This is a genomic window from Terriglobia bacterium (assembly GCA_020072565.1).
In the GTDB taxonomy this organism is placed as follows: domain Bacteria; phylum Acidobacteriota; class UBA6911; order UBA6911; family UBA6911; genus JAFNAG01.
This window is the reverse complement of sequence record JAIQGI010000002.1, coordinates 1-227,429: the sequence shown is the minus strand read 5'-3', so window position 1 is coordinate 227,429 and position 227,429 is coordinate 1. Positions and strand designations below refer to the sequence as shown.

Sequence of the window (227,429 nt, the reverse complement as noted above, 5' to 3'; positions counted from 1 at the left end):
CGATCGCGGCGTAATCCGCGCGGCATCAAGCGAAAGATGAGTAATTACAAACTCAGGCCACGGAAGCGGTCTGGCACGGAAAGGCTGAGGATCGAGGATCATATCCAAATCATTAAGTGAACAGTATTGGGGCTAAGGAATACGAGAGACGCGCGCGACGTCCTCGATGCCGCGGATGGTCTTGAGCACCTTGATGATCTTCTGCAGGTGCCGGACGTCGTTGATCTCGACGGTGAGATCCACGGTGCCGCGGCCTCCCTCGGTTGTTGTCGAGCGCGACTCTTTGATGTTGGTTTTGAGATTGGAGACCGCCGACGTGATTTCTGCGAGAATTCCCTGCCGGTCTTCGATCGTCATGGCCAGCCTGACTGTGAAGATTTCCTCGCCGGGAACGTCGACCCACTCGACGTCGGTCATGCGATCCGAACCGAGAAAATTCCCCAGATTCGGGCAATTGGTGGTGTGAACCGATATCCCCTTTCCACGAGTGATGTAACCGACGATCTCGTCGCCCCGGATTGGATTACAGCACTTCGCGCGATACACCAGGAGTCCGTCCTGCCCTTTGACCGTGATGGGAGTCTCGCCTCTGCCGAGGACCTTCTTAACCACGGTGGCGATGGCGGATCGTTTGGCGTTGACCTCCAATGGTGGGGCGAGATCGGGGAACAGAATCGTGAAGATCTGGCGGGGAGCTATCTTGCCGAAGCCGACCGCCGGATAAAGCTCTTCCACCCTCTGAATTCCGTGATCGGTGAGCACGCGGGGGAACTCAGCCATGGTCAGGACTTTTTTCCAGTTGGTCTTGAATTTTCTGGCTTGTTTTTCCAGCAGCTTCTTTCCCAGTTCGGCGGCATCTTCTCTTTCCTTCTGGTTGACCCAGTGCTTGATGCGGTTGCGGGCGCGGGAGGTCTTGACAAACGAGAGCCAATCCCGGTTTGGACCGGCGTCCTTGGTGGTAAGGATCTCGACGATTTCGCCGTTCTTCAGCTTATGCCGCAAGGGCACGATGCGGCTGTTAACTTTGGCGCCGACGCAGTGATGGCCGACCTCCGTGTGGATGGCATAAGCAAAATCCACCGGTGTGGCTTCGCGGGGTAAGGTGATGACTTCACCCATCGGCGTGAAGCAGTAAACCTCGTCCGGGTACAGATCGACCTTGAGGCTGCTGATGAACTCGCGTGGATCGCTGATTTCGCTTTGCGAATCGATCAACTGCCGCAGCCAGCGGAATTGCTCCTCGCCCTCGACCGCGCCCGACTTGCCCTCCTTATATTTCCAGTGGGCGGCGATTCCCAGTTCAGCAATGCGGTGCATCTCCTGGGTACGGATCTGAATTTCGAACGGCTGGCCGTTCTTCCCGATTACCGAGGTGTGCAGCGACTGATAGAGATTGGGTCGCGGTATGGCGATGTAGTCCTTGATGCGCCCCGGGACCGGCTTCCAGAGGTTATGAAGGATACCGAGGATGGTGTAACAGTTCTTGACCGTGTCGGTGATCACCCGAATCGCAATGAAGTCGAAGACCTCGTCGATGCCGATCTTCTGCCGTCGCATTTTGTTATAGACACCATAGATGCGCTTGATACGGCTCTCGAGGCGCGCGGGAATATTGTACTCGGCCAGCTCTGTGGCTATGGCCTTCTTGGTTTCCTCAATGAAGTCCTGGCTGACGGCACGCCGCGCCTCGATCAACGACACCGTATTCTGGTAGGCTACCGGATCAAGGAAGCTGAAAGAGAGATCCTCGAGTTCGCCGCGGATTCGGGCCATGCCGAGTCGATGCGCCAAGGGCGCATAAATGTCCAGCGTTTCGAGCGAGATTCGCTCTCGACGATCCGGAGGTAGATACTGGAGCGTGCGCATGTTGTGGAGGCGATCCGCGAGCTTTACAAACAGCACGCGAATGTCTCCCACCATCGCGAGCAGCATCTTGCGGAAGTTCTCGGCCTGCTTCTCATGGCGCGAACTGAAGTAGACCTGCGAGATCTTGGTTACGCCGTCCACGATCTGGTAAACCTCCTCGCCGAACTGCTTGCGCAACTCCTCAGGCGACATCAGGGTATCTTCAAGAACGTCGTGAAGCAGGCCTGCGGTCACCGTGACGGAATCGAGTTTGAGTTCGGCAAGAATGTTGGCAACTTCAAGCGGATGAGTCAGATATGGCTCTCCGTTCATCCGCAGTTGGCCTTTGTGAAACTTGGCGGATGCAACGTAGCCGCGCTGAATCATCTCTAGCGCCTCGGGGTGATAGCGCAGCACCTTCTCAGCGAGGTCCTCGAACCGGATCATAGGCATCGTGAGCGATCGAATTCTTTATTATAGAGGAAATATGAGAGGTGGGGAATGGGGTACACCTGGCCGGAAAGGAACTTCCGCGGCGTACCCCGGGATGAGACTGTGACAGCACCGCAGTTTTGGGGCTGGGGTGACACGAACAGCTTATTTGCCGGTAGCCAGTTTCTTGGGCTTCTTTGCTTCCTCCTCCTGCGCCTTGAGACGCATTTGGAGGGCCTTCAACGCGACCTGGTCCGCCTGGTTGATAAGCTCTGCCTTTCTCTGCTTATCCTTTTCAAACTTGGCCTTTTCTCTCCAGAGCAGGTTCTGATACTCCATGGCGTCGAAGTAATCAGGCCGGATTTTCAAGGCCTTGTCGATGACTTCCAGACCCTCATCGATGTCCTTCAAGGTGTGGTCCTTTTCCTCAGCCGTCAGAAACTCAACGTTCTCACCCTGAAGACCTGTTTTCGACACGGAGTCATCGTAGTCGATCACAGCAACCCGATAGAGTGCTTCGGCGTTGTTTGGATCGATTGCCTGGATCTGCCGGCACCACTCTTTCGACTTGTCGTATTCCTTGAGCTGGTAGTAGAGGCTGGCGATGCTGAGCATGGGATTGGTATTGCCTTTCTCCGTCCCCACGATGTCCTCGAAGGTCGCAATAGCCTTGCGAGCCATCTCCGTGCTCTTGGGGTCCGGGGAACCCGGCACGAACTGCGAAGCATACGTCGTGGCCAGGTAGCTCTTGGCAATCATGAACTGCGGGTCGAGCCTGATGGACTCTTCGAACAGCTTCGCGGCCTCGTCATACTTCTGATCGACGAAAGACCTGACGCCTTTGTTGAGCGCATCGCGAGCACGCAGCTTCGTGATGAAACCACATCCTGATAGAGGAATGGCCGCCAAAAGCGTGAGCATGACGAGCCACTTCTTGTTGACCCTCATTATGGCCTCCAGACTATTGAATGATTGCGCGCAAGTAGCTGCCGGCTCTAGCGTACTTCCTCGGAAGTCAGCAGCCCAACGTCGATGACACCTGCGCCTTTGGCGATGTCGATGATCTTGACCACGTCGCCATAGGGAAGCTTGGCACTCGCGCTGATAAACATATTCTTGTTCGCCCGGGCGCTATAGATCTCCAGGAGCTTCGGCCCCAGTTCACCAAAGGTAACCGTCTCCTGGTTGATAGCGAGTTGAGCGGTTTCCGACATGGACACCACGATCACTCCCGGGGGCGGAGGTACCGGCTTATCGGACTGCGGCGGGGGCTGCGGCACCTTTACCTCCAGATCCAGCTGTTTGGTCGGGGTTATGACCATGAAAATGATAAGAAGCACGAGCAGGATATCGATGTACGGTGTGATATTGATATCCGACTTCGGTCCCACATTAGTACCAACCGCCATGGACATGGAAGAACACTTCCTTTCTCTAAGCCGTGTTTGGAACGGTTTTTTTACCTATTCTCGATTCTGGGAGAACCCAGTCATCGTCGGGCCCGGAGCGGCAGCGTTTCAGCTGCAGCCTTGCCCTGCCCCGTCATCCATCGCAAGGGTAGCCGCCACGAACCATACCGGCACATGCGCTCGCGCGCATCTCGTGGGCGCTTCAACGGCCTCAAGGCCCCGACGCTATTTTTCCTTCTCCGTCATCAGGCCGATCCTCTCGACGCCGGTCTCACGGCACTTGTTCACGACCTCTACGACACGTCCATAAAGGACCGAGGTATCAGCCTTCAGGTACATGACCTTGTTGATCTCCCCCCCGCTGAACTTCTTCTGCAAGGCCTCCATGAGCGCTGTTTCGGTAGTCTGAATTTTTCCCAGGAAAATGCGTCCCTGGCGGTCCAAAGCTACCACGGTGGCATCCTTGGATTCCGCGTCCGGCGCTTCGAGCGGGTTCTTGGCTTTGGGAAGATTCACCGTAATACCGGACTGCAGGAGAGGGGTGGTGATCATGAAAATGATCAGCAACACCAGCATAATGTCGGCCATAGGCGTGACATTGATGTCGCTGGTGACCTTTCCAGTCGATATGTGTTTAGCCACCGATCTGACCCCGTTTCTTGAGGAAGTAGTCGATCAATTCCGAAGAGGAATTATCCATTTCGATCGTAAAGGTTTCGATCTTGTTTGTGAAGGCATTGAATGCCCACACCGCGGGAACGGCCACGAACAACCCGAAAGCGGTTGTCACGAGCGCCTCCGCAATACCGCCGGCCACAGCCGCGATACCTGCAGTTTCCTCGGTTTTCATGCCCTGGAATGCGTTGATGATGCCGACCGTCGTTCCGAACAGGCCCACGAAGGGTGCCGTCGAGCCGATCGTTGCCAGCCCCCCCAGGCCCCGCTTCAGGTCCGAGATACCGATGGCAGTAGCGCGATCCAGTGCTCTCTTTGCCGACTCGATGCTCTCGCCCGGAATGTCCTTGCTTCTGGAGTGAGCCTGCAGCTCATGCAGCCCGGAGATCAGAACCTTGGCCAGGTGGCTCTTGTTGTTCTGCTCGCCGAGAGCAATCGCCTCATCGATTTTCCCTTCCTTCAGGCACTCAGCCACGGCCGGGGTGAATATCCGCGATTGCTTGCGCGCCTGACGATAGGTAAGCCATCTTTCGATCATCACACTGATCGAGTAGGCCGACATGATGGCAAGGATGCCTACCACGACTTTGGCGACCACGCCCATCGAGTTCCACAGTTCGACTATGTTCATTCCCAAACCTCCAACTGGGTTATTTGCCTAGTTTGAAAATAACCGTCACAGTCGCGATGACCGGGACGGGTTCTCCGTTCAACAGTGTGGGAGAATACTTCCATTGCTTGACTGCCTCGACAGCTGCCGCGTCCAGAAGCGGATGGCCTTTTACCACCCGGACGCCGGAAACATTGCCCTCTTCGTCGACGTTGACCTCAAGCATGACCATCTGCTCGACGCGCGCGCGCTTGGCGAGTTCCGGATAGACAGGATCGATCCTGCGGAGGATCTTTGATTCCTGGACGTTTCCACCCACGCGCATTGGCTCCATCTTCTTTGGGCGCGGCGGTGGCGGCGGCGGTGGCGGCGGCGGAACACCTCCCAGAATGCCGCCTGCTACTCCACCCGCAGTTCCCCCGGCAAGGCCTCCGACTATGCCACCCGAGATGCCCCCGATCACTCCGCTGACCCCCACGACCGGGGGCTCATCGACTGGCGGTGGAATCTCTTTCGGGATCGCGGTCGGCGCCTCAAACTTGGTAGGATCCACGGTCACCTTCTGCACCGGAGCAAGTTTGGTCGGCGAAGGTGGTGGCGGCGGCGGCGGTGGCGGCGGCGGTGGCGGCGGCGGTGCAATCAGGAACGTCAGCAGTTCGCTTTCCGGCAGCACATTAAAAAACACCAGCGGCAAGATCACGATGATGATAATCACTACCACGTGGGCCACCAGGGAAATGACGAGCCCCACAAGACGCTTTGCTATATCCGAGCGACTGGTTTGATCTAAGGTTTCAAACATTGTTTCTCCCGTATACTGCCCTCGGGCCTGAGAATGAGGAGTGTATGCGCGGTGCCGATTGAAGGCGCGATCTTAATATCGGCTCGCAAAACCTGTCAAGCAGATTTTGCCCGCATACTTTTCACTCTCAAACCCTTGTCAGCGCTCTTCGAAATGCTCCAATCCGGCATAAAATCAAACACGGTTCAGGCTGCCTTGCGCTTCGCCTTTTGCTCCGCCGCTCGATACCACCACTCCACGATCGGCGATGCAATCGCGATGCTCGAATAGGTGCCGATGATAATTCCTACCGTCAGGGCGAACGAAAAGCCGCTCAGCACCTCCCCGCCGAAAACGAGCAGGGCGAACACGGACAAAAACGTCATCCCCGACGTCATGATCGTTCGCGAGAGCGTCTGGTTGATGCTCAGGTTGAGGACGCGCGCCAGTGGGTCTTTGCGCATCGTCCTGAGATTCTCCCGGACGCGGTCGAACACAACGATGGTGTCATTGACCGAGTAGCCCGTCAGCGTGAGCAGGGCTGCAATCACGGTCAGCGAGATTTCCTTCTGAGTGAGCGCGAACAGGCCGAGCGTGATGAGGATGTCGTGAAACAGGGCAACGATCGCGCCCACTCCATAGATCGGCTTGAACCGAAAGCCGATGTAGACCAGCATCCCCAGGAAAGAGAGTCCCACAGCCAAGGCCGCGCGGTTGCGCAGGTCCGTACCCACGACCGCGCCGACGCTCCGAGTGCCGACTGCCGCAAAAGGCCCCGCATAAAACGCCTTGCTCATCGTCGCCAAGACTGGCGCGTTCACGCCCGGAACGGCTCTCAGATCGGCCAGCGTGCCGACGATGCCGTTCCCGACCGTAGTGCGATAGTTGACCATGGCGGTTGCTAGGTCGCGATAATGCGTCTGTGTTTCCTCGGCAGTCCTGCTCTGGCTCCTCAGGCCATCCGGGTCTCCATCCAGCAGAGCCTTCGTGACCGTCTCAATGCCGACATTGTTAAAGTCGGCCAGGGTCGAATTGACATGCTCCGCATCGAAACTCTGCCGCAGCAAAGCCTCGAGCTCCTTGTGGCCTGCATCCACGTTCTGCCCTGCTCCGAAAACCGTCTCCATGCGAACCATAACCCTGTTTTCGTTGAGATTGCCCAGACGCTGAATGATGGTCGCTCCTACCGTCTCCGGCTTCAGCGCCTTACGGATCAGCTCCACATCGGGGGGCTGGTTGAATTTCAGATTGACGACCGTGCCGCCCCTGAAATCGATCCCCAGGGCAAATCCCCCATTTCTTCCACCATGGTAGAACCAGCCGATTATCCCCAGCGCGAGCAGGACCCATGACAGCCCGAAGAAGTACCACTTCTTGCCCAACCAGTCGATTGAGACATTCTTGAGGATTTCCACTCCCAACTCCCAATTGTTACCGGAGCGCCGGGACTCCCAACCGACCAGCAATAATCCATTCGCCGGATCGTTGGACCCCGTTGCGCTCGCCAAGTTCCCTTAAATTGATAATGACTCCACTTTTCTCCTGCTCAGGGTCAAATCAAACAGCCGGTGCGACACATACACGGCCGTAAACATGTTCGCCAGCAATCCCACGGTCAGTGTGATCGCGAATCCTCGGATCGGGCCCGTGCCGAACTGGAAGAGAAATGCGGCCGCAATCAGGGACGTCGAATGAGTATCGAAAATGGTCCAGAATACCTTGCCGAAACCCGTGTCGACGGCCGCGCGGATAGTCTTGCCGTTGCGCAGTTCCTCGCGGATCCTCTCAAAAATAAGGATGTTTGAGTCCACCGCCATGCCGATTGTGAGAATGACGCCGGCAATGCCGGGAAGCGTCAGCGTCGCTCCCACGCCTCCCATGAAACCGAGGAGGATGATCAGGTTGCCGAACAGGCACCACACCGAATTGAGCCCGGCGTGCTTGTAGTACACGACCATCCCGATCATCACCAGGCCGAACCCGATGATCGCCGCCGTAATGCCGGCCCGGATGGCATCGTTGCCCAGAGAGGCGCCGACCACGTTTTCTTCCAATGTCTTCAGCGAAGCCGGGAGCGCGCCGGAGCGGAGCACCAAAGCGAGGTCCTCCGCCTCCTGAACCGTGAAACTCCCGGTAATCTGCCCTTCGGCACCGATGACGTTTTGAATGGTGGGCGCCGAGATTACGGCGTCGTCAATTACGATCGCCAGGCGATCCCCGATGTGCTGGCTCGTGGCGTTCCGGAAGATCTCCGCACCCGCAGAGTTCAGGAAGAAATCGATATTGGGACGTCCGCTGGCGTCGTTGCCGCGCCGGGCATTCTTCAGGTCCTTTCCGGTAATGGTCGGCACCGCACTGACCACCAGATAGCTAACTGTGCCCGGATCGTTGCTCTGGTCACGAAACGGCATGATCCTGTAGTCGTCCGAAATCCTGCCGCCGTTGGCCTGAATCGCAGCCTCTATGCTCGGATACGGGCCGCCATTATCCCTCTTCACCATGCATAGAGTAAGCTGCGCCGTGTCCTTAAGGAGATCTTTCACACGTTCAAAATCATCAATGCCCGGCAGTTCCACGATGAGCTGGTCGTCCACGTTGCTTCCGCCCGTGCCGTAGATCTGAAGAGTAGGCTCCGTGACTCCCAGTGCATCGATGCGGCGCCGGATTGTCTCCAGAGCCTGCTTTACCGTCGATTCCTGCATATCCCGGACCACCGAAGCCATCATCGCCAGGGAGTAATCCGTCTTCCCGTTTACCAGCATGCTGTGAATGTTGTATTTGGTCTTGTAGGTCTGGTTCAGATAGTCGTAGGCGTCTTTTTCCTGGGCTGGACTGATCCCCTTGATCTCCACGTTGAGCCCGTTGCCCTTCTTTGCCGAATCGAAGGTGATGTTTTTGTCCTTAAACGCACTCGCAATCCGCTCCGCATCCTGGGCCAGTTCCTGATTCAGGGCATCGGAAGTGACGACCTGTAGGACCAGGTGCATGCCCCCCTTGAGATCCAACCCGAGGTTGATGCGCGACAGCCACTTGTCCGTGCCCCAGGTTTTCGGGCTGAGGAAATACCAGAGAGACACCAGCATTATGGCGGTGATAAACAGGAACTTCCATCTGAGATTCTTTTGCATGACGGCACCTAACCTTGGATTTTACCGGGCCCTTTCCGGGCACATGTTTTGGCGGCAAGGACTCGCACTATACGCTTTGGGAAGTGTCTTCAGGAACCTGCAATCCGGCGATCGCGCTCTTGGCGACCTCGATTTTCACCTGGTCGCTGATCTTGAGAATCAGTGTCTTGTCCTTCACCCCTGCCACCACCGCGTAAATGCCCGAACTGGTGATGACCTTGTCGCCGTTTCGGAGCGCGCCGATCAACGCTTCCAGCTTCTTCTGTCTTTTTCGCATGGGCATGAAAACAAGAAGATAAAAGATAACGCCAATAATCAGAGGTAGCGCAAACGCATTTAGCATGGACGTGATACCACCTTGCTGCGCTATCGTTGGGGGTTGCATATCGCTAATAAGTACCTCCCGGTGCCCATCAATTTCCTAGCTTCCGGAGTGAAGGATGATCTGGTTGGACCTGAGATCGTGGAGAGAAACCGCTGTGGAGCACATGAGCTCATTCGGGCCGTTTCTCCAGTGCCTCCAGACATTTGCCAAAGAAATCAAGCCTAATAGACTCCCTTATTTTACGCATTGTGTCAAGATAAAAGGAGACATTGTGCAGAGTATTGAGTGTGGCCGACAGGTATTCTCCCGCCATGAAAAGATGCCGCAAATAGGCGCGGGAATAACGGCGGCAGGTGGGGCAGGAACAGCCCGGATCCAGAGGCCGTTCATCATCGGCATAGGCCGCATTCTTAATGAGAATCCGCCCTTCGCTGGTGAACAGGCACCCGTTGCGTGCATTCCGCGTGGGCAGAACGCAGTCGAACATGTCGACGCCAAGGGCCACGCACCGGACCAGATCCTCAGGCGTGCCGACTCCCATCAAGTAACGCGCCTGCTCAGGCGGCATCAGCGGCACTGTCGCCGCCAGGACTTCCAGCATGACGTCCTTGGGTTCTCCGACGCTCAACCCCCCGATTGCCATGCCGTCGAAACCCATCTCCAGGAGTTCCTGGACGGACTTTTGCCGCAAATCCGGATAAACGCCCCCTTGAATTATTCCGAATAGTCCCCTGGGCACGGCCGCCTCACACCGCCACTGGTCGCGGCAGCGCGCGGCCCACCGCATCGATAGTGCCATTGACTGTTCCGCGTCCGCCCGGCTGCACGGATATGGGGTGCACTCGTCAAACACCATGGCGATGTCCGGACTCAGCGCCATCTGCACTTCCATGACCGTTTCCGGACTGAGAAAATGGCGGCTGCCGTCGAGGTGCGACTGGAAGTAGACTCCTTCCTCGCTGAGCCTGCGCAGCTCGCGATGACTGAAGACCTGGAATCCTCCGGAGTCGGTCAAAATGGCGTGATCCCAGGACATGAAGCGGTGCAGGCCACCCAGATGCGCGATGCGCTCATGGCCCGGGCGCAGATACAGATGATAGGTATTCGACAGCAGGATGCGGCAGCCCGCTTCCTCCAGCCACTCGTGGGGCAGCGCTTTCACTGTCGCCGCCGTCCCCACCGGCATAAAAACGGGAGTCTCGATGTCACCGTGCGCGGTGTGTAAGATCCCCAGCCGCGCCGATGAACTTGTGTCCCTGTGAATAACCTCAAATCCGAAACTCATCCACGGACCTCAAACTAAATCAAAGTAAGAAGCCAGGAGTCAGAATAATAGAAGCTGCTGGCATCAATTTCCACAGAATGCGCGGGATCAAGCGGCAGCCGGGGCTGACAATTCCCCGCACCCGGTTGCGCCAGGCGTCTTTCCCTCTGACTGCTGACCCCTGACTCCCGACTTCTGCTATAGTGGTCTCATGCGGATAGGCATTGTGGGGGCGCGTCTGGCCGGCTCGTACGCAGCTCTGATTCTGTCGCGTCTGGGTCACGAGGTGTTGCTCCTTGATCCCTCCACGGCAGGGGAAAAGCCGTGCGGCGGAGGCATCACTGCAAAAGCCCTCCTCTCGATGCCATGGTTTCGCGATCAGCAGCTGCCCCACAGCGAGATCCGCACGGTAGAGCTGACCACGCTCGAGGGCAGGTCTGCGGCGGTGCCTCTCAGCCAGCCAATTCATATCTTTTCGCGCGCAGCCCTGGATGCCGCCTTGCGCAGCGCGGCGCTCGAAGCCGGCGCACGCTTCTTTCCCGAACGAGCGCTCCGCTTTACGCCGTACCGCAAAGGCTGGCTGATCACGACGGCGTCCGGGGCCTGCCACGAGGTCGATTTTCTGATCGGCGCGGATGGAGCGAACAGTTCGGTGCGCGCGGTCGTGGCGGGCAAGCTGGCAGCCGGCGATCTCGCCCTCGCCCTCGGACACTACCTGCCCGGTTCCCATCACCCGGACAGGATTATCATTGTCTTTCAGGAAAACGGCTTCCATGGATATCTCTGGTCTTTTCCTCGAGTCGACCACGCCTCCATAGGAATCATTCATCGCCTGCCCGGCGCCAGGGCGGTGGATCTGCGCCGGCGGGTCAGCGATTTTATTTCTTCCCGTTACCCCGGCGCTGTAGCCTCCAAAAACAGCTTTTTTGCGGCTCGCGTGCCGTGCCTGAGTCGTAGGACTCTCATCAGCCAGCGTGCCTGCGGCCGCAACTGGGCTCTGCTGGGCGACGCCGCGGGCTTCGTCGACGCCATCACCTCGGAGGGTATCTATTTTGCCCTCCGATCTGCGGAAATCTTGGGGGAATCCCTGCGGGCCGGCGACCCGTCAGCCTATGAGCTGAACTGGCGCCGCGATTTTGGCGCCGAACTCGAGCGCGCGGCCGCGTGGCGCGACCAGTTCTATGCGGGCACATTTCTGCTGCACGCATTCACGCACCGCGCCGTTCAGATGCTGCGGCGAAGCGCCACGGTCCGGCGCATTACTGACAGTCTGATTTCCGGGAGTATGTCTTACCAACAGATCCGCTCCAGACTGCTCTCGCAGAGCCCGCGCATCCTGGCCGAAACGCTGCGCGCCATGCTGTCCCGGGTCTGAATATCAAGAGCAGCCGCGCATAGTCCGGTGCGGCCTGCGGGGGCACAATCCCGGATTTCTCTTCGGTTGTGGCTGCCGGCCGCGGCGTATCATGCGCGGCTGCTTGCCGTCGTTATGAATCAGCTGAGCCTTCCGGAAAGGCCTCCCGTTCGAATCCAGTAGACCGAGCCGCCGTCCACAAGAAATATGTCCTGCGCGTCCATTGCCAGTCCCACCAGCATCGGGCCGGCAATGTGATAAACAAGTTCCTTCGAGACCAAGGAATACCGGAAAATCCCCTTCTTCCCGCCGTAGGCGGCAGCGATCCAGAGATCGCCGTCCGCGCTGAACGCAAGCCCCTGGGGTCGCGCCAATCCTTCCAGCAGGAGCGTGACCTCGCCAGTTCGCGAGATGCAGTACACAGGGTCGCGCATCGCCAAAGTGGGCCCCGTCACATAGAGAGTTTCCTCACCATCGAGGGCGAGGTGAAACGCCGAAATACTCGGCGGCAGCAAGGCAAACACTTCCGGCGTGCCGCCCGGATTGATGCGATGAATCTTGCCGGTTCGGTCACCGACATAGAGCCTGTCTTCCCTGTCGAACAGGATGTCGCACGGAATGCCCAGGTCTTCGGCGATAATGTCGAGACGCTCATAGTCCGTATATCGAAGAACTGTGCCTTCGCCCCGATTTGAGATGTAGAGCTGACCGTCGCGACCGAAGGCCAAACCCGTCGGATTCATGATTTCACAGGGAAATGGCGTCACCTCCCCGCCTCGTGAAACCCGGATCAGCGGTTGCGGGCTCTGCTGTCCGCGCGTGCCGCTTATCGTAGTAATGATCGTGCCGTCGGGTGCAATCACAGGATTGGCGACCGGATGCAGCCCTGTGGCCAGCACGGTGCCGATGGTGAATGGGAAGACCGGAGACATCAATTCATTCACACTGAGAGCAACCCCAAGTGCCTTCGTATGCTCTGGCACCCTGGTCACCACGCGATCCTCCGAGGCCGAGACAATCACTGCTTCGGTTTCGCCGAACCGCACTTTGGCCGACGAAGGAAGACCGGGCCTGAATCCTCGGCACTGAATCGAAATTTCGCCTCCCGGTATTGCGATGGAGGGAGTAACCGCCGTAATCAACAGTTCCTGTGATTTCATGAAGGAAAACTTACGTCACTTCGCAACTCAAGATCAAGCCGAAGCCGAGGACAGTTCGGCACCCGCGACCTCAGCGCGCCCGGGTTGAGATTTATGAGTGCCGCCATGGCATGCGATTCGCGCCTGCTTTTTCCCGACGGTCTATAAATCGCAGTCTCCTGAAATCAGTGGAATCCGCGACTGTTATTTTTTGATATCATTAAGAGTTTGGCTTGAGGCGGATGCTGTCGCCGGGAGATTCCCGATTGCCTGCAGAACATGACGGCGCCATCACTGTTGTGGGCGCCAGAGTTCACAACCTGAAAAACATCACGGTCGAACTTCCGCTGGATGCTCTCACCGTTGTCACCGGAGTCTCCGGCAGCGGCAAGAGCAGCCTCGCGTTCGATACCCTATACGCTGAGGGACAGCGCAGGTATGTCGCTTCCCTTTCCGCCTACGCCCGGCAATTCCTGGAGCGGGTCGACCGCCCCGATGTCGACGAAGTCAGCGGGATCTGCCCGGCGCTTGCCATTCGCCAGAAGAGCTACACCCGGAATCCAAGGTCGACGGTCGGAACGGTCACCGAGATCAACGACTATCTGCGACTGCTCTATGCAAGGATCGGCATTACCCGTTGCCATATCTGCGGCCGCACGATTGAAAAGGATACTCCGGAAAAAATCGCCGATTTTGTAATGTGCCTCCCCCGCGGGCTCCGCTTTTACATCTGCATGCCGCTGGCGCTCGACGGCACTTCCCCCGGACCGCCACAGACAAAGCCGCCGAGGCGTCCTACTGCCTCCCAGTTACAGGATCAGGCCCGCACGCCGGAGGCTAGGCTGGCCATGATTCTCCCCGGGCTGCAGCAGCAGGGGTTCGTACGGCTTCTTATCGGTGACCGGTTAGTCGAGTTGGCGGATGCCGTCGAGACCCTGCGCAGGAGCCCCGGTGAAGAGGTTCTCGTGGTTGTAGACCGTCTGTCCGTCCAGGACGATGTCCGGGAACGCCTCGTAGACTCCCTCGAAGCCTGCGGACGCGAGTCGGAAGGACGGATCGAGCTGATGCTGCCTTCCAATACGCCCGGAGAGAACGAGCGTCTTCTTTCGTCGACCTTTCCGCAAATCCGCTGGGTCCGGCATCCGGCCGGAACGCTCTTGAAGTTCAGTGAACGATTTGAATGCCAGCTGTGCGGCGTCGCCTGTGAGGAGCCTGAACCCCGTTTATTCTCCTTTAACAATCCATTTGGAGCCTGCCCCGAGTGCCAGGGATTCGGCAACACCGTCACCCTCGACCTCGATCTGGTAATCCCGGACCAATCGAAGAGCCTGGCCGGGGGCACCGTCAGCCCGTGGACCAAGCCGCGCTACCGCGGCTTCCAGAACAGACTGCTCAAGTTTGCGCAGAAAGAAGGGATCGACATCGACCTCCCATGGCGGGAGCTGCCTCAGGAGCACCGTGATCGCATCCTCAACGGCAAGAGCGGCTTTCCCGGCATCCGGGGATTCTTCGACCTGCTGGAGCAGAAAAAATACAAGATGCACGTGCGCATCTTTATAAGCCGCTATCGCGGCTACGCGGTCTGTCCCGGCTGCAACGGGGAGAGACTGCGTCAGGAAGCGCGGGATGTGCTTGTCGGGGGCAGGCGCATCTCGGAGGTCGCCCGCATGACGATCCGCGAGAGCGCCGGTTTCATCCAATCCCTGCAGCTCACCTCCGAGCAGCAGGCGATCTCGCGGAAAATCCTGGAGGAGATCAGCCACCGTTTGGATCTGCTGCTCCGCGTAGGGCTCGACTATCTTTCGCTCGATCGACTATCCTCTTCCCTTTCTGGCGGCGAATCGCAGCGCATCCAGCTGGCCACATCGCTGGGTTCGACACTTGTGGGGGCGCTCTACGTTCTCGACGAACCGAGTATTGGACTGCACCCGCGCGACAGCCGGCGTCTCATCGAGATTCTGGAGAGCCTGAAATCCATGGGCAATACTGTGGTCGTGGTCGAACACGACCGCGAGATCATGAGCGCTGCCGACCACGTCATCGATCTGGGTCCCCGAGCCGGAGAAAACGGCGGGCAGGTTGTCTACCAGGGGAATTTCGCCGGCCTGTGCAAAGCGGGGGAATCCCTCACGGGGCGCTATTTAAAGGGTGAGTTGAAGATTCCCACGCCCATCTTCCGCCGACGGAGCAATGGTCGTTATCTCGAGATCATCAATGCCCGCAAGCATAACCTCCAAAACCTGAACGTGCGCATTCCGTTGGGAGTCTTTGTCTGTATCGCCGGCGTCAGCGGCAGCGGCAAATCCACCCTGGTTCGCGACGTGCTCTACCCCGCAATCAGAAAAGCCAAGGGGCAGGCGGCTGAAACACATGACGGATGTGATGGCCTGCGCGGCGCCGATCTGATTATCGAGGCCGTGCTCGTGGATCAATCACCCATCGGGAAAACTCCGCGCTCGAATCCCGTGACCTACATCAAGGCCTTCGACGCCATCCGCCAGATCTTTGCGGGAACCCGCGACGCTTACGCGCGCAACCTGCAGCCGGGCCACTTCTCCTTCAACCTGGCCGGGGGCCGGTGCGAAACCTGCCAGGGAAGCGGGACCATCACCGTCGAGATGCAGTTTCTGGCCGATGTAGAGCTGACCTGCGAGGACTGCAAGGGGAAGCGCTACAAGAGCGCGGTCCTCGAGGTGCTGTACAAAGGGAAGAACATCGCCGAGGTGCTTGACCTCACCGTCCATCAGGCCATCGAGTTTTTTGCCGGACACGCCAAGTTGGTCCGGAAGCTGAGGGTGCTGGAAGATATCGGCCTGGGATATTTGCGCCTGGGCCAGTCTGCAGGTTCTCTGTCCGGGGGAGAGGCCCAGAGAATCAAGCTTGCAGCTTTCATATCCGGCCAGAGCGCCAAAAACACCCTTTACATTTTTGATGAACCGACCACTGGTCTCCACTTTGACGATATTCGCAAGCTGCTGGCCGCCTTCGACAAGCTGATCCATGCCGGGAATTCCGTGGTGGTCATCGAGCACAATCTCGATGTCATCAAGAGTGCGGACTGGGTCATCGACCTGGGGCCGGAGGGTGGATCGGGTGGAGGCCGAATCGTGTTTGAAGGCTCTCCCGACGACTTGATTGCAAACCGCCGCTCCTACACCGGCCGCTTCCTCAGGAGCTATATCCGTACCTGAAACCGCAACGTCGGGGACCAGAGGATCCGGAAAAAAAACGATGTCCTGTCTATGCGCCCACAGCACCCCCCGCGTTGAGATTTTGAGTTTCTTGAATCTGCCAGGAGCATTCGGTATGATGGAGGTGCTCCTGCAATGTTGGTGATGGCAAACTTTGTTTGAGCCAACATTCTATTTGATGGGAGTCTGAGTCGTTCCGCGGTGAGCAAACTTTTCCTGCGGGAACTTGATTGCCTGATGCGGAGCGCAGGATACCCCCTTGGCAACAAGGTTCAAATAGATGATGCCACACGGCAGCGCGGGGGCTTTTTTTTGCCCGAGACGAGCACTCTCCTTGGGCCTGAGAGCACGGACGAAATCTCACATGCGCGTCTTGTTTATCGGGGACATCTTCGGCAAGCCTGGCAGAAAAGCCCTCTTTGAGAAGCTGCAGGGGCTGGTCCAGACACACCAGGTCGATTTCTGCATCGCCAACGTGGAAAATGCCGCGGGCGGCTTCGGCCTCACGCCCCAGATTGCCGAGGAGTTCCTCCGGGCCGAGATCGATGTACTCACTACCGGCAACCACATCTGGGACAAGCACGCCATCCTTCCCTACCTCACGCAGCAGCCGAGGCTGTTGCGCCCGCACAATTACCCACCGGCTGCGCCTGGAACGGGACTTTTCATCGGCGACAGCCGTTGCGGCGTGCGCGTTGCAGTGATCAGCCTTCAGGGGCGCGTCTACATGCCTTCCATCGATTGTCCCTTTGCCGTGGGAGAGGCTGCGGTAGAAGAGGTGCGGAGGCAGACCAAGGTGGTGCTCGTAGACTTTCACGCCGAAGCGACTTCCGAAAAGCAGGCGTTTGCATGGTATGTGGACGGCCGCGTCAGCGCGGTGGTCGGAACCCACACTCATGTGCAGACCGCCGACGAACGGATCCTTCCCCGGGGCACCGCCTTCATCACGGACCTCGGCATGACTGGCCCCTACGATTCCGTCATCGGATCAATACCCGACCTCGCACTGGAACGATTCCTCAAACAAATCCCTGCTCGCCTGGAGCCGGCGTCGGGCAATCTCCGTTTTTGCGGAGCCGTCGTCGAAATCGAAGAGTCCAGCGGACTAGCTATCTCCATTACTCGCATCAATATCCCAGCATGATTCCAGACTTCTGATTCCCCTTCGCTTGAGGAACGCCCTGAACAACTACTGAAGTCGGAGGTCGGATCAACAGAGGAAGCGGTCAAGTATCGACACACAGGCGAGAGAACGGCGGCTCACGGCGTCATCCATGTTCTGGAGCGCCTCTCGGGAGCGGTAGAGTTCGTCGGCGAGGCTCAAGGCGGCCAGCACCGCCACCTTCAAGGTGTCGACCGAGCCCGACGAGGCAGCCAGTTCGCGCATCCGCGTATCGAGGCAGGAGCATAGAGAGCGCAGTCGCTCCGTATCGCCGCTGGTGCGCAGAGCATACTCACGATCGTAAATCTTGACGTTGACGACGCCGGATTGCGGATCAGTCATGGCACACCCCGCTGCTGGCAGCATATCTGCACCGCGGGATTATCTTACCTCTAACGTCGCCAGAAGGCTCAGGGCTTTTTCCACCCGTTCGCGCAACGCTTCCCGCTCTTTCTGGAGCTGAGCCAGATTCTGGCTGTACCCGGCCTCGTTCTGGCGCAAGGCCTCCATCTCATTCTTCAGTTTCTGATTCTCGGCCTGCAGGGTTTCATTCTCTTGTCGGATGGCCTTGAAAGCTTCCACCACCCGAAAGATCTTGTCTTCAAGATGGCCGAAGCGCTCCAGACCGGTGAGCTCCAACTGACTGTTTTTCTCGGTCATGTTCACCTTATCTGTTTTCGGCGCCGAAGTGGTCACGCAGAAAGGACCGGATATTATCGCTAAAGCCCTGCACCCGGTCAATTGTGAGGGTCGCTTCGCGATCGAGGAAGGTAAACCGAAGGGTCATGCTCACCCTGCCCGAAGGAATCTGGCCCCCTTCGTAAACGTCCACTAGATCCAGAGTGGCCAATTCAGGGATCCCCAAACCGAGGATCCCATGCCGCAACTCGCCATAGCTTGTGTCCTGGGGAACCACAATTGAAATATCACGCTCCACCGCCGGAAATCGGGGCAGAGGCTCGAAGCGGACTGGCGAAAACAGATATGGGTAGAGTCCCTGAAAGTCGATCTCGGCAAGGAACACGGGCTGTTTCAGTTTGAATTCCTCTTCGAGATCGGGATGTAGAGCCCCCATCACTCCGAAGCGCCGGCCGTCCACCATGAGTGCAGCGGCGCCGGCATCCGCGAGCCAGACTAATTGCGAAGTGGGAACTATGTCGGCCGGCGCACAGCGCAATCCTGCCAGCAGTCCGCTGATCGCGCCTTTGAGGTGATGGAAATCATAGTTGGCGGCATTGTTATGCCAGTTCCGTCCGGCCGCAGCGCCAGTCCCGAGAATCCCCAGGGTGTTGCGCTCGACAACGGTGCCGTCCTCTTTTCGGTGGAACACCTTTCCGATCTCGAAGACGCGCACCACGCGCTGATTGTGGTTGAAGTTGTGCCTTGCGGTCCTGATCAATCCCGGAGCCAGATATCCCCGCAGGAATTGTGTTTCCTCCGTCAGCGGATTCCGGATTTCGAGTGGCTGTCCCTGGGTCGGCGGGAAACGGCGGTTTTCCTGCTCGCCGGCAAAGCTGAGGTTCATGGTTTCACTGTAGCCCAAGCCAAGGAGAATGCGCCTGGCAGCCCGCTCGCAGGGATGAATGGGTGATGGCTCGCCGGCACGCTTGCTCGCCGGGACGGTGGTGGGTATGTTCTGGTATCCATAAAAGCGGGCAACCTCTTCAATGAGATCGGCCTCCAGTTCCATGTCTGCCCGGTAGGAGGGACACTGAACCAGCCACCTTCCTTTACCCCTGCGCGCAGGTTTGAAATTCAGGCGCTTGAGAGTGGATTCCACAAATGCCGGCGTCAGGCTGACTCCGAGTAATGACTCGGCATGCACGCGGGCGAGTTCGATCTGGACGGGCGCGATCGGTGCGGGATAAATATCCTGCACGCTCCCGGCGATGTGCCCGCCGGCAAGCCGCCGCATCAGGTAGCAGGTGCGTGCGATGGAGGCGAGCGGCCCGTTCCAGTCGGCTCCGCGCTCAAAGCGGTAGCTCGCCTCCGTCGAGAGCCCGAGTTTCCTCGAGGTGCGTCGAATCGATGCAGGTTGGAAATAGGCGCACTCGAGCAGAACCCTTTGCGTCGTGTCGCCGATCTCCGAATCACGGCCGCCCATCACGCCGGCAATGGCGACCGGCCCGGCACCATCATGGATGAGCAGCATCTGTTCATCCAGTTCACGCTCTACCCCATCCAGGGTCGCCATTTTTTGTCCCAGGCGGGCGCGCGCTACGACAATTCTCCCTTCATGCAAACGGTCGAAATCGAAAGCGTGCAACGGGTGGCCGCGTTCAAGCAGGACATAGTTGGTGATGTCCACGATGTTGTTCACCGGCCGCATGCCGGAGGCTTCCAGGCGGCGCTGCATCCAGGCAGGAGACGGTGCCACGCGGATGCCGTCGAGAACCAGCCCTGCGTAACGTGGACAAAGGTCCGGATCCCGGATCTCGATCGAGTACGGTATCCTCTCCTCCGAGACGCGCAGCACTTTGGCTGTGGGAAGAGGCTTGAGCCGCTTCCCGTAACGCGCGGCGATTTCCCGCGCAATTCCAAGGTAGCAAAGGCAGTCGGGGCGGTTCGATGTAACCTCGACTTCGAGTACCGGAGAGCCACCGACCTCGGAGGCCGATTCGACCACAAGGCCCGCCATGGTCAGGTCTTCGCGCAGCGCGGTAAGGTTCTCCGGCAAATCGAGAAACTCCTGTAACCACTCGATACTGATCTTCATAATGTCGCACCAGGGAGACCGTCAAGCCGCCGGGACGCCGGGCCGCGAGGGGACCGGGTCTTCTTGGTGTCCTGGCGTCCTGGCGGTCATGATCCTGCCCATTATTATCTGCGGCAATGCCGCTCCACGCAATCCGTGGCTGAGCCTTCAATCTTGAACGTTTAGAACTGGTTCAAAAACCGGAGGTCGTTCTCAAAAAAGAGGCGGATATCATCGACGCCGTACTTGAGAATAGCCACCCGGTCAATGCCCATGCCCCAGGCAAATCCGGAAAATCGCGAGTCGTCAACGCCGGACATGCGCAACACTTTGGGATGTACCATTCCTGCACCCAGGATTTCAATCCAGCCGCTCTGCTTGCAGATGCGGCATCCGATTCCAAGGCAGAAGATGCAGCTGATATCGACTTCAGCGCCGGGCTCCACAAAGGGGAAAAAACCCGGGCGCAGGCGCATGCGGATATCCGGATGGAAGACGCGCTTAAGAAAGATCTCCAGCGTTCCTTTCAGGTCGCCCATGGTAATGCCCTCGTCCACCACGAGAACATCGACCTGGTTGAACATGGGCGAATGGGTGGCATCAAAGGGATCCCTGCGATAAACCCTCCCGGTGCAAACCGCCCGAATCGGGGGCTTCATCGTTTCCATCGAGTGCACCTGCACGGTGGAGCAGTGGGTGCGCAAGAGCAGGTTGTCATCGAAATAGAAGGTATCCTGCGCATCCCGCGCCGGGTGATTGCGCGGCATATTCAAGGCTTCGAAGTTGTAGTAGTCGGTCTCGACCTCGGGAAGATCGAAAACCTTGAAGCCCAGGCTGAGAAAGACCTGCTCGATTTCTTCCTGCAGGCGCTTAATCGGATGCTGTGCGCCCAACGCATAAGGGAAGCCAGGCCGCGTGACGTCGATGGGTTTGCGGCTCTTCAGCACCTCGGCTTCTTCGACTGCGGTGCGCACCTCCGCGAGTCGGTGCTCGACGAATTCGCGCAATTGGTTCATCGCCTGACCGAAAGCAGGGCGTTCCTCCCTGGGAAGATCCCTAAGCCGCTTCATCTCGCCGGTGATGATGCCACTCTCCCGCGACAGCCATTTGTCGCGCACGCTCTTCACCCGATCGAGACTCGCCGCTCGGGACAGATCCTCTTCGAACTGTTCGCGTAGTTCTTCGATCGAAGCACTCATCGACAGCCTCCGAAAGCAGGGGTCAGGAGTCAGCAGCAAACATCCGGATCGGCGGCCGGAAATTGCGCATCAGAGCCTGAATAGGAGCATCGAGAAATAACTTCAAACCACCAGCAGTCGCTTCCCGACTTCTATTCTGACGCCTGACTCTTAAAAAAAAGCGCCCGGCGGCGCGGACACCGGGCGCTCCATAGTTCGAACTGGAATCAATCCTACGCAGCCGCCAGTGCCGCCTTCGCGGTTTCCGTGAGGCGGGTAAACGTCTCGGGATCCTGGATGGCGATGTCCGCCAGAACCTTGCGGTCAAGCTCGACGCACGCCTTCTTCAACCCGAGCATAAACTTGCTGTAGGACATGTCATTGTGCCGCGCGGCCGCGCCGACCCGCACGATCCAAAGCCGGCGGAAGTTGCGTTTCTTGGTGCGGCGATCACGGTATGCGAAGCGCAGCCCGCGCTCGACCGATTCCCGCGCAGACCGGTGCAGTTTGCTTTTCGTCAGGCGGTACCCTTTGGCGAGCTTGAGGATCTTTTTGCGCCGCTCGATCCGCTTGTTTCCTCTTTTTACTCTCGGCATTTCTACACTCCAAAGTATGGCGGCCTTGTCACCCCATTCCTGCGGGGACGACGGCAGCACTTAAATGTTCAGCATCTTCTTGACGCGATGGGTGTCGGCTTTGCTCACCAGCGCCGCAGTCGCCAGCTTTCTGACTCTCTTGCGCGGCTTCTTGGTCAAGATATGCCGGTGGTGGCTGCGGTGACGCACGATCTTGCCCGTTCCCGTCACCTTGAAGCGCTTGGCCGCGCTCCGGTTTGTCTTCCGCTTTCTCACAACTCTCTCCTTATCCAGTCATTCGGTTTCGCGCAATCCGTCCCGCCGCAAAAGCCGGGGCAGAACTAATTTTTCTTCGGTGCGAAGATCGCTACCAGTGCGTACCCTTCCATTCTGGGAGCTTTCTCCACCTCGGCAAGCTCTACCAGATCGCCGAGGAGCCGCTCCATGAGCCGGCGACCGATTTCCTGATGAGTCATCTCCCGACCTCTGAAGACAACCGTAGCCTTTGCCTTGTCGCCATCCGTCAGAAAACGGACGATGTGGTTCTTTTTAAACTGGTAATCATGTTCCTCGGTCTTGGGCCGGAACTTGACTTCCTTTAGAACCACCTGCTTCTGATGTTTCTTTGCATCGTGCGCCCGCTTGCTTTTCTGATACTGAAACTTGCCGTAATTCATGATGCGGCATACGGGCGGCGTGACGCCTGGGGCTACCTCAACGAGATCCAGGTCACGCTCACGTGCGCTGGCGAGAGCCTGCTCGGGAGCCATGATCCCCAACTGTTCGCCATTCTCGTCGATGACGCGAATTTCCTTGGCCCGAATCATCTCGTTTATGCGAACTCTGATTTGTTTGATTGTCGACCTCCTTCTCGCTGTTGGGGAAGCGCATTGTCGTCCCGAGGCTAGGGACGCGCCGCCCGGGCATTAATATATTCTCTGATTCTGGCCAAAAAGCTGTCCAATGTCTGGCCGCCCTCGTCTCCCTGAAAACGATTCCTCACCGAGACCTTGCCCTGCTCCACTTCCTTGTCGCCGACAATGAGCATATAGGGAACCTTCTGCGTCTGCGCCTCGCGAATCTTGTACCCCATCTTCTCGCTTCTGTCATCAAGTTCCGTCCGCAACCCGGCTTCCCGAAGCCGTATGTTGACCTGCTGTGCATACGCATGATGACGTTCCGAAATGGGGATCACCGTAACCTGCACAGGCGCGAGCCAGATCGGGAAAGCACCCGCATAGTGTTCGATCAGGACCCCGAAGAAACGCTCCACGGAGCCCAGGATCGCACGATGGAGCATCACGGGCTGATGCGCCTGGCCATCCGGCCCTATGTACTTCAGATCGAAACGCTTCGGCAGGGTAAAGTCGAACTGGACCGTCGAGAGTTGCCAAGGGCGGCCGATCGCGTCGATGAGTTTGACATCGATCTTCGGACCGTAGAAGACCGCTTCCCCTTCCATGCGCTTCCACTCCATGCCCTTGTCTTTCATCGCCTGTACCAGGGCTCCCTCCGCCATGGCCCAATCATCCGCAGTACCGGCATATTTCTCCTGCTTTGCCTCGTCGCGAACCGAGAGCTCCACCTTGTACCTGTCGAATCCGAAGCTCTTCATCACGAAAAGAACGAGATCCAACAAGGCAAGGATTTCACCATAGACCTGATCGCGGGTGCAGAAGATATGGGCGTCGTCCTGGGTGAAGCCGCGCACCCGCAGCATGCCGTGTAAAACACCACTCTTCTCATAGCGGTACACCGTTCCGTACTCGGCATAGCGCTGCGGCAGGTCACGGTAACTGCGCATCCTGGATTGATACACCTGGATATGGCCCGGGCAATTCATCGGCTTGATGACGAACTCTTCGTCCTCGATGTTGAATACGTACATGTTCTCGCGGTAGTACTCGTAGTGCCCGGAGGTTTTCCAGAGCGTGTTGCGAGCCACATGCGGAGTCGTGACGAAGTCGTAGCCCCGGTTGATGAGCTCGGGCGTGAGGAATTTCTCAATGGCCATGCGCACGCGCGTGCCCTTGGGGTGCCAGAAGATCAGACCAGGCCCCGCTTCCTCGGAGATGCTGAACAGGTCGAGTTCACGCCCCAGCTTGCGATGGTCCCGCTTCTTCGCTTCCTCGATCTGAATCAGATAGGTTTCCAGCTCGGCACGCGTCATGAAGGACGTTCCGTAAATCCGCTGCAGCTGCTCGTTGTGCTCGTCGCCCTTCCAGTACGAACCGGCGATGCTGAGGAGCCGGAAGGTCTGGGGATCAATCGAACCGGTGGAAAGAACGTGCGGGCCGGTGCAAAAATCGACCAGATCACCCAGTCGGTAGCAGGAGAGGGTCTGCCCCGCCTTTTCCCGGATCAGCTCGACCTTGAGATGCTCGCCCCGGCCTGAGAAGTAGTCGACCGCTTCCTGCTGGGAAATGATGCTGGGTTCGTATTTGAGCTTCTGCCCGACCAGTTCCCTCATTTTCTCTTCGATTCTTGGAAGATCGGCTTCGCCGAAGCTCTCCGAACGCTCGAAGTCATAGTAGAAGCCCTCGCTGATGGCCGGCCCGATGCCCAGGTGTGTGCCCGGGAACAACGCGCTCACTGCCGCCGCCATCAGATGCGAAGTGCTGTGGCGATATACCTCCAGCTGCTCGTTGGGATCGTCGATCTCCCCCGTTCTGCCGTCAGCATATATTACTTTCAGCGCCATAACTTTAACGTGAACCCTCACTCTTGACGCCTCGGAGCACGAGGCCAGAAGAAAGGTGCACACCTTCCTTGTTCATTAGTTTGTAAATTGCGTGGAGGAAATGATTTGAAACCGGGGCGCAGCCTTCATCGCGGTTTTCCCTAAACGGGTCATGGCTCCTGTGCGGTGGCCTGGTAGGCGCGAGCGGATTTGAACCGCTGACCCCTTCCGCGTCAAGGAAGTGCTCTCCCCCTGAGCTACGCGCCTAAAAAACAGGGACTAAAGCTATCAGAAAGGCTGAAAAGGTGTCAACACTATTCCCAGCCAATTCCAGCTATGCGGCACGTTTAAGGGGCACCACACCCTTTTTCAGGACCTCAAGGGCCTTGTCAAACTGCTCCTGACTCACTTTGTCTTCCAATTGCCTGTATTTGGCAGCGTCGTCCTGCGCATCAAAGTATGCATCCACGAGCAGACTCTGAAGCCGATCCTCATCGGGCGACTCCACATCCGGTTTGATGCCGGTATCCCGCAAAGTCTCGTCATTCTCAATCATTTTGCCGTCCGGCGTATAGAACTTGGCCGTAGACAGGATCAGCATCGCTCCGCTTTTCAACTCTATCCGTTTCTGCAACGAGCCGATCCCGAAAGACTTCTCGCCGACGACAAACGCCCTTCCGTTGCCTTGGAGGGCTCCGGCAGCAATTTCGGCCGGCCCTGCCGTTGAACCGTTAATCAATGCCACCATCGGAAGGTCCGTAATGAACTTTTCAGGGGCCGCTTTGACGTCCAGGACCGTTTCGCCGCCGCGTGTTTTGCTGGTATAAATCCCACCACTCTTGAGGAAGAAATTGGCCAACTCCGCTCCGTTGACCGGCTCTCCATTTGCACAGTCCCTTAAATCCAGAAGCAATTTCTGCGCCCCGGCGGAGATGAGGGTCTTCAGTTTGATCCGGGCCTGCTCCAGTACCGGCGCTGAGAGAGAGGGGATCTCGAGCACTCCAATATGACCGTCCAGCATGCGTGAGCCGACGGCAACAGGCTCTTCGTTCTTGCGGACCATCTCAAGCTCGGTCGGCTTTGTCTGGGATCCGCGAAAAACCGTTGCCTTCACCTTGCTCCCCGCAGCTCCCCGGAGAAGGCTTTCAGCCTCGATAATGCTCTTGTCTTCCACATTTATGCCATCAATGGAAACCAGGTAGTCACCCGCACGCATTCCCGCCGCCGCCGCAGGACCGTTTCGTGCCGTCGCGACGACACAGATGATGTTAGCACGTTTGGACAGAACTACGCCGACATCCGCGGTCTTGTCCTTGCGGCTATCCAGGCCACGAACCTGATCTGCGGTGAGGAAAGTGCTGTAGGGATCGAGGGCTTCGATCAATCCACGCATGGCTCCTTCCTGGACTTTGTTCATGTCCGGAGCCTCCACATAGTCGGAGTCGATCCTCGCCAGCGCGTCCATGAAGACGTTAAGTGCCGGGTAGGCTTCATTCCCGGCAGAAACCTTTTCGTAAAAGGCCGCAGAAATACAATATAGGACGACCAGCGCCGAACATACAAAAACCACTATCTTACCTTTTCGCAGCATTGTTCCTCCGACAGCCCAACATCGAAACTGCAGAATTATATAGTATTACCGTCCCAGCGGCAAACAATTCCACGGGAGAATCCTTAACAGGCGCCCGAGCCCCTCCGGGCCATTGCGCCGCAGGCAAGAGCCTTAACCCGGGTCATTCATGAATGTGCCACCAAAATGCGGTTTTGGACGCGGAAAAACGCTGACCCTCGCCGATCGTTCGGCCTTCGTCGGCGTGCAGGAGCTCCTGCATGCGTGTATCCGCGTCCGATTTTGTTGCTCTTCACGGGCGTACGCTTCTGCTTTATGGGTGATTCAGGTTAAGTGTTCTGCCGTCTCGGCGCTCTCAGCGAACTTGGCGTTGAGGTTTCTTGGATGCGGCTGTGCCCGCGCCAATTTGTTCGGGGCTGGGCTTTATTGGCTGGTTGACGGTATCCGGAGCTTGTGGTCCAATGACTGCGTGCGTCGCGGTCGAATCCTGGCATTGGACTATGGGAGCAGGAACGTCGGGCTTGCCACAAGTGATGAGCTGGGTATAGTGGTCCGCCCGCTCCCCTCCATCCCGAACCAAAACCGGCGCGCTTTACTCCACCGGCTCAAGGCCTCGGTCAAGGAGCACGCCATCGAGTCGCTTGTAGTGGGGCTCCCGCTTAACATGAACGGCACCGCCGGCGAATCGGCACAACGGGTCCGGCACTTTATGGGACAATTGCGCCAGGAGTTGAGTCTGCCCGTGTGGGAAGTGGATGAGCGGCTCTCGACTGTTGAGGCAGCAGAAATGTGGAGAGACATGACCGCCCGGCAGCAGCGCAGGTATCGCACAGTCGACTCGCTAGCCGCCGCCTTCATTCTGGAGCGATTTTTGAGGGAGGCATAAGAAGTGCGACGCTGGCTGGCCGGAATAATCCTGGGCCTGTTGGCACTCACGGGAGCAGCCGCGCTCTGGCTGCAACAGGAGCTCGCCACCCCTTACTACGGCGCCGAAGGCACCGAAACTTTCGTCGACATCCCGCACGGTGCCGGGACCGACGCAATCGGTGCCGCGCTGCAAGCCGGCGGCATACTGCATCACAAGCTGCCATTCCTCATCTATGTGCGCTGGACCGGGCTGGGCCGGCGCCTGCGGGCAGGCGAATACCGCTTCAGTTCGCCGGCGCGTCCGGCACAGGTCGTCCAGCGTCTGGTTCAGGGTGACGTCTTTTACCGCACCATCACCATTCCGGAAGGTCTGACTGCGCAGGAAACCGTTGCCCTCATCGCCCGCAGCGGTCTCGGCAACGAGAAGGAAATGGATGAGTTGCTCGGCAGGGTTGACTGGATTTCCGATCTCGATCCCCGAGCCGCGAGTCTTGAAGGCTATCTTTTCCCCAATACCTACCGTTTCTCGCGACACACGACACCTGAGGAAATGTTGAAGGCCATGGTCGTGGAGTTCCGGACGCGCTTTTCGACGATGCGTGCGGCCGACCCGCTCCCGCCCGGCTGGACCATTGCTCAGATCGTGACGCTGGCGTCCATGATCGAAAAGGAGGCCAAGGCCGATGACGAACGGCGTCTGGTTGCCTCCGTACTGACGAACCGCTTGCGCGCGAAAATGCCGCTGGCCTGCGATCCGACCATAATCTATGCCCTCAAGCTGGCGGGAACCTACCATGGCAATCTCCGCAAAGAGGATCTGGGAATCTCCTCCCCCTACAACAGCTACGTCCACCCCGGCCTCCCGCCGGGGCCGATTGCGAATCCCGGTGCAGCTTCTCTTCAGGCAGCCCTGGGCCCCGCAGTGAGCGACTATTTCTACTATGTATCCCGAAATGACGGCACGCACGCTTTTTCCAGGAATCTGCGGTCACACCTACTTGCCGTGGCACGCTACCAAAAGCGAAGACAGAGCCGCCATGAATGACACGGCGCGGAATATCCGCAACCGAAAGCCTCAACGCCGAGGTCGCGAAGAAAGCTCACGCAGAAGCGAAAATCCTCCGCGGCCTCTGCGACCTCAGCGTTGATCTCTTGCTTTTCTTGCCTAGATCGCGAGGATTTGTAGGTAATTAGTACGAAATCCACGAAAACAGGTTTCTTCGTGGATGTTGTGTCGCTTTTGACCGCGGTTGACTTGACGGAAGCAGGATGATAGGATTGCGGCGTGCACGGAAAGTCTATGATATATCAATACGTTAAAGTACTCCTGGTGACGTGGGTCCTGGGAATGATGACGACGGCCTCGCCTGTGCCGGCCCAGCAGGCGAAACCTTCCCTTCCCGATCCGATCAAGTTCATAAACAGGCGGGAACTGGTCATGCGCGCATCCCGCGCGGTGCTCGAGCAATTAGGCTATCGGATTGAGCTCGATGATCCCAAAGCGGGGCGTCTGATCACCCGGCCTTACGAATTCATTTCAGGGGCGCTCACCTCCTCCGAAGTGGATAAGATCGCGATCAAAACCGACACCATCACCGGGAGCTGGCTTAGAGCGCAGTACGTGGTCGAAACGTCATTCGAAGTCGTATCGCCCTCCGAGACGCTCGTCACGGTCCGGAGTAAAATCCAGGCCCTGAACCGGAACTCCGACGGCGCGGAAAAATGGGTGGAACTGCAGTCATTGGGTTCTGTAGAAAAACGTGTCCTGGGCAAGATCAGCATGAAGTTGCTCGGTACGGAGCCCGAGTTCAAGGACAATAAAGGATTTTGGGACAAGAAACCTACACCTCCGCCGCCGATAAAGAAACGGCCTGCCGCCTAGCCCGATGCCCACCCTGCTCCTGACATACAATCCGCTTACGATACGCCTGGGATTGGTGGTGTTCGCAATCCTGCTGGTGCTGGCGTTCCTCCTTTATCAGCTCCACAGCAGCCGGGTTCGCAAGGCGCGCGCGCACGCTGCCCCGGCTGAGACCGCGCCCGCACCGGCTGGTCCGCAGATGTTTGAACACTCCGTGCACTCCGGCTCTACGATTCTGGCTGATGTGATGCGCGGCGCTCTCATTTTGCTCGCTCTCTGCGTCGCGGCCGGCTTTATCCTGATTCTGCTGCCTGCGGGAACCATTGACCGCGTGGCCCTGAACCTGCGGCTCAGAAATGCGCCCCCTCTGCCCCAGGAAAGGATCTCGCTCCTTTATCTTGGCGACGAGACCAAGGGCAAGGAGTTCCACATTCGAGGGGTGATCCGTAATATTTCGACCCAGCCCATTGAGAAACTCGATGCGACGGTGCGCCTCTATGCCGCGGACGGGAGCCTGCTGGAAACCGCGGTGGTACGAATGGACACAGAGGTGATCGCGCCGGACGCAACTTCCTCGTTTCACCTGACATATCCTGACTACACCGGGCAATTCGGAAGCTACTCCGTTGATTTCAAATTGCGCCAGGGGGATTCCTTGCCTTACAAGGATATGCGACGAAGTAGTTGAGCTGACCTGTTAATGCAAAACAAGTACAGTCTTCTGCACCTGATACCCTACCTGCGCAGGTACCGGACAAAACTGGCGCTCGGTTTCGCCATGGTGGTTTGCACCGTCGCCGCCAGCATGGTTTCTCCCTGGGTGCTGAAGTATGTGGTGGATGATATTCAGGTCACCCTCGCGCCCGGAAAACTCCCCGGTTATGCTGCGCTGATACTTGGCATCTCCGTGGTGGAGGGATTCTTCCGCTTCTGGATGAGGAAGATACTGATCGGCGCCAGCCGGGAGATCGAATACGATCTGCGCAACGACTTCTTCGCCCACCTGCAGAAATTGTCGCTGTCCTTTTTTCAGACCCACAGTACGGGCGATGTCATGTCCAGGGCTACTAATGACCTGAACGCCGTACGGTCGGTTTTGGGCCCCGGAATCATGTACTCGGTTACCACCCTTGTGACGGTCGTGGTCGCAACCGCGGTTTTATTCCGCTTGAACTGGAAACTCACACTCCTTGCCTATATTCCGCTGGTGCTGGCTTCCCTGGGCGTCAAGAAATTCGGCAGGCAGATTCACGACCGCTTCGAGAGCATCCAGGAGCAGTTTTCACACATCAGCACGAGAGTTCAGGAAAATCTCGCGGGCATTCGTGTGGTAAAGGCATTTGCCCGCGAGGACTCCGAAATCGAAGTGTTCAGGGAGCTGAACGAGGACTATGTCAGGCGCAGCGTCTCTCTGATCCGGCTCTGGGGAATTTTTTACCCTATGATGTCGGCCCTTATCGGACTGTCCGCCGTGGCTCTGCTCTGGTATGGAGGGCGTGAAGTCGTTCACAAGCATCTCACTCTGGGAGAGTTCGTAGCGTTTCTCGGCTATTTGTCGATGCTGACCTGGCCTACGATCGCCACCGGCTGGGTTATCAATATCTTTCAGCGCGGCGCGGCCTCCATGGATCGCATCCTGCGTATACTCCATACGGAACCTGAGATTCAGGACGCCACGTCCTGTTCTGCCCCCTGTCCGGCCCGGGGAACTCTCGAAATCCGCGACCTGTCTTTTTGCTATCCCAACTCGGAACGCCAGGTGCTCCGGGGCATCAGCCTGACCGTGCCGGCAGGACAGACCCTGGCCATCGTCGGCCACACCGGGAGCGGCAAATCGACGCTCGTCAATTTGATCCCGCGCCTCTTCGATCCGCCGCCGGGAACAGTCTTCGTCGACGGGCGCGATGTGCGCCAGTGGCCACTCCGGGAACTGCGGAGAATGCTCGGATATGTGCCCCAGGAAACGTTCCTGTTTTCCGATACGATCCGCGCCAATATCGCCTTCTGCAAGGAAGAAGGGATCTCCGATCAGGAAGCGGGTTGGGCCACCCGCATCTCCGCGATCGAAGACGACATCCGGAACTTTCCCCATGGGTTGCGGACCTTCATCGGCGAGCGGGGCATTACCCTGTCGGGAGGCCAAAAGCAAAGGGTCGCCATCAGCCGCGCCGTCACCCGATCACCTAAGATCCTGATTCTGGATGATTCACTCTCGAGCGTCGACACCTACACAGAAGAACGGATCCTGCAAGGGCTGAAGGAGGTCATGAAGGACAGGACTACGATTCTGGTCTCCCATCGCATCTCGACGGTCAAGGATGCGCACCAGATCATCGTACTTCAGGACGGCGTCATTGTGGAACAGGGCACACACGAGAGCCTGATGGCCCGCGACGGCGCCTACGCGGCGCTTTATCAGAAACAGCTGCTCGAGGAAGAGCTCGCAACAGCCTGACAAAGGAGGGGTCGGGTCCGTAAGAGTCAAAAAAATCGAGGATTTTTTGACTTTTGCCGATCCGAGTCCCAAAAAAAACAGTGGATCAGCACGAGGAACAGGTACTGGGGAAAGCTTACGATGCGCATCTGATGCGGCGCCTGCTGCGCTACATCCGGCCGTACCGAGGGGCGGCTGCGCTGGCATTCCTTTACATTATCGCGGGCTCGGCACTCTCCGTTCTTCCTCCCTGGCTGACCAAAGAGGCCATCGACCGGTATATCCGGACTTCCAACCTCGCGGGGCTGAACGGGATCGCCGTCTTGTATGTCCTGACTCTGCTCGGGGCCTTTGGATTCAGCTACGGCCAGACCTGGGTGCTGAACCTGATGGGCCAGCGGATCATGTATGACCTCCGCATGGAGATCTTCCGGCATCTGCAACAGCTTGATGTGGCGTTCTTCGACAAGAATCCCGTGGGCCGCCTGATGACGCGCGTGACCACCGATGTCGACGCTCTGAACGAGCTGTTCACCGCCGGCGTGATCTCCGTTTTTGGCGACATTTTCACGCTTGCAGGAATCGTTGTCATACTTTTCGTGCTCAACTACCAGCTCGCGCTGGCCATTTTCTCCGTAATACCCCTCCTGTTCCTGATCAGCTTCCTGTTCAAGATCAAGGTGCGCGAATCCTATCGGCGGGTGCGCACGGCCATCGCCCGCATCAACGCATTCCTGCAGGAAAACATCACGGGAACCGCTGTCGTTCAGAGCTTTGTCCAGGAAAGGCGCCAATATCGGAGGTTTACGGAAATCAACCGTGAACACCTCGATGCCAACCTGCAGTCCATCTTTTACTACGCTCTGTTTTATCCGCTGCTCGAGTTGGTCGGTGCCCTCGCGGTTGCGCTCGTGGTCTGGTACGGCGGTCTCAAGGTCTTCGAGGGGAGCCTGACTCTGGGTGCTCTGGTCGCTTTCGTGCAGTACTCGGACCGATTCTTCCGCCCGATCTCCGATCTGAGCGAGAAATACACGATCCTGCAATCGGCGATGGCTTCGTCAGAGCGGATCTTTAAGCTCCTGGACGCACCCCCCGCTATCGGCGCGCCGCAGGCTCCAAAGGCTGCCTCGGTAGACAAGGGATCGATAGAGTTCCGCCATGTGACGTTTTCTTACAACCCGGGCGAGCCGGTGTTGCGGGATGTTTCCTTCGTGGTACGACCGGGAGAGAAGCTCGCGCTCGTTGGAGCCACCGGTGCGGGGAAGACTACCATCATAGCCCTGATGAGCCGATTCTACGACATCGACCAGGGACAAATCCTGGTGGACGGCGTTGATGTGAAGGATTATGACCTCAAGGGGTTGCGCCAGTCGATCGGGGTCGTGCTTCAGGACGTTTTTCTGTTCTCCGGAAGCGTCGCCGACAACATCCGGCTCGGAAACGGCCGGATCGGGGATGACGAGGTGGAGAAGGCCGCCGACATCGTCCACGCATCCAGCTTCGTCCGACGCCTGGCGTTGCAGTTCCGGACCGAAATTGGCGAGCGCGGCTCATCCCTGTCCGTCGGCCAGAAGCAATTGCTCGCCTTTGCCCGCGCGCTCGCCTACGACCCGAAGATCCTGGTTCTGGACGAAGCCACATCGAGCATCGACACCGAGACGGAGCTCTTGATCCGGGATGCGCTCAAGAAGCTGCTGGCGGGACGAACATCCATCATCATTGCCCATCGACTTTCGACAATCCAGAATGCCGATCGCATCCTGGTCCTCCATCACGGCCGGGTACGGGAAATAGGCACGCATCAGGAACTGCTCAAACAGAAGGGCCTCTACTGGAAGCTCTATCAACTGCAGTACAGGGATCAGCTTCTTGCACCGACAAATGAAGTGGTCAGTGATACTGCGTAACCTGAACTATTCATGAAGCAGAACCGGACGGTCGGCGTCGCTCAGCGTTGGCCCGCGTCCAAAACTGCATTTTGGTCGCACATCCATGAATAATCCGGTTGAAGATCTCAACGCACAGGGTGCAGAGCGCGCAGAGAGGAGTGGAAAGAGATCTTTTCCGCGTCCTCTGCTCCCGCTGCGCCGAGATTTTGTTTTAGCGCGCACCTTTACCCAGCAGCACGACGGGGAAAGTACGTAACAGGATCTTGAGGTCGAGGAGAAGCGACCAATTGTCGATGTAGTGCAGATCGAGCTTCATCCACTCGTGGAAATCGATTTCGTTGCGGCCTGAAACCTGCCACAGGCATGTGATCCCGGGCTTCACCGACAACCGGCGTCTCTGCCATCGGGAGTACTCCCTGACTTCGTCGGGCAGCGGCGCACGCGGCCCCACCAGGCTCATATCTCCTTTGAGGACGTTCCAGAACTGTGGCAGCTCATCAACGGAACTCTTGCGCAGGAGCCGGCCCAGCGGTGTTACCCGCGGATCGTTGCGCATCTTGAAGACAGGCCCGTCCATTTCGTTGAGATGCTTGATCTCCCAAAGCACATCCTCGGCGCCTTCCTTCATGCTGCGAAACTTGTAAAGCATAAACCTCCGGCCATAAAGACCGCATCGAATCTGTCTGTAGATGACCGGTCCCCGCGAAGTCAGTTTGATCAGGGCGCCGACGACAAGCATCAACGGCGACAAAACCGCAAGCAGAACTGCCGATAGAACAATGTCTATGACCCGCTTGACAAAAAGCGAGGCCGCATGGTCCGGAGTCGTGCTGAACGTGAGAAGCGGAACGTTTTCGAGAAACTCCATCGAGACATTGGAAACCTTGGCTGGGAACAGGTCGACTGCCACGCGCGTGCGGATTCCCTGCTCCCTGCAGATTGCCAGGATTTCGTCGAGGCTTTCCAGATCGCTGGGCTTGCTGCCCACGAAAATGATCTCATCCACAACATTTTCTTCGACGATCTGCGGAATGTCCGCGATGGTTCCCAGGACTTCCACTCCGGGGCTCACATGATCCCCTCGATCCCGTTCTATGTAGCCGAGGATCTTCAATCCCCAATCCGAGTAACGCGAAACCAGCCTTCCCATCTCGCTGGCTTTGTCCCCGCTTCCAATAATCAGAATGTTGCGACGGCTCTGCGCGGGGAGCCGGCGCCTCCGGTAATGGAGTGTTATGGCCATGCGCACGAGCGTAAGGAAGCAGATTTGCGAGAAAACAAAAAGTGCCATGAGCGGGCGGCTCAGATCGAGCTTCACGGCGTAGGATAGGAATCCTAGAAACAGTCCCATCAGCACAGCACTTTCAAAAATAATGCGAATCTTCTCCCAATCCGATCGGCGAATCGAAAGGCGGTAAAGCCCCAGGATAGACGCCATGATCGCCCACCCGACCACGGCCGGTCCCACGTACTTCCAGTAGTATGAGAGCGGATACAAAGCGGGATTCAACAGCGGCAGCAGTGGGTCAGGCGTGATGCTCTCAAGATGGATGCGGACCCAGTAGGCGAAAAGAAACGCAAGACAGGTAAGAATCACATCAGCAGCAAACTGGAGAATGGCAGACAGCCGGGCGTGCTCGCGAAACATCGTCTTTGGTCATTCTTGGCGGCTTGGCGTTCCCGGTCCCGGCGGCAAATGGAAGCAACGAACGCGCCGCGCGGACTCGGAGACGCAAAGACCCGAAAATATTAAGATTGAGTTCTCTGCGTTCCCCTGAAGGGAGGTCGAATTATAGCACAGACTACTTCAACAACCGTTGCGGCGCAACAGCCGAAAGCGACTGCCCGTCCGCCGTCCCGAACAGCTCAAAGCCGAAGACCGGCAGGTCGGACGTCACCTTCACATAACCGCCCAGCTGCCCGTCGGTATCCGGTATCAGACCGCTGAGCAGCGACACGTATCGTTGGCCGGGAGAAAGCGGAAATGAAGCGCTCCCCCTGCTGTGACCGGCTCTGTCAAAAGCTTCAACCTTCACGTTTGCCGGCGACTTTGCGTCTCCCGGCGCCAAAAAGGCCACTCCTGTGTAGTAGCCGGCACTCTGGGCCAGATGGGCAAAAAGGAAACTCTGGGATCCGGAAGTGAACAGCGGGAGTGCTGCGTCGAACTTGAGCCTGCCGGCAGTAGGATCGCCGTCGCCGAACAAAACGTTGCCAAGCAGCTTCCCGTCTCCTGACGCCGACACCTGAATATACCCTTGTGCGTGCTCGAGCCCGAACAAGCTGCGTACATCCAGGCTGAAGTGCGCACCGGACTCGAGGTCCACGACCTTCGTATCAGGCGCCAGCAGCAGTCCGCCCTCGTCAAGGAGGGCAACCGTCACCGTCGTCCTGCTTTGGCCGGCGTTCACGACGTTGAGCCGGGTATCGAAGTGGACCCCTATATCGCCCACCGCGAGTTGGGGTGAGTACAGGACGGAGCCGGCATTCTCCAATGGGAGTGCATTGAGTCCGGCGACGGCGTCCGGCTGGCTTATCAGCTCGAAGCCCGCCAGTGCCTCCGCGGTCGTGGTTGCGGTTACGTGCGCGGAATGGAGCTCGCCCGAAAACCCGAACAATGTCGAGATCGATTCTCCGATCTTCCCGTCCCCGGGAATCGTTCGTCTCACAGTTCTGATCCCGCCTCCGCCGACCAGCGCGAGGTCCACGGTCACCGGCATATCATCAATGTTCATCAAATGGATCTCGGTCGAGGTGTTCGCATCCTGCAGTACATCGACGAAGCACAGTTGGGCGTAACCTCGGGAGAACGCCTCAGCTCCATCCATGCAGGTGCCGGCGAAATCGCCCGTCAGGAAAAGACCATGCAAGTTAGTGCTATCCGACTCCACGGTTACCGATCCAGACTGGACGGTGTTCAGCGGCAGGTTGAAAATCTGGCGCTCGAGCCGCGCCGTCTGTGCCCCGCCTGGAAGGGTCATATCAGAAGGAACGATGGCATCCTCACTCCACAGCAGGGCTCCCAGCGCGTCGCGGCCCGATATGCGGACAATCGCCGGGACATCCGGGGTCAAGTTCGCGAGCGCGATACCCGTATACCGTTCGGGAGTTGCCTTCAGGTATGGGAAATAGAGAGTTGTCGCAGGCAGCGCCTGCGCCGCCACTATAATGCCGCCGGTGCTCGCGACCTGTTCGTCCTTGACTTTGAGCAGCACCGTTCTTGCTCCCGGCGCGGCATCGGGAGCGACGTGAGCCAGAACCGAGATGCCTACTTCAGTACCGCTGCCGTTCTTCAGAACCCTTATGCCCCGCGAGGAGTCCAGTACAACGCCGGTCCCCAGAACCTTGATGTCGCTCACGCCCGCGACTTTCCAGGTATTGGCGCCGCCGATCCACAAGCTCAGCGTCTCGCCCGGGCTTGCGAGAACCGATCCTGGCGACAGGTATCCGAGGCCGTTGTCCGGATCGCCACGCCCCATCCGGTCGATGTTCAGCGTGGGTGAGCCCGGGGACACGGCGAGGTCCACAGTCAGCGTCCTGGAGGAGCCATCCACACCTAGGCTTTGTTCTGCAGCAAAAACTGTGCGGAACGAGGTGTTCAGCCCTTTGTAGTAGGCGTTGGCCCCCTGAACCAGCAGCTGATCCGGAGTTGCCGGTCCATCAAGAGGCTCCGCGTAGATCGCATACCGCCCTGTGACCGGCCCGTTGATGGTGAAGCCGCCACCTGGCTCAGAAAAGGCTGCGTACACGAGATTGCGGTCGAGATTCACCGCCGCTATGGAAGCGCCAAAGATGCCGTTGCCACCTGAGGTAACCCGCCCGGAGATCGATCCCAGCGAGTCGATCCGAGCCTTGTAGGGATACGTAAAGCTGACAAAGGCTATCGCATCCGCCGAAAGATAGCGCTGGAAAAACTCGCCCGGCGCCGTCACTGCAAACATGGTGTCGCTTTGCGCCGGGGAGTGATCGCAGCCAAGCGCGTGGCCCAGCTCGTGAGTCACTATGGCCTGAAGATCATAGGTGTAAGGGGCCTGGTTCGTCGAAAAGGGATAGCCCGGGCTGAGGATGATGTCACTCTCGGTAATCTCACCGGTGTTTGCATTGAAGTCGATCCGGGTCAATGCAACGGCACCCTGATCTCCCCCAAGGACCTCCCGATTGATCGGCGTGTCGGCCATGGTAATCACGTTTATGCCATCATGCTGAGCAGAATCTACGGCTGTGAGAGTCGGGTCGGCAAAGCGGATCTCTGCTGTCTGGACGCTTTGCCAGGAAGACATCGCAGCCCGGACCGCGGCCATCAGGCTGCTTCCGGGTGAGATATTCGACGTTCCTTGCGCAGAGGCTTCATTCAGGAAGAACGCAAGCGGAAATCGGGAGATGGCCCAGGCACCCGGCACGCCCTGCGCTCCCCAACGCAACGGTACATAAGCCCGTACCGACAGGGCGGACAGCAGCACGGCGCCCGCCGCGATCAGCAGCGGCATCGCAATGCGCCTTCCAGCCCCAGTCTTCATCGTGTCTGTGCCTTTTGTCGGATATTGTAGAGAAACCGGCTCAGCTTTTCGGGGCCAGGCGCCTGTTGACTCAGGGTCCGCGCGGAAGGCGATCCCTCTTCATAAACAATTTCGGGCGGAGGCGCGGCCGGTGTCACTGTGCGCTCTCCAGTCTGCCCATCGATGGTCACAGCATAGACGCCCTGCTGCAATCCGGTAACGCGTACGCGATTTCCCGGCGCACGGTAAAGGAAGAGAACCACTTCCTGGTCTGCGCGGAACTGCGGTGTTCCGGGATAGAGTTCTCCAACCCCATCCAGGATTCCGCCCGGCTCCGTCACCGCAAGCGTGATCCCTGCCTGACCCTTAGGGCCATCGATGACCCGAATTTCCGTCCGGGTCCAGATCATCCGGGTAGCCGGGTCCCATAGCGGGCGGCTCTCGATCACGCGGCCATAAATGACGTAATCGGACCCTTGCACCAGGGCGTCGAGCGACATGCGGCGATAGGTCGCCGCACCTGCCGCGAGCGCCAGGAGGAGAAAACCACCGAATGCCACAACACCTAATCTGCGCCTGGGCAAGAAACTTCCTCCATCTTCAATAGAGGACGAGGATATTCTCAAATATGACAATGAAACCATTGTAAAAGACAACACATTCTCCAGTGATTCAGCGCAGGCGCCGCAGGCCCTGCCTGCGGAAGAAATCGACAAGATCAGGAATTTCGGGCGGCACTTTCATGAAGAATGCCTCACCTTTGGCTCTGCCGACCAGCGTGCCGTAATAAGAGACGACTGCATTGACGCGATAAAGGAAGTCGGGCTGGCTCAGGTAGGTATCCGGTTCGCGCCCCGGATCGAACAGTTGGGAGCGATGAGCGCGGATCGCCGCCTCACGCTGCGCGATGTGCTCGGATATATCTACGATGAAAGTGGGCCGGACGTAGGGAGGCAGCATGAAGTACAGGATCGCCTTCGGCCGGAAATGCTCCTGGCCGGTCCTTATTTTCGCGAGCCCTGCGTGATGCGCCGCCTCGGCGACGAGCTTGCCCGCGTTGGCGTGATCCGGGTGGGCTTCGTCCCAGTGAGGTGCCAGCACGATCATGGGGCGGTGCTTCCGCAAGGCGCGAATCACTTTGAGGCGCGTCGCAGGAGTTACCAGAACGCCCCCATCAGGCAGGCCGAGATTTTCCCGCACCTTAAGTCCCAGAATCCCGGCAGCCTTCCTGGCCTCGCGGACTCGAATGGCCGGGGTTCCACGCGTTCCCAATTCCCCGCGAGTCAAGTCTACGACACCGACCGCATAACCGCGGGCGGCCATTTTGGCCAGTGTTCCCCCGACGTGCAATTCGACATCGTCGGGATGTGCTCCAAAAGCAAGTATATCTAGCGGCATAGGTTCGTAACCGGAATCAGATCCCGAAAGCCTCCGAGGCCCCGACAAACTTGAACAGGTCCACTCGAGCCCCTCAGGATCCTCGTTGTTTGCATTATGGGAAACCTGCTCTATAGCAAAATGAGTTGATGTTCAAACTTCCAGGGATCGATGCTTTTACAGAGGCGCTGCGGCAACGCGCGCGAGTGCCTCTGGACGAATTGAAAAGCTGCGAACTCCCGCTCCTGCAGCCGGCCCCAGGGCGCAAGCCCGTCGCACAGGCGCGAAATCTGCCGCACCATCGCTTCCCGGCGCCGCATCTCGGCATCGGAAAGCCGCTTCCTCAGTTTGTCGATCTGATAAACCATTCGCCGCCGTGATTTCTCGATTCCCTGCCTGAGCTTGTCCGCCGGGGGCACCAGGCTCGCCAGATTCGCCAGATGCTCCTCGACCTCTGCCCTCAGCCCATCCATGCGGGCCTGTTGCTCGCCAACGCTCATTTGTTTCATTAGATTATTAGTTATAACCGATGATCCCATAAAGAGTTTTTCAATGCCTATCCCGTAACGTGCCAGCACTTTTCGGTCGCGCGCCTCGAGCAAAGTGGCGCTCACGGCAGGCCAAATGACTGGCGGCGGCAATCGTAGCTCGCCGAAGATCGCCTGGTTGCGGGCGAACCCGTATGCCTCGGAAGCATCCATCACGTTCGCGGCGACAGGCAAGACCAGATTCGGTCCAACAAGGGGTGATAGCGGCTGGACATCCTGGTTTCCCTCGACATGCTGCTTCTTCGGTCCGTAGCCCGCGGCAATCAGGTGCTTGTCCTGCTTTGCCAGCAGCGCCGCAATTTTATCCTTGTCGATGGATGGCGGCAGCGAACGCATTATAGGCGGCAAACCGTTCTGCCTCGGGTCCAGCAGAATTATGCCGCAGGGTTCGAGAAATCGGGAGATCAATTGCCCCCATGCAAGTACGAAGTCCTTCCCGGGCTCGTAGGCCGTTTCCAGCAGCCGCAGAACGTCCGAATCTCCCGCAGTGACATCGAACGCGAGGGCGATCCGCCCCAGCAAGTCCTTGATCTGGTCCGGGACAGTAACCGTTGGACCGGACCTGTCATCGAGGTTGAAGCGTTGCAGACTGCCTGACGCGAACAACCCGACACTCAGGCAGGCCGGATCGATCCTGGGATCGATCCAAGCCACCGGAACCGCGGGCCTGCCGTCATGGTCGAGCCAGGCTGCCAGCCGGGCCGCCGTCAGGGCCTTCAGCCAGCTGCAGAGCGGACCGCCAAAGAGTTCCGGGCGCAGAGTCACAGCCACTGCCACGGTTTGCGGAACGCGCAGCCTTGCGATATTGGCCAGCGCCGCCTCCCCGCTGCCGAACTGCTCCGCCTGTGCCAGAAGCAGATCACACAATTCCCGGCGCGGCAAAAGTCGCGTCTGGGACGATGCGGCGCGTGATCGGAGGCTCTCGGCATCCGTCGGGCAGCCGAAGAATGTCCGGGCAGGCTGCGCACCCTCGACGAAATCGACAAACAGCGGTGGAAATCCTGGCAGATCCCGGAATCTCAATGCTGTGAATGTTCCGCGGCGTCGAGCACACCCGCCGCCCGAAGGATCGATGTCAATTTCGCACGCTGATCATCCTTCAAGGGCAACAGAGGCAGACGCGCCTCGCCGCCGAAAAAGCCCATCAGGCTCATGGCAAATTTCAGGCCAGGGATGCCGAACAGACTGGTAACCGCCTCGGCCGGTGGTGACAGCCGTTTCTGCAGATCGGCTGCCCCCTTCCAGTCGCCAGCGAGGTACCTTTCGTAGACCTTAGTAGTCAGGGCGGGCAAGGCGCAGGCGATCGCGACGATCCCTCCGCACGCTCCTTGAATCAGGCTGGGCAGCAATGTCGGCGCCGATCCGACCAGAACCTGGAATCGTTCGGGGGTACGCCGGCGCACTTCCGCCTGCAAGGGCAGGTTGCCGGAGCTTTCCTTCATGCCCGCTATGTTTTCGTGCGCGCCGAGCCGTTCGAGAACGGCCGCACTTGCGCTGATCCCGGTAAACTGCGGCGCGTTGTAAATCAGAACCGGGATCGGGGACTCGTCGCCGACACTCCAGAAATGGGCAAACAAGGCGTCGTCAGTCATGCGCGCCTTGTAGTAATGGGGCATGCCGATAAGGGCATAATCCGCACCGAGGTCTGCGACCTTGCGGACGAATTCAATCGTCAGGCGCGTCGCTTCCTTCCCGGCGCCCACAACCAGGGTCCTGGCGGGGTCAGTTCGCAGGCGGGCCTCGCGCACCAGCAGGAGCTTTTCCTGATCCGAGAGATAATGGGCTTCCCCATTTGATCCCAGGACGGTCAGTCCGGCGAGAGGCGCCGCGGCCCACCGGTCCAGGTTCTCCTTGAACTTTTCGATCAGCAGTTGGCCGTCAGAATCAAATGGTGTAGTAACTGGAGGAAAAATTCCGGATAAGCTCTTGTTCATAAATTCGCCTCTCAATCAAGTAGCTATCGAGTGGGGGGCGGTACTGAGCCCGTTCCTCACACTCCTATTCACAATCCAAAAGCAGGCCTGAGGCCCGCGCCCAGTAAGCGACCACGCCTGGAATGCAGGGCTGGTAGCAACCCAGGGCCCGCCGGAACGGCTGAGCCTGCCAGGCTCGCACCGCCAGAGGCCGCAGGTTTAGCACGCACTAAGTTCCTCGCCGGGGCTGCGTTCTCTGCCGGTTACGTGCACCGGTTTGGCGGATGCGGAGAATGCGTGCGTCCCCGCCCGCGTCTTCGAGCTCAATCACAAGAGCGGCATCACAATGGGTCGAGAGCCGCTCGCCCCATTCGACGATGGTCACGCCGTCCCGGCCCAGGAAGTCCTCCAGCCCCACAGAGCTCAAATCACGTTCACCAGCCAGACGATAAAGATCCACATGATAAATCGGACAGCGCCCCTGGTAAATATTTACGATCGTAAAAGACGGGCTGTGAACGGAAGCCGGATCTTCGACGCCAAGCCCCTGTGCAAGACCGCGCGCCAGGGTCGTCTTGCCAATCCCCAAAGGGCCGCATAACAAGACCACTTCCGGAACAGCGAGGGTGCAGGCAAGCTGCCTCCCCAATCGCTCGGTTTCTTCCGGAGAACGGCTGCGGATGCTTCGGACCGTCGGTCTCTGATGGCTGCGGACTGCGATCATTCCTGGCACACTCTCTTGAAAGCATCCGGTAAAAAGGCGAGAAGATCCGTTGCGATCAGCGACTCCTCCCCTTTCTCCACTGCGGCGAGATCACCGGCCAGACCATGGAGATGGACCGCAGCCGACAGGTAATCTGCCAGAGCTTCCATGTTGGCGCCGTTGAACTTGCTTTTCCACCCTGCCGCAAAACGCCCTATCATCCCGGACAGAATATCTCCGGTTCCTCCGGTCGCCATGCCAGGATTGCCGGTGTCGTTGACGAAAACGCGTCCATCGGGCGTGCCCACGAGGGTCTGAAATCCCTTGAGCACGACAAAGAGATTTTGCTTCACGGAGCAACCCTGGGCGATTTCCAGGCGGTGCCGCTGGACACCCGCGATGGTCGTGCCCAGAAGCCGGGCCATTTCCCCCGGATGGGGCGTAATTGCGACCGGATTCCCAGCGTCGTTGCGCAGGTCTTCCACCTTGCCGGCGAAAGCATTGATGCCGTCAGCATCCAGGACGACTGGGACCGGCGCATTCCGGACGACATCTCGCACCAATCGCTGTGTCGGTGAATTCGTCGATAATCCGGGACCGACGACCACCGCATCTGCTTGCGCGAGCTGATCGAGAACCAGCGCGGCTGCCGAGGCGTCGGCTGTTCCGTCCCGCGTTTCCGGCAGCCAGACAGTCATCAGTTCCGGAACCTTGCCCAGCATGTCCTTCCGGAGACTCTCAGGCAGCATGAGCGTGACCAGGCCGGCTCCGGAACGCAGTGCCGCCAGCCCGGTCATAAGCGCCGCTCCGCTCTTGTCTCTTGATCCCGCCAGGGCAAATACATGGCCGTACGTGCCCTTGTGGCTGTCGCGTGCCCTCCGGGGAAGCGCGCGCCGCACTTGAGCCTTGTCAATAAGTTCCGTGCGGTACTCGGGACTCTGGAGAAGCGCCGCGGGCGATCCGATTGGGGCAACCACGACGCGCCCCGCCCTGCCGGCCGCAGGCGGAAATACCAATGCTGCCTTGAGGGCCGTAAATGTAACCGTCAGGTCGGCTTGCACCGCCACTCCTTCCAGGAGCGGCGAGTCGGCAAACACCCCCGAGGGTAGGTCCACCGCGACCACCAGGGACCGAGGACGAGATTTGTTGATCCAGTCGATGGTGCTGCGAAAATCAGCGCCGATCGGTTTGGAAAGCCCTGTCCCAAACAATCCATCAATAACGACATCCGGGAATGGAGCGCGTCTCAGCAGAGCCGAGCGCTCTTTGACGCCCGGCAAAACCTGGACCGGGAGGTCCATAGATTGAAACATCTTCCAGTTCTCGAGTGCGTCTCCCCGGTATCTTGCTGGATCCCCCATAACCCAGACTTCCGGGCACCCGCCTCGGGCAGCAAGGTGCCGCGCGACCACCAGTCCGTCACCGCCGTTATTCCCAGTGCCGCAAAGTATCAGAACGCGTTTCCTGACCGCACTGGGACAGACTTTCTCCAGTTCGTCGGTCACCGACCGGCCTGCGTTCTCCATCAACAGGAGCGAGGGAATCCCGTAGCGCTCGGTCGTGAGCCGGTCGACCTCTCCCATTTGCACTGCCGTCAGGATTTTCATAAATGGGTTCCCTTACAGTCTGAACGCAGAGGCCGCCGAGGGCTCAGACAAAAATCAATGAAAACCTGTGCAAGGGCTTGGAAACACGGATTTTTCCCTGCGTCCAGAGCGCCTTCTGCGATGAGATTTATCTGACGCCCCTTACTGATTGACACTGATTTTCAGCGAGCATATTATGAGACTGACACTTTTCCCGCTCGCAGGCATCTAAGGTTAGTGTGAATACAATGCGCGTTGTAAAGAATTCCATCACGCCCGACGTTAAGCATATCGGGTCTTGATGGGCAAAACAACTGCTCCTCGAGGGGAGGTACTATGCGGTCCTCAAGGAAAATGTTCTCTGCCGGGTTGGTCATTGTCCTGACTTTTGCGATGTCAGTGGCAAGTTTCGCCACCGATCGGAGGCACGGGGACGTTCAGAATATTGGTAATCGCGATATCACGGGGAGAATATGGGGGATCTTCCCCAACTTTGTTTCCCTGGAAAGAGAAATTCAAATCGGGCAGCAGGTCGCGTCCGAATTCGAGCAGACCGCCAAGCTGATCGATGATCCGGTCATCAGTGACTACGTGAACCGCGTCGGCCAAGACATCGTCAAGCACTCGGATGCCAAGGTACCGTTTCACATCAAGGTCGTCGACACGGACGAGGTGAACGCGTTCGCCTTCCCCGGTGGTTTCTTTTATGTAAACAAGGGGCTGATACTGGCAGCCGACAACGAATCGGAACTCGCCGGCGTCATGGCCCATGAGATCTCACACGTCGCCGCGCGCCATGCGACTTCGCGGATGACAAAGGGACAGATCCTTCAGCTGGTTGCAATTCCCGCCTTGTTCGTGGGCGGATATTGGGCCCAAATGGCAATTCAGAACGGCCTCGGCCTCGGAATCAACCTCGAACTGCTGGGCGTGACCCGCGATTCTGAGAAAGAAGCCGACCAGCTGGGAATTCAGTACCTCTGGAACACGGGGTATGACCCGAACGCCTTTGTCTCGTTCTTCGAAAAACTCCAGGCGCAGGAAAAGACCAAGCCGGGCAAGCTGGCGGGCTTTTTCCGCACCCATCCTTACACGGTGGATCGTATCGCCGCCTCGATGGATGAAGAGCGCTACCTGCCTGAAAAGGACAACTATGTCGTCAATACTTCCGAATTCGATCGCGTCAAGGCCAGGCTCCTGGCCATTGACAATGCCATGAGGGCTGATGAAGCCTCTCCGGTCGATCAGAAGCGACCGACTCTCAAACGGCGGACCGATTCCGGGGACGACCCGAACAGCACCGATCCGCAGGATCAGAAGCAGAAGCCGACGCTGAAAAAGGCGGGAGACCCTACTAAGAAATAAGCGCCCCGCCCGGCGGCCTGAGCCTCAACTTTCATTTTGGATTGACAGATTCCGGATGAAGAGCCCCGAAATCGGGGCTCTTTCCATTTTCATGCGCCACTGGGCGCGCCCCTAGACATAGAGGCCTGCCCTGGAGTGATGATCGAGGGGTCAAGGACCGGAAAAAGCAGAGTGCCCTCGGTTCCAGGCTTAGTTTTTGAAACATTTTGGCTTGCATAGTCGTACTGTGTGTTGGTAACTTCGGATTCCTTTACCGTTACAGCTTTACATTAGGAGCCTGACCATGAGAACTTTCGATGTATCCCCTTGCAGGGGCAACCGCTATAAATGGTTCAGCGTTTTGACCATAATCACCATCTCACTGGTGCTGACCAGTGCCCCGCCCTGGGGAGCGTTCGCACAGGAACAGCAGCAGACACAGCAACAGACTCAGAAACCGCAGCAGGCTGCGCAGATTGAACAGACTGCGCAACAGGCGCTCTTGGATCAAATCAAGCTCGCTCCAGTTTCACTGGTAAGTCCGATCGAGAAAGCGGAGAAAGATGGGACGGCGTTGCATCTCTCCATGAAGGATGTGACCAAGCTGGCGCTTCAGAACAACCTCAACATTGCCATCCAGAATACTCAGGAAGATCTGAAACAATTGGCGATTGTCGCGGCACGTTCGTACCTCGACCCTTCGATCCAGATCAGGTCTAGCGTAGGCAAGGATTATCAGGCGCCGACCCAGGCTACGCTGCAGGCCACAGAAGGCTTTATCACCATATCGAATAGCGCGTCGTGGAACGCCTCCATTAACCAGCCCATCCCTACGGGCGGCAGTTTCAGCCTGGGTTGGAACACAAGCCGCAGGGACGATAACGTTGCTGACAATCTTACTAACCCAACCTACAGTACTGGCGCCAGTCTTAGTTTTACCCAGCCCTTGTGGAGAAATCTCAAGATCGATCAAAATCGTAACAACATCAAGATCGCCAACATGGATCTGAAGCTGAACGACGCCCAGTTCAAGCAGCAGGTCACTCAAACCATCGCTTCGATCCAGAAGGCATATTGGCAGCTCGTCAGCGCCATCTACAGTTACAATCTTTCCGTCAGTTCCGTGAAGTTGGCTCGGGAATCGGCTGATATGGCCAAGAAAAAGGTCGAGATCGGCGTATCGGCGCCGATTGAATACACCCAGAGCCTTGCCTCTCAGGCATCACGCGAAGTCAATGTCATCAGGTCTGAGGAATCCATCCTCTCGCAGGAAAACAACCTCAGAAATCTGATCTCGCCGGATCGCAACAACGAGATCTGGGGGCAGGTGATTGTCCCCACCGACACACCGGAGATGGTCGAGTACAAAGTTGATCTCGATCAGGCAATCGCCACGGCCATCAAAAACAGTCTTCAGTTGCAGCAGGATGATATCAATTTGCAGAAGTCCGACCTCAGCTATGCCCTTACGAAGGAAGGCAAGAAGTGGAATATCGGTCTGACCGCAGCGATTGGCTCCAGCGGCAAGGGCGCCGTTCAGGGCTATAGAGAGGATAGGAATGGTGTTCTGCAACCCGTGCTTCCTGAAGGCTTCGTGGGCGGGCTTTTCACATCTTATAAGACGATCTTCACCGGCGGCACCTATAACTGGTCCTTCCAGTTCAATGTCACCGTTCCGCTCAGGAATAGAAACGTTGAATCCTCTCTCGCCACGTCGCGGATCAACCGGCAGAATTCCGTCATGACTCGTACGCAGCACGAGCAGCAGGTCATCGTGGACATCAAAAACTATGTCCAGGCGCTGAATACGGCCAAGAAACAGCTCGAAACGTCTGCGATCAGCAGGCAGCTGTCAGAATCACAGCTCGAGGCCATGAACAAGAGGTTTGCCGCCGGCCTGGCCACCCAGTACGATGTGCTCACGACTCAGGATCAGCTGGCCAACGCCCAGGGGAACGAGCTTACCTCCAAGATCAACTATAAAAGTGCGGTCATCAATCTGCAGCAGGCCATGAGCACCCTGCTCGAGGAAAGCAACATCGATGTAGGGAATATCGGCAAGACGAAGCCGACAACGTTCAAGTAGTCCGAAGCACGCCTGTCGTTTCAGGCTCCGGGCCGCCTGTCCTCCGTGGGCAGGCGGCCTTTTTATTTCAGCAACCACCAACCACAAGAAAAACATATGGCCGGTTTCAAGTTTTGGTGTGTTTCGTGTTTTGGATTTTATAGTAAAGTAGGGCGCTCGGAGCGCACATGAACGTATTTCCTTATCTTTGGGCGGCCTTTGGTCTTGTGATCGGCAGCTTCCTTAACGTCTGCATCTATCGGCTGCCCCGCCGCGAGTCGATCGTTTTTCCGAGCTCCCATTGCCCTCATTGCGGCCAGGCTGTACGCCCCTACGACAACGTCCCGGTCCTCTCCTATCTGTGGCTGCGGGGCAAGTGCCGATTCTGCCGGCAACCCATTGCGCTGCAGTATCCGCTCGTCGAGCTGCTTACCGGCCTGGCCTTTTTCGCGTGCGCCGTGGAGTGGAGCCTCACGCCGCCCGCATTTGTGAACTCCCTGTTTCTGTCCGTGATCCTCGTCCTCGTTTTTGTCGACTATCACCATCAAATCCTCCCCAACGTTCTCACGTTGCCGGGTGTTCTGGCAGGCATAGTGCTGAGCCCGCTGCAGTCGGAGACTTTTTTCCGCGATTCCATCTCCGAGAATCTGGCCGCCTTTGTATCCTCAGCCCATGCCGGAGCCGTACTGCCTTGGGCCGGCTCTCTGCTGGGCGCCCTGGCCGGCGGCGGCATACTCTTACTCGTGGGCACGGTCTATCAGGCTCTACGCAGGAGACAGGGACTGGGTATGGGAGATGTAAAGATGATAGCGATGGTCGGAGCCTTCCTGGGCTGGCGCCTCACGCTTCTCACCATCTTCGCCGGGTCGTTCTTGGGAAGCATCGTCGGCATCGTCCTTGTCCTGTTTGGGGGCAGGACACTTCAATCCAAACTCGCGTTCGGCACCTTCCTGGGCGTGGCATCTGCGCTTTCCCTGTTTTTCGGCCTCACCATCGTCCGCTGGTACGCCGGCGGCTAGATTTTTTCGCTCAAATCGAGACCTGTCCCGTTAGACAGGTGTGCCCCGAAGACTGAACCACGAAGCCCTCAAAAACCGCGCACAGCCCGAAGCGATTGCTTCGAGGCATTTGTTGTCTTCACGGTGCGCGGATCAAGGGGTGGGGCTTGTCGAACTGCTCCTGGTCCTGGGGCTGATCGGCATCGTGGCAGGGAGCGCGGCTCCCGGCATCCACCGCATGAACCAGGAATGGGCCCTGTTGGGCGGCACCCGCCTGGTCGAAAGTTCGCTGCTCTGGGGGCGGACACATGCGATCGCGGCAAATGATTCGATGATTTTCGTCATTGACCAGGGCGGCCGCCGCATTTACTGGCTCGATCCCAACGGCACGCGCTACGAAAACTCCGTACGCTACCTCCCGCCGGGAGTGTCCATCACTCAGTCGCCGCGCAAACCGCTGCGTTTTTTCCAGCACGGCAACGCGGTGCCGGCAGGCACATTCGTGATTCAGGGGAAGGCCGGAAGTTATCGGGTAATCGTAAGTGTTTTGGGGAGGATTAGGGTTCAGAGGAACCCATGAGGGAGTCAGGTGCTTTTCTCCTGTCTCCTGCTGTCAGAAATTGAATGACGCTGCATGTCTTGAGTTAGAGTGACGAGCTTGTCCAGACGGGAAATGGCGGCGCCGGAAGTAATCGAGGTGCGCGCCATCTCGATGCCTTCGCGCAGGGAGCGGGCCTTTCCTCCCGCGACGAGGCCAGCGGCGGCGTTCAGCAGAACGACGTCGCGTTTGACGCCGCCATGATCCGAGAGCACTTCTCGGATGATTTCGGCATTGCGCCGGGCGTCGCCGCCCTGGATCTGCTCAATCGGGGCGCGCTCGAGTCCGAAGTCTTCGGGAACGACGTAATAGTTTCTCACTTCCCCTGCGCGGACTTCGCAGATTTTGGTTTCTCCAGAAATCGTGATCTCGTCAAGCCCGTCCAGCCCGTGCACCACCAGCGCGCGCCTGGCGCCCAGTTCGCACAGGACCTGGGCCATCATGTCGGTCAGCTTTTCGCTGTAGACGCCCAGCACCTGGGCATTGGCGCCGGCGGGGTTGCAGAGCGGACCAAGAAGGTTGAAAACGGTGCGGATTTTCATTTCGCGGCGCGCCAGCATGACATAGCGCATCGCGCTGTGGAGCAGCGGAGCGTACAGGAAGCCTATGCCGACCTCGTCGATACAGCGTGCCACTGCCTCCGAGGGGAGGTCAATTCGGACGCCGAGCGCTTCGACCACGTCGGCGCTGCCACAGATCCCGGAAACACTGCGATTGCCGTGCTTTGCAACTTGGACGCCCGCGCCCGCGACGACAAAGGCGGTAGCCGTCGAGATGTTGAAAGTGCCCGCGGCGTCCCCTCCTGTCCCGCACGTGTCGACGAGCATCTCGCGCTCAGTGCCGGAGAAGGCCGTCTCCACGACCGACTTGGGCCGCACGGGGGAGGCTTTAGCCCGGATAACACGCGCAAAGCCGATGAGTTCCTCGACCGTTTCGCACTTCATGCGCAGGGCGGTGAGGAAGGCGGCAATTTGGGCGTCCGTAGCCTTGCCGCTCATGATGCCGTCCATCACCGACTCGGCTTCAGCGCGCTCCAGGTGCTGTCCATCCACGACACGGCGAATAGCGTCGACAATCTCCATGGGTTCTTAAAGTAGTGCAAAGAGTGAGCAAATTCAAGGACTTGCGCCAAAACAGCATATGCGTATGCAGAACATCGCAACGCGGAGGGCGCAGAGAGCGCGGGGCGTTGATGTCAATCGGCGATATCACGCTGCGGCCTCCACGTGCGCCACGTTGAGAATTTGCTTCGGGCGATTTCTTTTATTCATGTAATTTCTGCCTGCACTTTAGCCGATAAATGAAGGGAAGATTTCTATAGGACTATCTATCTGTGAGGTGCCGAACAATGAAACCAATTTCCTTTGTAATGAGTGGCTTACTATTGATGGCCCTGGCATCCTTCGGCTACTCGCAGTCGCTGGCGGATCTCGCCAAAAAGGAGCAGGAGCGGCGCCAGGCAATCAAAACAGCCGCCAAGGTGATCACCAACGAACAGGCCGCTAAGTACCAGAGCGCACCGATCACGACCATTACGCCGGCCACTGCCCCGGCGACTGATAAGCCAGGCGCGGAAAAGCCGGCCGGCGAGGGAGCGGCAAAGGCAGATGTGGCACCGGCAACCGAAGGGGCTAAACCGGCTACCGAAGGGGCTAAACCAGCCACCGATGAACCGGTGGATTTTCAGGGGCGAACAGAGAGTTTCTGGAAGCAGGCCTTCGCGGATGCACGCCAGAAGGTGAAGGACCTTGAAAGTGAGTGCAATGTTTTGATTCTGAAACGCAACGACCTGCAAAACAGATTCTACCGGGAAAGTGACGGCTATAAGCAGCAGGAGATCCAGCGCCAGATCCAGAAGACCATCTACGAACAGGATTTAAACAAGGAGAACCTCGCCAAAGCCAAGGACGCTCTCACAGATCTCGAAAAGGAAGCCCGCAAGAGCGGCGCCCTCCCCGGCTGGATCAAGTAGTGCCTGGCGTCAGGTCTCGAAAATCCAATTCTTGATAACCACCTATTCCACTTGCTGAAACCTCTCATCAAGAATTGGATTTTCAAGACCTGACACCAGGTTCTCTTGCGCGCGCCAGCAGCAAGACGGCTATTCCACCCGAAAACAGGCGATATTCCACATCATCAAATCCCGCGCCTGCAACCAGGGCCTTGAGCTCTTCCGGTTCGGGGAAAGCCTGCACGCTGTCGGGCAGATATTTATAGGGCCCCTGGACCCCTGAAATCAGAGTGCCGAGCCGTGGCAGAATTTTGAAGAAGTAAAAGCGGTACAGCCGGCCGATGATCGGGACCTTCGGCATGGAAAAATCGAGCACGCCGAGAACTCCGCCTCCGCGCAGCACCCGCCTCATTTCCTGAAGCCCCTTCTGAGCATCGGTCAGGTTTCGCAGAACGAAGGCTGACACGACCACGTCGAAACGGCAGTCTCGAAATGGCAGAGCGAGCGCGTCCCCTTCGAGAAGTGAGATCGGGTGGGGCACCGGGAAGCGAGAGATCTTGTCCCGGCCGATTTGCAGCATGGGGTGGCAGAAGTCACAACCTGCCACGGGGCCGAGCAACGAGAATGCCAGCGAGAGGTCGCCGGTGCCGCAGCCCACATCCAGGATCGCAGGCTGCGGTGAAGCAAGTCTTTTGGACACCTCCCGTACGCAGCCGCGCCGCCAGCGGCGGTCGACGTTCAGGGAGAGAACATGATTCAGGAGGTCATAATGGCGCGCGATGGCACCGAACATTTCCCGCACATCGCGCGCTTTTTCCGCCCTCCGACCTGCGACCTTCGACATCCAATCCTCGATGGTGAATTTATCCTGGTTTGTCCGAAACCGCCAGAACGCCGAGACTCCGAATGGAGAGTGCTTTGTGGCTTGGTGTCCTGCCGGTTAAAAATCTCGTCTGTGCGTCAGGAAGTCGGTGATGAAGCGGCGGATGCACGCAGGATCAAGATTGTCGACTACTGCCGACCGGCCCAGTTGCGGCAGCAGGATCATCCGGATTTTGCCGCCGCGGGACTTTTTGTCGCGTTGCAGCGCTGCCCACACCCGCTGCGCAGAGATGCCCTGCAGGGATGGCAGGCGCTCGATCCGACGTATCAGGCGGATCAGCCGCTGTGCTTCTTCGGCGCGGAATCCGCCGGTGGCTGCACTCAGCTCAGCTGTCGCGATCATCCCCCAGGCCACCGCCTCCCCGTGTTTAAACCTGCGATAGGCGGTCGCGGCTTCCAACGCGTGTCCCAAGGTGTGGCCGAAGTTCAGGATCATGCGCGTGTGCGCTTCCCTTTCATCGCCGGCCACCACTTCCGCCTTGATCCGAACGGCCCCCATGACCGCACGCGCAAGGGAGGAGGGCTCGCATGCCAGCAGCGCAGATAGCTTCTTTTCCAAATAGCCGAGCAGCGGCTCGGAGCGGATCGCGCCGCACTTGACGATCTCGTAAAGGCCCGCGGCCAGTTCTCGCGCCGGCAGGGTGCGCAGGACGGCGATATCCGACAGCACCGCACTCGGCTGATGAAAAGCACCGATGAGATTCTTGCCCCGGGCAACGTTGATGCCGACCTTGCCCCCCACGGAACTGTCCACCTGCGCCAGAAGCGTGGTGGGCACGCCCACGTAGGGTATCCCGCGCATGAAGGTCGCGGCGGCAAAGCCCGCGACATCTCCAACCACGCCGCCGCCGAAAGCCACGACCCAGGAGCGCCGGTCTGCACGGGCACGGAACAAGCCTTCGTATATTTTCGCGAGCGTGTCGTGATTCTTGAAGCGTTCCCCGTCTCCGATGCGGATCACCGGGACGGGACCGAAGGCGCCCTCCAAAGATGAGAGCAGGGCATTTCCGTGCAGGCGCAGCACGCGCGGGTTGGTCACGACCACGGGGGGCGTATCAAATCCGAGGCGCAAGAGAACGCGGCCGGCCCCGCTCAGAATATTCGCACCGACCAGAACCGGGTAGCTCCGATCCCCCAACTCCACTCGCAGCGTTTTCATGTTCGGCAAATCCCCGTGGCCGGCATACGTCAGCGTGAAATCCCTTCGAACGGGCTGCTCGCCGACGCGTAGAGCTTCCGGGGAATGCGCCCGGCCAGAAAAGCCTGCCGCCCCGCGCGGACTGCGAGGTTCATGGCCTCCGCCATGCGCAGCGGATCCTGCGCGCACGCAATCGCCGTATTCATGAGCACGCCGTCGCAGCCCAACTCCATGGCCAGGGAAGCATCGGATGCGGTTCCCACCCCTGCGTCGACAATCACAGGGAGCGAGATGGTCTCGCGGATGATTCGGATGTTGGCCGGATTTTGAATGCCGATGCCGGATCCGATCGGCGCGCCCAGAGGCATGACCGCAGCAGCACCTGCATCCTGAAGCTTGCGGGCCATGATCGGGTCGTCATTCGTGTAGGGCAGGACAACAAAGCCGTCTTTCACCAGAACGCGCGTGGCCTCCAACAAGGCCCCGGTATCCGGGAACAGCGTCTTCTGATCGCCGATGACCTCAAGCTTCACCCACTCCGAGAGACCGGCTTCTCTCCCAAGCTGGGCCGTGCGGATCGCATCATCGGCGTTGTAGCAGCCGGCAGTATTGGGCAGCAGCATAAAGCGGCTGGTATCGATGTAGTCAAGCAGCGATTCCTTGGACCGGTCGCTGATATTGATGCGCCGCACGGCGACGGTCACGATCTCAGCCCCCGATTTCTCCAGCGCCTCACGCATCTGACCGAAACTGGAATACTTCCCTGTCCCCACGATCAGGCGCGAACAAAACGTCCGCCCCGCCAGCACCAGCCCATCATCTACCACAGCCGACTCCTTGTTAATAGCAAAACAGTCACGAATAACATGAAGAATACCGAAGAATAACCCGTGTTACGAACCTTCGGATGCTTGCCGGTCAGGCAAGAAAAGCAAAATACCAACGCAGGGGACGCAGTGGAATGATCGCAGGAGCATATCGATTCTCTCCGGGTTCCGCAACCTCTGCGTCGAGATATCGGGTGCCCTTGTGTCGCTTATCCCCCGCCGACGAACTGGACGATTTCGACCTTATCGAGGTCCTTAAGAGCGGTCTGGTCCCAATCCTGGCGCCTGATGATGCGCCGGTTCAGTTCCACTGCAATTCTGTCAGGTTTGATGCCGAGGTTTTCGAGCAATTCCCGTACTGAGGCCGAGGCAGGAACAGACCTCGATTCGCCGTTAATTTCCAGCTTCATTGTTGCCTGCATGCCATGTATCATAACGGGTGATCTTGAGCCAAATCAACCAGAAAAGCCTTGACACTGCGCGGATGCGTCTACTAAGATCGAACGTCGCTTTTACCATTGGGTCCTGGTTATCTTCTTGATTTTAAAGTATTTACAGAACCCCCAAATAATCTGTCGGACTTTTCCAGGAGTTGGAGCCGAGCCCGCATGCTATCTGAGGCTACACGAAGCAGGATCTCGGTACTGATGCAGCGGTACCCCCGGGCCCGCTCCGCACTGATTCCATCCCTGCAACTGGCGCAAGACGAAGTCGGCTACTTGTCGCACGATGCCGTCCGCGAGGTCGCGGAGATCTTCACGCTCTCCGCCAACGAGGTATATGAAGTCGCCAGCTTCTACACGATGCTTTTCAAAAAGCCGGTCGGCAAATATGTGATTCAGGTTTGCACCAACATTTCCTGCCTGCTCTGCAACTGCGAGCAGATCATGGCCCATCTCCAGCAGAGGCTGGGCATCAAGCCCGGTGAGACGACTCCCGACCGGCGGTTCACGCTTCTGGAAGTGGAGTGTCTGGCATCTTGCGGCACCGCGCCGGTGGTGCAGATCAACGAGGATTACCACGAGAGCCTCACGGTTGAAAAACTCGACCGGATCCTGGATTCCCTTAACTGATGGAAACCTTGCTGTTTTACCTGTTCGGAGCGATTGCACTGATTGCGGCCATCAATGTGGTGCTGCTGCGCCGCGTGTTCTATGAGGCGCTTTCGCTGATTGTCTGTCTCAGCGCGCTCGCCGGCATCTACATGCTTCTCGAGGCGCCCTTCATCGCGGCGGTGCAGATCATCGTCTATGCCGGGGCCATTATGGTGCTGTTCCTCTTTGTGATCATGCTTCTGGACCCGTTCTCGGGAGCGGCGCATGTCGACAAAAGGAAGTATCTTGCTTTTTTGGCCTGGGTCCTCGGGGCTACGGTGCCGCTGCTGCTTTATCCGTTGCTTAGGTCCTACGACCCTTCCCGCGCGCCCCACGACCCGCTGGTTTCGGCTGGGGGGGCGGGGACCATCACGCATCTCGCGGAAACGCTTTTCAGCGACTATCTGCTCCCTTTCGAGGTGACGTCGGTGCTGATTCTCGTGGCCATCATCGGAGCGGTGGTCCTCGCCAAGCGGCAGACATAGGCGGATCATGAGCATATTTCACTGTCTGATCCTGAGCGCGCTTTTGTTTACCGTCGGGACCATCGGGGTGATCGTCAAGAAGAATGTCATTGCCATCTTCCTGTGCATCGAACTGATGCTCAACGGGGTGAATCTCAGTTTCGTAGCGTTCTCGAAGTACCTTGAGCAGGTGAACGGGCAGATATTTGTGTTCTTCGTCATGGTGGTGGCGGCGGCAGAAGCAGCCGTCGGGCTCGCCATCGCAATCACGCTTTACCGCAATCGCAAGACCCTGAGTGTCGACGATGCGGACATCATGAAGTGGTAACAGGGACCTGCGTATGACGGATTATCTCTGGCTCATCCCGCTGCTCCCTCTCGCCGGCTCGGCGCTCAACGGGATTCTGGGCAGACGGTTCCCCAAGCCGGTCATTTCCGCGATTGCCTGCACCAGCGTGGGCGCATCTTTCCTGTTTGCGGTCGCGGCGGTCGCAAGCCTGCTCGAACTGCCTCCGGCCGAGAGGCACGTCGTCGATCCCCTTTTTACCTGGATCGCGTCCGGCAACTTCGTGGCCAAAGCGGAGTTCCTCCTGGACCCGCTTTCGGCGGTCATGCTCCTTGTCGTCACCGGGGTTGGATTTCTGATTCATGTTTACTCGATCGGCTACATGCACGCCGAAGACGGGTACTACCGGTTCTTTTCGTTTCTGAATCTGTTTATGTTTTCGATGCTGGTCCTGGTCATGGCGGGCAACTTCCTCCTGATGTTCGTCGGCTGGGAAGGGGTCGGGCTCTGCTCGTATCTGCTCATCGGATATTACTTCGACCGGCGCAGCGCCGGCGATGCCGGCAAGAAGGCGTTCATCGTAAACCGGATCGGGGACGTGGGCTTCATGCTGGGTGTGCTGCTCATCTTCGTCACCTTCAAAAGCATGAACTTCACGGAGGTGTTCAGCAGGATCGCTGCCAGCCCGGCAAACTTTCCGGTCGAAACCGGTTTCGGGATTTTGACTTCGATCGGGCTCCTGCTTTTTGTGGGTGCGACCGGCAAGAGTGCGCAGATTCCCCTCTACGTCTGGTTGCCGGATGCGATGGAAGGTCCGACTCCGGTGAGTGCCTTGATCCACGCCGCCACGATGGTGACGGCGGGGGTTTACATGGTCGTGCGCTGCTCCCCGATATTCAGCCGCGCGCCCATTGCTCTCGAGGTGGTCGCCGCGATCGGCATCCTGACCGCGCTGATGGCCGCCACCATCGGCCTGGTACAGACGGACATCAAGCGGGTTCTGGCCTACTCGACTGTGAGCCAGCTGGGCTATATGTTTTTCGCCGCCGGCGTCGGCGCTTTTTCGGCCGGCATATTTCATCTCGTCACGCACGCGTTTTTCAAGGCGCTCCTCTTCCTGGGGGCGGGGAGCGTAATCCACGCCATCGGCGGCGAGCAGGATCTCATGCGCATGGGGGGACTCCGCAAATTCACCCCCACCACGCACGGCACCATGCTGGTCGCCGCGCTCGCGATCAGCGGCATATTTCCTTTCGCGGGCTTTTTCAGCAAAGACGAGATTCTGTGGTCGGCATGGGCCGCTGGGCATCCCGTCATCTGGCTGACGGGTCTGCTGACGGCGGGTCTCACGGCCTTCTACATGTTCCGGCTGATCTTTCTGGCATTTTACGGCTCGGAACGCTTTTCGGAGGAGACCCGCCACCACGTGCACGAATCGCCGCCGACCATGACCCTCCCGCTGGTGGTCCTCGGCGTGCTTTCGACCATCGGCGGATTCATCGGGCTGCCCGCATGGCTGGGCACCAACAGGTTCGAGCGGTTCCTGGAGCCCTCGCTCGAGTTTGCCTGGCGCGGGGAGCACGCGCAGCTTGCACACAGCCTGGAAATGGGATTTGCCTTGATTTCGGTGATGGTCGCGCTGCTGGGCATCTTTCTGGCATACCGCTTCTATGTCGTCAAGCCGTCCCTGCCGGAGAAACTCGCGCACAGCATGAGCGGCCCCTACACACTGCTGGCACACAAGTATTACGTGGACGAAACCTACGATGCGCTGATCGTGCACCCGGTTGCGGCGGGTTCGAGGGATGTCTTGTGGCGCGGAGTGGACGTCGGGATAGTTGATGGCGCGGTAAACGGGGCGGCCCGCGTAGTTCAGGGTGCGGCTTCCCTGTTGAAGAACATTCAAAATGGCCTGGTGCGCAGCTACGCCACCTGGATCCTGGTCGGGGTTGTGGCCATCTTGCTCTACATAACTCTGCAGCCATGGATTCTGGCCTGGCTTTCGTAATACCAGGATTATGGTTTTGCCCTGGGGTGCAGCAGCTGGCTGCCGCCTTCGAACGGCGCGAGGCGGAGCAAGATAAGGTGCAAGCAAGCTTGCGCCTTCCATGGAATGCGTCGCACATATCTTTTGCTCTGGTGACGGCACCGCATGCATATACAGAACATCCTGAGCCTGGTGACCTACCTCCCCGCAGCGGCCGCGGTCGCTCTGCTGCTGTTCCCGCGTGGCTCCGACCGGGCGATCAAGACGTTCGCCCTGCTGGCCTCGCTGGCAACCTTTGTCCTGTCGCTCCACCTTTACTATCACTTCGATATTGCGAACGGGCAAATGCAGTTCGAGGAAGCGGTCTCCTGGATCGAAGGGGGGATGATCAAGCATCATCTGGGCATAGACGGCATCAGCTTGTTCCTCATCCTGCTCACGACTTTCCTCACTCCGTTGGCCATTCTCTCTTCCTGGCGCGCGGTGACCCAGAAGGTGAAGCCGTACATGATCTGCATGCTGTTCCTGGAAACAGGAATGCTCGGGGTCTTTGCCGCACTCGATCTGGTGCTCTTCTACGTGTTCTGGGAAGTAATGCTGATCCCGATGTATTTTCTGATCGGCGTCTGGGGCGGCGAGCATCGCGTCTACGCAGCGGTCAAGTTCATCCTCTATACCATGGTCGGATCGCTGCTCATGCTGCTCGCCATCATCTATCTTTATTACCTCAACGGCGGCACTACCTTCGACCTGCTGCAGATCTCGCGCAATCTGGCTTCGGGAAGCATCCGGATCACGACGGGCGAAGAGTTCTGGCTTTTCATGGCGTTTCTGCTTGCCTTCGCGATCAAGGTGCCCTTGTTTCCGTTTCACACGTGGCTCCCGGATGCCCACGTCGAGGCGCCCACGGCCGGATCAGTGATTCTCGCGGGCGTGCTGCTGAAGATGGGGACTTATGGACTGCTGCGCTTCTGCCTGCCTCTGTTCCCTGCCGCGGCCATTGCAGTAGCGCCCTACCTTTCCATTCTCGCACTGATCGGCATAGTTTATGGGGCGCTCGTTGCCATGGTTCAGCCCGATCTGAAAAAGCTGGTGGCCTACTCGTCGGTGAGCCATATGGGGCTGGTCGTGCTTGGGATATTCGCTTTCACCCAGCAAGGTCTTCAGGGATCGACACTGCAGATGCTGAATCACGGCTTGTCGACCGGCGCATTGTTCCTCCTCGTCGGCATGATCTACGAGCGCAGGCACACGCGCCTGATCTCGGACTTTGGGGGCCTGGCGCACCGCAACCCGGTGCTGGCGGCCCTGTTTCTCGTCGTCACCCTCTCCTCGATCGGCCTGCCGGGGCTGAACGGGTTTGTGGGGGAGGTGCTCATTCTGGCGGGAACCTTTATCAAGAGTCCGGTTTTTGCCGCGGTCGCGGCAAGCGGAATGATTCTCGGCGCCGTTTATATGCTCTGGATGTACCAGCGTGTTTTCCTGGGCAACGTAACCAACCCGGCAAACCTGGAGATGAAGGATATCGGCACGCGGGAAAAACTGCTGCTGGTGCCGATTCTGCTCGTGATGCTGTGGATCGGTGTCTATTCCGCGCCTTTCCTCCAACGAATGGATGCGAGCCTTCAACTCGTGCAGCAACGCATTCACAACGCCCACGCCCCCGCGGGGGGATACAGGGTCGAACAGCGCCTCGGCAGCCCGCAACTGGGCGGCGGCCAGTGAGTCAGCAATTATGAAAAATTCGGGGGCGCAGCAGACCACGAAGTACCTGCAGCGACACAGCTGCCGCCAAAGAATCTCGACGCAGAGAGCGCAGGGATTGCGGCGAAGGACCAAGGGCACCCGTGGTCTGGGATATCTTGAATTCTCTGTCGGAAAGGGGATCCACTGCTCGGCGGGTGGTGACTAGCTAAGCGATGACTATTGACTACTTTTCGATCCTCCCTCAAATCATCCTGGTGCTGGCGGGGATGATCATCCTGCTGCTGGAGCCCTTTACGCCGCCCGCGCGCAAGAGCCGGCAGGGGCAGATCGCCGTGGCTGCCTCTTTCCTGGCTGCTTATGTGCTGTCGTTTCAGCGGCTCGGCCATCCGCGCGCCATCTTTAGCGGCATGTTTCTGGTCGACAACTTCAGCTGGGTTTTTCAGTGGCTGTTTTTCGTCATTACCGGCTTCTCCGCCCTCGTTGCGTTGCGATTTAACGAGAGGGAGTCCATCAACAGGGGTGAGTATTACGCCCTGCTCCTTTTCGCCTGCTCCGGCATGTCGCTGATGGCCGCAAGCGGTGATTTGATTCTGACCTTCCTCGGCATCGAGATCCTGTCGATTGCCACTTACATTCTGGCAGGTTTCAAGCGCACCGACCTGCGGGCCAACGAATCGTCGTTGAAATATTTTCTGCTTGGTTCCTTCGCGACCGCGTTTCTGCTTTACGGCATCGCGCTGGTATACGGCAGCACCGGCACGACGAACTACGCCGCCATCCGCCAGGTCGCAGGTTTGCAGGGCACGCCCCAGCTCACCATGGTGATCGGGTTGGGGCTGCTCTTGGTCGGATTCGGTTTCAAGGTCGCCACCGTGCCTTTCCATGCCTGGGCGCCCGACGTATACGAGGGGGCGCCGACGGCGGTCACCGCGTTCATGATCGTAGGCCCCAAGGCGGCAGGCTTCGCGGCCCTCATCCGTGTGCTCGTCCAGGCGCTGCCATCACTGCAGGCAGATTGGACCGCAATTTTGTGGGTTTGCTCCATCCTGACGATGACTGTGGGGAATGTTGTCGCCACGCTGCAGTCGAACATCAAACGAATGCTGGCCTACTCTGCAATTGCGCACGCGGGTTACATCCTGGTCGGCATCGTCGCCAACAGTTCCGCGGGCCATCGGGCGGTGATCTTCTATCTCATCGTCTACACCGCAATGAACCTGGGTGCGCTCAGCATCGTGCTCTCCCTGAGCCGGCAGGGCGATCAGCGGGTGAAGCTCGAGGATTATGCCGGCATGGGAAGAACCCAACCCCTGACGGCCGCGGCGCTTTCGCTCTTCCTGATCTCACTGGCGGGAATTCCGCTGACCGGCGGATTCATCGGGAAGTTCTTCCTTTTCAGTGCTGCGATTCAAAGGGGTTACGTGGGCCTTGCCATCATAGGGGTCCTCAACAGCGTGCTCTCGGTCTACTACTACTTCCGCCTGATGGTGTACATGTACATGAAGGAACCGCAGGAAGCACAGATCGAAAGCATACCGCTGACGGCCCTGGCTGCGATCGCCATTGCGGCTCTGGGCGTGCTGTGGGCCGGCATCTCTCCGAATTGGATCCTGAACCTTGCCAGTCGTTCCATCCTTCCCCTACAATAATTGGTACTATGAAAGATATCCGCAAGAAGCTTCAGGACGAGCTGAATGTAATCGAGCGCGAGCTGCGTGTCGACCTTCCCAAGGAGATACTGAGAGCCCGCGAGCACGGTGACTTGAGCGAGAATGCCGAGTACAAGGCGGCGAAGGAGCGTCAGGCCTATCTTGAAGGCAAGAAAGCAAATCTTCAGGCACGGCTTGCCGCCCTGTCGCTCATCAATCTGGAAAAAATCCCTCACGACCGCGTTGCTTATGGGTCGCGTGTGGTGCTGTACGATGCAGGCGCCGACAAGGAACTGAGCTACACCCTCGTTTCACCGGAGGAATCCGACATCAGCCAGGGCTTGATATCGAGTTCATCCCCTATCGGGCGGAGTCTGATGGGAAAGGCTGAGGGCGATGAGGTGCATATCGTTACGCCTTCGGGACCGAAGGACTACGAAATCCGCTCCCTCACCACGATCCACGACCTCGAGGACTAGCGAAGGAACCGCGAAGCAGCCACAAAGAACAGACAAACACGGGACGGATTCCTGCCAATCCTGTGATGCGCGTTCTTTGCGGCTGCCCTTGTCTCTTGGTCTCTGCCTCAGAAGAACAGCAGCATCATGATGACTACAAAGGTCAGCAGCGCCAGAAACTCAATAAAAGCCAGGCCTAGAAAGATGAAGATCCGGATGGTGTCGGTTGCACCTGGATTGCGGGAGACCCCTTCGCACGCAGCCGCAAGCGCGCGGCTCTGAGCATATCCGCAGCCGGCAGCGGCCAGCGCCATGCCAAATCCGGCGGATATGAGCAGCCACTGGTAATTTCTAGCCTTGCTCGCCGCGGCTCCCGCCTCACCCTGAGCAAAAACCGGAACTACCATCGTGAGGAGTACGACACCCATGAGTGCGGCCAGAATCAACTTTCTTCCCATCAGAAGTCTCCTTTCAAGAGATGCATTCATCACAGCAAATCGCGGTATGGATCGTGCTCAGGCCGCCGCTGCCTGCGGCGCGCCTTCGTGGTGTCCCGCACCATGTTCCTCTTTGTGCTCCGCCGATTCTTCCACGGCGCCCGAGATGTAAACCAGGGTCAGCAGCACGAATATAAAGGCCTGGATCGTGCTGGCGAACAGAGCCAGGAACATGACCGGAACGGAGGCCAGAACCGGGAAAATGTACTGGTTGAGGGATCCGATGATCAACTCTTCTGCAAAAATATTGCCGAAAAGGCGCAGGCTCAGCGAAAGAATGCGTGCCAGATGGCTGACGATCTCGACCGGGAACAGCAGCCAGGCGAGCCACCAGACCGGCCCCATGAAATGTGCCAGGTATCCAATCAACCCGTGCTTTCGAATGCCATGATAGTTGTAATAAACAAAAGTGCAGACGGCGCACGAGGCAGTTACATTTAGATTGCTGGTCGGAGAGAGAAAACCTGGAATGAGCCCCAGCAGGTTGCCGCAAAGGATGTAGACCGCCAGCGTCCCGATCAACGGGAAATACTGGAGCGAGTCCTTGCCGACGACTTCCTTCATCAATCCCTGCAGAGTCTCCAGCACAATTTCGATCAAGTGCTGCATGCGGGTGGGATTCTCGACGCTCAACCGGCTTCTCAGCCATATCGCAAAAGAAATGAGCCCGAGCGAGACCAGAAGGATCATCACGATGTGATCCGGAACGGCATGACCATTGGCGGCGATATTGAACCCGAGAGCGCGCGCAATGGGATCGAACAGATATTGATTGATAAAATTCGCGACGGGGCTTTGCTCGTGCATGTTATTCGGGGCTGCTGCCGTAAGCTTCGAGGACGCCTTCAATAAAAACGCTGCAGATGAAGACCGCAAGGCCGGCTACTGCAGCGAGAATGTCCAAAAAAAGAAAGCGGATCATAGCATACAGGCACAGGGGAATCAACAGAAGGCGCAAAAAAAAGCCCGCTAACACCTTAGATTTCGAGCGTTTCAGGTCGCCCGTGAATATCGAGTTGATCGTCGACCGCAACCAGAAGAGATTCGCCCCGGCAAGCCCCGCCCCGGCGGCGAAAGACACCGCCTCGCGGCCGCCGAAGCCCGCCCACGCCAGGAGGCTCCCGCCGGCCGTCAACCCCAAGGTCAGCCAGAAAAGGCGCCGTTCAAGATTCCCTGCCCGAGCAATTGCCATCATCGCCACGATTGGGCGCCAGGATCCTCACGATTTCATAGAAGCCGGCGCCCGCTCCGAAAAAAGTAATAATTATGCTTCCCCACGGGAAGCTGTGCAGATACCGATCAACCAGGAAATATCCCACGATCCATCCCGCAGTCATCGAGGCGGGCAGAATCATGATGATTCCCGAAAGCCGGGCGATCACCGCCCCTTGAGAACGGCGACGCTCCCCATCGTGCTGTCGTCTCATACGTTGCTCACTGTATCAAAATATCAGCGCAGAGGGCCCAAGGAAAACCACCCGGCTTGTTGCCCTGCGGCCTCTGCGTCGAGGTTTTGTGGACATAGCCGTAATCGATTTCTGCTTGTGCCACCGGAGCGAATGTCCTATAGTAGCGCCCGTATTGTTCCCATGACTGTGGCCAAGGGTAGGAGGCACAGTCACTTGCCGGTGACAAATCCAACGGAGGTATCATGATTGCACGCACGTCCATGTCGCACCGCGACATTTCGACACGCTTCTATCGGGCCGCGCTGGTTCTGCTTCTTGTGCTGCTGCCGCTCACGCTGCTGGCGCAAGGCGGCGGCCAGGCCGCCCCACCAAAGACTGCCCCGTCCAGCTGGGCTGACGAGATCTTGAAGCAGGAGGGCTATGTTACACCGCCGCCTGAGCTGGTAGCCGCGGTCACTGCGCCTCGGCACGAGAACGTGAATCTATCCAACGCGAGTCCGGACAAGAAGTGGTTCCTGAACGAGATCGGCGATGGTCCCGTGCTTATGAAGACATTTTCGAAGCCGTTCGACGAGTTGGGTGGGGTCTTCATCGATTTCAAGGCGAATCGAGCACGATCGCTGACGGTTCGAAACAACGTAGGCATCCAGCTCATCTCGGCAACGGACGGTACCAGGAAGCAGATTCAGCTTCCGGCAGGTGCGCGCGTGTCCAATGCCACGTGGTCGCCGGACAGCAAGAGCATCGCCTTCTTCGTGCATGGTGAGAGCGCGACCCACATCTGGATCGCAGACGTCGCGACCGGACAGTCTCGGCAGCTCACGAAAACGCCCGTGCTGGCGACCAGGGTCATGAACTTCGACTTCACCGAAGACGGCAAGCAGATTGCCACCGTGCTCATTCCGGATGGACGTGCACCCAGGCCGGTGCGGCCCGATGTGCCGGTCGGACCGGAAATCAAAATCACCGACAACAACAGGAATCGCCTGCGCACCTTCCCGAGCCTGATGACGACGCAGTACGATTTTCAGCTGCTCGAGTGGCACTCGACCGGTCAGGTCGCCTTGATCAACGTGCAGACCGGTGCGGTGAAAAAAATCGGCAAACCGGAGATGGTCACTTCGATCGATGCCTCACCGGATGGCAACTACCTCCGCGTCACCCACATGACAAAGCCATTCTCCTACATCGTCCCGGTCGGCAACTTCGGTTCAGTAGAAGAGGTGTGGGATACCAACGGTGCGATGCTGACAGAACTCAACAAGCGGCCGCTCAATTTGGGCGCTGCCCCTGACGACACAACACCCCCGGCTCCTCAGGCGCCGGGAGGCGCGCGCGGCGGTGCGGAACAGACCGGTCGCCGTGAGCTCGCGTGGCGGCCCGACGGACAGGGCTTCACTTATCTTGAGCAAGAAGCGCCACCGCCCGGGACTGCCGGAGCGGGAGGTGACCGTGCCGCGGCGGTCCGCGCCCTGGTCGGCGCGCGCGGCGGCACACGCGGTGCCGGGGCGGGAGGCGGACAGCAAGGCCCGCCGCGCAAGGACCGTTTGATGCAGTGGCTGCCGCCGTTTGACGCCAAGAGCGCAAAAATGATTTTTGAAAACAACACGCGCATGTCCAATCATCGCTTTTCGCCTGACATGCAGATTCTCTTTTTCAGGGAGACGAGCGGCCAGAATACCCTCGAGGTCGCGGTGTACCTCGCCGAGCCGACACAGCGCTACACTCTGGCGCAGTTCCGCACCGATGATGTCAACGCGAACCCGGGTTCGCTGGTGTCGGCACGCGGCGGTGGCGGCGGCGGGCGCGGCGGTGGCGGCGGTGGTGGCGGCCGCGGCGGTGGTGGCGGTGCCGGTGGCGGCACGGTCCTGCTCTCGGCTGACCACAACAGCGTGTTCTATGAAGGCACGGTGAACGACAAGAGCCCGGAACAAGTCGGGCCGAAGTCATTTCTCGATAAGGTTGCCATCAAGACCGGTGAAAAGGCGCGCATCTACGAAAGCGACAATAAAAACGTTTACGAGCGCATCTCCACGATTCTCGACATCGATGCCGGCCGGTTCATCATCGCGCGCGAGAGCCCGACCGAGGTGTCGCAGAGTTACCTTGTGGAGGGGACCAGCCGGAAGCAGCTCACCCAGAACAAGGACCTGTTCCCGGACCTGACGAGTGCTTCCAGACAGCGCATCCAGGTCGAACGGGCCGACGGTTTCCACTTTCGCGTGACCGTAATGCTGCCGCCGGGTTACAAGGAGGGGACGCGGTTGCCGGCGATCTTCTGGTTCTACCCCCGTGAGTTCGACACCCAGCAAAACTTCGATCAGCCCGACCGCACGTTCAACAAGAATACATTCCAGTCCTACGGCACCCGATCGATCCAGTTCTTTGTACGGCTCGGCTATGCCGTCGTTGTCGATACCCCCGCCCTGCCGATCGTCGGGCAGCAAGGCCAGCAGAACAACAACTATGTGAACGATCTGCGGAACGATCTGGCCGCCGTGATTGACGAATTGGACCGTCGCGCCATCATCGACCGCCAACGCCTGGCCATCGGTGGCCACAGCTATGGCGCGTTTACGACCGTGAACGCGATGGTTCACACACCGTTCTTCAAGGCGGGCATCGCAGGTGACGGCGCTTACAACCGCACGCTCACGCCGCTCGGATTTCAGAACGAGCGTCGTGACCTGTGGGAGGCGCGCGACGTCTACCTCGGGATGTCGCCGTTTCTTTATGCCAACAACCTCACCGGCGCGCTGCTCATGTACCACAGCCTGGCCGATCAGAACGTGGGCACGGATCCTGACAACTCGATCCGCCTGTTCCATGCCCTGAACGGGATGGGCAAGACGGCGGCGATGTACTTGTATCCGTACGAGGATCACGGCCCGGTGGCCAAGGAAACGCTCCTCGACCAGTGGGCCCGGTGGGCCGCGTGGCTCGACAAGTACGTCAAGAATCCTCAGCCAAAGGAGACCAAAAAAGCAACCGATACCCCGATCCAGCGCTGATCACCATCAGCAGATCCAGATCGCAAGGGGCGCCCGGGAAACTCTTCCGGCGCCCCTTGCGCATCTTCCGAGACCAGCTTTTCAACCCACGATAGAGACGAGGCTCACGAAGACCATTTCGTGTGCGTCGGGCACTTCGTGGTTTTTTTTGCCTGCGCAAAATCTCTTTTGTGAAACCAGGGATGTTTGGTAGGCTTCTTTGCGCCGGAGAGGTACCGAAGTGGTCGTAACGGGCTCGACTCGAAATCGAGTTAGGGGCCAAAAGCCTCTACGCGGGTTCGAATCCCGCCCTCTCCGCCAAACCCTACAAAGCGAATTCGTGCTCCAAACGGATTGAGGTTCTGCCCCATCGTTTCCTCTGGAAAGACAGGGTTGTGCCGTTCTCATGTAAAGGTCGCGGGCTTTGACCGTCTTGCGGTGGCCGCCACATGGCCGATACTGCTGCCCATCTTGTGGATCGGGTCTTCCCGGAAGTGCCGGTCCGGCAGTGGGTGCTGTCGCTCCCTTTTGCCCTTCGCTATCGCCTAGCCTGCGACTCATCCCTGCTTTCGAGGATCTCGCCGTGCCGTCCGACCCGCGCTGCGTCGCCGTTTCGGGCTTCAGCCTCCATGCCAATGTGTGTATCCCGGCTCGTGACCGCATGCGTCTCAAACGGCTTCTTCGTTACGCAGGTCGCCCTGCGGTCGCAACCGAGCGCCTGTCGCTTCTGCCCGACGGCAGGCTCCTCTATCACCTCAAACGCCGCTGGCGCGACGGAACCACCCACGTCATCTTTGAGCCCCTGGAACTCCTCGGCAAACTTGCCGCGCTTGTGCCTCCACCGCGGTTTCATCTGGTTCGCTACTCAGGCATACTGACCCCGGCGGCCGCCTGGAGGCCCTTGATAATTCCTGAATCAGCATTTCAAGCTCCCCTGCCCCATCCCGGCTGTGCGCCAGCAGATATGCGGCCCACAATCGAAATAGGCAAACCAAAAAGGTATAACGGCGTTGCGCCACAGGCTCGAGCGGCTGGAATCAGAATCGGCAGCTCGCCGCAGGGCCGGCAAAAGCAGCAGAGCGCCCACCAAGTAGCGTGCTCCGTTTACCGTCCACGCATCCATGTAGTTGGTGAAGTGCTTCAGGAAGAGAGGAATGCTGCCCCAGGACACAACTGCAGCCACGAGAGCGGGCACAGCGAGTGAAGACTTTTTTCCCATAAGGGGTGGCATTATGCCAGAATCAGCCACCGGGGAAAATGGTGGCTCCAGAAATCAGGGCTAACCTGCCGTGAAATCAGTCTCGTCCAACGCATCAGTTCACGCCTGTCTGCGGGCGGGACGCGCACGCTGCCAGTCCGTCCGATCTGTCAAGCATCGGATGCTTTAGCGCCGAGCCTCTCAAGATGCAGAATCCGGGATCGCGGACTTACGGCGGAAATCCGCACAACCTGTTGCGGAGACCCGGCATCCGATGCCAGAAGAAGGAGCCCAAGCTTCACTTTTAGATCCCGAATTGTTTCTTACACGGAAGGGACTTAAAGCGTTGCGTTTTTGTGCACCGTAGTGGCAGCATGTGTGACGGGCCGCGGTCGCCCCGAACATGCCGGGAAAGAGCTCGCCGGAGGAGAAGTTTCGTGAATCCGGTTGCGTACGTTGCTTTATACAAAGAAGGATCATGCGGCTACTGTGGAATGTACCGTGGGAAAGTCGTGATCGCGGAGATATAGTGCCGCTCCCATGACTTGCTGCCGATGGAAGCTTATTCTCCGGCGTTACGTCATCGGATTCCCGGTAATCAGGCCGACTTGGGTGGACCCGCAATCGAAGAGGACAAACATGGCCGTCAGCGTTGGCCTGGTGTGGGTTACTGGCCCGAATTGGTAGACTTTCAAACCCATTTTCGCGCGCGATTATCTGACGATAAGGTTCGAGAAGAAGGCATCGCCCGCGGCAGCCGCACCGCTGCAGCCGACTGACGATAGAGGAGAACTTATGTCGCGTCTGAACGAAGTGCAGCCCGTTCCGATCTTCGGCATTGCCGGAAAGATATACCGTGATCCCGAACACCCGCTAGAGGAGGGGCTTCTTCAGCACATGCTGGGTTGTCCAGTAAAGATGCCGCCTTCGGGTACCGGCTTCAGCACCCGGCGGGGCACTGGTTTCGGCTATCGCACCTTTCCGACGCCTGCTGCGGCCCCAGCCGCGGCAGGACAACCGGTGCACAACGAGGACGCATCGGCCCTGATCGTTTTCCACGGTTCGATCTTCAATGCCCGCGAACTGCGCGTGGAACTGTCCAGTCTTGGCCACACCTTCCGGTCCGATTCGCAGGCAGAGGTCGCTCTTCACGGCTTCGAACAATGGGGCAAAGCGGTTGCTCTGAAGCTGAGAGGGCCGTTCGTGTTCGCGGTGCAGGACTCCAGGCAGGGTGCTCTGTTCATCGCGCGCGATCGCATCGGACTCAAGCCGATGTTCTACGCGCACCTGAATCCGGGATCCCCGGATGAGGCGCTGCTCTTCGCCAGCGAGGTGAAGTCGTTCCTGGCCGATCCGGCCTTCGAGCGCCGGATCAGCATCATGGCGCTGAACCATTACCTCACCTGCCAGTACGTGCCGCATCCGCTGTCGATCTTCTCGGGGGCAGCGAAGCTCCCTCCGGGGTATTGGCTCGTCTATAAGGATGGCAAGGTCGCGACGGAGCGCTACTGGCAACTGCAGTACGAGCCGAAGAGCCGGATCACGGAAGAAGAGGCCGTGGAGGAATCGCTGGCGCAGGCCGACGACGCCGTGCGCGTGCGACTCGCAGGGGGAGGCTCGATCGGCTGCCACCTCAGCGGCGGCACTGACTCGTCCACGATCGTCGCCCTGGTTCGCCGCCACACGAGCGGCGAGCTGAAGACATTCTCCATCGGTTTCCGCGAAGATGAGTTCAACGAACTACCCTACGCCCGGCAGGTTGCCCGGCAGTTCAGCACCCGACATCATGAGTTCGTGGTGGAACCCAGCGCGCTGGAATGCCTGGGAGACCTCGCTTGGTTCTTCGACGAGCCCATGGCTGACAGCAGCGGCATCCCGACCTACTACCTGTGCAAACTGACTGCAGAGCACGTCGACATCGCGCTCAACGGAGACGGCGGCGACGAGAGCTTCGCGGGTTACAGGCGCTATGGCGGATTCACGTCGCACCGCCGCTATCGGATGATCCCACGCCCGTTGCGCGCTCTTGCCGACGGTCCCTTTGCCCTGCTTGCCCGCCTGTTTCCCATGAGCGTCAAGGCGGAGCTACTCTCCTACGTGAACCATACCACGCTGATCAGCAAGGAGCAGCTTTACACCCAGTGGCTGGTCATCTTTCGGGAGTACGAGAAGCATCGCCTGCTGGCCACAGCGCATCGCCCCCTCATGCGGCAGGCCGAGGCCGAATCGGATAAGATGACCGTGGACCTGATGAACCTGGTGCCGGAACGGGCATGGATTGACCGGATGACGTTCTCCGACATATCGCTGTATCTGCCGGGGGCGCTGATCCCGAAAGTCGAGCGCATGTGCAGCGCCTTCTGTCTGGACGGCCGTGCGCCTCTCCTCGACCAACAGGTGATGGATTTCGCGGCACATCTGCCCGCGAATCTGCGGTTCAAGGACGGAACGCTGAAATATCTACTCAAGAAAGCGGTGCTGCGGTACTTCCCCGAAGAGTTTCTCAACCGGCCCAAACAGGGGTTCGGCGTGCCGATCGGAGATTGGGTGCGGGGGGGACTGCGGCCGTTGGCCGAGGAATTCCTGCTCAGTCGACGGGCGCTGTCGCGCGGCTTCTTCGAACCCGCCTGCGTGCGCCGCATGCTCGGCCAGCACATCCGCCGCAGCCAGGATCACGCCTCTCGGATCTGGGCGTTGATGGTTCTGGAGGCATGGTGCCGCACGTTCCTCGATCGGGATAATCCGCTGGCAGGACCGCTGAAGTTCCAGTAGCCTTATCGGGGTCGGGCCTGAAATATTGCTTTTTTGTGTGTGACGATGAGCCGTCTACAAATGAAAGAGTAAGTAATGAAGGGCTGATCCTTGCTCCTCTCTCACCCGACCAGATCTGCGATAACCACTTCGGCGATGGTGGGATGGACTACATCGGCGCCAACCAGAATGCGCGCGGGAAAGGTCTGGGCAACGGCGACGAAACGCATGCCGGCGGCCTTGGCGGCCTCGATCCCGTTGAGGGCGTCCTCAACGACTTGTATCCAGCTGCCCAAATTCGCAAGTCCTCTAAAGGTCGCAGCTTTGCATGCGCGTTGGTTCTGGATGCTGGCATCGTGCAATGAGGCAAGCCCAGACGAGGCAATCGCAAGTTACCATACGCTGCAGGCTGATTTCATCTATAATGTCTGGCACTACTGGTATAGCAACGTTGGCACGTTAGGTGCAGGTCGATCGGCTACAGGTCTGGCCCGACCGGCGACACTCCAGATTTACTTACAAATACGACCCAGTCGGAAGGGTCGTCGCCGCCACTCAAACCGTCAACGACGGCAATGGTAATTGGTCGGTTTCAGCGAGCTTCAGTATGGTGCATTACTATGCGGCACAGTTTGCCTACGAGCAGGGTGGGAGCCAACAGCTGGGACGCGCGGAAAACTGCCTGCGCAAAGCTCTCCGCATCAATCCTCAGTTTGTGCCCGGCATTCACATGCTTTCGCAAATACTGGCGATGCGCGAGGAGAGCCGTTCCGAAGCCCTCGAATTGGCGAAAAAGGCGGCCGCGCTTGAGCCCTCGGACATGAGCCGTAATGAGGAAATTCCAGCCTGCCCCCTATTTGCGGACCGCCGGTGCCGACTGCCTCTCTGTTTCCTTCGCGGCAGGCGCCGCCGGCAGCTTGGCTCCGCACCAGGGGCAGAAAATCCAGGAACCCTTGGCTTCCTCCCCGCACGATGCACATTTCTTGCCGGGGAGCAGCGAATCCAGTGGCAAACGCCACTTGAATTCCCTGGTGCCGAGGAAGACACGGAAGGATCCCTTTTTCCAGGCATCCGCAATGAGCGTCCCTTCCTTGGTCCTGGTCGGAAACAGCACGAAATGCAGGTTCTGGCCCATATTCCCCAGCATATTGGCAACCATCGGCTTGATTATCTGCAACATGGTCTTCATGTTGGCACTCACGGCATCTTCCGCGAGCGGTATATAACTTTGTCCCTGGTTGTCCTTGATGACGATGCTCTCCCGGATGCTCTCTTCCGACTTGTAGGTGACGCTGCCGAATGTCCCGATTTTGCCGTCTACCACGGCCACCATTGTATAAGGTGAGAGCAGCTCGATGAATTCGTCGAGTTTAGCCTTGGTCATCTGGGAATTCACGGCCATGCTGGCTCGCCAGTAGTCCTCAGGAATCCACCAGACCATCGTTATATCCCCAGGGGTCCGCGCCAATTTCTGTGTCTCCTGCGTCAGCGCCGGCATGTCAATGACCCCTTGGGCAAGAGCCGGACCCTCAAGTGCCAGAATGAAAGCCAGAAACAGTCCCACTGCTGTCGGCCGTGTCACCCTGCCACTCATCCGCATCGTTGTGTATCCCATCTTTACCCTCCCCTCGTGCGAATTCAGCATGACTTGGGAAAATGCCCTATAACATATCGGTATTTCCTGCCCTTGGCAGCAGCCTCAAGAACGTGCGGTAGGCCGGAGCAAGGAATCTCGGGGACAGGCGGTGGAGTGCACCCCTGCTATGAGACAGAAAAAAACAGGGACGGAATATGGAGAGTGAGCAGGGGTAGGGAGTGTGGGGGAAGGGGAGGTTGCGCTGTCGCCCGGTTCCTCTCAAAAAACTCCTTTTGATAGGACCAGTCCGCCCACGTATGCATCATCCCGGGGAAGACCACGAACTGGCACAAGGATTGGACAGAACTGTAGGCTGCCTCGTAATTTGCCCATCGCCAGAATTGCTCTGCGCCATCACCGCCGAACGCCGCTTCAATCAACGCCACATCGGGATCGATGTAGGCTTTGTACCAGGGAACGATGTTTGAAGGATAGATTCTTTATCCGTGACTTCTTTGTTTTTTGCAAAGAAAGATCGTGAAGATCATGCTGCGATTTTGGCATGGGCTCTCGCAAAGTCGCGTTCTCGAAGATAGAGAGCTGTTCCCATGACGCGCCTGCCATAGAGAGTCACTCGCCACCGCCGGCTCCTCGGAAATTTGGCTATTAGACCATGAGCATGGAAACGACGGAAGATCCGGCTCACCTTGGAACTGGCCTTTTTTCGATCCTGACCGCAGGCACGCAAGTGCTGCGTTAATTGAAGCTTCGTCCGGATATCACGATTCGTGAAACCTCTCACGCAATGCTCTCCGTCCATCACCGCCCGGAATAATTCAGCGTCGCTGTGAGCCAGGGGATTGAAGGCGGAGCATCCCCGGCCCGCCGCATCCTTTTTACGAGTGGTGATACGATCAAGATCTCGTTTAGCGTCGGTAGGATCATCGACGACTGCCAGCGCATCCAGATAACGAGAATTAGCTTTCAGGGAGACCTCGCGATAGCGGAATAACCACGCGACCCCTTTGCGCATGTCGACCCATTCCATCCGAGTCTTGCCCTTGCGGGTCACTCGCTTGCGAACGCGGAATTCCTCGGGATTATTGATTACGGTTTCCACCCGAAGAACGAGACCGGCCTTGTCGTACATCTTGAGCCAGTTCTCTTTGACACGATGTTTGATCCTCGATCCGCCGATGCGGCGGCAGGCGAGGGTGGAGAGATCCGACACGATCTCTCCCTGGAAATTGCCGTTCAGTTTCCGTCCCAAGAAGTTCATGACTTCCTTGGCGCCAAAGCACAGTGTGCTGTGGCACAGTAATTGAGGATAGAGTTCGCAGAGGTCCCGGCGACTCTTAAACTGGATGTCGGTCGAGTATTCGCTTTGGGCGGTCACCCAATAGTACTGGAAGGAATGAAGAAGATCCCGCATCTGAGGGTTGACCCGCCGGGCATACCGGTTCAGGATTCGCGGCCAATCCAGGCTCTGAAAACGATCCGCGAATTTTTGGGCTCTCGTGATGTCGGAAACCGAAACCAAAACGTTGTCGAGCTTGCTGTAAGCAACATCATGGGCATCGAGCTTCCGTGCCAACCATTCATGCCCGTTGACGTAAACCTGAATCTGCATGGGAAACCAACTCTGGATCCGCACATGAATCAAGCCAAAGTCGCGGTCCATGAAATAGTAGTAAAAATGCAGGCACTTCCGGCTCGCAGATCTCACGAAACGACTGCCCGCAGAAAAACGGAGTGAGAAGGTACGGCAGGATTCCACGATCGAGAAAACACATACCAAGCCCTCTTCAATCCCGTCCCGCTCCGCCAATTCCCGGGCTCTTTCCTCCTTTCGGATATGCGACCGCAGGTATTCAAAACGCCGGTTGTATTTCCTGGCCATGGCAACCGCGTGGTCTTTGACTCGTTCGGAGTTTTGCAGCAAAAACCGCTTCAGACTGCTGCCATCCAGTTTGAGGAGGTCCAGGAATTGAGCCATGGCCCATCCGGACATCAGGGGAAGATAGCCGCGAAACAGCATGCGGTCGAAACAGGATAGTGTGCTATGAATGCGGTCTCCATGTTTGCGGAGGAACTCCTTCATGGACACACCTCCAACGGATCTGAGATCGATACCATAGGAACCAGAAACCGCTGGCAAATGGCAAGAGGAAACCGATATGAAAGACTTCCGGCAATTGAAGGTATGGCAGAAATCGCACCGGTTGGTGCTGGCACTCTATCGGATTACGGCTTCCTTCCCGCGTGCCGAAAGTTACGGTCTCACGCCACAGATTCGGCGCGCCGCAGTGTCGATCCCATCGAACCTTGCCGAAGGATGCGGAAGAGGCGCAGATGCTGAGTTGGCCCGCTTCTGCTGTATCGCGAGAGGTTCGGCCAGTGAACTAGAGTACCAACTGCTCCTGGCCCGAGACCTGAAACTGATCCAACCGGATGATCATGAACAACTCGATCAGCAGACTACGGAAATCAAGCGGATGCTGACGGTCTTTGTTCAGAAGCTGACTGCTGAAAGCTGAAGGCTGAGAGCGCGCGGCCACCACCAATCTCGGATACTTGGTTGCGGCCGCGGGCCGCGCTAGGCGAAATAAGCTGCCAATTTAGGGATCACGGGCTCGTAGGGATCCCGGCCGCAGCGTCTCCGCCTACTTCCGATATGGCGATCTTATGTCACCTTCCGGGGAAGCACCCCCTGGGATCTCTTCCGGGGCAGGATTATAACTCAAAACAGGACAGCGGGATGCCGAGTTCGGGAACAGCTGTCCATAGGCGGGAATGTGGAAACGGCAGTTCGGCTCGTCGCGCGAGGTCATCGGCCGGATGATGACGATCAATAATGCGAACTTCGTGATCGTAGGCGTCGTGCGCAGAGGATTCGCCGGAGTTTATGCCGATAGAATCACCGACGTCTGGCTGCCGCTCGGGCTTCGCCCCAGGCTTCTGCCGGGCGACCACAGCACGGATCGAAGGACCTTCTCCTGGCTGAACGCATGGGGCCGGCTTAATCCTGGGATGAGCATGGCTCAAGCCCAAGCGGCAATGGCTGCGTTGTTCAAGCGCACCGTTGATCCGGCTTATGCGGCAGGTTACCGGGCAGCGGCTCACCGCGAACTCGAAATGGTTCTGGTTCCTGTCGGCAAAGGACTGTCTCCCCTCCGCCGGGACCTTGGGCAGCCGCTCGTGTTTCTGATGGCGGTCGTGGCTTTGATCCTCCTGATCACTTCAATTAACCTGTCCAGTCTGCTGCTGACGCGTACCATCTCAAGGCGAATGGAAATGGCCATCCGGAGTGCACTGGGCGCTCCCAGGTCGCGCCTGGTTGTTCAGCTTCTTCTGGAAGGCTTCATTTTATGCGCCGGCGGCGGCGTCCTCGGGGTTCTGCTCGCGCAATGGATGACGCGCGCGTTGATCGCCTCCCAGCCGCGCATTGACCTGGCAACCACTCCCCTGGCAGCCGCTCTTGACGCCAATATCCTGCTCTTCGCCATTCTGATTACGGCGGTTGCAGGCCTGATCTCAGGTTCCGCGGCGGCAATTCACTGTTCCAGGCCGGATCTGACCGCGGCGCTTAAGGAGGAGCGGGCGCGCTCCTCACGCCGGGCACGGCTGTTCGGAATCCAGCATGCCCTGGTAATTCTTCAAATCGCTTTGTCGGTGGCTGTCCTCTCTGGAGCCGGCATGCTGATCAGAAATCTGGCGCACCTGTTCACAATCGATCCGGCAGCGGACGACACGGTGGTCGTGCGCGTCGATATGCCGGATGCAGGCGGCGCACCACAGAATGCACAGCGGTATCTGCAGCTTGCCGACCGATTGAAACACTTTCCCGGCGTCCGCGCGGTAAGCGCTTCCAACATCGCGGCATTTGACGGGGCGGCCGCGATGCAGACCCTCGTGCCGGAGGGCTACGAATCAAAGCCGGACATGCTGGCGGTGGATATCAACTTTGTCGGCCCCGGCTATCATGAGCTCATCAGCACGCCGATCCTGCAGGGCCGCGGGTTCACCGCAGCCGATCAGGCCGGTTCGCCGCCGGTCGCCATCGTCAACGCGGCATTTGCGCGCCTCTATTTTCCGGGGCAAAACCCGATCGGGAAAAAGCTCTGGTCGTCGAGATCCAAGACGTCCGGTTATCACGAAATTGTGGGAGTCGCAGCCGATCGCAAGTATCACAGCCTGCGCGAGGCCCCGACGCCTCACGTGGAATTCCCTGCCTTACGGGAGAGTGCGGCCCCAGGCAATCTGTATCTGCGTATGACAGGACGAAGCGATCTCCCCTTGCAGGCGCTCCAGGCTGAGCTGAGCGCCGTCGATGCGAGGATCAAAATCCTGCGGATCACCACGCTGGCGGAGATGCTCAGCAGATCGATCTCGACGGACAGAATGATTACACTGCTGATTTCGATCCTTGCGTCCATCGCATTCTCGATCGTCGTTATCGGGATCTACGCGATGATTTCGCACTCACTGAGCCAGCGCACCCGCGAGATCGGCATTCGCATTGCCTTGGGCGCTCCCTCCCGCGACGTGCTGATGCTCCTTCTCGCCGAGGGAGGCGCCGTAGCGCTCACCGGTCTTGCAATCGGGCTGGGGGTGTATCTGGCGTTGGCCCGCTTTATCTCCGGCCTGCTGTTCGAAATCCGCCCGACGGATCCGTCCACGCTGATCAGTGTGGCCCTGTTCGCCCTGGCCATTGCGCTATTGGCCAGCTATATCCCGGGGCGCCGCGTCAACAGGATTGATCCGATCAAAGTCCTCCGCTGCGAATGAGGCCGGCAGCAGGCACGCGAAAACTCCCTGCCGCAAATTGCACGCCACTGCAGTCGCCATACTTGGCCTTAAAAATCGCGGTTAAGGCTCGAATGGGCCTTCGCAGGTCCCTCATCTGATGGACGGATTCAGCTTTGCGTTGGTCCGATCCCGATTAGATTGAACCTATATCGAGCTCAGACAGTCTATTGTTCACAAAGTCAAAGAGTGTGGCGGACAATGCTGTCTCTGCGGTTCGGAGACATAAGGGCAGCCTGAAGACAGCGCCCGAAGTCTGCTTGCAGAGAGCCTAGTAATGACAGTGAGGCAAGTTATGTGCGGCGGCGGTTTCGTTCGAGTGGTTCTTGGGATCACGTTCGTGTTGTTTGTGAATTTCAATGGGCAGGCGCAGGACAGGCTGATCTCGACGATTGCGGGTCCTCTCCTGCCTGTGGATGGCTCGCTTGCCATCTCGCAAGGTTTGAATCCCACGGGAGTCGCGCCGGCGCCAGGCGGCGGCTTTTACCTGGCCAGCGGAGACCATAACAGGATCTACAGGGTCGCGGCCGACGGCAGGTTGTGGCTGGTTGCGGGCAGCGGGTTCATGGGGAACGCGGGCGACGGAGGCCCAGCCGCTTCGTCGAAGTTGAACTCGCCCCAAGGCATTGCGGTGGACTCCAAAGGAAATCTCTACATAGCGGATTATGCCAACCATGCCGTCCGCAGGATCGATCCCACTGGAGTCATCCAAACGGCAGCAGGCAACGGCACGGCCGGTTTCAGTGGCGACGGGGGGCCGGCTACCTCCGCTCAGTTGAATCACCCTTACGATGTCGCGGTCGATTCCGCAGGTAATTTATGGATTGCCGATCGCGGCAATTTCCGCATCCGCCGCGTCGATCCTGCAGGCATCATCAGCACGGTGGCGGGGAACGGCACTTCCGGCTACAGCGGCGACGGCGGCCCGGCCAACTCCGCCCAGCTGAGCACCGCTCGCGATGTTGCCGTCGACTCTGCCGGGATTTTGTATATCGCGGACACCAACAACCATCGCGTCCGGCGGGTGGATCCGGCCGGCGTGATCAGCACGGTGGCGGGGAACGGCACGAGCGACTTCAGTGGCGACGGCGGCCCGGCTGCCTCGGCAGGGGTGTCCGCCGAAGGAGTCGGGGTCGATGCTGGGGGTAATCTCTTCATCGCGGACGGAAGCCGCATCCGCCGCGTGGATTCGTCAGGAGTCATCACCACGGTGGCCGGAAACGGCACGAGCGGTTGGGACGGCGACGGGGGTCCTGCGACATCGGCGCAATTGAACGGTGCTGCCGACGTTGCAGTCGATTCAGCGGGCAATCTCTATATAGAAGACGTACGAAATCAGTGCATCCGTCGCGTGGACACCGCAGGAATAATCAACAGAGTGGCCGGAAACGGCACATGGGGCTATGAAGGAGACGGTGTGCCGGCCAATTTGGCACGGTTGTATAACGTCCAGAGTGTTGCCTTCGATGCGGCGGGCAATCTCTATATCGCGGACTTCAGCAATTCGGTCGTCCGCCTCGTGGATGCATCGGGCTTGATTCGTACCGTGGCGGGGACCGGCACGCCCGGATACAGCGGCGACAGAGGGCCGGCCACCGCGGCTCAATTGTATGGCCCGAAGGGTGTCGCCGTCGACGCAACTGGAAACCTCTATATCGTCGATTCGAGCTATCGTGTTCGCCGGGTGGATCCTTCCGGCGTGATCAGCACTTTCGCAGGAAACGGGAGTGCCGGATACCATGGTGACGGAATGCAGGCGGCCTACGCCTCGTTGTACCAGCCTTCCGCCGTTGCCGTCGACAGTTCGGGAAACGTATATATCGCAGACGAATGGAATCACCGCATCCGGCGCGTGGATTCCACGGGCCTGATCAGCACAGTCGCGGGAAATTCGGGCTATTCCGGAGGCTACAGCGGCGATGGCGGCCCGGCTATCTTCGCCGAGCTGAATCACCCATCCGGCATCGCGATCGACAAAGCCGGCAATATCTTCATCGCCGACACTTCGAATCACTGCATCCGCAGGGTGGATACCCGTGGAATCATCAGCACGGTGGCGGGAGACGGCACATTCGGCTACAGCGGCGACGGAGGTCCTGCCGCCCTGGCACAATTGAACCGGCCCTCCGGCGTCGCAGTCGACGACGCCGGCGATCTCTATATTTCGGACGCGGGCAATCACCGCATCCGCCTCTTGAATGCCGGAGGTGTCATTAGTACCGTGGCGGGCGATGGCACAAGCGGCTTCAGCGGGGATGGTGGACCGGCCACCTCAGGCCAACTGAACTTTCCCCGCGGCCTCGCCATCGATGCCGCGGGTGACCTGCTTATTGCGGACTACAGCAATCATCGCATCCGCAAAGTGACCAGCGGGCCGGGAATATCAATGAACTTCGCTGCGGGTGCAGGGGGCAGCGCGACTTCCAGTACAGCAGCACTGAATGGGCCGGCGCGGACCGGATACGCGGCGGCCGACATAAGCCTGGGGGCCGTTCCTTACGGTACCGCAGTCTTCGCCTTCAAGCAAAACGGAGTGACGGTCAGCGAAGCAGGCGTTCCCGCAACGCCGCCGACCACGGCGGCTCGGGTATTCATCGACTATCGTGCGGCCGCGGCGGCCGTTCCCGGCCGCATCAGCTCCGGCACGATCGACGTCAAAACAGGAATTGCCGTCGTCAATTGCGGATCTGTCCTGGCTAACGTCACCTACACATTGCGCGATATGGCCGGCGTCACCCTGTCGATCGGGCATGGAACGGTCGCCGCGAGGGCCCAGTTTGCCAAATTCATCGATCAGTTGGCGGAAATGGCGCCGGACTTTGTACTGCCTTCACAATTCCAGACCTCGGTGCAATTCGCCAGCCTGGAAATCTCCAGCGATCAGCCGCTCTCGATTCTCGCCCTGCGGATGACAACCAACCAGAGAAACGAAATGCTCTTCACGCCTGCTGCGGTGGCGGATCTCTCGCGGCCGGCCTCGGGCGAGGTGAGGTACTTTCCGCATTTTGCCGATGGCGACGGATATACCACGTCGCTCATTTTGCTCAACACGTCTGAACAAGACGAATCCGGAACACTCAGGATCCGGGACAACAACGGCAATCCCCTCGTCGTAAACCAAGCCGCTGGCACTGCCGGCTCGAGCTTCAGGTACTCGATCCCGAAAGGTGGCGCAGTCCGTTTTCAGACGGACGGATCCGCGGCAAACGGCAAGACAGGTTGGGTTCAATTGACGCCGGATCCGGGGACCGCGACACCCATGGGAGCCGGGCTGTTCGGCTATAATCCGGGCAACTACCTGCTGACGGAGTCAGGGATGACGGCGGTCGGTGCCACAACGCATGCGCGCATCTATCTGGACATGTCGGGAGGGCACAACACCGCCCTGGCGATTGTCAACCCAACAGACTCTGGTGCCAGTATCGGAGTGTCGGCGTTTCGCACCGACGGCGCCAGTGCAATAGGAACCAGCAAGGAGCCACTGCCGCTCCCCGCAGAAGGACACGATGCCAAGTTCGCCGATCAGTTGATTGCAGGGTTGCCGGCCGGATTCATCGGCGTGCTGGACGTCACCTCGACGACCCCTTTTGCAGCCCTCACCATGCGGTCGCTGGACAACGAGCGCAACGATTTCATCGTGGCGACGTTTCCCGTTGCCGACATGACCCGCGGCGCTCCGGCTCCCGTCGTCTTTCCGCAGATCGCGGACGGAGGCGGCTATGCGACTCAGTTCATTTTGATCGCCGCCGGCGGCCTGTCGAATGTGGCGCTCAACCTTTATGGCCCGGATGGCAAGCCTTTGCCTGTGGGGAAATAGTTCGGCGCTGATCGGGCCGCACCGAACGATCTGGATTGAAATCCGGATCTGGGATTTTTAGGATCCTTTCCGATGATCCCTAGAATGAAGTCTGCGGTTTCGGTGCTGGTGCTCCTCCTCCTGCTCGCCGTAGCTGTGGCGACGGGATTGAAGGGGGGCAGTCTTCCCCCGCGCCAGGGTCAGGCGGCTGCTGCGATGAGCCCTGCGGCGCCACGCTTCAACAGCGCACTTGCCGTCGGCGTCCGGCCGGGCACGCCATTTCTCCATTGCCTGGCCGTCAGTGGGGCGCGGCCGCTGAATCTCGCGGTGCGGCGGCTGCCGCCCGGCCTGAAATTCGATGCCGGCAGCGGCATCCTGTCCGGCTCGATCCGGAAACCGGGAGAGTACATAATCCAGGCGCACGCGGAAAACACGGCGGGCAAGGCCGAGGCTGAAATCCGGATCAGCTGCGGCGACCGGCTCGCACTGACGCCGCCGATGGGCTGGAACAGCTATGACGCCTTCGGCGATTCCGTCGTCGAATCCGAAGTGCTCGCGAACGCCGTGTGGCTCAAGGAGCATCTTCAGCCATTCGGATGGGACACCGTCGTCGTGGACTTCCGCTGGTACGACAGCAAGGCGGACGGGATTCGGGTCCAGAATCCCGAAGGAGTCACGATCGACGAATATGGACGGTGCATTCCACCGGCGAACCGTTTTCCCTCGGCCGCAAACGGGGCCGGATTCAAGCCGCTGGCCGACCGGATTCACTCGATGGGTCTGAAATTCGGCATTCATATCATGCGCGGCATTCCAAGAATGGCGGTATCGAGGAATCTTCCGATTCACGACTCGAAGTTCACCGCCTCCGAAGCGGTGCGCGGTCTCCAGGATCCGGCGCGTGAGTGCCGCTGGAACCGCGACATGTACGGAGTGGACGCCACCACGGCGGCGGGCAAGGCCTGGTATGCGGATATCGCCCGGCAGTACGCCGCCTGGGGAGTCGATTACATCAAGTGCGACGATATTGCCAATCTGGAGCGCGGCGCCGAGCGTTATCCCCAGGCGGAGGTGGAAGCTCTTGCCGAAGGGCTGCGGGCCAGCGGCCGTTCCATCGTGCTGAGCCTGTCGCCGGGCCCGGCCCTCCTGGAACGGGGCGAACACCTGAAACAATTTGCCCAGCTCTGGCGCATTTCCGGCGACTTCTGGGACAACTGGCGCGCGCTGGACCGGAATTTCGAGCTGCTCTCGTCCTGGTTGCCCTACGCCGGGCCCGGTCACTGGCCCGACGCCGACATGATCCCGCTGGGGCACATCTGCCAGAGGAACTGCGACGTCCGTCCGGACCGCTGGACGCGCTTCAGCCGGGACGAGCAGCTGACCCTCATGTCGCTGTGGGCCCTGGCGCCGTCGCCGCTGATGCTCGGCATGAACCTGCCCGACAACGACGACTGGACGACGGCGCTGCTGACGAATCCGGAGGTGCTGGCGGTGAACCAGGATCCCCTGGGCTCGGCGGCACGGCACGATGCCGATTCCCCCCGCAATGCCGACGCATGGATGAAGCCACTGGCAGACCGATCCTTCGCAGTCGGCTTTTTCAATCGAACCGATCAGCCCGCGAAACTCGAGGTGCCGTGGCGGCGTTTTGGATTTCCTTCGGATCCGCTGGTGCGGGATCTGTGGAACCGGAAAGATCTCGGCCGGCAGAAGCAGTTCGTCGCCGAACTGCCGCCGCATGGGTGCGCCTTGCTCCGAGTGAAATAAGCCCGCCTGCGCCGGAATCGGCTGGCAGACGGGTCCGGAATGAAGGCTCAAGCGGTCACTTCCTTGCGCAGATGGAAATCAGGCCCGCTCGTCAGAACACAAGAATCCGGACATCCACTCCGGTTTCCAAAATCAAAGCCACAGGTGCGGAGGGCTTTCGGAATCGAGGGCGGGATCGCCATTTGCTTCGTCAGCCTGCAAAGAACCGATTGCGATATCGATTGCTGTCCCTCAGATCAGAACAATGTTGACTTACCAATGAGCTGATTGGCAGATGTGACCTGGAATCACATGGGGAATGTAGCGACATGCTCTGCCGGATTTCACGTCCCGGGCTGCTCGAGCATGATCCTGTACTTGCAGCTCTTCTGGCCTCGGAGGATGGACTCTACCACTTCAGCGCGCGCCCGGGCGCCGGAGACCTCCGAGAACAACTTTTCGGCAAATCCTTCGGAGCAATAGCACAGGACTTCAAGGCCTGCGCCGGGGTTCTTTTGCAGCAGCGGACAAACACACGAGCTTTTGTTCTCGTTGATCTGGATGACACCCCTGTCCCGGTCGTAATCGATGACCCACCCCCATTCCTTGCGCAGGAACGCAAGGAATTCATCTAACTTGCCGCGGAATCGATCCACCGTTGCCTGCATCTTCAGGTCTTCGTAATGGGATTCGGAGCAGCTTTTGAGGATGCGCCTGGCGTACTCCCGGTCACCCATGGCAAGTTGGGGCAGGAGGGCCGCAATCCACTTTTGTGGCATCGTGGCCAGCTTGGGCGTTTCTGTCTGTCCTTCAGCGGACGCGGCTGCCCCGGGAACACTCGCCTGACCGACGCCACAGGCACAGAGTCCTGCCAGGCATGCCGTTTTCATGAAAGATCTGCGATCCGTGCTCATGGCCGCGCGATTATGCAAAGGGCCTCCTCCCTTGTCAATACTTAGTCGCGCGGGGAAGGCAGGATGGCTGCAGCAAGCTCGGGTTGCCACGGGCCATGCAGGCGGGTTCCGCCGTGACGATCACGCGGGGCCTAACCCGCGTCCTTGCCGACTCCTTCAAAAACGATCTAAGACTCGCTTCTGGGCAGTTTGAACGACTGCTTGATTCCAGCCCTGTCATGGTTTGGATCTGGCAACTAGCGGAACGAAAGCATTGCGTGCAATCATTCCCGCTCCAATCTCGATTGCGGCAACGATGGCAGCAACATAGGTTCCCCCATTTGGCGCTACAGTTGGCGTCGCTGCCATGCCATAGAGCCTAAGCGCTTCAAAATAAAGAGTGGCAGTAGCAAGGACCAGAACTAATGCGCTGACGACTGAAACAGGCAACAATCGTCTCGATGCCGGACGAATTATCCCAAACGCCCCAGGAACCAGTAGGGACGTTCCGCACACAATTGCAGCGATGCCCATGTTGTTCACTGCATTCGTGATGGGTCCCAATTGCGGACTGAGATCACCGGAAATCATTAGGCTTGCGATATCCGACAATCGAAAGCTGTTCCACTCCCAAGCCTTGGCATGGGTGACAGACAGATAGCGCTCACGCCAGACCCAAAAACACAAAATCAAGGCGAGAGCGCACATGCAGCGAACTGCAATCGACCGCTTCATGACCTCATATTCTCCCGGGCGCGCGGAAGATAACAAGGGATTCTTCGCATTCCCCGGCGCTATTTTCTCTGCAGCCATGCTTCGGGGACGGGGATGATGCAAATGTTCATCGACCGGTTGTCTTCGGAGAGCATCGCGGACTGGATTTCTACTCTCGTTCCATCCGGGCTGAAGGTGGGGTGAGGATGATCCGCCGCAGTCGTCTTGTGCCCGGCGGACAACAGGGCCATCTCATGGGTGCGCCGGTCGATGAGATAGATGTTTCGGGAAAAGTCATCGCCGACAGCCCAGCGACCGTCCTCCGATCCGTTCGCATGCCACAGCCCGCTGCCGGACGGCGTCTGGCCCACGATCATCATCTCCCTGGTTCTCAAGTCCACAATTCCAAGCCCGGTCGGTTTGGCACGTGTTCCCGACGGGCCCCACGACTTCTCCTGACCGGGATTGGCCGGATCGACCGGCATCTCGGGGGTGCCTATCCGGCGGTGCCCCATAATGGCGATGGCCACCTCGTCTTTGGTGATCACGGCCTCGTGCGTCACCCATTCATACTCCGATTCGGGGTACAGCGGCCGCAAGCCGCTGCCATCGGCCATGACCGTCCAGGTGCGCTGCGGAGCCTTGCCGCCGGTTTCCCAGCAGAACACGATTTCGCCCGGAACCCATGGATTGCTTTGCACGTGGCCTATCTGAAAAGGCACGGACACGATGTGCTTCAGTTCTCCCGTGGAGATCTTCATGCTCATGAGGGCTGCGGGGCCTGCGCCCATGTTGCGCGGCCCCAAGTTGGGCTCGATCTTCGTTCCCGGCGGAAGATGCTTCGCGGCTTCCTCCTTCCCGACGCGGAAATAGACGTAGTCTTCATCGGCATCGAGCGCCATGTCGCCGCCGGCGTCCAACTCGGCCGGTATGGTGCCGCAGACTCTCTGATACTGATCGGCCGCCTTCAGCTTGCCCGATTCGGAGTCGGCAAAGAGCCTTGCCAGGTCGATCTCGATCACCTGCATGGCGCCGCCGCGCGCAGGTCGCGTGCCGGTTCTCAGGATTCTCATCATGTAGAGCTTCATCGATTTCCTGGTGACGCAGAGCATGCCGGTGTAGCCCCCTTCCGATACCTGCACGATAACGCCGCCGGCTTCATTTACGGCCATGGCTTCGCCGCGGACACGGTTGGAGCGGAAGATGAGCCATCTGCCGTCGGACGTCCACTGGGGATGAGTCTGATAAATCTTGGAATCGCCCGCGGCTTTGCTGGTCAGAAAGGTCAGAACAGTTCCGGTCACAGGATCTTTGACCACTTTCTTCTCAGAAGGAAACCTGGTGCCGATCTGCGCCACGACCATGCCGGACGACAGAATCCAAGCCGGCATGACAAGGAAAACCATTCTTAATCGTTTTGTTTTCATAAGAGCACCCTGCCAGATGGGTTTCGCCAGGCTTGCATGATTCGGTTGAATACACTTCAACTTCTGGGCGAATGACACATCGGGCCGTCGGACATGGTGGACGGCGCTCTCCGCGAGACGCCCCTGGGCATCCTCAGTTTTACTTGAGTCGCTTGACCTTGAATCCGACGGGCACGGCGACGGCCCCGCGGATCTCGCCCGCGGCGATCTGGCCCGATTCTTTTGCGACCACATTCAGGCTTGCGGGACGAGGTACCGTGATGTCGCCGGAGGTATCATGAATGGTAAGCGGGCCTGTATCGTCCGCGCGTATCTGCCCGGAGGTATCGCGCACGTCCACGCTGCCGCCGATGCGCGAGAGGATGATCTCGCCGGCCTCGTTGTCAATCACGGCGTCGCCTTTCACACCGCTCAACCGCAGGTTGCCGCCGCGGCTGTGGATGCGCGCGGACGCGGCATCCACGATCGTCAGGTTGCCATTCGCATCGCGGATTTCGAGCATGCCCAGGCGGCGGAGGTCCATCTGCCCGGTTTCGCTTTCGATGGTGGTGATGCCCCTTACGCCGTCAATCTTGACGTCGCCGGATTCCTTGTGCATGCTGAGATTGCCGAGAAAAAGTCCCGTACCTGGTTATACTGTCCCTATTCTCCTTGTCATTCTCTTTTCCCGATGTCGATCTATCGGCGGGGACAGTATAACCTGGCACGGGATCCCTTATATTACCAGCAGGAAAGCATAGCGGTGCATGGCTTGGGAGTATCCCGACAGAACCTCGATCGGGTAATCGTAGCGCCTCACGGTGGAGAAGACATCCACCCCCATCGCTTCGGGAGAAGGCCGCGCCGACCGCGGCTGCCTGCATTCATCTCTCCGCCCCGGACAATCCTTGCAGATACAACAGCTGTCCATAAAGAGAAGGAATGCCTTCTCATACCCTGCCAAGAACACCGCCCTTTCGAGTTTCAGAAGTTTCTGGTTCACCTTCCTCGACCAGGAGTGGCGATCCTCGGGCTTCGCCACACGTTTTTCGAAATGCAGGATCACGCCCGTCTGGTATTCGTCAAAGAACTGCCGGCAATCCGCCACCGAGGGTACATTCGGGGGACAGGAGGCTGTTCTCCCGTACTCATCGCAGCCGAACATGCACTTCATCCGCACCCATTGTCCCACCACGATGTCCCTTGGATTCATCCATTTGAAGTCCGTAAACCCATGTTTTGTGATCAGCGCTTCCAGATCTGTCCGGCTATCCATTTATGACCCCTCTGATTTTCAAATTTCCTATGCTTCCGGCTGCGGATTACCCTTCTCTTTGCCCTAAATGCGGCCACTCCGTTCGCTCCCCGATGCGCCATGTTGGATGTCTCCTACCGTGCGCCAGGCAATCAGCAATCTTCTCCCATCGACGATCTGGCATACTGGTTGCTTAACAATGAACAAAGGATGATGTACGGCAAGCGGACTACACCTTCCCTATCCATTCCCCCTGAGATTTAATCCCAGTCAAATGGTTGGGCAAAGTGGACGAGGATGTATTTCGTCCGAGCATTCAATGCAAAATGACGGATTGCGGATCAACAGGCGGACTTGCGCCCTTCACGCGTTTCCTAATAGGCGAACTACCCGTCATTTTATCGTCGATAGTTGTTCTTTCGCGAAAGTTCACCCTCGCCTGCCCAAACGGCCAGTGTGGCGTTCGAAATTTTTTCATGGTTTGCTCTCTGCGGCGAGGTTTTCCTTATTTCACATCCCGGATCATCATTACATCGACATTTGACGTACCGCGGCTCAACACAAAACGCTTGCCGTCGCGTGATACATCGAACGAAAAAATGGAGTCCGTTTTGAAATCGGTGACCTGTTTGGGAGCGCCTCCGGCAATCGGCTGCTGCCAGATGTTCGATACTGCTCCTTCTGTCTTGATGAAATACAGAGAGCTCCCATCGGGACTCCAGCGCAGGACTCGCGGCATGCCGATATCGAGAAACTGGACGGGCTTTGCGTTTTCAGCAGACAAGATGGCGACGCAACGTTTGGGGCCTTGGACGTAATTCGCCGCGATTTTCGTTCCATCCGGAGAATACGTTGGAAAGAAAATGAACGCGTCGGATCCGGTGAGCCGGATGGAATCGCCGCCGTCGATCGGCACTTTGCACAAGGTCGGGAAATCGGCACTGATCTGATTGTAGATGATCCATTTGCCGTCCGGCGAAAAATCGGGGAGCGAGTCGCGGACGCCGCTGGTCAGCTGCTTCAGGTTGCCGCCGGCGATATCCATCCGCCAGACGTGCGCGTTGCCGGTCAACCGGTCCGAAGCGAAGGCTATAGAGCGTCCGTCGGCAGAAACTCGCGGGGACCCCGTTATCCGTGAATCCGAGGTCAACTGCTGCGAGCCGCTGCCGTCGGCGCCGGTGATCCAGAGTTCGCGGCCACCGGTCGCGTCGGAGGTGTGAACGATTCTTCCATCGGGAGTCCATGCGATTCCTCCGGTGCCGTCGTGCCGTGCCAGGCCCGATGTGATTTGTTGCGCCTGGAGCGGATTGTCCACGGCGACAATCCAGAGATTGGCAATCTGGTCCGATTGGATGGTGACAAGGGCGCTGGAGTCTGCTGTGGCGCTCAGGCCCCTGTAGCTGTTCAGGTCGTTGGTAATGCGGCGCAACTCACCGTTGGGGTAAGGAAAATAATAGATCTGCGAGTTCAGGGATGTTCGATCCACCAGGGATAGGACAAGTCCCCTGCCGTCCGCGAGCCAGGCTGCGCCGTAGACCTGGGTCCATTTCTCTTTCGTCAGGAGTTGACCTGGTCCGCCTGCAGCCGGAACCAACATAAGAACGTAGTAGTCCCCGGCCGGATCGTATGCGCCGGCGACGCAGAAGATGGTTTTTCCGTCGGGGGACCAGGAAATGCCGTACGGCGAAATGAATTCCGGGTCCACCTTCGACGCGACTTTGTGCTCGCCGGATCCATCTGCATTGGCCACGAAGAGGGCATACTCTTGAGCGCGGCGCCGTAGGAAGGCGATCCGCTTCCCGTCTGGTGAAAATCTGGAGGCGCTGTCAATGTTGACGAGGACCGGCCTGGGGGATCCGCCCAAGACCGGGATTTGGAACAGCGTGCCAACCCCGCTGTTCTCGGGGGTGGCAGTGTAGTATACGAAATTGCCGTCGGGCGAGAACGTCAGGCCGACGTAGGTACACCGGGCCGGAGGAACGATCCGGACATTGCTGCCGGTGACCACCTGGCGTATCCAGAGACTCTGGCCATCCGGTTCCAACTGTGCGTGCGCGACATAACGGCCGTCCGGTGAAATCGCGGCTTCGAATGCCTTGCCGGATGTGGTGAGACGGGTGATTTCCATGTGCCGATACGAATGAGCGTTTCGGTTTGGCGTCGACAACCAGAAATACAGACCCGCCCCGATTGCCAGCGCTCCAACCAGCGCTGCTGCTGTTACGATGTGACGTTTCCATCCTGAGGATTTAACCGGCGCTGCCGGAAGCACAGCGGAGCCGAGCGCAGCCCGCACTCCTGATTCGCTGTCGCGCCGCAGGCGTTTCAGTGCTGCCCTGATCTCGGCGGCCGTCTGGCAGCGGACCTCGCGGTCTTTCTCAATCGCACTGGCGATGATCTGGGCCATTGCAGGATGTACATTGCCTGGCGGGGGAGGAATGCGGTTGAGAATTGCGTCGAACGTGATTGCAGTCGTGGCGCCCAGGAATGGAGACACGCCAGTCGCCATTTCATAAAGTACGACGCCCAAGGAAAACAGATCCGTCCGGGCATCGAGATCTTCGCCGCGTGCCTGCTCGGGCGACATGTACGCGACCGTACCCATCGCCATTCCCGGTTTGGTCAGATGATCAGCGGAAGGCATGACTGTGGCTGCTGCCGTGTCCTGCATGGCGCCGGCCGGTTCCGTCCCCGTCACCTTGGCGAGGCCGAAGTCCATGATTTTGACCTGACCGCGATTCGTGACGAAGATGTTGCCCGGCTTGATATCCCGGTGCACGATCCCTTTCGTGTGCGCGGCGTCGAGCGCGTCCGCAATCTGAATAGCCAGATCGAGCAGTTCGTCGGATTTCAGCGGCTTGCCGAGAATGCGCTCCGCCAGCGTCTGCCCCTCCAGATACTCCATGACCAGGAACGGCTGTCCGCCTTCTTCCCCGACGTCGTGAACGGTGCAGATGTTCGGGTGATTCAATGCCGAGGCGGCGCGGGCCTCGCGCTGAAATCGTTCACGCGCGGTCGGATCGCGCCCCCACTCCTGCGGAAGGAACTTTACGGCTACCGTCCGGCCGAGGCGCGTATCTTCGGCCTTGTAGACGACGCCCATGCCGCCGGAGCCGAGTTTATCCAGTATGCGGTAATGCGAGATCGTGGATCCAATCATGGATAGTGTTATTTCTATATCGGGATTTCACAAAAATCCACCGCAAAGAACGAAAGAACGTGGACACCCATTGATTAAATGCAAATATTCCATGCGCGGACGACACAACCATCCAATGCGTGTCCAGCGTTTTGCAACAAGATAGGTGTGCAAAAAAACCGGATCCGACGCCACGTGAAATGCTGCCTGGCCGGGAAATACCGACGCATCAACGTGAGGGTAAGGTTTCGTCGCTGCGAGCGGTTTCTGCGCCAAATTTATCTGATGGATGCTCTGAAAGGAGACACACAATTCCCTTGGGACCGTGTGTCTCGCAGCGCAGGAGAAAACAAGGGGTTCAATGCCGCCGAACTGGATGAAAGGGACACCAACGGCCTGCAGGCGGCTCGGAATTTCGAGGAAGTCGCAAAGGGGAACAAACTTCCGATCGCCGGCATCAGCGATGCGCATGGCGTCGAAAAGGCGGAGAGCTTCGGGCGGTTCTACACCATCTGCTTTGCCCCGACGGCGGAATTCGCGGATATCAAGGCGAGCATCCTGGATTGCTGGTCGGTCGCGGTCGAGGCCATCGCCGCGAACCGGCCACGGCCGTTTGGGCCGTTTCGCCTCGTCAAACTGTCCCACTTCCTGCTGCGCGAGATCTTCCCGCAGCACGACGAACTGTGCCCGGCGGAGGGGGCCTCGATACTGCAACACGCGGCGGGCGATCCAGGCGCCGTCGCACAACTGCGGCTGATGCAGGGACAGGTGGCACGACTCTACGGCCAGTACTGGGGCAAATAACTCCTCATCGGGCGTGCGGAGCGGAAAACGCAATCCTCTCTCTCATTCACGGCCGCCCTCGCGTCCGCCCAATCGGTTGTGGCGTGCCTTTCGGATCGAGGACCGAATTCCCCTTTTTGATTGCACGGGGGCCGGGGCGGGCAACCGGGCTCTCTTTCCACGTCCACCAATTCAGTTTTTCGGGATCTGGGTTGGTTTCCGAGGCGAAATAGACCGCGCAGCGGAATACGTAGAGCACGCACCGGTCCAGGCGCAGTCCCGTTCGCTCGCAGAGGTCGAGGTAGAGCGATTCGGCGTTTCTCCCCCGGAGTTCTGCCACGTCATGAATTCCCAGGAGATACAGGTCCGAGGCGATCGAGGGACCGACTCCTGGGATCCGGGACAGATTGTCAATAACGGACTCCGGCGCCGTCCGGCGCATCAGTTCCCACGCCGGCATATCGTCCGGCAACGCGGCCACGCGGCTTGGCTTGATCTGAGCCATGGGGCGAATCCTCTGCGTTCATGGTTGAAATCGCGCGCCATTGCCGCCGCCCGCCGCGAGGGCTAGGCGCTGTCTCTCAGGATATTCGGTCTCGCTTGGGCGGAATAGGGAAAAACGGTCATTCTGCCGCGGCGCGGGCGAACGCAGCGGGGGTCCGGCCGGAGAACAGGCGGAACTCGGCAATGAGGTGGGACTGATCGGCATAACCGCAGTCGGCAGCCAGGCCAGCATGTTCGCCGGCTTCCCGCCGGACGCGCGCCAGAGCGTGCCGGAACCGCAGGACACGCGCCAGCAGCTTCGGCGACAGGCCGGTCCGGCTCAGGCAGGTTCGCTGGAACTGGCGCGGGCTCAGGCCGCACTCGCGGGCTAGTTCCCGGATCCTCACCGTGCCGCGTTGGGCCTCCATCCAGCCGACGGCGCACTGCAGCGGCGTCGTCCTCACGAGCGGCGTGATGGCGGCGGCCAAAAGCGAGATGCAGTCTTCGGACGAAGTGGCCTCGCCCAGGTGCTGGCGGAGCCTGCGAGCAGGGGCGCCCCACAGGTCTTCAAGGGACAGCACCTTGTCCGTAATCCGATCCGCGGGAACCCTCAGATGCTCCGTCCACATCGCCGGGCGAAAGCGCACGCCGATCGACACCTGCCCCGGCTGAATCGGAAAATCCTCGAACCGGGTCATGGCACCGACCGCGCCCAGAATCGGCTCGCCGGCGCCGTAAGAGAAAATGATGTCGGCGCATCCGTCGGGAACCACACGGTGGATCAAAGTACCGGGGCCGGTCTGCCGCAGCGTCCAGAAGCATTCAACAGTTTCGGCCAGATGCCGTTGAGGGGCTATTTCACAATATTCCATGGCGGCTCTCCACCCTTCGCTTCACAACCAGAATATATCAGGAACCTCAGTTTACCGAATAATTCCTGTCAGTTTTGCCTCTTCGTTTGTCCATTTCCGGGGCCTCGAAATGTCCGTTTTCTCCTATTCCCCTCCTGCACCGAACGCTACTCTTATGGTATGAAAATCACACCAGTGCTGTTGGTTGATCAGATTGAAAAGTCACTGCCTTTCTGGGTCGAGCGCATGGGCTTCGCCAAGAAAGTCGAGGTTCCCGACGGCGATCGCCTGGGCTTTGTGATCCTGAGCCGGGACAACGCCGAACTGATGCTGCAGACGATCGCGAGCGTGCGCAAGGATGAGCCCAAGTTCGCACCCCGGGGCGAGTCCAGCGCCGCCTCCCTCTTTGTCGAGGTGGACGATTTCGAGGACATTCTAAGGAGACTCGACGGCTACCCCGTCGCTATGGCCCCGCGGGACACCTTCTACGGGATGCGCGAAATCGGCGTATTCGAGCCGGGCGGCCACATCATCGTCTTCGCCGCATGGCTGAAGAAAGGCTCGTGAGCCCAGGTACGCTTCGGTGATCCGGCCCTGCGCGTTCGGGTCGTTGCCTGCCTTCAGTTTCAGGATGGGGAGGCAGATCGGTAGCCGCCCCGGCCGGATTCGCCTTCTGCCGCGGCCGGGGGTTCCGGCGCCGCAGGTTCCATGCGTTCGAGGAATCGGTTCGGAAAACAGTCCACCTCCTCGGCGCCGAGCGCGGCGGTCCGGCCGTCTCGAACGGCTTCCTCGTTACGCAGGTCGCCCTGCGGTCGCAACCGAGCGCCTGTCGCTTCTGCCCGACGGCAGGCTCCTCTATCACCTCAAACGCCGCTGGCGCGACGGAACCACCCACGTCATCTTTGAGCCCCTGGAACTCCTCCGCAAACTTGCCGCGCTTGTGCCTCCACCGCGGTTTCATCTGGTTCGCTACTCCGGCATACTGGCCCCGGCGGCCGCCTGGAGGCCCTTGATAATTCCTGATCAATCTGGCGCTATCCTTTGAATCTCCAGTACCGTCCGCTTTACGCCCGAGGGGCCGGCCGACGCGGTGGGCGAGGGCAGAGCACTCGGAAACCGCAATGGTGTTCAAACATGGCATTCTGAATATGCGCGGGCCAGGCAATTATGCGATTGGCAAGACCAGTCTTGTCACCCTATCCGGAGTATGCGACAAAGCCTGTCGTGATAGAATGACTTTACCGTGAGCATTGAAGAAACCAAGTATAGAGAAGGGCTTGATACACCCTAGAAGACGCCGTCGGGAGATGAGTGTGAGACAGCATCCGGAGCCGGTGCGGGGAGTGACCCCAGACCACCCGTAATCAAGAGACAGGGAAAGCCTGCATATGAACGACAAACGGCGCGTTGTTTCATGGATCAGTCTTGTTCTTTGTTGCTGCCTGCCGATATTCGGCTGGTTCGCGGACATTGATGCCGCTGCCGCTCAAGATGTGGCAAGGGAGATCGGGCCCTACCACGGCAGTTTCATCCCCGGAGGTCTTGGCCTGAAGAAGCCCTTCCTGCCGCAGGGTGCTCCGCTGGAAGCAGCTTCCGCGTGGTCGATGTATTGCTGGATCCGAAGCGAGGAGCCCCTTCCGGCACACACTCTGCTTGCCGGGTTCGGGGAACCCGGCGCCGACGGAGGCGCGCAGCGCTATCTCGCCGTGCTGGACGGCCAGGTTGCGTTCTGGACGGGCGCTGATCGTGTGTCCTCGCCGGCGACGTTGGATCCGGGAAAATGGATCATGCTGGCAGCCACTTTTGACGGTACGACAGTGAGGCTTTACCTCAATGCCTCAGAAATCGCCGTCAAGCCCGTGCAGTTGAAGCCGGCTGCCCCGGTGATGCAGCTGGCCCCACAACCTCTTCCGTGGCCTGATGGTGAACATTTCGGTGGCAAGATCGCGCAGTTCACCCTGACGGCTCGTGCACTTACGATCGACCAGATCCGAAGCTTGCTGTCCCAGACTGTACGCTTCGATGCGCTGCCTTTCGAAGCGGGTTCCAAGCCCTGGCCTGTTTCAACCCGCGCCACATCCGGACTTCGGGCACCGCAGGATCCCGCCACCTTGCCCAAATCTCTTGCGCCCGCCGATTCATCGGCGCCGATTCTAAATCTGCCGCCGTCATCCAAAACCGATCTCACAAACGGGAAACTTGTGCAACGCGGCACAAACCGATGGGCGTTGGTGGACGGGTGGCGTCTTGCCGAAGCACCCAAGGTGACGGCGGATGGAGCCGCAGTTTCCCGGCCGGAAGTCAATTCCGCCGGAAGAGATTGGCTGAACGCGATCGTTCCGGGCACGGTGTTGACGACCCTGATTGACCAGGGCAGGTATCCCGATCCTGACTATGGTTTGTACAACCTCTTCATTCCCGAGACGTTGAACAAGCAGGATTATTGGTATCGCATCCAGTTTAATCCGCCCTCAGCTCTCAAGAAACGTCGGCTGACGCTCAGCTTTGAGGGAATCAACTATGCCGCCGAGGCCTGGCTCAACGGCAGGCGTCTCGGCGAGATCAGGGGCGCCTTCATCCGCGGGATATTCGATGTCACCGGAATCATGGAGCCGGGAAGGCTGAATGCGCTGGCAGTGCGCGTGTCGCCGCCGCCCCATCCCGGCATACCGCATGAGCAGTCGGTGAAAGCCGGCGCCGGGCTCAACGGCGGCATGCTATGTCTCGACGGCCCCACATTCATCTGCACGGAAGGCTGGGACTGGCTCCCCGGAATTCGCGACCGCAATACCGGGATCTGGCAGGATGTCCTGCTCACGGCAACAGGAGCCGTGAAGATCGGTGATATTCAGGTTGTCACGGCCTTGCCGCTGCCGGACACGAGCCACGCCCTGGTGACTATCACAATACCTGTCCGCAACGAGTCGCAGGCAACCGTTGCAGGTGTACTGGAGGCGTCGTTCGAAGGTGTGAAGATCGCAAAAAAAATCACTTTGCGGCCGGGAGATTCATCGGTGACTCTCGCTCCCCCGGAGTTCCCGCAACTCTCCGTCACCGATCCGCACCTCTGGTGGCCCAACGGGTACGGGAGTCCCGAGTTGTATCACTTGAAAGTGTCGTTTACGGATGCACAGGGAGAATCCGATACCAGGAGCTTGCGCTTCGGCATACGCGAGCTTACCTATGAGCTGACTCTCCTCGACAAGACCGGACGCCAGCGCCGCATCGAATATGCGCCCACCGCGGCGCAGGGCGTGCATATCGTCGATGTGCGTTACGAGGCCGCGCTGGAATCGGCGGCCGGCTATGTCTATTCCCTCCTTCCGGGGGCCGAGTCATCGCCTGCGGTTCGGATGCTGGGTGACTGGCGAGCTTCTCCAAATCTGGTCGTCAGAGTCAACGGCGTGCGCATTGCATGCAAAGGCGGGAACTGGGGCCTGGACGATTCACGCAAGCGCGTCTCTCGCGAACGGCTCGAACCCTATGTCCGTCTTCATCGGGATGCGAACTTTACCATGATCCGCAACTGGTGCGGCCAGAGTACCGAGGAAGCTCTCTACGACCTCTGCGATGAATACGGCCTGTTGATCTGGAACGACTTCTGGATTACCACACAGGACTCCAACCTCGATCCCAGCGATACGGCCCTGTTCCTCGCCAACGCGCGCGATACCCTGCTGCGATTCCGCAATCACCCTTCGGTTGCCTTGTGGTGCGGGCGCAACGAGGGGGTGCCGACTCCGGCCATCAACGACGGCCTCGACGACCTCATCCGCGGGTTGGACGGCACCCGCTGTTACCTGCCCAACTCGCGGCTCATCAACCTGGCACCGAGTGGCCCGTGGAATCACGGCGAGCCGATCGAATTCTTCACGGTGCGCGCCCGCGGATTCTCCACGGAGCTCGGCCTGCCGTCGCCGCCCACCATCGAAGCACTCCGCACCATAATGCCCGAGTCCGATCTGTGGCCGCCGAATGACACATGGGCTTATCACGACTGGCACTCGGACGGCGGCGGCCGCGTGGCGCCCTTCATGACCTCCATGGCGCTGCAGCTGGGCGCTCCTGCCAACCTGGAGGATTTTGAGCGCAAGGCGCAAATGTTCAACTATGTTGATCATCGGGCCATGTTTGAAGGCTTCAACGCCCACCTCTGGGCCCCGAACAGCGGCCGCCTTCTCTGGATGAGCCAGCCTGCGTGGCCCAGCATGAGCTGGCAGCTCTTCAGCCACGACTACGACACGCACGGGACGTTCTATGGCGCGAAAAAGGCCTGCGAACCGGTTCACGTCCAGCTCAACCTCCCGGACCTCAAGACCATGGTTGTAAACAACACCACCAGGCCGTTGGAAAACATCTCCCTGACGGCTCGGGTATTTTCTTTCGACGGTGAGCCGGCCTTCACTCGGAGCGCGCGGCTCTCCGTTGCACCGGGCACGGCTGTCGAGAGCATTTCTATCGACCTGCCGAAAGAGGTTGTCGCGGATGTGTCGTTCATCGAACTGGAACTAAAGGACGCCGGGGGTGTGCTGCTGTCGGAGAATTTCTACTGGTATGCCGAACAGCCGGCAACTTTCCGGAAATTGAACGAACTGCCGGTGGTCACGGTAGCCGGCTCGGCAACCCTGAAGCAAACCGGCGATTGGGTCCGGGTCACCATCGATCTGACGAACCAGGGAGCGAGCGTCGCATTGATGAACAAAGTGACGCTGCGTCACGCCAACGCCGCCGGGCGGGTGTTGCCCGCTTACGCCAGCGACAATTATGTTTCATTGCTGCCCGGGCAAAGCCGCAGGATCGAGGTGGAGTGCCCGGCCGGCGCAGTCCACGGGGAACTCGAGATCGGGCTGGAGGGGTGGAACACGCGTCCCGTCTCAATACTCTGCATAAAAAGCTCAACGCCGAGGACGCAGAGAGCGCGGAGATGAGGCTATTCAATAACGGAATCTGCAGAGGAGCGGGCTTCCCCTATGGAAGAACATTGGCAGTGGCGGATGAGGATGGCCAGGCACATCGCCGCCGAGCTGGACCGGGAGAAATTCGCTGTCGTGGCGCTCTACCTGTTCGGGAGCACCAAGAATGCCACCGCGGGCGTGGGGAGCGACATCGACATCCTGGTTCACTTCCGGGGTTCCGCCGAACAGGAGAAGGAATTGCGCAGCTGGCTTGAAGCGTGGAGCCAGCGCCTAGCGGAAATGAATTACCAGCGTACCGGTTACCAGTCGGACGGTTTGCTGGATGTTCATCTGATCACAGATGCGGACATCGAAAACCAGACCAGCTATGCGGTGAAAATCGGAGCGGTTACAGATGCCGCCATGCCGCTTCCTCTGAAAAGCGCCGTCTCGAACTGAAGCTCACCCTCTACGTTTCTGGCGTCCGGGTGCCTCGGCGGAGAACGGAAGGCAGCAAGATCCGCCGCGATGTGCAAGGAATCGGATGTCATTCAGGATTGGACACCCACGAGCTCGCGGGTGGCGTTTGCCGGATCTTCCGGAGAGAACCGGACCAGCGCGAGTTCAGGCCCATCGTGAGCGGCGGAAAAGGCGTAGGTTCGACCGATGCGTTCTTTCCATGAGCCGCTGATGCGCGCGGATTCATGGATGTGACCATGGAGGGTAATCAGCGGCTGCCGGGTTTCGATGAACCGCTTCACGGCGATGCTGCCCGCATGAACGTCGAGCGGAACGTGATCGATTCTGCGGGCATGCTCTGCGATGCGGTCCAGCATGCTCTGGTATGGAGGCGTGTGAAACAGGAAGATCGCACGCTCCAGGTTTTCATCCCCGGCGAGCTGTTCGAGATCTTCCTGAATCGTCGCGTAGCGCTTCACGCTGTCAGACACGGGCACGGAGTAGTAACCATCCTCAGGCGAGATGCATCCCGGATCGACAAACCGGGAAACATCGTATCTATCCCAATCCTTGAGCTGGAACGGTGTGGGGGGAACATAGGCATAGCCGTAAACGGACAATTCTCCCCACCGGACCGTGTGGTTTGGAATGTAGTGCCAGATATTGCGGGCCGCGGCCTCCTGGAAAGCCTTCTCCTGCCAGCGTCCATCGTCGTTGCCCGGAATGACGAAGACCCGAGGGAAGGCATCCTGCAGCACCGTCTGCAGCTTTGTGAACTCTGCCACCAGGAAGTCACTTACAAAATCTGCGTGATAGACTTCCGGGTGCGATCTCGATGCCGATCCGTGCGGGAGGAGATCGCCCCCCAGGAAGAGTGCCGCGGGAGGTACTCGCAGGATGGTTTGGAACAGCTTGTCATACCGCGCGATATGCCCGTGCAGGTCGGATACGAAGTAACAGAGCGTCACAATCCTGTCTCTTTCCAGCCAAACTTATTTTAACCGGAGCAGAGCCTCGAAAAAACTGAGAAATGCTTCATCATTTTCATTGGAGGTGCTGAATCGCAACGTAGAGCAGCATAAACCACGTAACATGCGAAACACACGAAAGGAATTTCACGTGTTTTGTGGTTCAGGAAGCCTGGCTGCGATGGGGCCAGATCAGCGACTCCAGCAGAGGTATAGCGCCCGCCTGCTCGGTATCGCTGAGCACTGTGGCGCCGCCTTCGCGTACAAGAAACGTTGCGAAACGCGCCGGCCGCGGCGCGAAGCCTGCGCGCGGGAAGCGGCCGGTCCAGCTGTGGCGCGGGTGGAACAGGCCAACGACGTCATTGAGCAGCGCCGCGGCGATCGGCAGCCTACCGCTTCCCTTGCCGAGGTAGACCATCTCGCCGGTCTCCTCGCCTGCAAGGAGAACGACGTTGTTCTCGGCACGCACGCTGCCGAGGTGGCCCTCGGCCGGGACTGCGAGCGGCAGCACGCCCGCGACCGGGAACTCAGGGCTTACCCCGAACAGGCCGACCAGCTTGATCCGCAGGCCGAGGGACGGCGCCTCGCGCACGAGCACCGGGTCGAGATTGTGAATGCCATGAATGGTCAGATCCTCGACGCCGAAGCGACTGCCCTGGACCCGGGCACAGAGTATCAGCAGCTTCTGCGCCGTGTCCCAGCCGGACAGGTCCAGTTCGGGATCCGGCTCGGTGATTTCGAGAGCGCGCGCGTGGTTGAGGGCGGAAGAGAACGAGAACCCCTGCTCCATCCGCTCCAGGATCACATTGCAGGTCGACGAGAGCACCGCCTGAATGCTCTGGATCTGCAAATGCGCCAATGGCCGCTCGACCGCATACATCAGAGGCCAGCCGGCAGCAATCGCGTTGTGGTAGGCAAGGCGGACACCATGCGCCAGCGCAAACTGTTCCAGGCGTGGCCCGTACTCCTTGACCAGGCCCTTGTTGGTGGTAGCCACCGGCCGTCTGTGTGCCAGCGCGATCTCCAGAAGCCTGTGGGTGTCGCTTCCGCGCGTTGCCTCGACAATGACGTCGATGTCCTCGCGGCGCACCAGCTTTTCAGGGTCGAAGCCGAGCTCGATCGGCCCCAGGCTCGGATCCAGGGTCCGGGCCGGATCGATGTCCGCAACCGCGGCCACTTCCAGGCGCAGGCTGTAATCCTCGATGAGCTGCGTGTGCCGCTCGGCAAGCAGTCGCAGGAACATCCCCGTGACGCGCCCTGCCCCGAGGATGCCGATGCGGACAGTGCGGATTTCACGCTGTGCAGGTGTGGGGACGATGCGCGGCTTGCGCACGTAGGCATCACGCAGAATCGCCGAGAGCTGCTCAATCTCCAGCAGGAACGCATCGTGCCCGTGGGGAGAGCGGAGTTCGGCGAACTCCACCGGCTTGCCGAGGTGGTTGAGGATATCGGCTCCAAGGTGAACGTCCGCCGGAGGATAGAGCTGATCGGAGCTGATGCCGACGACCAGCGTGCGGCATTGGACGCGCTCCAGCGCCGTCACAACGCTGCCGCGGTTCTCGCTGATGTCGAACATGTCCATGGCCCGCGTAAAGAGGATATATGTATAGGGATCGAAGCGCTTGGCGCTCTTCCTACCCTGGTGGCGGAGCCAGGATTCGACGTTGAACATGCCGCGCTCACCGAGCGTGGAGCCGGGCGGCGTGAACCACTCGCGGCCAAACTTTTCTTCCAGGCTGACCGCAGAGCGGTAGCTCAGCATACCGACCCCACGGGCGACCATTTGCCCCCAGGCGGAGCTGGCTTCGTTGCCATTGATATCCAGCTCGACCCCGCGGCGCTGGAGCCAGTTCCAGCCGATCTGCAGCGGTGTGGTCCGCAGCGGGGCGGCCACGACTGCGACCAGATCGACTGCATCGCCCGCCTCGATGGCCCACTCCCAGGCGATCATGCCGCCCATGCTGGCGCCGATTACCATGCGCAGCCGCTCGATCCCCAGCCGGCGCAAATAAAGGCGCTGGATCCGCATCATGTCAAGCGGCGTGAGAAGCGGAAACCGCTCGAGATACGGCTGCCCATCCGCAGCCGGAAACCTTGGCCCGGTCGTGCCGTAGCAGCCGCCGAGCAGGTTGGGACAAACGACAAAATATCGTTCGGTGTCGATGGCGCGTCCCGGTCCGATCAGCCGCTCCCACCAGCCAACCGGTTGATCGGCGAAATCGCCGGTGACGTGACAATCCAAAGCGAGCGGGTGGATCACAAGGACGGCATTGTCCCGTGCCTCATTGAGTGAGCCCCATGCTTCGTAGCACACCTGGATCCCGGGCAGGCTCCCGCCGCGCACGAAGGTCAGGCCCTCAGGTACGTCCACCTGAACAACCTGCCCGAATGCTACCGTCGGCGAGTCCCACCAGAGCTCGCGGTGCTCGTCCATGATCCTTGGCATCCCGAGTAAGAAGGCTACGTACTGATGATATTGCCGCACGCCGCTCTTGTCGAGTCTAATGACAAGTTCCTATGACCCTCAGCGAGCGCCGGCTGAAGACCGACCGCGCCAAACGAGTTCTTGGGGCGATCTCGAGACCGTCTCGACCACCTGGATTTGTCGGGCCCTCTTGTTCTTTGCCGCATTGTCTTACACAATTGTCAGTTCTCGAGCTGATGAAGTACCTATGAGAGATAAACATTCGGTCGCCATTGTCGGAGGGGGGATTGCAGGAGCGGCGGCAGCTTTCTTCCTGGCACGCAGGGGCATGCGCGACATCGTCATTCTCGAGAGGGATCAGACCGCCGGCGCACACTCCACGGGCCGAAACGCCGCAATTCTGCGCACGCTGATTCCCGATCCCGCCTTGCGAGGGATTGCCCGCGAATCGGCGAAATTCTACCGCAATCCTCCGCAGGATTTCTGTGCGCATCCCCTCCTGGATCCTGTCGGCATCTACCTGGTGGCTCGAGCGGAGTACGCTCACGACCTGCTTTCGTGCCTCGGAAACGGCGGCGAAGAACATGCGCCCTGCCGGGTGGACCCGGCGCAACTCTATGAGCGGCTTCCATTGCTCGCTCCCGGCCTGACAACGGTCCTCTACCAGCCGGACGAAGGCGTGCTCGATGTGCATGCCATCCTGCAGTCCTTTCTGCAGAGCGCGTGCCGCGCAGGCGCGGAACTGAGGACGGTTTGCGAAGCCAGGCACCTGCACGTGCGCAAAGGAAAAGTCGAAGGGCTCGAGACTTCCACCGGCTTTCTGGCGGCGGAACGGGTCATCTTGGCCGGAGGCGGCTGGGCTGCCGACCTGGCAACGAGTGCCGGATATCCTCTTCCACTGGTTCCCCACCGCCGGCACCTGCTGATCACCGAACCTCTGAGGCAAGTGGATCGCCGCTGGCCGGTGGTATGGATCCTGGGAGACGAGTTCTACTTCCGGCCCGAAAGCGGCGGCTTGTTGATGTGCGGCTGCGACACGGTGCCCGTGAGTCCGGAACAAGGCGAAACCACGGATTCCTCCCAAGTGGAGCGCATCGCCATCAAGGCGGCGCGCTGGCTGCCGGCACTGGCGGAAGCACGCGTCGCACGATCCTGGGCGGGCATGCGGACTTTTGCACCCGATCATCGCTTTGTCGTCGGTGCCGACCCACGCCTTCACGGACTCTATTGGGCGGCTGGTCTGGGTGGCCATGGAATCACATGCGCTCCGCTCGTCGGCGAACTTGCGGCACAATGGGTGGCCGAAGGAGCAAGTGCTCATCCATCGTCATCAGCCCTGGCACCTGACCGCCTGCTTGATTGACACCTTTTCAGAGGAAGGGATAATGAATAATCCAGGACTCAAAATCTGGTGGGCGCTTGCATTCATCTTGTTTCCGGCCCGGCCACATCTTGCGGCAGGTCAGGCTGTGCCGATTCTCGCCAATGAATTCCTTCGCGCGGAGTTTTCCGCGTCCCGCCTCACGGCGCTCGTAGATGCACGCACGGGATTTCGAGTCCGGTTTGCGGATGAAGCTTTCTCACTGACCGTCGCAGGGGAGAAGATCACCGCCCAGAATTTGACATGGATCGATATGATGGGCTCCAACTGGAGGGTGTCCGTATCTTACCGCGGGTCGCATTTCACTGTTGATGTGATCTACGAGCTCTCGCCGGGATGCAGGTTCCTGTCCAAGCAGATTGTCGTCCAGCCTCTGGATCCTGCGGATTATCGCGTCAATGAAGTGGAAGCTTTCGCCGCCAGGATCGAGCCCGCCTCCCGCCAGGAGGTGCCGCTCACAAGGGGCACATGGGGCACCTTGCTCCGGTTTGGCGAGGGTAGTGCCGTCTCCTCCAGGCAGGCGTTTGGGGCGTTCTTCCTCTATCAGAATCCCTTTAATGTCTGGAAGAAGGATGGAGAGGTCATGTCCGCTTCCTACGCTCCCGAAATCGACTGGAAGTCCGCTTACGGCCCGTATGCCTCGGACCGATTTCTCATCGGGCTGTACCCCCTCAGCGGCTCCGTGTTTCTGGCCAGAGCCGTCCCTGAGTGGACCTATGTACCCGACTACCAGCGGTATCTTACTGAGAATCCATTGATCGACATGGCCGAAGTGGATGCCCTGGTCGACTGCGTCCACTGGTTTCTGCCTTACCGGCCGCACAAAAGCATCCGGGTTCATGTACCTTGGTGCGAGAATGATTATCAGATCGACGTCGCGACCGCAGAAGGATGGCAGGAGTTCAGGCGCATCATTGACCGGGCCTCCGAACTAGGCTGCCAGTACACGCTCTTCACACCGGCGAACAGCAGCCTGTCGAGCCTCGCCGAGAACCGCGACGCCTGGGGTTGGGAAAACCTCCTCTTTTTTGCCATGGGCCAGAAGATCCGCAAAGGCGAATGGGACCCGGCCAGAGATCCCATCCCACAGTCGCTGCAGCAGACTCTCGATTACGCAAGATCGAAAAACATCAAGCTTGTCGCTTATGCTTATCCCTCGCTCCCCTTCATGCAGAACCCGGAATGGACAAGGTGGGCTGCCGGCAAGGTCGGTGGGTACAATGGACCCGACATGGGACTCCGCAGCTTCCAGGACTGGTGGGTGGATAAGCTGGTTGATTTTGTCAGCGCCACTGGTGCCGGCGGATTTTCTTTCGACCACTGGTGGATCGCATATGACAACGCGTCGAGCAAGTATGCTCAATGGAACGGCTGCCGCCGCATCCTCGAAACCTTGCGCCGGCGCCTTCCGGACATCGTGATCGACGGCCGGCAACAGTACATGAACTTCGGGCCCTGGACGTGGCTTGCGGGCTCCTACCCGCACCCGTCCTTGACCGATGAGCAGCCCGAGAGCTTTGTTTCTTTTCCCGATCTCCACACGGATCGTGTCTCTGCCGATCGTCAGCGGTTCGCTGCATGGACATACCGCATGCAGCGGTTCTGCCCGCCTGAGATTCTGCCGGGCTTCATGACTCATCAGACCGAGCGGAGCGATGCCAAGAAAGTCATGCGGCGGGACCGTTTCCGGCCTCGTGACTGGGACGTTCTCGGCTGGAAATTCTCGGTGCTGTCTTCGATCGGGACTGCGCCTTTCAACCATGTAATAGACTACATCCCGGCTCGGGATCCGGATGAGTTCAAGGCGTTTTCAGAGGAAGACAAGCGCTGGTTCCGCGCCTGGCTCGACTGGACCGACACGAACGAGGCCATCCTGAGGCGCATCAAGCCGATCATCGGGCCACCCATGATCGGGCGTGTCGACGGCACCGCCGCCTGTGAGGGTGATCGTGGATTCGTTTTCCTCTTCAACCCGAATTATCGGGTGGTGAATGCAGAATTTGCCCTGGACGGATCGATCGGGCTCGAAAAGGGATCTCTGTTCTTTCTCGAGGAACTGTACCCCGAAAAAGGTCGTCTCATCGGCCATCCTCAATCTGGCATTTGGAAGTCCGGCGCACGACTGGTACTACCGATGGCGGGGAACACGGCAGTCGTGCTCGCCATCAGGCCGGCGGCGCCTGCTATGCCGCAACCCGTTCTTTTCGGCGTCCGCGGGAGGGCGGCTGTCACAGGAAACAGGCTGGCTCTTGTCGGAATCGAGGGTGAGGCGGGTTCCGAACGCGAGATTGCCGTCATGCTGCCGGGCGATACCAGGATGATTTCGGTGACTGCCAGCGGCACGCGCGTGCAGTTCCAGCAGGCGGGGAACATGGTATTTGCCCGCATCAGGTTTGCGGGTGAAGCGTTCACCAGAAGCCAACCCCTATGGGCCTATGACCCTGCCTTCGCCGGCGGCACAATCAAAGCTGCATTTAAGATTCCGGCCCGGATCTTGGACCAGCTCCGCCGCAGGCAGCAAGCCTGGCCGGTACCCTATACGGAGGATGACTTGATCGCTCCCTGGCTGGGTTCTCACCGGCTGCTGCTGTACGCGCACACCGCCGAGCCGGATGATTCCAGGGAAGTCACTATGACCATCGATGGTAAACCGGTTCAGGTGAGGAAGGCTTACAACAACATTTACGGGAACAACAAACGGAATTTCCTCGGAAGCTACGCCGACATATCGTCTCTCGAGCCGGGGGTGAAACATGTGATCGAAGTTACGGTGCCCCAAATCGCCCAAGGCAGATTCCAGGGCCTTTTCTTCGAGAACGTCGAGCCCGAATACACGAACAAAGTCGTCGCAAGAAGATAACTGCGGTTTTGGAGGATTCCAGGGGGAACCGAACCATCGGGCACATCTCCGCGATTTGCGAAAATTGCCGTTGCGGCCCCCTGGCAGGACGTCAGCGATCGGCTTCCAGACTCGTGCGTCGGATTAATCCGATATGTCCGGCTTTGGAGTTCTGGCCGTGCTTTTCGGCAAGACCGGCTCCTTGACGTACTCAGCCGGGATATCTCCAGTCAGGGCCCCGAGCCATGTGGTGATCGACTTGGTTTGGGCATCCGTGAGCGACTTGCCAAGCTGATATTCCGCCATCAGGGAGACGGCCTGCTCCAATGTCGCGACCTTGCCGTTGTGGTAGTAAGGTCCGGTCTTGTCGATGTTCCGCAGCGAAGGCACTTTGAATACCATGCGGTCAGCCTCGCTCTTGGTGATCTTCTCCCGCCCGGGATCGGATGCATCCGGCCACGGTTTCACCATGCCCAATTTCTGATAGAGGTTTCCGCCGAGATACGCGCCCGCGTGGCACGTCTGGCATCCGGCCTCGACATAGGCGTTAAATCCGGCCTTCTCATCGGAAGTCAGTGCGTTCTGGTCACCGCCGAGGAACTTGTCCCAACGGGCAGGTGTTACCAGCCTGCGTTCAAAGGCGCCGATGGCTTTGGCCATGTTGTCATAAGTTACGGGGTCCTTCTCTCCCGGGAATGTGCTCTTGAACGCCGTGACATATTCCGGCATCGACTTCAGAACCACGATGACTTCTTCTTCAGAGTCCATGGCCATTTCAACCGGATTCATCACCGGCCCTTTTGCCTGCTCTTCGACATTCGCGGCGCGGCCGTCCCAGAATTGTGCCAGGTGACCGGCGGCGTTATAGACGGTGGGAGCATTACGATTGCCCAATTGGCCTTTATGCCCGTCAGACGTCGCCTGCCCATCCACGCCATATTTGTCGAGGAGGTGGCAGGTGTTGCATGCGATTTTCTGGCTCTTGGACAAGCGCGGCTCGTAATAAAGCATCCTGCCCAATACGACCTTCTCATCCGTGATCGAGTTCGATGCAGATGTCATCACTGCCGGCAAAGGAGCAAAAGGCTGCAGCCTGGCGGCATCGATTGCGACGGGGCTGGGCGGTGGGGCTGCGCTCTTACCACAGCCGGTGCTAAAGCTAAGCACGGCAAACATTCCGATCAGTAGTATTCCTAGATATGATTTATGCATTGCATCCTCCCTGCCTGTAAACATCACGTTTGATGAACGGTGTGGTCAGACCTCAATGCCTGTCTGTCTTCTCAGCATCCTGCTGGGCGGAGTTTCAGAACTTCCCTTCCCTCCGCAGGTTTCGCTGATGATTTCACCTCGGTATGTTACAAGAGCAGCCCGGTTAATGTCATCCTCGAGATTGATGGAGTCATCTTGATGAGGATATAGGTTCTCAAAAGCCCGGCTCACATTGCGTGAATACAGGAGGCTCGTGTGTTGGGGCATCTGGGAGGGGAGTTCCACGGCCCCGTGAATCGTAACACCATACTTTTCCACGGTCTCACCGGCCACGGTCAGTTCGCAGTTTCCGCCCTGCTCGGCAGCAACGTCCACGATGACCGATCCAGGGACCATCAGCTTCACCATTTCCTCGTTGATGCAGGGTGGCGATTGCCTGCAAGCCGGCCAACCCTGCTCCAATGACCAGTACATTGGCGGGCTGCACAGTCCCGGCGGACACCGTCAGTCCAGGAAGGAACTTCCCGAGAGGTACTCATGGATCGATTTCGCGGCCTTTCGGCCTGCGCCCATGGCAAGGATGACGGTTGCGGCGCCGGTAGCCACATCACCACCGGCCCAGACTCGCGGTTTTGAGGTCTTGCCGGTTGCGTCGTCGACGACGATGTTCCCCTTCTTGCCGACCTCCAGGCCGGGCGTGGTGGCCGCAATGAGAGGGTTCGGGCTGTTGCCGATGGCGCACACAACGGCATCCACGGAATAGATGGTTTCAGAACCCTCTATGGGTATGGGTTTTCTCCTGCCGGAGGAGTCAGGCTCGCCCAAACGCATCTTCAGGCATTCGATTGCTTTCACCCAGCCGTTTTCATCACCGATGTAACGGGTAGGGAGGGTCAGAAACTCGAAGATGACGCCCTCCTCCTCGGCATTCTCAATCTCCTCCAAACGCGCAGGGAGTTCGGTCCTTGATCTCCTGTAGAGGATCCTGGTGTCGGCTCCCAGCCTGAATGCAGTCCGGGCACAATCCATGGCCACGTTACCGCCACCCAGGACGGCGACGCGCTGGTGAGTTTTGATGGGCGTGTGGTATTTCGGGAAGAGAAATCCCGCCATCAGATTCATTCGGGTCAGGTACTCGTTGGCTGAATACACGCCGTTCAGGTTCTCACCCGGAATCTCCATAAACCAGGGAAGACCGGCTCCCGAACCAACGAACACGGCATCAAATTCTTCGAGGAGATTGTCCACTGTTCTGGTCTTACCCACAACGTAGTTGGTCACGATCTCGACGCCGAGCTTGACAAGATAATCGACTTCCCTCTGTACGATGGCTTTGGGCAGGCGGAACTCCGGAATGCCGTATACGAGAACCCCGCCCATTTTGTGGAGAGCCTCGAAAATTGTCACCCGATGTCCGAGCTTTATGAGATCGCCGGCGACCGTAAGACCTGCAGGCCCCCCACCCACGACTGCGACCTTTTTCCCTGTAGGCGGCAGAATCGCCGGCAGCGTGACCGCACCCTGGCGTGCTTCCCAGTCGGCCAGAAAGCGCTCGAGTCGCCCGATGGCAATCTGTCCTCCCTTCTTCACCAGCGAGCAACTTCCCTCGCACTGTTCCTCCTGCGGACAGACACGCCCGCAGATTGCGGGGAGGCAGTTCTTATCCTTCAAAATCCGGGCACCCTCCGCAAAATCCCCCTCTGCAATGCGCTCAACAAAGGCAGGGATGTTAATTTCTACGGGACAGCTCTTGACGCAATTCGCGCTTGGACACTGCAGGCAGCGGGCCGCTTCTTCCATTGCGGTCTCGGGAGAATAGCCCAATGCCACCTCATTGAAGTTATGCCTACGGACCTCCGGAGGCTGCTTGGGCATTTCCCTGCGGTTCAGGTCTAATTTCTTCTTCGGTGGCTTAGGAGACTCCATATATCGTCCTATGGTTTAATCATGTGGTCCTCGCAGCGACTTGTCCGCAAGGGAACAACTTCCTCTCTCAGGTAAGCTTTGCGCCGCTGCAAAAGCTCTTCCCAATTCACTTGATGGCCGTCGAAGTCCGGGCCGTGCACGCAGGCGAACCTGGTAGCCGAACCGACAGTCACACGACACACACCACACATTCCCGTGCCGTCGATCATGATAGGATTCAGGCTGACGACGGTAGGAATGCCGAGAGGACGGCTTTCCTCGGATCCTCTCTTCAGAAGAAAAGTACACCCGTTGATAATGACCCGATGGATGGGCTCGTCGAGCGACTTGACGATCTCCGAGAGCCGCCCCACATGTCCTTTCAAACCCCTGGTCCCATCCCGGGTAACATAAATCACGCTGTCTGCGATCGCCTCGAACCTGTTTTCCCAGTAAAAAAGGTACGAGCTCCTTGCTTCCAGGAGCACGATCACCCGGTTCCCTTTCTCTTTCAATGCCCGCGCAATAGGGTAGATGCTGCCAATCCCATAGCAGCCGCCCATGCAGAGCACTGTCCCGTAATCTTCGATTTCTGTCGGGTTGCCCAGCGGTCCGACCACAGTCGGAATGCTCACACCGGATTTCAGGGATGCGAGCCTTCCCGTGGTCACGCCCACGTTCAGCAGTCCGACTGTCACTGTGCCTTCCCTGGCATCCCAATCGGAAACGGACAGAGGTATTCTCTCGCCATCTTCCTCGGCACGTACGATTATGAATTGGCCCGCTTTCACCTGACGTGCGACGGCCGGAGCCTCAAACGTCAACAGGTGGATGTTGGGCACAATCATGCGGCTTTCGGTCACCCTAAACATCGCTTTTCCTTATCCTGACACGGAGTGGGTTGGGATTAACGGCTTCGCTCTGCTGCAGAACCGCGTGGAGAACTCCTTCCGGCTGATCTTCCAGTATCCGTGCCGGCAGGATCTTCTCGGCGTGGTCGGAGGTCAGGACGATATTTTCGCCGTCGGCTATTGCAGCTTCGGCTGCGTCCTTCGGGCTGATTTCGACGACTCCCTCCGCGAAGATCTTCCTCGTTCCCTCAACCCAGGCTGAAAGGGGGAAGCCCCGATAGGTGTGCTCATTCAGGCGCACGCTCAGCACGAGAGGGAATCGGTCGTTCCGCTTTTTTGCCGAGCCCCGTTTGGTCGCAGCCGCGGAGGATCTCCCGTTGAAAGACATGCGATGGCATGTCCGGGATTTGTCCTCAAACACTGCCAACTCCGGTGCCAGCGACGAGATCTCTCTTTGAATCTCGGCGACGTCGGCGAAATCGAATCCTGTCACACCCATTTTCCCGGCGATCCGGCAGATGATCTGCCAATCAGCCAGGGCCTGACCTGGAGGCGGTACGGCCTTGGCGAGCCGTTGGATTCGCCCCTCGCCGTTGACGACCGTGCCCTCGGCCTCGCCGAAGGCGGCCGCAGGAAGGACGAGGTCTGCATCATCGAAGGGGTCCGGAGGATAGATGTTTTGAAAGATCGAAAACTCGGCATGGGACCGCAGATTGGGCAGAACCTCGCCAACCAGGTAGAGCAGCCTCAGCTTTTTCGATGACGAGATGCCGGCGGCATTCCACGAAGGTTGTCCCTCCGGAATTGCCGCATCCCATCGCCGGCCGATCTCGCGGCTGCTGCCGTGATTCGTGGAGGAAGCACCGCCGGGCAGAATCTCCGGACACGCCCCCATCAAGATCGTGCCCAGCAGATTGTTGTGCGCGGGGAGTAGTGCAATCCCGGCCCCTGTGTTCTGAGCGACCTGGGCAATTGCCTTCAGGATGTCCGCGCCGGCATCATAGTGCAGGAACTCCGAGCCCACCAGCAGCACAGGCGCCGTCGCTTCCTTCAGGAGCCCTGCAGTCGCACGGAGCTCGGCTCCCCAATCGCCGGCGCATTCCGATGCGGCGTCCTTGCCTGTGAGACTCGCGAGAGAGAGAAAGATGTCCATCTCCGTGCCAGGAGCCGGCCGGATCCAGCAGTCACTGATGGTGCCGAGGCTGTGATGCCGGGGATGGATCGTGATGACCTTTGCGCCTCTCTTAAGCGCCTTGCGAAGTTCGACCCCAACGACGGATCTGCCAAATCTGGCATCAAGCCCCAGGCAGACGACGGCAGAAGCCTTCTGCAGGTCGGAAAGGGGAACAGAGCTCTTCAGGAGGTCGAGGTAGGCGCTATACGCGGAACCATAGAAAATCCGCGCAGAATTATCGATGTGATGTGACTTCATCGCGACGCGAACGAACTTCTGGGCGATGTATAGATCCTCGTTGCCGCAGTTGGGGGAAATGAGCATGCCGAAATCCTCCGGCGCGCAGGCAGAGAGTTGTGCCGCGGCCAGGTCGATGGCTTGTTCCCAACTGATCAGTGCTTTGGTGCCGTTTTGAATTTGGTAGGGTTTCTGCAGGCGCTGATGACCATTCACAAGTTCCGTGATACAGAACCTCCCCTTCACGCATAGCTGTCCGTCATTGATCAGGGGATCATCCGCCGGCATTGTGCCCATGATTGCGTTGCCCTTCACCAGAAGGCGCATCTGGCACCCGACACCGCAGAGCGGGCACGTCGTAGGTTCTTCACGCTCCGGCTTCCCCTCCCACTTGCGGGCCCTCTCCGAGAGAGCTCCGGTAGGACAAACGGAGACGCATGCGCCGCAGAATTCACAGCCGGCGTCCAAATGGGTGCGCTGAAAAGCCGGGCCAATGACCGTCTTAGGTCCTCTCTGAGAAAAGGCCAGAGTGCCGGCCGTACGAACGTCCTGGCACATTCGGACGCACCTGCCGCACAGGATGCAGAGGTTGTAGTCCCGATCAAAGAACGGGTCGTCCTTTTCCACCGGCAGATTGCGATAATAGATGGGATAGCCGATTTCCTTGAGTTCCAGGCTCTCCACGACCTTCTGCAGCTCGCATTGCTGGTCGTTCGGACAGTATCGGCAACCCGTGGTGACGCCTGCTTTACGGATGGTGGTGGAGAAAAGCTTGCATTCCTCCTTTTCGTCACAGATCAAACAACTCGAGGTGTGCTCGCTCAGGATGAGTTGCAGGATCTCCTGCCTCACGGCATGAACCTGGGCCGTGCGAGTCCGGATCACCATACCGTCCTCAACCGGAGTGGTGCAGGCTGTGGGGAGTCCGCGCATCTTGTCCACCTCAACGATGCACATGCGGCACCCGCCGAAGGGGGTCAGATCCTTGTGGGCGCAGAGTGTTGGAATATAGATATTGTTGCGCTCGGCAACCTGAAGGATGGTCAGCCCCTTTTCCGTTTTGAGGGCCTGATTGTCGATAGTGACGTTTACCTCATGCCCGCTGTTCATCCGAACCTCTCCGTTTGGACCTGATGACAATCGCATCTCCGGCTATGGCGTCGAAGCGACAAATCTCATAACAAGCTCTGCACTTGATGCACTTGGATGGGTCAAGATTATGCGGCTCCGCCCTGGGTCCTACGATGGCGCCGGTCGGACATACGCTGACACATCGCTGGCACCCGGTACATTTCTCGGGGATCACCCGGTACTCGAGCAGTTCCCGGCAGACGGTCGCCGGGCAAAATTTATCGGCCACATGCACCAGATATTCGGGCCGGAAGTAGCGAAGCGTGGTCAAGACCGGGTTGGGAGCCGTCTGGCCCAAGCCGCACAGTGCCCCCCGCTTTACGGTTTCGCCCAGATTCTGGAGTTTGGCCAGGTCTTCCGGCTGACCTTGTCCCTTGGTAATCCTTTCGAGAATCTCCACCAGGTGCCTGGAGCCGACGCGGCAGGGGGAGCACTTACCGCAGGACTCCTTCTGAGTGAAGTCGAGAAAATATCGAGCCAGGTCGACCACGCAGGTGTCCTCATCCATCACGATGAGCCCCCCCGATCCCATGATCGATCCGGCAGCACCGAGAGACTCATAATCGACCGTCATGTCGAGGAACTCATCCGAGAGGCAACCACCCGAGGGCCCGCCCGTCTGTACTGCCTTGAATTTCTTCGCGGTACCCCCGCCTACATCGAAGATGATCTTCCTGAGCGTCATGCCGAGAGGCACCTCGATCAGACCCGGGCGGCGAACTTTGCCGACAAGCGAAAAGGTTTTGGTGCCGTGGTTTCCCTGAATGCCGAACTGCCGGTACCAGGCTGCGCCATTCCGCAAGATGTTCGGCAGGGTCCCCAGAGTCTCCACGTTGTTAATAATGGTAGGCATGCCGTGCAGGCCGGCGATCGCCGGAAAGGGCGGCCGTGATTTCGGCATGCCCCTCTTTCCCTCGATCGAAGCAATCAGAGCAGTCTCTTCGCCGCAGACAAAAGCGCCCGCGCCTTCTTTGATTGTGATTTCAAACCCAAAGCCGGAGCCCTGAATGTCCTCGCCCAACAGCCCATACTCTCGCATCTGGGCCAGGGCCTTTTTGAGGTGCACGATCGCCAGTGGATATTCCGCCCTAATGTAGATATATCCGTGAGAGGCGCCGATTGCATAGGCCGCGATCAACATCCCTTCAAGAACTGAATGCGGATCGCCCTCGAGCAGTGACCGGTTCATGAATGCACCCGGATCGCCCTCATCCGCGTTGCAGATGAGGTACTTGGTGGCGCCGGGAGCGTTCCTGCAGATCTCCCATTTTTTAAAGGTAGGAAACCCCGCACCCCCCCTGCCCCTTAGTCCCGCTTCCCTGACCTCCGCAATCACTCCTTCCGGGCCCTTGGTGAACGCGTTCAGGAGCCCCTGGTAGCCGTCGTTGGCAAGGTAGTGATCGATTTGCTCAGGATCAATGAAGCCGCAGTTTCTCAGCACGACTCTGACCTGCGGTTTCAGCATCGGCAGGTCGAAGAACCTGGGAACCTTCTGTGTGAATTCGGATCCGTTGTCGCCGTAATGGCCGACTGCGAGACCCACCGGAGGCTTGTCGCTGCCCAAATAGGATTTGACGAGGTTTTTAACTTTTTCCGGTGTAACGTTGGCGTGGCTCACTCTGGGCCGGCCCGGCAGTTGAAAATCCACCAGAGGCTCCAGATAGCACGGTCCGATGCACCCCACCTCGACGATCTTCGCACTGAACCCCTTTTCGTCGAGGATGGTCCTGATCGTGTCGAGCACTGCCAGAGCCCCGGCAGCCCTGCCGCAGGAAGCCGTGCCTACATAAATGATGGGAATCCGGTTATCTTTCAACAGGCTCCATCGTTCCAGAGCGGTGATCCTCAGTGCCTGCAGACTATTCATATTCACTCAATGTTTTTTTGAGCCGAATCACGGTCATTCGGCTGTATATATCGTTGTTGACCGCCACGACCGGCGCCAGTGCACAGCAGCCCAGGCAAGCGACACGCTGCAGATCGAATCTTCGGTCTACGGTCGCCTGTCCGGGCAGAATGCCGAGTTCCCTTTCAAGGGACTGGCTGAGAATCTGGCCACCCCTTACGTGGCAAGCAGTCCCGAGGCACACCTTGATCGAGTTTCTGCCCGGCGGAGTGAAACGAAACTGAGAATAGAAGGAGGCCACCCCGAAGATCTGATTCTCAGACACCCTCAGAAAGTGTGAAACATGCTTGACAGATTCCTCGGAAATATACCCCAGCCTTGCCTGGATTCCCTGAAGAATCGGGATCAAATCTCCTTCCTCACCTCTAAACGCCGAAAATACAGGAGCATAATCATCTTTAGACACCGCTAAACCTCCAATTCGGACACCCTCGAGGCCTTTGGCGCCGCTGCCTCAGCCACCGTGTTCCTTCCCAGACAGAAAAATGCAATTTTCGAGTTTCGCCTCGCCGCGGACCAGGTCTTCCGCAAAAGCCATGCAGGTCGGCGCTCCGCAACAACCACAGTCCGTCTGGGGAAGCTTCTGAAACACCCGCTCGCTCTCCTTCATTCTCTTTATTGATGTCTCCAGATCTGTATCAAAGTATTTGGTCGGGCGCGGCATAACCGGATTTTCCAAAAAGTAGTACCCCTGATCAAGTTTGCGCGCAATCTCGTCGTCATTAATCTCGATCGGATTTTCATACTTTTCTTTCTGTTTAATGCTGTTCATCCGGGCGACATAGGGATTTTCAATGTTAAACGGCCCGCCAATGCATCCCAACATACATGCAAACGCCTCTACAAAATCCACATTGCGCAAGCGCGAATTCTCGATATCGTCGAGAATCTTCATCACATGGTCCAACCCCGAAACCGCCAGCCAGTTTTCCATGTTGACCGCGTGGGTCATACCCCCGAGCGTTGCCCAGCCTATGCTGAAGCAAAAATCTTCAGGCACCTGCCTCTTTTCGAATCGCGACTTTATCGCGAGGACGTGCGGCAGCAGCAAGGAATATGCGTCGTTTACACGGATGGCCCCGTCAAACCAGGAGATCGCTTTCTCGGCAGGTTGCTTGATGGAAACAATCTTTGCCGGGCAGGGAGTAACATAAACCACACTGATCTCCTCGGGCTTGAGGCCCAACTTCGCCGGCCACTTTGTCTTTATCTCTTTGGCGGTCAGCTCTCTGGGCACATCGAGCGGGGAAATGTGCTCCACCAGTTCCGGATATTTCACTTGGATCAGCCGTATCGTGGTAGGACAGTCGGAGGCAATGAGGGGTAGAAGTTTCGGGTGCGTCTTCATGTACTTGAGGTATGCCCTTGCCACGGTCGAACAAGAGAGACTCACATCCACGACCTCGTCGAAGCCAAGCTCTTTGAAGGCCAGATGAACAATGTATGGGTGAATACTGGGTTCGAATTGTGAGTAGAGTACCGAGGTGGGCACTACCACTTTATATTTGCGACCGGGGATTCCCCCGATAGGATCTGAAATCGGGACGATAGCATCTGAAGGGCACACGGCCATGCAGTCTCCGCAGTCGACACAAAGATCTTCCGATCGAATTGCTTTGCCACCCCTGATTCTGATGGCCTGAGTGGGACAGCGCCGCATGCACTTCGAGCGGCCGCGACACTTTGTGAGATCTATCTTGTGAGCATGATAATATTGCTCCATTGTACACCTCCTGTGCAGGTGCTCCAAAGCCTGCTGTTCAGATGAAGAATCTCATCATCAATCGGGTGCCTTTGTTGATCTCACTCCTGATGTTCAGTTCATCCGCGTTTCTCTTGATGTTGGGCAGCCCCATCCCTGAGCCAAACCCCATGGCTCGCATCTCCTCGGTTGCTGTCGTGAATCCTTCCTGCATGGCCAATTCGACGTCAGGAATGCCCTTTCCCTCATCGTCGATCGTCACCTCGACCAACCGGGGTGTCACGACCAGACTCACCTTGGCGCGAACGGCATGCATCACCACATTCATCTCGCCTTCATAAGTGGAGATGGCAACCCTGCGGACGAGCCTGGGACTCAGCCCGATCTTCTTCAGAATGGATTTCACTTCGGTGGATACCATGCCCGCATTGGCAAAGTCGTTTCCCAGGATCAACGCGTGGTGACTCAGCGACATCTCCGCAGGGGCTTGTTCCACAGACGATGGCGCCGATGCAGGTACCGTTCCCCGCCGGACCGAATCGATCCTGACACAGGCATCGTACATGTCGAAACGCGTGGTGAGCAGGGCCAGGTGATTGTCGCGGGCGACCTTGCTCGACCCGTCCTTGGACTTTTTTCCACGGACGAAAACCACTCCTTTGAATTCCGCCATGTGGGCGGAGATTACGGCCTGTTGGGTGGCGAGCCCAGTGAACAGGATCGAATTGGGTTTTCCGAAAGCCAGGACATCACTCATCAGGTCGGATGCATAGATGTGCTCGACCTCGATATCGAGATTGTCCTCCCCCTCGATTACGGAAGCTTCGAGAGCATCCTTAATCAGCCTGATCTGCACAGTCCGTACCCTGTTTCCGCAACATACGCTCGCTATATCTCATCTGAGGTTGCTGCCAGAGCGCTACAATAAGAAACATCGAAGTCCGGATCATTACCACGGACTATTCACGAAATACCGTCCGCAAAGCGTTTTCGAACTCGGGTAAACGCCGACGCACGCAGACTGGTTCCGCGTCCAAAAAGCTCTGCAACCCCATTTATTTTGGATTTGCGCTTGAATGGTGGCCCCAAAGCATGCAACTTTCATGAAAAACCCGGATTAACTCGCTCCCACACCCAGTGCATAGAGCTTTCCGACGAGTTTGAAGGTGGGCAGTTCGCTCGCCAGTATCGCAATGCCGTACTTGCTGGCGAATTCCACAGTCTCAGCAGGAACTTGCTTGCCTCCCGTAATGATAATTGCAGATACATCCACCAGATTGGCGGCGGGTACAATGCTCTTGTGAGTCTGAATTGTGAGCCAGAGATCGCCTGACTTGGCACCGGCCATGACATCGCTGACCATGTCGGAAATGTAAACACCTGCAACGGTCCGGTTTTCGAACTTGCTTAACGGCTTTAGCGCTAACTTTTCGATCAGCTCTTGAATGGTCATGTCAGTTCTCCTAAGTCACGAGTCACGTCGTGAAATCGCCTCATAAGTTAGAACGGGGATTTCCGACTGGTTACGGGTTCCGGGGAAAGCATTCCTATATCGTGGAGAAACTCACCCTTGCATCTGGCAAAGCCGTCTTCAAGGTCGAAGGGAGCAATTGCGATTGTAAACCGGGAGGGATCTCTCCGCTGGTTGAAATATTGGGCGAGCTTGCTCAACTTGCGGGGCTGGACTTGCTTCGGCTTGATATCGCCTTCCTCGAGAAAACCGCAGGCCAGCACGAGGTAGTTGCGCCCGGCTTCCAGTTCCTGTCTCAGGATTTCCAGCCTGCAATCGGCCAGGCACCCCGTACAGTAAAGAAGGCCCATCAAGTCATCAAACCTCTCCGCATCTCCGCACATGGGACAGTTCAGATCGAACCTGAACGACTGGGCGTTTTCGACCCGATGCCAGAAGTGGTCGCCTTCACGATACTCTTCTCCGAGAACGGCAATTCCTTCTTTAGTAAAATAGGTTCTGACGCCATTGCAGTGAAAACACTTCTCGAAAACCACGAAACCGAATTGAATGTTCGCCATTATCCATTGGTGCAGGCATTCAGACATTTTCATCTGCTCCGCTAGTGTGAGATGTTAGGGGACAAAGCTCCTCCCGACTGAATCCGACACGTAATGAATAGTTATGATTCGCCCTTCTGGCGTGGCCAGGAAGATGGGCAGGAGCAATGGCTGATGACCAGGAGTGATTTAGCCACGCTTGACGCAGTTAATGCCGGATTTCGAATCGTCGCCTAACCGCGTGGTCGCTCTTAACTTGCCGCCGGCGCATTCCAGGATCTTCTACGATTCGGACGCATCAAAGTACGCGCAGCGGGTGCCGCTTTCCCTCCTCGAGTCCCCGGTTGAAATTTCGAAAATGTCCGTTAGCGCATGAGCATGAGCGCTTGGTTTTGCCACGTCCACCGGCAGACACCTGCCTGGAGTTCGCCGGTGGCTGATTCCAGTTCCATCGCAACAGGTTTAACCAAAATCCTTTCGCGAGCCTCTGGCGATCTCTTAGAGTTGCTGTCATCCTCTCATCTTTCCTTTCGGATGACAAGTCTTTTCGCATGGTCCCGGGCTGCCGCGACGCCTCGATCCTTAAGAACTTTCAATGGTTGAGCGTCTACCGTTTGCGCCGCCGCTGGTCACTATTGCCTAAGGCGCAAAAGGCACGAATATATTAGAAGGAGCGCATGGAGGACTCATGACGATTGCCGAAGAACTGGCAGCGTTTGCCGTCCAGGCGTCCTGCGATCAGCTTTCCCAGGTGGCCAGCGACCAACTCAAGATCCGGGTGCTCGATTCGCTCGGTTGTGCCCTGGGAGCGCTGGGAGGCGAGCCTGTCCGTATGGTGTGAGCTTTCGTCACCGAGCTGGAAAAGACCGGCACCTGCACGCTCATCGGAGGGGGCAATGCCTCCCCCGACCGGGCCGCCTTGTTTAACGGCACCCTATGGACAACTCCGATGTTTACGCCGGCGGACGAGCATTTTCTCAAATTGAACCAGCGCCAGGGAAAACCACGATCGCGCGATGTTACCGAGATTCGGGGCCCTTACTGCACGCCTGTGGGGAAGCGCTACCTTCAGGACATCCTGGAAACCATACACGAAATAGTTCGCTTCCCTCCCCGCCGCCGTTGCCCCTGATTCTATTTCGCGCCTGTAACTTGCATCGTGGGAGGTAGCGCGGGGAGCGCCGCGCGGCCGGAATAATATTCCGTGCGCACTCGTGCGACGATGGCATTCACCGGTTCATCAAGATACTTGGTAAAAAAGGTCGGATAAATCCCGATCCAGAAAGCGAGAATGATCAGCGGGGCGAAAGTGGCGAACTCCCGCAGGTTGAGATCGGGCAGGGCTTTGTTCGACGGGTTTTCGAGCTTGCCAAACATCACGCGCTGGTACAGCCAGAGCATATAGGCGGCGCCCAGCACAATGCCAAGAACCGCCAGTGCGGCATAGATCCAGAGGCCGGGCGCGGCGAACGTCCCTTGGAGGATGAAGAACTCTCCGATGAAACCGTTCAAACCGGGCATGCCGATCGAGCTGAGCGTCATTACCATGAAAACGGTTGCGTACACCGGCATGATGTGGCTCAGTCCACCGTATTCGGAAATCATGCGTGTGTGGCGTCGTTCGTAGATGATGCCCACGATCAAGAAGAGGGCACCCGTGGAGATGCCGTGATTGATCATCTGCAGGACACCGCCTTGCAGTGCAACAGGCGTAGCAGCAAAAACGCCCAGCATGACGAAACCGAGGTGGCTGACCGATGAATAAGCCACCAGCGACTTCATGTCCTTCTGCATCATGGCTACGAGGGCGCCGTAGATAATGCCGATCAGGCAGAGAATCAATAATGGTTTCAGGAAGTGCATGGTCGCCCAAGGGAACATCGGCAGCGAGAAACGCACAAAGCCGTAAGTTCCCATTTTCAGGAGCACGCCCGCCAGGATTACGGAACCGGCCGTGGGTGCCTCCACGTGCGCATCGGGCAACCATGTGTGGAACGGAAACATCGGTACTTTGATGGCGAAACCGATAAAGAAAGCCAGGAACACCCAGAACTGCAGATCGGTCGGGAACCCGAGCTTCTGGAATCTCAGGATGTCGAAGGAGTATACCCCGGTAGTGTTGTACTGATAGAAGTAGATGGCCAGAATACCGACCAGCATCAGAACGGAGCCGGCGAGCGTGTACAGGAAGAACTTGATTGCCGCATACAGCTTCCTCGGCCCGCCCCAGACCCCAATGAGAAAATACATCGGCACCAGCATCACTTCCCAGAAAACGTAGAATACGAGAAAGTCGAGCGAAATAAATACCCCGATCATCCCGGTCTGGAGCAGGAGCATGAATGCGTAGTATTCCTTGACGCGCTCGGTGATCGCAGTCCACGAGGAGAGAATGGCGACCGTGCCCAGCAGTGTGGTCAGAAGCACGAGCAGCATGCTGATGCCGTCGATCCCCAGCTTATAGTTGGCGCCGATCAGCGTGATCCAGGGGCGATTATAGACGAACCGGAAGCCCGAGGCTGTGTCAATGTACTTAGGATTGTTGAACGCAGTCAGGAGGGGGAGGGAGACCAGAAAGCCAAGAAAAGCCGCGATGTTTGCCGTCCACTTGATGGCTTTCACATTCTCCCGCGGGATGAGCATAATCACTACCATCCCGGCCAGGGGGAGATAGCAGACTATGTTCAGAATGTTGTCCATGAAGAAGTCCATCGGTTCGTACTCCTCAGCTGTGAAAGGCCGAACGACCTCCCAGATCTAAAGCTTGAACAGCCCGTTGTAGTAAATCAGGATGAAAATCAGAATGCCGAAAACCGCCCCCAGCGCGTAGCGCTGCACCAGTCCCGTCTGAAGCGCCGTGGCGAATCGGTTCAGCGTCATGTTGATCCAGCCCACCAGATTCACCAGTCCATCCACCACATATGTGTCAAAGAGGCGGGATAACGTAGCCGTGCCTCGTGTCGTGGCGGCGGTGCCATTGACCGCGCCGTCCACGAACTTCGAGTCGACGAAGTAGCACGCGTTTCCGATATCCTTAGTGCGGTTCACAAACAAGGCGTCATAGAGCTCATCCACGTAGTACTTCTGGTGGATCAGAGTGTACAGGCCCTTAAACCGGTTTGCGATCCGATCAGGGATTCCCGGGTTGACCACATAGAGGCGGTAGGCGACGAAAATGCCGATCAGGGCGATCACCACGGACAGGCAAGTGAACAGAAACTCCTGGCCGGTCATGTGAACCGCGACCTCGTGCGCGGGTTCCGGCAGCCGCAAGACGGGCTCCAGAAAGCGCTCAAAGCTGTTCGACACCCCCGTCCAACCAGGCAGACCCACATACCCCCCTACAACCGACAATATCGCCAGCGCTGCCAGGGGATACACGACGCGCTTGGGTGACTCGCGAATGTGATGCCTGGTATGCTCATCCATGCGTTCTTCGCCCCAGAATGTCAGGAAGATGAGGCGGAACATGTAGAAGGCGGTCATACCGGCGCTGAGCCAGAGCAGCAGCCACACAAAGGGGTGCCCGTTGCTCCAGGCACGCCAGAGGATCTCATCTTTGCTGAAAAATCCTGCCAGACCCGGCACACCCGCGATGGTCAGCGTCCCGATCAGCATGGTCCAGTAGGTCCAGGGCAGATACTTGCGCAGTCCGCCCATCTTCCGCATGTCCTGCTCATGATGCATGGCCATGATGACCGAACCCGAACCAAGGAACAGGAGAGCCTTGAAGAAAGCATGCGTCATCAGGTGAAAGATTCCCCCGACGAACGCGCCCACGCCCAAGGCTGCAACCATGTAACCGATCTGGCTCACAGTGGAATAGGCCAGAACCCGCTTGATGTCCGTTTGCGCAACTCCGATGGTGGCGGCAAATATGGCCGTCACTGCACCCACGAGGGCGACAATTGCCATCGTTTCCGGAGCCCGGCTGAACAGGGCGTTGCACCGGGCGATCATATAGACACCCGCAGTGACCATGGTTGCCGCGTGAATGAGGGCGCTGACGGGGGTGGGACCCTCCATGGCGTCCGGCAACCAGACATAGAGTGGGATCTGCGCGCTTTTGCCTGTAGCTCCAATGAAAAGACAGAGCGTCGCCCAGAACAGGAATCCGTGTCCGTCCTGTGCCGGCAGGTTGGCAGCGCCGGCGAAAACCTTTTCAAAACGCAAGGAGCCGAAATGAACAAATATCAGCATCATGCCGAGTATGAACCCGGCATCGCCAATGCGGTTTACTATGAAAGCCTTTTTGCCGGCGTCACCCGCGCTCTTTTTGTCGAAGTAGAACCCGATCAGCAGGTACGAGCACAGCCCTACTCCTTCCCAACCTACGAACATCATCAGGAAGTTGTTCGCCAGCACCAGCGTGAGCATAGCGAACATAAAGAGATTCAAGTAAGAGAAGAAGCGGTAGTACCCGGTATCCTCCCACATGTAGCCGGTGGAATAAACATGGATCAGAAAGCCGACACCGGTCACGACCAGGATCATCACTGACGATAGGGGGTCCAGTTGAAGTCCCCAGGGAACTTCGAACGTCGCCCGCCCGCCGTCGGTAAGCGGCAATGCTCCGCTGCGAATCCAGGTGAAGAGATCCTTCGCATAGATCTCCCCTCCCTGCAAAACGAAAAGCTGGTAGATGGAGATCAGCGATATGACGAATGCCAAGCCCACCGAGAGGAGCGCAATCAGCGAGACCAGCTTTTTTCCAGGCTTTTCGCCTGTCGCCCGCAGCTTGATCAGCCCCACCAGGCCGATGAGCGCGCTGCCAGCCAACGGTAGAATCGGAACCAGCCATAAATATTCGAGCATAATTCCCTGCTTTGCCTCCGGGGCCTGAGTTCCAACAATTCCTCGAGGATTTCAGCCGAGTTGCTTGGGGATTCTCGCTGCAGACTCCCGATGGAGTTAAGGTCGAACCTAGCCCTGTTCCCGCTCGATCCGGCCTCCGACTGCTCTAAAGCGAATCACCTCAGGCAATAAGGAGAGACTAAGTAACATAGCGCACACACCGTGTCAATGAAAATACCCCACCTTATTCTCCGCGAGCTGGACCCCATCTTCACCTATGGTGAGGGGCAGGTCCGCGGCGGGACAAAGAGTGAAGGCCGACCTCAGCCACCCTGCGCGTCCGCATCCCGGCGCACCCGCTCCTGCAGTATCAGTTCGCGATAGATCCGCTCGATCTGCTCCCTGGTGCTGGCATAAGTGCCGGACGTATCGATGGTGTAGTCGGCCAGCCTGAGCTTTTCCGCCACCGGCATCTGCGCCGTAATGCGAAGCCTGGCGTCCTCGGCGCTCACCCCGCAACGATTCATGACGCGCGCCAGTTGGAGCGCCGGGTCGCAGGTGACAACAATAAGGCGATCCTGCATTTTGTAGAAGCCCGACTCCACCATCAGCGCGGCATCGACAATGACAATGCCGTCAAAACCCTTGTTCTCCAGTTCGAATGTCCGGCGCATGACTTCCGTCAGCACATCCGGATGGACGAGGGCATTCAGCAGCAACCGTTGTTCCGTCTGACGGAAAACGATATCGCCGAGAACCTTCCGATTAATCGTACCGTCGGGAGCAAGAATCCGGTTCCCGAAAGCCTGCACGACTTTGGCGTAGGTGGCAGTTCCAGGCGAAAACAGTTCGTGGGCAATCACATCAGCGTCGATCACGTGAGCACCCAATTCGGCGAAAACGCTCGACGCGTGGCTCTTTCCCGATGCAATGTTCCCTGTCAGACCGACCTGCAACATAGCCGTGTATCTTAACACAGGCCGCGAGACCGCCAAATCCTGAACCGAAGAAAAGAGCAAATTCGATGCAGAACACCCCCTTTGCAGTATCGCCGGCCATGCTGGCGCCTGCGAGGCTGGAAAATGGGTGTCCCGTCACCAGATTCCATGATATAAGCTGCCTCGGCCGGCAGGAGGGATCGCATGCGGATTCTGATTACGGGTGGCGCCGGATTTATTGCGTATCATCTGGCTGCCAGACTCCAGGATGAGCGCTTCGATGTCGTACTCCTGGACAATTTCAACAGTTTCTATGATCCGGCACTCAAGCGGAAGAATGTCCGTGACTTGGAGTCGCGCGGTCCCATCAAGCTCCACGAGACTGACATTCTCGACGTCGCACGCTTGCGGCGGACATTCGAAGAGACGCGCCCGCACGCGGTCGTTCATCTGGCAGCATGGGCGGGGGTGCGCCCTTCCCTGGAAAATCCGGAGATTTACGCCGGCGTGAACGTTTCCGGCACGCTAAACGTTCTTCAGTTGGCGCGCGCGTTCGAGGTGGAGAGCTTCATCTTCGGCTCTTCATCGTCGGTTTACGGCGGCAGCGAGCGTGTTCCCTTCTCCGAGGACGATCCGGTCGATCGGCCGGTTTCGCCCTATGCGGCAACCAAACGCGCCGGTGAATTGCTGTGTCATACTTACGCGTGCAACTACGCGATGCACATCACCTGCCTGCGGTTTTTCACCGTGTATGGCCCGCGCCAACGCCCCGAGATGGCGATTCATAAGTTCGCACAGCTGATGCAGGAGGGAAAGGAGATCCCCGTCTATGGCGACGGCGAGTCACGACGGGATTATACCTACGTGGACGACATCATCTCCGGGGTGGTCTCGGCCCTGCGCGTAAATCCCCGATTTGCGATCATCAATCTCGGCGAATCGCGCACGACCACCCTGTCGCAGCTGATTTCACTCCTGGAAGAGGCCTTGGGCAAAAGGGCTACACGGCGTCTTCTACCCGAGCAGCCCGGCGACATGCGCATCACCTATGCCGACATAAGCAGAGCCCGCCAGATTCTCGGATACCAGCCCACTACCCCGATCGAAGAAGGCATCCGCAAGTTTGCAGCCTGGTTCCTCAATAAAACCTAGGGCGATTGGGGATTTTGTCCGCGGATAGTGAGCCTCAGGTGTGTCTGAAATCCGACCCTCAATCCAAAGTTGCCAATGAAATCAGAGAATTTCCGCGATTGTCAGGGAGTGGCTTTGCTCATTGGCAACGACCACGGTCCGATTATCAGGCGCGACCTGGATCCCGACCGGGCCCTTCTCAACCTGAATGGTCGCCGCCTCCAATGAACTCAGATCCGTCGGCAGAACAGACACGGTGCGGGAATTTGTGTTCACGATGAAGACTCGCTTCCCGTCCGGACTGACGGCGACTCCGAAGGGGCTCTTGCCCACCGGGATGGTCACACGAACGGTGCCCAGCCGGACATCGATCACGGACAGGTCGTTCGACTGGCTGTTGGTTACAAACAGTCGCTCGCCGTCCGGTGTGATGGCAATGCCATCGGGTGTATTCCCGACCGGAATCTTCTGCGTTACCGTTTGCCGTGTTGGATCGACAGACCATACTTCGCTGGAACCGCCGTTGACTACGTACACCATCTCGGACGTGGGCGAGACGGCCAAGGCTATGGGTGACATCCCGACCTTTATGGTTGCCGTCATTCTGCGTTCCTGAATATCAATAATGTTCAACATACCCTCTTTGCTGCGGCCGAAGTTGGTCACGAATGCCCGGTATCCTCTCGGGCCAATGGCAACGGCAGTCGGTGCGCCACCGACCTTGATGTCTGCTTCGACTCGGAACGTTTCCAGATTCACGACGGCGACCGTACCCGTATCCCGGCAGGCAATAAACGCGGCCTTGCCTGCGTCGGCGAGCGCGATGCCCAGAGGTGCCTGTCCGACCGGGATGGCGCGCGTCACAGCCCGCTGCTTCAGGTCCACCTCGATCAGTTCACCCGTGCCGTAAGACGTCACATAGGCGAATTTGCCGTCGGGACTGAGCGCGAGAAAATTGGGGAATTCTCCGACTTTTTTGATGCTGACGGTTTTGCCGGAAACGGGTACCCCCAGAAGCAGGACGAAGGAAAGCAGATTACACTGTATCTTCTTCATATTCATATGACGTTTTCCCCGTATTTCCCGGTTCGGTGTTCAGGATTACGCCGCTTCCCACCCACGGAGCCCCTACGTCTATTTCGTAGCTGCCACCAAGCTGAATATTCCCTGGCGAGGCGAAGAAGGGCTTTTCAGCCCTTGAATCACTATCTGGCGGAAGCCCGTTTCAAAAAGCATCCGGATCATTTCTTCCTGGTCAAAATAAACACCATGCGCCTCGCCTGCGTTTCCCTGAATGAATCGCAGATGAAATCTCTGCCAGCCTCGGGCCACACTGTTCCCGAACGAGCGGGGCTCGATCACTTCGGCAAGGAGGAGATAGCCCTCATGGGCAAGGATGCGAAACGCTTCCTGCAGGAAGCGCTGGGCCTGTTGCCGGTGAAAATCGAAAATCGACACTGCGATCTCAGCGAAACCATCCGGGATGGGCCATCCCGGTTCCTCGAACTGCTGGAATTCGACGACCTGACCCAGATTCAGATAACGAGCTCTTTGACGGGCACGCTCCAGCAATGTGATGTTGGTGTCGAAGGATTGAATCTTTCCGAAAAAGGCCTTGCGCCCGGCCAGTCGTAAGGCAAGGGTCGCCGTATCGCTGAGAAGGTCCACAATCCTGGTCCGCCGGGTGTTGACGATGAAGTCGACGATCTGATCGATCGTGGCGTAATAGTCCAGGCCCGTGCGCCACTGAAACAGGCGCGCCACACCCTCTTCATAGGTGTCGATCTTGGCCGGCAGGCTGGCCAGAAACGGCCGCGCGCGAGGCGGGGAGAAATCGAACTTTTTCTGGAAATCAGGTCCGGTCTTCGCGGTTTTCACTGGTGTTACCGGGTCGGAAGCCTGACGTTCCGACTCTCAGGGTTCAGTTGATACATGACGTAATTTTCAGTCTTTACGCAAAGAGAATACCCATCCGCCCAATGGGGGTCAACATGAAGCATTCCCCAGATCTCGTCCCCCTTCTCGGCACAGATCCAACCGACATGGTTGCGTGGTGAGACTGCCGCCCTGTCCCAGTCAGTAAGATCCCCGTCATGATAGACAAACTGCTTGAGGGGGAGGCCGGAATCATACATCAAGGGAGCCAGTTGCCCCACATCAATCAGGATGCGGCTGCCGTCGTAGTGACTGCCGAGATAACTCAGCAACTCCTGTTGTTCCGAATCGAGGTATCGGTGCTCGAAGGACTCCGACAGCATGGGGCGCGATTCGCCTTCGAACACTGGCGCCTGCATGCTCAGGACGGCAAGCGCCAGCAGTGCCCAGCGATAGTGCCCGCCGGCCGCGGCTGCCAGGAGCAAGACCAATGCCGCCGCGGGAAGCAGAAGAATGCCGGGGCCGGGATAGACGAAGTGGTACTCCCAACGGCTTGGAAAAAGCCAGGAAATCCACGGCAGCAGAAAGACTGTAACGCAGCAGAGAACAGTCACCCGCTTGACCGCCTTCTCGTTGGCGAGGATAAGGCTGCCGAAGACGCCCACCGCCGGCAGCAGCAACGACGAATAGCGAACCCGATAAATCAAGCCCCAATAGAGAGCCGATATGTTCAGCGAACACGGCAGCCACAACAGAAAGTATGGCACAGCGCGCCGCAAACGGTCGCGCTCGAGCAGGCAATAGACCACTCCTGCCAGACCGATAAGCAGCGGTACGAGCGCGGCTGCCTGGGCTAGTTCCCCGAAATGATATAAGACCGAGAGGAAAGGGCGCCGGTAGGTCTCGTAGGGTGCCGGATTGCCCCTGGCCACACGCTGGAAGAAGCTGTCTCCCAGATGCGCATAGATGTAACCGAAATGTGCCATCACCGGCACGGCGAACACGCCGAGGTAGACTGCGATGGCTCTGAGCGCATGAGGTCGGGAGAACCGCCGGGCCCGCATGTCATAGACAATCAGCGCAACCGCTCCAGCGAGGAAGACCCACCCTTCGTACCGGCAGAGCGCGCCCAGCGCAGCCCAGATCGCCGGCAGCCAGGGCGAATCCCCTCCCCCGCGTGCACGCCATCGCAAGAGCCCATCCAATGCCAGGAGTGAAAAAAGCATGTAAACAGGCTCAGTTAGCGGAGCGCTCTGCAAAAACTGCAGATTGGGATTGGCGAGCAACATTGCGGCCGCGAAGAGCCCCGCCGGCACCGAACCGGTCAGGCGCATCGAAATGCGGTACACCAGCCACGCCGAGAGCGCAAATGCGCAAACCGACATCAGACTGGGGATCAATGCCGTCCGGTATTGGGAATCGATGAGCACGAACGGCAGATACAATAAATGGATCAACGGCAGCCAGTGCGCGCCCATCTGGGAATATCCCGGCGCCGTTGAGTCCACGATGCGGCGCGCCACCACAAGATGCGCTTTGGCATCGTAGTGCACCGTCGAGAGTCCATGGAGGTAATAGTATGCAAAGCTGCAAAGGCCGATGACGGCGCCGAGCAGCAGGATTCCTCGAGAGGCATACGCCTCGAATGGGTTCCGGGTTGAGGCCTCCATTGAATTCTCAACTCCTGCACTATCGTGGCCCGAAATTCGGGCTTTCGCCAGGTTGCTCATGCAGCTGTCGGTTCGACAAGAGACCGGCGACATGAAGTTCGATACCAGGCGCCGGCATCAGGGATAGATCTTGTAGAGCATACGCGGAAAAGCGATGGTCTCGCGCAGGTGGTCCAGCTTGCAGATCCACGCCACCGCGCGCTCGATGCCCATGCCGAATCCCGCGTGAGGAACGCTCCCGAACTTGCGCAGGTCGAGATACCATTGAAAGGCTTCCACAGGAAGTTGGTGCTCCCGGATCCTGCCGAGGAGCAGGTCATGATCGTGAATGCGCTGGCCGCCACCGATGATCTCCCCATACCCCTCCGGCGCGAGTACATCGACGCACAAAGCCACTTCCGGACGTTGTGGATCGGGCTGCATATAGAAGGCCTTCACCTTTGACGGATAGCGATGCACCATCACTGGAGCCGGAAACTGTTCCGAAAGGACCGTTTCATCGGTCCCGCCGAAGTCGCCGCCCCACTCGATTTCGGAACCGGCGGCTTTCAGCCTCTGCAGCGCATCATCATAGGAGAGCCTGGGAAACGGCCGTGAAATCGCCGCCAGACGCGAGATGTCGCGCTCAAGTGTTTCGAGCTCGTTCCTGCGCTTCGACAGAACTCGCTCGACAATGAAGCAGATCAGTCCTTCGGCGAGTTCCATGGTGTCTTCGAGCTCCGCAAAGGCAACTTCCGGCTCGACCATCCAGAACTCCATCAGGTGACGCCGCGTCTTGGATTTTTCGGCGCGGAAGGTCGGCCCGAAGCAGTAGACCTTGCCGAACGAGGCGGCCGTGGCCTCGTTGTAGAGCTGGCCGCTCTGCGTGAGGTAGGCTTTTTCATCAAAGTACTCCGTCTCAAACAGAGTTGTGGTTCCTTCACATGCGTTCGGGGTAAATATCGGCGTGTCGACCAGCGTAAATCCCTGGTCATCGAAATAGTCACGCGTGGCTTTGATGATCTCATGACGGACCTTGAGAATGGCATGCTGTCGCGTGCTGCGCAGCCAGAGGTGTCGGTTTTCCATCAGAAAGGCTGTGCCGTGCTCCTTGGGCGTTATAGGATAGCTTTCCGCAACCTGATGAATTTTGAATCCCGTAATGTCAATCTCATATCCACCTGGCGCGCGCTCGTCCCGGCGTACCGTGCCGTGAATCTCCAGGCTCGACTCCTGGGTGAGCTTGTCGAGCGCCTCAAACTGCCCGGGCGTGAAGTTGCCTCTGAAAGCGACACACTGAATGATCCCCGTCCCATCGCGCAGCAGGATGAACTGCAGCTTTCCGCTGCTGCGTTTGTTGTAAACCCAGCCGCGCAGCGTCACCTCGCTGCCCTCATGCGCAGCTATCTTTTCGACGTAAACAGCCTGCATTGTCGATCCTTTCTAGCCCGGGGCACTGGAACCTCCCCCCTGCATGGAGAAGACCATGTGCCCAGGCTCTTCGCCCCGTTGCCGGCAAAACTGGAGAAACAAAGAATAGTAGCTATCACGCAAAAACTGGGATTCTTTAAGTCCAAGCCTTGCAGCTCCTTCTCTGATTCCCTCCTCCGACCCCTCCAACTCCGCGTAGTTCCCGATGGGCGTCACGTCAAGAGCCACTTTGAGTTCCCCTGCGGGTCCTGAAGTCAAGGCCAGAGAAAACTCCTCCCGATACTTCTGGTAGCGGAACCAGACCTCCATGCCGAGCTGCCCGAGGATCCTGAGCATGGTGTCCGCACTATCCACCGGGGTTTCCAGTTCCTCGCGGCGCTTGAAGAGGGCAGATGGCTGCGGCCGACCCTTAAATGTAACAGATTCCTTCCCTTTCGTCTTGCGCACCCGCAACAGGCACCCCCGGGACCGCATTCGCCCATCGAGATAGTCCAAGACAAAGTTGTCCTCAAAATGGCGCGCAGACAGCAACGATGGATTCAGAAGCTGCAGCTTTTCGCGGAATTCATCGATATCGGCCAGCTCTATCTTTACTTCCGTTTCGACAGCCACATGCCCTCCCCGCCAAGAAGCTAATTTCTTGCTGCCTGCCAAAGCAAGCGGAAAAACCCGGTGGTTAAAAAATAGTTCGACTTTTTCAGCGTGCCACATGTCAAATGTTAATAGATGGAACGAGAACAGGCGAGGGGGCAGACAGGGCGGGTCAATGGGGAGCTCGGTTCCGTTTGGGCTCAGGACAGATCCTTGCCCGCCTCCCCCGACCATGTCCAGGAGACTGCCTGGGTGGCAGCAAGCCAAGGCGGCGACACCCTGGCCTTCAATCGTCTGGTGTTGAAATGGGAGAGAACGGTTTACAACGTGGCCCTGAGAATGCTTCAGGATCGAGACGAAGCGGCCGAAGCGACCCAGGAGGTTTTCCTGGCAGCCTTCAGGAACATCCGCCGCTTCCGTCAAGACTCGAAGTTCTCTACCTGGATTTACCGGATCGCGGTAAACCACTGTGTCTCGCGCGCCAGGCGGCGGCCTCAGGGAACTCATTTTTCACTCGACAGCGACGAGCAAGGGGCCCGGCCGGCCGAGCTGAGCATCACGGGCACTCAGGACGGCGAACTTTTGCGCGCGGAGAATCGGAGCCGGGTGCGCACGGCGCTCGCGTTCCTGCCGCCGGACCAACGGGCGGTCATCGAGCTCAAGTTTTTCCAGGAACTGACCTTCGAGGATATCGCAGCCATCCTCCAGGTCCCCCTGAGCACAATCAAATCGCGGCTCTACGCCGGCTTGGAGATATTGAAAGTCAGGCTGGGCGCCGCAGCCTGACTGGCTGGAGGACAAGAACATGACTTCGGAATGCAGCGAGCACCAGAAACATATCCCGCGATCCCTCGTCGGAGATCTGACTGTCGAAGAACAGCAGGCCCTGGATCTCCATCTGGCCGCGTGCCCGCCTTGCAAAGGGGAATACGGGCGCTACGCGGAAACACTGCGTTTGTTGCAGTCGACCGGCGATGAGCCCGTTCCCCGTCATTTCTTTGTCTATCCCCAGGAGCGCGGGGCTAATCCCTGGAAGCTGTTTCGTCAATTGATGCCCCGCTGGCAGGTGGCCATGGCATGCGTGACCGGATTGTTCGTGTTTTTCGCTATCGCAGCCATAGCCGGGCTCCAGATCCGATCCGATCAAGCCGGCTGGGCTGTGAGTTTCGGGCGCGGCAGTGCGACGGCCGCCATTGATGCCATTGCCCTCAAAGCCGACATCCTGAAAACTGCCGAGGACAGGAACCGGGAGGCCGCCCTGGGATGGATCAAAGACATGCGGTCTGAGATAGCCAACTCGCGCACGGAGTTGACGCAGCAGCAGCAGATCCAGCTCGTGGCAGCGTTGACCGGTCTGGAATCACGCCTCACTAACCGGATGGCGCTGACCACCGACGAAATCAGGACAGGCACGAAAGAGTCGATTGCTACCGTCTATCGGGCCGTGTCGCTGCAACACCAGGAGGACATGCAAACGATCAGTGCGCGCGTCGACAGAGTTGCTGCGGATGGTGAGGTCAGCGCCAGGCGGACCGACGCAATCCTGGACATGTTGCTCCAGTTTCCCAACTTGAGCCTTAAACCAACCGGAGAGCAAAAATGAAAAAGTACAGCGCCTCTTTTTTGATCCTTGCCTGCCTGGGAACACTCTCCTGGGCCCAAGGAAACAAGGAACTGTTTGATACGCAAAAATCCGCACAGGAACTCGAAATCATGAAGGGCATCCTGAGCACTACGCTCGGCTATGTCGCACAGGCAAGCCCGGATCAGGGTGTGACAGCAACTGCCTCCGGGCGAGGCCGCGTTTCCGTAAACCCACAGCTTGGCTATAGCTTCTACCCCCGTATCTCCGCTTTCTATTTATATGGTCAGGGAGCCGTGTTCGTAGTTCCCTCCTCCTCCCTGCGCGTGACCGGCTCCTCAGGGTTCTGGGGCGCCCTCGGATCAGGCCTGGGATCAGGCACTGGCTCCGGCATCATGAGCAGTCCGTTTCCTCCCACGCCAGCGCTGGCACCAACCCCAAAACCAGCGACGGTTCCAGCCCTACCCCAACCGCCTCCTCCGCCAATTGCCCAGAGCGGGGAGCAGGCTTACAAGCAAGCTATGGATGCTTATGCGGCGCAGGTCAAGGCTCTCGAGCAGCGCCTCAAGGAAGTAGAGGCGCAATACGCCAAGAGCATGGAGACAATGAAAGCGGCGGAGTTGACACGCCAAGCGAGCCTCGCCCAATTTCAGCAGCAGGTCGAAAAGGACCGCAAAGAGTTGGAAGCCAGACGAAGCAAGGTCATTGAGGATATCGGAAAAATGAAGGCGAGTCTCATCGAGACCCTGGCAAATTATGGAGACTCGCTGACCACGGTGAAACCCAGTGAGTACGTCAGCATCGTGATCACGATCGACGGTTACGAAGGCACCCATGTTGTCTCGGTGCAGAAATCGTGGATCACGGACTACAAAGCCGGCAGGCTCACCATGGATGCATTCAAGCAGAAGGCTCTGCAGTACAACGAGTAGTTCCAATTTCTGATTTTGGGTTGCGGATTTGGGAGTCGCGAAAAGAGGCGGCGGGCAGAAATGCCGGCCGCCTCGTTCTATCCGGCCAATCCAGAATCCCATCAGAGCGGAAGTGCCAGCGGGGAAAAATGATAGATGGACGTCCGCATGATTCGCTCCCTGGTGAAACAGGAGACGTCTCGAATTTCCGGCTTTCAGGCGGCCATTCCGGGTGTTACGCCGGAAATTCGAAGGGTTCCCTTTTCACACGCGGTGTTTGCGCAGCATTACGCCGCATTCGCGTAACAGGGCCATGGCACGCTCGTTGAGGGGATAATCCTGATTGTAGATAACCTCAACGATACCGCTGTTGATGATCATTTTTGTGCAGAGCAGACACGGGGCAAATGTGGTGTAGAGCGTCGCCCCCTTCAGGCTGGTTCCGTGATACGCCGCTTGCGTGATGGCGTTTTCCTCACCATGGCAGCACAAACACTCCTCCAGCGACGTGCCGCTCTGGGCCATGCTGTTGCACCTGGGACAACCGCCCTCATTGCAGTTCTTGGCGCCGCGCGGCGTGCCATTGTAACCGGTTGAAATCACTCGCCGATCCCGGACGATGAGCGCGGCCACCTTGCGCTTGATGCAGTTGCTGCGCGAGGCCACAACCTTAGCGATGCTCAGGAAGTACTCATCCCAGTCAGGGCGATCGAAGTTGCTCATCAACGCCGGCAAAATCTCGTCCAGCTTGTGGTGAAGTTCCTCGACAGTCCCGTCATTGTTGACCACGACGTCGGCCAGACGCCGGGTCGCAAGCAGTTGCTGGTTTGCCGGATCCGCGTTCTGCAGTTCCCTTTCCTCTTCCTGAACGAACTGCTCGAACGTCAGCGCCGCTCCCTCCCTGCCCCGCAAACAGCTGCGTTCGAACCTGACAACCTGATTGGCATCGACCGCCATCAGCATGAAGCCTTTGCGCCGCCTCAGGACCTCCACCTCCGTCGGATTGCGGATGGAGTCGATGACGTGATTGCGGTCATGACCCAGCTGAACCAGGATGCGCTCTGCCAGCGCGCACGCACCAAACCGGCTGCGAAGCTCGTTTCCGACCTCGATCAGCACTTCGCGGGTGATCTCCTCGCCGCGTTTCCTCGCCTCGTCACGAATCTCGTCGGAAAGCGAATGGTACTCGAATCCCCGGCTCACCAGATACTGGCAGACTTCGGTCTTGCCGGCCCCGTTCTTGCCCGTCAACCCAATGATCATATCCCCTCTCATCCCGGAACAGCCCCGCAAACCAACGCCAGCCCCAACAGCTCACCGCAAGAACGCCAGAGGACACGAAACAAATTCGAGCCTCAATCCAGATCTTTCTGCGCCCTGTGCGTCGAGCATCTGCTTTTCATTGCTATTTCCGGATCAGCCGTCATCCGTCATTGAGCTGCGCCATCGAGTCCCAGCATCGCGGCATTTTCTTCCATGGCTCGAATGCAGAATGTGATGTGCTCATCCAGATCCACCCCGAGCTCCTCGGCTCCTTTATAGATGTCGTCGCGATTGACCGCGCGCGCGAACGCCTTGTCCTTGAGTTTCTTGCGCACCGACCTGGCCTCCATGCCTATTATCGACTTCCCCGGACGCACCAGTGCGCTGGCCACAAGAAACCCCGCCAGCTCGTCGCAGGCATAGATGGCCTTGCACAGAAGGTTGTGGCGGGGCAGCTTCAGCTCGCCGACATGTGAAGAAATGGCGTAGATAGTCTCTTCCGGATATCCGCGCTGCCGGAGAATCTCAGCCCCCTTGTTGGGATGGTCGGGCATGGTGGGGTACATCTCATAGTCAAAGTCATGAAGCAATCCCACGATTCCCCAGACTTCGGGGTCTTCGCCATATTTCTTCGCATAGGCCCGCATCAAGGTTTCGACGGCCAGCGCGTGTTTGCGCAAACTGTCGCTCTTGGTACACTCCGTAAGCAACTCCCATGACATTTCTCTATTCACAGCCATCGACATCTCCTACTAAAAGGTGGTGACGGGATACATGTCTCCCGATTCCGTCGCCCGACAATAGAGCGTTTCACAGACCGGATGCTTCCGCCACTGATATCGTGACCGCGCAATCCAGGAAAAGCGTATCCTATCACCAGGTTCCTTCCTGACCGAGAAGTTAGGAAATTGACATCCTTTCACTCCATTTCCGACACTATCGGCGGTTAATCGTATAGCAGGTAGGGGCGGCGCTGTGTGCGGAAATGCGCTACGTCCTGCTGCCAACTCCGGCGGATATCTTCCAGTGGAGTCCCGGCCTCGATCTGCCGCGGAATGGAATTTCCGCCGCACAGGATCTCGATCGGCATTTTCTGGGATTCATACTCATAAGGCGGCTGCCGCCATTGGAACAAGTCCGCATAGAGCGCTCTGAGACCCGAAATAACTGCGATTCCCGTCAGGAAAGGCTCGAAGATATCACGTTTCCGGACGTAGATCTGGACGCCTCCACACATCACGCGCGCGAACTTTTGAAAGGTTGGTTCGAAGTAGGCGGGGCGGAAAACAACTCCGGGGAGTTGCAGCGCGTTCAGCCTCCCTGCCAGCGAACGGGCGTTGACATAGGGAGCGCCGACAAACTCGAAGGGGCGTGTGGTTCCACGACCTTCGGACAGCATCGTGCCTTCAACGAGCACCATTCCAGGATAGACGGTTGCAGAATCCAATGTCGGAAGATTGGGAGAAGGCATGACCCAGGGCAGATCCGTATGGTCAAACCACTGGCTGCGGCGCCATCCTTGCATGGGAACCACAGTCAGGGGACACCCAATGCCGAATTCCGAGTTCAGCAGCAGAGCAAGCTCCCCAACCGTCATTCCGTGGCGCATCGGCACTCGATACAATCCCACGAAGGAACTGAATTCCGGATCAAGGAGGCTGCCTTCGACCTGAGCCCCATTAATGGGATTGGGCCGGTCCAGCACCACCATGGATTTCCCATATCGGGCGCAGGCCTCCATGCAGTAGGCCATGGTATGGATAAAAGTGTAGACGCGCGTCCCGACATCCTGAAGATCGAAGATCAGAATGTCGAGATCGCTCAGCATTTCTTCCGTGGGCCGCCGCGTTTCACCATAGAGGCTATGCACCGGAAGGCGCGTGTCCGGGTCGAGGTAAGAAGCAGACTCCACCATGTTGTCCTGTTTCTCACCCCGCGCGCCGTGCTGAGGCCCGAAAAGAGAGACAAGATGGAATGATCTCTCGCCCTGCAGAGCATCTGCCGTGTGCTGAAGGCTGGGAAGAATCGAAGCCGGATGCACCACCGCCCCGACCCGTGCCCCTGCGAGGATCTGCTTCCGCTCTCGCAGCAAGATTTCAATCCCCGGACGAACCGTCATCGATTCGAACCCCTCGCCAGGGCGCCAAAAGGTCGCCCCGCACAATGCAATCTGATAAACTTATTTGTAAACTGATTGAACACATAAGAATATCAGAAAGGAGACCAATCCCGCCCATAGAACTCCAACCCAAATGCGACATGCACGAATCCGCGGCAAGTCCCGGAGAATTGCCGTCCATCTCTTCAGCCCAAAAGTGCTTGACTGCTGCAATTCGTTATATTTCAATAACACTCGCTTAGCGCCGTGTACCTTGGGAATGGAGTAACTGCCGGGTGTCGAGAAATGAGTCCGAGCCATGTTATTGCCACTCGACCTGAGATTGGTTGCTCTCGACGTATTCCCTCCCGGTACTGCCGTTTGCGCCGAGCCAGCTTTTGACAGCCGGGAATGATTGATGGAACATACACTCGTTCTCAATGCCAGCTATGAGCCCCTCAACATCATCCCCTGGAAGCGGGCCATCACCTTGCTCTTCCAGGGCAAGGTGGAGGTATTGGCCGAGTACGACCGTGAAATCCGCAGCATAAGCTTCACGATCAAGATGCCGAGCGTGCTCCGTCTCCTGAAATACGTCCGGATGCGAAAGCGCTTCCAGCACATCAAGTTCAGCAGGGCCAATATCTACGCCAGGGATTTGCACACTTGCCAATATTGCGGCACAAAGTGCTCCACGGAAGACCTGACATTTGATCATGTCATCCCTGTCGTCAAAGGGGGAAGCAAGACCTGGGATAATATTGTCACCTGCTGCTTCGAGTGCAACCATCGGAAGGGGGGGCAAACCCCCGAAGAGGCAGGTATGCGGTTGATCCGGCGTCCGAAAGAACCCGACTGGGTTCCTAACATGCTGCGCATCACCATCGGCTTCAAGAGCGCCCCTGAGTCCTGGCGTGATTATTTCTATTGGAATGTGGAGTTAGATGGAGATACCTGAGGTATTACATCATCTGTTTGTTGTGCCTCTGACTGAAAGGGGGCCATCCCGATTTCCTGTCATCGTGCATCTCGATCACAGCGATGACCGAAAAGGGGAATGTTCCTTTTTTCATAGGTCGTGAAGCCGCCGGTCAACTAGAAGTTGTGCTTGCGGCCTTCGGTTCTGGCAAGGAAGCGAACCGGGGTAAAGCGGCCGATCAACCCGGCCTCAAATGCGAGTCGGTAGAATCGATCAAGGCCCTCTATGTGCTCCGGCCCCATCGTATGATCAAGATTGCGCTGAAGGTATTTCTCGAGAAATGGTGCCGGCAGACTCAGCGTGCGTGAGTAGCTGGCGGCGATTTCCCCGATGCGTTCCAATCCCCAATCTCTCGCCTCCTGGAAGATCTCGGCCAGACCATCCGATGGCAGGACTTCTGGTCTGCAGGCCCAGAAAGCGAAAACAAACGGCCGCCCCTGCCAATCCCGCCACGCCGCGGCAAGATCCATGATCTGATATTGGTCGGTTGAGCACCGGAGAGCGGCATCCCCGATAATGAGCGCCGCATCGCACCTGCGAAGCATTTCCGCAACACTGGGTTCGTGAGGGACGAACTCCGGCTGAATTCCCATTCTGGATTGGAGCAACAGCTTAACCAGTGCTACCGAGGTGCGCGAACTGGTATCCAAGGCAACGGATCGGATGCTCGCGACACCATAAGGGCGAACCAGCAGAACGCTGCGCACCTCGTTGGAAGCTGCGATGGCCACGTCCGGAATCACATGGAGGTTGGGGATTCGTTGGTATTCGATGGTGGGGATCAGACCGATATCGGCTTCTCCCCTGGCAAGCTGCTCCGCACATCCTGCCGGAGAAGCAGGCAGGATCCGGAACCTGTGTCGAGCAGGACCATGCAAGAAAAACCACCCCAGAGGTGCCGCGTTCAGGTAATGGACGAGTGAAATCCGGAGGCTCAAAACTCTGCCCTCCCGAGGAAAAGGCGGAAATAGGACCCAGGGACGCGAAACAATTACGGTGACCAATTATAGAGAATGAAGACCTCCAAAGCCACAAAGACCTCAAGCGAGCAGCCTCAAATTCCTACCGATCTTCGAGATGCTTGGGATCTTAGGGCCAAGGCGATGAGAATATGGACAAAAGCGGAGAAGACCAGGCACGGGCGGCCATAGAATTGTCGTTGGTTCCGGGTGTGGGCACGCTGGCCCAATGCAGCCTGTGGAAAGCCTGCCCCCGGCTGCCGGAATTGCTCGGCATGAGCGGTCGCGAGCTCGAATCATTTGGCGTGCCGCCGGAGGCCGGCGTTGCGATCAGTACCCGCCGCTATCGTCCGATGGCAGAGGAGATCATCGACTGGGCCCATCGTGAGAAGTGCCGGTTGCTTGTGCGCGGCGGGATCAGTTACCCGATGCTCCTGAATGAAATATACGACCCCCCTCTCATCCTTTACTGCCGCGGAAATCTTGAGATTCTGGGCCTGCCGGCCGTGGCGATTGTGGGTACACGCCGGCCGACCTATTATGGCTTGCAGATGGCACAAGGATTGGCTTGCGATCTGGCCAAGCGGGATGTGGTCATCGTCAGCGGCTTGGCTCGAGGGATCGATGCCGCCGCTCATCGGGGCTGCCTGGAAACGGGAGGTCGAACGGTCGCAGTGCTCGGATGCGGGATCGATGTCGTGTACCCGCGTGAGCATCGCCAGTTGACGCAGCAAATTGCCGAGAGCGGGCTGCTCATTTCAGAGTTTCCACCCGGAACATCACCGGCACCGCAAAACTTTCCGGTGCGAAATCGCATCATTAGTGGGGTGTCGTTGGGAACAGTGATCGTGGAGGCAAGTGAGTACAGTGGATCCTTGATTACGGCGCGGCTGGCCATGGAACAGAATCGCGAGGTTTTTGCGGTTCCGGGGAATCTCACGTCGCCACAGAGTTTTGGACCGAACTATTTGATCAAGCAGGGAGGGAAACTTGTTCAGGTTTGGCGGGATATTGTCGAAGAGCTTCCAGCAGAGGTGCGTCATGGAATCCTGGCCAGGGAAGATTCCCGACCCTGTCGGGCGCCGGAACTCGAACTTGCCACCGCAGAAGAGAGTAACATTGTTGAGATGCTGGCCTACGATCAGGCGACCCAGTTCGACAGGATCCTGCAGAAGAGCGGCATGAATATTCCGGATCTGAGTGAGTTGCTGTTGAACCTTGAAATGAAAGGCCGGATCCGGCAGGTGCCCGGCAACCTCTTCATCAGGGTCGCCAGGCGCGAAGAATGATTTTGTTTGGAATTTTGGGAATCACTGGTATAGTCTGCGCCCTCTTATGGCAAACTCACTGGTAATCGTCGAATCGCCGGCCAAAGCCAAGACCATCAAGAAATACCTTGGCAGGGGTTTTGACGTTAAGGCTTCCGTCGGACACATCAAGGACCTGCCCAAAAACAAGCTGGGTGTCGATGTCGACGATGATTTCACGCCCCACTACGGCATCATCCCCTCCAAAGAAAAGGTGGTCCGGGAACTCCGGGCTGCCGCTAAGACCTCCAAGGTCATCTATCTAGCGGCAGACCCTGATCGTGAAGGAGAGGCGATCTGCCAGCATCTGGCCGAAGAACTGGGCAGCAAGTCGAAGGAAATCTATCGGGTCCTGTTTCACGAGATCACCAGGAACGCGATCGAAGAAGCATTCCAGCATCCCGGGCGGGTCAACGCCCACAAGGTAGAAGCCCAACTGGCGCGCCGCATTCTGGACCGCCTTGTCGGCTACAAGATCAGCCCCTTACTCTGGGACAAGGTCAGGCGGGGCTTGTCCGCGGGCCGCGTCCAGACAGTAGCCTTGCGCATGATCGTAGATCGGGAGCAGGAAATTCGAGCGTTCAAGTCGGAAGAATACTGGAATCTGGCCGCGCGCCTCGGCGGCCACGTTCCCCCGGAGTTCACCGCCAAGGCCACCAGCGTAAATGGAGAGAAATGGAAAGTCAGCGACGGAGAGACGGCGCATGCGATTGTCGAGGAATTGCGCGGGGCCGCATTTGTGGTCCAGAAGATTCACCGCAGAGAAAAAAAGCGCTATCCCGTGCCTCCCTTCATCACCAGCAACCTGCAACAGGAGGCTGCGCACACGCTGAGCTTTACCGTCAAAAAGACGATGCTCCTGGCGCAGAGGCTGTATGAAGGAGTCGAGATCGGGGAGGAAGGGGCCGTCGGGCTGATAACCTACATGCGCACGGACTCCACGCGTGTCGCTGAGACCGCACTGAGCGAGGTGCGCGACTTGATCCGGAGCCAGTACGGGCAATCCTATCTGCCGCATCATCCGATTTACTACAAATCAAAAAAGACGGCTCAGGAAGCACATGAAGCCATTCGCCCGACGTCGGCGGCGCGCTCTCCGGAAGGCCTCGAGCATCTACTGGAACCGGACCTCTGGAAGCTTTACAGGCTGATCTGGCAGAGGTTTGTTGCTTCCCAAATGAGCCCTGCCCTTTTTGATCAGACAGACGTCGTCATCGAGGCGGGCCGAGTGGAATTCAAGGCCACCGGATCGGTGCTCAAGTTCGACGGTTTCCTGGCTGTCTACCGGGAGGCCAAACCTGCGGCAAGCAAGCCTGAAGCGCAGGCTGAAGACCAGGAAGCCCTGTTGCCGGAGCTTGCCGAAGGCGAGCACCTGGAAGTCAAAGCCCTGCAACCGACGCAGCACTTCACCCAACCACCTCCGCGATACAACGAAGCCAGCCTGGTTAAATCCCTGGAAGCGCGCGGCATCGGACGTCCCAGCACCTATGCTTCCATCCTCAGCACTATTCAAGACCGCGAATACGTCCACAAGCGACAGGGGAGATTCTATCCGACCGAGACTGGCGAATTGGTGGTAGATCTGCTGATCGAGAGCTTCAGGGACATATTCGACTACGAATACACGGCCCGCATGGAGGACCATCTGGACCGGATCGAATCGGGACGCGAACGATGGCAGGATGCCATGCGCAGCTTCTGGCAGCGCTTCTCGCAACGACTCGCCGCCGCCGTAACCCACATGCGGGACGTCAAAACCGAGGAGATCCCCACCGACGAAGTCTGCGAGAAGTGCGGCAGCGGCATGGTGATCAAGTGGGGCAAGTTCGGGCGTTTCATGGCCTGCTCTGCCTACCCGGAATGCAAAAACACCCGCGAGATTCCGAAGAACGGCACCGAGGCCGGTACCGATGCGCCGGAGGTCGAAGAGATCGAGTGCGAAAAATGCGGCCGGCCGATGGTCCTGAAAAGGGGCCGTTTCGGCGAGTTCCTCGCCTGCTCCGGCTATCCCGAATGCCGCAACACCAAGAAGATCGTAACCGGGACCGATTCCGTCGAGGTCAAACAGGACATCCCACTCGAAGAAAAATGTCCCGTGTGCGGGAAGCACCTGGCCGTCAAGCACGGGCGTTTTGGCGCATACACGGCCTGCAGCGACTACCCGAACTGCAAGTACATCAAGCTTAAAACCACGGGTGTCCAGTGCCCCCGGGGCTGCGGCGGGGAGATCGTGGAGCGGAAGTCCCGGCGCGGCAAGACCTTCTACGGCTGCTCCAATTACCCCGAGTGCGACTTTGTGCTTTGGAACAAGCCGGTGGCCAAACCGTGCCCAAAATGCAGCGCGGCTTTTACTGTTGTAAAAACCACCAAGCGCTCGGGCACCTTGCGGTTCTGCAACGACAGGAAATGCGGCTTTAAAGAACCCTACGAGGAAGAGTAGGCCTTCGCTTCATCGAGTCTTCGGGACATCCACATCTCTTTGTGGCGGCGTGCACCAAGAGCCTGCCGCACACGCAAGGGATATAACAGAGCAGATCAACGGCCTGTCAGCCTGCGCTCCAGCTTCGGCAGCACGGCAAGCACCAGTTTCCCCACTTTCTCCATGCTCGCGGCACTGATCTTATCCAGGGTGTCGCCCTCCGTGTGCCACGGGGTGTAGTTCAAATCGATAATGTCCACGCAGGGAATCTTGACATCGAGGAACGGTATGTGATCGTCCTCCACGGCAGACGGTGTGTTAGAGAGAATATCGCGGAAGCCCTCCTCGACGGCCGTATTCCAGACGAGATCCATCAACCAAGGTGTGGAGTTGGTATCTTTGAGCAGATCGAGGTTTTTATCGCCGATCATGTCCAGGAGGATGAGAGCACGCACCTTAGGGGCCGTTCCCTCTTCCTGCCATCGTTTGGCGAGGTGCCGGCTGCCATAGGTACTGTCGAATGTGCTCCAATCGATGAAGGCCTCTTCGCCGTCGAGAAAGAGGAACCAATAATCAAAACTGTCCTTCCTGGCGGCAAGCACCCGGGCCAGTTCCAGCAGCAAACCCGTGCTGCTTCCCGCGTCGTTGGCACCGACAAAGCGCACCTTCTCGAAGTACTTGGTGTCGTAGTGACTCGCCATCGCGATGATGCTGTCGCCCCCCAATTTCTTGCGCGCGATGAGATTGACCATCTTCTTCGGTCCATAGGGGGTGGCCGCTTCAAAAGTGTCCTTCTCGACCTGATAGCCGAAGCCTTCGAGTTGCCGGACCAGGTACTCCCGGCACCGTTCCAGCGCTTCGGATCCCGGCGGACGGGGTCCGAATGCAACCTGGGCGCGGACATGCTCCATGGCTTTTTCGCCGCTTAATGGCGGCGTTGCTGCGCTCGGAGACTGGGCGCAAGCGGCGGAAGCGAACATCACCAGAATCAGATGAATGCGGATTGCGTTGCGCATGATTCCTCCAGAATTGCGTTGCCTGCCGCGCCAAGTATATCACCGCATGGGCCGCACCGCTTCAGCAACCACCATTATAGGACATGCACTCAGATCGTCGTGGCGTGTTTCAACCGTTTCATGGCCTGGGCGGACCCGGGTCGCCGCATAGGCGCATATCAGAAATCTCAACAGAGAGCGGGGGGCATGCAGAGAAAGACACATTGAAAACACCACATTCCTCGGCAATCTCAGCGATCTCTGCGTTGGGATTTTTGGAGCCGCGGAACTCGCCTTCGGCATCGTTGCGGCACGTCCGTGCCTGTGGTACTATCACTATCTTTTTGAACTCATACATATGACCCCTTCTGAAAGGAGCCTTCTATGAGGGTTTACGAGAGTGAATCCATACGGAATGTCGCGATCATCGGGCATGGCACTTCAGGCAAGACATCTCTGACTTCGGCCATGCTGTTCGATGCCGGCGCCATCAATCGGCTTGCCCGTGTCGAGGACGGGAACACAGTTACCGACTACGAAGAGGAGGAAATTGAACGCAAGATCTCCATAAGCAGCGCATTGGCTTATTGCGAGTGGAACAAGAAGAAAATCAACATCCTCGATACGCCGGGGTATCGCCCCTTCCTGACGGATACCAAGCTGGTTCTGCGCGCCGCCGATGCGGCTGTCGTTGTCATCGATGCCGTCGCAGGAGTGGAGGTTCAGACCGAGAAGGTATGGGAATATGCAACGGAGTTCGATCTGCCGCGCATCCTGGTCATCAACAAAATGGATCGTGACAATGCCAGCTTTGAGCGGGCGCTGGCTTCAATTGAAGAGGCCTTCGGCCGCTCCGGGGTTCCGATCCAGCTTCCCATCGGCTCCGAACGCGAGTTCACGGGTGTGATCGATATCCTCGCCGGCAAGGCCTATCGCTTCGAGAGAGATGGGGCCGGAAAATTCCAGACCGCAGAGGTGCCAGCCGAGCATAAGGAAACACTGCAACAGGCGCGGGAAAAGCTGATCGAGATGGTGGCCGAGGGGAGCGACGAACTGATGGAGAAGTTTTTCGCCGAGGGTACGTTGTCGCCTTCCGATCTGCTGCAGGGCCTAAAAAAGAGCGTTCATGCCCGCAACCTGTTCCCCATCCTCTGCACGAGCGCCAATTTCAACATCGGCGTCCCGCAGATTTTGGACGCCATCGTGGACCTCCTTCCGCCTCCCGGCATCGAAAAGGTGGCCGGCATCAATCCCAAGACCAACGAACCGGTGGAACGCGACGTCAGCAGCAAGGACCCTTACGCCGCCTACGTGGTCAAGACAGTTGCGGACCCGTTTACCGGACGCATCAGCATTATCCGCCTCTACTCGGGCGTTATGCGGTCGGATACGACCTACAATAATCAAACCAAAGGCAAGCAGGAGAAGTTCGGCCCGCTCCAAGGCTTGCAGGGCAAGACCATGACTCCGGTGGGAGAGGTTCATGCAGGCGACTTCTTCGCCGTGACCAAGCTGCGGGAGACCAGCACGGGCGACACCCTCTGCGATCCTTCCCAGCCCATCCTGTTCCCTGCCGTGGAGATTCCCGAGCCGTCCATCACCTTCGCGATTGAACCCAAAGCCAGAGGGGACGAGGACAAGATCAGCAATGCCCTGGCACGCATCGCCGAGGAAGACCCGGCAATCAAATACAATCGCGATCCCCAAACCAAACAGCTGCTGCTGTCAGGCGCCGGCCAGCTCCACGTCGAAGTGACCGTCGCCAAAATGCGCAAGCGTTACGGCGTCGAGGTAATCCTGAAAACTCCCAAGGTCCCCTATCGCGAAACCATAAGGGGGAGGGCGGATGTCCAGGGGAGGCACAAGAAGCAGACCGGCGGTCACGGGCAATTCGGTGACTGCTGGATCAGGATGGAACCCTTGCCGCGCGGCGGGAGCTTCGAGTTCGTGGATGAGATCTTCGGCGGTTCCATTCCGCGGAACTTCATCCCTGCCGTGGAAAAGGGAGTCATCGAGTCGGCCGGGAGAGGCTATCTGGCCGGCTTCCCGGTGGTCGACTTTAAGGTCATCCTCTACGACGGCAGTTATCACCCCGTGGATTCATCGGAAATGGCATTCAAGATTGCCGGCAGCCTGGCATTCAAGAAAGCCATGGAACAGGCCCAGCCCGTCCTGCTCGAGCCCATCATGGATGTGGAGATCATCACCCCGCAGGAGTATGCCGGCGATTTGATGGGTGATCTGACCAGCAGGCGCGGAAGGCTTCAGGGCATGGACATGAAACGGGATATGCAGGTCATCAAAGCCGAGGTCCCCATGGCCGAAATGGTCACCTATGCGCCGGTCCTGACCTCGATGACCGGCGGTCGCGGCGTCTACCACATGGAGTTCTCACACTACGATGAAGTTCCGGCCCATATCGCCCAGAAGATCATCGAGGAAGCCAACAAGGACAAAAAGGCAGAGGAAGAATAAAACGACTCTATGTATCCAAAACTATTCGAATTGGGTCCGCTCGCGATCCACACCTACGGCCTGCTCCTGGCCCTGGCATTCATCGTCGGGATCTGGCTGGCAAGCCGCAACGCGGCCAAGGCAGGCCTGAATCCGGATTCCATCTGGAACCTCGGACTGATCATCATTTTCTCCGCCCTGGTCGGCGCCAAACTCCTGCTCTTCATATCGGACTACTCCTATTACTCGGAGAATCCTCGCGAGATTTTCTCGCTTGCCACTCTGCGGTCCAGCGGCGTTTATTACGGAGGCCTGCTGCTGGCCCTGGCAGCCTCGGCCTGGTATATGCGCAAGTCCAAGCTTCCGAGCTGGCAGGTGGCCGATATTACCGCCCCTGGAATCGCATTGGGGCAGTCGATTGGCCGCCTGGGATGCCTCTCGGCGGGCTGCTGTTACGGGAAGCCGACCCACATGCCCTGGGGCATCACTTTTACCAACCCGTACTCGGCTGAGAACGTCGGGGTGCCGCTCAATATCGCGCTCCATCCAACGCAGATCTATGAATCCGTGGGAACGTTGTTGCTGTTCATCTTTCTGATGTGGCGGCTGGGCAAGAAACATTTCACCGGGCAAATCATACTGGAGTATCTGATGTCATATGCGGCGCTGCGGTTCGTCATCGAGTTTTTCCGCGGCGACGAGGATCGGGGATTCGTGTTGCACGGCCTGCTGTCTATATCCCAATTCATAGGAATCTTGACGATTCTGGGAGCGGCGGCAGCCTTTTTCTATCTGCGGTATCGCCACCGTGAGGCGCCCGAGGTGTGATCGATCACAGCAAATGCTTCCAGGTTCCATCTGATGCCGCACGAGTCCGGCTGGACCGCTATCTGTTGGAACTGGAGCCGGGCCAAAGTCGTTCGCAGATACAAGGATGGATCCGCAGCGGAAGCGTTCTGGTCAACAACTCCCGGACAAAAACCGGCTATCTGCTGAGGCCGGGTGACGTCATTTCCCTCCAGCTGAAGCTCGCATCTCCACAGCTCCAGCCTCAGCCGGAGAACATCCCCCTCCATGTGATCTATCAGGATGAAGATCTCGCGGTGGTTGATAAACCCGCCGGGCTGGTCTGCCATGCCGGCGCCGGCGTGCCTTCAGGGACGCTGGTCAATGCGCTGCTGTACCACCTGGGCCCGCTGCAGACCGGAGACGCCTTGCGGCCAGGCATCGTCCACCGCCTCGACAAGCTTACCAGCGGCCTTCTGGTGATAGCCAAGAATCTGGAAACGCATCGGGCACTTGCGCGCCAGTTCAAGAGCCGCCAGGTGAAAAAAGAATACCTGGCTCTTGTCTACGGGCGTCCCATCCCGCCTGCGGGAACCATCGACATGCCGCTGGGTCGCGATCTCAGGGACAGAAAGAAGATCTCCGTACGCTCCCGGCGGCGGCGCGCAGCAGTCACTCACTATCGCGAAGCGGGGGATTATGGACCCTTTTCCCTGCTGCGCGTACGCATAGAGACCGGTCGAACCCATCAGATTCGAGTGCATCTCGCCCAGATGGGGCACCCGGTGGCAGGGGACATCCTCTATGGCGGCAACCGCTCAAGAAACCTGGCAGATGCACGGCTGCGATCGGCAGTCCGAGATCTGCGGCGGCACTTCCTGCATGCCCAACGGCTGGAATTCCGCCACCCTCGAACTGGAGAAAATCTCTCTTTCACCGCCGGGTTGCCGCCTGAGCTGACGGATTTTCTGATTCTGCTTCAACACCATAATTCAGAAGCAAATACTTAACCCAGAGGATGCAGTGGGCAGCAGAGGCGGCGACTGCGCTTGCCCAGACGCCATTCGTATGCTTCGTGTCGTTGTATGCTGCTTTTTGCCCGCAGTGTCTGAAGCGCAGCTTCATAAAGGCGCGGCTTGACTCGCCCGGGGCCGAAATTTATAATCCAAAAGCTAAGCTTATCATTGCTTAGAGATACGGGGAAAAGGATGCTGTCAATGTTGCGCTTCGGTCTGGCCGCTGCTTTCGGTTTTACCCTTGTCTTGCAGCCTTATGTGCAATCCAACCAGGGCCCCGGGCGCACCTCTGCGCAGTCGGACAAGCAGCGGCTTCCCGGTCGGATCTCGGACCAAACCTACCGGGTTCCCGTCGATCTGGTCAATGTCTTCGTCTCGGTCTATAACAAGGACACCAAGTCTTTTGTAACCAATCTGGCGCGCGAAGATTTCACCGTGTACGAGGACGGGAAAAAGCAGGAGATCACCAATTTTGCGCGCGAAGCCAATCTTCCGCTGACATTGGGGCTGCTGGTCGACACCAGCAACAGTGTGGCACCCAAACTCAAATTTGAACAGGAGGCAGCGAGCAACTTTTTTTACACCGTGCTGAAACCAGGTGATCGGGCCATGCTGGTTGAGTTTGACTCTGCCGTGACAATGTCCCAGGACTTTACCAACGACCCAAACAAACTTGCCAAGCAGATCAAGTTGATGCAGGCCGCCGGCAACACCGCGCTCTACGATGCTATCGTCAGAACCTGCGACGAGAAACTGATTCGCGAGACCGGCCGCAAGGCCATCGTGATCTTGTCCGACGGAGACGATTCGGCAAGTACGGAAACTCTCGAGCGGGCTCGGCAGATGGCAGTAACCGCCGAAGCAACGATTTTTTCGATCAGTGTCAACCGCGGCGGATTTTTCGGGGTCGGCGGTGACACTAGGGCTGGAGACAAAGTATTGAGGCAGCTTGCCACCGAGACAGGCGGCCAAGCGCTCTTTCCCTTCCAGGTTGAGGAATTGGATAGCTCCTTCCGGGAGATCAGCCAAGAGCTACGCAGCCAATACAACATCGGCTATGTTTCCAGCAATCTCCTGCGGGACGGCGGCTATCGCAAGATCGAGGTCAAGGTGGCTGAAAAAAACCTGCAGCTCCACTATCGCAAGGGATACTTCGCTCCAACCGGCAAACAATGAGGGTCAGGCCACCTGGTGCTGCTCCCGCGGTTTGAGCAGGGTCGCTAAACCATCAAGCCGTTCCGGCGTCAGGTTCTCGCTCTTCAGAACCGTCTCAATCAACTTCTCGGGTCTTCCATCAAAAAAGCGCGATACCACATCCCTGACCTGATTTCTCGTCGCCTGCGCCCGGGACAGAAGCGGTCTGTAGTTGTAAGCGCGCCCGCAACGCTGGTGAATCAACACCCCTTTTTCCTCAAGAATGCCCATCAAAGTAAGGACGGTCGTATATGCCGTACGTTTCTGCAGCGATATCGCGATGCATACCTCCTTGACGGTCGCCGAACCCAGGTCCCAGATTATTTTCATTATCTGCAGCTCCTGGCGCGTGAGGATAATTGAGTCAAGGTCTTTTTTCATTCTCCCTCCAAACGCGAACGCAACCCTCGCAGTGGACAACCCGATCGAGCAGCCCCGAAACGATGCATGCTACTAATTACGTTCCAACCGCCTGTTCATTTCCCCCAAAACGCAGTCGGCGATGGCAAGCGGGGAATGATAATCGGAAGAACCGCCCCCAATACATGAGGTCGGCTACCGGCTCTTGGTTTCCCTCGGCCTGCCTCACCCTACTCACGGCCGGCGGCCGATTATTTTTTGGGCTTGGGCAATTCCTGGATGATCCCTTCGAGTTGCGAGGCCAGCATCGCACCCCGCGCGTCCGCAGTCAGGAAGCGCATTTCGTCGGCACTTTTCGCCCCGAGGTCGAGTTCGGCCGCGCGCTTCAGCTGATCCTGCTCGTATACGGCGCGCCGGTTCAGCTGTTGTTCGGGTCCTTCGCGCTGGAGGCGAAGCAGGGCCACCCCGGCAGCATCGATCGCCACGCGGTCCGCGGATGCCAGCACCACTTCGGGCATAGCCAGTTCACCTGCTTCGGGACCGCCGCTGGCAAACACCTGCATCGCATCCATGATGATGAGTTTTGGCTCGTAGGCGAGGTTCACCTCGGCAATCATGGCGCCCTGCTGGGATGACGAGTGCAACTCCCTCATGTAATTGTAGCCGGCATTGAGCCGGCCGAATTTTGCCACCAAGCCGATGGAATTCTTGAGGCTGGCGCTAAACACACCCCCGAACCGGTGGGTCTTCAGGTTGCAGATCTGAACCAGATAGGTGTCACGATCGAGGAACTTGGGAACTTCAATGCCTGCCTTCCAGTTGGAGCCCGGCAGATCCTCCTTGCGCCATTGCTCGGCCGGCAGGTCGTCGAGTGCCACCAAATTCAGATCAAGCTGCTGCGCCAGGCCAGGAACTCCCAGCTTATCCCATATGTCCAACGTCGATCCCATGCCGCTACGTTCGACAAGCGTAATGCGGCCGCAGTTGCGCTCTCTGAGGAAGCCGACGACCGCGCTGAGGGTGTCGGGATGAGTCGTCGCCGGAAACGGGTCAGGGCTGTTGAAGTTCGCCTTGAGGTAAAGGTCTCTGCCGCCGAAATCGATTCTCCCCAACAGGTTGAGCGCAGCCCCAATGGCAAGACGGCGTTCTGGGTTTCGAGCCAGGGCCAGCTGGGAATGGGGCGCCTCCTGCGCGGGATGGCCCCTGCGTGCCAGAGCAAAACCCGCGATCCCCAGGCCAGCCCGGTGCGCGAACTCGCGGCGCGTGACCGCGCCGGCAGAGGCGCTGAATTTCGTGAGTCGATTCATCGCGTCCATGTTATCCGGATGAGGGAGGCGATATGCAAGAGAAAGTATTTGTTTCCGGAAAAGCCCCCCTGCGCCGGGGAGCATTCACACGCATGAAAAGCGCGTGCTTTTCTGGTTGGCCAAGGCCGGCGTCGGGATCGCAATCGTGATCGCTGCCGACTTTGAGGACGGAGGTCCAACGTCACAAAGGATGAGGAGGCCATAGATCGGATGCTGCGGTATACTAAGGGCAACCTCTGGTTCCGGTTATCGTCGAAGGGAGCAGGATCCAGGTCGGTGACGACGGCGGAACGCGACACGTTTGATCCCCGCAGTTGCAGGGAAGGAGGCAAGTTCCGATTCCTGGCCGGAAGATGTCGGCCGGTCTTTTTCTTTCGGGCAGCCCGTGAATCAAGTCGTTCTTGCGCATTATCATGAAATCAACCTTAAAGGGAACAATCGGGGCTGGTTTGAGAACCGGCTCCACCAGCATGTGGAGTCTTTGCTCCACGATCTCGTCCATGACGGCGTGCGCCGCTATGCAGGACGTCTGCTGATAGCACTCAAACCGGATTCCCCACTTGCTGAGATCGAACGGCGCCTCCGATGGGTGTCCGGCATAGCCAACTTCGCGTTTACCTGGGAGGTGCCGGCGGATGTGGAATCCATCCTTGCGGGCGTGTCCTCTCTGATTCAGGCCAGGAAATTTGTCTCATTCAAGATCGACACGCGCCGCGGGACCAAGGACTTTCCGCTGAATTCACAGCAGCTCAACGAGAAGCTGGGACAGTTCGTCCAGAAGCTGACCGGTGCCGCAGTGCGCATGGAGAATCCCGACCTGACCTGTTACGTCGAAATCGTGGGCCCGCGCGCCTTTCTCTATTTCACCAAGATCCCGGGCTGCGGCGGATTGCCTGCTCAAACAGGCGGTAAGGTTCTCTGCCTGCTATCGGGGGGAATCGACTCTCCTGTAGCCGCCTATCGCCTGTTGCGCCGGGGGTGTCAGGTTCGGTTTGTCCATTACCACAGCTTCCCCCACACCACGACAGAGTCGCAGGATAAGGTCCGGCGCATCATCCGGGTGCTGGGACGCTACCAGCTGAAAGGGAAGCTTCACCTCATCCCTTTCGCGGAAGTGCAACGTGAAATTGTCGCCTTCGCGCCCCCACCTCTACGTGTTGTTCTGTACCGTCGCTTCATGGTCCGCATCGCGGAAGCAATGGCCCTCAGGGAGGGAGTGGGCGCTCTGGTGACCGGCGACAGTCTGGGCCAGGTGGCCAGTCAGACTCTCGAAAACCTGCGCGTCGTCTCGGCTGCAGCCACGGAGCTCCCGATCTTCCGGCCGCTCGTCGGGGACGACAAGGAGGATATCATCCGGGTGGCGCGCGAGATCGGCACTTATGAAATCAGCATCCTGCCGGACCAGGATTGCTGCACTCTCTTCGTACCGCGGCACCCCGAGACTATGGCAAGCTTGGAGCAGATTGCCAGGGCCGAGAGCCTGCTCGATCTGCCGCGCCTGACGGCCGCAGCCCTGGCCTCGGCGACCAGTGAAATGATCATGCCTGACTTTGCCGCCGTGCCGGCGCACACTTCCTGAGGAGAGGAGAGCCTCCCGGCCGCCTGGCACTGCAGATGGAAGATAAGGAGACCGATTCGAAGCGACCCGTCTCCATTCCGGACGCGATCGGGAGGAAACAGCAATGGCAAGCGCGCTTGATAGGATTGAAATCGTGCACGGGGACATCACCAGGCAACGAGTCGATGCCATCGTAAACGCCGCCAATACCTCCCTTCTTGGCGGCGGAGGTGTCGACGGCGCCATCCATCGCGCCGCGGGACCCGAGTTGCTGGAGGAATGCCGGCAACTCCATGGATGCGCGACCGGCGCCGCAAAAATCACGCGCGGGTATCGCCTTCCGGCTTCCTGGGTCATTCACACCGTCGGGCCCGTCTGGAAAGGCGGCGGTCACCGAGAAGACGAGCTCCTCGCCGACTGTTACCGGAACTGCCTCCTGCTTGCCCAAGAAAACAGATTGAAAACGGTCGCGTTTCCCTCTATCAGTACCGGCGCGTTCGGTTTCCCGGTCGACCGGGCCTGCAGAATCGCTCTGCGCGGGATCAGGAACTTCCTGGAACGGAGTGAGAATCCCGCCCAAGTGACTGTCGTCTGCTTCGATCAGAACACCCATGATGATTACACCAAGGCGCTGTCGGAAGCCCGATCGGCCCCCGAGGACTGAACCTTTCATTAGCTGATGCGGCCCGACCGGAACCTGACCGGCACAGAACAGATCGATAGACCATCGAGACGCCAGAGTCCCGAGCACTCCGGGCGGCACCCTGCCTCCGTCGGGGAAAACCAGTTCCGCCGAAACAGGACATTTTTTGGGTTGACACGACGATCTTTGATCTTATAATTGTTTCGAAATCAAGAAACATAGAAACCAGGTGACCGCCGATGAAGAGAAACAAGCAGACGTTGCGCAGAATCTTCGAAATGCAGTGTGAGATCTGTAAGGCGATGGGGCATCCCGTGCGCCTGGAAATCGTCGAGACCCTGAGCCAGGAAGAGGTGCCGGCCGCCGCTCTGCTGGAAGATCTTGAGACGTCCAAGGCCAACCTCTCCAAGCACATGGCGCTGCTGTTGCACGTCGGCATCGTCGAGCAGCGGCGCGAAGGCCGCCAGGTCTTTTACCGTCTCGCGCATCCGGAGATCCACGAGGCGTGTTCCATCATGCGTTCCATCCTCCATCGCCGCCTGAAAAAGGAAGAGCAGCTGGCTTCGGCTATCGGAGCACGCAGAGCACGGTAGTGACACGCCGTGCGCGAGTTTTCCGTGAGATAAACCTATGAAAACTGACGCGAGGTTTCTGATTTTTGTTCTTCTGGCCTGGGCCGCCGGCACCGTTCCCCTGCCGGCCCAGCAGCCGGGTCTCACTTTGGCCGAGGCTGTCAGCCGCGCCTTGGCCCACAATCCGGAACTGGCAATCGACGCGCCGGCGCAGGCCGCGGCACGCTCCGAGATCGATGCCGGTCGCGCGGGTTATCTGCCTCGCATCGATTTTGAGCAGTCTCTGACGGGAGGGAACAATCCCGTGTACGTCTTCGGTACGCTGTTGAACCAACGGCGTTTCACCGAGGCGAACTTCGCAATTCCCTCGCTCAACACGCCCGATCCGGTCATGAATCTGCAGTCGCGCGTGACCGGCCAGCAGATGATCTGGGACTTCGGCCGCACGGGCGCACGGGTGGAAACGGCCCGTCTGGGTTTGGCGCTCACCGAGCGCAGCCACGACGAGCACGTCAACCAGGTTCTGCTCGCCGTCTATGAGGCCTATTTCTCGGTGTCGCTCGCGGACAGCGCGCTCGAAACGGCGCGCATATCGCTGCGCTCCGCAGAGTCCATCGCAGGCCAGGCCCAGGCGCGTGTCGACAGCGGTCTCGCCGTCGAGTCCGACCTGCTTCGCAGCCAGGTCGTCCTGGCTTCCGCACGTCAGCAGGAGATCGAGGCGCGCGGCCGATTGGAGATGGCCCGTGCGGCGCTGAACCGCATCATGGGAGCTCCGCTCGAAGCTCCGTTCGGGGAGACATCCGCCCTGACACCCGTGTCACTTCCCCTCCCCTCGGAGGATGCGCTCCTCGCAGAGCAGCTCCGCCGGCGCCCGGACTATCAGCGCATGCTCACCGAAGTACGCCGGTCGGAACTCGAAACTCTTTCCCGCAAGACCGATCTTTTGCCGGTGCTGGGAGCGTTCGCCGGCTGGGAAATCGACAACCCTTCCTTCCGCGAGTACGGCGGCAATAACTGGACCGCCGGCATCAACCTGCGCTGGAACATCTTCGCCGGCGGCGCCGATACCGCCCAGCTTCACGCGGCACGGAATCGACAGGAGCAGAGCAAACGGCAGCTGGAGGCGCTCGAGTCGGCTCTTGCGCTCGAGCTGCATCAGACTTTGATCCAGGTGCGTTCGGCCGGGCAGCAGGTCGAGGCGATGCGCGCCGCCGAAGCTCAAAGCCTGGAAAGCCAGCGCATTCTGCAAAACCGGTATGAGGCCGGATTGGCCACCATGACCGACCTCCTGTCGGCCCAGACGGCTCGAGCCGTGGCGCGCACCGCTCTGGCCGAAGCCATCTACCGGTATCGTGTCAGCTACGCGCGCCTCGAGTTTGCCGCAGGAACGCTCAGCCCCACATCCACAGCCATGAATCAGTAAGAGGTTTCGGAACTATGCGTACCCAATTCGTGTATGGCTTTCTGATCATCGCCGGCGCCGCACTGCTGATTGCATGCAACGCTTCGGCGCCGCCTGCTCCCACCACAGGGCGCCCGGTTGCAGTCAGCGTCGTCAGCGCCGCCTATGTGACCGTACCCGCTGTGATTGAGGTACCCGGATCGGTGCAGCCCCGCAGTCGGGTAGCGCTCTCGGCCCAGATCAATGGATCCGTGCGTGAAGTGACAGTCCGATCCGGGGACACCGTGCGCGCAGGCCAGCTTCTTGTCACCCTCGATGCGCGCGATGCCGACGGCCAGAAGGCCGCCGCAGCAGCAGGCATCGATGAGGCCAGGGCCGCTCTCGAGGAAGCCCGCAAATCGGCGGAGATGTCGGCCAGCATGCGCGACGGCGCCAAAGCCGCGGCGGATCTGGCAAGCGCAACGTATGCACGCTATCAGAAGCTCTTCTCGGCACGCTCAGTCAGCCCCCAGGAGCTGGACGAAGTGCGGGCGCGCCGCGATGCCGCCTCAGCGGACCTCGCGGCCAGGGAGACGGTGGTAGCCGCTGCACAGGATCGGCTGCGCCAGGCTACGGCGAGGATAGCTCAAGCCGATGCTCAGGCAGCACGCGCCGATGTTGTGCTCGCTTGGACGCGGGTCAAGGCCCCGGCCGCCGGACGGATCGCGGAGAAGCTCGTAGACCCGGGAAGTGCGATTTTCCCGGGCAGCCCGCTGCTTGTCCTTGAGTCAACCGAAAATCCTCAGGTGCTCGCCGACATCCCGACCCGCCAGTCCCGACTTCTGCTCCGCGGCCTCGAAGTTCGGGTTTTTGACACGGGCGAGTCCACGGCCGTCGTCACCGGGCGCATCGCGGAGATCACTCCCCTCTCGAATCCGGCTTCGCACACCGTTCAGTTCAAGGTCGACCTCCCCGCAGGCTTCTCGGCGCTTGCGGGCCGTTTCGTCAAGGTGGCGGTGCCGTCGGGAGATCGTCCGGCGCTGCTGGTGCCCCGCCAGGCCGTGCGCGAAACGGGTCAGCTGACCGGGGTATTCGTCGTCGACAGCAGTTCCGTGGCACGCTTCCGGCTGGTCAAAGTTGTACCCTATGATGGGGAACGTATCGAGCTCCTGTCAGGCGTCGACCCGGGCGAGAAGATCATAGCCAATCCGGGAATCGAGATCCTTGACGGCACGCTCCTGGAGGTCCGCAAATGAGCAGGCCTCAGTTTGCCGGCAGGCTGGCCAAAGGCTTCATCCATTCAAAGCTCACCCCCCTGATCCTCATGGCTTCAGTTGCCATGGGCGTGGCCGCCGTCCTGCTGCTGCCGCGGGAAGAAGAGCCTCAGATCATCGTTCCGATGATCGATGTGTTCGTTGCCGTTCCGGGCGCCTCAGCCAAGGAGGTCGAAACCCGGGTCGCCAGGCCGATGGAGCGACTGCTGTGGGAAATTCCGGGCGTCGAGTATGTCTACAGCACCTCCAGCCCGGGAGGGGCATTGGCGATCGTCCGGTTTTATGTGGGTGAGGATGAGGAAAAGAGCATCGTCAGGTTGAACCAGAAGATGTTTGCCAACTTCGACCTGATTCCGCCGGGCGCTTCCCAGCCGCTGATCAAGCCGCGTTCGATTGATGACGTGCCATTTCTGGCGCTGACTTTGTGGAGCGATGAGATGGACGGCTATCAGATCCGCCGCGCCGCGGCCGAGTTGCGCAATGATCTGCAGAAAATCCCGGACATTTCTGCCACGGAACTCATCGGCGGCCAGCGGCGCGAACTGCGCGTCGAACTCGATCCGGTGCAGCTGGCAGCGTATGGGGTCAGCGGAACCCAGATCCGCGGCACGCTTTTAATGAACAACCGCGCCGCGGACGCCGGCACCCTCACCGGCCAGAACGAAGCGATCGCCGTGCGCCTCAACGGCTTTCTCAAAACCGCCGATGATCTGGCCGGCCTGGTAATCGGTGTCCACAATGCCCTGCCTGTGTATCTGCGCGATGTTGCCCGCATTGTCGACGGTCCGGAGGAACCAAGGGATTATGTCTTCTTTTCGCCGGGGCCCGCCGCCGCCGCGAAGGGGATCCCCGCGCCGGGGGGCACCGCACTGCGGCCGGCCAGCGCAAGCCCCCCGTCGGCGAGAGGCGAAAAGGATCTGATGCCGGCTGTGACGATATCGCTGGCAAAGCGCAAGGGCAAGAATGCCGTCATCCTGGCGGAAGCGGCCATCAAGCGCGCCGGGGAATTCCGTGCCCGCCATCTCCCTGCCTCCCTGCAGATGACCGTGACACGAAACTACGGCGAGACCGCAGCCGAAAAATCCAACGAACTGCTCCTGCACATGATGATCGCGGTCCTTTCCGTGACCGTGCTCATCTGGCTTATTCTCGGATTCAGGGAGGCGGGCGTCGTCGCAGTGGCCATTCCGGTAACCCTTGCTCTGACTCTGGTGGTTTTTCTGCTCTATGGATACACGCTCAACCGCATCACCTTGTTTGCGCTCATTTTCTCGATCGGCATCCTGGTCGATGATGCAATCGTGGTGATCGAGAACATCGTGCGCCACAAGCGCATGCCGCAGAACCGCAATCGCCGTTTCTCCGAGGTTGCGATTGAGGCGGTCGATGAGGTCGGCAATCCCACGATTCTGGCTACCTTTACGGTAATCGCCGCGATCCTGCCGATGGCCATGGTGCGTGGGCTGATGGGCCCTTACATGCGGCCCATTCCGATCGGAGCCTCGGCGGCAATGATTTTCTCGCTCCTGGTAGCCTTCGTCATTACGCCGTGGGCTGCCATCCGCCTCCTCAGGAATTCCGGACATCCGCATGCAACCGGGGAGCAGGACGACCGGAGCACGCGGCTCTACCGCAAGTTCATGTCATTTTTGCTGGCACGCCCGAGAAACCGGTGGGCTTTTCTGGCGCTGGTTTCGCTGCTGCTGCTGCTGTCAATGAGCATGGTTTATTTCCGTGCGGTAATCGTGAAGATGCTTCCTTTCGACAACAAGAGCGAGTTCCAGGTCATCGTCGACCTGCCCGAGGGAACAAGCCTGGAGCGCACAGCAGCAGTCACGCGCGATCTGTCCGTGGCCCTCGGCAGGATACCCGAAATCACCGATCTCGAGACCTACGTAGGAACCGCCTCGCCGTTCAATTTCAACGGCCTGGTGCGCCACTACTATCTGCGCCGCGGTGACAATGTCGCCGACATCCAGGTGAATCTCACACCAAAGGGTGAGCGCTCGGATCAAAGCCACAGTATCGCGCGCCGGGCAAGGGACCTGCTCGCGCCGATTGCCCAGAAGGCAGGTGCGCGCATCAAGGTGGCGGAAGTCCCTCCCGGTCCGCCGGTGCTGGAGACATTGGTTGCTGAAGTCTATGGCTCGGACTACGAGCGCCAGATTGATCTTGCCCGGCAGATTCGCGGCATGCTCGAGAAGACACCGGGAGTCGTGGACGTCGATTGGTACGTGGAGCATGAACAAACCGAGCTGCGCTTCAACATCGACCGGCTCAAGACCTCCATGGCCGGTGTCTCGCCGACCGACCTCCAGCAGTCGGTGGAGATGGCCCTGGGCGGAACCGGTGCCGGCCTGGCGCATCTCCCGCAGGAAGCCGAGGATGTGCCGCTGGTGTTGCGCTTTCCTCTGCAATCCCGCACCGGCATGGAAGACTTAAACCAGCTGCGTGTCCCTTCTGCGTCAGGGAAGCTGGTGCCCCTTTCCGAGCTGGGCTACTGGGAAAAGACGGTGCGCGACCGCAGCATCTATCACAAGAATCTGATGCCCGTTGTTTACGTGACGGCCGACGTGGCGGGACGCGAAGAGAGCCCGGTTTACCCGATTCTTCAGCTCGACAAGGATATCCATGCCATGCGATTGCCGGAAGGGTACAGCCTGCAGACCTACACGGCGCGCCAGCCCGAAAGCGGCGACCGGCTGGCGATGAAGTGGGACGGGGAGTGGCATATCAGCTACGAGGTCTTCCGGGATCTCGGCCTGGCGTTTGCGGCGGTGCTGGTACTGATTTATATCCTCGTGGTCGCCTGGTTCCAGAGTTTCAAGACTCCCCTTGTAATCATGGCGGTCATTCCGTTCTCTCTGGTCGGAATTCTGCCCGGGCACTGGGCTCTGGGAGCTTTCTTCACCGCCACTTCGATGATCGGATTTATCGCGGGCGCCGGCATCGTGGTGCGGAATTCGATCATTCTCGTGGACTTCATCGAACTGCGCCTCAAGATGGGCGAGCCACTGGCGCAAGCTGTGGTGGATGCCGGCGCGGTGCGTTTCCGCCCGATGATGCTTACTGCCGCGGCCGTCGTAGTCGGATCTGCGGTTATCCTGTTCGATCCGATCTTTCAAGGGTTGGCGATCTCGCTCATGGCCGGAGAAGTGGCCTCGCTGCTTCTGAGCCGCATGACGGTGCCGGTGCTGTTTTACATAATGCGCCGGCGCGAGCTTGGCAAATCGCCTTTGCCGCCACCCGCAGACTCGGAATGAGAGGAGCCCAGATATGAAAGCGCATGCATTTCCGCCCCGAAAGATTCTCATTCCAACCGACATGAGCGCTGCTTCTTCAGCGGTGCAGAAGCCAACGGGTGATGCGGGCCGCGCCCGTCCCCATCATGGTGGTACCAAAGACTTGATCACGGCTGGCATGGCAGAGCAATATTAATTTGAAGGTGGGAGGAGACGGACAATGAGTATGGAACGGTGGATTCGAATGATTGCAGGAACTTTCGTCCTCATCAGCCTGGCGTTGGCGCACTGGGTCAATCCCAACTGGTTGTGGTTCACGGTTTTTGTGGGCGTCAACCTGCTTCAGTCGTCGCTGACAAAGTGGTGTTTGATGGAGGACATTCTCAACAAGCTGGGTGTTGCCAGGAAAATGCCGGCCCCGACCCGCTAAACCCTATCCCTCACTGCGAAACTCAATGGAGAGGTTTTGGCCGTGGACGATGAGAATCCCCTAAGGCACGGCGGGCGCATGAGCCGCAGTCCTGAACCGTGCGTGATGGTCATCTTCGGCGGATCCGGCGATCTCACCAGGCGCAAGCTTGTCCCCGCCCTCTACAATCTCTCGCAGGGACGTGCGATTCCGGGCGGCTTCACGATCCTGGCGCTTTCCCGCTCTCCGCTCGGCGATGACCAGTACCGCGAGAAGCTACGCCAGGCGCTCGCCGAGTCCGGTGCCCCCTTGGAAGCGTCGGCGTGGGAGGCTTTTGCGCGCGGCATCCACTACCTCTCGGCCGATTACCATGGTCCCGAAACCTACCAAGAGATCAAGAAAGCGCTGGCCGAGTATGATGTCCAGCGCGGCACCGGCGGCAACCGGATCTACTACCTCGCCACGGCCCCCAGTGATTATGTGGGCATCATTCAAAACCTGGGAGCTGCCGGACTGGCGCGCGAACACACCGACGGCGGCGCGTGGACGCGCATTATCATAGAGAAGCCTTTCGGTCGTGACCTCGAATCGGCTCTGGCGCTCAACAAAGTGGTGGTCGCCCACTTTCGGGAAGACCAGGCATATCGCATCGACCATTACCTGGGCAAGGAAACGGTGCAGAACATCCTCGTGCTTCGCTTTGCGAACGGCATATTCGAACCCATCTGGAACCGCCAGTATGTGGACAGCGTGCAGATCACGGCCGCAGAGAACATCGGCGTGGGCACACGGGGAAGCTACTATGAGGAGGCCGGCGCGTTGCGCGACATGATCCAAAACCATGTCATGCAGCTGCTGACGCTCGTCGCCATGGAGCCGCCGCCCGATTTTGCCCCCAATACTGTCCGGGATGAGAAGGCGAAGGTGTTGCGATCCATCCATCCGACATCAGCCGACGAGGTGGAGAAAGTATCGGTGCGCGCGCAGTACGGACCTGGATTCATCGCCGGCAAGCCGACCGCCGGATACCAGGAAGAGACGAATGTGTCCCCCCAGTCGGGCACCGAGACCTTTGCCGCGATCCGTTTTACCATCGACAACTGGCGCTGGGCGGATGTGCCCTTCTACGTGCGGACCGGGAAAAACCTCGCCAAGCAAGTCACCGAGATCGCAATCCTGTTCCGGCGGACTCCTCACTTCATTTTCCGCCAGTCCCCGGTCGCGGACTTGGGTGCGAACGTGCTTGCTCTGCGCATCCAACCCAATGAGGGAATCACTCTCAAGTTTGTCGCCAAGCTGCCGGGACAATCCGTGAACATCCAGCCGGTGAATATGGATTTCCGCTACGGCAGCACCTTCGGCATTCATTTGGCGAGCGCTTACGAACGGTTGCTGCTCGATTGCATGCTCGGTGATCCGACCCTGTTCAACCGCGCGGATTCGGTTGAGGCGGCCTGGTCACTGGTCCAGCCTTTTCTCGATGTCTGGTCGTCACACCGCCCCGCCGTAATTCCGACCTATGCCTCCGGGTCGTGGGGGCCGCCGGAAGCCGACTTCCTTCTGGAGCGCGAGCACAGGCGCTGGCGGCTGCTGTGAGAGCCGCGTCTGACGCACGGAGTTGAAAGCATGCATGATTCCGAAACCGTGGCAAATCTGGGCATACCACTGGGTGCCGATCTGAGCGCTATCGAGCGCGAGTTGACGGAATTCTGGGGAACCGCTTCGCAGCGAGCCGGTGAGACCGCGACCATCCGAGCCTGTTCCTGCAATCTCATGGTCGTCGTGTCCGGCCAGGCAGAGGCCGAAGCTCTGCCCCCTGTGCTCGCCGATGTCGCGGAATGGCATCCCTGCCGTTCACTTGTCGCCTTCCAGGGGTTGCAGGATGCGGAGCCGGATTCGCCCCCCATGCGGGGATGGATTCGCGTTCAGTGCAGGCGCCAGTCAGGCGGAGGGCCGCAAGTGTGCAGTGAGGTTATTACCATCGGGGTAAGGCGAGAAGCGGCCGGGGGTCTGGCCGACACTCTGGCTTCCCTTCTGGTACCGGACCTGCCGGTGTTCCTCTACTGGCGCTCCCCCAGAATCGCCGACAGGGATTTTGTCGAGGCACTGATTCGACTCGCGGACCTCCTAATCGTGGATTCAGAGCAGTCGCCTGCCGAAATCCACAATGGCGGGCAACAACTGGGGATTCTTGCTCCGGCGCCACGGCGAATCGCAATTCGCGATCTGGCATGGTCGCGGCTGACCGCCTGGCGCGACCTCATCGCTCAGTTTTTCGACACGCAGGCCTCGAGAAGCCTCCTCAAGGAGTTGACCGAGGTGGAGATCCAATGCGTTGTGTCACCCCGTGGCGGCATTCCTAAAATCGCCCTGCTGCTTGCCGGCTGGCTGGCCTCGAGGCTCTCGTGGCGGACGGCCACGGCGGAGCAGAGGCACGGCGAATGGATCTCACGCATGGCCGGCCCTGACGGCGATATATTGATTCGCTTTACATCCTCGCCCGCGGGCTCAACCCAGGGCGTCATCGGGGCGGTCACGCTCCGGACCCGCAGTGGCAACCTGTTTTCGGTGTCCGAGAACCGCGAGCAAGCGTGCATGACCGCAACCGCAACCGGACCTGCGGCAAAGCCGGTCATGCACACGGTTCCCTGTCTGTCGACGGCGGAAGCAGATCTGCTCGTCGGTGAGCTCTCGCTGCCGGGTGAGGATACGGGATTTCAGGCCGCGCTCGCAGCAGCGTCGGCACTCGAGACGAGCTTGCGCTAGGGGACAAGCCCATGTCGGAACTCGAGCTCAAGATCTACCCGGATCCGAAATCGCTGTTCCGTGCGGCTGCAGAGGCCGTGACTCAGGTGTTGCAGGCCGGCCTGCGCGAGCACCCGAAGCTGACCTTTGTTCTGGCAGGAGGCACCACACCACGAGGGGTGTATGAACTCCTGGGCACGTCCTGCGCGTTTCAGAATTGGAGCGCCGTCGAATTCTTCTGGGGCGATGAGCGCTGCGTCCCGCCCGACAACGAGGCGAGCAACTTCCGCATGGCACGAGAGTCCCTGCTCTCCCGGCTCTCCCTCCCGGACAGGAATATTCACAGAATCCCGGCCGAGTTGGAAAACAGCGAAGATGCGGCGCGGCTCTATGAAGAAGAGATCCTGAAGAGCTTCGCCGCGCCGGGTCTCCCAAGTTTCGACCTCGTGCTTCTGGGCATGGGTGACGATGGCCATACCGCCTCGCTGTTCCCGGGTACGCGCTGGGACGAGAGCAGGCTGGTCATCGCCAACCATAGCCCGCATCCGCCCTTCCGACGCATCTCGATGACGCCGCGGCTTCTGAATGCCGCCCGCCGTGTGATCTTTCTGGCCGCGGGGCAGGCCAAGGCTCACGCCCTGAAGAGAGTCCTGGAGGACCCGGCTTGCGATTATCCTGCCAGAAGAATCAAGCCCGCTGAAGGAGCGCTGACCTGGATGGTAGATAGCGCCGCCGCATCGCTGCTCCGCCAGGAACCCTGATCATAAAGTACACGAGAGAATTTTCGTGTAATTCGTGGTTTCTGTAAGTGTATCCTGCATGCGGAAAACGACGGCATGAAACACATCAATCTCGGGAGTTTTCTCGATACGCTCCGGCGCGAAGGCGAACTTCGCATCATCGAGGAGACGGTCGATCCGCACCTGGAATTGGCGGAAATCCAACGCCGGACTGTGGCGCGCCAGGGGCCCGCGCTTCTTTTCACCCGCGTGGCGCGTTCTCAATTCCCTGTCGCCACCAACCTGTTCGGTACCCGGAGGCGCATCGAACTCGCCTTCGGCACCGACCCGCAGAAGTTTGTCCGCAGAATCGTCGAAGCAGCTGAAATGCTCATGCCGCCGAAACCCTCCAGTTTATGGCATTTTCGCGATCTGCTGAAATTGAGCCTGAGATCGGGAACGAGGACGCGGCGGACCGGCCCCGTGCTGGAACGCAGCATCGAGCCGGTCCGATTGCGCGCACTCCCCCAGATACAATGCTGGCCGCACGACGGCGGCCCTTTCCTGACGCTGCCGCTCGTGTACACCGAGGACCCGATCACAGGAAAAGCCAACCTCGGGATGTATCGCAACCAGATCTATGATGACCGGACCGCCGGCATGCATTTTCAGATTCACCGCGGAGGCGGCTTTCACTACCACGAAGCTGAGCGCCAAGGCCAAGCCCTCCCGGTCAACCTGTTTCTCGGAGGACCGCCTGCCCTCATCATGTCCGCGGTCGCTCCCCTCCCCGAAAATGTCCCCGAGCTCATTCTGGCTTCCCTTCTCCAGGGCGGCCGCATCGCAACCGTGAACGATCCGGCTTTCAGCCCACTGCCGATCGTGGCCGAGGCTGACTTTCTCCTGGTCGGTAAAATACCGCCGCTGATACGCCGCCTCGAGGGGCCCTTCGGCGACCACTACGGCTGCTATTCGCTCGCCCATGAGTTCCCGGTTCTCGAAGTCGAGCGGATTTATCACCGCAAGGACGCCGTATTCCCGGCCACGGTCGTGGGGCGCCCGCCGCAGGAAGATCATTATATCGGTGAATTCCTGCAGGAGCTCTTTGCACCCATGTACCCGTTGGTCATGAATGGCGTGATTGCCGTCTGGGCATATGACGAGGCCGGCATGCACCCCCTTGCCGCAGCGGTCGTGCGTGAACGGTACCGCAAGGAAGCGTTCATGGCAGCGATGCGGATTCTAGGTGAGGGCCAGCTCTCCCTGACCAAGTTTCTGATGGTCACTGATGCGCGGCTTCCGCTCAAGGAATTCCGCCCCCTGCTGGTTCATATTCTCGAACGGGCCGATTTCGCCAGCGACCTCTTTATCTTATCCCACGTCTCGCAGGATACTCTGGATTACACGTCGCGGACCCTGAATGAAGGGAGCAAGGCAGTTCTGATGGGTCTGGGCGACAAGCGCTACGGGCTCGCGCCGGAACTGCGGGCGGACCTGAGCAATCCCATTTTCAGGCGCCAGAGAGTGTTCGCGCCGGGTGTTCTGGTCGTCGAAGGTCCGGCATGGCGGGAAAATGACAGGGCCGCGGAGCAATTGCTCCAGGAGGCAGCGGTGGAGTCGTTTCGCCTCGTGTGCCTGGTCGACGATGCCGCTGAATGCGTGCGCGACGAGACCTCATTTCTGTGGACGGTATTTACCCGCTTCGAACCCGCCGCCGACGTCTACGGATGCAACCCGCAACTGCGGCGCTATCATGTCAGCATGTCTGCGCCAATCCTGTTCGACTGCCGCCTCAAGCCCTGGTTTCCTCCCGTGGTCGAACCCGATCCCGAGACCGTAAAGCGGATCGATGCATTGTGGTCCAGAATTTTTTAGTAGCAGACAAGCCGTGGGTCGCTGCCGCGGCGCGCGGCGTCTTTCGAGGTTTGAAATCGAATTGGAGAAATCAATGGAACAAGCTCTATCCGATCATGCTGACATGACGGACATGGAATTCCGTGCAGCGCTCGCGAGGGTCACTGAGTGGGTTTCCGCCTACAGAAAAAACGTTGGCTCCATGCCTGTTTTGTCCAGAATATCTCAAGGAGAGGTTGAAAGAGCGTTACCACCCGAGGCACCTCGGTTCGGAGAGCCGGTCGAGATGTGGCTCAAGGATCTTGAGGAGATCATACTGCCGGGCATAACTCATTGGAATCACCCTGGTTTCATGGCTTATTTCGGGATCACGGGATCCGCTCCCGGCATTCTTGGCGAACTGGTGAGCGGGGCCATCAACAGCAACGGCATGCTCTGGAAAACCTGCCCGGCGCTCACAGAATTGGAACAGGTGGTGATGCGCTGGTTTGCGTCTGCAATCGGCCTTCCTGCCGCATGGTTCGGGATGATCACCGACACGGCCTCCACTTCCACACTGGTGGCACTGGCGGCGGCGCGCGAAGCGACGGGCCTCCAGGTGCGAGAAGACGGGCTCTCGGGAAAACCCCCTCTGGTTCTCTACTGCTCAGAGGAGGCGCATTCTTCCGTCGACAAGGCAGGTCTCGTACTGGGCGTCGGGATGCAAGGGATTCGGCGCATCCCCGGCGACAGCGCGTTCCGGATGCAGGTCGACGCGCTCGAGGCCGCAATTCAAAAGGATCTCGCAGAGAGACGACATCCGTTTGCGGTCGTGGCGACTGTCGGGACCACATCAGCGACCGCCGTAGATCCTGTAACCGAAATTGCAGCTCTCTGCCGTCGCTTCCGCCTCTGGCTTCATGTGGATGCCGCCTACGCGGGGAGTTCGGCCGTGGCGCCGGAGTTCCGCTGGGTGCTGCACGGGTGCGAGCGGGCCGACTCACTGGTCGTGAATCCCCACAAATGGCTGTTTACGCCGGTCGATTGCTCGGTGCTCTTCACCAGCCGGCCGGAGATATTTCGAAATGCCTTTTCGCTTGTGCCTGAATATCTGAAGACGGATGCCCGCGGCGGCGTCGATCTCATGGACTATTCCTTCCAGCTGGGCAGACGGTTCCGGGCCATCAAGCTCTGGTTCGTTTTCCGCTATTTCGGCACGGAGGGCCTGGCGGCCCGGATTCGCGAGCATGTGCGGCTGGCGCAAATGCTCGCCTCATGGGTCGACGCGCATCCTGTCCTGGAGCGGCTTGCGCCCTCGCCTTTTTCGGTAGTGTGCTTCCGCGTCCATCCCCCGGACATGAACGATGAGGACGCACTGGAAAATCTGAATGCCGATGTGCTTGCGCGCGTCAACGCCAGCGGCGAAGTATTCTTATCCCATACCAGGCTGAAGGGGCGCTACTGCCTGCGCGTGGCGATCGGCAACCTGCAGACCGGCATGGATCGGGTAACACGTGTTTTCCAATTGATCTGTGAAGCTGCGAAAGCTTAGCCGGGATTATTCATGAATGTACGACCCAAATGCAGTTTTTGGACGCGGAAAAACATCGACCGCCGCCGACCGATCGGTCTTGGTCGGCAAGCAGGGCGGCAAAGGCTCCTGCCGGCGTTTATCAGCGTCCAATTTTGTTGCTTTTCACGGCGTGCGCTTCTGCTTCATGAACAATTCAGGTCAGGAATGCGGCAACAGGAAACCGGCTGCAGGTGTCGCCTGCTTCTTCGGTGCGCCCGGGACAGAGATACCGTCACCGCATAGCAATTTCGTTGAAAATTCGCTGGATGGCATCATGCGGGCACGACCGTCACCACAAGGTCGCGTTCACGCGGTCCGTTCCGTTCGACGAGCAGGACGCTCTGCCACGCGCCCAGTCTCAGCTTTCCTTCGCGGAAGGGGATGGTGAGGCTCGGTCCGAGAATCGACGAAATCATGTGATCCGGAGCGTGCGTGGGATTGTGTTCGTGGCGGAAACTGATCTTGGGGATCATGCGCCCCAGGGTCTCGGATAGATCTTCGTCGGTCCCTTCAGTTACTTCGCCCGTCGTAAGGGACGCCGTGGTGTGCGCGGCAAAGATGTTGCACAGGCCTTGATGGATACCTGTCGTCGCCAGGTAGCGCTCAATCGGGCCGGTGATATCGACGATTTGTTTGTTCCTGGTGGTGGATATGATAAGGGTCGTTGCCGGCATGACCGAATCAGTATAGGAGCACTCGGATAAGCTGACAAGAGAGAAGCCGGTCGCCACTGGGGCGCAGACACTGCGGGCAACAAGATGATACGAAGAACACGAATTGGACCTGGGCAAGCGCTTTGGCCGCCGCTGCAGACGGGGCGAAAGCGCTTGCTTCGCAGTGCAAGGTCACTTCGCTTTCGTCCACTGGTCGATCCAGTCCTGGACCGTTTTCCACCAGAGCCGGCTGTTCTGGGGCTTCAGGACCCAGTGGCCTTCATCCGGGAAATAAAGAAACTTCGACGGCACTTTCATCAGTTGCAGAGCAGTAAAGAGCTCGAATCCCTGGGTCACGGGCACTCTGTAGTCCAGTTCGCCATGGATCACGAGCATCGGTGTCTTGAAGTTTTTCACATAGCTTGATGGCGACCACTTTTCGTAAAGTGCCGGATTATTCCAGGGAGTACCCTGAAAATCCCACAGCGGGAACCACAACTCCTCCGTGGAACCAAACATGCTGGCCGCGTTGTACACCCCGTCGTGACTTACGAGACACCGGAACCGCTCGCTGTGCCCTTCAATCCAATTGATCATGTATCCGCCGTAGCTGGCGCCTGCTGCAGCAACGCGGGCAGCATCGATGTAAGGCAACTTCGTCAGATAATCCGCCCCCCTCATCAAGTCGAGGTAAACCTTGCCGCCCCAATCGCCGGAGATCTCATCCGTGAACTTCTGCCCGAATCCGGTGCTCCCATGCGGATTGGACGCGAAGACCACGTAGCCTCGCGCGGCGAACATCTGGATGTTCCAACGATAGGAGAAGTTGTCCTCCCATGCGCCCTGAGGGCCGCCATGAATGAGGAACACCGCCGGATATTTCCGCTTTGGGTCAAAGGCAGGAGGTTTTACAATCCATGCCTGAATCGGCGTGAAAAACGTGCTCCCGTCCCCTCCGCTCCCCTTCGGTTCGACCGCATCCGCCCCAGGATAGGTAATGCTCTCGACCGCACCGAAATCTATGCGACCGAGAGCGGCATCGTTGACTGCTGTCAACGGCCGTGCATCGCGACCATCGGCATTCGCGCGATAGACCTCCGCCGGCCTGGAAAGGCTCTGCCTGGTGAAAACCAGGGTCCTGCCGTCAGGCGCCACCTTTAGTTCGCCGTTGTAGCTCTTCTCGATCACTTTTAGCGGAGCTTCCCCACCCACTCCTACCCGCCAGATGCCGGAAAATCCTTGATCTTCAGCGGCGAAATAGATCGTGCGGCTGTCGGGTGCCCAGACCATTTCGCTCACGGAGCGATCCAGGCTTGCGGTTATGGACCTTGACGTGCGGGCAACCCGGTCGAAGAGCATGAGTTCGAAACGATCCGCTTCAAAGCCCGGGCGCCGCTGAGCACGGTACGCAATATATTTCCCGTCAGGAGAATAAAGCGGCGAGCCATCGTATGCAGGATTGGCGGTGATTTTCTTTGGTTCACTCCCCGTCAGCGGCACCGTCCACAGGTCCCCGTTGGTGCTGGTCGCCTCAACCTTGTCGGTGTTCCTCGCAAAGCAAAGTTCTTTGCCGTCGGGGGAAAAATCATAATCCGTCGGACCGCCCAGTGAAAAAGGTGGAGCGTCATAATCGCCGGGTGTCAAATCCCGCGCCGTCCCGCCGGCGGCTGGAACGACGAAAATGTGGGTCCGCTTCCCGTCTTTCCAGGCATCCCAATGCCGGTAAAGCAGATGGTCAAAGATCTTGGCTTTGACCTTTGAGGACTCCGCGGCTTTTTCCCGCTGCGCATTGCAGGCGTCATCACGGCAGTCCGGATATACGTCCGACGTGAATGCCAGGTTATTGCCGTCCTGTGACCAGATCACTCCATCGGCTCCGGTTGAGATCGATGTCAGCTTTCGGGCCTCCCCACTGGCAACGTCCAGGATCCACACCTGGGGGCTGCCATCGCGGCTCGATATAAATGCCAGCTTTTTCCCATCCGGTGACCACCGGGCATTGTTGTCACGCTTTTCGCTCTGAGTTAACTGCCGGGCGGCACCCCCCGCAATCGGGACGATCCAGACGTCGCTGTTCCCGGCATTTTTCGCAAGATCATATCGGGTCACCGAAAACGCAACCACCTTCCCGTCCGGAGAAACCTGTGGATCGCCGACACGTCCGAACGCGATCAGATCATCGAAGCTTATCGTGTGCTTCTGTTGCGCCAGACCGGGCACGGCAAGCAGCATGCCTGCCAGCAAGGCCAAAACAAGAGATCTCCATGGTTTCATGATCGTGTCCTCTCGCAAATCCAGTACCACGTTGAGAAATCAAAGGCCTAGTATATCAGAGCAAAAAGTTTTCGCGGAATTCATGGCTTCATGGCAAGCTTTGCTTGTGAGGCACTGCAGGATGATGACAGTTCCCAGGAGGAGTCGAACATGAAAGCGATTCGAGTGCATGAAACAGGTGGCCCTGAGAAACTCGTCTACGAGGAAGTACCGCTCCCGGTGCCGGGGCCGGGACAAGCCCGAGTGAAGGTCCAGGCAATCGGCGTGAACTTTATCGACGTGTATTTCCGCTCGGGTCTCTACAAGGCTTCGCTTCCCTTCACTCCCGGCATGGAGGCGGCTGGAATTGTGGACGCTGTGGGCCAGGATGTGACGGGTGTGGTAGCGGGGACCCGCGTTGCGTATGCAATGAACCTCGGAGCTTACGGCGAATATGCACTGGCAAACGCCTGGCAACTCGTAACCCTCCCCGAGAAGATCGACTTTCAGACGGGTGCCGCCGCCATGCTCCAGGGCATGACGGCTCACTATCTGACCCACGCCACATACCCCCTTCAGAGAGGCCAAACGGCGCTGGTGCACGCCGCGGCCGGAGGGGTTGGTCTCCTGCTGATCCAGATTGCCAAGATGATCGGCGCGCGCGTGATCGGCACGGTGTCCACTGAAGAGAAGGCGGCGATCGCCCGCGAGGCGGGAGCCGACCACGTGGTTCGCTACGATATGAGGGATTTTGAGGCCGAGGTGAAAAACATCACCCAGGGGCGGGGCGTCGAGGTGGTTTACGACTCGGTTGGGCGCTCGACCTTCGAGAAGAGTCTGAACTGCCTGAAGCGCAGGGGAATGATGGTGTTGTTCGGACAATCGAGCGGCCCTGTCCCTCCCGTGGATCTGAACATCCTCAACGCCAAGGGATCCATCTATGTGACCCGCCCGAGCCTCACCCATTACACCTCCACAGAAGAAGAACTCGACTGGCGAGCAAGCGATATTCTTGAATGGATCTCCGAGGGTAGACTGAATTTGAGGATCGACCGGAGCCTGCCGTTGCGCGAAGCCGCGAAGGCTCACCAGGCGCTGGAAGGACGGCAGACCCACGGAAAGGTTATACTCGTGCCGTGAAAGCTCTAACGGAGAGGACGCAGAGAATATTCTGTTTGTCTCTGCGTCCTCTGCGTTGAGTTTTTTTACTGCAATACCTTCCTGAACCGCTCGAAGGCCCAATTGATCTCGTCCCGTGTGATCACAAGCGGCGGGGCAACGCGGATGACGCGATCGTGGGTCTCCTTGCACAGAATTCCCTCATCTTTCAGCTTCTCGCAATAGGGTCGCGCCGGGCCGGACATTTCAATGCCAATCCACAGTCCGCGTCCGCGGACTTCGACGATGTGAGGCGCGCGCAGCGTCTTCAGTTTCTTGATGAAATAGTCCCCATGTTCCGCAGAACGCTCCACGAGCTTCTCCTCTGTCAGAACCTTCAGCGAAGCCCGCGCTACCGCGCATGCGAGTGGGTTGCCCCCGAAGGTGCTGCCGTGGTCTCCGGGCTTGAAGACGCCGAGTACGTTGCCCGGCGCCAACACGGCCGAAACAGGATAATAGCCGCCCGAGAGCGCCTTGCCGATGATCACCATGTCCGGGCGCACACCTTCGTGCATGTAGGCGAACAGCTTGCCGGTACGCCCCAATCCTGACTGGATCTCGTCGAGGACAAAGAGCACGTTGTTCCTCCGGCACAGGTCTTCGCACTTCTTGAGATAGCCTGCAGGAGGCACCAGAATCCCCGCCTCACCCTGGATAGGTTCGACCAGGAATGCGCACGTGTTCGCCGTGATCGCGCGTTGCAACGCCTCCACGTCGCCATAAGGAATGACGGTGAAGCCCGGTGTGAAGGGGCCGAATCCCTCGCGATATTGCGGCTCGGTGGAAAAGCCGACGATCGTGATCGTGCGCCCATGAAAGTTATTGGCGCAGGCGATAATTTCCGCTCTATCGGCCGGAATGCCCTTGACCTGGTATCCCCACTTGCGAGCCGTCTTGAGCGCGGTCTCGACCGCTTCCGCCCCCGAGTTCATGGGCAGCATGGTGTCCATCCCCGTCAGTTCGTGCACGTCCCGGCACAGAAGCGGGAGTTGGTCGTTGCGAAAAGCGCGCGAGGTCAAGGTCACGCGGTGGGCCTGCTCGATCAGGGCTTCCATGATTTTGGGGTGGCAATGGCCCTGATTCACCGCCGAATACGCTGCCAGGCAGTCCAGATAGCGCTTCCCATCCACGTCGTAAACCCAGACACCCTGGGCCTTGTGGATCACCACATCCAGCGGGTGGTAGTTGTGAGCTCCATAGCGGTCCTCGAGCTCGATGAAATCCTTGGTGGTCATTTCGGGGTTCATGAAGCCTCCAGTAAATCCTTTGGAATGCAGCCGATGGCCGCCGCATTCCCCGGGCACAAGCAAGCTCGCACGTCGCAAATAGCTCGGCGCAAACTCCCCGTCCCATTCAAAAATTTCCGCTCATTCCAGGACCATCGTCAAGAGCGCCATGCGCACATAGAGCCCGTTGGTTGCCTGTTGAAAATAGAATGCCCGCGGGTCGTCATCCACGGTCTTGTCGAGCTCCAGCGTGCGCGGCAGTGGATGCAGGATCATGGCGTTCCGTTTCATCTTCTGCAACACCGACGTGTCCATGAAGTACTTCTTGAGGTGTTGTTGATCGGGCATTCGACCTGGACGAATCTGGGTGACATAGATGACATCGACGGCGCCGATCACGCGATCGAGTTCGGATTCCTGGGCATACCAGATGTTGTGTTCCGCGAGGTGTTCGAGTATATCCCGCTTCATCCGCACCTCGGGCGGGCTAACGAAGTACATCTTGACGCGCTCGAACTTGCTCAGGAGGTACGCCAGCGAGCGCACCGTCCGCCCGCGGTCCAGCTCGCCGACCATGGCGATCGTGAGCCCGTCCAGCGTTCTGCGCTCCCGGAAGATGGTGTAGAGATCCAGAAGCGCCTGCGTGGGATGCTGCCCGCCGCTGCCATCGCCAGCGTTGATGACAGGAACCTTCGACACGGACGCGGCGCGCGCGGCTCCCCCCAATTCGGAATGGCGCAGCACGATCACGTCCGTGTAGCCGGAAATGATCCGGATCGTGTCTTCCAGCTGCTCTCCTTCCACCTCCGACGAAAAAGCCTTGGCCTCCTCGGTGGAGCAAACCCGTCCACCCAGGCGATGCATGGCGGCTTCGAAGGATATTCGAGTCCGCGTCGACTGTTCATAAAAAAGGGTCGCCATGATCTTGTGCTGATAGTCGAGTGTCCCGCCTCGGGCCACGATGCGCTCCATGGCACGGGTGCGCTCAAAAAGTTCCATCAGGAGCGGCACCGTGAACTGCTGCGATTCGATGACATGACGAAGCTTCACGATTGCTGCCCCCCGATCTCAGGAACTATGTGAGTTCCCGCTTCCCCGGTCATCGCCTCCGCCAGGTTTTCGAGGGAGGTGATGATCGCTTCCTTCCCTCCGGACTGCAAAAAACGGATGGCCGCCTCGACTTTGGGCCCCATACTCCCGGGAGGGAACTCGCCGGCCGCGTGATACGTCATGATCTCCTGCAGGCCTATCCGCCTGAGAGCACGCTGCCCGGGCCGTTTGAAATTGAGATAGACGTAATCCGCGTCTGTCGAAAATACCAACAGGTCGACCGACAGCTGCATGGCCAACAACACGGAGGCGCGGTCCTTGTCGATCACCGCCTCCACGCCCCGGATGAGGCCGTTGTCCCGCACCACCGGGATGCCGCCGCCGCCCGCCGCGATCACCAGGATGCCCTGATCCATGACGCAGCGGATGACCTCCGCTTCGATGATCTCGACGGGAGCCGGCGATGCCACGACGCGCCGATAGCCTCGGGAGGCATCTTCGATCATCTCCCAGCCGAACAGGCGCGCTTTCTCCTCTGCGGCCGCATGCGAGTAGAACGGCCCAATAGGCTTCGTAGGCCTCTGGAAGCCGGGGTCGTCCGCGCGCACCACCACCTGGGTGAGCACCGTCGATACCGGCTTCCGGATCCCGGCCAGCTGGAACTCCAGCTGAAGCGCCTGCTGGAGAATGTATCCGATTTCCCCCTGGGTCGCAGCAACGCACACGTCCAGGCCCTGCTCATACACCTGGCCTGCGGCGCGCTCGGAGCGCAGCAACTGCGCCCCCACTTGAGGGCCGTTGCCGTGGGTAACCACCAGGTGCAGCCCCGTTTTCATGAGGGCGGCGATCGCCTTGCTGATCACCCGGGCGTTGGCAATTTGTTCGGGAATGGTCCCTTTTTCTCCGGCGCGGATCAGGGAGTTCCCGCCTACTGCGATGACAGCCGATTTCGCCAATCCACACCTCTAGCGCATGAGGTTGAGCATAATGGCCTTCTGAGCATGCAGCCGGTTTTCCGCCTGCTGGAAGACGACGGAGCGCGGCGATTCCATGACGCCATCAGTTACCTCCTCCCCCCGGTGGGCAGGCAGGCAGTGCAGGAAGATGGCATCGGGGCGCGCATGGGCGAACAGCTCCTCATTGACCTGATAAGGACGAAAGATTTTCAGGCGCGTAGCCGATTCTGCTTCCTGTCCCATGCTGGTCCACACGTCGGTGTAGATCGCGTCCGCGCCCTTCACAGCGGCTAATGGATCGTGGGTAAGATCGATAGTGCAGCCGGTCACAGCACCCTGGGTGCGCCCCCATTGGACTACTTCAGGATTCGGCTCATATCCCGGAGGTGTCGCCACAGCGAGATGGACGCCGAGGCGCGCCGCGGTATGGATCAGCGAAACGGCCACATTGTTGCCGTCCCCAACATAGGCAAGCTTCATCCCGGCAAACTTCTTCTTGATTTCGAGCAGGGTCATGTAGTCCGCCATCGCCTGGCAGGGATGATTGTAATCGGTCAAGCCGTTGATGACGGGGATATGCGCATGTTCGGCCAATTCCTCCACCACCTTGTGGCTGAACGTACGGGCCATGACTCCCTGAACCATGCGCTCGAGATTTCGTGCCACGTCAGCTACGGATTCTCTCTTGCCGAGATTGATCTCCGCCGGCGACAGATAGATGGCAAATCCGCCAAGCTGGTGGATGCCGACATTGAAGGTTACGCGTGTGCGCAAGGAGGGTTTCTCGAAGATCATGGCGAGAGCCTTGCCTTTGAGCGTATCGGCGTACTTCTCCGGGTGTGACTTGATATCGATAGCATCGTCGATCAGTTTCCGGACCTCAGCGGGAGTGTAAGTGCGAACCGTGATGAAGTCCCTTTTGGCCATGGATGCCTCCGAAAGCGCAGACCTCGCAGACGCTGAGACTCGAAAACTCGACAAAAGCCACATCGTGGAGTCTTTGAGTCTTCGAGTCGTGGCGAACTAGAGTTTCCTGAGAAACCGGTCCAAAATTCGTGCCAGTTCGGCGGTGGACGGCTGGTCCAGGGCATAAGTAACACGAATCATGGGATGGTTGGACTTGACAAGCCGGGAAAGGTCAAAGGGCGTACCGACCAGGACCAGGTCGCAAGGCACGGCATTGATGGTGGCCTGCAGATCGTGAACCTGCTGATCCCCGTAGCCCATGGCGGGCAGAATGTCGGTCAAATGCCGGTATTTTTCGAAGACGCCCTTGATCGTACCCGAGGCGTAGGGGCGCGGATCAACGATCTCAGCAGCACCGAACTGCTTTGCCGCAACATGCGCCGCACCATAAGTCATCTCGCCGTGCGTGAGTGTGGGCCCATCCTCCACAACCAGCACTTTCTTGCCTTTGATGGCTTTCTCGTCCTCCACTGAAACAACGGATCCGGCCCGGATGATGGTCGCGTTCGGATTGGTGTGGGAAATGTTGGCGATCACTTCCTCAATTGCGGCCGGTTCTGCCGTGTTGACCTTGTTCACCAGTACCACCTGGGCCATACGCAGGTTGGTCTCTCCCGGATAGTACTTCAGCTCATGCCCGGGGCGATGGGGATCCGCAACCACAATGTGCAGATCGGTCTGATAGAACGGGATATCGTTGTTGCCGCCGTCCCACAGTACAATGTCCGCCTCACGTTCGGCACTGCGCAGAATATCCGTGTAATCGACACCGGCATAGACGATGTGCCCCTTCTGGATGTGCGATTCGTACTCTTCCATCTCCTCGATCGTGCATTGATACCGCTCCAGGTCCGCCAACGTCTCAAAACGCTCGCAGCGCTGGGCATTGAGATCCCCATAGGGCATTGGATGGCGGATTACTACTACGGATTTGCCGCGTTCGTGCAGCAGTTCCGTGATGCGCCTCGATGTCTGGCTCTTTCCGCACCCCGTCCTGACCGCACATACGGAAATGACCGGCTTGATCGACTTCACCATCGTCGATTTGGCACCCATCAGCAGAAAGTCCGGGCCAAGGGCATTGACCAGCGAAGCGCGATGCATCACCTCGACGTGCGGAACGTCGCTGTATGCAAACACGACCTCATCAGCCTGGAATTTTTTGATCAGAGCCGACAACTCGGATTCATCGAAGATCGGAATGCCGCGCGGGTAGCCGTTGCCGGCGAGCTCAGGAGGGTACGTTCTCCCTGCGATACCGGGAATCTGAAAAGCGGTAAACGCGACAACCTGATACTGAGGATTATTGCGGAAGTAGACGTTGAAGTTGTGAAAATCCCTCCCTGCGGCCCCCATTATGATAACCTTCTTCTGCTTTGCAGCCATGATGAAACTCCAGTTTAAAGAACGGCAAACGGATTTGAATTCTCAGCGGCATACAAACTCCCAATATACCTCACGGGCTGTTGGGTTGCCAACCTTCAAAAGCTCCCGGCCAAGGCCAAATTCGGGTTGTGAAATCTGTTACCGGGAATCGGCGGAGTTCTATTGATATGGACCCGCACACATGCGCGACCCTCGAGCTTGGCGCGCTCCTGGATCTGCTCGCGCGCCACGTCCAAACACCACTCGGGCGCACGGGTGTGCTGCAATTGCGGCCGCAGACGGACCGCGGCATGATCGATCGCGCCCTGGATCTGACTACGGAGTGCGTTCATTTCCTGGATTCCGGTCAGCGATTCGGCTTGGCCGGGATTGAGGATCCCGAGCCGGGACTCGCACGGCTTCAGGTCGCAGGAACCACGCTCGAGCCTCGACAAGTGTTGGATTTGCAGCACATTGTGTCCATGGGCATGGGCCTTCGCGACCTGTTCCGGGATTCGGAGGAACGTGTGCGCTGCCCGAACCTCGCCGGGATCATAAATAGAATCCCGGATCTACACCGGCTGCTCGCGGACATCAAGGGAAAGGTACTCCCCGGCGGCGAGATCGACGACAACGCCAGTCCCGAACTGGGCAGCATCCGCCATGAGATTCAGACCAGCCGATTGCACATTCACCGATCCCTGGAAGGGATCTTGCGGCAGGAGGCACGGGCCGTGCAGGAAGAACTCATCACGGTTCGCAACGGCCGCTTCGTGATCCCGGTGCGCACGGACTCCCGGGTCCAGGTTCCGGGAGTCGTTCACGGCCTGTCATCGAGCGGCCAGACGACGTACATCGAACCCCTGCCGGTCATTGACCAGAACAACGAACTCGTGCGACTGCGCGAGCAGGAGGAGATCGAAATCGCGCGCATACTGTTCGCCATCACCGAAGCGTTCCGGGCCCATCAGGCAGCCATCCGGACGATTGCAGGGACGATTGCTGAAATCGATGTCGGCCAGGCCAAAGCCCGGCTTTCGCTCGAATTCGACTGCGTCAGGCCCCGGCTGTCACCCGCGCGCGAACTGAGGCTTCACGATGCGCGACATGTCTTACTCGAGCATGCGCTGCGTCAATCAGGCAGCGGCGCCGTGCCCATATCTTTTGCGCTCGACGATGCTCACCAGGTTCTGGTCATAAGCGGTCCCAATGCCGGTGGGAAAACCGTGGTGCTCAAGACCGTCGGGCTTACAGCCCTCATGGCGCAAATGGGACTTCATGTGCCGGCGCACGAAGCCGTCCTGCCGGTCTTCGATCAGGTGTTCGCCGACATCGGGGACCAGCAATCGATCGCCGCGAACCTTTCCACCTTCACGGCTCATATGCGCAACATCGCCCGAATGGCCCGGGAGGTAGTGCCGCCGGCACTGCTTCTGATTGACGAGGTCGGGACCGGCACAGATCCTGAGGAAGGCGCGGCGCTCGCAGTGGCCATCGTGGACTGTTTCCGCCGCCTCGGCGCCACCACTTTCGCAACAACCCATTACAATCCGCTGAAGATGTGGGCGTCGCAAATGGAGGGGGTGCTTAACGCTTCGGTGGAATTCGACGAGCGCACCCTGCGCCCCACCTATCGGTTGATCGTGGGGGTTGCCGGCTCTTCCGCCGGACTCGACATCGCGCGCCGCATGGACCTGCCCGACGCCATCCTCAATCAGGCGCGTGCGCTGGCGAATCCCGACCAGATCCGCGCGAGCGAGTATTTAAAGAGGCTCAAGGCGTTGGTCGATGAGCAGGAAACGCTGCGCGCAGCCCTGGAGGAGGAGCGGGCCGCGACGGCGCAGGAGTACGCGCGGCTGGAAGAGGAATTCTCCCGCCGCGAAGCTTCCCGGCGCGCCGAGTTTGAAGAAACCCTGGCACGCGCCGGCCGTGAGTTCAGCCGGCAGAGCGAGCAACTGATCAAAGGTCTCAATGACCGGATCGCCGCTGAAAGACTGAAGAAAGTCGCACAGAACCGCGCCGCCCAGTTCCGGCGCAGCAGCATGGAAACGAGCAGGAAGATCGAGGCGGAGATCGGCCTTGGCCCGCAGCGTTCAGCCGCCGCCGCCAGTAAGGAGGCCAGCCCGCCCGCGCTTGGGAAACCTGCGGTCGTCGAACCGGCTGAAGGGGATCGAGTCTGGGTGAAACCGCTGAGTCAGGCAGGCACGGTGGACACGATTCACGGCGAGACTTATACGGTGAGCATAGGATCCCTCAAGTTCCGCGCCCGGCTCGAGGACCTCCAGGTCCTGGAATCCGCCCCCTCCACGCCCGGCGGGCGCGCGCCGGCAAAACCGGCGCCGGAGTTGAATCTCGAGCAGCAGTTCGCGCCTGAACTCAAGGTGATCGGACTGACTGCCGACGAGGCCATCGATCGCGTGGACAAGTTCCTGGACGAGGCCTTCCTGGCAGGGACGGAGAGCGTTCGCATCATCCATGGGCATGGAAAAGGCATCCTGCGCCGCGCCATTGCGGAACTGCTCACAAACCATCCCCACGTAGAGAAGTTTCAGTTGGCGCCTCCTAACCAGGGTGGCGGCGGCGCAACCGTGGTCGAGCTCAAGAAATAAGATCACGAACCACGCGAAAAGCACGATACTGCTTTCGCGCGGTTCCTGTGTTTTTCGATTATTTGCCTGGTATGCATTGAATAACATATTTCTAACGGAGGCCGTCATGCATGTCGGAAGATCGAATCTTATTTTGCTGGTTGCGTTGGTTCTGCCGAAGCTGGCAGCCGGACAGGTGCCTCCTCCATCCATACAAGTCTCCGCTGAGGCGGTCGTGGCAGTAAAACCGGACCAGGCTCTCATCCAGGTCGGTGTGGTGACGCAGTCAGCTACGGCCCAGGCGGCCACAGCCGAAAACGCCCAGCGTGTGGACGCTACCATCACGGCGATTCGCAACGTCCTGGGCAACGGTGGGGAAATCAAGACGGTCGGTTATTCCGTACGCCCGGTTTATCGGTATCCTAAGGAGGGCGGCACGCCAGCCATTACGGGCTATACCGCCAGCAACGTGGTCCAGATTACGATGAATGACCTGGCGGGCGTCGGCCGTGTGATTGACACGGCAACAGCGTCGGGGGCCAATACGATCCAGCAACTGCAGTTCACACTCAAAGACGACCAGGCGGTGCAACTTCGGGCGCTGAATGAGGCGGCAACTAAGGCCAAGGCCAAAGCGCAGGCCATGGCGGCAGCTCTGGGGCTCAAGATGGTGCGTGTGCTGCGTGCCGAAGAGCAAGGGGGAGTCGTACGGCCGCAGAGTGAGCGCCTCTATATGATGGCGGGCGCTGCCACAGCGCCGCAGACAACGGTGGAGCCCGGCACAGTGGAAGTTCATGCCACCGTGACGCTCACCGTCGAAGTGGGGCAGTAACAGTCTTGAAAGGCATGGATCTGTGAACAACCTCCTCTTCTATCTGGGGAACCGGAGGTCGCTCCTGATCGACATCCGAGGCCGGGAAAGCGCAGAGTGGTTGTTTATGTCCTACGAACGTGAGACCGAGGCGATGTTATCCGCCGCACGGCAGGCCGGTGAGATTGCTCTGTGGCACTTCAGGGCCGGCACGGCAGCGGAGGTAAAGGAAGATCAGTCTCCCGTCACCGCCGCAGATCGGGAGTGCGAGCAGTTCATCAGTGGCAGTTTGTCCGCAGGCTTTCCTGCAGATGGTATCCTCGGCGAGGAAGGCACACACAAACCGTCCCATTCGGGGCGACGTTGGCTCATCGATCCCATCGATGGTACCCGCGATTTCGTCCGCCGCAATCGCTTCTGGTCAGTTCAGATTGCACTTGAAGCCGACGGTCGGATTGTCCTGGGAGCGATCTATTTTCCCCTTCTCGCCGAGATGCTCCACGCCATCTCCGGCGTTGGCTGCTACTGGAATGATGCGCCGACGAGGGTTGCCGACACATCGCGCCTTGACAAGGCGATCCTCGCGGTGAGCGGATTCAAATCGGCCTGGGGAGTTTGGGACGCGGAGGCACTGCGCCGATTGACCGAAATCTGCTGGACGGTTCGCGGCTACGGAGCAAGTTACGACATAGCCATGCTCGCCCGCGGCAAGGCCGACATCTGGCTCAGCGGCAACGGCATGGAGTGGGACTACGCGCCGGCGCGCATCATCGCTCAGGAGTCTGGCGCCAGATTTCTCACCCGTGATGGAACCGGGCGCATCGATGCCCGCCACTGCCTGATCTGCACCCCCGGATTGGAGCAGGAATTACGAGCCCTCCTGCGGATGCGGGGCTGAAACGGCAGCCGGACGCAGCACGCCCGCCCGTCCGCAACCGGATGAAACCACCAACCGTCCGAAACAGCGAAACCGAATCAGGGTGGGAGGGCCGAGATGTAATGGGTTCTTACCAGCGTCCAGTAATCCGTATACAGACCGTGCTGGTAGTCGTCAAGAAAGACGGATATTTTTTGAAGCAAGGTCGTCAGCCGGTGATTGCCGATCTGCGCCGGGTGCGGAGAGCGGCCCTGGTTGGGATAGGCACGGATGAAGAGGCTTCTCGCCGTAATCGGCAGCAGACCGACATTTTTGGCGAACTCGTCGAATTCCCCGCCGTCGAAGAGATACTGCTCCACGTTGGACGTGTAAAAAGCCGTTACCGCATAGCCGTTCTTCTTGAGATAGCTCGCCACTGCAGCGATCGCTTTGGTTCCTCCGAAATCTCCCACGATCGGTATGATGCGATTGCTTATCTGCAGCGAGCGTACGAATTCATAATCGTTCCGGCTCGCAAGAAAATTGCCGAGTTTCCCGTGCAGATCCGATTCCAGCATCAGGTCTCCCAGAGTTGGGAAGTAACTCCAGGCGCTGCGCGACCCGTACCCATACCCGCCATACCTGCCGTACCCGCGGTACTGCAGATTGAAGTTTTCATCGCGGAAGGCAGAATAGACATACTCCAGCTTCGCGCGGTCTGTGGCATCCAATGGAACAGCAAAGTTTCGCGTGATTGTGGTCCCGATAAGAGCAAGATTGCGGGTGAATGTGGCACCATCCGTAGCGATCCTGGAAAAGTAACTCACCAATTCCTGGGCCGACGCATCCGCCCCCGGCCCGGCCCCGACGATGGGTTTGCTGAACAAAAGGGAAAGGAACCGAGTCCGGGTCTCGGCAAGCTGAAAAAGCGCCTTGAACATCAGGTGCTGGATCACTGCCTGCCGCCGGATGTCCACGATAAACGCAATCTGCGGACGTATCTTCGCGATATAGGTGAAGTTCTGCTCCGGGCCGACACCGATGTAAGCACCGCCGGAGGCTCCCAGCTCTTTCAGCTTGTCCACTATATGCAGATAGGAAGTTTCATTGGAGACGAAGTTGTCGGATCGGAAGTAGCCTCCCGGTTCCGAAAACTCCTTGAAGATGCGGGCAAATTCCGACGGCGGGATTGCCTTGTTGTGGGCTTTCTCGAGACGGGATTGTTCCCACGCCTGCCGCGCTTGCCCGCCAGTAAAAAGCAAAGTGGCGGCAAGGATCCAGATCATGCGCCGCGGCTGCCGCATCTGGCTTTGGACAGGCGGCATGGGACTGGAATCTTGACTCATCAGGCCTGATTCTTCCTTCGTCTGGCTGACCAGTTGCCCGTACCGGCATTGCTGAAACGCGCGGTACCTTTCATATTGTCACCGGTGACGCTGCCGGTGTAATTGACTGTGTAGGCGACGTCTTGAAACTTCAGGGACACCGTAAACCCGATATCGTTCCCCTTGATGGTACCTGCCAGACTGCTCTCCCCCATCTGGCCCCGGTAAATTCCAGTGATCTTTTCTCCTTCCTGTTTCAGGCTGATCGAAGGGTGAGCCGTTCCCTGTTGTGACTCGACCGTCATATCCCATGTGCCTGTCACATCGACAGCCTCAGGTTCCGCCGGTGACACCAAGGGCAAAAGGATCACAAGCATCGGCAGGGCGCAAACGGTCCGGAAAATCATCCGGCGCAACAGTGACGAAGATAAGATGGCTTGCATTTTATGCATGCGAATTGGTCCTCTGATAAGAATACCACCAGACGGCGCCTCGTGCGCGCAAATGTGCGCGCGTCGTTCGTTTGGCGGAGAATCAGCTACAAACCTGATCGGCACTTGGATAATGTCACCGAATTTTCGGATTCGACATATAATGCATGCGCCACCAATTTGGGAGGAGACGGAACATGGGAGAGTGTGATTCTTTGATCGCAGGCGGGCATGTCTGGACGCGCCGCACTGTCCTCAAGACAGCCGGCCTCGGAGCCTTCGCGTGGGCGCTTCCCAAGGAGCTACACACGGCCGCAGGCCGCACGATCCCGATCGCCGTTCAGCTCTATTCTGTGCGCGGCGATTGCCGTAAAGACTTCGACTCCGCCCTGGAGCAGCTCGCGAAGATGGGTTTCGAGGGCGTCGAGTTCGCCGGCTACTATAACTACGACAGCAAAGCAAAAGAGCTGAGGAATAGGCTCGATGAACTGAAATTAAAGGCCGCCGGGACCCACATCAGCACCGCATCGTTCCGGGAAGACACCATCAAGAGCACCATCGAATTCCACCAGACCATCGGCTGCAAATTCCTGATCGTACCCGGCGACGGCGCCTTCACCGATCCGGAAAGGAGCAAATCACTGGCGGAGACCTTTAACAAGACCGCCGAGATTCTCAAGCCGCTGGGCATGGCCTGCGGCTTTCACAATCACACCGCCGAATTTAAAAAGGACGGAGACAAAACCTACTGGGATTTGTTTGCCGAACGCACCAGCAAGGATGTGATCCTGCAACAGGACTGCGGCTGGACTGCCGCCGCAGGATTCGATCCTGTCGAATACGTCAAGAAATACCCGGGGCGCACCAAGACGGTGCACTTCAAACCGACTGTCGTGACCGGGGACAAGGACAAGAAGGCGATCCTCGGCCAGGACTCGGTCGACTGGGCAGCCGTTTTCTCAGCCTGCTCTTCGGTCGGGGGGACTGAGTGGATTGTCATCGAGCAGGAAACCTACCCCGACAACAGACCCGCCATGGAATGCACGGAACAGTCTTTGGCGGGGCTGAAGAAGATACTGCGCATAACGTAAACCTGATTGCCCGGGCCGCTGAGGTTTGAGGTACTTTTCATGCACATACGTGCAAGGGCAATTATACCCGTCCCAGGAGGATCGCGAGCACGAACAGGACCAGAGCCGCTGCCATCGCGATCGGGAAGCTTCTTTTGATGGGCTTGCCCTGGGAATACATGCCGATGGCCGCTGGCAGAGTGCTGGCGCCGAGGAGGCCGACGGCAAAGATGATGCCGAACGCACTGCCATAAAGGCTCGGATCGATCTTCGAGAAGGTGGTCCCGACAACGGTTGGGAAGATCGGCCCGAAACATAGCCCGGTGGCAAATACCAGGAGCGCCGCCGTAGCCTTGGAGTTGGCTGCCATCATCAGCCCAATCAGGACGGTCGCGGCCACCGCCAGGACGCAGAGCGCGATTATCCCGTTGGCCGAGGTTACCGCCACCGAGGCGATGAGCCGGGCAACCATGAGCCCGATCCAGAAAGAGGAAAGCACCATGCTGGCACCGCGGGCGTCGAAGCCCTGGTTGGTGGCATAGGTGGAAATCCACCCGCCCATGGAAACCTCCAGCCCGACATAGCAGAAGAGGGCAAGAGCGGCAACGATGATGGCCGGATTGGCCAGAAGTCCGAACGCGCTCGAGAACGCCTGCCCGAAGTTCAGCCCGGTCTTCTGTATTTCCGGATAGCTGGCAAGCGCCGCGATCACCACCGGCGCCAGGAGAATCAGGGTAATCACCATGCCGGTAGCCCTGTAACCGAGACGGTTGAGAAGCATTCCGACCAGAAATGGTGTGATGAAAGCACCGATGCCGAAAAACACGTTGCCAAAATTCGAGGCAGCGGCAGGATTCCCTTTAAAAAGCACCATGGGAATCAGGGTGTTGCCCAGATTGAGGCACATGGCGCCGATGCCCAGCACCACGCAGGAGAAGACAGCCATGCCGTAAGAGCGGGACGATACAAGCATGAACACGGCCAGGGCTCCCAGAATGAACCCGGCGATGGCGACCGGCCGGTATCCAAACAAATCCACCAGGGGGCCGAAGATCAGAACTACGAAAATGCTCGTAAACATCAGGGCCGAAATCAGCTTGCCGAACTGGCCGTCGTTGATTTTCAGCTGTTTGACCAGCTCGAGCTTCTGCGCGCCGATAACGGAAAAGCCGATACCAAGACCGAAAACACTGAGGAGCGCAACGATTTGAATCATTTCAACTCCCTTCGTCGGATAGGGATGGGCTGCCGGCCTTTGGGCGGTGATCGTTCCCAGCCAGGACGATGGTATTCAAGCGCCGTCGGCGATGATAAGACAATCCACGATTCCAGTTCTCATCAAGCTGCCAGGACCCACGAATTGGAGGATCGGATCACTCCCTTGGCGCATACTTAGAAAAGCAATTCAGCCCCGCGTCCCTGCTGGATGAGAGGGACATAGGTTTCCAGCTCTTTATGGACTGCGGGATCGGTCAGGTCGATAACCCGCTTTTTCTCGGCGGACAGATACGCCGCCATAACCAGCCGGGTGATTTCCAGGCCATAACTCCACGGCAACATGGCATCACGACCTCGGGTGAAAGCCTCGAGGGCATCGGCGTTCTCATCGGTGTAACCATAGAGATCAGCCTCGTTGTGCTGGACGGCCAGCAAGCCGCGCGAAGCCGTGGCCTTTTCCAGAGCCGACTCGGCATCCTTGATCGCTTCGGCAGCCACGTCGCCGATGAAGATGTTGAGCGGCGATACCAGCGTGTTGACCTCGAATGCGTATCCGGGCCCCATGCCATCCATAAACAGCCGCAGCCCCTGCTTCTCGAACATCCAGGAATTGGTAAACTGTGATTTCACCTTCTGTCCGGTTTCCGGATTTTTGTAAGTGATCATGCCGGTGGCAAAGTCTTCGGCAGGAGTTTTCCGGTAGTCGACTCCCCGATCCTTGAGCAGCTTCTCGCGCCAGCGAGGCTGCCCCCATTTGAGAAGCGCGATCTCAGCGTTGACGCTCTGGGGTTGCAGGAACGTGATTCCCTTCCCGATCGGCGTCAAAGTGTACCAGCCGGCAGCGATGCTGTGACAGCCCATATCACACAAGACTCCGCCACCCTGACGCGTCGGATCCCAGAACCAGCCCTCATGAGGGCCGCCATGTTCTTCCGCGGAACGAGTGAGTGAGAAGGGTCCCATCCGCCTCTGTACAGGTTCCAGCTGCGCCAGTTGCGTCCGGATCGGCTTCATGAAGATCTGGTTTTCGAAATAGGCCGTGCGCAGGTCAACTGCCCGGGCCAACTCGACGAGCCGTCGTGCTTCGGTAACCGTTCGGCCCAGGGGCTTTTCGCAGATCACTCCTTTCAGCATGGCACCGGATTTCACGGCGGCTGCGATTTCCTCCATAATCGGGATGCGTGCGAAGTTAGGTGCATATATGGCGATGCAGTCGACGTGTTTGGCCATCTCCGCAATGCTGTCGTAGACGACGGTATTTCCCGCTCCCAGACTCTTGGCCATCGCCGCCAGCGCGGCTGCGCCTTCGAGCGCGGTGACTCCTGCCAGTTCCACGCCGCGCACCTGCTTCAACGCCATCAGCTGGAAGCGCGCAACAAACCCTGCCCCGACCGATCCGATCCTCAGTGAACGCACATTTCCTCCCATCAGACCGCAAAGACCACAAAGGCCTCGAAGCAAATACTGCAAGTCCTTTGCGGTCCCGGTAGTCTCTGCGGTTCGTATCAGAGTGACCAACCCTCGCGGAAATTGGGCTTTACGAAATCGTTCGCCGCGGCGAAGTTGGTGACCTTCAGGTTCGGACCGTCCCACTCCAGCAGTCTCCCCGGATATAGAACTGCCAGATTGCCCAGGAGCACGGTCTCAGAAAAAGGCCCGGCATAATCAAAATTGGAGACCGCCTTGGTCTTGCCCTTGCAGGCATCGATCCAGTTTTGCTCGTGATTGGCCTTGTCGACTCTGGGAATGGTCTTCTTGGGCTGTTTGTAGGCCTTCATCCTGGTCTCGGGGATAAGGCGGGGGCTCTCGGAATACGTCTCACACATCAGCTTGCCCTTCTCTCCCACGAAGATCGTGCCGCTTTCAGGCATCCTGCGACTCGGCTCCAGTTCTTCGGGGCGCTCGGGCAAGAGCCCACCATCGTACCAGTGGAGCTTGAGTGCCGGATATTTCTTGCCGCGAGCCGGGAAGTTGTAGTGGATGACGGAAGCCATCGGGTAGCTGTCTTTATATTCCAGTCGCACCCTGTCCACTCCTTTGCCGTCTTGTCGCTCCCGCTCCACCACCTGGTAGGCAATGAAGGCCGCCACGCTCTTCGGATACCCGAGGTTCAGGGCGGTGTAGGAAGCATCCATGACATGGCAGGCCATGTCTCCCAGGGCTCCCGCGCCAAAATCGAACCAGGAGCGCCAGCTGAACGGATGATAGGTGGGGTGATAGGGGCGCATTGGGGACGGTCCGATCCAGAGGTCCCAGTCCAATCCATCCGGCACAGCCGGATAGTCTGCGGGCCGGGGCATGCCCTGCGGCCAGATCGGCCGATTGGTCCAACAGTGTACTTCGCGCACCTTGCCGATCGCTCCGTCGGCGATCCATTCTTCGATTAGCCGCACTCCTTCTCCCGAATGTCCCTGGTTGCCCATCTGGCTGACGACCTTATATTTCCGGGCCGCTTCCGTAAGCATGCGCGCCTCCCAGAGCGAACGGGTCAGCGGTTTCTGCACGAACACGTGCTTGCCCAGTTGCATGGCCGCCATCGCTATCACGGCATGGCTGTGGTCCGGGGTTGCAACGATAACAGCGTCGATGTCCTTCTGTTTTTCCAGCATGACGCGGAAGTCGCGGTAGGTCTTTGCATTGGGATATCTCCTGTAAACCCGTTCGGACCTGACGTCGTCCACGTCGCACAGTGCCACGATGTTTTCCTTGGCGCAGGCATTGGTGTTGCTGCTCCCCTGTCCACTGACCCCGACAGTGGCAATATTCAGCTTGTCGCTGGGAGCCTGGTAACCGGGACCGCCGAGCACATGCCGGGGAACCACCATGAGTCCTGCAGCAGCTGCGATGCCACCCACAAAAGTACGGCGCGAGATTTCCCCTTTTGCCTGGGTGTCTTCCTTCTTTTGATCTTCCATGTTGGTGCCTCTTAGAATGTACAGGGATCAAAACAAAAGCTACGCCTTACGATGTCGCTATTATCCTCAATTCCCCGGCACGCAAAACAAAAATATCGCGTCTGCCAAGATATCGTCCCCGTGATTTCGACCCCACCGGCAGCGGCGCCCGAAAGAATTATCGGAACCCGCGAAACCGGGTTCGTCTGTTCCACAGTCCCATAAGGCAACTCATATGCCCAGCGTGTTCCGCTCTGGCATTGAGGTCGCCGGAAAATGCAGCAATCGCTGCGCAGCCGGCTCCAGGATCCACGCCTCCAATCCCGAATGGTTCCGGCAGTAGGCCTCGATCTCTTGCGCACTGAGAATCATGAAAGCGGTCGAGAGAGCGTCGGCGACCGCAGCCGGCGATTCTCCCAAAACTTTCCGGGGAGCCGACACCCATGCAGCCGACCGGAGCCGGACCGGCTTCTGCTCGCGGGGATCGAGAATGTGGTCCGTTTTCCGGATGCCGGAACCGCTCAGGGCTTGATCTCGTGCCATGATCCGGGCCAGAACCGTCTCAGTCCCGGGGGCGCTCAGAGTCAGTGGCCAACCCTGCCCGCCGGGAGGAGACTCCAGCGCCAGAACCGAGCTGTATCCGGCGTGGATGAGAGCCCGGTCGACCTCCCAGTCTTTGAGTACTTCCGCCATGCGATCCACGGCATAACCCTTGCCGATTCCGCCCAGATCCAGCCGTATCCCGTCGGAATGTGCCCGAACATGGAATTCACCCGGGACCAACTCCAGCTTGTCAAACCCGGAGCCGATCGCGATGTCGAAGGCGCCGCCGGTCTCGAGATATAAGGACCGCGCGATCTCCAGGCACTCCATCGTCCTGTGACTTACGCGGACGCCCTGGCCTGTTGACAGGTGGTTGATGCGCGAGATGTCGCTGTTTTCTACAAACCGGCTGAGTTCCCGTTCCAGCCGGTCTGCCTCGTCAAAGGCGCACCTGGCGGCCTGCCGCGCATACTTTTCCTCGACATGCACACAATCAATCCCGAACAGTGCGGCCATGGCCGTATAGGAGAAGCGATGGACGAGATCGGAGGAGATGTCCTCCGGCAGAGCAAATTTCAAATCTCCTTCGCCCGGCTTTGTCATCGACGGTCTGCGTCCCCGCAGAGCCAGGCCACAAAAGAGAAGTAGCTGAAAAACAGGCTTGCCGCTGCCAGCGGCAAAACACAATAGCGATGAATCAGAAAGAGATCTTCCTGATGATAGGGGCCCCAGATTGGAAACATGGCCAGCGTGATGGAAACCGCTGCCGGCACGGTCAACGCAACAGCGATCCAGAAAAATAGTTTGCGCAACAGGACGGCATAAGAACTGGCGCTGCCGGGGGTCGCGGAGCTTAACGGCCGCCGCAAGCGATGCCAGTCTGCCGCAGTGAAACGATTCCGATGCGCCCAGAAGAGCGCGACCAGCACGGCGCCAAAGGCGAACACAAGTGCGGAACCGGCATGAACCATGAGCCGGTAGCCGGCCAGCTTGCGTCCATCCGTAAGGGAGGAATAAAATCCGCTGCCGGCGATTGCGGCGAATGAGAGAAAGCCGAACAGGTTAACCAGAATCCGCATGGTGCCATTCCCGAGGGAAGAGACATGATGCGGAGCGACATCCCGGCGCCGGCGCCGGAACCGAATGCGGAGAAGGCAATCCACGAGCATGAGCACAAACGCCGTGATGAATACGCCTACCACCACATCTCGATACATAGCGTCGCTTCAGATTCCACTGCTTTGTCTTACGGCCGCTCTCCCTTTTCACCGTCTGCAACTGCCGACAGGCGCGCCAGCGCCCTCAGGAGGTAAGCTATCAGCAAGAACATGATCAATCCTGCGGACGTCAATCCCGCTGCTTTAAGCCAGGAACGGTATCGGAAGGACCGGGCAAAATCGGCCGCATATCGGGAATCCAGATTCTTTTGAAACTGGAACATCTTCCAGGCACTCCCGCGCTCGGACGCCAAAGGGGAATCGACAGCAACGCTGCCGAAAAAGATCGGCGCCTCCGTGGCATGGCAGTCCTCGCAACCGCGGGCTCCCAATGATTGGGAAGCGGGCCGCACATCGTGAGCCAGCGGCCAGAGATAAGGCTGTGCCGCCGGATTGTCTGCCATGCTGATCTTTCCGTTGTCATCCAGGCGGTGCAGTTTTCCACCGGCGATATACACGGGTTTCCCCTGAGCCTGTGAATTCGCGTCCAATAACAGCAGTATGCGGGCCAGCCATGGTTCATCGATGGCAGGCCAGCCGCCATTGGGCGGCGATTTTAGGCTCAGCCTCGCCTTTGTCAATGCCCTTTTCACCTGGTCGGGATGAATCGGCTGGACCGACCGATCCTGCAACCTGCCCCAGAAAGCTGGCCACAACAGCCGGTTCGGCGCGATCTTGCCATCTTCCTGCTCGGCAAAGACCGGGTAATAGAGGTGAGGCAAGACCTCTCCCGCCTTGTTGATATTTTGCATACCCAATCCATGCGACTGGCTGGTCTTCAACCGGTGAGTCACTGACCCCGGCCAGGGCCCGGAATGGCAGGCGGTGCAGGTGAGCCTGGTAAAATGTACGGGAGGGATTCCGGCATGCTTGGGAAAGGGCGCGCCCAGACGTCCCTTGGGAAAACTGCTGCCCGCCTCCGTCCCCAGGTGACAGCCGCCGCAGGTGAGAGTGGCTGCTTGCGGATCCTTTCCCGTCGCGGGCTCGCCTTCGTAGCCGCGGATCATGGCATGGTCCAATCCGTTGCGATGGCAATCCACGCAAGTCATGCCCCGTGCCAAATGAATGTCTTCGTCCGTGTTCCAGCGGGCGCGGCCAAGCTGCTCAAGATCCGCATTCGAATGGCAAAAATAGCAGCGCCGGGCCGGCACACTCCTGAGGATGTCAAAAGCCAACTTGGCCCCGGGCAGAAATCGTTCCTGAGCATAGGTTACCGTCGGCTTTTTGGCCAGGAGCGAGTCCTCGAGGTAGGGGAGCAGATAGTCAAAAGTGTTGGGCATCTCCCGGGCCGAACCGGTGATCTGCCCGATCCCGCTCGCGGCGGTTTCTGCCCAGCGGAAGTTTTCCAGGCCTATCTGCCGCGCGTACTCGGCGTGGTCATAGGCAGCGGAGGCATCGTGGCAGGCCAGGCAATTCACCTCGAGCTCTCCGGAAACCTGCCAGCGCGCCTGCAAGTCGGCGCCCCCCGCGCCGTTCTCTTCGGATATTCCCCCGGGCGTCCGACCGCCAAAGAGGACGGCGAACTTCCACGCGCTGATTCCAAGCTGTTGCGGCCGGAAACAACCGGACCAGGCACGATAGGATAGCGGCAGTTGCGTAGCCGTATCCTGATCGATGAGGATCCACGGCTGGCCTCTCCTGCCGCCGGCAACGCCGGTGAGGGTGGAGTTGAAATGCCAGCCGCGGCTTATGGTGGCAACATCATGGCAGTCAGCGGCGCACGTCTGGCGCGTCGAGAAGGGCAAGAGCGGACGATCTCCGGGCCGGATCACTTCCCCTTCTGTATCCCGCAAGGGGATGATATGAACGGGTCGCGCACGGCTGCCGTCGTTCAGATCGCCCAGCAACTGTTTTCCGGCAAAGCGATCCTTCTCCGCCTGAGGCGAAGTCCCGGCAAGGACGGCCGCACCTAGCCCGATCCATAGAGCGACGGCCGGGAGTGCCCGGACCAGGAAGGAAGTGCTGGGCGGAACAACTGGTCGGCACGCTTCATTTCCCATTCAGATCTCGAAATCGCCGGATTCAAAAAGCACCGGACGGTTCGCTTCGATTGCGGTGTTTACTTTCAAGACCGTGACGGCGGTTTCGTAACCGATTTCGCCCGGGCAGTTGAGTTTGGCTCTGCCTCGGATGGCAGCGAAGAAGTTCTCCAGGTGCGGCTGGTGGTATTTCTTGAGTGACTGCACAGGCAGCAGATAGCTTGGGGGCGGTTCCGTTTCGCGCACATCCAGGACCACCTCAGTCTTGGGCTTAGGCTCCTCCTTGGGCGCCAGGAGCAGCCCCTGTCGGACCCAGGATCCCCAGTCCGGTGCATTGGCGACATCCCGATACACCTTGCCTCTGCCCGCAGACTCAGAAATTTCAAGCGAGCCTTGATCCCCGAGGAACACTTCGTAGTAGCCGCCGAAGCCGTTGGTGGTAAGAGTCTGGTAGAAAGCCCGAACCATGCCGCCGCGAGTGGGATATTCGTAGACCGCCATGACCGTGTCGTACCACTCGTGCGTGTCCTTGCTGTAGTAGTCCGTGCCGCCGCTTGCCATCACGGATCTCGGCCTGGCATCCAGGAACCAGTTGAAAATGTCGATCTGGTGGGAGCCGAGGTCCACGATCGGACCGCCGCCCAGGCCGCGATACCAGCGCCAGTTGAGGAACTGCTCCATGGAACGGAAACCGTATTTTTCCAGAACTGAAGGAGAGACCGCATACCTATCTGGAATGGTCAGCGGGTCGCGGCGCGAGCGGTTCCACTGGCCATTCACCGTCGTCAACTTTCCTAACAGCGCCGCCTCGCGGATCAGCTTCTGGTAACTGAAAATGTAACGCGGATTGCTGCGCCGCTGATGTCCGACTTGCAGCAGCTTGCCGGTTTCCCTTGCCGTGAGAACGATGCGGCGGGCGTCCTGCAAATCGTTGGACATCTCTTTTTCGCAGTATACATGCAAACCCGCCTTCAGGCAGGCGATCGCGTGCTCCGCATGCCAGAAATCCGGTGTGGCCACGATCGCAGCGTCCAGCCGGCTCTTCTCCTTGTCCAGCATCTCCCGAAGATCGACGTAAGCGTTGTGGATGTGGCCATACCTCTTCAGCAGACCGCTGACGCGTTTCTGGTTGTACTCCGTCCAGATGTCACAGAGGGCAGTGAAGCGGATTTCGGGAATCTGCAGGCAAGCATCCATGAGCACCTGGCCCTGCGCTCCTGCGCCGATAAGCGCCACGCGTATCTCGCCGGAGCCGCCGCCCGCACTGGCGAGAGATTCCGGCGCCAAAGCAAGGGTCGCACCTGCAGCCGTCGTCTTGCGCAGAAAGTCGCGCCGATCCATGGTTTTGGTGAAGACCTCCGAACTCATGGTCTCTCCACCTCCCCTCTTGCGAAGGCGACCCATTCACGACGAAGCTGGAGTCCGGCAGCTCGCTGCCGCCTCGCGATATGACAACGCAATCCATGGACGACCAAGGCGCAAGCAAGCCTGTGCACTCCAGGGAATTCGCCGTACATTCGTCCCCGCCTAAAGAATCGGGGTGACGACAACTTTACGGACCCAGATCCTCGAGTGATCCCCCTGAATCATGATGGGACCGGGAGATCCTTCGTCGCTATCGAGCGCTCCCCCGGTGATGCCATCGATCACCACATTGTCATGCACCCTGCTGCCGTTCAAGACTACGGTAACCCGGTTTCCTACCAGTGTGACTTCCGCGGTCTGCCACTCTCCGGCCGGCTTGCTGGAATTCACAGAAGGTTTGACCCGGCTGTAAATGCTCATGTGACCGGTGGCGTTGGGTTCGGTTCCCGCATCGTCGAGAATCTGTAGCTCATAACGGCCGCGGAGGTACAATCCGCTGTTGCTCTTCGGCTCCAGTTTGTATTCAACTTCCACTTTGAAATCTTTGAATCTCTGTTTTGAAATAATGTTGTTTATATTTTCATGATTCGTCAGGTACCCATCCACAACTGACCATCCGGGATGCTGATCCGCAAACTGGAACTCCCAGCCGGCGAGATCCTTACCGTTGAACAGAGCGATGGGCTTTCCGAATTTGTGAGCTGCGTTGGCGTCGTAGTTGCCCCACTTGGGGGGGCGCACACCGACCCAGGGAATCTTCTCGGTGGCCGTGGTCAGTTCGCCTATCAGCTTGTCCTTTACAATCCGGGCACGATGCACCGGCTTCGGGGCGTTTGGTCTGGCGCCGGGCGAGAACACCAGTTCTTGGCCCTCGATGGCGATTTCCCGCAGCTTGCTGACGCTTCCGGCGCGATTGAGAAAATACCCGACCAGCTGGCCGTTTTCCTCCCTGACCTCGAGCCAGTAGGGGTAGCTGCCTTTGGCACTTGTGGCGGTGATGTCCCACTTGCCTAGAAAGGGATTCTTCTGGGCTCCGGCAGCCCCGCAACACACCAGAATGAGGATCAACAACAGACCGTGTTGGCGCATCATTCCCTCCATTTGAGTCCTGCGCATATAAGCGAGGTAGTACAGGAGCAGGGACAATGTACGCGAACAAATGCAGGGAAATCAATCTTTGTGTATCCAGAATGCGAACCACGGAGGGCGCGAGGAGCCTGGAGCAGTATCGCGGGAGTCTCGGTGGTTCCAAAAGTCCGCTCGTTGCGGGTGCATGTCATTTCAACTCCCTGCTGGAGTAACCGAGAATCCGGCGCGCCACGATCAGACGGTTGATCTGGCCTGTGCCCTCGAACAGATCATTGATCTTGGCATCACGCATCCACTTTTCCAGCAACAGCCTCCGCGAGTAGCCGAGCGGTCCCATAAGTTCTACGCCCTTCTGCGTCACGCGCGTCACAACCTCCCCTGCCTTGATCTTGCACATGGAAGCTTCGAGCGTGTTGGGCCGGTTTTGGCTCATCATCGAGACCGCTTTCAACGTCAGCAGCCACCCGGCACGCAGCTGCGCCTCCATGTCAAGTATGTCCCGTTCGATCGCGGTGTGCAGGTTTCGGGGCCGGGCGTAGGAAATGGAGATTCCATCCTGAGCCAGCAACTCCTTTAGCAGATCGATGGTCGCCCGTGCAATGCCGAGTGCGCTTGCGGCTATGGTTGGCCGCGTAGCATCGAATGTCGCCATCGCTCCCTTGAAGCCCGCACCGGCTTCGAGCACCTCCGCGTTGCCGAGAAGATTTCCCAGTGGTATACAACAATTCTCCAGCAGCAGGGTGGCTGTGTCGCTCGCCCTGATTCCCATCTTCTGTTCGAGCTTGACCACTTTCAGGCCCGGGGTGCCGGCTTCGACGACGAAGGGTTTGATCCCGGCACGGCCCGCGGACGGCTCCACAGTTGCCCACACCACGACGAAGCCATTCGAATCCACGAGCGACTTGTGGCCGTTGGTCACGAATATCTTCTCGCCGTTGAGCACCCAGTGGTCGCTGTTGCGCACAGCCCTCGTCCTGATCGCAGCCATGTCCGATCCGCAGTGGGCCTCGGTCATGGCCATAGCCGCCCATTTGGGCTCGCCTTCGCGATAGCGCGCGAGGAAGCGTGTCTTCTGCTCCGGCGTGCCTATGGCTTCGACAGCCGCACCACCCAGAATCGAACCGGGTGTGCACAGGTAAATGCCGGCATCGCCCCAGGAGAGCTCCTCGACGAGGTGCACGAGGGCCATGGAAGCCGCGAGGCCCGTGGAAGCGTGCCTTGACCCGGCTCCGGAATCCCGGGCATCCGAGCGGGACTCCTGCCCCGCCACGAGTGCATCGCTCCACATGAAGTTGACATAGTCCCAGGGAATCTCGTGCTCGTTGTCATCATAGTAGCGCGCCCGTGGACGCATGAGGTTGAGCGCAATACGGTGCGCCAGATCCACCTGGGCGCGGATGGTCTCGGGCATCTCGAAGCTAATCATTGCGTTTCTCCTACACCATCGCGATTCCTTCCATGACTGCGAAACCGCGGGCATTGCGCAGCCACAGTTCCACGGGATAGTCACGGATATAACCATGCCCTCCAAGGGCCTGAAGCGCCCGATCACACACGTTGAGTGCCATGTCGTCTGCAAAATTCCTGGCCAGGAAAGCCTCTCGCGTCGCATCACGCCCCTGATCGAGGAGCCACGCCGCCTCCCAGACCATCATGCGCGCGCCTTCCAGATCGGTGATCATCTCGGCCAGCATGAAGGCGATCGACTGGCGCTGAGCGATCGCCTCGCCGAAGGCCTTCCTGTTTTTCGCATATTCCAGGGCGTACTCATAAGCCGCGCGCGCAACACCCAGCGCCAACGCGCTCTGCGCCACCCGTGACGAGTTAAGCAGCAGCTGAAGATCGCAGCCGGCTTCCTCTCCCAGCCGATGCGAAGCGGGAACGCGACAGCCCTTGAACTCGACCGTGTAGCAAGGGCAGGCTTTCATGCCCATGTTTTGTTCACGTTCCTTCACTGAGAGGCCAGCCGTGTCCCTGGGCACAAAAAAAACCTGGCTTTGTCCGTCGTGAGCGGCATAAACCAGCATCCATTCCGCTTCGGCGGCAAACGGTACATTGCACTTGATGCCGTCCAAAGTGAATTCGCCATGAGACAGCGTGGCGTGCGTCCGCAGCGCGCCCGGGTCGAAGTCGTAGCGGGGCTCCATGAGGGCGGCGGATCCCGGCGTATAGGAATCGGAACAGAACAGCGGGAGCAACTTCGCCTTCTGCGCAAGCGTGCCACAGAGGAGGAGAGGAAAAGCCGCAAGATTGGGAGCCATGAGCGCCAGGGCGCCGGATAAATCGCCCCAAGCCAGTTCTTCCGCAGCCAGTACCCCAGTGACCGCAGAGCGCTCGCCAAACCCTCCGTAGCTCTCCGGGATGCTCGCGGGAAGCAGGCCGAGTTCCCAGCCGCTTTGAAACAGGCGGGCAGGCAGGTCACCCTTCTCGTCGCTCTCGCGCATCACAGGGCGAAGTTCCCTTGCGGCAAATTTTCGGGCAGCCTCCACCAGCGTCTTCTGATCTGCAGAAGGCTCAAATGAGTACATTGGACAAGCCCACCCCTCCCTAGGATTATAGCCTCGGCACCGCACTTAGGCAGGTCGAACTGTGGTATCTTTGAGCCGGCGTTGAAAGTCGAACCGCCAAGTCCGCGAAGGCTGCAGAGAATTTTCTTCAGGATCCGGGGGCAGCAGGTCTGTACTCTTGTGTTTTTTCGGAACAAGCCGTTAAAAACTCCTGCAGCCATACGAACACCACGAGGGGTTGTTTCGTGTATTTCGTATGATGCGAGGTTTCCGCTTCTGGTTGCAGCCGCCGGGTTGCCCTGCGGTCGGTGCGGTTTCGTGTGCGGAGGATGAGCTGTGCACATAGGATTCTTGGGCGGCACGGGAATTGAGGCAAAAGGATTGGCGCTTCGTTTCGCTGCTGCCGGGGCATCTGTCATCGTGGGCTCGCGCTCGGCGGAGCGTGCGGCGCAGGCGGCAGAGAGGTACAACACAATCCTGGGGGAATCTCTGATTCGGGGGGCGGGCAATCACGCGATGCTCGATGCCTCCGAAATCATTTTCCTCACGGTCCCGTTTGCCCAGGCTGTGAACGCCGTAGAGAACTGCGGTACTTTGCTCACCTCTCGTCATGTCATCGTCGACGTGACGGTACCGCTGCTTTTTCGCGCAGGTCATGCTGAGTATCTGGAGCCGGAGAACGGATCAAATTCGGAGCAGATTGCGCGCCACCTGCCGGCCGGGGTTCCCCTGGTCGCAGCATTTAAAACCATCCCCGCCTTCGTTCTCGCAGACCTGGAAACGACTCTGAATTGTGATGTGTTCGTGTGCAGCGATTCGGCTGATGCCAAACAGAAGGTGATGGCGGCGGCGAACTTGATCCCGTCGCTGCGCCCCCTCGACGGCGGACCGTTGCGCACGGCGCGGACGCTGGAACGCATGACCACGCTCGCGGCCGAGCTCAACCGGCATTACAAAAAAAAGGGCGCGCGCTACCGAATTGAAGGCATCTGAAACAAAGATGGGGTGACAGGATCCCCATTTCCGCATTTAACGGAAACGGTCCAAGAGCTCGATCCATTCAGATATTCCGGGATGGGAAGATGTCGTGAGGCTGACGGCGCTGGCAGGGGGAGTTGGGGCGGCAAAGCTCTTGTCCGGCGTGATCAAAGTCATGCCGGCCGAAGATCTTACCGTTGTCGTCAACACCGGCGACGACTTTTGCTGGATGGGGCTGTATATCTGTCCCGATCTCGACACCATCACTTACACGCTGGCGGGCCTCGACAACCCCATGACCGGATGGGGGATCCGGGACGAATCGTTCCGCTGCCTCGAGCGCCTGGGTGAATTGGGGGGCGACACCTGGTTCAAGTTAGGGGATCGCGACCTGGCCACCCACCTCTACCGCACCCATTGCCTCCAGAACGGCAAGACGCTCACGGAGGCGACTGCAGCTATATGCCGGCAAAACGGCATCACCGCCCGAATTCTTCCCATGACCGACTTTCCCGTTCCTACCATGGTGCACACCGAAGAAGGCACATTGGCTTTTCAGGATTACTATGTGCGCAGGAAGTGCGCGCCATTGGTCGACGGCTTTTCTTTCCAGGGGATCGAGGCATCCAGCCCCGCTCAGGGCGTTCTCGATGCCATCCAGAGTGCAGATGCCGTCGTAGTATGTCCCAGCAATCCTTATATCAGTATCGGCCCAATCCTTGCGGTGCCCGGGATCAGAGAGGCGCTTAGTGCCACACCGGCGACCATCGCGGCGGTATCCCCCATTGTTGCCGGAGACGCGCTCAAGGGGCCGGCCGCAGCCATGATGCGCCAGCTCGGCCACGAGGTTTCCGCCGTGAGCGTCGCCAGGCTTTACCGGGATTTCCTCGACATATTCATGTTAGACCGCCGCGATGAGAACCTGTGCGAACAGATTGCGGCTCTCGGCCTGGAGGTTCACGCCGTCGAGACGGTCATGGACAGCACGGCCTCGAAAGTCGCGCTGGCAAAGTCTCTGCTGGAGGTCCTGCCGTGACTCCCGTCATACTCGTTCCCGTGAAAGAACATGCGATGGCCAAATCGAGAATGTCTCCACTGCTGACTGCTCAAGAGAGATGCGCTGTCGCCTGGGCCATGTTGGAAGATATGATCCGCGCCTTGCTCCCGCTTTCCTATCCGGTCGCGATCATAACCAACTCAACCCGGGCCGCGGCGCGGGTTGAGAAGCTCGGGTGGAGAGTGCTCTGGGAAGAGGTTCAGACTTCCGAGAGCGCATCCGTTGATGCGGCCTCCAAGCATCTGGCGAAGGAAGGGGTGGAGGCGGTCTTGCGCCTGCCGGCCGATCTGCCGCTGGTGCGGCCAGAGGATGTCGGGGAAATACTCTCGCTGCCGATCACCGCTCCGGGCGCCGTGCTGGCGCCATCCTGGGATCGGACGGGAACCAACGCGCTCCTGCGCACGCCTCCTGACCTGTTCCCATCACGCTTCGGCCCCGGCAGCTTTACACTCCACCTTCGCGAAGCTGCAGCAGCCGGTGCTCATCTCAGGATCGTGCAAAACCCGCACCTGGAGCTGGATCTCGACGATCCTGCCGACATTGTCCGTTTTCTCTCCCGGCCGGTTCCCGGCGAGACTTACCATACGCTGGTGGACCTGAATATCAAAGAGAGGCTCGCAAACCATGCTTTCCAGCAAGATCCGGATCCGGGGACTGCAGGGGATTCCTGAAATTCTGTCGGGGACGAACCTAGCGACGGAAATTCTAAGGGCACTGGCATCCGCGGCTGTCAGCGCAACGCCGCGTGAGGGGCGTCCCGAAGAGTCCGATCCGATCGTAATCGTCGTCGCGCAGAAGGTCGTGAGCAAGTCGGAGGGCTGCCTGGTCCGGCTGGACGGGATCGTCCCCTCTGCCCGAGCCCAGGTGTGGGCTTCCGAATATCATAAGGACCCGCGCATGGTAGAGGTCGTGCTTCAACAAGCCCGGCGCATTGTGAAGATGGATCGCGGCATCATCATCGCGGAGACCCACCACGGCTATGTTTGCGCCAACGCCGGCGTCGACGCTTCCAATGCCCCAAGTGGAATGGTGGTCCTGCTGCCTCAGGATCCCGACAAGTCGGCTGCACGCCTCCGGCAGGAATTCGAACAGGCACTGCACCGGAGCGTGGCAGTGATTGTCTCCGATACCTTCGGCAGACCCTGGCGCAAGGGCCTGACGAACGTAGCGCTCGGCGTCTCAGGTCTTTCCCCTTTTATCGATTATCGAGGACAGGTAGACTCATATGGACGCCTGCTTCAAGCGACGGTGCTTGCGGTCGCCGACGAGCTCGCCGGGGCGGCCGAGCTGGTCATGGGGAAGACCACAGGTATCCCGGCCGCCATAATCGAAGGTTTTCGCTACACGCCCGTAGAAGCAAGCGGCAGGGATTTGATCCGCCCGGCGGAGGAAGACCTTTTTCGTTGAGGAGAGCGACATGGCAGCCAAAATCCCTGAGAATTTCATCGACTTGATCCAGCAGCCTGCTTTCGCCAATCTGGCAACGCTGATGAAAGACGGCAGCCCTCACGTTACACCGGTGTGGTTTGACTACGATGGCGAGTACGTGAGGATCAACTCTGCCAAAGGCCGGGTCAAGGATCGCAACATGCGCAACAATCCGAGGGTGGCGCTGTCCATCATGGATCCTAAGAATCCTTACCGCTACCTTGAAATCCGCGGCCGGGTAACTGAAATAACTGAAGAAGGTGCAGACCAGCACATCGACCGACTGGCCAAGAAGTATTTGAATGTGGACAGTTATCCCCACCGTTCAGCCGCCGAAGTGCGGGTGCTGTACAAGGTGACGCCCGAGCATGTAAGCACCATGGGATGATCGGTGCCGCCTCACCGATGAGGATGCCAGACAGACCATGCCCGTAAGTGAAGAGCCGCCGTTCGCCGGAAAACTGTTGGGGCGAGTGACCGTTCGGCTGGGGTCAGGCCCGGTTATCGCAGCTGTGCTGCTGCTGCTGTGGGAGATCGTCATCTGGGTTCTCCAGGTACGGTCCTCAGCGTTGCCCGCACCATCGCGTGTCCTGCTCGAGATCTGGAGGGAAGCTCCCCAGCTGAGAAACCATGCTTGGGTTACGGGTCTGGAATCTCTGGAAGGCCTGCTTTTCGCCGGAGCGGCCGGCTTTCTCCTGGCGATCCTGAACGGTTGGTCAACCAGGGCCCGCGGTGTCGCGGTGCCGGTGCTCTCATTCCTGCAGAAGCTGCCGTTGCTGGTCCTGGCTCCGCTGGTCGTTCTCTGGTTAGGGCTCGGCGCCGCACCTGCCGCCGCGGTTTCCTTCCTGGTGTGCTTTCCATTCCTGGCAGCGTATTTGCAGGCCGGTTTCGACTCCGTGCCGGTCGACATTGTTGAAATACTGCAGACGATGGGAGCCGGCCCGTTACGAATCTTCCTGAAAGTCCATCTGCCTGCGTGCGTGCCTTATATGACACGCGCCGTGAAGCTCTCGGTCACACTTGCGCTGGCCGGAGCCATGGTGACGGAGTGGGTCGGCTCCGACAACGGCCTCGGTTATCTGATGCTTTACGCCGGTGCCAAGGCGGACTCAGCCCAGCTGTTTGCGGCATTGACTGTGGTCGTCCTGATGGCTCTGGGGGCTTACTATGCCATTTGTCTTATCGAGAGAGCCTGGATTTCGTGGCCAGCTCCCGTACCCCCCTGGATAGACCTGGTAAGGCAGAACAGCCTGAAGGGCTTCTCCTTGAATCGAAGGGTTTGATGTCCTCGCCTACTGCTCAGCTTCAAATCCGGAATGTTTATCACGCCCGGGTCATCGGGCGGGAAATTCGAGCGGTCGTCGGCCCGGTATCCCTCGACATCGGAGGCGGTGAGTTTCTATCGATCGTCGGCCCTGCAGGCTGCGGCAAGACAACCCTGCTCAAGATGATCGCCGGAATAGTGCCGATCACGAACGGTGAGATCAGGATCGCGGGGACGAAACTCCAGCCGCCAAGCCGCGATTTCGGCCTGGCCTTCGAAGAACCCGCTTTGCTGCCCTGGCGGACCTCCATGCAGAACATTCTCCTGCCAGCCGAAATGCGCGGTCTAGACCTGCTGGAAAGCAGTAATCGGGCGCGCCGGCTGTTGGCGTGGTTCGGCCTGTCGAGATTCGAGCAGAGCAAACCTTATGAACTGCCTCCGGGCACGGCGCAGGCGATCTCAATCTGCCGGGCGCTGGTCCACAGTCCTTCCCTGCTGCTCCTGGATGAGCCCTTCAGGACACTGGATCCTCTGTCGCTGGAACAGATGATCGACAGCTTACAGCGCCTCTGGGCTGAGACCCGAACCACGGCTGTACTTTGCACCTGCAACATGCACGAAGCTGTCTTGCTCTCGGACCGGGTTGCGCTGATGTCGCCGGGCCCGGGCCGGATACTGGAAACTATTTCCATCGATCTTCCCCGCCCCCGGCGCTTTGACAAGGCCATGGCACCGCAGATCGCCGAGTACTGCAACCGCATCCGCAATCCGTTCCGAGCACAAGGAGTCCTTCCATAGATTTTGGGCTTTGGAATTGTCGGTTGTGGCTGGGCGCAATGTTGCGATCTTTGAGGCAATATGCAGAGTCACGACAGGAATCTGGTTTGCGGCCGGGGCTGATTAGCGACGGGCGAAGAAGGAGAAGGCGGGTCGCTGCGCCTGAAGTGATGCGGCCCATCTGCCGGGGATGACTTGAGAGCAGGATGGGCAAGTGCCGTTGCCGGTCAGGGAATATTGGAGTATCCGGTATCCACGGCGTTCGACCAGCAAGCCCCCACAACGGGGGCAATACGTGTTTTCGAGGTTCTTCAGCCTTCCAGGCAGGTTGCCGGCATAGACATAGTGTAATCCGGCTCGCCTCCCTATCTCCGCGGCCCGAGCAAGGTCGGAGGCGCTTGTGTCAGGATTGTCGGTCATCTTGTAGTCCTGGTGATAGGCCGTCACGTGCCACGGCAGATCCGGAGATACTTCGGCAATGAATTGGGTCAATCGGGTCAGCTCTTCCTCAGAATCGTTGAAACCCGGCACCAGCAGCGTGACGATCTCCACCCAGAAACCGTTCTGGTGAAGGCTGCGAATGGTGTCGAGAATGGGCTGGAGGCGCCCGCCGAGTTTGCGGTAGCGGCGGTCGTCAAAGCCTTTCAGATCGACCTTGTAAAGATCCACCCAGGGCCGCAGATACTCCAGGACCTGCGGCGTCCCATTGCCGTTGGATACAAAACCCGTCATCAGGCCAGCCGATTTTGCCTGTTTGAACACCTCAACCGCCCACTCGCTGGTTATGAGCGGCTCGTTGTAAGTGCTGACCACGATTTCCGCGCCTTGCGACATCGCACTCCGCACCAGCTTTTCCGGCGTTGTCTGAAAAGCGGAAGATACGGCTTGGGGATCACGGATAGCCTGGGATGTCACCCAGTTCTGGCAAAAGCTGCAGTGGAGATCGCAGCCGAGCATGCCGAAACTGAAGGCAAGCGCACCGGGGCGGACGTGGAAGAAGGGCTTCTTTTCCACAGGATCGCACTGGGCCCCGGATACATAGCCGAAGGGAACCATCAGGCGGCCGCCGCGATTGTAACGGACTTTGCATACTCCGGCCGATCCTTCCGGAATCGGACAGCAATGGCCGCAAGCAAAGCATCGCACGCGGTCCCCATCGAGCCTTTCGTAGAGCTCACCCTCGCGTGTATGTTGCTGAAGCACCTCAGATAATGCTGGCATATTTTTTGATTCTACCGCAGGACCCGCCCCCGGAACAGTAGCGAATTAAGGACACCTGGATTTGCGGGACAGTCTCTCCTGGGGCAAGTGCACCCATGCGCACGAAAACTACCTTGTGCCTCAACAGCTTAACGCCGCGTCCTCTGCGTGGATCTCTTGCTTTTCACTGATATTTCCCGAGCAGTCGCTCAAGCGCCGGGGCGCGCCCAAGCGCATGAAAATAGCAATTTACCTCGGAGCACGGTGCGAGGTCTCCAGAAGTGTCGATGGGAAAATGACGCAGTTGCCTCTTTCAGCCGAACCTCTGAACGGGGTCTTGCGTTTTTACCAGTGTGATTTGGTCAGCGTGAGCTCAGAATGGGGGCGTTCCCGGTTTAAACCGGCGCGGGCTCAAAATGAATCTCTCCGTGATCCTCTCACGATGCAAGGCTGGCGACGCGCTCGCCTGGGAGGCGCTGGTGCGCCAGTTCCAGTCACGCATCTATGGGATCGCCTATCACTATGTCGGAAATCCCGAGGATGCACGCGATCTGGCCCAGGAGGTCTTTGTGCGCATCTATCAGAATCTCGGAAGCTCTACCGACGAGCAGATGTTTCTGCCCTGGATCATCCGGATTGCCCGCAATGCCTGCATCGATCATTTGCGCAGGAAGAGAGCAAGATCGCAAGGCAGGGATGTAGCGCTCGACGAGATTGCCGATCTGCCAGACAAGGGCAACACCCCTGAGCAGCAGTGGGCGGCCGACTCCAGGAAACGCCTTATCTACCGTGCATTGAGGGAACTCACCGATCTGAATCGCGAGATTATCCTGCTTAAAGAGATCCAGGGCCTGCAACTGGACGAGATTGCCACCATGCTCCACATTCCCCTGGGAACGGTCAAATCCCGCTCCAACCGGGCGCGGATCGAATTGGCGCGCAAAGTGATGGCGCTCAGCGGTGAGTTATGACGGCTATGGATTGCGAGAGCTTTGAAGACCGGCTTGATGCCTTCGAAGGGGGCTTGCTGCCGTCCGAAGAACGGGAAGCCGCCGCCAGGCATTTGAGTGCGTGCGCCCGCTGCCGTGCCCTGCTCGGGATCGTACGGGGGGAGGCGAACTTGCTGGCCGCGGAATTGCAGGATGACCTGGCGCGCTCGATCCTCTGCCGTACGAGCGGGCCTGCCTGCGACGGCGCTGAGCAACTCCTGTGCGCTTGGGTCGACGGCAACCTCAGGCCGGACGACGGAGAAATCATCCGCCTCCACATCGACCATTGTCCGGATTGCTGCGAGCTTGCGGCAACGCTGACCGAAATGAAGGAAGTTCTCCCCGGCATGGCAACGCTTGAGCCGGACGCGCGCTTCACGGCAGACGTTTTTTCTGCGACGGCCGGGCTTCGTTCACGCATCAGAGAGGCGCGGCAACCCCTGGATTTCCCCGTATGGTGGAGCCGCCTGATCCGCAGACCCCGCTTCGCCTGGGAAGCCGCTTACGTAGGCACCCTCCTCGTCCTGCTGGCCCTGGGAAACCCGGCCGTCCTTCCGAAAGCGCTCGCGGTGCCCCAGGTGGTGATTCAGAGCGGCAATCAGATAATGCAGGAAACGGCCACGGCGCTTGCCGGTCGACAGGAGTCGGCGCGGCGATCGCTCAATGATCTCCATCTGCGAGGCAGGAGCCTGGCAGAAAAGGCGGCGGATTTCCCCATTCGAACCGCCTCCACCCTCCGTGGGAAGGCATCCTCCTTCCTGGAAGAACTGAAGCTCGACCTGTTCGACGGCAACGGCACGGACCAGCAGCGCGACGTGCGCTGATACCAGGCTCGACAAATATGTATATCGCCACCGAACCCTCGCAGCCCCGGCTGCGTTAATTCCGATGAAGAGAGGGAACCACAGGACATCATGATAGAAAGCATAGGAGGGTAATCATGGACAATCCGCAGGAAACTCGACAAGAGCCGCATCCGCCCCAACCCGAAGAGGCCGCCGCCCGCGCCTACCCGCCACGCGACGTCCCATGGCAGCGCAAGCCCGCTTACCCGGAAGATCCGAGGTTCAAGTCACCGGCCCTGGCCACTTTTCTCTCGCTGGTTCCCGGTCTGGGACAGGTCTACGTGGGTTATTATCGACAGGGATTCATCAACATACTGGTTGTTGGGACGCTGATATCAATGCTCGCTCCCGGTCCGCGCGTACATTGGCCGCTGACGCCGCTGCTGGTGTTTTTTCTGGTCTTCTACTGGCTTTACAATCTCGTCGATGCGGCGCGCAGAGCTTCATTTTACAATCAGGCCTTGTCTGGAATTGCCGTAACCGAATTCCCGCAGGAATTCAAGATGCCCGAAGCGTATGGGTCGCTGGCCGGTGGTGTGCTGCTGATTGTTGCGGGTCTGATAATAGCCTCCAATACCGTCCTCCATTATTCCCTCGATTGGCTCAGAGAATGGTGGCCGGTGGCTCCGATCCTCTTCGGCGCATTTCTGGTCTTTCAGTCGGTGAGGGAACGCAGGAAGAAGGGGAAAACATCTTGACGACAGTAGCATATGTATATATGTATATGTCATGAAACGCCTGGTAATGAATATCCCCGACGAGCTTCATCGCAGGCTGAAAGTCGTCTGCACTCTGCAGGGAAAGACGATGACGCATGTCGCCCTGCGACTGTTGGCGGAATACGTGGAGAAAGAGGAAAAGCGAAAGTTTATCGTCTACCCCAAAGGCTAGCTCCAACGCTGCGGCATGCCTGCGATTCAGATCCGATGGTTGCTGCAGATTACCTTCGGGGCGGCTGCGTGTGGGGGATTTCTTCGCCCGCAATCACGCGCTCGGCGCAATTCTGCCGCGGAATCCTTCGCTTATCGCTCGTAAATGAGCCGGGGTGCTGCCGCAACAGGCGCCGACGACGCGCGCCCCGGCGTTTACCGCTTCACGAGCGGATTGGGCCATAGATTCCTGGGTAGCGTTGTAGGTGGTCTTGCCGTTGAGGAGCACAGGCACCCCGGCGTTCGGCTTGAAGATCAGCGGCATCTCCGGCATAAGGCCGTGCATCGTTCGAATGATGTTCAAAAGTTCTTCCGGTCCGGTGCCGCAGTTGCCGCCCAGAGCACATGCCCCCCAGTCGATGATGGACTTCACTGCCTGCGCCGGAGTGACTCCCATCATGGTACGACCATGTTTTTCAAAGGTCATGGTCACAACGATAGGGATCTCCACGGATACCCTGCGTACTCCTTCGATGGCGGCTTGAACTTCCTCCAGCGCCGACATGGTCTCGATCCAGATCAGATCGACGCCCGCGGCGACAAGGGCACCTGCCTGTTCGGCGAAGGCATCCGCGGCATCGGCATACTTCAGCTTGCCGAGTGGAGCAAGAAGCTCTCCGCTGGGCCCGATGTCGCCGGCGGCGAGGGCCCTGCCACCAGCATGATCTACTTCAGCCCGCAGCAGGGCAGCGCCGGCCCGGTTAAACTCCGCGACCTGCGCCTGCAGATTGTGCCGCGCGAGGCGGAAGCGATTGCTTCCGAATGTGTTGGTGAGAATCAGTTGCGATCCTGCTTCCAGGTAAGCGCGGTGAACTGCCCTGACACGCTCCGGATGCGTGATGTTCCATGCCTGCGGCGAATCCCCTGATTCCAGGCCGGCCTCGAACAGCATGGTGCCCATCGCACCATCGGCGAGAATGACGGAAGAGTTTCCGAGGAGATATTGAAATTTGTTCATCAACACCCTCCGTCCGGCATGAAAACAGATGACTGAAACGACCGGGACGATTTCTATGGTGGGCGGTACAGGACTTGAACCTGTGACCCCCGGTGTGTAAAACCGATGCTCTGCCAGCTGAGCTAACCGCCCCAGGCGGTTGATGGTACTCGATTTAAGTTTGAAATCCAACCGCCAATTTGGAACCATTCGAGGCTCTCGTCTAACACACATCCGACAAGTTCCTGAAAATGGCCCCGCTTCAGGGATTCCGGACGCAACTTTTGGGGGCCTTCATGTTAGGTCGCCGGATCTGCTCTACTACTTCTTGCTGGATATCTTCGCGTAAACTTGAAGGAGTCGACTATAATCGGAGCAAATTCGTGTCGTTCTGATTGCAGTGCGCGAAGAGCAAGTGGAGGGGTGCTCCATGATCGGCAAGACCATCTCGCACTACCGGATCATTGAAAAACTGGGCCAGGGCGGAATGGGCGAAGTCTTTCTCGCCGATGACGTTTCGCTGGGTCGAGAAGTTGCTCTTAAGTTTCTCTCTCAGGAGCTGCAGCAGGACCCAGCCGCCCACAAACGGCTCCTCCGCGAGGCCAAAGCCACAGCCGCCCTCGACCATCCCCACATCTGCAACGTTTATGAAGTTGCCGAGGTTGATGGTAGAGATTTCATTGTAATGGAGCATATCCAGGGACAAACCCTCAAGGACAGGCTTCTCAGAGGGCCCTTGCCCATCAATGAGATGCTTCAAGTTGCGTTAGAAGTCGCCGGCGCCCTGGAGGAGGCTCATGAGAAGGGGATCATCCACCGCGATCTGAAGCCCGCGAACATCATGTTGACCAGGAAGGGTCATGCCAAGGTGATGGATTTTGGCTTGGCAAAGCATCTGACCGTGCGCTCCGCCGGAGTCCCCGAAGCGGCAACTGCGACCGTGCCGGCGGACGAGCCGAGTCTCACCGACAAGGGCGCGGTAGTTGGGACAGTCTCGTACATGTCCCCCGAGCAGGTGGAAGGAAAGCCGCTGGACGCGCGCTCGGACATCTTCAGTCTGGGCGCCGTGCTCTATGAATTACTGACGGGTCAAAGAGCGTTCCAGGGCGAATCCGCGATTTCGACGATGTCGGCGATTTTGCGGGATTCGCCGGTGCGCGCCAGCAAGGTGCGCCCCGAAGTGCCACACAAACTCGAGGCGATCCTGAACCGCTGCCTCGAAAAGAACCGGGATCTGCGGTACGCCTCCGCCGCTGATTTGCACCAGGAACTGGTGGAATTCCAGGCGGAGCTTCTTGGCCGCTCCACCGGCTTCCGCACCCTGTTACACCCGCGCATCGCTCTACCCCTGTTGCTGGTCCTCGCCGCCGCGATCGCGGGAGCGTTATGGGTCGGCGTGCGGAGCTATCGTGCGAACTGGGCACGGAATGAAATGCTGCCCGAGATTACCCGCCTCACTGACCAGGGCGAGTACGTGAAAGCGTTTGAGCTTGCCGGGCGCGCCGCGAAAGTCATACCTGACGACAAGGTGTTGGAGGGCTTGTGGCCGCAGTTATCACGGACGATCACGCTTGTAACAGATCCTCCCGGTGCGGCCGTTTCGATGAAGGAGTACGCGGCGGTGGATGCGCCCTGGAAAACGGTGGGTCTAACGCCGCTCAAGGAATACCGCATCCCGCGCTCCTACTTCCGCTGGAGTATCTCCAAAGAAGGGTACGAGAAATTGGAGACTGGTGGGCCTCCTCCTTCGACGGGCGAGATGCACTTCAGTCTTGTCCCCGTGGGCTCGCCAGAGGTGGGCATGGCCTGCCTGCCGGACACCGTCTTTCAGATGGATCTTGCAGGTTTCGAACTGTTGGGGCCGTGGCCGATGCAGGCATTTTGCATTGATCGGTTTGAGGTGACGAACCGGCAGTTCAAACGATTCGTGGACGGTGGTGGCTATCGAAAGCGAGAGTACTGGCAACACAGCTTTTTAATGGAGGGGCACAACTTCACCTGGGAAGAAGCAATGAAGCGGTTTGTGGATTCGAGCGGGAGGCCGGGGCCCGCGACGTGGGAGGCCGGATCCTACCGCGAGGGACAGGACGATCTCCCGGTTGGCGGTGTGAGTTGGTACGAAGCGTCGGCGTATGCCGAGTATGCCGGCAAGAGCCTGCCAACGCTGTATCACTGGTACCAGGCCACCGGGATTCAGACCAATCCCACCATGGTGCCGCTCAGCAACTTTGCCGGCAAAGGCGCTGCGGCGGTCGGCACATTTGCCGGCGTCTCGCTGCGCGGCGTTTATGATTTGGCGGGCAACCATCGCGAATGGACATGGACTGAAACCCGCGGGCGCCGCTACTCCCTGGGTGGCGCGTGGAACGAACCCTCGTACTTCCTGATGGAATCGGAGGCTCGTCCTCCCTTCGACCGTGCTCCGGAGAACGGCTTCCGCTGCGTGAAGTATCAGAATGGGAAGATCCCGCCCGCTCGTTACGCAGGTACCCTGGACAAGTCCTTCCGGGACTATGCGCGAGAGAAGCCTGCTTCCGACGAGGCGTTCAGGATCTTTGAAAGGCTCTATCCCCGGGATACGGGGCCGCTCGAATCCAAAGTGGACTCGGAAGATGCGAAGCCGGACAACTGGAGAAAGCTTAAGGTGTCGTACTCGGCGGGCTATGGCGGCGAGCGGCTGCCGGCGTACCTGTTTCTGCCCAAAAATGCAGTTCCGCCCTACCAGGCTGTCGTATGGTTTCCCGGGGCCAATGCCCTTCAAGTCCGCAAATCGGATGCGCTGACAAACACGGCTTATATTGATTTCATCATCCGGAGCGGAAGGGCGGTGCTCTATCCCATCTATAAAGGCACCTACGAACGCGACGCTGGACTTGCCGTGGGACACCAATCGCGAGAGAGCGTGACGTGGTGGCTGAGTGAGGTCCGGCGCTCGGTCGACTACTTGGAGAGCAGGCCGGATATCGACGCGGGGCGCATCGCCTATTCTGGAATCAGTTGGGGCGCGAGGCTTGCGTCGATCTTCCTCGCCATGGAACCGCGGCTGAGAGCGGCCGTACTGCTGATCGGTGGATACAATCTAACGCCGCGCAGCCCGGAGATAGACGACTTCAATTACACACCGAGGGTCAAGGCGCCAGTCCTGATGATCAACGGCCGCTATGACTTCGTTTTCCCGCTCGAGACCTCGGCGGCCCAGATGTTCAAGCGGCTTGGCACGCCGGATGACCGGAAGCAGCAGGTTGTGACCGAATCCGGACACGACCTGTCTAGTGTCCGAGGCATCATGATGCGAGAAACCCTCAACTGGTTCGACCGCTACCTCGGCCCCGTCAACCTGAAGTAACCAGCGCGGATCTTCCCGCCCGCCGCCGATCACCTGCGCCATACCGCAAGGCGCGACAGAGAAGTATGATTTCTATTGAGATTAAAATGGAAGATCGGTCCCTTGATCATTGATCGCCGTTGGGCTACCAACGATCAGTGCACTCTAGAAATGGCACTAACACATAACGCCCCCGAAGTCCCGTCATAGGACTTGAGTCGTGACTTTACGACGAATTATAGGCGATAAAAGGAAAGTATGTATATCGATGCCCATGCTCACCTGGACAAATATGAGTTAGAGCTGCCACAAGTGATTAAAGAAATCGAACAACATGAGATCATCACCATCAGCGTTTCGATGGACCCGGAGGCATACGCCAAGAGTAAGGCTATCGACCAACGGACCCAGTGGGTTCTCAGCACATTCGGAGTACATCCTTGGAATGCTCCCGCATTTCATACCCAATTGGAATCTCTCCAACCTCTGATCGACGATTCCCCAATGCTGGGAGAGATTGGACTCGACTATCACTTCATTTCCGAACCTCAAAATCATGCTCTCCAGCGAGATGTGTTTCAGTACTTCGTGAAGCAAGGCATTTCTCAGAAAAAAATATTGAACATCCACTCGACGGGAGCAGAGGCGGATGTCGATCGTATCCTGGGAGACTTAGGGGCCAGCCGAGCAATTGTCCACTGGTACTCGGGCCCGATCGAGCAACTTCAAAGCTTGGCCGAAAAGGGTGTATATTTCACCGTTGGTGTGGAAGTTCTTTTCAGCGCTGGCATCCAGAAGATAGCCAAAACAATTCCATCGGCTCTGCTGTTGACGGAAAGCGATAATCCCGGGGGCTTTCGTTGGCTGACTGGAGTCTTGGGAATGCCCTCCATTATTAGTTCTGTAATCCAAAGAGTTTCTGATTTGCGGGGATGGTCCCCCGAAGAAACCAAGAACATCGTGCAGCACAACTTTCTTCGGCTTGTGCATGATGACTACTGGGCCAAAGGGCGCATTGAGGCAAAAACCAAGAAGTAGCCGCGCCAACCAAACTCCTCAGCCAGGCCGCTGAAGATGAACGCTCCAAGGAACGTGGGAATCACCATCCAGGGTGGACTGGACAAGTCGAGGAAAGGATAGGCGTGGCCGATCGAGGAAGGCGGTGTGAGGATGGCGAAGATGAAGGGCGCCTGGCCAAGCCAGACCAATCCAAAGACCATCAGGAAGAAGAGAGCCAAGTTCCGAGGCTCGAGAGCTTTCGCCTCGTATCCGGCTGTTTGAGTGTCCATTGATGTCTACCGTCAGGTCGGTCTCAGGGTGCTGGTGAGGGGCGCCTAGTCACAATAAGCTGCGGTTTTGCATTGCAGCCTGCCCATGATGCCTCCCCAGTTTCCGATTTGTAGGCATCATGTTAATTGAGCCAATCCTTCTTTTGCGGAAACCCGCCGGGGGTTCGATTCCCACCTGCGACTCCAACCGCCTATTTCATTCCAATCAGCGGCCCCTTGTGATTAGGGCTTGGCCGCTTGTGGCTTGGGCAGCAGGGGTTTCGACGGATCGAATAGCAGCTTAGTCGGCTATCCGTCGCCGTTCGCTGCTCCGACACGGGCAGGGAAGGCGGCTGGATGTGCTTTGGGCGTCGAGGGGCCTTGCGCTCAGCCCTGCGCGCCTGCAGCCGCATCAGCGATTGCCCTGGCGTACGGCGTCCTGCCAGCCAAACAGGAACCGAATCTCGACCTTGTCATTGGCGGCGTCCGGACTCACGCGGAGCTGTGGGCCCGGCATGGTTGTCGTGGTGCTGCAGTGGATGGGCAGGTTTGGCGTACCCATCGTCGTGCCGGGGGCCGTCTACTTCGGAGGTGTCTGGCGGAGTGGGCGGCCTCCCGGAATGAAGGCGTGTTTTTAGCCTTTGGGCGTAATCTTGCCGGCGAAAGATTGGGCCACGATCTTGCCGTCCCGCACGACGAACGTGTCGGTTCCCAACTCGTACACATTCTCAGCGGTCTCCGCGCTCCACAGGATATAGGCATAGTCGCCCTCGACGGACTGCTGTCTCAGGCTGAACGCTGCGCCAGGTTTTCCAAACTCCGCAAACAGCGCCTGGAAGAACGGTCTTAGCGCGTCGGCTCCCCTGAGCGGCCCGTCCGACAGGAACAGGACGGTACCCGGCGCATAGTCAGAGAGGAGGCCCTTGAGGTCACCCTCCCCAAAACACTTCAAGTGGTGGTCTAGAACGTCTTTCGTCGAAGCCACTTCCCTTTCCTCCTTCGTTGCTCCTGGTTTTGTCTTGGGTATGGCAGATTCTGCTACTGATGCGATAGAGCTCATCTATCTTTCTCCTTTCCTCCCCGACTTCACTTCGCGGCCATGGCGTGGACCGCTTCGGTAGTGAAGGACTTCCCGCCAACTGCCCACTCCCCGCTTGCGACGTCCTCGAGTATTACCAAGGTGTAGGGACGCAGGGGCTCGCCTTCCACGGACACCATTGCGTCCGTCAGCCTAGTGATGAGTTCCTGTTTCTGCGCGGGTGTAAACACTTTCTCGATCATTTTGACCTGAATCAGCGGCATGGTTTTTGATCTCCTTTGCGTTTTAGGTTTGTCCGGACGGCCCCGAGGCGGATACCCGATCCGTCCGCTGTCGTCCGATCCAACCTGGTCCAGTATGCAGTGGAACCGCGGCGTGCACCTTACCCGAGCGTCCGGCTTTCTTGATTGCAGCATGGTGCGGCATGATATCCTTGATCAAAGGTCCGGTTGGGTTTGCAGGTAATCCGGATGGCATTTTCGGGGGCCGTGTGGATGTTTTGTCTGAGGTGCTAAAGACAGTCAAACTCGAGGGGGCGATGTTCTATAACGCCGAGTTCTCGGAGCCCTGGAGTATTCGTTCGCCGGCCTCGAGCGTCCTAGTCCCGCATCTTGTCCCGGGCGCAGGGCACGTCATTATTTACCACCTGTTGATTGAGGGAAGAGCCTATGCGGGCCTTGAAGACGGTGCCATGACGTCTCTTGAGGCGGGCAATATCGTGATTTTCCCACACGGTGACGCGCACATCATGGGCAACGGGCGACCGAGCCGGCCGGTGGATGCCGCAAAGGAATTCGAACGGGTCCTTTCACAAGGACTGAAGATTTCGCGGATGGGCGGAGGAGGCGAGATTACGAGATTCATATGCGGCTACATGGCGTGCGAGCCGCGGCTCGCACAGGTTTTTCTCAGCGGTCTCCCGCGACTCCTTACGGTAAACATCCGCAATGACGCAGCGGGCCGATGGCTGGAGAACTCGATACTATACTCGGTCGGCGAAGCGGACGCCTCTCGTGCAGGAGCAGAGGCCGTACTCGCGAAGCTCTCCGAGGTGCTGTTTGTGGAGACACTGCGGCGTTACATCGCGGAACTGCCGCCGAGTCAGACCGGGTGGCTGGCCGGAGCCCGAGACGAGCAGGTCGGGAAGGCCCTGGCGTTTCTGCACCGGAAGCCGGCCCATCCATGGACGATCGCGAAACTCGCCGAAGAAGTAGGTGTTTCACGTTCGGTGTTAGCGGAACGGTTCAGGCAATACCTGGGTGAGCCCCCTATGACCTACCTGACGCGCTGGCGGCTTCAGCTGGGCATGCAGAAGTTGTCGACCACAAGCTGGAGCGTGGCACAAATTGCGCTCGAAGTGGGTTACGAATCCGAGGCAGCTTTCAATCGGGCTTTCAAGCGTGAATTCGGCTCGCCGCCGGCGCGATTCCGTACTGCAACAAAGGCCTCCCGGGCCCTCAGGTCCGTGCTTGATTAATCATGTTGACTTCCTGACCTCTCGAAATCACCGCTCCGAGCTGCTCTGGCAGGACACCCGGAAAAGGGATGGCGTGGCAGATAAATCCAGCGTCCGGCCCCTGAGCCTACAACCATCCCATGACAGGGGTATTACCTGCTTTCAGGTAGGCAGAAGATATAGGTCGGCTATCTTCAGCGCGAGGGCTGTGGGATTCATGTCGCTGCGATTGCAGAGAATAATGATCGTGAGCCTGTCATCCGTGAAGTGCTGGATGGCGGTCCTGAACCCAATGGTCTCCCCGTAGTGCCACATCCTCGCGCGACCCCGATACGAATTCAGAAACCACCCGAAGCCGTACTCCGCCGGCGATCCGTCGGGCTCCACGACCGAATGGCTGGCGACTTTCACCGGCGTGATCGCGGCTTGCATCTCTGATTTGCTCAGCAGCGTATGGTCACGCAGCGCTCGATCCCACCTGGCCAGGTCCTCCAGCGAGGAATACACACCTCCATCTCCGAGGGTAGCCGAGGTCGGACTCTGATCCGTTTGCCGCCATACGCCGTTGTCGCGCCCGTGGCCGTATGCACGATTCGGTACTTCGTTCTTGCCTCTCTGGTAGACGACGGTCCCGCTCATCTTCAGGGGCGCGAAGATCCGATCGTGCAGAAATTCACTGAACTGCTTTCCCGATGTTTTCCCGACGATGACTCCGAGGACCACATAGCCGGAGTTGCAGTAGTCCCACTGCGTGCCGGGCGCAAACTTTGTGATCTTTTGGGACTTCATCAGTTCAAGCACCTCGCCGTCCTGGATCTGGGGAATCTGTTCTGCCGCAGTTTTGAAGTCATACCTCGGCATCAGATTCTCGTAATCGAGAAGGCCGGACGAGTGGTTGAGGAGGTTGCGGATGGTGATGGCCTTCCCGTATGCGGGAAAGTCGGGAAAGATGTCGGTCAGGCGGGTGTCATAACTAAGCTTGCCATCGTGGACGAGCAACATGATGGCCATGGCGGTAAACTGTTTGGTTACGGACGCCAGGCGGAAGTTGGTGTGCTCGTCGATCCTGTGCAGCGTGCGCAGATCGGTTACTCCGTAGCCGCGCTCGAAGATCTTATGCCCGTCCTTTAGAACAATCACCGCCGCGCCCGGCGCGTTACTCGAATTGATCGCGGCGAATAATGGATCCAGCTGTTTGGCGCCGGGTTCATTGGCGTCGGGCGCCTCCAATATGAAAAGGAGCGAGCACAAAAACATGGTCAAGCCTGCTGCTTTTCGCATTTGACCTCCGCCGTAACTGACTGCCTTGACCCGACCGGCTCCACGCGAGCGACCCGTCAGACTCGTGCAGACCCCGAGCCGCGCTTCCGCAGATCACGGCGTCACAGTCGTTCATCCACCTCTCTGCACGTACCAGAGAATTGCCCCGAGGCCTGAGCCCAGGAACACGCTGTAGATACTGGCATAGGCCATGACGCCTTCTAACCCGCCCAGCATGTGTCTTGTGTTATATCCCGTGAAGTCGCCCAGAAACGTCCAGCAAGCCAGTAGGGATCCGATCATGATGAAGTTCGACCGTCGGTTCAGGTAATAAGAAATTCCACACCCTAAACATGACACTGCTAATACTCCTGCCGCGTAGCCACCCACCAATCCAGGAACCAGTCTCAGGCATACGGCCATCAGCGCGATGGCTGCTATGAAGAGACCACCGAAAGCGACGACAAACCGCCCCTGTCGCCTCGTTGAAACCAACCTGGACAACGGAAACGCGACAATGAGCGGGTAGGCCGACCCGACCAGCAGATACGTCCACGTGGGTCCGAGCGTTCGAAGGAGAACGCCGTCACGGAATTCCAAGAGGTAGAAACAGAGGAGGCTGGAAATCCACACTGCCGGAATGCTCACGGCCAATGATCTCGATAATGATACCCGTTGGGTTGCCATCAGCGTTTCGCTCGGCTGGCTAACGAGTCAGCGCGTCACTCGACTGGGGTGCACCTCAAAGGTGGAGGAGATCTCCCGAACCGTTCGTTGTCCCTTGATGGCTTCGAACGCTACCTTTGCCTTGAAAGCCGCACTGAACCGCCTACGCTGCTTTCCCATCGACCCTCCGTTTGGTCGATAGAGATTTTACACCTTAGGCGCTGGTCCAAATTTCGGGGAGTATCTCACAGCGGAACAATTGTAAGATGTTTCCCAGAGATGGCCCGATCTTTGCTCGGTAGTGAACACCACCACAGGCAATGGTAACCGGGGAGATCGAAACCTGTTAATCTTAAATTGGGTCCAGATATGCAGGGGAGCGGCACTTCATCCGGCTCAGCAGGAGCCGTGACGCTTCGTACCAACCTGATGCCGGGGGACATTGGCTTCGTGGTCTACCTCCACGGCATTCTGTACGCCCAAGAGTACGGATTTGACCACACATTTGAGGCATATGTGGCAGGCCCCCTCTCCGATTTTGCGCGCTCCGGGTCCAAGCGGGAGCGGCTGTGGATCGCGGAGCGCGACGGCAGGATCGTAGGTTGTATCGCGATCGTGGCATCATCCCCGCAAGTGGCCCAGCTCCGCTGGTTCCTCGTCGATCCCAGTGCCAGGGGCATCGGCCTTGGCAAAAAGCTGATGAGCGAGGCGGTGGCCTTCTGCAAGACTTGCGACTATCGATCCATCATACTCTGGACCGTGAGTGCGCTCACTACCGCTGCACACCTTTACCGGTCGGCCGGATTTAAGAGGGTGGAAGAGAAAGCCGGCAGACATTGGGGCGTAGACGTTGTGGAAGAGAAATACGAGTTGATTCTCGACTAATCCAGGAGCCCTTACTCACCGACTCATTCAACGCCGGCAGGCGTCACGGCACCCGCTTGGTAAACAAATAAACGGTAAGCAAAGGGTAGGTGCGCGTGGCAGCCGGGCGATAACACTTCTGGATAGAGGCCAATAACGCTCGATCCGGATCGACCGTCGGAAGATAGAGAACCCAGAGGCGCGGGGCCGCGCCCACAACACTGGCCACGGCAGCCTGCTGGGCCTGCACCCAAGCGGGCTGCGATGGGGGCAGCAATGGATAGCCCCGGCGCACATCCCAGTCGGTGGGCAGGCCTTGGAGACGGCCGGAGTAGTACTGTGCGACGCTCCAGAGCAGGAGCGGGTGGTTGCCCACGACGACATCCCCGGGGGCGACGGCGGCCGTGAGCCACGCTCCGATCTCGCGCATACCGTCGCGACCGTGCACGGGACGGGCGTAGAAGGTCGATAATCCCGCGATCTGCACCCCCAGCCAAAAACACGCCAGCCCGACCAGGACCGCGCGTTGGTTCCGGCCGGCGGACGGGGCAGCGAGTCCCAGCGCTGACATGGAAAGCAGCAGAGGCAGGACCAATGTCAGAAAGCGGGGCTGGAACAGCCACGCCTTGGTGAGCGCCGATGTGCCCAGGAGCGTGCTTACGGTACCGAAAGCGATCAGCGCACATAGCAATACTGCGGATCGCGGTCGGGCGCGCTGGCATGTCCAGGCCAAAAACAAGCCGCCGCCTGCCACGAGGGCAACCACCAGCATTGGTGGCCAGAAGCTTTGCGGACTGGCGGAGAGCACCAGATGAGCCGCAGCGCGGTACAGATCGTTCCACCCGACCAGGTGCCGCAATTGGCGAAGTTCAGGCCAACGGTCGGCGATCCGTCCGCTCATGGCGAACGCCCATGGCAGCCAGATTAAGGCCAGCAGGGCGTGTCCGCGGATCCAGGTACCGGGGCTCAGATGTGATGCGAAACCGCGGCGGCCCGACTCCCGGCATGCCAGCAGCCCGGCGAGGAAAAACCAGGCGAGGAGTAAAGGGCCCAAATAGTGGAGGTAGACCAAAAGCGCGCCGCACGCGAGGTAGCGTGCCCCGCCCTTGCCGGCCTGCAGCCAGAGCCACCCTGCTGCCAGCGCCAGGGTGGCGACAAGCATGGTCCAGGCATACATGGTGGCTTCCTGGCCAATCTCGACCGCCATAGGCGCAACCGTGAGCAGGATTGCGGCGATCCACCCGGCCCGAGATCCTGCGAGAAGACGGCCAAGCCCGAAGATGGCGGGAATGTTTGCCACCGATGGGATGACAGAGAACAGCCGCACCGCTACATCACCATGGCCGAACAGCTCGATCCAGAAATGCAAGCCCAGCCAGTAAAGTGGGGCTGACGGCGGCTGGGCCCAGGCGACGTGCAGAACGTCCAAGACGGACGGCAGACGAGCCGCCCAGACTCGCCAGGCTTCGTCGCTCCACAGGCCCCGGCTGTCGATGGCGATCAGGCGCAAAGCCAGGCCGGTACCGAGAAGCGCGATCCAGGCAGATATTTGATAAGAGCGCTTGCGCCTTTCCCGGCTGGAGTAGGGTGGGTCGATTCGAAAATCACCGGTTTCTGTTTGCACCGCTGAACTCGTCGTTTTTCTTGGCCGACGAACGTCGGTACCAGGCAGGCTCATGGCCCAAGGATGTGGTTCACCACGATCCTGATGCCGATGGCGATGAGGACGAATCCGCCTAGAACCTCTACGCGCTTGCCCCACAGGGCGCCGATCCGCCGGCCCAGTACCATTCCCACCGTCGTGAGACCAGCCGCCACCGCCCCGATGACCAGCGCCGGGACGACGATCGGTGAACCGATCATGGCCAGGGAAAGGCCGACGGCCAGCGCATCGATGCTGGTCGCGATCGAGAGCAAAACCAAGTCCCAACCTGAGGTCGGATCACTCGCGGCCCGTTTTTCCTCGCCTCCGCGCAGGGCGCCCATGATCATCCTGCAACCGACGATGGCGAGCAGACCGAAAGCGGCCCAGTGGTCAAAGGACGCGGTGTAACGGTGGACTGCCGAGCCCGCGGCCCAACCCAGCGTCGGCATCAGCGCCTGAAACAGGCCGAAGTGGAAGGCGAGGCGGAAGACATGGCGCCCCGTCAGCGGCTGAAGCGACAGTCCCGCGACGATTGCAACAGCGAAGGCGTCCATCGCCAATGCGATTGCGACCGCGAGCAGGCTCGGCCAGCTCATGGCGCAGCTCCACGTTCCGTAGCCTGAATGTGGGTACTGTGTCTGATGATTACCGCAAAAAGTTCGTTGATCAGCTCTGGCGGCAGGCCGAGCGCCTTCCCCCATTCCCCGCGCTGGGCAACCATGCGCCGTTCCCTGTCAGGATCCGAGACGGGCGCCTGCTGGTGTGATTTCAGGCGTCCGATCCTGCGCGCAACCTGCATGCGGTGGCCAAGCGCGCCCAGTATCTGTTTATCGCAGCGGTCAATAATGCTGCGGTAGTCCGGCTTCCGCATTCGAGGCAAACTGTCCACTCCCATCTGGCGGCGGCGCCGGCAGACCTCCTCCCACATCAGGGCGGCATCGCCGGCGACCATTTTATCAAGCAGCGCGGCAAGACTTCTGACAAATCGGTCGGATGATTCCCGGATCGCCGCTTTGTTGGTCTCCAGGATCCCCATCCAGATCCCGTAGTCAGATGCTGCAAGGCGTGTCATGTCCATGAACCCGCGCCCGGCAAGCTTATCCAACATATCATGTGTGGCATCCTCAGACTGCGCCGCATGCATCAGCGCGACGGCGATCAGTTGGGGCAGATGACTGACCATGGCCATGATCCGGTCGTGTTCCTCGGGATCGATGGTGATCGGCAGTGCCAGCAGGTCTTCTACCAGATTCATCACTGATAACAGCACGTCGGCCGGCGTGTCCGGGTACGGGCAGAGGACATAGACGCGATCGCTGAATAAAAGCGGGTCCGCTGCCTCAACCCCCGAGCGCTCAGATCCAGCCATAGGATGCCCGCCGATGAAATGAGTCCCGGGAGGCATCAGCGCTTGAGCTTTCGCCATGATCTGTTGCTTGGTGCTCCCCACATCAGTGACGATGGCGCCGGCCCGCAAATGGGGGCGAATACGCTCGATGGTCTCCATAATCGCAGGCACGGGCATCGCCAGAAGAACAAAGGAGCTCTCCGGCAAGTGGCGCGCCAGATCCTCCGGAGTTCCGACTTCATCGGTGATTCCCGCCTCCCGGATGGCCGGGAGACGCTCGGCGAGGTCAATACATGCCACGGCCCAGTCGGGCCGGCGCCGTTTGAGAGCCAGGGCAGCCGAACCCCCGAGCAATCCGCAGCCGATAATCGTGATCTTCGCGTCTTTCATTTCACCTCGCTCTCGCCAAGCGCCGTCCTATGGTGGTGCTGATGATTCGGCATCGATTCATGAGCGCCTCGAACTCTTCGAATGTCAGGGATTGCGGTCCATCGGACAGGGCTTTATCGGGGTCGGGATGGATTTCTACCAGTATGCCGTCAGCACCCGCAGCTATTGCTGCCCGCGCCATGGGCACGACAAATCGGCGGTTGCCGACTCCATGGCTGGGATCTACGATGACAGGCAAATGAGACAAGTGCTCGACCACAGGTACCGCCGACAAGTCCAGGGTGTTGCGCGTTGCGGTTTCGAACGTGCGAATGCCGCGCTCGCAGAGTATCACGTCCGGGTTCCCCGCCGTCAGGATGTATTCGGCGCTCATCAGCCACTCCTGGATGGTCGCAGACATGCCGCGTTTGAGGAGGGCCGGCTTCCCTGCCTGCCCGAGCGCAGTGAGGAGCGGGTAGTTTTGCATGTTGCGCGCTCCCACCTGAAAGACGTCGGTATATTCGCGCACTATGTCGATCTGCTCTATGGTCATGACCTCTGTCACCGCAGCCAGTCCGTGTCGGTCGGCAGCGCGGCGCAGCATTTTCAGCCCCTCGACTCCCAAGCCCTGATAAGAGTAGGGTGACGACCGCGGCTTGAAGGCCCCGCCACGCAAAACCCGTGCGCCGCATCGGGCCGCAAATTCCGCGCTGGCTTCGATCTGCTCCTCGCTCTCGACCGCGCACGGCCCCGCCATGACAATCACCTCGCTTCCGCCCACCACGACCGCCTCACCGACATGGACCAACGTGTCGTCCGGATGGAATTCGCGGCTGGCCAGTTTGTAGGGAGTAGATACCGGCACCACATCGCGGACGCCGGGGATAAGGGCAAATGCGCTCACGTCCAGAAGACTGCGGTCGCCCACAACACCGAGCACCGTGTGTTCGACTCCATCGGACCGGTGCACTTCCAGGCCCGCCTCGCGTATTTTTTGCTGAATTGCGTTGATTTGCGCCTCAGTTGCTTTGGTCTCACATATGATGATCATAAAAGCTCTCCTAAAATGCGAACGGCCCACCGATGCCTGGTGGGCCGTTTTTGCTTTCTTGCGTTCTTCGAAGAAAGGAGAAACGCGCCCCTCAGGGGCTACGATCGCGTGAGCCACGGTAATAATAGCGGCAATAGCACCGGCTCATCTCATTCCTTCCTTCCGCGCCCATCATATCAACAAGGATGCAAATGTCAAAGGGATCCTGCGGCTGTTTTACCTTCTCATCTACCCAGGGTCCGGGCAGTCCATCGCTCATTCTGTCAAATCGCGGGCATTGTTTAAGCTGCGCTCCGCGTTTAGGATGTAGCTATGCACATTGGCGCCCAAGGCTCGCCGGGCATCACATTGTTCCGCAGCTCTACCTAAGGAGGATCACCATGAAGCTGCAGAAACTTGTTCTCTTGTTTCCTCTTTTTACACTGCCTTCAGTCGCTCTGCTATTTGGGTATTCGTCCGGTCCTCTTCCGCGTCATACAGCCGGATTTCGTGAGCCAACCTGCCATCAGTGCCACAGCAGCTACAGGCTCGACGAAGGAAGGACGATCGGCGGAGTGTTCGAGATTCGGGGCGTTCCCAAGACTTATGAACGGGGTCAAGTGTACCCCATCACGGTGATCGTCGGGCAGCCCGGTCAATCCCGGTGGGGATTTGAACTCTCGGTCCGTCATACCCGATCCGGAAATCAGGCCGGGCAACTGGCATCCGTGGACTCGACCACGCAGGTTAAGGAGGAAGCCGGAGTCCAGTACATCGAGCACACCTCAACGGGAACACGCGAAGGGACAGCCGACGGTCCCGTGGAATTCTATTTCAACTGGACCGCCCCGGATCCCTCGGGAGGCCCGGTCTTTTTCAACGCCGCAGGCAACGCTGCCGATGACAGCGGAACCCCTTCTGGCGATTACATCTATACTGCAGGCGCCTACAGCGGTGTATCGGGCGGGGCCGGGAATATTCCAATCGCGAGACCATCCAGGGAAGAAGGTGGCCGGAGCGAGGATCAAGCCCAGACCTCCAAGCTTGTGGATCTGCCGGCTCCTGTTGACCTGAACAAAGGTTCGGTAGAAATTCACATACAGCATCGCTTCATCCAGTCCCTGTCAGACTCCAGTGCGGGTGACGCCTTTGGAATCGATTTCGGCGCCAACATCAACCTGGGAGTGAACTATGCGTTCACAAACCGTTTCAGCGCCGGGGTTGCGCGCGCCCGGTTTGATCAGGTCATCAACTTCAACGGCACCTATGAATTGCAGACCCGCAGGAATTCATTCTGGAAGATGTCGTTGCTCGCCGGAGTAGAAGGCAAAAACAATTTCGAAAAGCAGTTTTCGCCCTTCGTTCAGCTGGCGACCTCTTTTGATTATAAGGCCTTGCGCCTTCACGTCGTCCCTACTGCCGTGTTCAACAGCCGTGACGACACGTTGGTGAGGACCTCCCGCACGCGGGTAATCAATCCCGGCAGTGATCAGACATTTTCCCTGGGACTGGGAGCTGACATAGCACTGAACGAAAGGCTGTCTCTCATAGGTGAAATTGTACCGCGTCTTGCGGGCTTCGGCGGATTCGTGAAGCGTCAACCGGAATTTTCAGGTGGCCTCGAGATTCGAACGCCGGCACATGTCTTTACCATCCTGGTTTCCACGAGCCGGGATTTCGGCCCGTCCAAGTACGCCGTGAATGCCGACAACAGTGACGTCTCTTTAGGTTTCAACATTTATAGGAGGATCAAATAGAAGCCGGCGCTGCCGGCGTGAGCTCGGCCTCGCAGGATTAAGGTTGACGAAGGGAAACCCACCCGTTATTGCGCATGTCGTGTCCCAGGGATCGGCAGAATGCTCAACGCCCGAAAATTTCTGGCCAATTACACCATCCTGGTTGCCGGGGATCTCGTATCCAGGCTGCTGGCCTTCTGGGCGATGGTCCACATCGCGGGCGTGCTCGGGAAAGATCTCTTCGGAACTCTCGGTTTTGCGACTGCCTTCACGGCCTACTTCGAACTCATTTCCCGCCAGGGACTCGATATCTACGGCATCCAGGCGGTGGCACGGCAACCCTCTCTTGCCCGACGATACGCCGACACCCTCTTCGGCCTGAGGCTCACCTCGAGCGCCGTTGCGTTTCTTGTCCTCAGTGTGACCGCCCGGTGTCTGGCGAAGCCGGAAGAGTTAAAGCTTCTAATCATTCTCAGCGGGCTGATGTTTTTCAGTGCGGCCTTTTCGCCTCAGTGGGTTTTCCAGGCTGTTGAGGAAATGAAGTTCGCGGCAGCCGCGAGGATCCTGGCAACCCTTGTCTTTGCCTTTCTCGTGCTGTCACTTCTGAAACGGCCCGGCGAGTATTTCCACGTTCCGCTTTTCCAGTTCGGCAGCGAGGTGGTTGCCGTTCTGTGGTTGTTGCTGGTCTTCGGCAAGCGATATGGGCTGCCGCGGCCGTCATTCGACTTCATCGAGTGGGGAAAGGTGCTGCGCGAGTCTCTGCCCATGGGCCTGGAGGGAGCCTTCGGCGTGGTGCTGTTCAATTTTGATATGGTGATGCTGGGATTCTGGAGACCTGCATCAGAAGTGGGTGAATACAACGCAGCCTACAAGTTCATTAATTTTGCCTCTGCTTTCATTTTCCTGTACGCCGCCAACCTGCTGCCGCTGATCTCCAGAAGCAGAGGCGACCCCGGCGAATTGCGGCGGGTTTCAGATCGGTTATTCAAATATACTCTTCTGCTTGCCCTTCCCCTCACGGCCGGCGGGTCCGTGCTCGCACAAGATCTCATCAATCTCATTTTCGGGCGCCAGTTCTCGGAAGCAGCCGTGGCCATGCGGATCCTGATCTGGATTATTCCCCTCATGACCTGCAGAGTTGTTTTCAGAAACACCCTGATGTGCCACGGTTTTCAGCGGAACCTGCTCTGGTGTACTTTCTTTGGTGCGGCGATAAACGCCGTTCTCAATCTGCTGCTCATACCACACTATACCTATGTCGGCTCGGCTGCAGCCATGGTGATAACCGAGGTGATCTTTCTCCTCCTTCTCTATCACCAGGCGGCACGAAGAGTCGTCCGGTTACCCTTCGCGCGCCATGTCTGGAGGCCCGCGCTGGCGTGCGTTCCCATGGTTCTCCTGGTCGTTTGCTGCCCGGCAGCGAATCTCCTTGCCCGCATCGGATCGGGTGCTTTGCTCTACTTCCTTGCGGCCTGGATGTTCAGGGCATTCTCGATTCGGGAAATATGGGAAATCACCGGGCAGAAGGCGCTCAACTAGTGCTATAACGTATGGCGATTGGTCATCCTCTTGGCAGCGGATGGAAGTCTTGAAGCACCGTGTTGTTTCCTGATGTACCGACAAGGACTGAGCGCATGAGCGAGAGAGTTGCTCTCATCACCGGCATTACAGGACAGGATGGGTCCTATCTCGCGGAACTTCTGCTCTCAAAGGGGTACAGAGTGCAAGGCTTTGTCCGTCGTGTCGCCCTCGAAGATCCGGAGCACCACCTCTGGAGGATTCGCCATCTCCTGGGGGAAATTGAGATTCATTCGGCTTCGCTCGAGAGCTTCGCCAGCATGTATCGCGTGATGCGGGCGGTGCGTCCGGACGAATGTTACCATCTGGCGGCTCAGAGCTTCGTCAGCTACTCCTTCGAAGACGAGTTCTCCACGCTCAACACCAACATCAACGGCACGCACTACCTTCTGGCCGCGATCCACGATCTGGTCCCGAGCTGCAGGTTCTATTTCGCGGGCTCCAGCGAGATGTTCGGCCGCGCTGCGGAAGTCCCGCAGAATGAGAGCACGAGGTTCCACCCGCGCTCGGCTTACGGCATCTCCAAGGTGGCCGGCTTCGAGCTGACCCGGAACTATCGAGAAGCCTATGGGGTGCACGCTTCCAATGGCATTCTCTACAATCACGAGTCTCCGCGCCGAGGTTATGAATTTGTCTCCCGCAAGATCACCTCGCACGCCGCCCGCATCAAGTTGGGCCTGGCACGAGATCTCCCGCTCGGAAACCTCGAGGCAAAGCGAGACTGGGGCCACGCTAAGGAGTACGTGAAGGCCATGTGGTTGATGTTGCAGCAGGACACTCCGGGAGATTACGTAGTAGCCACCGGCGAGACCCATTCCGTCGCCGAGTTCGCCTCTCTCGCTTTCTCCTATGTCGACTTGGACTATAGGGATTTCGTCACCATTGATCCGAAGCTCTTTCGGCCGGCAGAGATCGACATCCTTCAAGGCGATGCTTCGCTGGCGCGGAGGCATCTGGGATGGGACTATCGGGTCACCTTCGAAGACCTGGTGCGCGAGATGGTGGAAGAAGATTTGCGGATAAATTCCGCGTTCAAACAACAAGGGGCTCCTCACGGCAATCCGGATTACCATCCGTAAGCAGCGCCCCGCTTCGGGCTCGCATGTCCGGGGAGAGGAAGAACAAGCTTGGCTGAGAGCAGAACCTCCTCCTCATTAGGCCTGATCTTGCTGCTCGCTGTTGCCGTCTGGACCTTCCGGAGTTCACTCGGGAACCCGTTCCATTTCGACGACAACCTGTTCCTGCAGAGCCCGCAGGTTACCGAACCCGGCGATCCGTGGTACCTGCTCAAGCCCACCCAAACCCGCCAGCTCACCTACCTGACATTCTATTGGAACTACCGGGCGGGGGCGATGTCGCCGGTCGGTTACCACCTGGTAAATCTGTTGCTGCATCTGGCGAATGCGCTGTCGCTCTATTGGTTTGCCCGTCTCTTAATGCGGCGCCGGACTGGTTCTTTTGATCCACTGGTGCAACGCTGGTTGCCACTGGCTGCCGCCGGGATCTTCGCGTTGCATCCCGTGCAGACTGAAGCCGTAAATTATATCTATCAGCGTTCTACGCTCCTGGCAGCCTTTTTTTCACTTATATCCATGGCGAGCTTCCTCCAAGCGCAACTGTCGCAAAACCGGCGCACATGGTTCGCGCTCTCCGGTTTCTGTTTCTTCCTGGCGGCCGCTTCCAAGGAAGCGGCTCTGATCCTACCCTTGATCTGGGCAGCGCTGGTCTGGGCCGAGTCCGGAACGTTAAAGACCTTTCGACAGCATTTGGTTCGCTGGCGCTCGATCGTTGCTGTTCTGACGCTGGCAGGGCTGGCCGCCGTTTGGGCTTTGTACAACCTCTGGGGCCGCGGTGAACGCACGACAGGCCTGGCGCTCATGGGTGGCTCCCTCCAATATCTCCTGGCTCAATTCCAAGTTCTGGCAACCTATCTGCGTCTGTTGCTCTTCCCTGCGGGACTCTCGATCGATCACGACTTTCAGCCGGCCCCACCAGCCTCACCGACCGCGATACTTTGCGTGATTATGCTTTGCGCCCTTGTGTTTTTCGCGGTTCGCATGCGAAGATTCAATCCTACCCTGTCGTTTTTAGTTCTGGCATTTCTGCTCTTTCTGGCCCCAACCTCCTCGATCGTGCCGAGTAAAGACCTGCTTTTTGAGCACCGCTTATATCTTCCCATGACTGCCGCGGCGATCTTGATTGCCTGGGGAATATTTGCAGCGATTCACCGTTTCTTGCCCACCGACAGGCTGAAGATCGCGGTCGGCCTGGCATGCGTGTCGCTCTTGCTCGGGTGTTATGCGATCGCATCGGAGAGACGGACCTATATCTGGGGTGACGGCGTCCGACTTTGGGAAGACGCAGTCGCCAAAGCGCCCCGGAAGGCAAGAGCTCACTATAACCTCGCCATTGCCTATCTTGATCGTGATCGGCAAAAGGCGCGCCAGGAGCTGCTCGTAACTGTCGAACTGGATCCAAATCACGCGGCGGCGCTCTATAACCTGGGCTGGCTCGCGCAAATCGACGGTTCTTTGGATACTGCCGGAAGATATTACCGTGCGGCCATTCACGCTGATCCAAAGACGTGGCAGGCACACCACAACCTGGGCAACCTCAATCTCCTGCAAGGCGATCTCCAGGACGCGAGACGGGAATTTGAAGAAACGATCCGCGAGCGCCCCGACTACTGGCCGGCCTATCTGAACCTGGCGGCGCTTCAAGTACGCATGGGCGACACGCGCGCAGCCCTCCAGACGCTCCAATTCCTCATACGGTTCCACGGGGATCTCCTCGAGGCCAGGTATCTCCGTGCCTATGCACTGGTTCTGGAGTCAAGATTTGAGGAAGCGCAAAATGAACTCAGCTTCATAGCAGAACGCGATTCGGCAGGAACCTACCGCAGCCGCATCGCAGAGCTTCGTCGCCAGTTTCCGGCCCGGACGAAAAGTTCGAGATGATGAAACCAACGGGGTAGCTGCGGCAGCCTCGTTGACTTTAGATTAACGGATAGTATCATGGTGCCGACGGGGTTCGAGTGCATCCCGGGAGGGCAAGCAGTTGAGGCCTATCCAACGCTCTACCTTCTTTTCGGAGGAATGCCACCGTGAAATGCAATGTTCATAGAGACGCTTTCCGATCGGCGGCTGTGGTTTTGGTATTTGCTGCCCTGATCGTACCCTCTGCCCATGCTCAAATGCACTTCGGCGGTCCGGCCAGAGTCCCGCAGCAAGCCGGGCCCTTATCCTTGCAGTCGGGAGCGGTTCCACATCAGCAACTCATGCCGGCATTACAGATGCCTCTCATCGGTCCCGCCGCCATCGGTACCGCCACTACCACCAATCTGTTTGCACAGGTCGCAATCGGAGGAGGATATACCACCATATTCACGTTCCTCAATACAGGGCTGGATGCGGCCACAGGCAACCTCATCCTGACAGGCGACCTCGGGGCGCCGCTGAATGCGAGTTTCACATCGCCCGGCTCTCCCAGCGCCGTGAACTCCTCGTTCCCGATCTCCGTCCCCTCAGGGGGTGCCCAATTGATCACCGCAGGCCCTGTGAATGCGTCCGATCCCACCAGCACGGGCTGGGCCCGCGTTGAAAGCTCAGGCGGATCGTTGGGCGGCGTTGCCACGTTCCAGCTTGCTGGTCCCACCGGCGCTCTCACGACGATCGTAGGCGTTCTCTCGGCTGCCACGACCAACGCCGCGACGATTCCCGTCGATGACGACCTTACTCTGGGTACTCAAAGCCGTTCCACCGGTTACGCGATAGCAAACACGGGCACTTCGGCCATAAACGTCAAGATTGTTTTGGTAAATCCCGACGGCACGATCTCTCAAACCATCAATCCCGGTCTCCTGAATCCACTGTTGCCGGGCAACCACATTGCCAGATTCGTGTGGCAGGACGTGAGCCCGAGCTTTGTGTTCAAAGGTTCAATGGTGCTGATTGAGACGGCCGCCCAGCCTTTCTCCGTCGTCGCGCTCGTGTTTAATCAGAACCTCTTTACGGCTATTCCTGTGATTCCAGGCAAGGCTCCCGGCATCCAATAGGAGAAGTGGTATATTGGCGGGTCATCTGTGCGCGCAGGTCGGTGCGTTTTGGCAGGGCCGATCCGAAACGATGGCCCTACAAGAGGGAGTGATAGAGCTCAAGGAGGCGATTGGCGGCCATCTCGACTTCGTAGGTTTCTTCCACCATTTCCCGGGCCTTCCGGCCCAGACAAGCTGCTTCGTCCGGATGATCCAGAAGTCTCAGCATGGCTGTCGCTAGACCGTGTTCGTCTCCGGCGGGGACACCAAGCGCTGCGGCCGGTGCAAGGCTTGCCAGCGCGCCTACTGCTGTCCCTGCGATCGGTAGCCCGCAAGCCGCTGCCTCCAGAAGCGCCATTCCCTGGGCCTCATGCCAGGAGGCTTGAACGAACATCGAGGCCTGGCCGTAGCAGACGGCCAATTCCTGGTGGGGGACTGCGCCCGCCAGTTCGACACTCTGCGACATTTCGAGCTCCTGCACCAGGCTATCGAGCCTGCCCAATTCTCTGCCGCCTCCCGCAATACGCAACCGAGCCTCAGGAATCTGCCGGAGTACGCGGCCGAAGGCGCGGAGCAAGACTGCCTGCCCCTTGACAGGCGCAAGAGAGCCCACATTGAGTATCATCGGCAGCCTGAAATCGTGGCGCGTGAGCGGCCACCGCCGCAGATCGACCCCGAGCGGGAGATGACGCAATGTGCGCAGCAAGAGCATCCTGTGCGCGTGTTCCATAAGGTATGGGGAGCCTGCTGTCACCACACGCGCGCGGCGCAGAGCCCAGCATATCGGGACTCTGGTCCGAAGTCTTCCCATCAGCCCATACCGGATCTCGGGAAGGTGCACCACTTCTCCGCCGGCGAGGCTGATGACTACCGGCCACTTTGAACTGAACCGTGCCGCGATCAGACCGGGTTCGTACGCCCAAAAGGCATGGAGAACATCGCAACCGATGGCTCCGACGGCGGCGGCGGTGTCCCGCCAGAGTGCCGGGGTGTATAGCGGGCCCCGATGTGCACCACCGATGCTGCGGACCGCCGCCCCGGCGACTTGATAGGAATCATGCCGGTAGGGATAACGCATCGCCACGATGGTCAGCCGGCAGCGTCGCGCAACAGCCCGAGCCAGATCGAGCAGCGCCGGGATACACCAATCGCTCTCGTCGCTGCTGAAGCCGGGTACGATCCAGACAACTCTCAGCACGATTTCACCCTTCGCTCGACATGCCATCCTTTTGCTTTAAAAACGACTAGCCTCGATTTCCACGGTACTGGAAATGACTAACGCTTGGGCCACTGAGGCAATCAAGCGAAACTGATGACCAGTTCCTTGTTTCCAAACCATGGCATCGGGGTTGATGTGTCAGCAAGCCCCGAGGCCACAAG

193 protein-coding genes, 3 tRNA genes, 1 other RNA gene and 2 pseudogenes are annotated in these 227,429 nt (G+C 58.8%); 88 read left to right on the top strand and 111 right to left on the bottom strand.

The window, feature by feature from the left end:
* Positions 1 to 132 precede the first annotated feature (132 nt).
* The 10 genes from LAP85_02045 to tgt all read right to left on the bottom strand — a co-directional run bounded on the left by LAP85_02045 (position 133) and on the right by tgt (position 10,490).
* Positions 133 to 2,292: a bifunctional (p)ppGpp synthetase/guanosine-3',5'-bis(diphosphate) 3'-pyrophosphohydrolase gene (locus LAP85_02045; GenBank protein ID MBZ5495156.1), complete on the bottom strand. Its 2,160-nt coding sequence runs from the start codon at positions 2,290 to 2,292 to the stop codon at positions 133 to 135.
* A 150-nt stretch (positions 2,293 to 2,442) separates the two neighbouring features.
* On the bottom strand, positions 2,443 to 3,225 hold the full coding sequence (locus LAP85_02040) for a hypothetical protein (protein MBZ5495155.1): 783 nt from the start codon (positions 3,223 to 3,225) through the stop codon (positions 2,443 to 2,445).
* 47 nt (positions 3,226 to 3,272) lie between these two features.
* Positions 3,273 to 3,692, bottom strand: a complete 420-nt coding sequence (locus tag LAP85_02035; protein ID MBZ5495154.1) for a biopolymer transporter ExbD — start codon at positions 3,690 to 3,692, stop codon at positions 3,273 to 3,275.
* A 219-nt stretch (positions 3,693 to 3,911) separates the two neighbouring features.
* Positions 3,912 to 4,328 (bottom strand): biopolymer transporter ExbD, encoded by a 417-nt coding sequence (locus LAP85_02030; GenBank protein MBZ5495153.1) that lies wholly within the window; start codon positions 4,326 to 4,328, stop codon positions 3,912 to 3,914.
* Positions 4,321 to 4,965, bottom strand: a complete 645-nt coding sequence (locus LAP85_02025; protein ID MBZ5495152.1) for a MotA/TolQ/ExbB proton channel family protein — start codon at positions 4,963 to 4,965, stop codon at positions 4,321 to 4,323. The genes LAP85_02030 and LAP85_02025 overlap by 8 nt, the downstream gene beginning before the upstream one ends.
* 46 nt (positions 4,966 to 5,011) lie before the next feature.
* The gene (locus LAP85_02020) at positions 5,012 to 5,773 is read right to left on the bottom strand and encodes a TonB family protein (protein MBZ5495151.1); all 762 of its coding nucleotides are present in this window, start codon (positions 5,771 to 5,773) and stop codon (positions 5,012 to 5,014) included.
* Between the two features lie 185 nt (positions 5,774 to 5,958).
* Positions 5,959 to 7,260, bottom strand: a complete 1,302-nt coding sequence (gene secF / locus LAP85_02015) for a protein translocase subunit SecF (protein ID MBZ5495150.1) — start codon at positions 7,258 to 7,260, stop codon at positions 5,959 to 5,961.
* Between the two features lie 6 nt (positions 7,261 to 7,266).
* A complete protein-coding gene (gene secD / locus LAP85_02010; GenBank protein ID MBZ5495149.1) occupies positions 7,267 to 8,880 on the bottom strand; it encodes a protein translocase subunit SecD in 1,614 nt (537 codons plus the stop codon).
* A gap of 67 nt (positions 8,881 to 8,947) precedes the next feature.
* Entirely contained in the window at positions 8,948 to 9,223 is a 276-nt protein-coding gene (yajC, locus tag LAP85_02005; protein ID MBZ5495148.1) for a preprotein translocase subunit YajC, read from the bottom strand.
* A gap of 151 nt (positions 9,224 to 9,374) precedes the next feature.
* Positions 9,375 to 10,490, bottom strand: a complete 1,116-nt coding sequence (gene tgt / locus LAP85_02000) for a tRNA guanosine(34) transglycosylase Tgt (GenBank protein MBZ5495147.1) — start codon at positions 10,488 to 10,490, stop codon at positions 9,375 to 9,377.
* A gap of 190 nt (positions 10,491 to 10,680) precedes the next feature.
* Here tgt and LAP85_01995 point away from each other — a divergent pair, with 190 nt between their 5' ends.
* A complete protein-coding gene (locus tag LAP85_01995; GenBank protein MBZ5495146.1) occupies positions 10,681 to 11,844 on the top strand; it encodes an NAD(P)/FAD-dependent oxidoreductase in 1,164 nt (387 codons plus the stop codon).
* A gap of 119 nt (positions 11,845 to 11,963) precedes the next feature.
* Here the strand turns inward: LAP85_01995 and LAP85_01990 are convergent, their stop codons facing one another.
* Positions 11,964 to 12,983, bottom strand: a complete 1,020-nt coding sequence (locus LAP85_01990) for an IPT/TIG domain-containing protein (protein MBZ5495145.1) — start codon at positions 12,981 to 12,983, stop codon at positions 11,964 to 11,966.
* A 221-nt stretch (positions 12,984 to 13,204) separates the two neighbouring features.
* Here LAP85_01990 and uvrA point away from each other — a divergent pair, with 221 nt between their 5' ends.
* The 3 genes from uvrA (at position 13,205) to LAP85_01975 (ending at position 17,297) form a co-directional block, all read left to right on the top strand.
* A complete protein-coding gene (uvrA, locus tag LAP85_01985; GenBank protein MBZ5495144.1) occupies positions 13,205 to 16,153 on the top strand; it encodes an excinuclease ABC subunit UvrA in 2,949 nt (982 codons plus the stop codon).
* Positions 16,154 to 16,277: 124 nt separating this feature from the next.
* Positions 16,278 to 16,462: non-coding RNA, 6S RNA (ssrS, locus tag LAP85_01980), on the top strand.
* A gap of 55 nt (positions 16,463 to 16,517) precedes the next feature.
* The gene (locus LAP85_01975; protein MBZ5495143.1) at positions 16,518 to 17,297 is read left to right on the top strand and encodes a TIGR00282 family metallophosphoesterase; all 780 of its coding nucleotides are present in this window, start codon (positions 16,518 to 16,520) and stop codon (positions 17,295 to 17,297) included.
* Between the two features lie 66 nt (positions 17,298 to 17,363).
* Here LAP85_01975 and LAP85_01970 read toward each other — a convergent pair whose 3' ends face one another.
* The 10 genes from LAP85_01970 to LAP85_01925 form a co-directional block, all read right to left on the bottom strand.
* On the bottom strand, positions 17,364 to 17,657 hold the full coding sequence (locus LAP85_01970; protein ID MBZ5495142.1) for a cell division protein ZapA: 294 nt from the start codon (positions 17,655 to 17,657) through the stop codon (positions 17,364 to 17,366).
* 39 nt (positions 17,658 to 17,696) lie between these two features.
* Complete coding sequence (gene zapB, locus LAP85_01965) at positions 17,697 to 17,975, bottom strand: cell division protein ZapB (protein MBZ5495141.1); 279 nt, start codon at positions 17,973 to 17,975, stop codon at positions 17,697 to 17,699.
* Positions 17,976 to 17,982: 7 nt separating this feature from the next.
* Complete coding sequence (gene pheT, locus LAP85_01960) at positions 17,983 to 20,031, bottom strand: phenylalanine--tRNA ligase subunit beta (protein ID MBZ5495140.1); 2,049 nt, start codon at positions 20,029 to 20,031, stop codon at positions 17,983 to 17,985.
* 161 nt (positions 20,032 to 20,192) lie between these two features.
* The gene (gene pheS / locus LAP85_01955; protein ID MBZ5495139.1) at positions 20,193 to 21,209 is read right to left on the bottom strand and encodes a phenylalanine--tRNA ligase subunit alpha; all 1,017 of its coding nucleotides are present in this window, start codon (positions 21,207 to 21,209) and stop codon (positions 20,193 to 20,195) included.
* 212 nt (positions 21,210 to 21,421) lie between these two features.
* Positions 21,422 to 21,784, bottom strand: a complete 363-nt coding sequence (gene rplT, locus LAP85_01950) for a 50S ribosomal protein L20 (GenBank protein ID MBZ5495138.1) — start codon at positions 21,782 to 21,784, stop codon at positions 21,422 to 21,424.
* Positions 21,785 to 21,844: 60 nt separating this feature from the next.
* Complete coding sequence (gene rpmI / locus LAP85_01945) at positions 21,845 to 22,039, bottom strand: 50S ribosomal protein L35 (protein ID MBZ5495137.1); 195 nt, start codon at positions 22,037 to 22,039, stop codon at positions 21,845 to 21,847.
* A 65-nt stretch (positions 22,040 to 22,104) separates the two neighbouring features.
* Positions 22,105 to 22,620, bottom strand: coding sequence for a translation initiation factor IF-3 (infC, locus tag LAP85_01940; GenBank protein ID MBZ5495136.1), 516 nt, complete (start codon positions 22,618 to 22,620; stop codon positions 22,105 to 22,107).
* 47 nt (positions 22,621 to 22,667) lie between these two features.
* The gene (gene thrS / locus LAP85_01935) at positions 22,668 to 24,485 is read right to left on the bottom strand and encodes a threonine--tRNA ligase (protein MBZ5495135.1); all 1,818 of its coding nucleotides are present in this window, start codon (positions 24,483 to 24,485) and stop codon (positions 22,668 to 22,670) included.
* Between the two features lie 150 nt (positions 24,486 to 24,635).
* A tRNA-Val gene (locus LAP85_01930) sits at positions 24,636 to 24,710 on the bottom strand.
* A gap of 67 nt (positions 24,711 to 24,777) precedes the next feature.
* Positions 24,778 to 26,034 carry a PDZ domain-containing protein gene (locus LAP85_01925; GenBank protein ID MBZ5495134.1) on the bottom strand — a complete coding sequence of 419 codons (1,257 nt, stop codon included), beginning with the start codon at positions 26,032 to 26,034 and terminating at the stop codon, positions 24,778 to 24,780.
* Positions 26,035 to 26,482: 448 nt separating this feature from the next.
* Here LAP85_01925 and ruvX point away from each other — a divergent pair, with 448 nt between their 5' ends.
* From ruvX to LAP85_01895, 6 genes are all read left to right on the top strand, one after another.
* Positions 26,483 to 26,899 carry a Holliday junction resolvase RuvX gene (gene ruvX, locus LAP85_01920; protein ID MBZ5495133.1) on the top strand — a complete coding sequence of 139 codons (417 nt, stop codon included), beginning with the start codon at positions 26,483 to 26,485 and terminating at the stop codon, positions 26,897 to 26,899.
* A 3-nt stretch (positions 26,900 to 26,902) separates the two neighbouring features.
* Positions 26,903 to 27,925: an endolytic transglycosylase MltG gene (gene mltG / locus LAP85_01915; GenBank protein MBZ5495132.1), complete on the top strand. Its 1,023-nt coding sequence runs from the start codon at positions 26,903 to 26,905 to the stop codon at positions 27,923 to 27,925.
* A 255-nt stretch (positions 27,926 to 28,180) separates the two neighbouring features.
* Positions 28,181 to 28,762, top strand: a complete 582-nt coding sequence (locus tag LAP85_01910; GenBank protein ID MBZ5495131.1) for a hypothetical protein — start codon at positions 28,181 to 28,183, stop codon at positions 28,760 to 28,762.
* A gap of 4 nt (positions 28,763 to 28,766) precedes the next feature.
* Positions 28,767 to 29,429, top strand: a complete 663-nt coding sequence (locus LAP85_01905) for an FxLYD domain-containing protein (GenBank protein MBZ5495130.1) — start codon at positions 28,767 to 28,769, stop codon at positions 29,427 to 29,429.
* A gap of 12 nt (positions 29,430 to 29,441) precedes the next feature.
* Positions 29,442 to 31,196 carry an ABC transporter ATP-binding protein/permease gene (locus LAP85_01900; protein MBZ5495129.1) on the top strand — a complete coding sequence of 585 codons (1,755 nt, stop codon included), beginning with the start codon at positions 29,442 to 29,444 and terminating at the stop codon, positions 31,194 to 31,196.
* A gap of 131 nt (positions 31,197 to 31,327) precedes the next feature.
* Positions 31,328 to 33,082: an ABC transporter ATP-binding protein/permease gene (locus tag LAP85_01895; GenBank protein MBZ5495128.1), complete on the top strand. Its 1,755-nt coding sequence runs from the start codon at positions 31,328 to 31,330 to the stop codon at positions 33,080 to 33,082.
* A 193-nt stretch (positions 33,083 to 33,275) separates the two neighbouring features.
* Here the strand turns inward: LAP85_01895 and LAP85_01890 are convergent, their stop codons facing one another.
* The 8 genes from LAP85_01890 to LAP85_01855 form a co-directional block, all read right to left on the bottom strand.
* Entirely contained in the window at positions 33,276 to 34,712 is a 1,437-nt protein-coding gene (locus LAP85_01890) for a sugar transferase (protein MBZ5495127.1), read from the bottom strand.
* Positions 34,713 to 34,866: 154 nt separating this feature from the next.
* Complete coding sequence (locus tag LAP85_01885) at positions 34,867 to 37,548, bottom strand: matrixin family metalloprotease (GenBank protein MBZ5495126.1); 2,682 nt, start codon at positions 37,546 to 37,548, stop codon at positions 34,867 to 34,869.
* A gap of 26 nt (positions 37,549 to 37,574) precedes the next feature.
* Positions 37,575 to 38,141, bottom strand: coding sequence for a hypothetical protein (locus LAP85_01880; protein MBZ5495125.1), 567 nt, complete (start codon positions 38,139 to 38,141; stop codon positions 37,575 to 37,577).
* Between the two features lie 88 nt (positions 38,142 to 38,229).
* On the bottom strand, positions 38,230 to 38,955 hold the full coding sequence (gene bshB1, locus LAP85_01875; GenBank protein MBZ5495124.1) for a bacillithiol biosynthesis deacetylase BshB1: 726 nt from the start codon (positions 38,953 to 38,955) through the stop codon (positions 38,230 to 38,232).
* Between the two features lie 110 nt (positions 38,956 to 39,065).
* Positions 39,066 to 40,505, bottom strand: a complete 1,440-nt coding sequence (gene bshC / locus LAP85_01870; protein MBZ5495123.1) for a bacillithiol biosynthesis BshC — start codon at positions 40,503 to 40,505, stop codon at positions 39,066 to 39,068.
* Complete coding sequence (locus tag LAP85_01865; GenBank protein ID MBZ5495122.1) at positions 40,502 to 41,416, bottom strand: dihydrodipicolinate synthase family protein; 915 nt, start codon at positions 41,414 to 41,416, stop codon at positions 40,502 to 40,504. Before LAP85_01865 ends, bshC begins: the two co-directional genes overlap by 4 nt.
* A 208-nt stretch (positions 41,417 to 41,624) precedes the next feature.
* Positions 41,625 to 42,119: a tRNA (adenosine(37)-N6)-threonylcarbamoyltransferase complex ATPase subunit type 1 TsaE gene (gene tsaE / locus LAP85_01860; GenBank protein MBZ5495121.1), complete on the bottom strand. Its 495-nt coding sequence runs from the start codon at positions 42,117 to 42,119 to the stop codon at positions 41,625 to 41,627.
* Entirely contained in the window at positions 42,116 to 43,705 is a 1,590-nt protein-coding gene (locus LAP85_01855; protein MBZ5495120.1) for an NAD(P)H-hydrate dehydratase, read from the bottom strand. Before LAP85_01855 ends, tsaE begins: the two co-directional genes overlap by 4 nt.
* A gap of 333 nt (positions 43,706 to 44,038) precedes the next feature.
* Here LAP85_01855 and LAP85_01850 point away from each other — a divergent pair, with 333 nt between their 5' ends.
* The 4 genes from LAP85_01850 to LAP85_01835 all read left to right on the top strand — a co-directional run bounded on the left by LAP85_01850 (position 44,039) and on the right by LAP85_01835 (position 48,671).
* Positions 44,039 to 45,049, top strand: a complete 1,011-nt coding sequence (locus LAP85_01850; protein ID MBZ5495119.1) for a M48 family metalloprotease — start codon at positions 44,039 to 44,041, stop codon at positions 45,047 to 45,049.
* A 283-nt stretch (positions 45,050 to 45,332) separates the two neighbouring features.
* A complete protein-coding gene (locus tag LAP85_01845) occupies positions 45,333 to 47,114 on the top strand; it encodes a TolC family protein (GenBank protein MBZ5495118.1) in 1,782 nt (593 codons plus the stop codon).
* Positions 47,115 to 47,281: 167 nt separating this feature from the next.
* The gene (locus LAP85_01840; protein ID MBZ5495117.1) at positions 47,282 to 48,112 is read left to right on the top strand and encodes a prepilin peptidase; all 831 of its coding nucleotides are present in this window, start codon (positions 47,282 to 47,284) and stop codon (positions 48,110 to 48,112) included.
* A 112-nt stretch (positions 48,113 to 48,224) separates the two neighbouring features.
* A complete protein-coding gene (locus tag LAP85_01835) occupies positions 48,225 to 48,671 on the top strand; it encodes a hypothetical protein (protein ID MBZ5495116.1) in 447 nt (148 codons plus the stop codon).
* Between the two features lie 5 nt (positions 48,672 to 48,676).
* Here the strand turns inward: LAP85_01835 and trpD are convergent, their stop codons facing one another.
* A complete protein-coding gene (trpD, locus tag LAP85_01830) occupies positions 48,677 to 49,771 on the bottom strand; it encodes an anthranilate phosphoribosyltransferase (protein MBZ5495115.1) in 1,095 nt (364 codons plus the stop codon).
* A 266-nt stretch (positions 49,772 to 50,037) separates the two neighbouring features.
* Here trpD and LAP85_01825 point away from each other — a divergent pair, with 266 nt between their 5' ends.
* Positions 50,038 to 50,661, top strand: coding sequence for a hypothetical protein (locus LAP85_01825; GenBank protein MBZ5495114.1), 624 nt, complete (start codon positions 50,038 to 50,040; stop codon positions 50,659 to 50,661).
* An 82-nt stretch (positions 50,662 to 50,743) separates the two neighbouring features.
* Here LAP85_01825 and LAP85_01820 read toward each other — a convergent pair whose 3' ends face one another.
* From LAP85_01820 to thiS, 4 genes are all read right to left on the bottom strand, one after another.
* Positions 50,744 to 51,484, bottom strand: coding sequence for a ubiquinone/menaquinone biosynthesis methyltransferase (locus LAP85_01820; GenBank protein MBZ5495113.1), 741 nt, complete (start codon positions 51,482 to 51,484; stop codon positions 50,744 to 50,746).
* Positions 51,485 to 51,580: 96 nt separating this feature from the next.
* Positions 51,581 to 52,681 (bottom strand): 3-dehydroquinate synthase, encoded by a 1,101-nt coding sequence (gene aroB, locus LAP85_01815; protein MBZ5495112.1) that lies wholly within the window; start codon positions 52,679 to 52,681, stop codon positions 51,581 to 51,583.
* Between the two features lie 29 nt (positions 52,682 to 52,710).
* On the bottom strand, positions 52,711 to 53,487 hold the full coding sequence (locus tag LAP85_01810; protein MBZ5495111.1) for a thiazole synthase: 777 nt from the start codon (positions 53,485 to 53,487) through the stop codon (positions 52,711 to 52,713).
* 209 nt (positions 53,488 to 53,696) lie between these two features.
* Positions 53,697 to 53,897: a sulfur carrier protein ThiS gene (thiS, locus tag LAP85_01805; protein MBZ5495110.1), complete on the bottom strand. Its 201-nt coding sequence runs from the start codon at positions 53,895 to 53,897 to the stop codon at positions 53,697 to 53,699.
* Between the two features lie 198 nt (positions 53,898 to 54,095).
* Here thiS and nuoE point away from each other — a divergent pair, with 198 nt between their 5' ends.
* From nuoE to LAP85_01770, 7 genes are all read left to right on the top strand, one after another.
* Positions 54,096 to 54,560, top strand: coding sequence for an NADH-quinone oxidoreductase subunit NuoE (nuoE, locus tag LAP85_01800; GenBank protein MBZ5495109.1), 465 nt, complete (start codon positions 54,096 to 54,098; stop codon positions 54,558 to 54,560).
* Positions 54,560 to 55,066: an NADH-quinone oxidoreductase subunit J gene (locus tag LAP85_01795; GenBank protein MBZ5495108.1), complete on the top strand. Its 507-nt coding sequence runs from the start codon at positions 54,560 to 54,562 to the stop codon at positions 55,064 to 55,066. The genes nuoE and LAP85_01795 overlap by 1 nt, the downstream gene beginning before the upstream one ends.
* Before the next feature lie 4 nt (positions 55,067 to 55,070).
* Positions 55,071 to 55,373 carry an NADH-quinone oxidoreductase subunit NuoK gene (gene nuoK / locus LAP85_01790; protein ID MBZ5495107.1) on the top strand — a complete coding sequence of 101 codons (303 nt, stop codon included), beginning with the start codon at positions 55,071 to 55,073 and terminating at the stop codon, positions 55,371 to 55,373.
* Between the two features lie 13 nt (positions 55,374 to 55,386).
* Positions 55,387 to 57,339, top strand: a complete 1,953-nt coding sequence (gene nuoL, locus LAP85_01785) for an NADH-quinone oxidoreductase subunit L (protein ID MBZ5495106.1) — start codon at positions 55,387 to 55,389, stop codon at positions 57,337 to 57,339.
* A gap of 144 nt (positions 57,340 to 57,483) precedes the next feature.
* A complete protein-coding gene (locus tag LAP85_01780; GenBank protein ID MBZ5495105.1) occupies positions 57,484 to 59,043 on the top strand; it encodes an NADH-quinone oxidoreductase subunit M in 1,560 nt (519 codons plus the stop codon).
* A gap of 194 nt (positions 59,044 to 59,237) precedes the next feature.
* Positions 59,238 to 60,674 carry an NADH-quinone oxidoreductase subunit N gene (locus LAP85_01775; GenBank protein MBZ5495104.1) on the top strand — a complete coding sequence of 479 codons (1,437 nt, stop codon included), beginning with the start codon at positions 59,238 to 59,240 and terminating at the stop codon, positions 60,672 to 60,674.
* An 8-nt stretch (positions 60,675 to 60,682) separates the two neighbouring features.
* Positions 60,683 to 61,153: a transcription elongation factor GreA gene (locus LAP85_01770; protein MBZ5495103.1), complete on the top strand. Its 471-nt coding sequence runs from the start codon at positions 60,683 to 60,685 to the stop codon at positions 61,151 to 61,153.
* 107 nt (positions 61,154 to 61,260) lie between these two features.
* Here the strand turns inward: LAP85_01770 and LAP85_01765 are convergent, their stop codons facing one another.
* From LAP85_01765 to LAP85_01750, 4 genes are all read right to left on the bottom strand, one after another.
* Positions 61,261 to 61,560 (bottom strand): ATP synthase F0 subunit C, encoded by a 300-nt coding sequence (locus tag LAP85_01765; protein ID MBZ5495102.1) that lies wholly within the window; start codon positions 61,558 to 61,560, stop codon positions 61,261 to 61,263.
* Positions 61,561 to 61,647: 87 nt separating this feature from the next.
* Entirely contained in the window at positions 61,648 to 62,436 is a 789-nt protein-coding gene (atpB, locus tag LAP85_01760) for a F0F1 ATP synthase subunit A (protein ID MBZ5495101.1), read from the bottom strand.
* A 1-nt stretch (position 62,437) separates the two neighbouring features.
* Entirely contained in the window at positions 62,438 to 62,824 is a 387-nt protein-coding gene (locus LAP85_01755) for an ATP synthase subunit I (GenBank protein ID MBZ5495100.1), read from the bottom strand.
* Positions 62,793 to 63,056 carry an AtpZ/AtpI family protein gene (locus LAP85_01750; protein ID MBZ5495099.1) on the bottom strand — a complete coding sequence of 88 codons (264 nt, stop codon included), beginning with the start codon at positions 63,054 to 63,056 and terminating at the stop codon, positions 62,793 to 62,795. The genes LAP85_01755 and LAP85_01750 overlap by 32 nt, the downstream gene beginning before the upstream one ends.
* A gap of 224 nt (positions 63,057 to 63,280) precedes the next feature.
* Between LAP85_01750 and LAP85_01745 the strand changes: the two genes are divergently transcribed.
* The 3 genes and pseudogenes from LAP85_01745 to LAP85_01735 all read left to right on the top strand — a co-directional run bounded on the left by LAP85_01745 (position 63,281) and on the right by LAP85_01735 (position 66,908).
* Complete coding sequence (locus LAP85_01745; GenBank protein MBZ5495098.1) at positions 63,281 to 66,049, top strand: prolyl oligopeptidase family serine peptidase; 2,769 nt, start codon at positions 63,281 to 63,283, stop codon at positions 66,047 to 66,049.
* Positions 66,050 to 66,255: 206 nt separating this feature from the next.
* Positions 66,256 to 66,349: transfer RNA gene (locus tag LAP85_01740), tRNA-Ser, on the top strand.
* Positions 66,350 to 66,452: 103 nt separating this feature from the next.
* Positions 66,453 to 66,908 (top strand): annotated as a pseudogene (locus LAP85_01735) (transposase).
* A gap of 36 nt (positions 66,909 to 66,944) precedes the next feature.
* Here the strand turns inward: LAP85_01735 and LAP85_01730 are convergent.
* Entirely contained in the window at positions 66,945 to 67,247 is a 303-nt protein-coding gene (locus LAP85_01730; protein ID MBZ5495097.1) for an EamA family transporter, read from the bottom strand.
* Positions 67,248 to 68,021: 774 nt separating this feature from the next.
* On the opposite strand from LAP85_01730, the gene asnB reads away from it, so the two are divergent.
* On the top strand, positions 68,022 to 69,998 hold the full coding sequence (gene asnB / locus LAP85_01725; protein ID MBZ5495096.1) for an asparagine synthase (glutamine-hydrolyzing): 1,977 nt from the start codon (positions 68,022 to 68,024) through the stop codon (positions 69,996 to 69,998).
* 101 nt (positions 69,999 to 70,099) lie between these two features.
* Here the strand turns inward: asnB and LAP85_01720 are convergent, their stop codons facing one another.
* From LAP85_01720 to LAP85_01710, 3 genes are all read right to left on the bottom strand, one after another.
* Entirely contained in the window at positions 70,100 to 70,273 is a 174-nt protein-coding gene (locus LAP85_01720; GenBank protein MBZ5495095.1) for a hypothetical protein, read from the bottom strand.
* A 557-nt stretch (positions 70,274 to 70,830) separates the two neighbouring features.
* Positions 70,831 to 71,592 carry a zinc ribbon domain-containing protein gene (locus tag LAP85_01715; protein MBZ5495094.1) on the bottom strand — a complete coding sequence of 254 codons (762 nt, stop codon included), beginning with the start codon at positions 71,590 to 71,592 and terminating at the stop codon, positions 70,831 to 70,833.
* Between the two features lie 505 nt (positions 71,593 to 72,097).
* Positions 72,098 to 73,654, bottom strand: coding sequence for a hypothetical protein (locus LAP85_01710; protein ID MBZ5495093.1), 1,557 nt, complete (start codon positions 73,652 to 73,654; stop codon positions 72,098 to 72,100).
* Between the two features lie 76 nt (positions 73,655 to 73,730).
* Between LAP85_01710 and LAP85_01705 the strand changes: the two genes are divergently transcribed.
* From LAP85_01705 to LAP85_01690, 4 genes are all read left to right on the top strand, one after another.
* Positions 73,731 to 74,090 (top strand): four helix bundle protein, encoded by a 360-nt coding sequence (locus tag LAP85_01705; protein ID MBZ5495092.1) that lies wholly within the window; start codon positions 73,731 to 73,733, stop codon positions 74,088 to 74,090.
* Between the two features lie 256 nt (positions 74,091 to 74,346).
* Entirely contained in the window at positions 74,347 to 76,341 is a 1,995-nt protein-coding gene (locus LAP85_01700) for an ABC transporter permease (protein ID MBZ5495091.1), read from the top strand.
* A gap of 295 nt (positions 76,342 to 76,636) precedes the next feature.
* Positions 76,637 to 80,176 carry a hypothetical protein gene (locus tag LAP85_01695; protein ID MBZ5495090.1) on the top strand — a complete coding sequence of 1,180 codons (3,540 nt, stop codon included), beginning with the start codon at positions 76,637 to 76,639 and terminating at the stop codon, positions 80,174 to 80,176.
* A 72-nt stretch (positions 80,177 to 80,248) separates the two neighbouring features.
* Positions 80,249 to 81,922, top strand: a complete 1,674-nt coding sequence (locus LAP85_01690) for an alpha-galactosidase (GenBank protein MBZ5495089.1) — start codon at positions 80,249 to 80,251, stop codon at positions 81,920 to 81,922.
* A 323-nt stretch (positions 81,923 to 82,245) separates the two neighbouring features.
* On the opposite strand, the gene LAP85_01685 is transcribed toward LAP85_01690, so the two are convergent.
* The 6 genes from LAP85_01685 to LAP85_01660 all read right to left on the bottom strand — a co-directional run bounded on the left by LAP85_01685 (position 82,246) and on the right by LAP85_01660 (position 89,329).
* Positions 82,246 to 82,791, bottom strand: coding sequence for a hypothetical protein (locus LAP85_01685; GenBank protein MBZ5495088.1), 546 nt, complete (start codon positions 82,789 to 82,791; stop codon positions 82,246 to 82,248).
* Between the two features lie 240 nt (positions 82,792 to 83,031).
* Positions 83,032 to 83,529, bottom strand: coding sequence for a hypothetical protein (locus LAP85_01680; protein ID MBZ5495087.1), 498 nt, complete (start codon positions 83,527 to 83,529; stop codon positions 83,032 to 83,034).
* Positions 83,530 to 83,588: 59 nt separating this feature from the next.
* Positions 83,589 to 84,935, bottom strand: coding sequence for an oligogalacturonate lyase family protein (locus tag LAP85_01675; protein ID MBZ5495086.1), 1,347 nt, complete (start codon positions 84,933 to 84,935; stop codon positions 83,589 to 83,591).
* A gap of 139 nt (positions 84,936 to 85,074) precedes the next feature.
* Positions 85,075 to 85,533, bottom strand: coding sequence for a DUF4097 domain-containing protein (locus LAP85_01670; GenBank protein MBZ5495085.1), 459 nt, complete (start codon positions 85,531 to 85,533; stop codon positions 85,075 to 85,077).
* Between the two features lie 117 nt (positions 85,534 to 85,650).
* Positions 85,651 to 86,190 carry a DUF2284 domain-containing protein gene (locus LAP85_01665; GenBank protein ID MBZ5495084.1) on the bottom strand — a complete coding sequence of 180 codons (540 nt, stop codon included), beginning with the start codon at positions 86,188 to 86,190 and terminating at the stop codon, positions 85,651 to 85,653.
* A gap of 484 nt (positions 86,191 to 86,674) precedes the next feature.
* Positions 86,675 to 89,329 (bottom strand): protein kinase, encoded by a 2,655-nt coding sequence (locus LAP85_01660; protein MBZ5495083.1) that lies wholly within the window; start codon positions 89,327 to 89,329, stop codon positions 86,675 to 86,677.
* A 174-nt stretch (positions 89,330 to 89,503) separates the two neighbouring features.
* On the opposite strand from LAP85_01660, the gene LAP85_01655 reads away from it, so the two are divergent.
* On the top strand, positions 89,504 to 90,112 hold the full coding sequence (locus tag LAP85_01655) for a hypothetical protein (protein ID MBZ5495082.1): 609 nt from the start codon (positions 89,504 to 89,506) through the stop codon (positions 90,110 to 90,112).
* A gap of 46 nt (positions 90,113 to 90,158) precedes the next feature.
* Here LAP85_01655 and LAP85_01650 read toward each other — a convergent pair whose 3' ends face one another.
* Entirely contained in the window at positions 90,159 to 90,533 is a 375-nt protein-coding gene (locus LAP85_01650) for a helix-hairpin-helix domain-containing protein (protein ID MBZ5495081.1), read from the bottom strand.
* A gap of 181 nt (positions 90,534 to 90,714) precedes the next feature.
* Positions 90,715 to 91,446 (bottom strand): helix-turn-helix domain-containing protein, encoded by a 732-nt coding sequence (locus LAP85_01645; protein ID MBZ5495080.1) that lies wholly within the window; start codon positions 91,444 to 91,446, stop codon positions 90,715 to 90,717.
* Positions 91,447 to 91,605: 159 nt separating this feature from the next.
* On the opposite strand from LAP85_01645, the gene LAP85_01640 reads away from it, so the two are divergent.
* The 4 genes from LAP85_01640 (at position 91,606) to LAP85_01625 (ending at position 96,779) form a co-directional block, all read left to right on the top strand.
* Positions 91,606 to 91,992: a VOC family protein gene (locus LAP85_01640; protein MBZ5495079.1), complete on the top strand. Its 387-nt coding sequence runs from the start codon at positions 91,606 to 91,608 to the stop codon at positions 91,990 to 91,992.
* 64 nt (positions 91,993 to 92,056) lie between these two features.
* Positions 92,057 to 92,470 carry a transposase gene (locus tag LAP85_01635; GenBank protein ID MBZ5495078.1) on the top strand — a complete coding sequence of 138 codons (414 nt, stop codon included), beginning with the start codon at positions 92,057 to 92,059 and terminating at the stop codon, positions 92,468 to 92,470.
* 343 nt (positions 92,471 to 92,813) lie between these two features.
* Positions 92,814 to 96,353 (top strand): glycoside hydrolase family 2, encoded by a 3,540-nt coding sequence (locus tag LAP85_01630; protein MBZ5495077.1) that lies wholly within the window; start codon positions 92,814 to 92,816, stop codon positions 96,351 to 96,353.
* Between the two features lie 66 nt (positions 96,354 to 96,419).
* Positions 96,420 to 96,779: a nucleotidyltransferase domain-containing protein gene (locus tag LAP85_01625; GenBank protein MBZ5495076.1), complete on the top strand. Its 360-nt coding sequence runs from the start codon at positions 96,420 to 96,422 to the stop codon at positions 96,777 to 96,779.
* A gap of 92 nt (positions 96,780 to 96,871) precedes the next feature.
* Here the strand turns inward: LAP85_01625 and LAP85_01620 are convergent, their stop codons facing one another.
* A complete protein-coding gene (locus LAP85_01620) occupies positions 96,872 to 97,747 on the bottom strand; it encodes a hypothetical protein (protein MBZ5495075.1) in 876 nt (291 codons plus the stop codon).
* Between the two features lie 163 nt (positions 97,748 to 97,910).
* Complete coding sequence (locus LAP85_01615; protein ID MBZ5495074.1) at positions 97,911 to 100,232, bottom strand: homoserine O-acetyltransferase; 2,322 nt, start codon at positions 100,230 to 100,232, stop codon at positions 97,911 to 97,913.
* Between the two features lie 187 nt (positions 100,233 to 100,419).
* On the opposite strand from LAP85_01615, the gene LAP85_01610 reads away from it, so the two are divergent.
* On the top strand, positions 100,420 to 101,535 hold the full coding sequence (locus tag LAP85_01610; GenBank protein ID MBZ5495073.1) for an FAD-binding oxidoreductase: 1,116 nt from the start codon (positions 100,420 to 100,422) through the stop codon (positions 101,533 to 101,535).
* Between the two features lie 22 nt (positions 101,536 to 101,557).
* Positions 101,558 to 104,413, top strand: coding sequence for a hypothetical protein (locus tag LAP85_01605; GenBank protein ID MBZ5495072.1), 2,856 nt, complete (start codon positions 101,558 to 101,560; stop codon positions 104,411 to 104,413).
* Between the two features lie 123 nt (positions 104,414 to 104,536).
* Here LAP85_01605 and LAP85_01600 read toward each other — a convergent pair whose 3' ends face one another.
* The 10 genes and pseudogenes from LAP85_01600 to LAP85_01555 all read right to left on the bottom strand — a co-directional run bounded on the left by LAP85_01600 (position 104,537) and on the right by LAP85_01555 (position 115,963).
* Positions 104,537 to 105,604, bottom strand: a complete 1,068-nt coding sequence (locus LAP85_01600) for a cytochrome-c peroxidase (GenBank protein ID MBZ5495071.1) — start codon at positions 105,602 to 105,604, stop codon at positions 104,537 to 104,539.
* Between the two features lie 45 nt (positions 105,605 to 105,649).
* A pseudogene (locus tag LAP85_01595) lies at positions 105,650 to 106,112 on the bottom strand (hypothetical protein).
* Positions 106,109 to 107,530, bottom strand: coding sequence for an NADPH-dependent glutamate synthase (gltA, locus tag LAP85_01590; protein MBZ5495070.1), 1,422 nt, complete (start codon positions 107,528 to 107,530; stop codon positions 106,109 to 106,111). The pseudogene LAP85_01595 and the gene gltA overlap by 4 nt, the downstream one beginning before the upstream one ends.
* Before the next feature lie 8 nt (positions 107,531 to 107,538).
* Positions 107,539 to 108,381, bottom strand: a complete 843-nt coding sequence (locus LAP85_01585; GenBank protein ID MBZ5495069.1) for a sulfide/dihydroorotate dehydrogenase-like FAD/NAD-binding protein — start codon at positions 108,379 to 108,381, stop codon at positions 107,539 to 107,541.
* Positions 108,374 to 110,881, bottom strand: a complete 2,508-nt coding sequence (locus LAP85_01580) for a molybdopterin-dependent oxidoreductase (GenBank protein ID MBZ5495068.1) — start codon at positions 110,879 to 110,881, stop codon at positions 108,374 to 108,376. The genes LAP85_01585 and LAP85_01580 overlap by 8 nt, the downstream gene beginning before the upstream one ends.
* Positions 110,865 to 112,769, bottom strand: a complete 1,905-nt coding sequence (locus LAP85_01575) for an NADH-quinone oxidoreductase subunit NuoF (protein ID MBZ5495067.1) — start codon at positions 112,767 to 112,769, stop codon at positions 110,865 to 110,867. Before LAP85_01575 ends, LAP85_01580 begins: the two co-directional genes overlap by 17 nt.
* Positions 112,762 to 113,214, bottom strand: a complete 453-nt coding sequence (locus LAP85_01570) for an NAD(P)H-dependent oxidoreductase subunit E (GenBank protein MBZ5495066.1) — start codon at positions 113,212 to 113,214, stop codon at positions 112,762 to 112,764. The genes LAP85_01575 and LAP85_01570 overlap by 8 nt, the downstream gene beginning before the upstream one ends.
* A 48-nt stretch (positions 113,215 to 113,262) precedes the next feature.
* Complete coding sequence (locus LAP85_01565) at positions 113,263 to 114,531, bottom strand: 4Fe-4S binding protein (GenBank protein MBZ5495065.1); 1,269 nt, start codon at positions 114,529 to 114,531, stop codon at positions 113,263 to 113,265.
* A 37-nt stretch (positions 114,532 to 114,568) separates the two neighbouring features.
* Positions 114,569 to 114,985 (bottom strand): ATP-binding protein, encoded by a 417-nt coding sequence (locus LAP85_01560; protein ID MBZ5495064.1) that lies wholly within the window; start codon positions 114,983 to 114,985, stop codon positions 114,569 to 114,571.
* Between the two features lie 642 nt (positions 114,986 to 115,627).
* On the bottom strand, positions 115,628 to 115,963 hold the full coding sequence (locus tag LAP85_01555; GenBank protein ID MBZ5495063.1) for a serine kinase: 336 nt from the start codon (positions 115,961 to 115,963) through the stop codon (positions 115,628 to 115,630).
* A 101-nt stretch (positions 115,964 to 116,064) separates the two neighbouring features.
* Here LAP85_01555 and LAP85_01550 point away from each other — a divergent pair, with 101 nt between their 5' ends.
* Positions 116,065 to 116,586 carry a hypothetical protein gene (locus tag LAP85_01550; GenBank protein MBZ5495062.1) on the top strand — a complete coding sequence of 174 codons (522 nt, stop codon included), beginning with the start codon at positions 116,065 to 116,067 and terminating at the stop codon, positions 116,584 to 116,586.
* A 622-nt stretch (positions 116,587 to 117,208) separates the two neighbouring features.
* Complete coding sequence (locus tag LAP85_01545) at positions 117,209 to 117,361, top strand: MmgE/PrpD family protein (GenBank protein ID MBZ5495061.1); 153 nt, start codon at positions 117,209 to 117,211, stop codon at positions 117,359 to 117,361.
* A gap of 293 nt (positions 117,362 to 117,654) precedes the next feature.
* Here the strand turns inward: LAP85_01545 and LAP85_01540 are convergent, their stop codons facing one another.
* The 3 genes from LAP85_01540 to coaE all read right to left on the bottom strand — a co-directional run bounded on the left by LAP85_01540 (position 117,655) and on the right by coaE (position 122,273).
* Positions 117,655 to 119,220 carry an NADH-quinone oxidoreductase subunit M gene (locus LAP85_01540; protein ID MBZ5495060.1) on the bottom strand — a complete coding sequence of 522 codons (1,566 nt, stop codon included), beginning with the start codon at positions 119,218 to 119,220 and terminating at the stop codon, positions 117,655 to 117,657.
* 57 nt (positions 119,221 to 119,277) lie between these two features.
* On the bottom strand, positions 119,278 to 121,335 hold the full coding sequence (gene nuoL / locus LAP85_01535) for an NADH-quinone oxidoreductase subunit L (GenBank protein ID MBZ5495059.1): 2,058 nt from the start codon (positions 121,333 to 121,335) through the stop codon (positions 119,278 to 119,280).
* A gap of 302 nt (positions 121,336 to 121,637) precedes the next feature.
* Complete coding sequence (gene coaE, locus LAP85_01530) at positions 121,638 to 122,273, bottom strand: dephospho-CoA kinase (GenBank protein MBZ5495058.1); 636 nt, start codon at positions 122,271 to 122,273, stop codon at positions 121,638 to 121,640.
* A gap of 183 nt (positions 122,274 to 122,456) precedes the next feature.
* Here coaE and LAP85_01525 point away from each other — a divergent pair, with 183 nt between their 5' ends.
* A complete protein-coding gene (locus LAP85_01525; protein MBZ5495057.1) occupies positions 122,457 to 123,404 on the top strand; it encodes a GDP-mannose 4,6-dehydratase in 948 nt (315 codons plus the stop codon).
* Positions 123,405 to 123,485: 81 nt separating this feature from the next.
* Here LAP85_01525 and LAP85_01520 read toward each other — a convergent pair whose 3' ends face one another.
* The 5 genes from LAP85_01520 to LAP85_01500 form a co-directional block, all read right to left on the bottom strand.
* A complete protein-coding gene (locus tag LAP85_01520) occupies positions 123,486 to 124,439 on the bottom strand; it encodes a YncE family protein (GenBank protein MBZ5495056.1) in 954 nt (317 codons plus the stop codon).
* A 78-nt stretch (positions 124,440 to 124,517) separates the two neighbouring features.
* Positions 124,518 to 125,261, bottom strand: coding sequence for a class I SAM-dependent methyltransferase (locus tag LAP85_01515; GenBank protein MBZ5495055.1), 744 nt, complete (start codon positions 125,259 to 125,261; stop codon positions 124,518 to 124,520).
* A 5-nt stretch (positions 125,262 to 125,266) separates the two neighbouring features.
* On the bottom strand, positions 125,267 to 126,928 hold the full coding sequence (locus LAP85_01510) for a glycosyltransferase family 39 protein (GenBank protein MBZ5495054.1): 1,662 nt from the start codon (positions 126,926 to 126,928) through the stop codon (positions 125,267 to 125,269).
* A 117-nt stretch (positions 126,929 to 127,045) separates the two neighbouring features.
* Positions 127,046 to 128,338: an asparagine--tRNA ligase gene (asnS, locus tag LAP85_01505; GenBank protein MBZ5495053.1), complete on the bottom strand. Its 1,293-nt coding sequence runs from the start codon at positions 128,336 to 128,338 to the stop codon at positions 127,046 to 127,048.
* A gap of 12 nt (positions 128,339 to 128,350) precedes the next feature.
* Complete coding sequence (locus LAP85_01500; GenBank protein ID MBZ5495052.1) at positions 128,351 to 128,950, bottom strand: class IV adenylate cyclase; 600 nt, start codon at positions 128,948 to 128,950, stop codon at positions 128,351 to 128,353.
* A gap of 231 nt (positions 128,951 to 129,181) precedes the next feature.
* Here LAP85_01500 and LAP85_01495 point away from each other — a divergent pair, with 231 nt between their 5' ends.
* From LAP85_01495 to LAP85_01485, 3 genes are read left to right on the top strand one after another with little or no spacing between them, the layout of a single operon-like run.
* Positions 129,182 to 129,715, top strand: coding sequence for a sigma-70 family RNA polymerase sigma factor (locus LAP85_01495; protein MBZ5495051.1), 534 nt, complete (start codon positions 129,182 to 129,184; stop codon positions 129,713 to 129,715).
* Positions 129,716 to 129,734: 19 nt separating this feature from the next.
* On the top strand, positions 129,735 to 130,532 hold the full coding sequence (locus LAP85_01490) for a zf-HC2 domain-containing protein (GenBank protein MBZ5495050.1): 798 nt from the start codon (positions 129,735 to 129,737) through the stop codon (positions 130,530 to 130,532).
* Entirely contained in the window at positions 130,529 to 131,443 is a 915-nt protein-coding gene (locus LAP85_01485; GenBank protein ID MBZ5495049.1) for an OmpH family outer membrane protein, read from the top strand. The genes LAP85_01490 and LAP85_01485 overlap by 4 nt, the downstream gene beginning before the upstream one ends.
* Before the next feature lie 243 nt (positions 131,444 to 131,686).
* Here LAP85_01485 and LAP85_01480 read toward each other — a convergent pair whose 3' ends face one another.
* From LAP85_01480 to LAP85_01470, 3 genes are all read right to left on the bottom strand, one after another.
* Positions 131,687 to 132,685 (bottom strand): AAA family ATPase, encoded by a 999-nt coding sequence (locus LAP85_01480; protein ID MBZ5495048.1) that lies wholly within the window; start codon positions 132,683 to 132,685, stop codon positions 131,687 to 131,689.
* Positions 132,686 to 132,852: 167 nt separating this feature from the next.
* Positions 132,853 to 133,425 carry an HDIG domain-containing protein gene (locus LAP85_01475; protein MBZ5495047.1) on the bottom strand — a complete coding sequence of 191 codons (573 nt, stop codon included), beginning with the start codon at positions 133,423 to 133,425 and terminating at the stop codon, positions 132,853 to 132,855.
* 206 nt (positions 133,426 to 133,631) lie between these two features.
* Positions 133,632 to 134,804: a DUF1343 domain-containing protein gene (locus LAP85_01470; protein MBZ5495046.1), complete on the bottom strand. Its 1,173-nt coding sequence runs from the start codon at positions 134,802 to 134,804 to the stop codon at positions 133,632 to 133,634.
* A 397-nt stretch (positions 134,805 to 135,201) separates the two neighbouring features.
* Between LAP85_01470 and LAP85_01465 the strand changes: the two genes are divergently transcribed.
* A complete protein-coding gene (locus LAP85_01465) occupies positions 135,202 to 135,741 on the top strand; it encodes an HNH endonuclease (protein ID MBZ5495045.1) in 540 nt (179 codons plus the stop codon).
* A gap of 137 nt (positions 135,742 to 135,878) precedes the next feature.
* Here the strand turns inward: LAP85_01465 and LAP85_01460 are convergent, their stop codons facing one another.
* Positions 135,879 to 136,700, bottom strand: coding sequence for a menaquinone biosynthesis protein (locus LAP85_01460; GenBank protein MBZ5495044.1), 822 nt, complete (start codon positions 136,698 to 136,700; stop codon positions 135,879 to 135,881).
* A 173-nt stretch (positions 136,701 to 136,873) separates the two neighbouring features.
* On the opposite strand from LAP85_01460, the gene dprA reads away from it, so the two are divergent.
* Both dprA and topA read left to right on the top strand, forming a co-directional pair.
* Positions 136,874 to 138,010 (top strand): DNA-processing protein DprA, encoded by a 1,137-nt coding sequence (gene dprA / locus LAP85_01455; GenBank protein MBZ5495043.1) that lies wholly within the window; start codon positions 136,874 to 136,876, stop codon positions 138,008 to 138,010.
* 46 nt (positions 138,011 to 138,056) lie between these two features.
* Positions 138,057 to 140,468, top strand: a complete 2,412-nt coding sequence (gene topA / locus LAP85_01450; protein ID MBZ5495042.1) for a type I DNA topoisomerase — start codon at positions 138,057 to 138,059, stop codon at positions 140,466 to 140,468.
* A 95-nt stretch (positions 140,469 to 140,563) separates the two neighbouring features.
* On the opposite strand, the gene LAP85_01445 is transcribed toward topA, so the two are convergent.
* Positions 140,564 to 141,463, bottom strand: coding sequence for a M28 family peptidase (locus LAP85_01445; protein MBZ5495041.1), 900 nt, complete (start codon positions 141,461 to 141,463; stop codon positions 140,564 to 140,566).
* 363 nt (positions 141,464 to 141,826) lie between these two features.
* On the opposite strand from LAP85_01445, the gene fusA reads away from it, so the two are divergent.
* From fusA to LAP85_01425, 4 genes are all read left to right on the top strand, one after another.
* Positions 141,827 to 143,917, top strand: a complete 2,091-nt coding sequence (gene fusA / locus LAP85_01440; protein MBZ5495040.1) for an elongation factor G — start codon at positions 141,827 to 141,829, stop codon at positions 143,915 to 143,917.
* A 9-nt stretch (positions 143,918 to 143,926) separates the two neighbouring features.
* Entirely contained in the window at positions 143,927 to 144,724 is a 798-nt protein-coding gene (lgt, locus tag LAP85_01435; GenBank protein MBZ5495039.1) for a prolipoprotein diacylglyceryl transferase, read from the top strand.
* Positions 144,721 to 145,692 (top strand): RluA family pseudouridine synthase, encoded by a 972-nt coding sequence (locus LAP85_01430; GenBank protein MBZ5495038.1) that lies wholly within the window; start codon positions 144,721 to 144,723, stop codon positions 145,690 to 145,692. Before lgt ends, LAP85_01430 begins: the two co-directional genes overlap by 4 nt.
* Before the next feature lie 207 nt (positions 145,693 to 145,899).
* Positions 145,900 to 146,874 (top strand): VWA domain-containing protein, encoded by a 975-nt coding sequence (locus LAP85_01425; GenBank protein ID MBZ5495037.1) that lies wholly within the window; start codon positions 145,900 to 145,902, stop codon positions 146,872 to 146,874.
* Between the two features lie 3 nt (positions 146,875 to 146,877).
* Here LAP85_01425 and LAP85_01420 read toward each other — a convergent pair whose 3' ends face one another.
* Positions 146,878 to 147,273 (bottom strand): BlaI/MecI/CopY family transcriptional regulator, encoded by a 396-nt coding sequence (locus LAP85_01420; GenBank protein MBZ5495036.1) that lies wholly within the window; start codon positions 147,271 to 147,273, stop codon positions 146,878 to 146,880.
* Between the two features lie 230 nt (positions 147,274 to 147,503).
* The gene (locus LAP85_01415) at positions 147,504 to 148,559 is read right to left on the bottom strand and encodes a DUF362 domain-containing protein (protein ID MBZ5495035.1); all 1,056 of its coding nucleotides are present in this window, start codon (positions 148,557 to 148,559) and stop codon (positions 147,504 to 147,506) included.
* Positions 148,560 to 148,944: 385 nt separating this feature from the next.
* On the opposite strand from LAP85_01415, the gene thiI reads away from it, so the two are divergent.
* From thiI to LAP85_01350, 13 genes are all read left to right on the top strand, one after another.
* Entirely contained in the window at positions 148,945 to 150,138 is a 1,194-nt protein-coding gene (gene thiI / locus LAP85_01410) for a tRNA 4-thiouridine(8) synthase ThiI (protein ID MBZ5495034.1), read from the top strand.
* A gap of 103 nt (positions 150,139 to 150,241) precedes the next feature.
* On the top strand, positions 150,242 to 150,781 hold the full coding sequence (locus LAP85_01405; GenBank protein MBZ5495033.1) for an O-acetyl-ADP-ribose deacetylase: 540 nt from the start codon (positions 150,242 to 150,244) through the stop codon (positions 150,779 to 150,781).
* Between the two features lie 218 nt (positions 150,782 to 150,999).
* Positions 151,000 to 151,353 (top strand): metalloregulator ArsR/SmtB family transcription factor, encoded by a 354-nt coding sequence (locus tag LAP85_01400; protein ID MBZ5495032.1) that lies wholly within the window; start codon positions 151,000 to 151,002, stop codon positions 151,351 to 151,353.
* A 37-nt stretch (positions 151,354 to 151,390) separates the two neighbouring features.
* The gene (locus LAP85_01395) at positions 151,391 to 152,755 is read left to right on the top strand and encodes a TolC family protein (GenBank protein ID MBZ5495031.1); all 1,365 of its coding nucleotides are present in this window, start codon (positions 151,391 to 151,393) and stop codon (positions 152,753 to 152,755) included.
* Positions 152,756 to 152,769: 14 nt separating this feature from the next.
* Positions 152,770 to 153,969, top strand: coding sequence for an efflux RND transporter periplasmic adaptor subunit (locus LAP85_01390; GenBank protein MBZ5495030.1), 1,200 nt, complete (start codon positions 152,770 to 152,772; stop codon positions 153,967 to 153,969).
* Positions 153,966 to 157,250, top strand: coding sequence for an efflux RND transporter permease subunit (locus LAP85_01385; protein ID MBZ5495029.1), 3,285 nt, complete (start codon positions 153,966 to 153,968; stop codon positions 157,248 to 157,250). Before LAP85_01390 ends, LAP85_01385 begins: the two co-directional genes overlap by 4 nt.
* 13 nt (positions 157,251 to 157,263) lie before the next feature.
* Complete coding sequence (locus LAP85_01380; protein ID MBZ5495028.1) at positions 157,264 to 157,425, top strand: hypothetical protein; 162 nt, start codon at positions 157,264 to 157,266, stop codon at positions 157,423 to 157,425.
* Between the two features lie 24 nt (positions 157,426 to 157,449).
* Positions 157,450 to 157,659: a DUF2892 domain-containing protein gene (locus LAP85_01375; protein ID MBZ5495027.1), complete on the top strand. Its 210-nt coding sequence runs from the start codon at positions 157,450 to 157,452 to the stop codon at positions 157,657 to 157,659.
* A 78-nt stretch (positions 157,660 to 157,737) separates the two neighbouring features.
* Positions 157,738 to 159,234, top strand: a complete 1,497-nt coding sequence (gene zwf / locus LAP85_01370) for a glucose-6-phosphate dehydrogenase (protein MBZ5495026.1) — start codon at positions 157,738 to 157,740, stop codon at positions 159,232 to 159,234.
* A gap of 30 nt (positions 159,235 to 159,264) precedes the next feature.
* Complete coding sequence (locus tag LAP85_01365; protein MBZ5495025.1) at positions 159,265 to 160,404, top strand: glucose-6-phosphate dehydrogenase assembly protein OpcA; 1,140 nt, start codon at positions 159,265 to 159,267, stop codon at positions 160,402 to 160,404.
* A gap of 11 nt (positions 160,405 to 160,415) precedes the next feature.
* Positions 160,416 to 161,144 (top strand): 6-phosphogluconolactonase, encoded by a 729-nt coding sequence (gene pgl / locus LAP85_01360; GenBank protein ID MBZ5495024.1) that lies wholly within the window; start codon positions 160,416 to 160,418, stop codon positions 161,142 to 161,144.
* Positions 161,145 to 161,219: 75 nt separating this feature from the next.
* Positions 161,220 to 162,977, top strand: a complete 1,758-nt coding sequence (locus LAP85_01355) for a UbiD family decarboxylase (GenBank protein MBZ5495023.1) — start codon at positions 161,220 to 161,222, stop codon at positions 162,975 to 162,977.
* Positions 162,978 to 163,050: 73 nt separating this feature from the next.
* On the top strand, positions 163,051 to 164,487 hold the full coding sequence (locus LAP85_01350; protein MBZ5495022.1) for an amino acid decarboxylase: 1,437 nt from the start codon (positions 163,051 to 163,053) through the stop codon (positions 164,485 to 164,487).
* Positions 164,488 to 164,780: 293 nt separating this feature from the next.
* Here LAP85_01350 and LAP85_01345 read toward each other — a convergent pair whose 3' ends face one another.
* Together LAP85_01345 and LAP85_01340 are read right to left on the bottom strand one after the other, a co-directional pair.
* Complete coding sequence (locus LAP85_01345; GenBank protein ID MBZ5495021.1) at positions 164,781 to 165,182, bottom strand: secondary thiamine-phosphate synthase enzyme YjbQ; 402 nt, start codon at positions 165,180 to 165,182, stop codon at positions 164,781 to 164,783.
* A gap of 171 nt (positions 165,183 to 165,353) precedes the next feature.
* Positions 165,354 to 167,435, bottom strand: a complete 2,082-nt coding sequence (locus LAP85_01340) for a S9 family peptidase (GenBank protein MBZ5495020.1) — start codon at positions 167,433 to 167,435, stop codon at positions 165,354 to 165,356.
* Positions 167,436 to 167,585: 150 nt separating this feature from the next.
* Between LAP85_01340 and LAP85_01335 the strand changes: the two genes are divergently transcribed.
* Complete coding sequence (locus LAP85_01335; GenBank protein MBZ5495019.1) at positions 167,586 to 168,554, top strand: quinone oxidoreductase; 969 nt, start codon at positions 167,586 to 167,588, stop codon at positions 168,552 to 168,554.
* 65 nt (positions 168,555 to 168,619) lie between these two features.
* Here LAP85_01335 and rocD read toward each other — a convergent pair whose 3' ends face one another.
* From rocD to LAP85_01310, 5 genes are all read right to left on the bottom strand, one after another.
* A complete protein-coding gene (rocD, locus tag LAP85_01330) occupies positions 168,620 to 169,807 on the bottom strand; it encodes an ornithine--oxo-acid transaminase (GenBank protein ID MBZ5495018.1) in 1,188 nt (395 codons plus the stop codon).
* A 132-nt stretch (positions 169,808 to 169,939) separates the two neighbouring features.
* The gene (gene pyrB / locus LAP85_01325; GenBank protein ID MBZ5495017.1) at positions 169,940 to 170,851 is read right to left on the bottom strand and encodes an aspartate carbamoyltransferase; all 912 of its coding nucleotides are present in this window, start codon (positions 170,849 to 170,851) and stop codon (positions 169,940 to 169,942) included.
* Positions 170,845 to 171,804 carry a carbamate kinase gene (arcC, locus tag LAP85_01320; GenBank protein MBZ5495016.1) on the bottom strand — a complete coding sequence of 320 codons (960 nt, stop codon included), beginning with the start codon at positions 171,802 to 171,804 and terminating at the stop codon, positions 170,845 to 170,847. Before arcC ends, pyrB begins: the two co-directional genes overlap by 7 nt.
* A gap of 9 nt (positions 171,805 to 171,813) precedes the next feature.
* The gene (gene argF / locus LAP85_01315; GenBank protein MBZ5495015.1) at positions 171,814 to 172,731 is read right to left on the bottom strand and encodes an ornithine carbamoyltransferase; all 918 of its coding nucleotides are present in this window, start codon (positions 172,729 to 172,731) and stop codon (positions 171,814 to 171,816) included.
* Positions 172,732 to 172,827: 96 nt separating this feature from the next.
* The gene (locus LAP85_01310; protein MBZ5495014.1) at positions 172,828 to 174,156 is read right to left on the bottom strand and encodes a cyclic 2,3-diphosphoglycerate synthase; all 1,329 of its coding nucleotides are present in this window, start codon (positions 174,154 to 174,156) and stop codon (positions 172,828 to 172,830) included.
* Between the two features lie 167 nt (positions 174,157 to 174,323).
* On the opposite strand from LAP85_01310, the gene LAP85_01305 reads away from it, so the two are divergent.
* The 3 genes from LAP85_01305 (at position 174,324) to LAP85_01295 (ending at position 178,432) form a co-directional block, all read left to right on the top strand.
* Complete coding sequence (locus LAP85_01305; GenBank protein ID MBZ5495013.1) at positions 174,324 to 176,744, top strand: Smr/MutS family protein; 2,421 nt, start codon at positions 174,324 to 174,326, stop codon at positions 176,742 to 176,744.
* Between the two features lie 106 nt (positions 176,745 to 176,850).
* Entirely contained in the window at positions 176,851 to 177,555 is a 705-nt protein-coding gene (locus tag LAP85_01300; GenBank protein ID MBZ5495012.1) for an SIMPL domain-containing protein, read from the top strand.
* A 22-nt stretch (positions 177,556 to 177,577) separates the two neighbouring features.
* Entirely contained in the window at positions 177,578 to 178,432 is an 855-nt protein-coding gene (locus LAP85_01295) for an inositol monophosphatase (protein MBZ5495011.1), read from the top strand.
* 77 nt (positions 178,433 to 178,509) lie between these two features.
* Here LAP85_01295 and LAP85_01290 read toward each other — a convergent pair whose 3' ends face one another.
* Both LAP85_01290 and LAP85_01285 read right to left on the bottom strand, forming a co-directional pair.
* A complete protein-coding gene (locus tag LAP85_01290) occupies positions 178,510 to 179,736 on the bottom strand; it encodes a hypothetical protein (protein MBZ5495010.1) in 1,227 nt (408 codons plus the stop codon).
* The gene (locus tag LAP85_01285) at positions 179,736 to 180,158 is read right to left on the bottom strand and encodes a hypothetical protein (protein ID MBZ5495009.1); all 423 of its coding nucleotides are present in this window, start codon (positions 180,156 to 180,158) and stop codon (positions 179,736 to 179,738) included. Before LAP85_01285 ends, LAP85_01290 begins: the two co-directional genes overlap by 1 nt.
* Before the next feature lie 185 nt (positions 180,159 to 180,343).
* Here LAP85_01285 and LAP85_01280 point away from each other — a divergent pair, with 185 nt between their 5' ends.
* Positions 180,344 to 181,237 carry a sugar phosphate isomerase/epimerase gene (locus LAP85_01280; GenBank protein ID MBZ5495008.1) on the top strand — a complete coding sequence of 298 codons (894 nt, stop codon included), beginning with the start codon at positions 180,344 to 180,346 and terminating at the stop codon, positions 181,235 to 181,237.
* Between the two features lie 61 nt (positions 181,238 to 181,298).
* On the opposite strand, the gene LAP85_01275 is transcribed toward LAP85_01280, so the two are convergent.
* The 10 genes from LAP85_01275 to LAP85_01230 form a co-directional block, all read right to left on the bottom strand.
* The gene (locus LAP85_01275; GenBank protein ID MBZ5495007.1) at positions 181,299 to 182,432 is read right to left on the bottom strand and encodes an MFS transporter; all 1,134 of its coding nucleotides are present in this window, start codon (positions 182,430 to 182,432) and stop codon (positions 181,299 to 181,301) included.
* A gap of 176 nt (positions 182,433 to 182,608) precedes the next feature.
* Positions 182,609 to 183,850 carry a Gfo/Idh/MocA family oxidoreductase gene (locus LAP85_01270; protein ID MBZ5495006.1) on the bottom strand — a complete coding sequence of 414 codons (1,242 nt, stop codon included), beginning with the start codon at positions 183,848 to 183,850 and terminating at the stop codon, positions 182,609 to 182,611.
* 89 nt (positions 183,851 to 183,939) lie between these two features.
* Positions 183,940 to 185,349, bottom strand: coding sequence for a Gfo/Idh/MocA family oxidoreductase (locus LAP85_01265; GenBank protein MBZ5495005.1), 1,410 nt, complete (start codon positions 185,347 to 185,349; stop codon positions 183,940 to 183,942).
* 210 nt (positions 185,350 to 185,559) lie between these two features.
* A complete protein-coding gene (locus LAP85_01260) occupies positions 185,560 to 186,474 on the bottom strand; it encodes an FAD:protein FMN transferase (protein MBZ5495004.1) in 915 nt (304 codons plus the stop codon).
* Positions 186,471 to 187,088, bottom strand: coding sequence for a hypothetical protein (locus tag LAP85_01255; GenBank protein ID MBZ5495003.1), 618 nt, complete (start codon positions 187,086 to 187,088; stop codon positions 186,471 to 186,473). Before LAP85_01255 ends, LAP85_01260 begins: the two co-directional genes overlap by 4 nt.
* A gap of 29 nt (positions 187,089 to 187,117) precedes the next feature.
* Positions 187,118 to 189,088, bottom strand: coding sequence for a hypothetical protein (locus LAP85_01250; GenBank protein MBZ5495002.1), 1,971 nt, complete (start codon positions 189,086 to 189,088; stop codon positions 187,118 to 187,120).
* A complete protein-coding gene (locus LAP85_01245) occupies positions 189,089 to 190,435 on the bottom strand; it encodes a Gfo/Idh/MocA family oxidoreductase (GenBank protein ID MBZ5495001.1) in 1,347 nt (448 codons plus the stop codon). It lies immediately after the preceding gene.
* Between the two features lie 159 nt (positions 190,436 to 190,594).
* Positions 190,595 to 191,524: a DUF1080 domain-containing protein gene (locus LAP85_01240; protein MBZ5495000.1), complete on the bottom strand. Its 930-nt coding sequence runs from the start codon at positions 191,522 to 191,524 to the stop codon at positions 190,595 to 190,597.
* 184 nt (positions 191,525 to 191,708) lie between these two features.
* Positions 191,709 to 192,947 carry an acyl-CoA dehydrogenase family protein gene (locus LAP85_01235; protein ID MBZ5494999.1) on the bottom strand — a complete coding sequence of 413 codons (1,239 nt, stop codon included), beginning with the start codon at positions 192,945 to 192,947 and terminating at the stop codon, positions 191,709 to 191,711.
* Positions 192,948 to 192,957: 10 nt separating this feature from the next.
* Positions 192,958 to 194,049, bottom strand: coding sequence for an acyl-CoA dehydrogenase family protein (locus tag LAP85_01230; protein ID MBZ5494998.1), 1,092 nt, complete (start codon positions 194,047 to 194,049; stop codon positions 192,958 to 192,960).
* A 315-nt stretch (positions 194,050 to 194,364) separates the two neighbouring features.
* Between LAP85_01230 and npdG the strand changes: the two genes are divergently transcribed.
* From npdG to LAP85_01195, 7 genes are all read left to right on the top strand, one after another.
* A complete protein-coding gene (gene npdG, locus LAP85_01225) occupies positions 194,365 to 195,021 on the top strand; it encodes an NADPH-dependent F420 reductase (GenBank protein ID MBZ5494997.1) in 657 nt (218 codons plus the stop codon).
* A gap of 94 nt (positions 195,022 to 195,115) precedes the next feature.
* Positions 195,116 to 196,042 (top strand): 2-phospho-L-lactate transferase, encoded by a 927-nt coding sequence (cofD, locus tag LAP85_01220; GenBank protein ID MBZ5494996.1) that lies wholly within the window; start codon positions 195,116 to 195,118, stop codon positions 196,040 to 196,042.
* Positions 196,039 to 196,734, top strand: coding sequence for a 2-phospho-L-lactate guanylyltransferase (gene cofC, locus LAP85_01215; GenBank protein ID MBZ5494995.1), 696 nt, complete (start codon positions 196,039 to 196,041; stop codon positions 196,732 to 196,734). The genes cofD and cofC overlap by 4 nt, the downstream gene beginning before the upstream one ends.
* The gene (gene cofE, locus LAP85_01210; protein ID MBZ5494994.1) at positions 196,688 to 197,470 is read left to right on the top strand and encodes a coenzyme F420-0:L-glutamate ligase; all 783 of its coding nucleotides are present in this window, start codon (positions 196,688 to 196,690) and stop codon (positions 197,468 to 197,470) included. Before cofC ends, cofE begins: the two co-directional genes overlap by 47 nt.
* A gap of 10 nt (positions 197,471 to 197,480) precedes the next feature.
* Positions 197,481 to 197,879, top strand: a complete 399-nt coding sequence (locus LAP85_01205) for a PPOX class F420-dependent oxidoreductase (protein MBZ5494993.1) — start codon at positions 197,481 to 197,483, stop codon at positions 197,877 to 197,879.
* Positions 197,880 to 197,916: 37 nt separating this feature from the next.
* Positions 197,917 to 198,774 (top strand): ABC transporter permease subunit, encoded by an 858-nt coding sequence (locus LAP85_01200; protein ID MBZ5494992.1) that lies wholly within the window; start codon positions 197,917 to 197,919, stop codon positions 198,772 to 198,774.
* Positions 198,774 to 199,553: an ATP-binding cassette domain-containing protein gene (locus LAP85_01195; GenBank protein MBZ5494991.1), complete on the top strand. Its 780-nt coding sequence runs from the start codon at positions 198,774 to 198,776 to the stop codon at positions 199,551 to 199,553. The genes LAP85_01200 and LAP85_01195 overlap by 1 nt, the downstream gene beginning before the upstream one ends.
* Before the next feature lie 102 nt (positions 199,554 to 199,655).
* Here LAP85_01195 and amrS read toward each other — a convergent pair whose 3' ends face one another.
* Positions 199,656 to 200,753: an AmmeMemoRadiSam system radical SAM enzyme gene (amrS, locus tag LAP85_01190; protein MBZ5494990.1), complete on the bottom strand. Its 1,098-nt coding sequence runs from the start codon at positions 200,751 to 200,753 to the stop codon at positions 199,656 to 199,658.
* A gap of 395 nt (positions 200,754 to 201,148) precedes the next feature.
* On the opposite strand from amrS, the gene LAP85_01185 reads away from it, so the two are divergent.
* The 4 genes from LAP85_01185 to LAP85_01170 all read left to right on the top strand — a co-directional run bounded on the left by LAP85_01185 (position 201,149) and on the right by LAP85_01170 (position 203,457).
* Entirely contained in the window at positions 201,149 to 201,703 is a 555-nt protein-coding gene (locus tag LAP85_01185) for a sigma-70 family RNA polymerase sigma factor (GenBank protein ID MBZ5494989.1), read from the top strand.
* Positions 201,700 to 202,545 (top strand): zf-HC2 domain-containing protein, encoded by an 846-nt coding sequence (locus LAP85_01180; GenBank protein MBZ5494988.1) that lies wholly within the window; start codon positions 201,700 to 201,702, stop codon positions 202,543 to 202,545. Before LAP85_01185 ends, LAP85_01180 begins: the two co-directional genes overlap by 4 nt.
* Positions 202,546 to 202,661: 116 nt before the next feature.
* Positions 202,662 to 203,264, top strand: a complete 603-nt coding sequence (locus LAP85_01175; GenBank protein MBZ5494987.1) for a hypothetical protein — start codon at positions 202,662 to 202,664, stop codon at positions 203,262 to 203,264.
* Positions 203,265 to 203,295: 31 nt separating this feature from the next.
* Positions 203,296 to 203,457: a hypothetical protein gene (locus tag LAP85_01170; protein ID MBZ5494986.1), complete on the top strand. Its 162-nt coding sequence runs from the start codon at positions 203,296 to 203,298 to the stop codon at positions 203,455 to 203,457.
* A gap of 93 nt (positions 203,458 to 203,550) precedes the next feature.
* On the opposite strand, the gene LAP85_01165 is transcribed toward LAP85_01170, so the two are convergent.
* Together LAP85_01165 and LAP85_01160 are read right to left on the bottom strand one after the other, a co-directional pair.
* On the bottom strand, positions 203,551 to 204,453 hold the full coding sequence (locus LAP85_01165; protein MBZ5494985.1) for a homocysteine S-methyltransferase family protein: 903 nt from the start codon (positions 204,451 to 204,453) through the stop codon (positions 203,551 to 203,553).
* Between the two features lie 56 nt (positions 204,454 to 204,509).
* Positions 204,510 to 204,585, bottom strand: a tRNA-Val gene (locus LAP85_01160).
* Between the two features lie 277 nt (positions 204,586 to 204,862).
* On the opposite strand from LAP85_01160, the gene LAP85_01155 reads away from it, so the two are divergent.
* Both LAP85_01155 and LAP85_01150 read left to right on the top strand, forming a co-directional pair.
* Entirely contained in the window at positions 204,863 to 207,778 is a 2,916-nt protein-coding gene (locus LAP85_01155; protein MBZ5494984.1) for a protein kinase, read from the top strand.
* A gap of 237 nt (positions 207,779 to 208,015) precedes the next feature.
* Positions 208,016 to 208,795, top strand: a complete 780-nt coding sequence (locus LAP85_01150; protein MBZ5494983.1) for a TatD family hydrolase — start codon at positions 208,016 to 208,018, stop codon at positions 208,793 to 208,795.
* Here LAP85_01150 and LAP85_01145 read toward each other — a convergent pair.
* The 4 genes from LAP85_01145 to LAP85_01130 form a co-directional block, all read right to left on the bottom strand.
* Entirely contained in the window at positions 208,753 to 209,046 is a 294-nt protein-coding gene (locus LAP85_01145) for a hypothetical protein (protein MBZ5494982.1), read from the bottom strand. The genes LAP85_01150 and LAP85_01145 overlap by 43 nt on opposite strands.
* Before the next feature lie 391 nt (positions 209,047 to 209,437).
* Positions 209,438 to 209,587 (bottom strand): hypothetical protein, encoded by a 150-nt coding sequence (locus LAP85_01140; GenBank protein MBZ5494981.1) that lies wholly within the window; start codon positions 209,585 to 209,587, stop codon positions 209,438 to 209,440.
* Positions 209,588 to 209,659: 72 nt separating this feature from the next.
* Positions 209,660 to 210,010: a nuclear transport factor 2 family protein gene (locus LAP85_01135; GenBank protein ID MBZ5494980.1), complete on the bottom strand. Its 351-nt coding sequence runs from the start codon at positions 210,008 to 210,010 to the stop codon at positions 209,660 to 209,662.
* 101 nt (positions 210,011 to 210,111) lie between these two features.
* Positions 210,112 to 210,327 (bottom strand): tautomerase family protein, encoded by a 216-nt coding sequence (locus tag LAP85_01130; GenBank protein MBZ5494979.1) that lies wholly within the window; start codon positions 210,325 to 210,327, stop codon positions 210,112 to 210,114.
* Positions 210,328 to 210,554: 227 nt separating this feature from the next.
* Here LAP85_01130 and LAP85_01125 point away from each other — a divergent pair, with 227 nt between their 5' ends.
* On the top strand, positions 210,555 to 211,541 hold the full coding sequence (locus LAP85_01125; protein MBZ5494978.1) for an AraC family transcriptional regulator: 987 nt from the start codon (positions 210,555 to 210,557) through the stop codon (positions 211,539 to 211,541).
* Positions 211,542 to 211,682: 141 nt separating this feature from the next.
* On the opposite strand, the gene LAP85_01120 is transcribed toward LAP85_01125, so the two are convergent.
* The 3 genes from LAP85_01120 to LAP85_01110 all read right to left on the bottom strand — a co-directional run bounded on the left by LAP85_01120 (position 211,683) and on the right by LAP85_01110 (position 213,626).
* Positions 211,683 to 212,801 carry a beta-lactamase family protein gene (locus LAP85_01120; GenBank protein MBZ5494977.1) on the bottom strand — a complete coding sequence of 373 codons (1,119 nt, stop codon included), beginning with the start codon at positions 212,799 to 212,801 and terminating at the stop codon, positions 211,683 to 211,685.
* 111 nt (positions 212,802 to 212,912) lie between these two features.
* Positions 212,913 to 213,428 (bottom strand): hypothetical protein, encoded by a 516-nt coding sequence (locus tag LAP85_01115; protein MBZ5494976.1) that lies wholly within the window; start codon positions 213,426 to 213,428, stop codon positions 212,913 to 212,915.
* A 66-nt stretch (positions 213,429 to 213,494) separates the two neighbouring features.
* On the bottom strand, positions 213,495 to 213,626 hold the full coding sequence (locus LAP85_01110; protein MBZ5494975.1) for a transposase: 132 nt from the start codon (positions 213,624 to 213,626) through the stop codon (positions 213,495 to 213,497).
* A 189-nt stretch (positions 213,627 to 213,815) separates the two neighbouring features.
* On the opposite strand from LAP85_01110, the gene LAP85_01105 reads away from it, so the two are divergent.
* Complete coding sequence (locus tag LAP85_01105; protein MBZ5494974.1) at positions 213,816 to 214,331, top strand: GNAT family N-acetyltransferase; 516 nt, start codon at positions 213,816 to 213,818, stop codon at positions 214,329 to 214,331.
* A gap of 43 nt (positions 214,332 to 214,374) precedes the next feature.
* On the opposite strand, the gene LAP85_01100 is transcribed toward LAP85_01105, so the two are convergent.
* Genes LAP85_01100 through aroF form a run of 4 tightly spaced genes read right to left on the bottom strand, consistent with a single transcriptional unit; the run spans position 214,375 to position 218,723 of the window.
* A complete protein-coding gene (locus tag LAP85_01100; protein ID MBZ5494973.1) occupies positions 214,375 to 215,934 on the bottom strand; it encodes a glycosyltransferase family 39 protein in 1,560 nt (519 codons plus the stop codon).
* A 50-nt stretch (positions 215,935 to 215,984) separates the two neighbouring features.
* Positions 215,985 to 216,551, bottom strand: a complete 567-nt coding sequence (locus LAP85_01095) for a manganese efflux pump MntP family protein (protein ID MBZ5494972.1) — start codon at positions 216,549 to 216,551, stop codon at positions 215,985 to 215,987.
* Positions 216,548 to 217,693 (bottom strand): prephenate dehydrogenase/arogenate dehydrogenase family protein, encoded by a 1,146-nt coding sequence (locus LAP85_01090; GenBank protein ID MBZ5494971.1) that lies wholly within the window; start codon positions 217,691 to 217,693, stop codon positions 216,548 to 216,550. Before LAP85_01090 ends, LAP85_01095 begins: the two co-directional genes overlap by 4 nt.
* Before the next feature lies 1 nt (position 217,694).
* Positions 217,695 to 218,723 (bottom strand): 3-deoxy-7-phosphoheptulonate synthase, encoded by a 1,029-nt coding sequence (aroF, locus tag LAP85_01085; protein ID MBZ5494970.1) that lies wholly within the window; start codon positions 218,721 to 218,723, stop codon positions 217,695 to 217,697.
* A gap of 380 nt (positions 218,724 to 219,103) precedes the next feature.
* Between aroF and LAP85_01080 the strand changes: the two genes are divergently transcribed.
* From LAP85_01080 to LAP85_01060, 5 genes are all read left to right on the top strand, one after another.
* Complete coding sequence (locus LAP85_01080) at positions 219,104 to 220,459, top strand: DUF5777 family beta-barrel protein (GenBank protein MBZ5494969.1); 1,356 nt, start codon at positions 219,104 to 219,106, stop codon at positions 220,457 to 220,459.
* A gap of 99 nt (positions 220,460 to 220,558) precedes the next feature.
* Complete coding sequence (locus LAP85_01075) at positions 220,559 to 221,977, top strand: flippase (GenBank protein MBZ5494968.1); 1,419 nt, start codon at positions 220,559 to 220,561, stop codon at positions 221,975 to 221,977.
* Between the two features lie 95 nt (positions 221,978 to 222,072).
* Entirely contained in the window at positions 222,073 to 223,095 is a 1,023-nt protein-coding gene (locus LAP85_01070; GenBank protein MBZ5494967.1) for a GDP-mannose 4,6-dehydratase, read from the top strand.
* Positions 223,096 to 223,143: 48 nt separating this feature from the next.
* On the top strand, positions 223,144 to 224,973 hold the full coding sequence (locus tag LAP85_01065; protein ID MBZ5494966.1) for a tetratricopeptide repeat protein: 1,830 nt from the start codon (positions 223,144 to 223,146) through the stop codon (positions 224,971 to 224,973).
* A gap of 320 nt (positions 224,974 to 225,293) precedes the next feature.
* A complete protein-coding gene (locus LAP85_01060; GenBank protein MBZ5494965.1) occupies positions 225,294 to 226,070 on the top strand; it encodes a hypothetical protein in 777 nt (258 codons plus the stop codon).
* Positions 226,071 to 226,146: 76 nt separating this feature from the next.
* Here LAP85_01060 and LAP85_01055 read toward each other — a convergent pair whose 3' ends face one another.
* Positions 226,147 to 227,274, bottom strand: coding sequence for a glycosyltransferase (locus LAP85_01055; GenBank protein ID MBZ5494964.1), 1,128 nt, complete (start codon positions 227,272 to 227,274; stop codon positions 226,147 to 226,149).
* Positions 227,275 to 227,429 lie beyond the last annotated feature (155 nt).

What these genes read in the sequence shown, in the direction of transcription:
- LAP85_02045 (MBZ5495156.1), bottom strand. Translation starts at nt 2,292, where the DNA reads ATGATCCGGTTCGAGGACCTCGCTGAGAAGGTGCTGCGCTATCACCCC.
- LAP85_02040 (MBZ5495155.1), bottom strand. Translation starts at nt 3,225, where the DNA reads ATGAGGGTCAACAAGAAGTGGCTCGTCATGCTCACGCTTTTGGCGGCC.
- LAP85_02035 (MBZ5495154.1), bottom strand. Translation starts at nt 3,692, where the DNA reads ATGTCCATGGCGGTTGGTACTAATGTGGGACCGAAGTCGGATATCAAT.
- LAP85_02025 (MBZ5495152.1), bottom strand. Translation starts at nt 4,965, where the DNA reads ATGGGCGTGGTCGCCAAAGTCGTGGTAGGCATCCTTGCCATCATGTCG.
- LAP85_02020 (MBZ5495151.1), bottom strand. Translation starts at nt 5,773, where the DNA reads ATGTTTGAAACCTTAGATCAAACCAGTCGCTCGGATATAGCAAAGCGT.
- secD (MBZ5495149.1), bottom strand. Translation starts at nt 8,880, where the DNA reads ATGCAAAAGAATCTCAGATGGAAGTTCCTGTTTATCACCGCCATAATG.
- yajC (MBZ5495148.1), bottom strand. Translation starts at nt 9,223, where the DNA reads ATGCTAAATGCGTTTGCGCTACCTCTGATTATTGGCGTTATCTTTTAT.
- tgt (MBZ5495147.1), bottom strand. Translation starts at nt 10,490, where the DNA reads ATGAGTTTCGGATTTGAGGTTATTCACAGGGACACAAGTTCATCGGCG.
- LAP85_01995 (MBZ5495146.1), top strand. Translation starts at nt 10,681, where the DNA reads ATGCGGATAGGCATTGTGGGGGCGCGTCTGGCCGGCTCGTACGCAGCT.
- LAP85_01990 (MBZ5495145.1), bottom strand. Translation starts at nt 12,983, where the DNA reads ATGAAATCACAGGAACTGTTGATTACGGCGGTTACTCCCTCCATCGCA.
- uvrA (MBZ5495144.1), top strand. Translation starts at nt 13,205, where the DNA reads ATGCTGTCGCCGGGAGATTCCCGATTGCCTGCAGAACATGACGGCGCC.
- LAP85_01975 (MBZ5495143.1), top strand. Translation starts at nt 16,518, where the DNA reads ATGCGCGTCTTGTTTATCGGGGACATCTTCGGCAAGCCTGGCAGAAAA.
- LAP85_01970 (MBZ5495142.1), bottom strand. Translation starts at nt 17,657, where the DNA reads ATGACTGATCCGCAATCCGGCGTCGTCAACGTCAAGATTTACGATCGT.
- zapB (MBZ5495141.1), bottom strand. Translation starts at nt 17,975, where the DNA reads ATGACCGAGAAAAACAGTCAGTTGGAGCTCACCGGTCTGGAGCGCTTC.
- pheT (MBZ5495140.1), bottom strand. Translation starts at nt 20,031, where the DNA reads ATGAAGATCAGTATCGAGTGGTTACAGGAGTTTCTCGATTTGCCGGAG.
- pheS (MBZ5495139.1), bottom strand. Translation starts at nt 21,209, where the DNA reads ATGAGTGCTTCGATCGAAGAACTACGCGAACAGTTCGAAGAGGATCTG.
- rplT (MBZ5495138.1), bottom strand. Translation starts at nt 21,784, where the DNA reads ATGCCGAGAGTAAAAAGAGGAAACAAGCGGATCGAGCGGCGCAAAAAG.
- LAP85_01925 (MBZ5495134.1), bottom strand. Translation starts at nt 26,034, where the DNA reads ATGCTGCGAAAAGGTAAGATAGTGGTTTTTGTATGTTCGGCGCTGGTC.
- LAP85_01910 (MBZ5495131.1), top strand. Translation starts at nt 28,181, where the DNA reads ATGATATATCAATACGTTAAAGTACTCCTGGTGACGTGGGTCCTGGGA.
- LAP85_01905 (MBZ5495130.1), top strand. Translation starts at nt 28,767, where the DNA reads ATGCCCACCCTGCTCCTGACATACAATCCGCTTACGATACGCCTGGGA.
- LAP85_01900 (MBZ5495129.1), top strand. Translation starts at nt 29,442, where the DNA reads ATGCAAAACAAGTACAGTCTTCTGCACCTGATACCCTACCTGCGCAGG.
- LAP85_01895 (MBZ5495128.1), top strand. Translation starts at nt 31,328, where the DNA reads ATGCGGCGCCTGCTGCGCTACATCCGGCCGTACCGAGGGGCGGCTGCG.
- LAP85_01890 (MBZ5495127.1), bottom strand. Translation starts at nt 34,712, where the DNA reads ATGTTTCGCGAGCACGCCCGGCTGTCTGCCATTCTCCAGTTTGCTGCT.
- LAP85_01885 (MBZ5495126.1), bottom strand. Translation starts at nt 37,548, where the DNA reads ATGCCGCTGCTGATCGCGGCGGGCGCCGTGCTGCTGTCCGCCCTGTCG.
- bshB1 (MBZ5495124.1), bottom strand. Translation starts at nt 38,955, where the DNA reads ATGCCGCTAGATATACTTGCTTTTGGAGCACATCCCGACGATGTCGAA.
- LAP85_01865 (MBZ5495122.1), bottom strand. Translation starts at nt 41,416, where the DNA reads ATGAACAAGAGCTTATCCGGAATTTTTCCTCCAGTTACTACACCATTT.
- tsaE (MBZ5495121.1), bottom strand. Translation starts at nt 42,119, where the DNA reads ATGATCGCAGTCCGCAGCCATCAGAGACCGACGGTCCGAAGCATCCGC.
- LAP85_01855 (MBZ5495120.1), bottom strand. Translation starts at nt 43,705, where the DNA reads ATGAAAATCCTGACGGCAGTGCAAATGGGAGAGGTCGACCGGCTCACG.
- LAP85_01850 (MBZ5495119.1), top strand. Translation starts at nt 44,039, where the DNA reads ATGTTCTCTGCCGGGTTGGTCATTGTCCTGACTTTTGCGATGTCAGTG.
- LAP85_01845 (MBZ5495118.1), top strand. Translation starts at nt 45,333, where the DNA reads ATGAGAACTTTCGATGTATCCCCTTGCAGGGGCAACCGCTATAAATGG.
- LAP85_01840 (MBZ5495117.1), top strand. Translation starts at nt 47,282, where the DNA reads ATGAACGTATTTCCTTATCTTTGGGCGGCCTTTGGTCTTGTGATCGGC.
- trpD (MBZ5495115.1), bottom strand. Translation starts at nt 49,771, where the DNA reads ATGGAGATTGTCGACGCTATTCGCCGTGTCGTGGATGGACAGCACCTG.
- LAP85_01825 (MBZ5495114.1), top strand. Translation starts at nt 50,038, where the DNA reads ATGAAACCAATTTCCTTTGTAATGAGTGGCTTACTATTGATGGCCCTG.
- LAP85_01820 (MBZ5495113.1), bottom strand. Translation starts at nt 51,484, where the DNA reads ATGTCGAAGGTCGCAGGTCGGAGGGCGGAAAAAGCGCGCGATGTGCGG.
- aroB (MBZ5495112.1), bottom strand. Translation starts at nt 52,681, where the DNA reads ATGAAAACGCTGCGAGTGGAGTTGGGGGATCGGAGCTACCCGGTTCTG.
- thiS (MBZ5495110.1), bottom strand. Translation starts at nt 53,897, where the DNA reads ATGAAGCTGGAAATTAACGGCGAATCGAGGTCTGTTCCTGCCTCGGCC.
- nuoE (MBZ5495109.1), top strand. Translation starts at nt 54,096, where the DNA reads ATGCTATCTGAGGCTACACGAAGCAGGATCTCGGTACTGATGCAGCGG.
- LAP85_01795 (MBZ5495108.1), top strand. Translation starts at nt 54,560, where the DNA reads ATGGAAACCTTGCTGTTTTACCTGTTCGGAGCGATTGCACTGATTGCG.
- nuoL (MBZ5495106.1), top strand. Translation starts at nt 55,387, where the DNA reads ATGACGGATTATCTCTGGCTCATCCCGCTGCTCCCTCTCGCCGGCTCG.
- LAP85_01780 (MBZ5495105.1), top strand. Translation starts at nt 57,484, where the DNA reads ATGCATATACAGAACATCCTGAGCCTGGTGACCTACCTCCCCGCAGCG.
- LAP85_01775 (MBZ5495104.1), top strand. Translation starts at nt 59,238, where the DNA reads ATGACTATTGACTACTTTTCGATCCTCCCTCAAATCATCCTGGTGCTG.
- LAP85_01770 (MBZ5495103.1), top strand. Translation starts at nt 60,683, where the DNA reads ATGAAAGATATCCGCAAGAAGCTTCAGGACGAGCTGAATGTAATCGAG.
- LAP85_01765 (MBZ5495102.1), bottom strand. Translation starts at nt 61,560, where the DNA reads ATGGGTGTCGTACTCCTCACGATGGTAGTTCCGGTTTTTGCTCAGGGT.
- atpB (MBZ5495101.1), bottom strand. Translation starts at nt 62,436, where the DNA reads ATGCACGAGCAAAGCCCCGTCGCGAATTTTATCAATCAATATCTGTTC.
- LAP85_01755 (MBZ5495100.1), bottom strand. Translation starts at nt 62,824, where the DNA reads ATGATGGCAATTGCTCGGGCAGGGAATCTTGAACGGCGCCTTTTCTGG.
- LAP85_01750 (MBZ5495099.1), bottom strand. Translation starts at nt 63,056, where the DNA reads ATGAGACGACAGCACGATGGGGAGCGTCGCCGTTCTCAAGGGGCGGTG.
- LAP85_01745 (MBZ5495098.1), top strand. Translation starts at nt 63,281, where the DNA reads ATGATTGCACGCACGTCCATGTCGCACCGCGACATTTCGACACGCTTC.
- LAP85_01730 (MBZ5495097.1), bottom strand. Translation starts at nt 67,247, where the DNA reads ATGGGAAAAAAGTCTTCACTCGCTGTGCCCGCTCTCGTGGCTGCAGTT.
- asnB (MBZ5495096.1), top strand. Translation starts at nt 68,022, where the DNA reads ATGTCGCGTCTGAACGAAGTGCAGCCCGTTCCGATCTTCGGCATTGCC.
- LAP85_01715 (MBZ5495094.1), bottom strand. Translation starts at nt 71,592, where the DNA reads ATGGGATACACAACGATGCGGATGAGTGGCAGGGTGACACGGCCGACA.
- LAP85_01710 (MBZ5495093.1), bottom strand. Translation starts at nt 73,654, where the DNA reads ATGAAGGAGTTCCTCCGCAAACATGGAGACCGCATTCATAGCACACTA.
- LAP85_01705 (MBZ5495092.1), top strand. Translation starts at nt 73,731, where the DNA reads ATGAAAGACTTCCGGCAATTGAAGGTATGGCAGAAATCGCACCGGTTG.
- LAP85_01700 (MBZ5495091.1), top strand. Translation starts at nt 74,347, where the DNA reads ATGTGGAAACGGCAGTTCGGCTCGTCGCGCGAGGTCATCGGCCGGATG.
- LAP85_01695 (MBZ5495090.1), top strand. Translation starts at nt 76,637, where the DNA reads ATGACAGTGAGGCAAGTTATGTGCGGCGGCGGTTTCGTTCGAGTGGTT.
- LAP85_01690 (MBZ5495089.1), top strand. Translation starts at nt 80,249, where the DNA reads ATGATCCCTAGAATGAAGTCTGCGGTTTCGGTGCTGGTGCTCCTCCTC.
- LAP85_01685 (MBZ5495088.1), bottom strand. Translation starts at nt 82,791, where the DNA reads ATGAAAACGGCATGCCTGGCAGGACTCTGTGCCTGTGGCGTCGGTCAG.
- LAP85_01680 (MBZ5495087.1), bottom strand. Translation starts at nt 83,529, where the DNA reads ATGAAGCGGTCGATTGCAGTTCGCTGCATGTGCGCTCTCGCCTTGATT.
- LAP85_01675 (MBZ5495086.1), bottom strand. Translation starts at nt 84,935, where the DNA reads ATGAAAACAAAACGATTAAGAATGGTTTTCCTTGTCATGCCGGCTTGG.
- LAP85_01670 (MBZ5495085.1), bottom strand. Translation starts at nt 85,533, where the DNA reads ATGCACAAGGAATCCGGCGACGTCAAGATTGACGGCGTAAGGGGCATC.
- LAP85_01665 (MBZ5495084.1), bottom strand. Translation starts at nt 86,190, where the DNA reads ATGGATAGCCGGACAGATCTGGAAGCGCTGATCACAAAACATGGGTTT.
- LAP85_01660 (MBZ5495083.1), bottom strand. Translation starts at nt 89,329, where the DNA reads ATGATTGGATCCACGATCTCGCATTACCGCATACTGGATAAACTCGGC.
- LAP85_01650 (MBZ5495081.1), bottom strand. Translation starts at nt 90,533, where the DNA reads ATGCGCCGGACGGCGCCGGAGTCCGTTATTGACAATCTGTCCCGGATC.
- LAP85_01645 (MBZ5495080.1), bottom strand. Translation starts at nt 91,446, where the DNA reads ATGGAATATTGTGAAATAGCCCCTCAACGGCATCTGGCCGAAACTGTT.
- LAP85_01640 (MBZ5495079.1), top strand. Translation starts at nt 91,606, where the DNA reads ATGAAAATCACACCAGTGCTGTTGGTTGATCAGATTGAAAAGTCACTG.
- LAP85_01635 (MBZ5495078.1), top strand. Translation starts at nt 92,057, where the DNA reads ATGGGGAGGCAGATCGGTAGCCGCCCCGGCCGGATTCGCCTTCTGCCG.
- LAP85_01630 (MBZ5495077.1), top strand. Translation starts at nt 92,814, where the DNA reads ATGAACGACAAACGGCGCGTTGTTTCATGGATCAGTCTTGTTCTTTGT.
- LAP85_01625 (MBZ5495076.1), top strand. Translation starts at nt 96,420, where the DNA reads ATGAGGATGGCCAGGCACATCGCCGCCGAGCTGGACCGGGAGAAATTC.
- LAP85_01610 (MBZ5495073.1), top strand. Translation starts at nt 100,420, where the DNA reads ATGAGAGATAAACATTCGGTCGCCATTGTCGGAGGGGGGATTGCAGGA.
- LAP85_01605 (MBZ5495072.1), top strand. Translation starts at nt 101,558, where the DNA reads ATGAATAATCCAGGACTCAAAATCTGGTGGGCGCTTGCATTCATCTTG.
- LAP85_01600 (MBZ5495071.1), bottom strand. Translation starts at nt 105,604, where the DNA reads ATGCATAAATCATATCTAGGAATACTACTGATCGGAATGTTTGCCGTG.
- gltA (MBZ5495070.1), bottom strand. Translation starts at nt 107,530, where the DNA reads ATGGAGTCTCCTAAGCCACCGAAGAAGAAATTAGACCTGAACCGCAGG.
- LAP85_01585 (MBZ5495069.1), bottom strand. Translation starts at nt 108,381, where the DNA reads ATGTTTAGGGTGACCGAAAGCCGCATGATTGTGCCCAACATCCACCTG.
- LAP85_01580 (MBZ5495068.1), bottom strand. Translation starts at nt 110,881, where the DNA reads ATGAACAGCGGGCATGAGGTAAACGTCACTATCGACAATCAGGCCCTC.
- LAP85_01575 (MBZ5495067.1), bottom strand. Translation starts at nt 112,769, where the DNA reads ATGAATAGTCTGCAGGCACTGAGGATCACCGCTCTGGAACGATGGAGC.
- LAP85_01565 (MBZ5495065.1), bottom strand. Translation starts at nt 114,531, where the DNA reads ATGGAGCAATATTATCATGCTCACAAGATAGATCTCACAAAGTGTCGC.
- LAP85_01560 (MBZ5495064.1), bottom strand. Translation starts at nt 114,985, where the DNA reads ATGTCGCTGAGTCACCACGCGTTGATCCTGGGAAACGACTTTGCCAAT.
- LAP85_01555 (MBZ5495063.1), bottom strand. Translation starts at nt 115,963, where the DNA reads ATGACCATTCAAGAGCTGATCGAAAAGTTAGCGCTAAAGCCGTTAAGC.
- LAP85_01545 (MBZ5495061.1), top strand. Translation starts at nt 117,209, where the DNA reads ATGACGATTGCCGAAGAACTGGCAGCGTTTGCCGTCCAGGCGTCCTGC.
- LAP85_01540 (MBZ5495060.1), bottom strand. Translation starts at nt 119,220, where the DNA reads ATGGACAACATTCTGAACATAGTCTGCTATCTCCCCCTGGCCGGGATG.
- nuoL (MBZ5495059.1), bottom strand. Translation starts at nt 121,335, where the DNA reads ATGCTCGAATATTTATGGCTGGTTCCGATTCTACCGTTGGCTGGCAGC.
- coaE (MBZ5495058.1), bottom strand. Translation starts at nt 122,273, where the DNA reads ATGTTGCAGGTCGGTCTGACAGGGAACATTGCATCGGGAAAGAGCCAC.
- LAP85_01525 (MBZ5495057.1), top strand. Translation starts at nt 122,457, where the DNA reads ATGCGGATTCTGATTACGGGTGGCGCCGGATTTATTGCGTATCATCTG.
- LAP85_01520 (MBZ5495056.1), bottom strand. Translation starts at nt 124,439, where the DNA reads ATGAAGAAGATACAGTGTAATCTGCTTTCCTTCGTCCTGCTTCTGGGG.
- LAP85_01510 (MBZ5495054.1), bottom strand. Translation starts at nt 126,928, where the DNA reads ATGGAGGCCTCAACCCGGAACCCATTCGAGGCGTATGCCTCTCGAGGA.
- asnS (MBZ5495053.1), bottom strand. Translation starts at nt 128,338, where the DNA reads ATGCAGGCTGTTTACGTCGAAAAGATAGCTGCGCATGAGGGCAGCGAG.
- LAP85_01490 (MBZ5495050.1), top strand. Translation starts at nt 129,735, where the DNA reads ATGACTTCGGAATGCAGCGAGCACCAGAAACATATCCCGCGATCCCTC.
- LAP85_01485 (MBZ5495049.1), top strand. Translation starts at nt 130,529, where the DNA reads ATGAAAAAGTACAGCGCCTCTTTTTTGATCCTTGCCTGCCTGGGAACA.
- LAP85_01480 (MBZ5495048.1), bottom strand. Translation starts at nt 132,685, where the DNA reads ATGATCATTGGGTTGACGGGCAAGAACGGGGCCGGCAAGACCGAAGTC.
- LAP85_01475 (MBZ5495047.1), bottom strand. Translation starts at nt 133,425, where the DNA reads ATGGCTGTGAATAGAGAAATGTCATGGGAGTTGCTTACGGAGTGTACC.
- LAP85_01470 (MBZ5495046.1), bottom strand. Translation starts at nt 134,804, where the DNA reads ATGACGGTTCGTCCGGGGATTGAAATCTTGCTGCGAGAGCGGAAGCAG.
- LAP85_01465 (MBZ5495045.1), top strand. Translation starts at nt 135,202, where the DNA reads ATGGAACATACACTCGTTCTCAATGCCAGCTATGAGCCCCTCAACATC.
- dprA (MBZ5495043.1), top strand. Translation starts at nt 136,874, where the DNA reads ATGGACAAAAGCGGAGAAGACCAGGCACGGGCGGCCATAGAATTGTCG.
- topA (MBZ5495042.1), top strand. Translation starts at nt 138,057, where the DNA reads ATGGCAAACTCACTGGTAATCGTCGAATCGCCGGCCAAAGCCAAGACC.
- LAP85_01445 (MBZ5495041.1), bottom strand. Translation starts at nt 141,463, where the DNA reads ATGCGCAACGCAATCCGCATTCATCTGATTCTGGTGATGTTCGCTTCC.
- fusA (MBZ5495040.1), top strand. Translation starts at nt 141,827, where the DNA reads ATGAGGGTTTACGAGAGTGAATCCATACGGAATGTCGCGATCATCGGG.
- lgt (MBZ5495039.1), top strand. Translation starts at nt 143,927, where the DNA reads ATGTATCCAAAACTATTCGAATTGGGTCCGCTCGCGATCCACACCTAC.
- LAP85_01425 (MBZ5495037.1), top strand. Translation starts at nt 145,900, where the DNA reads ATGTTGCGCTTCGGTCTGGCCGCTGCTTTCGGTTTTACCCTTGTCTTG.
- LAP85_01420 (MBZ5495036.1), bottom strand. Translation starts at nt 147,273, where the DNA reads ATGAAAAAAGACCTTGACTCAATTATCCTCACGCGCCAGGAGCTGCAG.
- LAP85_01415 (MBZ5495035.1), bottom strand. Translation starts at nt 148,559, where the DNA reads ATGAATCGACTCACGAAATTCAGCGCCTCTGCCGGCGCGGTCACGCGC.
- LAP85_01405 (MBZ5495033.1), top strand. Translation starts at nt 150,242, where the DNA reads ATGGCAAGCGCGCTTGATAGGATTGAAATCGTGCACGGGGACATCACC.
- LAP85_01400 (MBZ5495032.1), top strand. Translation starts at nt 151,000, where the DNA reads ATGAAGAGAAACAAGCAGACGTTGCGCAGAATCTTCGAAATGCAGTGT.
- LAP85_01395 (MBZ5495031.1), top strand. Translation starts at nt 151,391, where the DNA reads ATGAAAACTGACGCGAGGTTTCTGATTTTTGTTCTTCTGGCCTGGGCC.
- LAP85_01390 (MBZ5495030.1), top strand. Translation starts at nt 152,770, where the DNA reads ATGCGTACCCAATTCGTGTATGGCTTTCTGATCATCGCCGGCGCCGCA.
- LAP85_01385 (MBZ5495029.1), top strand. Translation starts at nt 153,966, where the DNA reads ATGAGCAGGCCTCAGTTTGCCGGCAGGCTGGCCAAAGGCTTCATCCAT.
- LAP85_01380 (MBZ5495028.1), top strand. Translation starts at nt 157,264, where the DNA reads ATGAAAGCGCATGCATTTCCGCCCCGAAAGATTCTCATTCCAACCGAC.
- LAP85_01375 (MBZ5495027.1), top strand. Translation starts at nt 157,450, where the DNA reads ATGAGTATGGAACGGTGGATTCGAATGATTGCAGGAACTTTCGTCCTC.
- zwf (MBZ5495026.1), top strand. Translation starts at nt 157,738, where the DNA reads ATGAGCCGCAGTCCTGAACCGTGCGTGATGGTCATCTTCGGCGGATCC.
- LAP85_01365 (MBZ5495025.1), top strand. Translation starts at nt 159,265, where the DNA reads ATGCATGATTCCGAAACCGTGGCAAATCTGGGCATACCACTGGGTGCC.
- pgl (MBZ5495024.1), top strand. Translation starts at nt 160,416, where the DNA reads ATGTCGGAACTCGAGCTCAAGATCTACCCGGATCCGAAATCGCTGTTC.
- LAP85_01355 (MBZ5495023.1), top strand. Translation starts at nt 161,220, where the DNA reads ATGAAACACATCAATCTCGGGAGTTTTCTCGATACGCTCCGGCGCGAA.
- LAP85_01350 (MBZ5495022.1), top strand. Translation starts at nt 163,051, where the DNA reads ATGGAACAAGCTCTATCCGATCATGCTGACATGACGGACATGGAATTC.
- LAP85_01345 (MBZ5495021.1), bottom strand. Translation starts at nt 165,182, where the DNA reads ATGCCGGCAACGACCCTTATCATATCCACCACCAGGAACAAACAAATC.
- LAP85_01340 (MBZ5495020.1), bottom strand. Translation starts at nt 167,435, where the DNA reads ATGAAACCATGGAGATCTCTTGTTTTGGCCTTGCTGGCAGGCATGCTG.
- LAP85_01335 (MBZ5495019.1), top strand. Translation starts at nt 167,586, where the DNA reads ATGAAAGCGATTCGAGTGCATGAAACAGGTGGCCCTGAGAAACTCGTC.
- rocD (MBZ5495018.1), bottom strand. Translation starts at nt 169,807, where the DNA reads ATGACCACCAAGGATTTCATCGAGCTCGAGGACCGCTATGGAGCTCAC.
- argF (MBZ5495015.1), bottom strand. Translation starts at nt 172,731, where the DNA reads ATGGCCAAAAGGGACTTCATCACGGTTCGCACTTACACTCCCGCTGAG.
- LAP85_01310 (MBZ5495014.1), bottom strand. Translation starts at nt 174,156, where the DNA reads ATGGCTGCAAAGCAGAAGAAGGTTATCATAATGGGGGCCGCAGGGAGG.
- LAP85_01305 (MBZ5495013.1), top strand. Translation starts at nt 174,324, where the DNA reads ATGGACCCGCACACATGCGCGACCCTCGAGCTTGGCGCGCTCCTGGAT.
- LAP85_01300 (MBZ5495012.1), top strand. Translation starts at nt 176,851, where the DNA reads ATGCATGTCGGAAGATCGAATCTTATTTTGCTGGTTGCGTTGGTTCTG.
- LAP85_01290 (MBZ5495010.1), bottom strand. Translation starts at nt 179,736, where the DNA reads ATGAGTCAAGATTCCAGTCCCATGCCGCCTGTCCAAAGCCAGATGCGG.
- LAP85_01285 (MBZ5495009.1), bottom strand. Translation starts at nt 180,158, where the DNA reads ATGCAAGCCATCTTATCTTCGTCACTGTTGCGCCGGATGATTTTCCGG.
- LAP85_01280 (MBZ5495008.1), top strand. Translation starts at nt 180,344, where the DNA reads ATGGGAGAGTGTGATTCTTTGATCGCAGGCGGGCATGTCTGGACGCGC.
- LAP85_01275 (MBZ5495007.1), bottom strand. Translation starts at nt 182,432, where the DNA reads ATGATTCAAATCGTTGCGCTCCTCAGTGTTTTCGGTCTTGGTATCGGC.
- LAP85_01265 (MBZ5495005.1), bottom strand. Translation starts at nt 185,349, where the DNA reads ATGGAAGATCAAAAGAAGGAAGACACCCAGGCAAAAGGGGAAATCTCG.
- LAP85_01260 (MBZ5495004.1), bottom strand. Translation starts at nt 186,474, where the DNA reads ATGACAAAGCCGGGCGAAGGAGATTTGAAATTTGCTCTGCCGGAGGAC.
- LAP85_01255 (MBZ5495003.1), bottom strand. Translation starts at nt 187,088, where the DNA reads ATGTATCGAGATGTGGTGGTAGGCGTATTCATCACGGCGTTTGTGCTC.
- LAP85_01250 (MBZ5495002.1), bottom strand. Translation starts at nt 189,088, where the DNA reads ATGGGAAATGAAGCGTGCCGACCAGTTGTTCCGCCCAGCACTTCCTTC.
- LAP85_01245 (MBZ5495001.1), bottom strand. Translation starts at nt 190,435, where the DNA reads ATGAGTTCGGAGGTCTTCACCAAAACCATGGATCGGCGCGACTTTCTG.
- LAP85_01240 (MBZ5495000.1), bottom strand. Translation starts at nt 191,524, where the DNA reads ATGATGCGCCAACACGGTCTGTTGTTGATCCTCATTCTGGTGTGTTGC.
- LAP85_01235 (MBZ5494999.1), bottom strand. Translation starts at nt 192,947, where the DNA reads ATGATTAGCTTCGAGATGCCCGAGACCATCCGCGCCCAGGTGGATCTG.
- LAP85_01230 (MBZ5494998.1), bottom strand. Translation starts at nt 194,049, where the DNA reads ATGTACTCATTTGAGCCTTCTGCAGATCAGAAGACGCTGGTGGAGGCT.
- cofE (MBZ5494994.1), top strand. Translation starts at nt 196,688, where the DNA reads ATGCTTTCCAGCAAGATCCGGATCCGGGGACTGCAGGGGATTCCTGAA.
- LAP85_01205 (MBZ5494993.1), top strand. Translation starts at nt 197,481, where the DNA reads ATGGCAGCCAAAATCCCTGAGAATTTCATCGACTTGATCCAGCAGCCT.
- LAP85_01200 (MBZ5494992.1), top strand. Translation starts at nt 197,917, where the DNA reads ATGCCCGTAAGTGAAGAGCCGCCGTTCGCCGGAAAACTGTTGGGGCGA.
- LAP85_01195 (MBZ5494991.1), top strand. Translation starts at nt 198,774, where the DNA reads ATGTCCTCGCCTACTGCTCAGCTTCAAATCCGGAATGTTTATCACGCC.
- amrS (MBZ5494990.1), bottom strand. Translation starts at nt 200,753, where the DNA reads ATGCCAGCATTATCTGAGGTGCTTCAGCAACATACACGCGAGGGTGAG.
- LAP85_01185 (MBZ5494989.1), top strand. Translation starts at nt 201,149, where the DNA reads ATGAATCTCTCCGTGATCCTCTCACGATGCAAGGCTGGCGACGCGCTC.
- LAP85_01180 (MBZ5494988.1), top strand. Translation starts at nt 201,700, where the DNA reads ATGACGGCTATGGATTGCGAGAGCTTTGAAGACCGGCTTGATGCCTTC.
- LAP85_01175 (MBZ5494987.1), top strand. Translation starts at nt 202,662, where the DNA reads ATGGACAATCCGCAGGAAACTCGACAAGAGCCGCATCCGCCCCAACCC.
- LAP85_01170 (MBZ5494986.1), top strand. Translation starts at nt 203,296, where the DNA reads ATGAAACGCCTGGTAATGAATATCCCCGACGAGCTTCATCGCAGGCTG.
- LAP85_01165 (MBZ5494985.1), bottom strand. Translation starts at nt 204,453, where the DNA reads ATGAACAAATTTCAATATCTCCTCGGAAACTCTTCCGTCATTCTCGCC.
- LAP85_01155 (MBZ5494984.1), top strand. Translation starts at nt 204,863, where the DNA reads ATGATCGGCAAGACCATCTCGCACTACCGGATCATTGAAAAACTGGGC.
- LAP85_01150 (MBZ5494983.1), top strand. Translation starts at nt 208,016, where the DNA reads ATGTATATCGATGCCCATGCTCACCTGGACAAATATGAGTTAGAGCTG.
- LAP85_01145 (MBZ5494982.1), bottom strand. Translation starts at nt 209,046, where the DNA reads ATGGACACTCAAACAGCCGGATACGAGGCGAAAGCTCTCGAGCCTCGG.
- LAP85_01140 (MBZ5494981.1), bottom strand. Translation starts at nt 209,587, where the DNA reads ATGGGTACGCCAAACCTGCCCATCCACTGCAGCACCACGACAACCATG.
- LAP85_01130 (MBZ5494979.1), bottom strand. Translation starts at nt 210,327, where the DNA reads ATGCCGCTGATTCAGGTCAAAATGATCGAGAAAGTGTTTACACCCGCG.
- LAP85_01120 (MBZ5494977.1), bottom strand. Translation starts at nt 212,801, where the DNA reads ATGCGAAAAGCAGCAGGCTTGACCATGTTTTTGTGCTCGCTCCTTTTC.
- LAP85_01110 (MBZ5494975.1), bottom strand. Translation starts at nt 213,626, where the DNA reads ATGGGAAAGCAGCGTAGGCGGTTCAGTGCGGCTTTCAAGGCAAAGGTA.
- LAP85_01105 (MBZ5494974.1), top strand. Translation starts at nt 213,816, where the DNA reads ATGCAGGGGAGCGGCACTTCATCCGGCTCAGCAGGAGCCGTGACGCTT.
- LAP85_01095 (MBZ5494972.1), bottom strand. Translation starts at nt 216,551, where the DNA reads ATGAGCTGGCCGAGCCTGCTCGCGGTCGCAATCGCATTGGCGATGGAC.
- LAP85_01090 (MBZ5494971.1), bottom strand. Translation starts at nt 217,693, where the DNA reads ATGAAAGACGCGAAGATCACGATTATCGGCTGCGGATTGCTCGGGGGT.
- aroF (MBZ5494970.1), bottom strand. Translation starts at nt 218,723, where the DNA reads ATGATCATCATATGTGAGACCAAAGCAACTGAGGCGCAAATCAACGCA.
- LAP85_01080 (MBZ5494969.1), top strand. Translation starts at nt 219,104, where the DNA reads ATGAAGCTGCAGAAACTTGTTCTCTTGTTTCCTCTTTTTACACTGCCT.
- LAP85_01075 (MBZ5494968.1), top strand. Translation starts at nt 220,559, where the DNA reads ATGCTCAACGCCCGAAAATTTCTGGCCAATTACACCATCCTGGTTGCC.
- LAP85_01070 (MBZ5494967.1), top strand. Translation starts at nt 222,073, where the DNA reads ATGAGCGAGAGAGTTGCTCTCATCACCGGCATTACAGGACAGGATGGG.
- LAP85_01060 (MBZ5494965.1), top strand. Translation starts at nt 225,294, where the DNA reads ATGCCGGCATTACAGATGCCTCTCATCGGTCCCGCCGCCATCGGTACC.
- LAP85_01055 (MBZ5494964.1), bottom strand. Translation starts at nt 227,274, where the DNA reads ATGGCATGTCGAGCGAAGGGTGAAATCGTGCTGAGAGTTGTCTGGATC.